Here is a 224,806-nt window from a genome sequence, read left to right on the forward strand (position 1 = left end):
CGGGTGCTGGTGCGCGACGCGGCGAAGGCGCCGTCGGGGGTGGAGGTGGCGGTGGGCGACCTGGACGACCCCGCCACGCTCGACCAGGCCTTCAAGGGTGTGGACACGTTGTGGCTGCTGACCGCGATGGGCCCGCAGGCGCCGCATGCCAGCATGAACGCCGTCTGGGCGGCGAGAAAGGCTGGAGTCGGCCACGTGGTGCGCATGTCGGCCGTCGGCGCGGCCCACGACGCGCCGACCCGCAACGGCCGGCTGCACGCGCTTTCCGACGTCGAGCTCGCGGCCTCGGGCCTCGCCTGGACCGTCATCCGCCCGGCCTTCTTCATGCAGAACCTTTTCGGCTCGGTCAACGGCGACACCCTCTACGGCGCGACGGGCGAGGGCAGGCTGGGCCTGATCGACGTGCGTGACATCGGCGACTTCGCCGCCGCGGTCCTGCGTGACCCCACGCCGCACAAGGGCAAGACCTACACTCTCACGGGCCCGGCCAGCATCTCACTACGGGAGGCGGCCGCTGACCTGGAGCAGGTGTACGGCACGCCGATCGCCTACCAGCCGGTCACGCCGGACGACGCCTACCGTTCGATGCTGGAGGCCGGGCTGTCGGAATGGATGGCCGCGGTCAACAGGGAGTACCTCACGGCGTACTCGCAGGGGTGGGGCGATTTCACCACTTCGACGTACGAGGAGGTGATGGGCCGCCCCGGCAGGTCGTTCACCGACTTCGCCAAGGATCACGCGGCCCAGATCCGCCCCTGACCACCACGCTCTGGAGACAGCGCCCACCGCGCTGTCTCCAGGAGGGAGGGGAGGCGGCGGACGGGCGATTGGCGGCAGGCGAAAGGACCACGCCGACAGGCGGCCGTGGACTCCAGAACCGCAGACGCTTCAATGGACGGATGCCCATTAACCGCATCCGCCCGTCAACAGGGACGGGCCGACGGGTCAGGACTCGGTGAGGGCGATGAGGATGTGCTCCATGCAGGCGTGTCCCGCCCGCTCGGCCGCCGAAGCGTCCCCGGCCGCGATGGCCCGGGCGATCGCGTCGTGCGGGATGTAGCTCTTGTTCAGCGACGTCCCGGCGGCCGTGATGCTGGCACGCAGCGCCGCCGAGAAGTCCTCGTACAGGTCGATGAGCACGAGGTTGTGCGTGGCGTGCGCGACCGCCATGTGGAAGGCCAGGTCCGCCTCGACGAACAGGTCGGGGTCGTCCAGCTCCCAGGCGCGGTCGCGCTCAGCCAGTGCGGCCTCGATGCGCACGATGTCCTCGTCCGTGCGCCGGGTGGCGGCCAGGCGCGCGGACTCGACCTCGAGCGCCCGGCGCACCTCCAGGATCTCCAGCTGCTCGGCCTGCTTCAGCCGCCGCAGCATGGCGCCTGAGAGCTCGCTGGTGGCGCGGACGTAAGTGCCGTCGCCCTGACGGCACTCCAGCAGCCCGGCGTGCGTGAGCGCGCGTACGGCCTCGCGAACGGTGTTGCGGCCCACCCCGAGCTGCTCGGCGAGCACCGTCTCGGTGGGGATCTTGCCGTTCATCTGCCACGTCCCTGAGGTGATCTGCTCCTTGAGCTGGTCGATCACCTGGTCGACGAGCGAAGCCCGCTGCGCCGTACGCAGACTCACAGTCCGCCTCCTCCGGGGAAACCAATCATCCTATGAGTCAATGACTGGTAGACCCTAATTATTCCAGACTGAAAACGCCAAATCTGGAAGCTTCCGGAGATCAGCGAGAAACTATGGCGCCAGCCGTCACCCCCGCCATGGCGGAGCGAACTCCGGCAGCTTCGAGCGCCTTACGATATGCGGCCGTCTGCTGAGCCACGGACCCGACCCTGCCATAGAGGTCGCCCAGCTCCCGCCAGCAGCGGGCGGCCTGCCGGTCAGACCCGAACACCGACCGGTCCAGCCCGTTGAGCATCCGCTGTGCCGTGTCGAGGTCTGCGGCGGCGTCCCCGCCCTGGGAGAGCGCCACGGTGGCGAGCAGGAGACGCGCCTCGGCAGGCGTTGTGCCGGCCTGGTCGGGTGACAGCTCCTGCGCGGCGTGCGCCAGCTCGGCGGCGCGTGCCGCGTCGCCCGCCCGCAGCCGGACCCGCGCGTGGACGACGAGGCTCTCGCCGTATTCGCGCGTGGTGGTGGGGAAGGCGGCGAAGACCTTGGACGCGGCCGCGATGAGCCGCTCTGCCTCGTCGATCGGCGCCGTGGGGATCCGGGACCAGTGCATCGCGGCCCGGGCGAGCTGCAGCGCCAGCCGGGACTCGCGGCCGGCCATGATCGCGTCGTCGGCCAGGCGGACTGCCAGCGCGGAGTCCTCCCCGGCGGCGGCCGCGGCGCTCGCGTGCCACAGCGCGTGGATCTCTCCGGAACGGTCCACAACGTGCGGAACGCCGGCCGTGTCGAGCACCCGCTTGACGTACGCCAGCTCGGGGGAGTCGCTCTCACGCTCGCCGCGTGCCTCGACGAGCGCGGCGGCCAGGTCGATGGAGATCTCGCCCTCGTTGATGGACAGCCGCTCGGCCTGCTCCAGGGCGTAGGCCGCCAGGTCGCGGGCCCGCAGCCGGTCGCCCGCCCGCTGGTAGCAGCGGCTCAGCGCGATGGTGAGCGGCAGGTCGGCCAGCCGCTCGGGGTGCGCGGCCGCTTCCCTGCGCAGGCGCTCGAACGCCTCCACGGCCTGGCCGAGACGACCCTGGGCCTCGAGAGCACGCGCCCTGCCGAACCGGGCCTGCGCCGTCAGCATGGCGTTTTCCTCGTCGGCCGCCTTCACGATCTCGGTGAAGCGGTCGGCGGCGATGACGGGGTCGCCGTGCTGGAGCTCGAGCTCGGCATGCCGCAGCCCTAGCTCGGTGTCGATGCGCTGCCGAGGCTCGATCCCGTGAAGGAGGAACTCGGTGGTGCATCCGAGCCGCTCGGCGAGCAGCCGAGCCACGACAGGAGTCGGCGTGCGCTTACCCGACTCAATGAGCGAGACATAACTGTCAGACAGGTCGGGTCCGGCCAACTGGGCCTGCGACATCCGCCTGTTCAGCCGCAATCCACGGACGCGGTCACCGATGGTTCCCTGACTCGGCATCTCATCTCTCAAGGCGGGGAAGGGTCAACAACACGCAATGATTGCATGAAGTAGCCGAATCTGGTATCCCCGCGTGAAGAATTTGCCGCGGGGAGATTAATCGTCGCTGTCGTCCTTGCTGGGGAAAAGCATCTGGCAGACCTCCAGGTACAGGGTCTCCGGATACGGAATGTACTCGACCGTTGACAGAGCCTGATCCTGACCGGCCGACTCCAGGATGAACTCACCGTAACCGAGCATGCGCCCAAGAAGAGATCTTTGGAAGCTCATGTCGGTGACCTTGCCCAGGGGCATCATTGCGACCTTGCGCGTGATGAGGCCCGTGGTGAGCAACATCCGCTTGGAAGTCACCACAAAGTAATCGACCGACCACTCCGCGACTTTCCATACGAAACGGATCAGCAGCAGAAGCCACAGCCACCAGACGACCACCAGGGCCGTCCCGCCCGCACCCTCTCCGCCGAAGAACCTGCTGAGGAGTGCGGCGAGGATCAAGCCGCCGAAAACCTCGGCGACCGGGCGGAGCAGGATGGCGGGGTGCCGCCGGACCATGAGGACTTGTTGTTCGTGGGGGAGGAGGTAGCGGTTGACCGACGCCGGGGCGGAGTCCCCGTGGGTCACAAGTCTCATGACAGGTTGTTCACGAATTGGGCCAGCGAGTCGCCCGCGTCGAAGACCATGTCGAACGCCCCCTTCACCGCGTCAGCGGCGTCAGCTGGTCGGGCCAGCAGGTAGTACGCCACAAATGCGATACCACCGTATGTGAGGACTTTTTTGACCTGCACCGTCGCCTCCGTGCCACTTACCCACTCCACCCGCCAACTACATTACCCACCCGGGTGCCCGGGTAAAGGTGAGTTGGCGGCTTAGTTCTGATCTTGTTAGCCGCGTTCGCTGGCCACCAGGGCCAGGACGTGAAGGTGCTTGCGCGCGATGCGTTCGACGAGGCTCGGATGGGCGTAGCCGGTGACCTCCAGTGCACCGTAGTGCGCCGCCTCGACGCAGCGGGTCACCGTGGTCGTGGAGTGGACGCCGGCGAACTCCTCGCACAGCACCGCCTCAACCTCCGCGTACGGAGTCGGATTGGCCTCGATGTGCTCGTTCACGAGGACACCTCGGCACCGGGCATGTCGCTCATCGTGCTCCCCCACGCGCATGCGGAAGTTGCCTTCCTGTCTCTTCGTACCCACCCAACCACATTATGTAACGAAGCGACGACGCAGGGTGACGATTGCGGGGAGCATCAGGACCGGTCCAAAGGCCCGTACGCCCTCAGACCACGCCGTAGAGGCGGTCACCCGCGTCGCCGAGGCCCGGCACGATGTAGCCGTGCTCATTGAGCCGCTCGTCCAGGGCGGCGGTCACCACCCGGATCGGCTTGCCGGAGTTGGCGAACACCTTGTCCATGTACGCCAGCCCCTCGGGGGCGGCCAGCAGGCAGATGGCCGTGACGTCCACGGCCCCCCGGTCGAACAGGAACTGCACGGCCGCCGCCAGCGTGCCGCCCGTGGCCAGCATGGGGTCGACCACGAAGCACTGCCGCCCGGACAGGTCGTCGGGCAGCCGCGTGGCGTATGTCTCCGCCTGCAGCGTGGACTCGTTGCGGATCATGCCGAGGAACCCCACCTCGGCCGTGGGCAGCAGCCTCGTCATGCCGTCGAGCATGCCGAGCCCGGCCCGCAGGATCGGAACGACCAGCGGGTAGGGCTTGGCCAGGTGCACGCCCCTGGCGGGCGCGACCGGCGTCTCGACGGTGACGTCGATGACCTTCACGTCGCGGGTGGCCTCGTACGCCAGCAGCGTCACCAGCTCGTCCGCGAGCCTGCGGAAGGTGGGCGAGTCGGTGCTGACATCGCGCAGCGTGGTGAGCTTGTGAGCCACGAGCGGATGATCGACGACGAGGGTCTCCATAGAGGACAACGCTATCGGGTGGGGAACCCGGCGGCACGAGTTGGGTGGCCGCGCTGGTCACGCAAGCTACCGCTCTCGGGCCTGACCGTTCGCCGCTCTGTGTTTGATGGTCGCGCTCACTGGGCCCTCGCTGGTCACGCAAGCTACCGCTCTCGGGCCTGACCGTTCGCCGCTCTGTGTTTGATGGTCGCGCTCACTGGGCCCTCGCTGGTCACGCAAGCTACCGCTCTCGGGCCTGACCGTTCGCCGCTCCAGCGGCATTGGTTTTGATCACAATTTGGTCGGAGAGGCACACGCCTAGTCGCCGGTTCTGGAACGATTGGGTGCTGGTGGTATCTGTCGTGTCAGAGGTCGGGTGGGGATGGCGATGACAGACGAAGACGCGCTCGACTTCGCCATCGTGATTTATCGCGAGGACGATCGCTGGGATGCGGAGCTGTTGCCGGTCACGCTCACGTCCGACTTGAAAGGGCTGATCCACGCTCTGCGGCAGCAGCCGAGCGAGAGCGGCACGATCGGCCTGGTCGCCGTGGGGGATGAGTTCTTCGTGGCGCTGCGGGTCCTGGGCGATCGGGTCGACGTCTTCCTGTCCGACATCGCCGCCTCGTGGGACTTCCCCCTGGCCCGCCAGGTCCTCGACTACCTCGACGTGCCCGTCCCCGACGAGGAGGAGCTCGACGAGATCCTCCAGGACGAGGAGACCGTGCTCCCCGCCGGAGATCTGTCGATCTTCGCCGATCTCGGGTTGGACGAGATGGAGCTGGGCATCCTCTCCGGCGACATTGATCTGCTGCCCGAAGATGTGCTGTCCAGCATCGCCGCGCGGCTCGGCTTCTCCGAGCCGTTCGAGCGTGCCATCGAATCGGTCTTCGGCTGAACCCCCTGGAGCGCGGACATGGCGTCCAACACCTTCTCTGCGGCTTTTGTGAGGACCTCCGACGGCTGGAGCGGCGCCGAGGTCGATCTGAGTGAGGCTGAGATCGTCGACGACTTCGGCGACGCCGTCACGGAGGCGCTCGGCTTGAGCGGCGACGAGCTGGCCTTGTTGTGCGTCGAGGTCGAGGACGAGTGGTTCGCCATCGCCCGCTACCGGGGCGAGGACGAGCCGCGCGTCTTCCTTTCCGACGTGCATGCCATCGTCTCCGACAGCCTGGGCGAGCTGTTCGCAGAGTTCGCCGGGGTGGCGCCGGACAAAGAGGGCAACGGGCTCGGCGTGCGCCCGGCCGGCGACTTCGAGCTGCTGAGCGACCTGGGCGTGAGCTCGGAGGAGCTGCTGGAGCTCAGCATGGAGGAGGGCATGCTGCCCGCCGACATCCTGTCGGTCATCGCCGAGCGGCTGTCGTTCGCCGACGAGCTCGACCGGCTGCGCTGACGCCCCGCGACACCGTGACCCACGAGGAAGCCATGCGCCTGGCCCTGGCGGAGGCCGCCGCGGCGGCCGCCAGGGAGGAGATCCCCGTGGGCGCGGTGGTGCTCGACCAGCGCGGCGAGGTCCTGTCAGCGGCCGGTAACGACCGCGAGTCCACCGCCGACCCCACCGGCCACGCCGAGGTACTCGCGCTGCGCCGGGCGGCCGCGGCGCGAGGAGAGTGGCGGCTGGGCGGGTGCACGCTCGTGGTGACGCTGGAGCCGTGCACGATGTGCGCCGGGGCCGCGGTGCAGGCCAGGGTCGAGCGCATCGTGTACGGGGCGGTCGACGAGAAGGGCGGAGCCGTGGGCTCGCTCTGGGACGTCGTACGCGACCGCAGGCTCAACCACCGGCCCGAGGTCGTCATGGGCGTGCTCGCGGAGGAGTGTTCGGCCGTCCTAAAGCGGTTCTTCGCCACTCGGCGGATCCGGTAAGCTCATTCGCGGTGGTGTCGCCTAGTGGCCGAGGGCGCACGCCTCGAAAGCGTGTGATGGGGCAACTCATCCGTGGGTTCAAATCCCACCACCACCGCCGTTCGCCAAAGGGCTCCCGGAGACTCGGGGGCCCTTTCGCTTGTTCCCGGGCTATTGGACCGGGCTCTGCTGGGGCGTGCTGCCCGGCGGCGACGTGCCGGGATCGAGCCGCATCGTCGGCGCCTCGTCGGTCGTCTCGGTCCCCAGCGTGTCGCGTACGGTCACGGTGCCGCGGTCGGTGAGCACGAAGAACACCGCGCTGCCCACGGCCAGCACCAACATGGGCAGCCCGATGGCGAGCAGCAGGATCAGCTCCAGGTTGCCCGTCTTGGGCGGCGGCAGGTGATTGCCGTGGTCGTACGCGTACCCGTACGTGTATCCATGCGGCGGTGGTTGCTGCGGATACCACACGGCATTCTCCCAAAATGATGTTGAAAGACGCTGCTGTGACGCGCGAGGCGCCATGTGGGTTGACACGAGAAAGGGAGCCGCGAATCGCGACTCCCTTTTCCTTTCTCAGTTGGGTAGTTCCAGGACCCTGGCGTGCAGGATCGATCGTTGGTGCAGAGCCGCGCGCAACGCGCGGTGCAGACCGTCCTCCAGATAAAGCTCGCCCTGCCACTGGACCACGTGCGGGAAAAGATCCCCGTAGAAGGTGGAGTCGGCGGCGAGCAGCGAGTGCAGGTCCAGCATGGCTTTCGTAGTGATCAACGAGTCGAGCCGGACCTGCCGTGGAGGGATCTGCGCCCACTCTCGGTTCGTCAGACCGTGGTCGGGATAAGGGCGTCCGTCGCCGACAAGCTTGAAGATCACCCCACTGATTTTAGGAGAGATTCTGATTGCTCGCGCTGTGCGGCCACGTCACCCCAGGTCGGCTTGCGCGCAGTCGGCGGGCGAGCCGTTTTTGTAGCCGCGCTGGAAGGCGGCGACACGTTGCGCGGAGGTGCCGTGCGAGAACGATTCAGGATCGATTCTGCCGCGGGTGCGCTGCTGGATTCTGTCGTCGCCTACCGCCGCCGCCGCGTCGAGGGCTTCGGCGATTTCGGCCTCGGTGAAGGGTTTTTCGTAGAAGCCGGTGGTGACCGCGTTGCGCGCCCAGACGCCGGCGTAGCAGTCGGCCTGGAGCTCGACGGGGATCGAGCTGCCCGCCTCGAGTTCGCCGAGGAGGTCCTGCACGTGGTGGCCGTACTCGTGGGCGATCACGTACGCCTGCGCGAACGGCCCGCCCTTGGCGCCGAACTGGCTGTGGAGCTGGTCGAAGAAGCTCAGGTCGAGGTAGACGCGTTGGTCGCCGGGGCAGTAGAAGGGGCCGACGGCCGAGCTGGCGGCGCCGCATCCGGTTCGTAACCGGCCTGAGTACAGCACGGTCTTGGACGGGCGATATTCGGGGATCTCCCGCTTCCAGTAGTCCTGGATGCTGTTGACCACGCCGACCACGCGGCACCGTTCGGACTGGTCGGCGTCCTTGCCCCTCTGGCATTGGGCGGCGAGGTCGGAAGGGGGCCGCCGCTGGGCGGGTTCGGGGCCGGTGCCCACGTTGTTCAGCACGAATACCAACACGAGCGTGATCAGGGTGACGATGCCGCCACCACCGATGATCATCCCGCCGGGGATGCCGCCGCCGGAGAATCCACCGCCGCCGGCGTCCTCCACCTGCGAGGGATCGAGGTCGACCTGGTCTCTGAAGTCCATCGCCGACGTTCCTTCCTGGGGTGTCCGGATGGACCTCTTCCCCAGAGGGCGGCCTGGATGCCCCTGAAAACGTGGGCGACGCGCCATGCCGCCATCTCTGGAATTCCTGTCGTGTATGTCGGATAAGTCAGATAATCTGCCGACATGACGGGTGGCTTGATCGGAATCGCGCTGGTTTCTCTGGGAATGGTCCTCACCCCGGGCCCGAACATGATCTATCTGGTCTCGCGCTCGATCACCCAGGGCCGCCGTGCCGGACTGATCTCCCTGATCGGCGTCGTCCTCGGCCTCAGCATCTATCTGATCGCGACCTGTCTGGGACTGACGGCCGTCTTCGCGTACGTGCCGGCCGCGTACACCGCGCTCAAGCTGGCCGGTGCCGCCTACCTGCTCTGGCTGGCCTGGAACGCCGTCAAGCCCGGCGGCACGTCGGCCTTCCAGCCCCGCGAGCTCCCGGCCGAACGCCCGGCCAAGCTCGTCGGCATGGGTCTGGTCACCTGCCTGCTGAACCCCAAGATCGCCATCCTGTACCTGTCGCTGCTCCCGCAGTTCATCGACCCCTCCATGGGCAACGTGCTGCTGCAGAGCCTGGCGCTCGGCTCGACGCAGATCGTCGTGGCGACCACGTTCAACGCCCTGATCGCGATTTCGGCCGGGAGCCTGGCGGCGTTCCTGGCCGCCCGCCCCCTGTGGCTGCGCGTCCAGCGGTACGTCATGGGCACGGTGCTCGGCGGCTTCGCGATCCACATGGCCACCGACCGGTCCCGGGCCATGGTGAGCGCCTGAGCGGACGCCCGCGTTCTCCAGGGGCCCGCCCGCTCACCGATCGAACCACGTCGCCGACGACGACTTGCACAACTGCCCGAACACCACCGCGGCCAGCAACACGCCCAGCACGTTCCCGAGGCTGATGCCCCCGAGCACCTCCCAGATCCCGAGCAGGACCAGCAGGAGCTCGACGACCAGCCCGGCGGCGCGGACCCAACCCCGGCGGGACGAGATCCGGATCGCCAGGAACCCGATCAGCAGGATCGTGGCCAGCGGGATGCCGAGAGCGATCGGCAGACCGCTCCCCACAGCGCCTGCCGGCGCGCTTCCCAGCAGGATGAACAGCAGGAGCAGCCCGACCAGTGATGCGGTGCCGGCCACGCCATCGGTCCGTATCCCTGAGGCCCTGGCCAGTTCTATCGGCTCGCTCAGGGGCGGCCGCATGTCCTCGGCGTCCAGAACTTCATCTGTCCCGCAGAGGAACTGTCCACCGACGCCGACGGCCTGTTGGAGTTCGGTTACGAGAACCAGGGCTGCTTCGGCTGGTCGCTCGACCTCTCTCAGGACGACCCGACCGTCTGGACGATTGAGCACCCTGAATACCGCTACGCCGAACGTGAACGCCTGAGCGGCTTCCTGCTCCAGTTCTCCCTGTACGAGGCCATGGTGAACGCGCCCTATCACGCGGGGGGCGGCCCGGTGCCGACGCCGATCGCCTCCGAGCTGATCAGCGCGCTGCGCCGGGTGCCGCTCAAGACCTGGATGTGGCCGCTGTACCAGACGTCCTTCTACGTAGCGCCGGGTCTCATCGTGACCGTCGATGACGACGACGAGAAGGAGGAGTGCGAAATCTCCTGCGGCTCCGTACACCGCAGCCTGTTGCGCCCGCTGGCCGACCTGGGGATCAAGTGGGCGGTCTTCGACTGTTGATCCGCATGCCCTCAGGGCCGGCGGCGAGGCTCACGTGGCCCCGCTGTGAGGCCGGCAGGCCGGGTCTGTCAGTCCGAACAGCCGAGACGGAGACCGGAACGCCAGAAGGGGTGCGCCATGACCATGGCGCACCCCTTCTGGGCTGGCGGAGGATGGGGGATTTGAACCCCCGATAGGTTGCCCTATACACGCTTTCCAAGCGTGCGCCCTCGGCCACTAGGCGAATCCTCCGCCGACGAGCTTACCGGACTCGCGGGTGTACGCAGACCACGTTTTTCGCGTTCATCGGTGGCGGGAGCGTGGAGCGAGCACTGCCGCAGGCGGCTAGACTGTTGAAGGACCCCTCGCGCGGCGTCATCCTGTGAACCTCCCCAGGGCCGGAAGGCAGCAAGGATAAGCGGGCTCTGGCGGGTGTGCGGGGGGTCTCTTCGTTGGGAGCCCCCTCGCAGGCGGGATGGTCGCATGAGCCTTGCGCTTTATCGCAAGTACCGACCCGGGACCTTCGCCGAGGTCAAGGGTCAGGAGCACGTTACCGACCCGCTGCGGCAGGCGCTGCGTACGGGCCGCATCAACCACGCCTTCCTGTTCAGCGGCCCCCGTGGCTGCGGCAAGACCTCCAGCGCGCGCATCCTCGCGCGCTCGCTCAACTGCGAGCAGGGCCCGACCCCCGACCCCTGCGGCGTGTGCGAGTCCTGCGTGGCGCTCGCCCCGACCGGTCCAGGGCACCTCGACGTCATCGAGATCGACGCCGCCTCGCACGGTGGCGTGGACGACGCGCGCGACCTGCGTGAGCGGGCGTTCTTCGCCCCCGTCTCCGCGCGCTACAAGATCTACATCATCGACGAGGCGCACATGGTGACCCGCGAGGGGTTCAACGCGCTGCTCAAGCTCGTCGAGGAGCCCCCGCCGCACCTGAAGTTCATCTTCGCGACGACCGAGCCGGAGAAGGTCATCGGCACGATCAAGTCGCGCACCCACCACTACCCGTTCCGGCTGATGCCGCCCGCGACGCTCCGCGCGCTGCTGGAGGAGATCCTCACCTCCGAGAACGTGCCGTTCGAGCCGACTGCGCTGCCCCTGGTCGTACGCGCCGGTGCCGGCTCGGCCCGTGACTCCCTGTCGATCCTCGACCAGCTGCTCGCCGGGGCCGAAGAAGACGGCATCACCTACGCCAAGGCCGTCTCCCTTCTCGGCTACACCGACGGAGACCTGCTCGACGAGGTCGTCAACGCGTTCGCGGCCCGCGACGGCGCCCAGGTGTTCCACACGGTCAACCGGGTGATCGAGGGTGGCCACGACCCGCGCCGCTTCGCCGCCGACCTGCTCGAACGCTTCCGCGACCTGGTCATCCTGGCCAACGTCCCCGAGGCGGCCTCCAGCGGCCTGCTCGACCGGCCCGCCGACGAGCTGGAGCGGCTCGTCCAGCAGGCGTCCTCGATGGGGCCCGCCGAGCTGACACGGGCGGCCGAGGTGTTCAACGCCGGCCTCACCGAGATGCGCGGGGCCACGGCTCCGCGGCTGCTGCTCGAGCTCATGTGCGCCCGGGTGCTGCTCCCCGGCGCCTCACAGGGTGAGGAGGCCCTGCTCGCCCGGCTCGAACGACTGGAGCGCGGCGGCGCCGTCGCCCAGATGGCCGCCCGGGCCTCTTCCTCGGGCATGCCCGGTCCCGCTTCCACGCCGGGTGTCCCCGGTGCGGCCTCGGTGCCGCTTCCCCGTACGAGCGCGACGTCCGTTCATTCGACGGGCGCCGACCAGGTGGCCCGTGCCACAGGCGGCCACCCGCACACCGGCCCGGCGGAGCCGGCGCCCGGCCACGACGCTCCTGCTGCTCAGCCGCAGAGCGGCGCTCCTGCCGGCCCGTCTCACGGCGATGCGTCCGCCGGTCAGCCGCACGCCGGCGCGCAGCCGGCTCAGCCTCATGCCTCTGCTTCCGGTGTTGCTTCGGCCGGTGCGGACGACTGGCCGGAGCCGGCCCGGCCCGGCGCTCCCGCCGCGGCTTCCGGCGGTGGCATGGCGTCGGCGTCCCCGGTGGCGGGCGGCGCGCAGCCGACTTCCGGTGGTGGGCAGGCGGGTGCCGGATTGGGCGTCATGCAACAGCAGTGGCCCGCCGTATTGGCGGCGCTCAAGCAGCGCAGCATCGTGGTGTGGGCCAACGTGAGCACCAATGCCCAGGTCGTGGGCGTGGAAGGCAACCTGGTCACGCTCGGCTTCAGCCAGGTCGGCGCGATGAAGAACTTCACGGGCGGTGGCAAGGACGCCGTGGTGGCGAGCGCGCTCGGCGACGTGCTCGGCGGCACCTGGCGCGTCGAGGCCGTCGTCGGCAACGCCCCGCCTCCGCAGGCCACCCGTGGCCGTCCCCCGCAGCCCCCGTCGCACGGCTCGCCTGCCTCCCCGGGTGGGCACGGAGGAGCGACTGGTCCGGCTGGGCAGGGGTCGACGACCCGCCCTCAGGGCATGTCGGGTCCCCAAGGACGTACGGCCTCACATGGCACCTCTCACGACGACCAGGGGACGCAGGATCCCGGGCAACCTCCGGCGGCGCCTCCAGGGCGGCCGACCACGGACGAGTCCTGGCCCGACGCCCCGGACGACCCCGGCCCCGGCATCCCGCCGACGCCCGACCCCACGCGAACCGTCCCCGCCGCCGGTGCCCAGCCGGGTGCGGGCCTGGCCGCCGCCAGATCCGCCGCCAAGGCGGCCGCCCAGTCGGGGCCCCGTGCCGCGTCGACCCGTGGGAGCACCACGGCGGCCTGGCCGGAGACCGTTCCCAGTCGCAACAAGACGCCCGACACCGATGACGTCGACCCTTTGAACGATGCGGACGCCGACGTGGATGTGGTCTCCGGCATGGCGCTTCTGGAGCGGGAACTCGGCGCGCGGGTGATCGGCGAGATCGACCACACCTGACGCCCCCGGGCTCGCCATAGCCCGCCCCACTCTGCGCGGCCGGGCACCGCTGGATGGCAGCCCTCAGACCGAGGGCCACCGGGATGATGGCTTCAGGACCGGCGCCGGCGTATGCATGCGCGCGCGGCGTCAGCGAGCGGGCGTTGGTGATCCGGGCGACGGCGCCGGTAACGAGGCGGCCGTCAGTCAGTCGGCTGGGCTTGACGGGCGTAGTGGCCGTCTGGGCCTGGACGGTTGTCGACAGACGCGGTGGCGTGGGGAAACGATGAAAGAGCCAGCCCGTCGGCGCCGTGGGATTCCGGTTGTGCCGCTCAGGTGCAGGGTGCTGTCGACGCACGCGGTGGGCGCGGTGGCAGTGTGGGGGTCGCTTGTGATGCGTGTGGCGTTGGAGGCGCGGCCGGCAGTGCTGGCGCGGCTGGTGGGGCAGTGTGGTGACCGTCGATGACGTGGGCGGCGTCGGGAGTGCCCGGCGTGGTGGTGCCGATGGGTGAGAGCGCGCCGGCCCTGGTCGATGAACGGCGGTCGAAAGACGCGGCGGCCGTTGGTGACGGTGGTGGTCAACGGCGGGCGCTGGTGGCGTGGGGTGGGGTCAGGGGAGGAGGCGGGTGCGGGCGGCGGCGGAGCGGGAGTCCGTCGGCGGGAGGGCGGCCAGGCGTTCGAGCACCTCGTAGTCGTCGTGCCCACCGGCCGTCTGGGCGTACGCCCACAGGTGCTCCGGCGAGCCGTGCCGCAGCAGGCAGGCGCGGACCTGGGCCTCCAGCTCGTCCCGTTCGCGCCGGATCTCCGGCGACTCCGACCGCGGCAGCAGCGGCCCTTTGTACGCCCGGACCAGAGCGGCCGGGTCGGCTGCGGCGAGATGGCGGCGTACGGCGAGGAAGTCGGCCTCGACCGGGCACGCCAGCCGGTACGGCTTCGCCGCGATGGCATTACCGAGCTGCGCACGCAGCCGGTGGATCTCCGCTCGGATCGTCACCGGGTTGCCGGTGTCGCCATAGAGGTGAAAGGAGAGCTGCTCGGCCGTCAGCCCGTGCTGGTGCAGCACCAGCAGGGCGAGGATCTCGGCGTGCCGGAGCGACAGCGTCTGCTCGCGGTCGCCGAAGGAGACGGTCGGCGGGCGCTCGCCGAGGAAGGAGAGGGCGAGCACGGGAGGCGTCGCGGTCGGGACGGTGCGCAGCAGGTAGCCGTCGGAGAACGGCTCCAGCAGGCCGACCGTGCCGTCTCGCAGGACCATGCGCTGCCCCGACTGGCGCAGGCGTTCGCCGGAGTCGGCGGGCAGGCGCAGCCGGTCGCCGGACATGTCTGGGTCGTCCCAGAGCGGGACGCGCGAGCCGAGGCGGCCCGCCGGGTCGCCGGCGATGACCCGGCCCGTGGGTGAGAGCAGGATGCCCGGCCGGCCGCGCAGGGACTCGTAGCGCCGGCGCAGACGCTCGTCGCGTTCGTACATGCGCACGGCGAGCTGGTTCTCGGCGAGCTTGGCCGCGGCGCCGACGAGCGCGACGGTGGCGGGGTGCAGGCTGCGCGCGGTCCCGCTGACGTCGACGCAGCCGACGATCCGCCCCGAGTCGGGGTCTCTGATGGGGGCGGCGCTGCACGACCAGACGTGCAGGACGCGCATCAGGTGCTCCTCCGAGTAGACGTGCACCGGCCGGCCCGTCGCGAGGGCGGTGCCGATGCCGTTGGTGCCGACGTCGCTCTCTTCCCACTGGTGGCCGTCGGCCAGGCCGATCTGGTCGGCGCGGCGCAGGATGGCGTTGCCGCCCTCGCGCCACAGCACCGTGCCTTGACCATCCGTGATGATCATGACGTGGCCGGTCTCGCGGGCCAGGCCGGAGACCGTCTCGGCGAGCAGGGGCAGCAGCGGCTGCAGCGGGTGGTCACGGCGGATGTCGTCGATGTACGACAAATCGCACACGAGGGGGGCGCTCGTCCCCTCCAAGTCGATCCCCGCCGCCAGCGAACGGCGCCAGGACGCCTCGATCAGGCTGCGGGGCGACTCCGGCCAAACCCGGCCTGTCGCCGCGGCTTCCTGCGCTCCGCGTAGTAGGCGGGAGTACGCGTCGAGATGGGCGTAACTCATCGGTCACTCCAAGTAGTCATGTAGAGCATCCGCCTTGCGGTCGATCTGCGCAACCTGTTCGGGGGGTTGCGGAGGGTGTTTGAATGAACGCAACGTGTGTGCAACGTTGGCTCGGCTAGCGTGCTGGCTCAACGCGTCGACGTGGTGCGGCCGCTCCGTCGGCGTGATGGCCGGGTCTCGGACACTGGAGGGGGGCCGGGACCCGGCCAGAACAGCAGACCTGTCTTATACGCAAGAATCAGACAGGTCTTACCCGGCGGGCAGGAACATCGGCCCCATAGGGCACCTGAGACGGGAAACACGGGTCTCACGTGACCCGCCGGGCGAAAATGCCGACGCCGCGGCGCGAAAGGGTGGGCCACCAGTACATGTCGCCCCCTAAACACCGTAGGCTCGTGGCAGTCAAGAACGAAGAGCCACGAGGAGCGCACGACGGTGAACCCAGGGGATGTCAACCTGCAGCAGCTGCTGGAGCAGGCCCAGCTCATGCAGCAGCAGCTTGTGAGCGCCCAGCAGGAGCTCAACGACGCGCAGATCGAGGGCTCATCCGGCGGTGGCCTGGTCACGGCCGTCGTCAACGGCTCGGGTGAGCTGCTCGAGCTCAAGATCGATCCGAGCGTGATCGACGCCGGTGACCCGCAGGACACGGCGGAGACCATCGCCGACCTGGTGATCGCGGCCGTCCGCGACGCCGTTCGCGCGGCCGCCGACCTGCAGCAGGAAAAACTCGGCCCGCTTGCGCAGGGGTTGGGTGGCGGCGGCCTCGGACAACTGCCAGGCTTCTGAGCATGTACGAAGGGGTCGTCCAGAATCTGATCGACGAGCTGGGTCTGCTGCCCGGCGTCGGTCCCAAGAGCGCGCAGCGGATCGCGTTCCACCTGCTGGCGGCCGATCCAGCCGACGTCAAGCGGTTGGCGCACGCGTTGCTGGAGGTCAAGGAGAAAACCCGCTTCTGCCGGGTGTGCGGCAACGTGGCCTCCGAGGAGGAGTGCCGCATCTGCCGCGACACCCGCCGCGACACACACGTGATCTGCGTGGTCGAGGAGCCCAAGGACGTCGTGGCGATCGAGAAGACGCGCGAGTTCCGCGGCACCTACCACGTGCTCGGTGGCGCGATCAGCCCGATCGACGGCATCGGCCCGGACGACCTGCGCATTCGCGAGCTCATGACCCGCCTGGCCGACGGCCGGGTCACCGAGCTCATCCTCGCCACCGACCCCAATCTCGAGGGCGAGGCGACGGCTACCTACCTGGCCCGTCTGGTGAAGCCGATGGGCATCAAAGTGACACGACTGGCCAGTGGTCTGCCCGTCGGCGGCGATCTCGAATACGCCGACGAGGTGACCTTGGGCCGCGCGTTCGAAGGACGGAGGCTGCTGGATGTCTGACGAGTGGAGTGCGCTGGCGGAAGAGATCTCCAGGCACGCGCAGGACTTCGTGGACGGCCTGACCAGAGTCGCCGGGGGCGAGGGCGGCGACGCCATCTGGTCGCTGCTGCTGGTCGAGGTCGCGCAGGTGAGCCTGGCCGGTGCCAAGCTGGGCGCCAATCGGGACGTGATCCTCTCCGGCAACTACGAGCCGCCGATGAGCGAGGACCCCGACATCGACGGCGTACGCACCGCGCTGGCCGAGCGGCTCGGCCCCGTCGACGACTACGCGGAGGTCTTCGATCCGTACAAAGACACCGGCGTCACCCCTTATCGGCTGTCCGACGACCTGACCGCGGTCGCCGCCGACCTCATCCACGGTCTGCGCCACTACCACGCCGGCCGTCCCCATGAGGCGTTGTGGTGGTGGCAATACTCCTACTTCAACACCTGGGGCAACCACGCGGGCGCCGCGATGCGGGCGCTGCAGGCGCTGGCCGCACACTCGCGTCTCGACGTGGCGGAGGAAGCCACGACGGTGTGATGATCGTCCACATGGTGGTATGACCCATCGGGCGCATGAGAATCCCTCAGTAGACTGGCAGCTCACAGTCCAAACCGGGAGACTCTCGTGGCGCTCGTTGTGCAAAAGTACGGTGGTTCGTCCGTCGCCGACGCGTCCTGCATCAAGCGGGTCGCGCAGCGGATCGTCGCGACGAAAAAAGCCGGCAACGACGTGGTCGTGATCGTCTCCGCGATGGGCGACACGACGGACGAGCTGCTCGACCTGGCCGAGCAGGTGTCGCCGCTGCCTCCGGCACGCGAGCTCGACATGCTGCTGACCTCGGGCGAGCGCATCTCGATGGCCCTGCTGGCGATGGCGATCGCCAACCTCGGCCACGAGGCCCGCTCGTTCACCGGCTCGCAGGCAGGTGTGATCACCGACTCCACGCACGGCAAGGCGCGCATCATCGACGTGACGCCGAGCCGCATCCGGGAGGCGATCGACCAGGGCCACATCGCGATCGTGGCCGGGTTCCAGGGCGTGTCCCAGGACACCAAGGACATCACCACGCTGGGCCGGGGCGGCTCCGACACCACGGCGGTGGCGTTGGCGGCTGCCCTCGAGGCCGACGTGTGCGAGATCTACACCGACGTCGACGGCATCTTCACCGCCGACCCGCGCATCGTGCCCGCGGCACGCCAGATCCCCAGGATCTCCTACGACGAGATGATGGAGATGGCCGCCTGCGGGGCGAAGATCCTGCACCTGCGGTGCGTCGAGTACGCTCGCCGCTTCAACCTGCCGATTCACGTCCGCAGCTCTTTCAGCACCAGGGAAGGCACGTGGGTCGTCTCCGACCCTTACACCGAAGGAACCGAGATGGAGCAGCCGATCATCTCCGGCGTGGCACACGACCGGAGCGAGGCCAAGATCACTGTTGTCGGTGTCCCCGACAAGGTCGGCGAGGCTGCCTCGATCTTCAAAACGCTGGCCGACGCCGAGATCAACATTGACATGATCGTGCAGAACGTCTCGGCCGCGGCCACCGGTCGCACGGACATCTCCTTCACGCTGCCCACGGCCGACGCCCAGACGGCGCTGACGGCGCTGAAGAAGATCCAGGATCGGATCGGTTACGAGTCGCTGCTCTTCGACGACCAGATCGGGAAGGTGTCGCTGATCGGCGCGGGCATGCGCTCGCACCCCGGCGTCACGGCGACGTTCTTCGCGGCCCTCGCCGACGCGGGGGTCAACATCGAGATGATCTCCACCTCGGAGATCCGCATCTCTGTGATCGTCGAGCAGGACGCGATCGACGCGGCCGTGGCGGCCGCGCACCGCGCCTTCGATCTCGACGCCGACCAGGTCGAGGCCGTGGTGTATGGAGGGACTGGACGATGAGCAGGCCGAATCTGGCTCTTATCGGCGCGACCGGCGCCGTGGGCACTGTCATGCGGGACATCGTGTCGACGCGTGAGGACATCTGGGGCGAGGTCCGTCTCGTCGCCTCGCCGCGTTCGGCGGGCAAGGTGCTCCAGGTGCGCGGCGAAGACGTCGTCGTGCAGGCCCTGGCGCCCGAGGTGTTCGACGGCATCGACATCGCCATCTTCGACGTGCCCGACGAGGTGTCGGCCGTGTGGGTGCCGATCGCGGCCGAGCGCGGCGCGATCGCGATCGACAAGTCCGGCACGTTCCGGATGGACCCCGAGGTGCCGCTGGTCGTCCCCGAGGTCAACCCGCAGGACGCGCGCAACCGGCCGCGCAACATCATCTCCACGCCCAACTGCACGACGCTGTCGATGATGGCGGCCATGGGCGCGCTCCACGCCGAATACACGCTCACGGAGCTCGTCGTGGCCTCCTACCAGGCGGTGTCCGGCGCCGGCGTGGCGGGCTCGGCCCGCCTCTACGACGAGGTGGAGGCCCTGGCGGGCGACCGCTCGATCGGTCAGGCGGCCGGCGACGTCCGCAAGGTGCTGGCCAACAAGCTGCCGGAGGAGTCGCCGTTCCCGGCGCCGATCGCGTTCAACGTGGTGCCGTGGGCCGGCTCGCTCAAGGACGACGGCTGGGCCTCCGAGGAGCTCAAGCTCCGCAACGAGTCCCGCAAGATCCTCGGCATCCCGGACCTGAAGGTCTCCGCGACCTGCGTCCGTGTGCCGGTGGTCACGACGCACTCGCTGGCCGTGCACGCGCGCTTCGAACGCGAGATCACGGTCGCCGACGCGCACCGCGTGCTGGAGGCGGCGCCGACGGTGGTCCTCATGGACGACCCCGCCAACGGCGTCTACCCGACGCCGCTCGACGTGGTGGGCACCGACCCCACCTACGTGGGGCGCATTCGCCAGGCGATCGACTTCCCCAACACGCTCGACCTGTTCGTGTGCGGTGACAACCTGCGCAAGGGCGCGGCGCTCAACGCGGCGGAGATCGCCGAGCTGGTCGCCTCCGAGTTGTAGGGCCGTAGTGGCAGGGTGGGCGCCGTGCGTTCGCGTGCGGCGTCCACCGGCTCTGTCACCGGAAGAGGATGTCCCAGTGGTCGCTCTCGTCGGCGAAGATCGTGCCGGAGCCTGAGCGGTAGAGCGGCGCGCCGTCGCTGCGGATCCCGACCCTGTCATGGTTTCGGGTGATATAGCGGTCGATGCACGGATTGTGGCTGATGTCCAGCTTGTAGCCGTTGCCGTGGCTGAAGTGGCCCGGCGCGTGGCCTGCCTCCGTGCCGCCCGTGACCATGATCGGGCAGCGGCTCTCCCGCTTCAGGTCGATGACCCGGGCGATCGTGCCGGTGCGTACCTCGTCGAGCGACGTGCAGTGATGCATGTGCTTGCTCGTGCAGTTGCCGGTCGACCTCGTCCGCAGTCCTGCGCTCTTCAGCCAGTCGTTCGCGGTGGCGTGGGACACGCGCACGGCCGCCTGCCTGGGCACGACGCGGGTCAGGTCGACGCTCGCGCGCTTGTGGCGCGCGTCGGGCATCCGCACCGCGCCGGTTAGCGTGGTGCTGCGCATGGCCTTGACCGCCGCGCGGTTCTTCAGGGGCCGGTCGCCGATTTCCGCCTGGATCCCTGCCTTGGAGTCCTCAGGATCGGCTGGGCGGGCCTGAGACGGCTGCTGGGCCGTTTTTACCTGCTCCTGGGTCTTTGCGGTCGCCAACGATCCTTCCTGGCGCTCCTGAGGCGCTCTCATGTCCTCCCTGGGCCATGCGTGCGCGTGCAGGGACCGGTCGGCCGCCGCCTCCAGGCGGGCCTCGGCCATCAGCAGGCGCTCGAGTTCCCTGGCGTCAGCGCGCATCGCCTCCGCGAACGACTTCATGAAGTCGTCCGCCGGAGTCGACCCGTGGTCAATTCCGGACTCGTCCATGATGCTCGCGGCCGGCCTCACTTCGGGGTGACTTGCGGCCGAGGCGGCCGAGGCCAGCGCGATTATGGTGATCTCTATGCCGTTGAGTGCGACCACGATGAGCCGCACCGTTCCACGTATCCACATGTCGATGCCTTTTCGCGGAAATAGCCCTTCCGCCACAAACGACAATCCCACCGTTCACAGGAGATAACTCATGCCGCCGGTGCAACTTTGCCTTGTGGCGGTGATCACCGTGCGCCTTCATGACCTACGCGGAGGAAACCTGCCGAATCTGACTGTCTCTATGGCCTTGACCCGACGTGACCGTTGTGCGGCAGGCTGATGAGGAGGTTTCCTGCTGGCCGGCCCATACCGACGTAAAGTGACGGACGTGTCCCACACCCGAAACCGAGGATCGGAGAGCACCCGAGAGGTCATCGTCGAGACGGCCTTGCGACTGTTCAGAGAGCGGGGCTTCGACAAGACCACGATGCGCGCCATCGCCGCCGAGGCCGGGGTGTCCGTGGGCAACGCCTACTACTACTTCGAGAGCAAGGAGGCGTTGATCCAGGCGTACTACGACCGCGCCCAGGCCGAGCACGAGGCGGCCTGCAGGGAGTTCCTGGCCACTGAGACGTCGTTCGCGGCGCGGCTGAGCGGGGTGCTGCGCGAGTGGGTCCGCGTCTCCGAGCCCTACCACGAGTTCGCCGTGAAGTTCTTCAAGCACGCGGCCGAGCCCACCAATCCGCTGAGCCCGTTCAGCAAGCAGTCGTCCCCTGCCCGCGAGGCGTCCATTGCCATCTACCGTGAGGTCGTCGAGGGGTCGCGCGACCGGATGAACGCCGAGCTGCGTGAGGAGCTGCCCGAGCTGCTCTGGCTGTTGTCCATGGGCATGGTGCTGTTCTGGGTGCACGACACCTCGCCGGGGTGTGCGCGGACCTATCGGTTGATCGAAGTCACTGTGCCGCTGGTGGACCGGCTGGTCGGGTTGTCGCATCTGCCCGGGCTGCGGGGGATCACGCGGGACTTCATCGCGGCGGTGCACGAGTTGCGGGCATAGAGCGGCTGGTACGACCGGACGCGTTCAGCGGCCGGTCGCAGGCGGGCGGTCTTTGCGCCTATGGTCGGGCCATGACGCAGAACTGGGGCATGACCATCCCCTTCTACGACCGCTCGTTGTCGAAGTCCCAGGAACTGATCGCGGAGCTGCCCGGGCTGGGCTACACCGACGTGTGGTCCGCGGAGGTCAACGGGGCCGACGGGTTCACGCCGCTGGCGCTAGCTTCGCAGTGGGCGCCGGGGATCAGGCTGGGCAGCGCCATCGTGCCGGTCTCCACGCGCGGCCCGGGGCTGCTGGCCATGTCCGCGGCCACACTGGCCGATCTGGCGCCCGGACGGTTCGTGCTGGGCATCGGCGCGTCCTCGCCGGCCATCGTCGAGCGGTGGAACGCCGGCGAGTTCACCAAGCCGTACGCGCGCACGCGTGACACGCTGCGCTTCCTGAAGAAGGCGCTGGCAGGGGAGAAGGTCTCGGAGGCGTACGAGACGTTCGAGATCAAGGGGTTCAAGCTGGAGCGGGCGCCGAAGACCCCGCCCAGGATCGTGCTGGCCGCGTTGCGCCCCAGGATGCTGCGCCTGGCCGCGGAGGAGGCCGACGGCGCGATCACGAACTGGCTTTCGCCCGAGGACGTGCGGCGGGTCCGCGCCGAGATCGGGCCCGACACGGAGCTGATCGCCCGCCTGTTCGTCTGCGTGAGCGAGGACACCGACAAGGTGCGGGAAATGGCCAGGTGGATGCTCGCCAGTTACCTGACCGTCCCCGTGTACGCCGCGTTCCACGACTGGCTGGGCCGCGGCGAGGTGCTGCGGCCCATGCACGAGGCGTGGGCGGCGGGCGACCGCCAGGCGGCGCTCAAGGCCATCCCCGACGACGTCGTGGACGCGCTGGTCGTGCACGGCGACGCGGCCGCCTGCCGGGCCAGGATCCGCGAGTACGTGGACAACGGGCTCGACACCCCCGTCCTCGCCCCCATCCCGGATGGGGAGATCCCCCTCGACCAGGCCGTGCGGGACCTGGCTCCCAAGGAGTAGCGCATGGACGTTTTGAGGCTTGACGCGGTCGGGCAGGCCCAGGCGGTCAGGAACGGCCAGGTGTCGGCGCGGGAGCTCGCCGAGGCCGCGATCTCCGCCATCGAGGCCCGCGACGGCGACCTCAACGCGGTCGTCTGCCGCCGCTTCGAGCGCGCACTCGCCGAGATCGGCTCCATCCCGGCCGGGGCGCCGTTCGCCGGCGTGCCGATCCTGCTCAAGGACCTCGGCTGGCGGCAGGCAGGAGAGCCGTACGCGGCCGGCTCCCGCGTCAGGGAGGGTGTCGAGGTCACCGAGGACGGGTACGGCGTCAGGCGGCTGCGCGAGGCCGGGTTCGTCGTGCTCGGGCGGACGAACACGCCCGAGTTCGGCAGCTCGATAACGACGGAGCCGGTGGCCTTCGGGCCGACGCGCAATCCGTACGATCTGGCGTATTCGGCGGGCGGGTCCAGTGGCGGCTCGGCCGCGGCGGTGGCGGCGGGGATGGTCGCGCTGGCCACCGCCAGCGACGGCGGCGGGTCGATCCGCATCCCCGCGTCCCTGTGCGGGCTGGTGGGGCTCAAGCCGTCGCGCGGGAGGGTGAGCCTGGGGCCGGCGATGGGCGAGGGCTGGAGCGGCTTCACGTGCGCCGGATTCGTCACCAGGACGGTGTGCGACACGGCCGCGGCGCTGGACGTCGTCTCCGGCTACCACCCAGGCGACCCCTACGACGCGCCGGCGTTGCCGGGGCCGCTGGCCGCCGAGGCCGGCCGGGATCCCGGGCGGCTGCGGATCGGGTGCGTCAGCACGCACCCTCGGGAGGACGTGCCCGAAGTGCCGGAATTGACGGAGGCCGTCACGGCGGCCGCGGCGCTGCTGGAATCGCTCGGCCACGACGTCGAGCCCGGTGGTCCCGAGGCGCTCGGCGATCCCGACTTCCCCGGGCACTTCGGTGCGATCGTGGCCAACAACGTCGCCGCGCAGGTGGCGAGTTTGGGCGAGACCCGCGGCAAGCCGGTCGAGCTGGAGGAGCTGGAGCCGCGCAACGCCGCCATGGTCGGCGTGGGACGCTCGCACAGCGCCGCCGAGCACATCCGGGCCACTCAGTGGATGGACGCCTTCCGCCGCCGCATGGCCGCGTGGTGGAGCGCGGGGCACGATCTGCTGCTGATGCCGTCCCTGGGCGTTGCGCCGTTCCCGCTCGGCTGGATCCCGCCCGAGGACCTGAGCCTCGCCTTCGGCAGGACAGGGCATGCCGTGTCGTACACGTCGCCGATCAACGCCACCGGCCAGCCGGCGATCTCGCTGCCGCTGCACAGGAACGCGGCGGGCCTGCCGGTGGGCGTGCAGCTCGTCGCGGCCGTCGGCCGGGAGGACCTGCTGATCAGGGTGGCGGCCCAGATCGAGCAGGCCAGGCCGTTCGATCATCCGGCGATGCGCTAGGAACCTCCCGCCCTCGCGACACGTTATGTCTCGAAAAGACGGGGGTAGGGGGTTCGGCATGATGGCGAAGGCAGCACGGGCAGCGGCGGCGTGGAAGACGTACCGCGAGGTGACCAGGCCAGGGTCGCCCGGCCTGATGACCAGGGTTCGGGCGATCCCGCGCATGATCGGCGCGGTGATGCGCGGACAGTACGCGGGCATGGGCAAGAGCAAGCTCGCCATGCTGGCCCTCGGCGTGGTCTACATCCTGTCGCCCGTCGACGTCCTGCCCGAATTCCTCATGGTGATCGGTGTGGCCGACGACTTCGGCGTGTTCCTGTGGCTGCTGGGCTCGCTGCTCGGCGAGAGCGGCCGCTACGTCGAGCACGAGCGCAGCGTCATCCAGGGCAGGCTCCTGGAGCAGGAAGGTTAGATCTCCTCCATCCGGAGCCAGGCGCGTGACGGCAATGGGTGCCCGAACAGGCGGGCCGCGTTGCCGTACGCGACCCTGGCGATGTCGGCGGGCGGCAGCGCGCCGAGGTTGCGGGCCACCGACTTCTGCGTGTCGGGCCAGGTCGAGTCGGAGTGGGGGTAGCCGCTCTCCTGGAGCACGTGGTCGAGCCCGACCGCGAGCCGCACCCCCGACAGCGCGTGGTCGTCGAGCGTGCCGAAGAAGAAGTTGCGGCGCAGCACCTCGCTGGGCTTGAGCCCGCCGTCCCAGGACGCCTCGCCGGCCACCGGGTGGTCGAGGGCGTAGTCGGCGCGCTCGGCCAGCATCGGCAGCCAGCCCACGCCGCCCTCGACGATGAGGACGCGCAGCGCCGGGAAACGCAGCGGCAGGCCGGACCACAGCCAGTCGGCGCAGGCGAACATGGCGCTGGTGGGCATCAGCGTGGTGATCGCCTCGATGGGCGTGTCGGGCGAGGGCACGGGCGACCAGGACGAGTCGCCGGTGTGCAGGCACACGACGGTGCCGGTCTCCTCGCAGGCGGCGAAGAACGGGTCCCAGTGTCCCGAGTGGATCGACGGCAGCCGCAGGCGGGTCGGGAACTCGGGGAAGACGACGGCCTTGAAGCCGCGGGCGGCGTTGGCCCGGATCTCCTTGGCGGCCACGTCGGGATCGGGCAGCCAGGGCAGCTGCAGGCCGATGATCCGCTCGGGGTAGGTGCCCGCCCAGACGTCGATGTGCCAATCGTTCCAGGCCCTGACCAGGGCCAGGCCGAGCTCCTGGTCGCGGGTCCTGGCGAACGGCATGCCCGCCTGGCCGGCCAGCATGCCGGGGAAGCACAGCGCGGCCCAGATGCCCGCCACGTCCATGTCCTTGATGCGGGCCTCGATGTCGTGGCAGCCGGGGCGCATGTGCTCGAACCTCACCGGGTCCAGCGTCCACTGCTCGCGGGGCAGCCCGGCGCCGACGTCGATGCCGGCGCACGGGTAGGTTGCGCCGCCGTAGCGCCAGACCTGGTGACCCGCCTCCGTCTCCACGACCTTGGGCGCGACCTCGGCATATTTCTCCGGCAGCCTGCCCTCGAAGAGGTCGGGAGGCTCGATCAGGTGATCGTCGGCGGAAATGATCACATAGTCGCGCCGCCTCGGATCTGGGTCGGGAAGCAGCGGCGTAGTCACGCAGGTAACCGTACGACGACGGGATAACGTCGAACAAGCTGCGACGTATCCGTTGGATATCCGACGCTTTCGAAACCCGGGACCGCCGGGAGGGGGATGGCGGGCGATCCCGGGAGTTTCGAGGGCCGCCGAGGCGAGGTGCTGCCTCGGCGCGAACCGCGCTCCCCCTACCCCTTGGGGCGTTATTCAGTCAGGAGATGGGCCTGCAGCTCGCTGATCGTGGCGGGAGAGACTCCGAGGACCTCTGTGACGTACGTCTCCACCGAGCCGTGCCGCTCCGCCAGGTCGCTCAGGAAGAGCCTCATGGTCTCGGCCGGCGCCAGCCCGAACCCCGGCCACATCGCCGCCTCGGGATGGCGCCTGCGCCAGTCGGCGATGAAGCGCTCGGTGGCCAGGCCGGTGAGCGCGTAGTCCGCCACGATGTCGTCCTCGCCCACCCCCGCCAGCGACAGGATCAGCGCGGTGAGCACCCCGGTGCGATCCTTGCCGGCCGCGCAGTGGATCACCACGGGCGCGTTGTCCGCCTGCGCGATCGTCTCCAGGGCCGTCCTGAGGTTCTCCACGCCGTCCTCGGTGACGTCCAGGTAGCGGTTGGCCAGGTAGCGGGCGATGCCGAGGTCCTCGGTGTAGGGAGTGGTGTCCCAGCGCCGTCCCTCGATGGGGAGGTTGTGGTAGTTCTGTCCCTCGCTGTCGGGGACCCGCCCGTTCTTCTCGACCTCGAACGGATGCCGCAGGTCGATGACGGTACGCACGCGCAGCGCGCGGAAGGTCGTGAGATCGTCCCCGGTCAGCCAGCCGAGGGAGTCGGCTCGGTAGAGCCGCTGCCACTGGACGGTGCGGCCGTCCCCGGTGGCATATCCACCTACGTCACGGAAGTTGCAGAGATTGAGGAACTCAATGTGGCGGATCACGCCAACACTCTATTTGGCAGGCGTTTCCGCCTCCTCGGCCACGGGCGCGGCCTCGGCCTGCTCCTTGGCGCGCCGTTCGGCCAGCTCGCGCCTGATCAGCAGGATCCACCCGCCGACCGCGATCCCGATGAACAGCCACCACTGGACCCCGTAGGCCAGGTTGAGCCCGCCGCCGGCGCCCACGTCGGGCTCGGGAACCGGCGCGGGTGCCGGAGTCGTCGCGGGCCGCTGCTCGGTCAGCTCCACATAGCCGCCCACCAGCTTGTACGGCAGCCCTTTCCCGATCTTGTCGGCGTTGATCAGCAGCACCTGGCCGGGCGGCAGCCCGGGAAGATCGCGGATCCCGCTGGACTCCTCGGTCTCGCTGGGACGTAGCCGCCCGGTGACAGTTACCTGTCCGGTGGGCGGAGGGGGCACGTCAGGCGGGGTGTCGGCGGTGGCGCCCGCCTTGACCCAGCCCCGGTTCACGATGACGGCCGTGCCGTTGCCGGTGACGAGCGGGGTCAGGACGTAGTAGCCGGCGCGGCCCTCCTGGGGGCGGCGGCGTACGACGAGGGCGTGGGACGGGTCGTACGTGCCGGCGACCGTGACGGTCCTGAACCGGTCGGACTCGCGCACCTGCTGCCCGGGCGCCGCCAGCCGATCCAGCGGCACCGGCGCGGCCTCGATGTTGGCGGTGACCCGCTCGCTGTTGGCCGACCGCTCCTCGAAACGCCCGAACTGCCACCGTCCCAGGAACACGAAGGCGGGGATGACCAGCAGCACCACCACGTGCAGCGCGAGCCATCGAGGCGTCAGAAGGAACCGGTACACGCCCTCAAGCCTAGGCATCGACCCCTGTGCTCCAGCACGCGCCTCAGCCGCTCGCCTGGGCGCTCAAGCGTCCTGTGTCTATGGTCGCGCTCGCTCGGGGCTCCGCTGGTCACGCAAGCTGCCGCTCTCCACCCAAGGGCTCGGCGCCCGGGCCCGGCACCGGGGTCACCTCGCGCGGTCCGGACACCTCGTGGCCCTCGCCGCAGCGGAAGTGCAGCTCGATGGGGGAGCCGCAGTCGCGGTGCGTGAGCACCACGGGCGGGCCCTCCTCGGCCAGGTATTTGTCGCCCCAGTGCATGAGCGCGACCAGCAGCGGATAGAGGTCGCGGCCCTTCTCCGTGAGCCGGTATTCGTCGCGCTGCCGCTGCCCGGGCTCGCGGTAGGGCTCCTTGCGCAGCAGACCTTCGTCCACCAGCCGGGCCAGGCGCGCGCTGAGGACCTGGCGCGGGGCGCCGGTGATGGCCTGCATGTCGGCGAATCGTCGCACGCCGCTGAACGCCTCGCGCAGCACCAGGAAGGTCCACTTCTCCCCGACGATGTCCAGGGTGCGCTCGATCGAGCAGTTTTCCACCCGGAAAGGTACGCGCATTCCTGCATTATATCTGAGTTCGATTGACAGACTCAGGTCTGAGCGAGAGGCTGAGTCTATGCAGGGAACTCAGATCCGCCCGGCCCGCCCCGATGACGAGGAACGGATCAGGCGCTTCCTGACCGGACTGTCGCTGCACACCCAGACGCTGCGGTTCTTCACCGGCATCACCACGCCGGCGGCCGGTCTCGTGCGGACGCTGCTCGCTGTGGACGAGCGCCGCGACGCCCTCGTGGCGACCGTCGCGGGAGGCGAGATCGTCGGCCATGCCATGAGCTACAAGGGCGACTGCGCCGACGTGGAGATCGCGGTGGTGGTGGCCGATCAGTGGCAGGGGTTCGGGCTGGGGCCGAGGCTGATCGAGACGTTGCTGATCAGAGCCGCCGTGCGGGGCGCGAGGACCGTGGGCATGGACGTTCTGGGGGAGAACCGGCGGGTGCTCAGGCTCATCCGGAGGCTGTGGCCGGACGCCACGATGAAGGTCTCTTCCGGATCGGTTGAGGTGACCGCTATGATCAATCATGCCGTGCCATTTGCGGAACAACGTTCTGGTGCCACACCATTGACAGCGTGAAGAGTGTCAAGAACGGACGCGACGGCCGGACCCGCATCATCGAGGGTGCCCTCCGCCGCTTCAGCCAGGACGGGGTGTCGGCCACCACGCTGGCCAGCCTCCGCGAGGAGAGCGGCGTCAGCGTCGGCAGCTTCTACCACCACTTCGCCAGCAAGGAGCACGTCTTCGGCGTGCTGTACGGCGAGATCCTCACGGCCTACCAGGCGGCCTTCCTCGCCGAGTTGACCAGCCACCAGGAGGCCCGCGACGGCATCGAGGCAGTCGTGGCCTTCCACATGCGATGGGCGGGCGAGCACCCCGAGCGGGCCAGGCTGCTGGTCAGCGAGCGGCCGCCGCGCAAGCACGAGCCGGGTGGCGCGGAGGTCGCCGAGGCCCGGCGGGCGTTCTTCCGCCAGGTCTCCGACTGGTGGCGGCCCCACATGAAGAACGGCCTGCTCCAGCCGGTCCACCCGACGATGTGCTACGTGCTGTGGCTGGGGCCGGCGCAGGAGATGTGCCGGCTGTGGTTCGCCGGCGCCCACACGCCGACCGAGGAAGAGATCAAGGGCCTGGGCGAGGCCGCCTGGCAGAGCCTCCGCCAGCGCCCGGAGTGACCCGCGCGCTCACCTCGCGCCGGGCGGGCGGTCGCACCGGCTTCCGAGCGCCGAGCCCGGCGAGCGGCCCGAGCGACTGGCCCGCTCGGGGTCCTTTCCGCGCTGCGCGACCACAATTGACGTGCTCAGGGCCAGTGCGGGGAGCGATGATCCGAGCACGCTCTGTGGTGTTATTGTCCTGAATGTGAGACGACCTCGGGCGCTGGTATTGCCCGCCTTGCCGGAGAGCGCGCTCGCCCACCTGCGCGAAGTGGCCGACCCGATCGAGGTTCCCGCGCGTCCGAGCCTCGGTTTCACCGACGAGCAGCTTGCCGACCTGGTCGTGGAGACCGGCGCCACCGTGCTCCTCACCGACGGCGACCGGGTCCGCGCGTCGGTCCTCAGCCTCGATCTGGACGTCGTGGCCGTCATGGGCCCGCCCACGAGCGTCGACCTCGCCCTGGCCGCCGAGCGCGGCGTCCCCGTCCTGCACGCCCGCGACCGCGACCCCGACGCGGTTGCCGAGCTGACGCTCGCGCTGATGTTCGCGGTGAGCAGGCACATCGTCTCGGCCGACAGAGAGGTGCGCCGGGGCCGCGTCTACAAGGGCAAGGTGTCACCGGCGCAGCGCCACCGCGGCCGCCGGCTCACCGGCAGGACGCTCGGCATCGTCGGGCTCGGGCAGGTCGGCAGGGCCATGCGCTGGCGCTGTGAGGGCTTGGGCATGCGGGTCATCACCTGTGACCCGCACGTGCCCGAGGCCACTCACACGCTGCCCGCGCTCCTGGCGGAGGCCGACGTGGTCTCGCTGCACGTGCCGCTCACCGCCGAGACGCGGGGCCTGTTCGGGTACGCCGAGTTCAGCGCGATGCGCCCGGGATCGATCTACCTCAACACGTCGCGCGGCGCGCTGCACGACCTGACGGCGTTGGTCGACGCGCTGCGCTGGGGCCAGGTGGGCGGAGCGGGGCTCGACCACTTCGAGGGCGAGTGGCTCGACCCGTCACATCCGCTGATCAGGCTCCCCAACGTGGTGCTGACGCCCCGTCTGGGCGAGGCGACCGGGGAGAGCCGGGAGGAGGCGGCGGAGGCGCTGGTGGCGGACATCGCGCGGCTGCTGCGGGGCGAGGAGCTCGCGCCCGCCGAGTCGGCGTAGGGGCCCGTCAGGCGGGTTGGCGGACCCGTGTGGGCACGCGCCAGCTGGAGCGGTCCAGGGAGATATCCAGCCGCAGGTCGCCACGGTGCCGGCGCAGTCCGGGCACACGAACCCGGTCGTGTACGTCGAACCTGCCCCGGTGCGGGTAGCCGAAGCCGAGCTCGCCCGGCAGCACGCGCAGGTCGTCGCGGTTGCCGCAGCGCGGGCACGTCCAGGACACCAGGTCCATGCCGCGGTTGTAGTCAGAGCAGGCGCTGAAGTATTCGTCGGGTCCGAATCGGGACTCGCAAGCCAAGCAAGGGATCAGCATTGGGGGTCCACTCCTCGGTGTGACGTGCTGAGCACTCCTAGAGATACCGCGCTCTGCTTATTCCCCGCTTGCAGTTCGCTTGGGTACTTAAGTAACAGTATGGGCACTGTCGGTATTGGTATCAGATCATGCGCGTGCGTCCGCGGTGAAAGGATGGACTTTGTGGAACGACTGCGCCATCACCTCCTGGACACCGGCTACACCATCGACGGCGTACGCGACCGGCTCGGGAGCATGGCCGCGTCGGCCCTGGCCCGCGAGGAGCTGGTCCCGGCCCTGCGTGCGACCGCGGACGGCGACCCGCTGGCGACCCTGATCAGGCTGTGGTGGCTGGGCGTGCCCGTCCCCGCCAAGGACGTCGCGCCGGAGATCCTGGAGTCCGGGCTGGTCGCGGCCGACGGCGACCGGATCAGCGCGACCGTCCACCTCCAGCCGTGGGAGACCGGCGGCTACCTCGTCTCCGACCGCAAGGTCCGGCCCGGCGACCCCGCTTTGCACCCCGACCACGTGGTGGGGGCCGGCGGCGCCTCGGCCAACCTGGCGCAGCTGGTCACCCGCCGCCCTGTGCAGCGCGCGCTCGACCTCGGCACGGGCTGCGGCGTGCAGGTGCTCCACCTGGCCGGGCGGGCCGAGCACATCGTGGCCACCGACCTCAATCCGCGGGCGCTGGAGCTGGCCGGGCTGAGCTGGGCGCTGTCCGGGATCGAGGGTGTGGAGGCGCGGGCGGGATCGATGTACGAGCCGGTCGAGGACGAGGGATTCGACCTGATCGTGAGCAATCCGCCGTTCGTCATCGCCCCCGCGCGCGAGACCAAGCTCACCTACCGGGAGTCCGGGTACGACGGCGACGCCTTCTGCCGCGACCTCGTCCTCCGGACGCCCCACCACCTCAACCCCGGCGGCCAGGCCCACTTCCTGGCCAACTGGCTGCACGTCGAGGGCGAGGACTGGCACGACCGGGTGGGAGGCTGGCTGGGCGAGACCGGCTGCGACGCCTGGGTGGTCCAGCGGGACGTGCAGGACCCGGCGGAATACGTCGAGCTGTGGCTGAGAGACGCGGCAGAGCAGGGCTCGAAGCGCTACACGGAGCTGTACGACCGCTGGCTGGCCTGGTTCGACGAGCAGAAGGTGGAGGGCATCGGGTTCGGCTGGATCACCATGCGCAACTCCGGCACGCTCGACCCGGTCGTCCGCGTCGAACACCTCGCCCACCAGGTCACGCTGCCGGTCGGCGACTACGTCGACTCCGTGCTCGACTCGATCGCGACGGCGCACCGGGCCCAGGGGCTCGACGCGGCGCGGCTGCGTACCGCCGACGGGCTGCTGGACGAGCGCATCGGCCTGCCCGGCGCCGAAGACCCGATCCGCATCGTGCTGCGCCAGACGCAGGGGCTGCGGCGCAGCAGGGAGGTCGGCACGGTGGAGGCCGCGCTGGCCGGCGTGTGCGACGGCGAGCTGGCCCTCGGACCCCTGCTCAACGTGATCGCCGAGCTGGTGGGGGACGGCGAGATCCCCGACTCCGACGCGGTCAGGCCGCTGATCGCCGAGGGTTACTTCCTCCTTTAATCGGCCGTTGATTGTACGTCAACCCCATGGGTGGAAGCTCTAGGCCAGGACACGGACCTGGGGGGTTCGAGGGCCGTGTCAGGTCCGGCCGGTCGTCTATGTGAGGCGGCTAGCCGCCACGCGGAGCATCCGGATAACCGGGCCCCCTAGCGAAGCGTGGTGGCGAGGATGGCCGGCCGGGCTGATAACCGATGGGAAATCTGCGTCTGGGCTGCTGTCATGGCCCGACCTAGCACGTTGGCAGGGCGGCAGCCCAGATGAGCAGATTTCCCATTGGCAGCGAATTCCGAGCGCCATCGTGACTTTCGCCCTAAGGACAGCCTTGATCAACCATGTGTGGATGACACGTCTGGACGACGAGCTGTACTCAGGACTCGACGACGGCCCCGGCGGCGGGCCCGCTGACGGACTTGGCGTCGGGGATGCTGTCGAGCAGGACCTTGAGATCGCCGGCCTCGGGCGCGCCGAGCCTGGAGAAGATCTCGAAAGCCTGCCGTAGGCAGTCCGAGCTCCTCGTCACGCTGCCCAGGCCGCGCAGGGCCTTGCCCAGCACGGTGAGCGACAGCGCCTCGCCGTACGGGTGGCCGATCTCGCGGGAGACCACCAGAGCCTGCTCGGCGTGGCGTACGGCGTCGGGATAGCGCTCGGCCGCGATGAAGGTCTCGGCCAGCCTGGAGCACACCCGCTGCTCCCAGACCCGCTGCTTGCTGGCCCGGAAGAAGGCCAGGCACTCGGCGTGGTGGTGCACCGCCTCGGTGAGGCGGCCCACCCGCGACAGGACGATGCCGAGGTGATAGCGGGCACGCGCGGTGCCGGCGCCGCTGCCGATCTCGGTGAAGATCGCCAAGCCCTTCTCCGCCGCCGCGATGGCGTCCTCGGGACGGCCGAGCCCCAGGTGGTCGCGGGCCGAGTAGCTGAGGACCAGAGCCTCGCCGGCCGGCACGCCGTTCTCGCGGTAGAAGCCCATCGCCGCGTCGAACAGGGAGAGCGCCTCGGTGTGGCGGCGCTGCCGGCCCACGACGACGGCCAGGGCGTTGAGCACCTCGCCCATGACGATCTTCTCGCCGCGCCGGCGCGACAGCTCGTGCACCCGCCTGAAGTGCTCCTCGGCCTCCTTCAGCTGATTGCCGGCGAACAGCACCCGGCCCAGCACGTAGCGGGAGCGCAGCTCGCCGGCCTCGTCGCCGATGCTCTGCGCGGCGGCCAGCACGGCGCGGGTGCCCTGGTCGAACTCGCGCGTGTGCGTGCCGGACTCCAGCAGCGGCTCCATCGCCACCAGCAGGTCGGCGGCGGGCAGGAGCTGCTCGCCGGTACGGGAGGCCGCCGCGGCCTGGTTGATGGCCGCGAACAGCGAGTCGCCCTCGCTGATCAGCCACGCCACGGCCTCGTCGGCGGTGCCGAACGTGCGCCCGCTGCCGACCACCACCAGGTTGGCCGGGATCATGCTGCCCTCGTAGGCCAGCCGGTGCGCGGACTGCGCCGAGGCGAGGTAGAAGCCCAGCAGCCGGCGCAGCGCCAGCGCCCTGGCCTGGGGCCGCTCGGTCTTCTCCAGCGCCCGCCTGGCGAACAGCTTGAGCAGGTCGTGGAAGCGGTAGCGGCCGGGCGCGGGCGCCTCCAGAAGGCTCGCGTCCACGAGCGACTCCAGCACCTCCTCGGCCTCGAACGTGCTCAACGACAGCACGGCGGCCGCGGCCCCCGAGCAGATGTTGGGCCCGTTGGGCAGCGACAGCAGGCGGAAGGCGCGGGCCTGGGCGGGAGTGAGCTGCCCGTACCCGAGCGCGAACGTGGCCTCCACGGCCAGGTTGCCCACGCGCATCTCGTCGAGGCGGCGCTGCTCGTCGGCCAGCCTGGGCACCAGCGAGGCGACCGTCCACGAGGGCCGCGCGGCCAGCCTGGCGGCCACGATCCGCACCGCCAGCGGCAGGAAACCGCACGCGGCCACCACGTCCATGGCCGCGCCGTGCTCGGCCGCCACCCGCTCGGGGCCGGCCACTGCCGCGAACAGCGACAGCGCCTCGCCCGGCTCCATCACGTCCAGGTCGATCAGCCTGGCGGAGGGCAGGTCGGCCAGCTTGACCCGGCTGGTGACGATGGCCGCGCACCCTGGGGAGCCGGGCAGCAGCGGGCTGACCTGCTGGGCGTCGCGGGCGTTGTCCAGCAGCACCAGGATGCGCCGCTCGGCCAGAATCGACCGGTACAGCGCCGACCGCTCGGCGAGCCCGTCGGGGATGACGTCCGTAGGGATGCCGAGGGCGCGCAGGAACCCGCCCAGCGCCGACTCCGGCGCGGTGGTCTCGTCGGTGTAGCCACGCAGGTCGGCATAGAGCTGGCCGTCGGGGAACACCTCGTCGAGCTGGTGGGCGACGTGGACGGCCAGCGTGGTCTTGCCGACGCCGCCGATGCCGGAGATCGCCGCGACCGGCACGCCCTCTCCCGAGGACTGGGCCGACAGCAGCGTGCGCAGGCGCGCGGCCAGTTCCTTGCGGCCGGTGAAGTCGTTGACCGCGGCGGGCAGCTGGGCGGGCTTGGGAAGTTCAGGCGCCTGCGGCTGCTCGTCCTCGTCCGCGGGCTCGTCCTCCTGGGGGACCTCGGCGGCGGTCAGTGTGGGGTCGGCGGCCAGGATGCGCTGGTGCAGCGCGCTCAGCTCGGGCCCGGGCTCGATGCCGAGCTCGTCGATCAGCGCCTCGCGGGTCTCGGTGAAGACGTTGAGCGCGTCGCCCTGGCGTCCGCACCGGTAGAGGGCCAGCATGAGCTGGGCGCGCAGCCGCTCGCGCAGCGGGTGGTCGGCGGTCAGCGCGATCAGCTCGGAGACGATCTTGGCGTGGTTGCCGAGCTCCAGGTCCACGTCCATGAGCGTCTCGACGACGCTGAGCCGGCGCTCGATCAGCCGGTCGCGCTGGTGCTCGGCGTACGGGCCCACGGTGCCGGCCAGCGGCTCGCCCTCGAACAGCGCGAGCGCGGCGCGCATCCCCTCGGCTGCCTCGCGCAGCCGGCCGCTCTTGCGCGCGGACTCGGCCTCGGCGATGCCGCGCTCGAACCTGGTCAGATCCAGCGCGCCGTCAGGTAGTCGCAACGCGTAGCCGCGGCCGATGGACGTCAGCAGCTCTGGACGCGAGCGGGCGGGCCGGTCGGGCTCGAGCACCGTGCGGAGCCTGGAGACGTAGGTGCGCAGCGCACCCAGGGCCCGCGGCGGCGCGTCCTCGCCCCAGACGGCGTCGATCATCTCGTTGGGCGTGACCGCTCGCCCCTCGCGTAGGAGCAGCATGCCGAGGATGGACCGCTGCAGCGGGGTGCCCAGATCGAGCTCCCGGCCATCACGCCACGCGCGGACAGGACCGAGCACGGCGAACCGCAGCCCGCCCTCAACGCTCTGACCAGCCATGCCGTATGTCTCCAAGCCAATGGAACGTTTTGTTACCAAATGATAGGTCCATGTTTGCTCGTCACCTAGATCCAGGTTTGATCGTTAACTTGGTCGTTGATCCACCTTTGATCCGGTGTTGAACACGCCCCTGGATGCTGAAGGTCGGCAAGGCATGACACACCACGGGGGCGTGTCATGTAGAGCGCATAAATGCGGCGAAAAATACAGGCCCCGCCCGGAAAGTTGGGCGGGGCCTCAGTGGGTTGACTTGGGGACGGGCGCTCAGGCTGCCTCGACCAGTCCCATCCGCATGACCAGTCGCTCCCGTACGAGCGGCCATTCGGAGTTCAGGATCGAGTAGAACGCGGTATCTCGGACCGTGTTGTCGGCGCCTCGGCTATCCGCTCGCCGCACCCCGTCGAAGTGTGCGCCGAGGGCCTCGATGGCGGCCCGGGACCTGGTGTTGCGTACGTCTGCCTTGAGGGTGATGCGGTGGACGTTCCACGTCTCGAAGGCGTGCGAGAGCATGAGGAACTTGCTCTCCCGGTTGACCCCTGTGCCCTGGGCGCTGGCGCCCAACCAGGTGTAACCGATGTCGGCCACGGACGGAATCTCGCCCACCGCACCTCGTGTACCCGGAGGCCAGGGCATGGGGCCCTGCCAGTACTCCAGGTGCATGAGACGGGTGGCACCGACCACGCGGTCGGTGTTCAGCCACCGGATGGCGAAGGGCAACGTGCGGCCCTCCGCCTGCTCAGCCATGGCGGCCTCCACGTAGGAGACCATCTCGTCCCGTCCATTCGGGACACGAGTGAAGGCGTAAGTGGAGCGGTCTTCACTCGCCGCGGCAACCAGGTCATCGACCGCCGCGAGGCTGAGAGGTTCCAGGCGCACAAGGCGCCCGGACAAGGTGACAAGAGCGGGCATGAGCACATGATGGAGGGTGCGCACCGTGCTCGTAACCATGCAGTTGGGAAGATCTTTTGCAGGTTTCTGCAGATTGGGTGTTTCCGCAGGTCGGAGGCCCCTTTTGGGGGATGGTAAACCGGCTCTTGGGAAAAGATTCGCCTAACCGTGACATGGCGTCGGGACGAGCGCCGGGTGGCGTTCACGCACGGGGCCGTGGCGGACCAGCGAGAGCTCCTTCAGGCCCATCGACAGGAAGTCGAGATTGTCGGCTATCCAGGGCAGTTGGAGCGGGTCCGTGCTGGTCAGAGCGGTGATGCGCTCTTCGGGCGTCTCGCCGTAGAGGAGGCTGACCGCCACCCGCACCCTTGCGACGGCGGGGTCGTCGCCGAAGGCGTGCCCGGGCAGGACGCCGATGCCGTGCTCCTCCAGGAGGATCTTGGTGATCTCGGCGGAGCCGCCGAGCCTGAGGTGGCTGAGGTCGGGATAGAGGTAGAAGCCGCCCTGGGGGACCGGCACGCGGGCGCCGACCTCGGTGAACCTCTCCCACACCGCCCGCGCGACCGTGCCGTGCAGCCGGCGGCTGAGTGCGATGCGTTCGGTCAGCTCGGGGGGCTCGCTGAAGGCGTACGCCGCGGCCTCCTGCATGGGAGCGGCGGGGGCGGACCAGATCTCACTGGCCACCGCGAGCAGTTGCCTGCGCAGCGCCTGAGCGCCCGTGGGCAGCCTGGCCACGCCGATGCGCCAGCCGCCCAGCGCCAGGTTCTTGCTCAGCCCGGTGGTGATCACCGTGCGCTCGGGCGCGAGGTCGGCCGGCGAGACGTACGGCAGGGCCGGGTCGTGCAGCAGGTCCCGGTAGATCTCGTCCGAGATGATCGTCAGATCGAGCTCCCGGGCGACCTCCACCAGCCGGGTGATGCTCTCCGGTGAGGCCAGGCGGCCCGTCGGGTTGTCGGGCAGCGTGACCAGCACCGAGTTCACGGTCCTGCCCTGCGCCCTGGCCAGCCGCACCTCGGCGGCCACCAGGTCAGGGTCCGGCACGCCGCCCTCTCCTGGTGGTGCGGGCACCAGGATGGGGCGGGAGCCCACCAATTCGGCCTGCGCGGCGTAGCTGACCCAGCTGGGCATGGGCAGGACGATGTCTCCGCCGATCGCCAGGATCAGGCCGTACAGCAGAGACTTGCTGCCCGGCCCGCAGACGACCAGCTCGGGGTCGGTGACGAGCCCCCGTCGTGTCCAGTAGCCCGCTGCCGCGGCCCGCAACCCGGGCGCCCCCGCGACCGGCCCGTAGCCGTTGCGTTCTGACGCGGCGGCCAGCTTGTCGCGCAGCGCCGGGTGGACGGGCAGCCCTGCCTCACCGAAGGCCAGGTGCAGCACGCGTTCCCCGGCGCGCCGTCTTCGTTCGATGTCTTCGTTCGTCGCCAAAGTGGCGGACAAGGTAACGGTCATGTTTGTCACGTTCCCAGGGTGGTTGGATGAAGGCATCAGGACAAGCGAGGCTTTTCGTGGGTAGGCATAAGGAATTCCGATGCTCGATCTGAGGCGTTTGACATTGATCTGTGAATTCGCACGTCGAGGCAGCATCGCCGCGACCGCCGCGTCTCTCGGCTACAGCCCTTCGGCGGTCTCACAACAACTCGTGGCGCTCGAACGTGAGGCGGGCACGGCACTCATCGACCGGACCGCGCGCAGCGCCGAGCTCACCGACGCGGGCCGTCGGCTGGTCGCGCACGCCGAGCGCATCCTGTCGATGGTGGAGGAGGCGGAGTCGGACCTGTCCGCCCACGTGGGCACCCCGTCGGGGCGGGTGACGGTCACCGCGTTCCCGACGGCCGCCGTGGCCTTCGCGCCCGCGCTCGCGCGTTCGCTGCGCCGCCACACCGAGCTGACGCTGCGGCTGCGGCAGAGCCGGTCCGGGCGCGGCATGCGGGAGGTGCAGTCGGGGGAGGTCGACATCGCGCTCGTGGACGACTGGTACGGGCGCGTGCGCGACAGCGAGAGCCTGCGGGTCTTCCCGCTGCTGAGCGACCCGCTGGTGCTCGTCGTGCCGCGCAAGCACCGTCTGGCCGATCCCGAGGTGCCGCTCGACCTGCGGGAGCTGCGTGACGAGCCGTGGATGGCCACGCCGGACGGTGAGCCGTCGCGGCTGGCCGTGGACCGGCTGCTGGTGGACGTGGGCGGCACCCGGCCCACGCCGTGGGAGTTCGAGGGGCTGGGGACCATACTCTCGCTCGTGGCCAAGGGCATCGGCATCGCCGCCGTGCCCGCGCTCGCGCTGGCGGCGGGGGTGCGCGGGCTCGCCGTGCGCCAGTTCCCCGGCAACCCGGTCGGGCGCGAGGTGCACGCCGTCGCGCGGGCCTCCAGTGTCCACCGGCCCTCTGTGTCGGTGACGTTGCGGGCAATCCACGTGGCCGCCCGCTACATCGCCGCCGACCTCGAGCCGGTGAGCCCGGCCGAACGGCGCCGGCCCGACGACAACCCGCTCGGCGAGTGAGGCGTTGGCGGTAGCGTCTGCTGTCATGGCGCCGACGTACGACATCGAGCAGCTGCTGCTCTCCCAGCCGAGCACCCGCACGGTCGCGGGCGTCGACGAGGTGGGCCGCGGCGCGTGGGCCGGGCCTGTCACGGTGTGCGCGGTCGTCACCGACCTGTCCGAGCCGCCGGCGGGGCTGACGGACTCGAAGCAGCTCACCGCGGCCCGGCGCGGGCCGCTGGCCGCCGAGCTGGCCGCGTGGGCGGCGGGCATCGGGTACGGCGAGGCCACGCACACGGAGATCGACACACTCGGCATGACGGAAGCCCTGCGGCGGGCCGCCCGGCGTGCCCTGGAGGCGCTCCCGGTGCGCCCGGACGCGGTGATCCTGGACGGCAAGCACGACTACATCGGCGCTCCCTGGCCGGTGCGCCTGGAGATCAAGGGCGACGCCGCGAGCGTCTCGGTCGCGGCGGCGTCCGTGCTGGCCAAGGTCCGGCGCGACGCCTACATGGCGACTCTGGGCCACGACGAGTACGGCCTCGCCGAGAACGCCGGATATCCCTCGCCCGTCCACCAGGAGGCCCTGGCGCGCCTGGGGCCGACCCCGCATCACCGGCTCTCGTGGTCCTACCTGGACGACCTGCCGCAGTGGCGGCACCTGAAGCACCACCGCGACCCGCTCGCCTGCGAGGGCCAGGCCGCCCTCTTCGGATAGCCCCACGCGGTCCGGCGGCCATGGCCGGGCTCGCCCGTCCACGCCCACTGGCCTCGCGCTTTTCGCCGGGCCCACCTCCGGGCGGTGTGAGCGGGGCGGGTCCAGGCCGTGCGCTGTCCTTCGGTCAGGGAGAACGATGCCCGCCAAAGGGCCACCTGCGCTGGGCGCGCATTTCGCCTGATCGCCTCTCCTGCGCCGCTCGGCGTCCCATATGACCGGTGGTGGTCACATGGGGATCGGGCGATCACCCGAAGGACGGGGCTTGGCGTCGGCCGTGGTCGAGTGTCCGGTAAGCGGGCGGCGAGGTGGATCGGCTTACGGCCGGCGGGGTGTCCGGTAGGCGGGCGGCGAGTGGATCGGCCATCATCGGGTGGGTGCGAATCGGGGTCTTCATCATCGCGGCCCAGTTCCCCGGCCAGGAGCCGGGGCGGGTGCTGGCCGACGCCGTGGAGCTGGTCGTGGCGGCCGAGGAGGCGGGGTTCGACGACGCCTGGATCGCCGAGCACCACTTCATGTCCTACGGCGTCTGCCCGTCCGCGATCACGCTGGCGGCCGTCGCCGCCGGACGGACGGCGCGGATCGGGCTCGGCACGGCCGTGAGCGTGCTGTCGACGCAGCATCCGGTCGCGCTGGCCGAGCAGGCGGCCATGCTGCACCACCTGTCCGGCGGGCGGTTCACGCTGGGCGTCGGCAGGGGCGGGCCGTGGGTGGATCTGGAGGTGTTCGGGACCGGGCTGGAGCGGTTCGAGCGGGGGTTCGCCGAGTCGCTGGACCTCCTGATCGACGCCCTGTCGGCCGGACCGGTCGCCGCCGACGGCGAGTTCTTCCGCTTCCGCGAGATCCGGATGGTGCCGGAGGCGCGGATGCGGCCCGTGGTCGCGTGCACGTCGGAGCCCACCGTAGCCCTGGCGGCGGAGCGCGGGCTGCCGATGCTGCTCGGCATGCACATCGGCGACGCGGAGAAGGCGGCGCTGGTCGCGCGGCACGGGTCCGCCGATGGGCATGTCGCGGCGGCGGTCGGGTACGTGGCCGACTCCACGGCGCAGGCGGTCAGGGAACTCAAGGAGTCGATGCCCAGGTGGCTGAGGCCGGGACTGGCGGGGTACGCGCCGGTGGACGGCCGCCCGCGGCCCTCGCGCGACGTCGGCGAATACGTGGACCTGCTGACGCGCATCCATCCGGTCGGCTCGGCCGAGCACTGCGCCGAGTCGATCCTGCGTACCGCGAAGAACACCGGGATCGAGCATCTCATCCTGATGGTCGAGGGGCTGGGCGACCATCGGCGCACGCTGGAGAACGTGCGGCGGCTCGGGGCCGAGGTGCTGCCGCTGGTGCGGCGAGCCGGCCTGGCCGGCTCGCCGGGCGGGCTCAGCAGTCCACCAGCTCCGGTTTCTGGTTGAGGATCTGGGCTCTCGGGGTGACGAAGTCGGCCAGGGCCTTGGCGGCTGCGGGGTCGAAGACCGCGACCCGGTGGCAGTTCTGGAAGGCCAGCCGCACCCCGAAGTGACGCTCCAGCGCACCGCGCATCGCGTCGCTCGCCAGGCAGCGCAGGAGCTGCCCGCGGGCCTCCTCGGACGGCGGCGGCACCTGGTTGTCGGCGAACTCGGCCCCGCTGTGCTCACGCTGCTTGACCAGCTCGCTGATCAGCGACCACGCGTAAGGCAGTGAGTCGCGCACGCAGGCGACGAACGCCGCGTCGTCGACCTCACCGGCTCTGGCCTGGTCGAGCAGATCGTTCGGAACGGTCAGCGACATGCTGTCTCCTCTCGAAGGGGGTCATTCTTGACGCTAGGTGGAAAGGCGGTGACGCTCCAGACGCCTCGCGGGGACAGTCATGTGGGGTCAGGGGCCGTAGACGAAGTCGGGGTCCACCTGCTCGGCGAGGTCGGCGCCGGTGCGCTCGTTGGCCCACGCGCGGGCGTTGCGCAGGTGGAACTCGACGGTCTGCCGGCCGAAGCGCTCCCAGTCCTTCTCCTGCTCGTCGAGGGCCTTGCGGAGCAGGGCCAGCGCGTCGGAGTTGACCGGCTCCAGGTCGTCGAGCGTGAAGTGGCGTCCCTGCTCCATGGCGCGGACGGCGGCCGAGTGCTCCATCCAGGTGAGCAGGTCGTCGCCGACGTGCTCGCGCAGGAACTCGACGTCGGACGGACCGTGGACCTTGTTGCCGACCACGGCCAGCGCGACGTCGTACTTGGCGGCGTACTCGCGGTATTGCCGGTAGACGCTCACGCCCTGCCTGGTGGGCTCGGCGACGAGGAAGGTCAGGTCGAAGCGGGTGAACAGGCCCGAGGCGAAGGAGTCGGCGCCGGCCGTCATGTCCACCACGACGTATTCGCCGGGGCCGTCGACCAGGTGGTTGAGCAGCAGCTCCACCGCGCCGACCTTGGAGTGGTAGCAGGCCACGCCGAGGTCTTCCTCGCTGAACGGGCCGGTGGCCAGCAGACGCAGACCGTCGGGGGTGGTCAGGCCGTAGGGGTCGGTGGCTAGGTCCTCGAAGCTGAGCAGCGTGGACCCGCGGCCGGGCGGCGTGGTCTTGACCATGACGTCGGCGGATGGGATGCGCGGATTCGTGCCGCGCAGCCGGTCCTTGATCTCGGTGAGGTGGGCGCCGAGCGGCTCGGGCTGCCGGTCGAGACCGAGGACCAGCGCCAGGTGCTGGTTGATGTCGGCGTCCACGGCCACCACCGGACCGCCCTGGCTCGCCACGTGCCTCGCGAACAGCGCCGACATCGTCGTCTTGCCGCTGCCGCCCTTGCCGACGAAGGCCACTCTCACGGGAACTCCAGTTGATGATGAAAATCGTTTCCGGGCTGGTCGATCTCCATGATGCCACACTGGGATCATGCGTAAAGGTGAATTGGCGCAGGCCGTGCGGCTGCGCGAGGCGGGCAAGACGGACGAGGCCCGCCACCTGCTGGTCGATCTGGCGCGGCGCCATCCCGACGACGCCGAGGTGGCCTACCAGACGGCGTGGGTGCACGACGTGCTCGGGCTGGAGGCCGAGGCGGTGCCGTACTACGAGACGGCGTTGGCGGGGCAGGGGTTGAGCGCCGAGGACCGGTTGGGCGCCTACACGGGGTACGGCAGCACGTTGCGGGTGCTCGGGCGGTACGAGGACGCGTTGGAGACGTTCGGGCGCGGGCTGGAGGAGTTCCCCAGGGATCCGGCGCTGCGGACGTTCATGGCCATGGCGCTCCACAATGCCGGGCGGTCGAGGGAGGCCGTCTCGACGCTGCTCAAGGTGGTCGCCGAGTCCGGCAAGGTGGGCGGCTACCGGCGAGCCGTCGAGTACTACGCGGACAATCTGGACGAGACGGTCTAGCGGCAGATCGCGTCCAGGCTGACCGGGTCCTCCTCCGCGCCCGGCTCCGGCGACGCGGCCCGGGGTGCGGTGGCGGACCTGGCCGAAGGGCGCTCCTTCAGGGCCTGGTCGACCTTGCGGCGGATGAGGGACCAGTCGGGGTAGACGGTGCTGATCAGCGGCGGCACGAAGCTGAGGCTGCGTATCTTGGTGCCCTTCACCTTCTGGGCCAGCTCCACGATGGCGGGCAGGAGGGCCTGCGGGATGTCGGTGGAGATCGCCCGCTTGGTGGCGGCGGCGAGGCGCTCGAAGCTGTTGAGCAAGGTCATCGGGTCTGCCTGCTTGGCGACCGCGTTGAGCAGGCATTTCTGGCGCCCCATCCGGACGTAGTCGTCGCTGTCGGTGCGCGAGCGGCCGTACCAGAGGGCCTGTTCGCCGGTGAGCTTGCGGGTGCCGGCGGGCAGGAGGCCCTCGCGGTGGCGGCCGTACACGATGGGCTCCTTGATGGTGACCTTCACGCCTCCCATGGCGTCGACCATCTCCGCGAAGCCCTTCATGTCCACCATGGCGTAGTAGTGCACGGGGATGCCCAGGATGTAGCTGATCGTCTGCTTGAGGAGGGTGGGGCCGCGCTTACCCCTCCCGACGCCGGGCACCATGTCGGGGTGGTCCTCGGCGTACTGGAAGACCTCGTTGAGCAGGCCGGGAGTCTGCGGGTCGCTGCCGGTGAAGCCCCACGGGAAGCGGGCCCTGGCCGGGCCCTTGGGGAGCGGCACGCGCTGGAGGTTGCGCGGCAGGCCGAACAGGGTGGTCGTGCCGGTCGTGACATCCACGCTGGCCACGGTCATGCTGTCGGTCCGCACGCCGGGCCGGCTGGGGGCGGAGTCCGCGCCGACCAGCAGGAAGTTGACGCGGGCGGCGCCGCTCCACGGGTCGTCGGCCAGGATGGGGCTGTTGCCCGTGGCGGAGAACAGGCTGTTCACGACGTCGCGCGAGACGTGGGCGAGCCTGGCGGCGTAGACGGTCGGGGCCAGGACGAGCGCGCAGAGAGCGATGGTCAGCGTCGTGGTGAAGAAGCGGCCGACGGCGTCCGAGCGCGGGGGGCGTACCAGGAGGAAGGACCAGACGATCACGCCGGTCCAGGCCAGCGCGATCACCACCAGGCCGGCGGTGAGCCAGGCGAGCCAGCGCGGCTGCACGGCGAGCGACAGGAGGTTCGTGCTGAACGCGGTGAAGACGGAGAGGATCGAGACCAGCATCAGGATGTACGCCGCCATGAGCGCCACGCCGGTCTTGCGGCGCTCCGCAGCCACGTGCGCCACCCCCCACAGCACGGCCGACGCCAACGTCAACGTGATGCTCGCCCCCAGGCCGAATCCCCGATCTTTGCCCGTCATGCCTGGTCAAACCCCCCATCCAGTGCCATCCAAGTGACCTTAGTAATGGGATGTGCGTGACTGTCGGTGTGAAGGGGAAGGGGTCGGTCAAATCCCCGTCAAGACCTACTTGAGATATAACGTGAATGTGAGCAAGCGACACGGTACCTACGGGTTCGACGCACCTGGCGCCATCGCCGGTTTGCTCTTCGGAGCGATCGGGCTGATCGCCCTGGCGGTGATCTCGTTCGTCCAAGACATCCTGGCGGCGGGCATCGCGTTCCTCTTCGGCGGTCTCTACACGCTGGCCAGCGCGGCCAGCTACCTCTACACGACGCGGCGGGGCAAGTTCGCCGTCTGGGCGGAGGAGCTCCAGCGGCTGCAGGGCGACGAGCGGCTGCTCGACATCGGCTGCGGGCGGGGAGCGGTGCTGCTCATGGCGGCCGAGCGGCTCGGCAAGGGCCGGGCGACCGGCGTCGACCTGTGGCGCAAGCGCGACCGGTCGGGCAACGGCGACTCGACGACCAGGGCGAACGCCGAGGCGGAAGGCGTCTCCGACCGGGTCGAGCTGGTGACGGGCGACATGCGCGACCTGCCGTTCGGCGACGACGCGTTCGACGTGGTCGTCTCGAGTCTGGCCATCCACGACATCCGTGACGCGGAGGGCCGCGCGCAGGCCGTCCGCGAGGCGCACCGTGTGCTGCGGCCCGGCGGTCTGATGCTGCTCGCCGACTTCCACCACACACCCGCGTACGAGGCGACGTTACGCGAGATCGGTGTCGTGGACGTGCGGCGGCGCGACGCGGGCTGGCGGTTCTGGTACGGCGGTCCGTGGTTCGGCACGACCTTCGTCGAGGCCAGGAAGCCCGCGTAGAAGGGGCTTGCCGGGGTAGCCAGAAGCCTTTATGAGCGACGTGGAAACCGGCACGATAAGCACCAAGGTGCCCGCGCGGCTGGACCGGTTGCCGTGGTCACGGTGGCACTGGATGATCGTCATAGGGCTCGGCACCGTCTGGATACTCGACGGGCTCGAGGTCACCATCGTCGGCAATCTGTCCGCGCAGCTGGCCAAGCCGGGCAGCGGCGTGGACATCACCCAGGCGCAGGTCGCGGGCCTGGCGGCCGCGCTCTACGTCGCCGGAGCCTGCTCGGGGGCGCTCTTCTTCGGCTGGCTGACCGACAGGTTCGGCAGGAAGAAACTGTTCATCGTCACGCTGATCGTCTATCTGGCGGCGACGCTGATGACGGCGTTCTCGTTCAGCGCGTGGTGGTTCTTCCTGTTCAGGTTCATGACCGGATTCGGCATCGGCGGCGAGTACGCCGCGATCAACTCGGCCATCGACGAGCTCATCCCGAGCCGGCACCGCGGGCGCATCGACATCATCATCAACGGCAGCTACTGGCTCGGCGCGGCCGGCGGGGCGCTGCTGACCGTGCCGCTGCTCAACGACCTGCCGGTCAACATCGGCTGGCGCGTGGCGTTCGGGCTCGGCGTGGTGCTGGGTCTGGCCATCCTCCTCGTGCGGCGGCACGTGCCGGAGAGCCCGCGCTGGCTGTTCATCCACGGCCGGGACCGGGAGGCCGAGGAGATCGTGGACGGCATCGAGCGGGAGATCGGGAAGGACCTGCCCGAGCCGGAGCAGTCGATGACCGTGCACCAGCGCAAGTCGATCGGGTTCGTCAGGATCGCGCACACGATGGTCGCGCTCTACCCGAAGCGGACGGTGCTCGGCCTGTCGCTCTTCATCGGCCAGGCGTTCCTCTACAACGCGATCACCTTCGGGTACGCGCAGATCCTGTCCACGTTCTTCCAGATCGACACATACACCGGCTACTACTTCGCGGTGATAGCGCTCGGGAACTTCCTCGGCCCGCTGCTGCTCGGCCACCTCTTCGACACGGTGGGCCGGATCCCGATGATCTCGGCCACCTACATCGGGTCCGGGCTGCTGCTGCTCGGGACCGCGTGGCTGTTCAACGAGGGCATGCTCACGGCGGTCACGCTGACCGCGTGCTGGTCGGCGGTGCTGTTCGTGGCCTCGGCCGGGGCCAGTTCGGCGTACCTGACCGTCAGCGAGATCTTCCCGATGGAGACCAGGGCGATGGCGATCGCGTTCTTCTTCGCGATCGGCACGGCCGCCGGCGGCATCGCCGGTCCGCTGGTCTTCGCCTCGCTCGTGGAGACCGGCGTGCCGGGCGACACGGCGCTCGCCTTCACCATCGGCGCACTGGTGATGATCGCCGGTGGGTTGGTCGAGCTCTTCCTGGGCGTCAAGGCCGAGCGGAAGGGGCTGGAGGCCATCGCGGCGCCTCTGACGACCGCCGGAGTCGCGCGGGCCGCATGACCTGGAGCACCTGCGTGCTGTCGGCCAGGTAGAGGTGGGGCACGTCCACGAACACCCGCATCGGCCCCCGCTCCAGGCGCAGCGTCCGCGCCATCCGCGCCTGGACGTCGGCGAGCGGCACGTAGTTGAGGTAGCTGGTGTAGGCGTTCTGGGAGCGGAACGTCGCGGTCATCACGAGCGCGTCGTTCCTGATCCGGAACGCCAGGCCGACCAGGCAGGGCACCGCGTCGTACGGCTCGTCCGGGCCGGTGAGCGAGATCCACGCGCTCTTGCTGTACGGCTTGGACCGCAGCAGGTCGGCCGCCCACCGCAGCTGGGTCCCGATCCTGGCCGCATAGCTGTACTTGAACGGCGGCACGATCGCGTCCTCGCTGAACTTCCTGCTGTACAACGCCAGCCGCTCGGGGTCGCCGTACCGCTCGATTATCGGGTCGTCCCTGCTGACCCGCGCGATCTCGAACAGCACGGCCGGTCCCTCGACGACGGGACCGCGGTCGTCGAGGGCGAGCGTGCCCGCCGACCAGACATGGCGCATCAACCAGATCCACGCCTCCCCACATGACGCCCATTGAGCTGGGCCGGGCATTCACGTCTCCAGATTCGGGAACTCGTAGGGGTTGCGGGGGAGCCGGCGGCGCCGGGTCACGTTGCAGCGCACGTAGTACACCGCATAGTGAAGCAGCGCGACCAGCAGGATGCCGGTCATGAGCGTGAGCAGGCTCGGGTCCTGGCCGCTCAGACCGGTCACACCGACGGTCAGGTAGGTGGAGTTGACGGTGGCGAGCATCATGACGTTGATGCCCGGCCAGGCGAGCGGCGCGTACGTCTCGGGGAAACGCGGATCGATCGGGAGGTTCGGGCTCCAGCCGAGCTCTTTCCTCAGCCTCGTGGCGTAGAGGAGCCGGAAGTTGTTGATCGCCCGTGCCGTCCTGGCGTGCGCGTTGACCGCTTCGATGAGACGCAGGAACGGCAGCACGCTCAGCAGGCCGAACGCCGTGATCAGGGCGAACAGATACCACGGCACCCGTTGCCACTGCGTCAGGCTCTGCGGGTCGACCACCTTGGCGCTGGCCAGGGCGATGGCGGCGAGGAACGGGCCGGACAGCAGGCTCAGGGCGAGCCTGGTCATCTTGAGCCGCTCTTCTTTGGCGGCGAGGTGGACCGCGTAGATGCCGGTGAAGTCCACTGCGGCCAGCTGGAGGAACTGGCTAGCCCCGAGATCGTCCTCCCTGGCCATGCGAAGGGGGGTCTTCCGCATGGGCGTGCTCCTGGTCTTGGTACCTCCAGTATGAGCGGATATCTGGGGAATGGGCGGGCATTTCTACCAATTGTTCCAACAAATCTCAACTCACGGCGGTCAGGGAGGCGGTGGCCGCCACCCGGTCGATGTACGCGGTCGGGAGGCCGTACAGGAGGGTCGCCATCTCGCGGTCGTGGATCACCGGCAGGGCGGCCACCGCGTCGGATGCCAGGCCGCGGCAGTACTCGATCGTGGTGTCCGCCATCCGGCTCGCCCGCAGCCTCCGCAGCACCTCGTCCACCTGCTCCGGGCGGCCGAGCAGGTCCTTCACGTCCGCGTCCGCCAGCAGCACGGGGAGGCTGTAGACGCCCTGCCGCAGGTCGTTCCCCGCCGGCTTGCCGAGCTGCTCGCTGGTGGCGGTCAGGTCGAGCAGGTCGTCGAGGATCTGGAAGATCAACCCGAACTTCTCCCCGTACGCCGCCATCCGCGCCCGGTCCTCCGGCGAGGCGTGCGCGCAGACCGCCGCCACCAGGCAGCCTGCCCGGAACAACGCGGCGGTCTTGCCGGTGATGGACCGGAAGGCGTTCTCCCTGGTCCGGTCCGCGTTGAACAGGTCGGTCGTCTCCAGGTACTGCCCCTCGGCCAGCTCGACGACGGTCGCCGCCAGCACCTCGGCGACCGGCCTGGACACTGCCGTGATCGCCGCCAGCCCCGCCCTGGCCAGCATGAAATCCCCGATGAGCAGTGCCTTGCCGTCACCCAGCTCGGCGTTGAGCGTCCTCGCGCCGCGGCGCTCCGTCGCCCGGTCCATCAGGTCGTCGTGCACGAGCGACCCGGCGTGGATGAGCTCGACGCAGGCCGCTGCCGTGATCACGCGCCTGTCGGGCGCCTTGCCGAGCGCGATCGAGGCCGCGAGCGTCAGGGCCGGCCGCAGCCGCTTCCCGCCGGCCGCGACGACGCGCTCGGCGCCGGCGCTGATGCCGGGCAGCGTGGAGGACCCGCTCAGGCGCCGGATCCTGGCCTCGACCTTGTGCAGGCCGTGGATGATGGCAGGGCTGCTCAGAAGTTGATCCATGTCCCCAGCGTGCGTCGCGGCCGCTGTGCCACGGCTGAGAGACGCTGAGGGCCCTCTCAGTACGCTGGCCACCGTGACCGAAGCGCGGGCCAAGGAACTCTACGTCGTCGTCTGCGCGGCCGATCCGGCGGCGGAGGTGAGCCGGCTCGTCGCCATGGCGCAGGAGGCGGGCTGGATCGTCCAGGTCGTCGCCACGCCGTCGGCGCTCGACTTCATCGACGTGCCGGCGCTGGAACGGCAGACCGGCCGCCCGGTCCGCAGCCGCTACCGCAAGCCGTCCGAGCCCAAGCCGCCCCGGGCTGACGCGATCATCGTCGCTCCGGCCACGTACAACACGATCAACAAGTTCGCGCAGGGCATCGCGGACACGTACGCGCTGGGCGTGCTCGCCGAGGCGCCGGGGCTCGGCATCCCGGTCGTGGTGCTCCCGTGCGTCAACGACGCCCTGGCCGCGCGGACCCCGTACCGGCGCAGCGTGGAGGATTTGCGGGCGGACGGCGTACGGGTGCTGCCGGGGCTGGACTGGGAGCGCGCGCTGGCCGAGTTGGGAGACTGAGCCCACGCGGCCTTTCCCGATGCGTGGGTTGAGTCTGACACCGTGTGAGGCGGTATGCCGGGATGTGTCGATTCTCAGGAGGACATCGTGGCGATGGCGGAGCGGGTGGACGCGGTTCTGCGGGAGGACCGGGCGCCCGGGTTTCACGGGCTCGTGGTGATGCGGGGTGGGGAGGTCGTGCTGGAGCGGTACGGGGCCGGGATCGATCATCGGCTCGGCGACTCGCTCGGGCATGTCGAGTTCGGCCGGGACACCCTGCACGACCTGCGGTCCGTGTCGAAGAGCGTCGTGGCGCTGCTGTACGGCATCGCGCTCGACGAGGGGCTGGTGCCGGAGCCGCGCGCGGGGCTGGTGGAGCAGTTTCCGGAATATCCGGATCTGGTGGCGGACCGGGAGCGGACCCATCTCACCATCGAGCACGCGCTGACCATGACGCTCGGGCTCGACTGGGACGAGAGCGCCCCCTACACGAGCCCGGCCAACAGCGAGATCGCGATGGAGCTCGCCCCCGACCGCTACCGCTACGTGCTGGAACGCCCGGTCGTCGAGGAGGCGGGGAAGCGGTGGCTGTACTGCGGCGGCGCGACCGCCCTCATCGGCGGGCTCATCGCCCGGGGCGCGGGCAGGCCGCTGGAGGAGTACGCCGCCACCGCGCTCTTCGAGCCGCTCGGGATCACCGCGTTCGAGTGGAGCAAGGGCGGCCACGGTGTGGTGTCGGCCGCGGCCGGGCTGCGGCTGCGCCCGATCGACCTGGCCGCCATCGGGCAGCTCGTGCTCGACGGCGGCCGCGGGATCGTGCCCGCCGAGTGGATCCAGGAGATGCTGCGGCCGCGGGTGAAGATCGACGACAGCGTGGAGTACGGGTACCAGTGGTATCTGATCGACGGAAAGCGTCCGCACGTCAAGGGCATGGGCAACGGCGGTCAGCAAGTGCTCGTCCTCCCCGCGGAAGAGCTCGTCGTGGCGGTGACCGCCGGCGAGTACGACGGGCACGCGCCCAGCTCCCCAGCCCTGATCGAGGCCGTCCTCGCGGAATGAGGCGCGGGCGGGGCGGCGCAGGAGGCCCGTCAGGGGGCTGAGGGGAGGTCCTTGCTCGCCGTGTGGAAGGCGGCGACGGCGGCCCTGATCGCCGGATGCTCGCCGTACCCCTTCCTGAACGCCGCCAGCGTGCGGCGGCCCAGCGGCAGGCGGGTCAGCGTGACGCCGGACGGCGGCGCGGCAGCGGCGAGGTGTGGCACGAGCGCCACGCCCTGGCCCGTCGCCGCGAAGGCGAGGATGGTGTCGAAGTCGTCGACGTGGTGCCGGACGCGCGGCTCGAAGCCCGCCGCCTGACAGGCCCTGATCGCCATGGTGTGGCAGAGCGTGCCCGGCTTGTTGACGATCCAGGCGTCGTCGCGGGCGGCGGCGATCGAGGCTCGGTCGGTCAGATACATCGGCTCGCTGAACAGCGGCTCCGTGTCGATGGACGCGTCGGTGACGGGCGGGACGAAGTCGTATTCGTGCACGAGCGCCACGTCCAGCTCGCCTGCCCGCAGCGCGGCCGAGACGTCGGCGGGGTCGATCTCGGAGACCATGGGCTCCAGGCCTGGGTGCGCGGCGGCGAGCCCGGCCAGCGCGGGCGGCAGGAGCACGCGGGCCGCCGTGGGGAACGCCCCGATCCGCAGCGGCCCGGAGGGCCCGCCCCGGGCCGCGGCGAGGGCCGCCGAGGCGCGTTCGAGCTGTTCGAGCACGGCCTGGGCGTGCTCCACCAGGAGCCGGCCCGCCGGGGTCAGCGTCACGGTGCGGCCGGTGCGCTCCAGTAGAGGCACCCCGGCCTCCCGCTCCAGCGCGCTGAGCTGCTGCGAGACCGCCGACGGCGTGAACGTGACGGCCTCGGCGACCGCGGCGATCGTGCCGCGTCTGGCGAGTTCGCGGAGCAGGTGGAGCTTGCGCGGATCGAGCATAAGCTCAGCTTACGGCGAAGCGTAGAAATCCGAACTGGACCTAACGGATTGTCCCGGGTCAGGCTCGGAGCATGCTGAGAGGAATCCATGTACCGCTGGTCACCCCGTTCACCTCGGCGGGCGAGGTGGCCTTGGACGCGATCGAGAAGCTCGCCCACCAGGTGCTCGACGACAGCGCGGCCGGGCTGGTCGCGCTGGGCACCACCGGGGAAGTGGCCGCGCTCGACCCCGATGAGCGCGCCGGGGTGATCGAGGTGTGCGCGCGGGTCTGCGCCCAGCGGCGGGCACTGCTGACGGTGGGGGTGACCGGGAACGACACACACTCGACGGCTCAGGCGCTGCGGAGCCTGCCCGAGGGGGTCGGGGCGGCGCTGGTGACCGTGCCGTACTTCCTGCGGCCCGGCGAGCGCGGCGTCATCGCGCACTTCGAGGCGCTGGCCGAGGAGACGCCGGTGCCGTTGGTGATCTACCACATCCCGTACCGGACGGGGCAGGCGGTCGGCGCCGCGACGCTGCGCCGGCTGGGGGCGCACCCGATGGTGGCGGGCGTGAAGTACGCGGCGGGCGGGATCGACCAGGACGCCGTCGACCTGCTCGCGGACCTGCCCGACGGGTTCGAGGTGGTCGGCGGCGACGACGCGTTCATCTCGCCGCTGCTGGCGCTGGGCGCCGCGGGCGGGATCCTGGCCTCGGCCCACCTGCGGACCAGGGAGTTCGTGGAACTGGCCGACGCCTGGCAGGCGGGGGACGCGGGACGGGCGAGGGAGCTCGGGCACAGGCTGGCCAGGCTGTCGGCCGCGCTCTTCGCCGCGCCCAACCCGACCGTGATCAAGGGCGTGCTGCACGCCCAGGGCCTGATCCCGACCCCGGACGTGCGGTTGCCGCTGGTGCCCGCCGGCACGGAGGCCGTGTCACAGGCTCGCCTCGTAGCGGTACATCCAGGCCAGTGACTCCTGGCTCGCGCTCTTCCTCAGGAAGATCGGCAGCATCAGGTCGCGGAAGACCCGGCCCACCGGGCCCGCGGCCTTGCTGTTGCTGATCGTCCGCGAGTACGCCACCACGCGCTCCGCCCTGGGGCGCCGCTCGGCCTCGAAGCGCTGGAACGCCTCCGTGTGGTCCCGGCTGTCACGCAGGCACCTGGCCAGCACGACAGCGTCCTCGACGGCCAGCGAGGCGCCCTGGCCCGAGCTGGGCGAGGTGGCGTGGGCCGCGTCCCCGAGGAGCAGGACCCGGCCGCGATGCCACACGGGCACCGGCGGCAGGTCGTGGATCGGCAGCCCCAGCTGGATCTCACTGCGTGCGATGAGCTCGGCGGAGGAGATCGCGTCGTCCTCGAACGCCCTGACCAACTCCGCCTTCCAGCTCGCCGGCACGTCGCCGAGCCGCCTGGGCAGGTTCGCGAACCACCAGGTCTCGCCCGACTCGCTTGTCGAGTAGCCGAAGAACGCGCGCTTGCCGAAGACCATGTTGTACACGCCCGGCTCGCCGCTCAGGCCGCCGTCCTTCGTGATCCCGCCGAAGTTGTACAGGCCGCTGTAGCGGGGCGCCGGGGCCTGCGGGTCGAGGATGGAGCGGGTGCGCGAGTGCACGCCGTCGCAGGCGATCAGGAGGTCGCCGGTGGCCTCGGTGCCGTCCTCGAACCTGGCCGTGACCTGGCCCGCGCGCTCGTCGTACGAGACCAGGCGCTTGCCGTAGGAGATCTTGACGCCGCGCCGCTCGGCCTCGGCGCGGATGATCCGATAGAGGTCGGAGCGCAGGATGGTGTGGCTCACGGTGCCGTCGTCGAGCCGCAGGCCGTTGGCGACCTCGCCGAGCCGCTTTCCTGTGCCGCTCCACATGACCATGCGCGGTGTGGGGATGCCCGCGTCCAGCACCTTGCGGTGGGCGCCCAGCACGCGGAGGGCGGCCAGACCGTTCGACGCGATGTTGAGGAACGAGCCCACGCCCTCCGCGTCCTGTCCGTACGCCTCGTGGATCTCGGCGTCGATTCCCACCTCGAGCAGGGCCATCGCGGTGACGGGGCCTGCGATGCCACAACCTATGATCAATGCCTTCATTGTGCTAACCTTTCGTTCGGTCGAACGAAATATATGGCGAAGGCGGGACCCGTGTCGAGAGGTATTTCGGAGCACCGAAAGAAATTGCTGGAGGAGCTCGCCGTGGCGGGCAGGGAGAGCAGCAACGCCGCGGTGATGTACCACAGCGCCATGGGCGAGCGGCTCGGCCTCGGCATGACGGAGGAGAAGACCCTCGACCTGCTGCAACGCCTCGGGCCGCTGACGGCGGGGGAGATCTCGCAGCACACCGGGCTGGCGCCGGCGAGCGTCAGCGGACTGATCGACCGGCTGGAGGGCAAGTGGCTGGTGCGCCGGGTCCGCGACACCCGCGACCGGCGACGGGTCATCGTGGAGATCAACTACGAGCGGCTGACCGGATTCGGTGAGCTGTTCGAGCCGTTCGTGGCCGCGCTGTCACAGCTGTACGAGCGCTACACCGACGAGCAACTGGAAGTGATCCTGGACTTCCTCACCAGATCCACGGCGCTGCAGCGGGAGGCCACCGCTGCCCTCGCCGGCGACTGACGGCTCGGACACCCTAGCGGTCGGACTCCCTGATGGCCGTGCCGACCTCGCTGACGCGGTCGGCCAGCAGGCCGATCGCGCCCACCGCCCGGGTCATCGGGTCGTCCTCCGCGCCGCCGAGGGCCTTGGCCCGGAGGTAGGCCCGCTTGACCTCCGCCCAGCGCTCCGCCTGGGCAGGCGACAGACGGCCGCGCAGCTCGGCCAGCTTGAGCAGGTTGGCCTCCGCGTCCGTGGTCAACGTCTGCGCCTCGCCCAGGTAGTGATCGTCGATCACCGCCTCCAGCTCGGCGTCGTTCATCGCGGGCACGATGCGCTCGGCCAGCTTGTTCATGTTCCGGTACGACCCCTGCAGCCGGTACGGAGGCTCCGTGCGAGCCGCGTCGGACTGGGCGGCCGAGGCGATGTACGCCTGGTTGTTGCCCAGCACGACCTCCTGCACGCGGACCAGCTTCGCCAGCACGCTGAGGATCTGGTCGAGCTCGGGCTTGCTGTACGGGTGCTTGAGCTGGTCGGGCTGGACCGTCGTGTCGCCCTTCGCCAGGCGTACCAGGAGCTCCACGTCCGTCCGGTCGCGGCTGGAGAGCGGGGACAGGATCGGGTTGGACGTGAGCGCGTTGTCGATGTAGCTCAGCGCGAACAGCTCGTCCTTGCCCGACAGGACGTCGCCCAGGTTCCACACGTCGGCCCGGTTGGCCAGCATGTCGGGGATGCGGAACCGCCGGCCCGACTCCGTGTACGGGTTCCCCGCCATGCACACCGCGAACCGCTTGCCGCGCAGGTCGTAGGTGCGGGTCCGGCCGTTCCAGACGCCCTCGATGCGGCGCTGGGCGTCACAGAGGGAGATGAACTTCTGCAGCAGCTCGGGTGAGGTGTGCTGGATGTCGTCCAGGTAGAGGAGGGTGTTGTTGCCCGTTTCCAGAGCGAACGAGATCTTCTCCACCTCCTGCCTGGCCGTCGCGTCGGGCGCGTCCGCCGGGTCCAGCGAGGTGACCTCGTGGCCCAGGGCGGGGCCGTTCACCTTGACGAAGACCAGGCCGAGGCGGCTGGCCACGTACTCCATCAGGGTCGTCTTGCCGTAGCCGGGTGGGGAGATGAGCAGCAGGAGGCCCATCTGGTCGGTGCGCTTGCCCGCGCCTGCCGCGCCCAGCTGCTTGGCCAGGTTGTCGCCGATCAGCGGCAGGTAGACCTCGTCGAGCAGGCGGTTGCGGACGAAGGCGCTCATGACCTTGGGCTTGTACTCGTCCAGGCGGAGGCGGTGGCGTTCGGCCTCCACCACTTCGTTCCTGCGGCGCTGGTAGGCGCGGAAGGCGGGGACGCGTTCCTCGCGGAAGCGGCGGGTCCTGGGGAGCATCTCGTCCAGCTGGACGTGCAGCTTGCGGTCCTTGATGCGGGGGTGCGTGCCCAGGAGGCCGTCCACGGTTTCGGTGGTGGCGGCGCTGGAGTCGTGGCGGGGCAGGTCGGCGCAGAGTTGCACGGCGATGGCCTCTGCCGTCTCCGGGCCCTGGTGGTACGCGCCCAGCCAGGCCTGGGCCAGCTGGAGGCGTTCGGGCAGGGGGACCGCCTTCAGGTCGTCCTCGAACTCCCGGACCTTGACCGGGCCGAGGGACTGGCGGAAACCCTCGAGGAGGTCGCGGGCCGCCTTGCTGGTCACGAAACCGAAGGGGCTGCTCGCCAGCTCCTCGACCAGATATTCCCCGGCCGACCGGGCCGTGTCCGCCGGCACGTCCCCGGCACCGGTGCGCAGGCCGGCCAGGAACTCGCCGATCAGGCCGCCCAGCTCCGCCGCCACCGAATCCAGTGCAGGGGTGATGCCGAAGATCGTGCGGGCGCGCACCAGCGACACGGCACGAGTGGTGAATGTTTTACGTGAAACCTCATCCACCCCGAAAGCCCAGAACAGCTGTGCCGTGGCCCGGACCGCGGCCGGGTACCGCAGCAGCCCGGCCCCTTCGCGCAGCCGTACCAGCGTGTCCAGGATGAGCGTGGCGTCGTGGTCGTGGACGCCGCGCTCGTAGCCCTCGTCGTAGCGGGATTCGGCGGCCTGCCGGACCAGGTCGGCCAGGGGAGCCCCGGGGGACACGGAGTCCAGGAGGGAGGCGGCCAGGTGTTCGGCGCGGTAGACCTCGGGGGTCTCCGACACCAGCAGTTGGTCCCAGAAGGGGCGGGTGTCCTCGAAGGAGGGCGGCACGGGCGATCGGTAGTCCGTGCCGGTGATCGCGAAGTACATGAAGCCGTCGTGCGGCACCAGCGTCAGGTCGATGGGCTGGGTGTTGACGGCGAAGCGGTGGTGGCCGAGGCGCAGGGTCTCGCCGCCGTCCGAGAAGAGGTCCAGGCGGTCGCGGAGGGCGCGTCCGGCCTCCTGCTGGGCCGACTTGATCCGTCCGTCCAGCTCCTCCGCCCGTACGGCGTCCCCCAGCGAGCGCAGCTCCCCTGCGGCCGAGCGGACCTTGGCCACCATCGGGTCCGTCGCGAAGTACGTGTTGACCTCGTCCAGGGAGCCGAGCGAGCCGAGCCGGCGAGTGATGCTGCCGAGGATGCGCTCGGCCGAGGCGAAGATCCGGTCCGCCCGGCGGGCCAGCTCGTCGAGCTGGGTCTGCTTGCGGGCCGAGAACGCCTCGTAGACGTCGTCCCGCTTGGCAGACAGCTGCGCGGCGAAGTCGTCGAACTCGCCGAATCGCGACTCCAGGTTCTCCAGCTGGAGCATGAGCCGCCCGAGCTGCTCGTCGCACTTCCCGGGGGTGTCCGCCACCGCCAGCGCGCCGGTGATGGCCTGGCCGAGCAGGGCGAACTCGGCGGCGAACGCGGCCCGCCCCTCCGTGCCGAGCAGCTCGCGCCGCCGCCCGTCGAGCACGGCGCGGGCCCGGTTCACGCCGCCGAGGACCTCGGCGATGCGGCCCAGGATGGAGGTGCGTACGGTCGCGTCGGCGATGTCCAGTGAGCCGACGACCTCGGTGACGACCTCCAGGCCCTCCGCCTGCTCCTCCAGCCGGTCGGCGACGGGGGCGGCCTCGGCGACCGTGGCGATCGCGGCCGCGTCGGCGGCCAGCCGGTCGACGGCCGCGTGGTAGGAGGTGAACGCGTCCTCCCGCGAGAGGAACGCGACGGCCCGCTTGCCGGTCGCCGCCAGCTCCTCGGTCACCGACGTGGACAGCGCGTCCAGCGCGGCCAGGTCGATGTAGCGGGTCCCGCGCAGCGTCACCAGATGGCCCTGGGCGCGGCGCAGCGTGGCCAGCATGGTCACCCAGGCGTCGGCGGTGGACGGGCTGTCGGCCCGCGCCTGGCGTACGAGCTGGGTGGTCTCCTCCGTCGCCTTGGCGAGGGACTCGGACGCCTGGCGGGTGAGCTGTTCGACGTTCTCGTACTCGTCGAGGACCTGCTCGGCGGTGGCGCGCACGTCGGCGAGCGGGGCGCGCAGACCGTGCTCGCCGAGCCAGTGGTAGGAGTCGAACGTTCGTGTGCAGGCGGCGATCAGGCCCTCGAACGTGCCGGCCGACGGCGCCATCTCCTCCACCATGCGGGACACGGAGAGGCAGTCGGAGATGCCGCGTACCAGCTCGGCGTTGCCGATGCGTTCGAGGGGGCCCGTGCCGGCGGGCTGGGCGGCGGCGTACGTGTCGGAGACGTACGGGGTCTGCCAGACCTGCATCGGGTGGACCCGGGTCGGCTCCTCGGAGGTGGCGCGGAAGACCACCATCGTGCCGTCGTCGAACAGCGAGTACCCGTGGCAGACGATGGGGTTGGCCACCTCCTTCCTGATCACGTTGTACGGCAGCAGCAGCGAGCGCCCGTCGCCGCGCGCGTGGAAGACGTACAGGACGTCCTCGCCGTTGGGCGAGCGGACCACCCGCTCGAACTCCAGCTCCGTCACGTCCGTGTCGAACGTCTTGCTGACCCCGGTGGTCAGGTAGTAGCCCCCCGGAAAGATCAGCCCCTGGTCCTCGGGGAGGCGCTGGCAGGCCTGCCCGATGCCGTCCAACCTGATCACGGCCTTGGTGCGGACGTTGAAGACCAGGTGGCGCCACTCGGTCTCCTTGTACGGCCGGATCCGCATGAGGATCAGCGGCCCCACCCTGGCGTACTCGACGTCGGCGTCGGCGAGGCTCTGCAGCTGCTCGGTGACCGGCTCGGAGTAGATGCCCGCGCCGGTCTCCGTGTTGTCCTCGATCTTGATGGTGAGGTCGCCGCCGACGGTCTCGACGAACACCTCGCCCTGGATCGAGATGTGCGGGTGCCGGCCGAGCACGTGGTCGTCGCGGGTGGTCGGCGTCCACTCGAAGTCGTGCGACGGCGGGAAGACGTGGTCGCGCTCACCGCGGTTGTCCAGATATTTCGGGATCCCGTCGTTGCCGACCGTCCACCGGAGCACCCGCAAGTCCGCGGGGCCGGTCTGGAACACCGCGAGCAGCTTGCCCTCGACCCGCCTGAGCTGCTGGAGCCGGGTCTCCTTGTAGTACCGGTAGAGCTCGGCGAAGTCCTTCTTGAAGGCGGGGTCGTCGAGCGTGTCGAGCTTGTCGGCGTCGAACCTGAAGGCGTCGCCGTCCCTGGAGAACCGGTGCACCGCGAACACGTCGGACACCGCCGTCTCGGGCTTGAGCCCTATGAAGACGTTGTAGCCGAACAACATCACGTCGCCCAGGGAGACGATGTCCCTGGGGACGCAGTTGTTCTCGGTGCGGATCCGCTCGGTGCCCAGCAGGCGCAGCTCGGCGCCGCCGAAGACCTTCAACCGCTCTCCGTTGAGCGCCTCGGCCGCCGTCGCGAGGGCCTTGGCCTGGGCCTGGAGGCGGTTCCTGAGCACCTCGTAGGTGCCCGCCTCCAGCTGCGCTTCGACGACCGTGCTCATTTCTCCCCTGCTCACTTGGCCCATGCTCATTTGGACGGGGCCAGCGCGGCGACCGGCGAGTCGGCCACGCCCAGGCGGCGGGCCGTCTCGAGGAGCTCGCCGAGCGCCGACGACTGCGGGCCCCCGTCCTGGATCAGCTTCATGAGCAGCGCGGAGACGGTCAGGTTCTTGAGGTCCTCGGTACGCACGCCGCTCACCACGTTCGCGAGGTCGGCCGCCAGGCTGGCCTCACCGTTGACGTAGGGCCGGACGATCGCGCCGGCGACCTGCGAGTGGTCCACGAACCCGTCCACGACCTTGCCCGCGGTGATCGAGCCGACGACCCTGTCGAAGAACATCGTGTCGCCGCCCACGATGTCGATGTTCGCCTTCGAGAGCCCGGCGGCCAGCACGCTCGCCTGCGACTCGGCCACCTGCCGCGACACGTCGATGTGCCTGAGGCGGATCTCCTTGTCGGCCTCCAGGCGCAGGCGGTACTCCTCGTGCGCCCTGCTGGCCTCGTCGAGCGCCGCGAGCGCGGCCGCCTTCTCGGTGAGACCCTCGGCCTCGGCCTTGAGCTTCTCGCCCACCGCGGCCGCGCCGGCGAGCGCCATCGCCTGCTCGCCCTCGGCCTGGGCCTTGAGCCGCTCGCCCTCGACGACCGCCATCGCCTTGGCGCCCTCGGCCTCGGCGGAGAGCTTCTCCTTGAGCGCCACGGCCTCGGCGCGGCCGACCTTCTCGATGGCCTCGGCGTCGCGCTCCTTGACCTGGACCTGCGCCAGGCCGGCGGCGGCGGACTCGGCCTGGATGCCCTCGGCAAGCCGGATCTTGGCCCGGGTCTCCAGCTCGGCGGCCTGCTGCCGGGCCTCGGCGAGCACGAGCTCCTCGCGGGCCTTGAACTTGGACGCGGCCTCCGCGGCCTCGGCGGCCTTGATGTCCTTGACCAGGTTCTCCTGGGCCTCGGCCTCGGCGGCGATGATGACCTGCTGGCGGGTGCGCTCGGCCTCCTCGACCACGCGCAGCCGCTTGATCGACTCCTCCTGCTCGGCCACGGTCTTGTCCACCGCGATGCGCTCGCGGATGACCTCGGCGATCGCCCGCTTCTCGGTCTCGACCTCCTTGTCCTTGGCGATGCGCGACAGCTCGGTCTCGCGCTCGCGGGCGATGACCTCGAGGACGCGGTCCTTCTCGATGCGCTCGGACTCGATGGCGATCACGCGCTCGCGGTTCTTCGTGGCGACCGCGATCTCGCGGTCCTTGTTCTCGTGCTGGACGCCGATCTGCTCGTCGGTCCTGATGTGCGCGGTCTGGGCGCGCAGCCGCTCCTCGGCCTGCACGCGGGCGATCTCCGCCTCCTCGCGGGCCTTGACGGTCTCGATCTCGCGCCTCTGCTTCATCTCGGCGTCGGCCTGGCGGCGCTGCAGCTCGAGGATGGCCTCCTTCGCGTCCACGTTCTGGCGGGTGATCTCCTTCTCCTCGTTGCGCTGGAACTCGTTGGTGCGCACGTGCTCGATCGCCGTCAATTCGGTGATCTTGCGGATGCCCTGCGCGTCGAGGATGTTGTTCTTGTCGAGCTGGTGGAGCCCGGTCTGCTCCAGGTAGTCGATGGCGGCGTCTTCCAGGCTGTAGCCGTTGAGGTCGGTGCCGATGAGCCGGACGATCTCGTCGCGGAACTCGTCGCGCTTGGTGTAGAGGTCGACGAAGTCGAGCTGCTTGCCGGCGGTCTTGAGCGCCTCGGAGAACTTGGCGTTGAACAGCGCCTGCAGCGTGGTCTCGTCGCTGGCGCGCGCGGTGCCGATGGCCTGGGCGACCTTGATGACGTCCTCGGCGGTCTTGTTCACGCGAACGAAGAACGTGATCTTGATGTCGGCTCTGATGTTGTCCCGGCAGATCAGGCCCTCGCGGCCGGTGCGCTCGATCTCGATCGTCTTCACCGAGATGTCCATGATCTCGGCCTTGTGGACGACGGGCAGGACCACGGCGCCGGTGAACGTCACGTCGACCTTGTTGACCTTCGACACGATCAGTGCCTTGCCCTGCTCGACCTTTCGGAAAAGCCGGGCGATGAGGATGAGGATGCCGATCACGATGATCAGGACGACTGCGAGGAAAACGCCGAAGCCGGTTGAGATGACGTCCATCAAAGCTCGCTTTCGTAGGGCATGACCCAGAAGAATTCGCCGTCTGCGTCGTATTCGAAGATGAGTGCTTTGTCGCCGCGAGCGAGGCGGTCCTGCCCCGTCGTGCGCACCTGCACGACCGCGGACGAGCCGTCGGCGGCGGTGACCTCGGCCTGGCCGAAGTCGTGAGTGGCCGAGCCGGTGCGTATGACGCACATCTGACCGACGAAGTCGCCGCGCGAGGCCCGGTCCCCTTCGGGGAACAGCCTGCGCAGCGGAACCAGCAGGCCACGGGTGGCCAGCCAGGCCCCGCCCGCGGCGGCGAAGGGGACGGCGAGCAGCAGCCCGCCGCCCACGACCACGCTGCCGACCAGACAGAGCAGCCAGGCCAGCGCGATCAGCAGCGACAGCGCGACCCCGGCGGGGACTCCCCCGAGTCCCAGCCAGGCGGCGTCGTCATCCAGCTCGAACAGACCGGTGATGACCACCAGCCAATAGCCGGCGACCACAAGAAGAAGGAAGCTGAAAATGACCGTCGGAAAGCTCAGTGCGGTGTCTAAGAACTCGCCCATCCCGCCTCGGTGCCCATCCCCCGTGTGATGTCCTGTCGGACTATATCGAGATAAAGCGCGAGTAAAACAGAAAGTTCCCGAATGAGTCTGGCAGTTGACCTCAACCATGGTTGAGGTAGCAGGCTTGGCCGCATGAGCGACGTGATGAGGGCGGCGGCCTTCGCCGAGCCCGGCGGTCCGGAAGTGCTGAAAGTGATGGAGCTCCCCGCTCCCCAGGCGGGGCCGGGGCAGGTACGCGTGCGGGTGAAGGCGGCCGGGGTGCAGCCGTTCGACACGGCGGTGCGGCAGGGCTGGTTGCCGCCGTACCTGTCCGCGACGGACTATCCGCGGATCCCCGGCAACGAGTTCGCGGGCGTGGTGGATCAGGTGGGCGAGGGCGTGACCGGGGTGTCGGTGGGGGACGAGGTGCTGGGGTTCTCGGCGCTGTTCTCCTACGCCAAGTACATCGTGGTCCCGGGGACGGACGTGGCGCCCAAGCCCGCGGGCGTGCCGTGGGAGGTGGCCGGCGGGCTGACGTCGGGCGTGCAGACGGCCGAACTCGCCCTCGACGGGCTCGGCGTCAAGGAGGGAGAGACGCTGCTCGTGCACGGCGCGGCCGGGTCAGTGGGAACGGCGGCGGTGCAGATCGCGAGGATGCGCGGGGCCACGGTGATCGGCACGGCCCGCGAGGTGAACCACGACTATCTGCGTGACCTTGGCGCGATCCCAGTCGTCTACGGGGAGGGGCTGGCCGACCGGGTGCGCGCGCTCGCGCCCGGCGGGGTGGACGCGGCCCTGGACGGAGCCGGAGGGCACGCGCTCGAGGTCTCGCTCGAACTCGTCCCCGAGCGAGGGCGGATCGTCACGCTGGTCGAGCACGGCAAGGCGGAGGAGCTCGGGGTGAAGCTCGTCCAGGGCGTCCGTACGGCCGAGCGGCTCGGGCGTTACGCCAGGCTGTATGCCGAGGGCCGGTTCAAGTTCCCGGTGCGGAGGGCGTACCGGCTGGAGGAGGCGGCGGACGCGCACCGGGAGATCGAGACCGGGCACGGCGCAGGCAAGATCGTCCTTCAGATCGGCTGACGGACTTCAGGTCGGCTGACGGACTTCAGGTCGGCTGACGGACTCAGATCCGCTGGCGGACGGCCTCGGCCACGGTGAGGCCGATCTCATTGAGTTGGCGCTCGCCGTCCTCCACGTCCCACAGGGCGTTCTGCAGCACCCGGCCCAGCGTCCAGCCGGCCGCCCGCTGCGGGTCGAGGCCCAGCCCGTCGACCATCACATCGAAGCGGCGCAGCACCGCCCTCGGCACGTCACCGGTCGCGACCACGTCGTCCCACCGGTTCCACAGGGCGGGCGCCAGGTCGAACCCCGGGTCGCCGGCCAGCGGCTTGGGGTCGATGGACAGCCATGGCTCCCGGTCGGCCGCCAGCACGTTGTCGTAGTGCAGATCCCAGTGCAGCAGCCGGTCGCCGGGCTCGGCGACGAGTTCGGCGACCGCGTCCGCGCACCACCGCAGCCAGTGGCGGTCCCGCTCGCGCGGTAGCTTCGTGACGGCCTCGGGCACGTCGTCGAGCATGGCCTGGGCGATGTCCCCGAGGCGGCGCATGCCATCAGGCGCGGGATGGGCGACGAGCCGGGCGAGCAACTCGGTAAGGATCTTCAACGCCCCGATGTCGTCGGGCATCGCCGACAGCGGGCGGTCGGCGTGCAGCCGTTCCAGCAGCAGGGTGCCGGTCTCGGGGTCGGAGTCGAGCAGCAGGACCGACGCGTCCCCGTCCCACGTGCGCAGTCCCATCGCCTCGGTGGTGTTCTCGTCGGTGACGGGCTGCAGCTTGAGCGCGGCCTTCGTCCCGTCCGCGCGGATCACGGGCAGCACGAGGGACACCACGCCATGCCCTGGCTCGCCGTCGAGCCGCAGGTCCCATTCCTCCAGGTACCGCTCGGCCAGCGCGGGAAGCCCGGCCGACCAGGCGCGTCCGGCCTCCCCTTCGTACTTGATGTGTGATTCCGTCAACGCCTCCGGCACCTTGATCCTCATGTCTCCAGTCTGCCCTGGGGCAGGGGGCTAGGGCTTCCTCTTATCCACGCCCTGCGGTGCCGCGTGGCGCTGCGCCGCCGTAGATTCACGCCGTGGGTCCAGACCGAGACCTCACGTTGACAGGATTTGCCGGTAAGTGACCGCGAGCTTACGGGAAAGGAAAATGTGCCGCTACACTGCGGTTTCCTTTCCTGCTCTGCTGGATGTGCGGAAAGCCCCGCCATACCGCCGACGGTCAACCTTGCCTACCGCAGCCGGTTGACAGCGGCAGATCGGCTACCGCATTCGTTCGAGCGGGAGGTCGACTTCGAGTTTGATTTCAAATCATCAAATTTTGCCTACCTTGAGGAGCGGCCCATCCTGCCTTGAGCGAAAGGATTCCATCGTGAAAGTCAAACGTGTCCTCGCCGCATGCGCGCTTTCCGGCGCCGCGGCACTGGGCGTCGTAGTCACGGCACCGCCCGCGCAGGCGGACATCTGGCTGTACGAGTGGCGGGACTTCGACTTCGCCGGCGGAGACAAGTGGTTCGACTGCTGTGACCGCGACTTCTCCAACGACACCTTCGACAACGGTCGTCCGCTGGACAACCAGGTCACCTCGATCGAGAACTACCCGATCGAGGCCAATGAGTGGAGCCAGGTGCTCAACCTCTACCGCAACCCCGGCTACACCGGCTGGATGCTCGATCTCGGGCCGGATGAAAAGGTCGCCGATCTGGGCGCCCTCGGCCTGAACAACATGGCTTCCTCGGTGCGATACGAGACTCAGTAGCCGAGCCCGCGGTTCCGGCCGCCCCTTCCCGCCGTCCCGGCGGCGGGAAGGGGATCTTCAGGAGGTTCTCTCAGGTGCGTTTCTTTCACCCTCGGTTTTTCCTGCGTCCGCGTATCGTCATCGGCTTCGGCCTGGTCGCGACGGCCGTCTTCGGCTGCCAATCCTCACCCGCGGAAAATGGAGAGCCGCCCATCGCCGTGTCCACTCCCCGCAGCGACCGGGAAATCCGCCTGCCGTTGGACGGTTACTATGCCACGCCGGAGCAGACACTTTCCATGAGACGGGCCCACCGGCTGCTGCTGGCCTCATGTATGCAACGGTTCGGATTCCGCTGGAACGCCCCGGAGCCGCAGCCGTCCACATTCATTCCCCGGCTGTATCGCAGATTCCTCTACACGCCTCCCGACCAGGCGGCGGAATATGGGTACCACCGTCCCGACCATCTGAAGGACGAGCCCGCCAACGATAACGGCCAGGGAGCCAAACCCTCACCCGACCAGCAACTGGTGCTGTCCGGGCGGGGCGCGAGCTCACTTCGCGGCACGCCCATCCCAGAGGGCGGGTGCTACGGGGAGGCCGACCGCAAGCTCGCCACAGGCGCTCCGCACGCACCGGACGACGTGATCGCACGGCTCCACCTGGAATCGACCCGGCGCGCCGAGGCCGACAGCCGCTTCAAGGCGGTCACCACCAGGTGGAGCGCCTGTATGAGGGGGCAGGGGTACGACTACCGCTCGCCCTCCCACGCCAACGACGATCCGCGCTGGTGGTCGGGGAAGACCGCCACACCCGACGAGATCGAGGTCAGCCTGGCCGACGTGCGCTGCAAGCAGCAGGTGAACTACCTCGGCGTGGCCGCGGCGGTCACCGCGGCGTACCAGCAGCGGCTGATCGAGGACAACGCCGAGGTGGTGCGCGCGTACCGCAAGGCGCTGGATGTCCAGGTCCGCAACGCCGCGCGGGTGCTCTCGGGCGCGCTCTTCTAAGGCATTGACGGCACTATCTGGACGAGAGCCCGGCCCGACCATACCGCTCGGGCTGCCCGGCTCGGCCTACGCTCTGCCGATCGGGCCGGAGGCGCCGGCACATCGGTGGATTCGACAATCAAGGTGGAGGTACTCGTGCGGTTATCTCGGACAATTCGGACGATCGGGGCTGGGGCCACGGCGGTGATGGCGTCGGTCGTCCTCACCGCCTCTCCCGCCGTCGCCGACCAGGCGCCGACGTACACCTTCCACACGCAGTCCCTGTGGAAGCAGATCGTCACCCAAGACCCGAACACCGGCGAGCGGCAGGAGACCTGCTTCCGCCTGCCCGCGGTGGTGAAGACCAAGCGCAACGTGCTGCTCGCCTTCGCCGAGCGGCGGAACAAGTCGTGCGCCGACCACGGCGTGTTCGACGTGGTCATGCGGCGCTCCCTCAACAACGGCGTCGACTGGGAAACCAGCCGGCCGGTCGTGCCGAGCAAGCCGGGGGAGGTCCTGCAGGGCAACGCGACGGTGGTGGCCGACCTGGCCGATCTGCCGGACGACTCCCAGGAAGGCAAGGTGTTCCTGTTCACCACCTCCGAGCCGGCCGCGGACCGGACCACGCCGCGCAAGCCGGCGGTCCGGGTCAGCGCCGACGACGGGAAGACCTGGTCGGCGCCGACGGACCTGTCGAACGTGATCAAGGCTCCGGCGGGGGCCGCCGACTGGTTCGCCACCGGCCCGGGACACGGCATCCAGAAGGCGCGCGAGCCGCACAAAGGACGGCTGGTGGTGCCGGTCTACTTCGCCGTCGGCGACCGGCAGAGCGTCAGGCTGATCTACAGCGACGACCACGGAGGGAACTGGCGCATCGGCGCCACCGCCACGTACAGCAAGTCAGTGCTGAAGCTCAGTGAGCCGACGCTGGTCGAGCAGACCGACGGCGGCATCCTGGTGATCGCCCGCAACGGTGCGCTCGACGAGCCCACCTCCGTGCAGGGGATGGCCCGGGGCGTCAGCCGCGACGGCGGCGACACCTTCCACGGCGACTTCCGCGTCGACACCTCCATCACCGCCCCGCCCACCCACCCGTCCACGCTGCGCCAGCGCTGGGGCACCAGCTCGTACAGCCGCATCCTGCTCTCGGCCCCCGCCACACCGAAGACCAACAACAACCCCCGGGGCATGAACGTGCGGTCGTCATTCGACGAGGGCACGACGTGGCGCGACTACAACGGCACCCTCAATCCCAAGGGCGTGCGCATCGACGACGACTTTGCCGCGTACTCGGACATGGTTCTGATCGGCAACGGCGCGATCGGCGTGTTGTACGAAGCGGGCGAGAACCGCTTCCGCGATGAGATCCGCTGGAACTGGTTCTGGGAAAGCGCCCTCGGCCTCCCCTAGCGCTCCAGAAGAACGAGCCCCAGAGGGACGTCAGAGCCGCTGGAGAGGCGATCACGCGAAATGTGGGCCTGGACCCTCACCACCTCCGCGGTGTCCCGGAGATCGGCGGGCGGGTGCGGGGGCCGGGTCAGTAGTGCCAGGGGAAGGGCGACCAGTCGGGGGCGCGCTTCTCCAGGAACGAGTCGCGCCCCTCAGCGGCCTCGTCCGTCATGTACGCCAGCCGCGTCGCCTCGCCCGCGAACACCTGCTGCCCGACCAGCCCGTCGTCGATCATGTTGAAGGCGAACTTGAGCATACGCTGGGCCGTGGGCGACTTGCCGTTGATCTTGCGGGCCCACTCCAGGGCCGTGGTCTCCAGCTCCGCGTGCGGCACCACGGCGTTGACCATGCCCATGCGGTGGGCGTCGGCCGCTGTGTAGGTGTCGCCGAGGAAGAAGATCTCGCGGGCGAACTTCTGCCCGACCTGCCGCGCCAGATAGGCCGAGCCGAAGCCACCGTCGAAGCTGGCCACGTCGGCGTCGGTCTGCTTGAAGCGGGCGTGCTCAGCGCTGGCCAGCGTGAGATCGGCCACGACGTGGAGGCTGTGGCCGCCGCCCGCGGCCCAGCCGGGCACCACGCAGATCACGACCTTGGGCATGAACCGGATCAGGCGCTGCACCTCCAGGATGTGGAGGCGGCCGGTCGCGGCCGAGCCGTCGGCGTACTGGTAGCCGTCTTTGCCCCTGATGCGTTGGTCGCCGCCGGAGCAGAAGGCCCAGCCGCCGTCCTTGGGCGAGGGGCCGTTGCCGGTGAGCAGCACGCAGCCCACATCGGTGGTCTGCCGGGCGTGGTCCAGGGCGCGGTAGAGCTCGTCGACGGTCTGGGGGCGGAAGGCGTTGCGCACCTCGGGGCGGTTGAAGGCGATGCGCACCGTGCCCTGGTCCAGCGCCCGGTGGTAGGTGATGTCGGTGAAGTCGAATCCCTCGACCGCCTGCCACGCCTTGGGATCGAACAGCTCGGAGACCATGGGACCGAGCCTAGTGGATCTGCCCTCGGCGCCGGCAGGCGTGCGCTACGTCACCTCGGCCCGTAGCTCCGCCAGGAGTTCGCCCTGGTCGGCGAGCATGTCGGTCAGAATGCGGCGGGCGGCCCCGAGCAGGTCGGCCAGCTCGGGTGTGGCCAGTGTGTAGACCACGGTGCTGCCCTCGCGGATGGCGCTCACGATCCCGGCCCTGCGCAGGACCGCGAGCTGCTGGGAAAGGCTCGACGGCTCGATGTCGATCTGGGCCAGCAGGTCCCTGACGGGTAGCGGGCCTTCCTGGAGTAGCTCCAACACTCTGATGCGAGCGGGGTGGCCGAGCGTTCGGAAGAAGTCAGCCTTGGCCTGATAGACCTCCACGTGCATACAGCCCAGACTAATCTAGTTGAGTTGCATAATTCTTCAAGTCGTAACGTTGTTGGATAGCATGACAGCGGGGACTAGGGAGTAGCCATGGGCCGAGGAAGAGCCAAGGCGAAGCAGACGAAGGTCGCTCGCCAGCTGAAGTACGCCAACCACAACATCGACTACGACCGGCTTCGCGAGGAGCTCGGTGCCGACACGCGGCGCGAGGAGATCTACCCGTCTACGGCGTCCGAGCAGGAGTCCGAGCGCGCGCAATGACGCGGGTCAGCTTCGCGGGGGCCAGGGTCACGTTCTTCAGCCGCCTGGCCTCCGGCGCCTGATCGGGCGCCGTGAGCTCCAGGCGATGGAGCACCTCGCGAATGATGACCCGCATCTCCAGGAGCGCCAGCTGCGCGCCGACGCAGAAGCGCCGGCCGCCGCCGAACGGCATCCATGCCCGGCTCTGGTGACCGTCCAGGAAACGTTCGGGGCGGAACTCGTCAGGGGCGGGGAACGCCGCGGGATCGCGGTGCACGAGCGGGATGTACGGCCCGGCGTACCAGCCGGCCGGGATCTCGTGTTCGCCGAGACGGAGTGGGGCGTCGAGCAGGCGCGGCGCCTCATAGACGACGGGCCGGACGCGTAGCACCTCCTTGACCACCGCGTCGAGGTAGGGCTCGTCGTCCGGCAGCCGTTCCATGGCCTCGGGCATGCGCAGGAGCCGCTCGAAGGCCCAGGCGAGGCCGGTCGCGGTGGTCTCGTGGCCGGCGATCAGCATGGTGACCAGCTCGTCGCGGATCTCCCGGTCGCCCAGGCCGGTCTCGAGCAACCTGCCGAGCACGTCGTCGCCGCCGGGTGTGGCGCGCCGGCGGCGGATCTCGTCGAAGAGGATCGCGTCGACCTGGGCGCGCAGGCGGACGAATTTCCCGTACGCCAGGAAGGGCGTCCTGGCCGCCACACCACGCAGCCGCGCCGGGAGCATCGCCAGCTGCATGGAGCCGCCGGTCTCGATGAGCTCGGGGAGCAGCGCCCGCAACCGGCCGACCCGTCCGGCGTCCCTGATGCCGAAGATCAGCCTGATGATGATCTCCAGTGTGATGTCCTGCATGCGCTCGCGCAGCGCGAACGGCCTGCCCAGCGGCCAGGTCGCTATCTTCTCTGCCGCGATCGCGGCGATCTCGTCGCGGTAGCCGGCGACCTGCTTGGCGCGTAGCGGCGGGTTGAGCAGCTTGCGGTGCCGCCACCACTCGTCGCCGTCCAGCGTGAGCACCGAGTGCTTGCCGACCATGTGCTCGAGGAAGTCGCGCCGTGCCTCGCCGGCGCGTCCGCCGTCCTGGTCGGTCTGGTAGATCTGCCCCGCGAGCTCGCCGGTGGTCACGTAGACCTCCGGCGCGTAGCCCGCGTACCGGACCGTGAAGATCGGCCCGTACCTGCGATGAAGGCTTTCCAGCATGCCTGGCGCGTCCCGAATGAACCACGCCGTCTGCACCAGCGCGGGGAGCCTCGGTCCCGGGGGAACCATGTCGACCTCCTGTTGATGTATATACGTACGTCATATACGTTCGTATACATCAGTACCATGGATCGCGTGGCGCGAACAGAGGCCGGTGGATACCGGGAAAGACTGCTGGCGGGCGCGGTCGCCTGCCTGCGGGACAAGGGCTATGCCCGCACGACCGCACGAGACCTGGTCGCCGCATCCGGCACCAACCTGGCCTCCATCGGCTATCACTTCGGCGGCAAGGACGCGCTGCTCAACGAGGCCATAGCCGCCGTCTTCGACCAGTGGGTCGAGCGGGTCGAGCGATCGTTGTTCGACGCCGAGCTGGGCACGCCCAGGCAGATGCTGGAGCGGGCCATGGCGGCGCTGATCGACGTGTTCGAGGAGCTGCGGCCGGAGCTGATCCTGTGCATCGAGGGCTACCCGGCGGCCCTGCGCGAGCCCGTGCTCCGGCAGAAGCTGGCCGAGGCCTACGCCCGCACCCGGCAGGTCGGCGTCGACATGATCCGGCGCGCCGCTGAACGGCTCGGCGTCGAGCCGCCGGCGTCGCCCGAAGTCCTGGTGTCGGTGCTGGTGGCGATCTCGGATGGGCTGATGCTGCAGTGGCTGCTCGACCCGGCGAGCACACCCGACGCCCGCCAGGTCGTGGATGCGCTCGCCGCCCTCGCGGCCTTCACCGCGTAGTGTGCCGGACGATGGCGGTGGCCAGCTGCTCGTACCGCTGGGGCGGCAGGAGGTGCCCCATCCCCTCGATCATCAGCAGTTCCGCGCCCGGGATCCGCTCGGCGATGATCGCGCTGTGACCGGGCTTGGCCGGCTCGTGCGTGCCCTCGATGACCAGCGTCGGCGCCGTGATCCGGCCCAGCACGTCGTCCGCCGGCTCGAAGTCGGGGCAGGCGGCGTGCGCCAGGCGGTGGTTGACCAGGGACGACAGGTCGCGGGCCCGCTCCAGCACCCGTTCCTGCAGCCGCCGCTCCGCGTCCTCGTCGAACGGCAGCCCGATGCCGTGCAGCACCCGCGCCTCCTCGATCATGCGCTCCACCTGCTCGCGCCGGTCGGCGGGCGGCGGTGCGGCGATCGCCTTCTGGAAGTGCGCCACGAACTCCGGCCGGGGCGGCGGCAGGCTGCCCTCGGGTTGCGGCTGCCCGGTGAGCGCCCGCATGATCACCTCGCCCTCGCGCCCGCCCAGCGGCGATGAGCCGATCACGGTGAGCGTGCGCACCCGTTCCGGGTGATCGGCGGCGATGAACTGGCCGAGCAGCCCGCCCGCCGAGTGACAGACGAGGTGCGCGCTGTCCAGCCCGTACGCGTCCATCACGCGCAGCACGTCGTCCCTGATGTCGTGCCACGTGTACGGCTGCTTCGCGAAGTCGAAGGTGGCCGACTTGCCGGTGTCGCGGTGGTCGTACCTGATGACCCGCCGGCCCGCCGCGACCAGCCGCCCGACGAACTCGTCCGGCCAGAGGACGCCCTGCGTCATCGAGCCCATCACCAGCAGGATCGGCGGATGCGTGACGTCCCCGAACTCCTCGGTCCACAGTTCCACGCCGTCGATGTCGATCATGTTCGTATGCATGGCTCAAGCGTGCCCGAGGCGGCTACTGACGCCTTCCGTAGGACTACTGGTGTTTCAGAGCAGCCGGGCCAGTTCAGTACGGCTCGTGATGCCGAGCTTGGGATAGATCTTGTAGAGGTGGTACTCGACGGTACGCGGGCTGAGGAACAGCCGTGCCGCCACCTCCTTGCTGGAGGCGCCCTCGGCCACCAGCCGCGCGATCCGCAGCTCCTGCGGAGTGAGCGCGGCGAGCGCGTCGCTCTCCGGCCTGGCCGGGGCCTCGCCTGCCGCCCGCAGCTCACCGTGCGCTCGGTCGGCCCATGGCCTGGCGCCGAGCCGCTCGAACGTCTCCAGCGCCGCACGCAGGTGGTGGCGGGCCTGGCCGGGGTGTTGCGCGCGGCGCAGGCGCTCGCCGTACAGGAGCGCCGTGCGCGCCCTCTCGAACGGCTCGCCATGCCGGCGCAGAGCCTCCTCGAACAGCTCGGCGCCGCCGCCCACGAGGGCGTGGCAGCGGGCGAGCAGCGCCTGGGGCTCGTCCGTCGTGGCGTGTGCCGACCAGCGCTCATACGCGGCCACCGCCTCCTCGGCAGCCGCCTGCTCGCCTGCCGCCACGGCCGCCTCCACCCGGTCGGGTGTGGAGCGCCAGACCACCGTCGGGTGCCCGGCGCCGGGACCGGCCGCGGCGACGGAGGCGAACCTCGCGTGCGCCGCCGCGTACCGTCCCATGCCCAGGTCGAGCATCGCCAGCGCGTACGCGGCCACGCCCGCGCGCAGGCCGATGCGGTGTGGGATCGCGATGGCCAGCGCCTCCTCGGCCTGGCGGCGACACTGCTCCTCCTCGCCCCGCAGAGCCGACACCACGGCCAGGTTGGCCAGGTGGGCCGCGACGGAGTTCGTGTACCCGGCCTCGCGCGCCAGCTCCAGGCCCTCCTCCGCGATGGCGGCGCTCTCGGCGAGCCTGCCCTTGATCCGCTCGGCCGTCGAGACGAACTCCAGCACGATCGGCAACTGCCCCACCATTCCGGAGACTCTGGCGGCTCGTCCGGCCCGCTCGGCCAGCTCCGCGGAGACGTCGGCCTCTCCCAGATAGCTGGCCGCCGCCGACGCCCACAGCAGCTCCGCCGCCCCGGTAAGCTCGTCCGCTCCGGCCAGCGCTCCGCGGAGCAGGTCGCGGCCGGTGCCGTCGTCCAGCATGGCGCCGATCCCGGCCACCACGTCGCGCAGGAAGCCGGGCGGATGTTTCGCGGCCCGCCGCCCCAGCTCCACGATCGCGGCCACGTCACCCACGTAGCTCGCCGCCTCGGAGGCGTCGGCGAGCATCTCGATGCTCCGGCCCGCCGCCAGGATCCGCACCGCCTCCGCCGCGTCCCCGGTGGTCAACTCGAACCGGCCCCGTAGCTGCGCGATCTCCTCCAGCAGTCCGGTCCACCCGCCGCTCGGCACGGCCCTCCGCCCGTCGCCCGGGACTTCTCCTGGCCCGTCGCCTGGGACTTCTCCTGGCCCGTCGGCCGGAGTGGCGCGTGGTGTGTCGGCAGGAGCGGATGCTGGCGCGTCGGTCGGCGCGGCTCCTGAGGCATGGACGGTCGCGGCCTCAGCCGCCTGGCCGCCTTCCGGCGCGTCGGTCCGCGCCCCGTGCCCCGGCTTTGGCGTCCGGCGCTCGGCAGGCTCCATCACCCGGGCAGGCCCCGTCACCTTGCCAGGGGTGAGGGTTGCCTCGGGGTGGGTGGTGGGGGCGGTGGCTTCGGCAGAGTCGGCGGCTGCGGTCGCCTTGGCGCGGGTGGTGCGAGTGGGCCGCGTAGCCGGGGCGTGGGAGCCCACTGCCGGGGCGGGAGGGCCGGCTGCCGGAGGGCCGGCTGTCGGGTGGCTTTCCGCGAGTCCGTGAGGCGTGGCCAGGTCGCGCGCCTCGGCGAGGTGGCTTTGGGCCTGGCCGGGACGGCCGCCGAGCCAGGCTGCCGTGGCGGCGTCCTTCAGGCGTTCCGCTCGGAGGAGCGGGTCGGGGGTGAGTTCGGCCGCTCTGGCCAGGGCGGTCGCGGCGTCGCCGTACCCGCCTCTCGCCTGGGCCCGCCCGGCGGCTGCGGCCAGTTCGGCCGCCGCCTTCTCGTCCTTGCCCACCGTGGCGGCGGCCAGGTGCAGGGCGCGCCTGTCGTCGCCCACGAGCTCGGCCAAGGTGGCGTGGGCGGCGCGGACCTGGACGGAGGTGGCGGCGGCGTGCACGGCCGACCTGACGAGCGGATGCCGGAACCGGATCAGCCCACCCGACACCGTCACCAGCCCGGCCGTCTCCACCTCGTGCAGCACCGACTCGGCCCCGGGCCCGGCGAACCCCGGCTCGAGGGCGGCGGCGCGGAGGACGAGGGCGAGGTCGGCCTCCAAGGACGCGAGCAGCAGGATGCGGCGTGCGCCCGGGGACAGCCGGGCCACCTGATCGCCGAACAGCTGGTCGCCGCCCGGCAGGGGATCCGGCAGCGGTGCGCGGCCGGCGAGTTGGTCGGAGGACAGCGACGCGGCGATCTCGCGGAGGACGAGCGGGTTTCCTCCGGTCAGTGTCGTCAGCTGTGTCCTCACCTCAGGGGCGACGGTGACCGCGGCGTCGAGGAGCCGTGCGGCACTCGGCTCGTCCAGGCCGCCGATCCGCAGTTCGGGAACGCCCTTCAGCACGGCGTCGCCGCGTACGGCCATGAGCATCGCGACGCACTCCGTCCGCAGCCGCCTGGCCGCGAACAGCAACGCGTCCGCCGAGGCCCGGTCGAACCACTGCACGTCGTCGACCAGGCACAGCAGCCCGCTCGGCGCCGCCGCCTCGGCCAGCAGCGACAGGACGCCCGCCGACACCAGGAAGCGGTCGGAAGCGGGCGCGGCGGCGGACAGGCCTAGTGCGCCGGACAGCGCGTCCCGTTGCGGCCCGGGCAGCGCGTCCAGCAGGTCGATCACCGGATGGAGCAACTGGTGCAGGGTGGCGAAGGCCAGATCGGACTCCGACTCGATCCCGCTCGCCCGCAGTACCCGCATCGCCTCGACCGGAGCCCCGCCAGGCGCGCCGCCCCCACGTCCGGCGAAGGACCTGGCGACTGTGCTGTCCTTCCGCTCGGGCGCCGGATCGGGGGCGGTGGCCAGGGAAGCCGCCAGGTCCAGCAGGGCCGACTTGCCGATGCCGGGCTCGCCGCGCAGCGCCAGGGCGCGGCCCTCACCGGCGCGGGCCGAGGCGAGCAGGGCCTCGATGGCGGCGGTCTCCGTGGCTCTGCCGTACAGCACGAAAGGGAACTGTATAGGGCATTCGGGCGGGGCCGTGACTGGCCGGGGCCATGTGAGGAATGGCGGCGGCGGCTCAGGGAAGTTCCCGGGGCGAGGTGATCGAGAGATGCGTGTGGGAATCCTGGGTTCCGGAAGGCTCGGCACACCGCTCGGACGCCTGCTCGCGGTCGCCGGCCACGAGGTGTGCTTCAGCGACGCCGACCCCGCCCGCGCCGCGGCCGCCGCGGCGGAGTGCGGCGGGCAGGCCAGGCACGGCTCGCCGGTCGAGGCCGTGCGGTTCGGCGAGGTGGTCGTCATGGCGGTGTGGTGGGAGGCGTTCCCCGCGGTGGTGGAGCAGCTCGGCGGGGCGCTCGCCGGGAAGATCGTCATCGATCCGAGCAACCCGATCACCGAACGGGACGGCGCCGCGACGGCGGTGGCGGTCCCGGACGGGCTCACCAGCCCGCAGTATCAGCAGAACGTGCTGGGCCCGAACGTACGGCTGGTGCGCACGTTCAACACCAAGTACCCCAACGAGTTGCTGGAGCTCGGCACGGCCGGTCAGCGCGGCGGGACGCGGGCCGACATGCCGTACTGGGGCGATGACGACGCGGCCAAGAAGGCCGTGGTGCCGTTGATCGAGGCCGCCGGGTTCACCGCCATCGACGGCGGCGGCCTGTCCGACGCCCTCTGATCACGTGGCGCAGGAGTCGTGGGTGGCGTCGAAGCCCTTGATCGACTCCGTGTCGTCCGCGCGGAGCGGCTTCAGGCCTTTCCAGTCGTCGCCGATCACGAGCACCAGGCGGTTCGTCTGCGCCGCCGGCACCTCCCTGGTCGTGGCGGCGAGCAGGTCCGCGGTGAGCGTGGGCACGCGCGTCTCGCCGTTCGGCCCGTAGAGGATCATGGTCTTGGGCTGCGGCTTGCGGGCCGTGTCGCCGATCCTCGTGATGTGGTAGCCGCGCTGCTCCAGGAAGGCCGCGACCTGGGTGCCCAGCCCGCTGCGCCAGGTGCCGTTGCGCAGCTCGATCTGGATCTTGGAGCGGCCCACCTTGGCCTGGCCGCCCTTGACGCCGTCGACGCTCTGGTCCTTCGCCACGATCTGGAAGAGCCGTCCCGCCTGCGGCTGCACCCATTCGACCCGGCCGGGCTGGGTGAGCGAGTAGTGCCACGGAGTGGTGATGAAGCGGATCTTCCCGGCGTCCAGCCCCTGGAGGCTGGTGGCCAGGTCCTTCATGACGCCGAAGGACAGGCCGCGGTCGGTGGTCACCGCCTTGGTGCCGGCGTCGAGGATGGCCAGGAGCTTGGCGGGGTCGGTCAGCGTCTCGCCGCTCATCACCTTCTTGACCAAGGAGGCGATGAACATCTGCTGCCGCTGGATGCGCCCGATGTCGGAGCCGTCGCCCAGGCTGTAGCGGGCGCGTACGTAGCCGAGCGCCTGCTCCCCGTTGAGCGTCTGCCGCCCGGCCGGCAGGTGCAGCAGCGCCTTCTTGTCGTCCACCCGCTGTGGCAGGCAGACCTCCACGCCGCCCACGGCGTCGACCATGCTCTTGAAGCCGGTGAAGTCGACCTTGACGAAGTGGTCGATGTGGATGCGGGTCAGCGTCTCGATCGTCTTCCAGGTGCAGGCGATGCCGCCGGAGTTGAACGACTCGTTGATCATGCCGAGGTGCGGCCGCTGGCCGGGCAGGCCACCGGTGGCGCGGCAGGCGGGCAGCTGGACCAGCGAGTCGCGCGGGAAGCTGATGACCATCGCGTTGTCGCGCTTGGACGACACGTGCACCAGCATGATCGTGTCGGTGCGCTCGCCCGTGACGTGGCGGCCGTATTTGGCGTTCTTGCCGGTGCGCTGGTCCGAGCCCACGACGAGGATGTTCATCGCGGTGCCTGCGACCTTGGGCGGGCGGGTGGCGCCGAGGTCGTCGGCGGTGACGTCGACGTGTTTGACGTTCGTCAGCTTGACCCAGACGCCGACCGCGATGCCGGCGACCAGCAAGACGACCGTCACCCCGATCGCGATCACCCAGCGCAGCCAGCGGCGCCGTCGTGACGGCGCGCCTGGACCGGAAGGGGGCGCGTCAACAAGCACGTGACTCCCAAGGGACGGGGCCGGAGGGGCCGCCGCCCCTGGCCAAGAGCCTCGCCGTACAGATCTCGGCCGTGGATCGTGCCCGAGTGTACTCAGTCGGGGAGGATCATGCGGGACGACGCGGGTTCACGTCGGTCAGTCTGGGACATCAGGCGGAGCGACGCGGGTTCACGTCGGTCATTCCGGGACGTCCAGGCGGAGCGACACGGCGCCGCGCAGGTCGAGCCAGGCCGTTCCCGGGCCGCGTACCAGCCTGAGCACCACCTCGTCGCAGCCCGGGCAGCGGGCGACCAGGCCGGGGTCGGGGCCGTACACGTGGAGGGAGGCGACGGGGCCCGTCAGCCCGCAGTTCGCGCAGCGGCCGGTGGCGGCGGTGACGTCGACGGCGAAGATCTCGCCGAGTGGGCCCGCCAGGGCGTTGCCGTCCAAATATTCCGCGGTCATGTCAGTCTCCGGTCGGGCCGAATCGTTCGGTTCTGATCCGCTCAGGCGTGTGCCCGAGCGCGAGCAGCAGGTCGGCTGCCGCTTCCACGAAGCCGGTCGGCCCGCACACGTAGCAGTCCGGCGCGAAGTCGGCAGGCCAGCCGCCCTCGGCCAGGTCGGCGAGCGTGACGCGGCCGGCGGGGCGGGCGGCGCCGGGTGGCGCGGAGCGGGTGTAGAGGTAGGTGACGTCGAGTCCGGGCTCCGGCTTGCGCAGCTCGTCGGCGTAGTAGCGGCCGTCCTGGTCGCGCAGCGAGTAGATCAGGCGGAACGGCACGCGGCTGCCCGCCTGCCGGCGCGCCCTGATCATGGCCATCAGCGGCACGATCCCCGCCCCGCCTGCGACCAGCAGCACCGGCGCCTTGCCGTCGGGCCGCCAGACGAACCAGCCGCCCACCGGACCGCGGATCTCGACCTGGTCGCCGGGCTCGATCACCTCGGTGAGGTACGGCGAGACCTCCCCGTCGGCCACCGTCTCGACGGTCAGCTCGATCCGCTCGCCGTCCGCGGGCTTGGCCAGCGAGTAACTGCGTTGCGCGGTGTAGCCGTCGTCGGCCGTCAGCCGCACGTCCACGTGCTGCCCCGCCAGGTGCCCCGGCCAGCCGGGCACGTCGAGGACGAGCGTGCGGGCGGTGGCCGTCTCGGCGCGCGCCTCGTGCAGGCGGGCGGCCCGCCAGGCCAGGCGGCGGCGCACCTCAGTCGCCCTCGTAACGCTGCTCACGCCAGGGGTCGCCGTAGTTGTGGTATCCGGCGGTCTCCCAGAAGCCGGGCCAGTCCTCGTCGAGCAGCCGGATGCCGCGCACCCATTTGGCGGACTTCCAGAAGTACAGGTGCGGGACGAGCAGCCGGGCGGGGCCGCCGTGCCGCGGCTCCAGCTCCTCGCCGTCGAAGCGGTGCACGAGCCAGGCCTGGCCGTCGAGCAGGTCCTCCAGCGGCAGGTTCGTGGTGTAGCCGCCGTAGGAGTGGACCAGCGCGTATTCGGCGGCGCTCTCGACGTCATCGAAGAGCACGTCGAGGGAGACGCCCTCCCAGGTGGTGTCCAGCTTGGACCACTTGGTGACGCAGTGGATGTCGACCGTCGGGGTCTCCATCGGCAGAGCGGTGAACTCCTCCCACGACCAGCGGTGGGTCCGCCCCGTCTCGGTGTCTATGGTGAACTCCCACCGGTCGAGCGGCACCCGCGGCGTCGGCCCCGCCGACAGCACCGGGAAGTCCTCGACCAGGTATTGCCCCGGTGGCAGGCGGTCGTCGTCCCGCCTCTGCCGCCCGCGAAAACCGCGCGAAATGATGTTCACGCCTCATTCCATCATGCGATCAGCTCCGCCGCGGAGTGACGAGGCCGGACTCGTACGCGAAAACCACGAGCTGGGCCCGGTCACGGGCCCGCAGCTTGGTCATCGCCCTGCTGACGTGCGTCTTGGCGGTGGTCGGGCTGATCACCATGTGGGCGGCGATCTCGTCGTTGGACAGGCCGCGGGCCACCAGCGCCGTGACCTCGCGCTCGCGGTTGGTCAGCACGTCGAGCCCCTCGGGCGCCGGTTCGGGGCGGCGGGCGACGTACTCGCCGATCAGGCGGCGGGTGATCGTGGGGGAGAGCAGCGCGTCGCCGCGGGCCGCCACCCTGACGCCCTGCAGCAGGTCGCCGGGCTCGGTGTCCTTCACCAGGAAGCCGCAGGCGCCGGCCCGGAGCGCGTTGAAGACGTACTCGTCGAGGCCGTAGTTGGTGAGGATCACGACGTGGACGTCGCCGAGCCGCTCGTCGGCGGCGATCCGCCGGGTCGCCTCGATGCCGTCCATCACCGGCATCTGGATGTCGACGAGGGCGACGTCGGGCCGGTGCTCGAGGGCGAGCGCGAGGGCCTGCTCGCCGTTCGCCGCCTCGGCCACCACCTCGATGTCGTCCTCGGCCTCGAGCAGGGCGCGGAAACCACCGCGGATGAGCGCCTGGTCGTCCACGAGCAGCACGCGGATCACGAGAGTTCTCCTAGGGCAAGCTCGGGGCGTACGGGTTCTCCCAGAGGCAGCTCGGCGCGTACGGTGAAGCCGCCCTCAGGGCGGGGCTCGGCCCGCAGCCGGCCGCCGAGCGCCGCGACGCGCTCGCGCATGCCGAGCAGGCCCGTGCCGGGCACGGGTGGCGCGTCCGGGTCGGCCTGGCCGTCGTCGTCCACCTGCACGACCAGCTCGTCGTCCGCGTAGTCGATGCGCACAGCCGCGGCGGCCCCGCCGCTGTGCCTGGAGACGTTGGTGAGCGCCTCCTGGACGATCCGGTACGCGGCCCGGTCGACCTCGGCCGGCAGCTCCCGGCGCGTGCCGGAGATCGTCACCGTGGCCGGCAGCCCGGTCGAGCGGGCCCGCTCCACCAGGTCGCCGAGCCGGTCGAGGCCGCTGACCTGGGCCTCGCCGTCGGAGCCGTCCGAGCCGTCGGAGTGGCGCAGCACCTCCAGGGTGGCACGCAGCTCGCGCATGGCGTCCGCGCTGGCCTCCTGGATGGCCAGCAGCGCGGCGGGCACCTCCTCGCCGCGCTTGCGTGCCAGGTGGACGGCCACTCCGGCCTGGACCTTGATGACCGAGATGCTGTGGGTGAGCGAGTCGTGCAGCTCTCTGGCGATGCGCAGCCGCTCCTCGCCCGCGCGGCGCCGGGCCATCTCCTCCCGGGTGCGCTCGGCCTCGGCGGCGCGCTTCTCGACCTGTTCCACGTACGCCTGCCGGTGCTGGGCCACCGTCGCCGTCACGCCGGCCGCCAGGAACCATCCGACCAGCAGCGTGGTGGTCCCGAGGCTTTCCCCGCTCCCGTCGAAGTCGGGCAGGTTCGCCAGCAGGTTGCCGCCCAGGAACACCACGCTCGCCAGCGCCGCCGCCAGCCGATGGCTGGCCCTGACCGCGAAGAACACCGACACCAGCACCGGAAAAGCGGCCGGCGGGCCCGTCTGGAGGTGCGCCGCGATCACGAGCATGCAGGGCGTGGTGACGAGCAACGGCAGCAGGGGCGCCCATCGCCAGGTGACGAGCACGAGGGAGCCGGCGAGGACGGCCGCGAGGTCCAGCGCGCCCGCCCCCGGCGACTCGAACACGGCCAACGACAGCAGCACGGCCACCGTCGCGGCGAGCAGGCCGTCCCTGGCGAGCGGCCGCCACCGGTCCAGAGAGCTCATCCCTGCAGAGTAGGGCGTTTTCACGCGGCGATCCTCCGCAGGAGGGCGTAATCGGTCGCTACTTCCTGCGTAGTACGTCCCGCTGTTCCTGCTTCGGGGGCGTCAGTGCAGAAGCATCCCCGTGCACGACGACCGCGGACCGTCCGGAACAGCACGATGACGACCCATGGACACGACCAGAAACGACCGTGCCGAAGCCCCCGCCACAGGAGGACGATCATGACCGCGCACCAGACCGTCGCACCCGCTTCCTGGACCGCCCAGGCGCTCCGGGCCGTGGTGGTCCTGCACGTCGTCGCGCTGCTGTTCCAGTCGGTGACGGCGGGAATGCTGCTGTCCTCGCCCGGCGGCCGCGGGCTGCACGTGGCTTCGGGCCTCGCCCTGGCCCTCATCGGCCTCCTGCACCTCATCGTCGCGATCATGGTGTGGCGGCCGGGCGGCGGGCCGGCGGGGTTCATGATCGCGGCCGCGTTGCTGCTGGTGGGCACGATCCTGGCGGCGGTGCTCGGCATGGCCGGCGTGAAGTCCGTTCACCTGCCGCTCGGGGTGCTGTTGTTCGGCGGCGGGGTCGCGCAGCTCGGCCGGGTGCTGGCGCGGCCGGCTTCGCCGTGAACCCGAGCCGGCGCGACGTGCTGCGCCTTCTGGGGCTCGGCGCGGTGGCGGTGTCGGGGGTGTCCGGTTGCTCGCTGCTCGCCGGCACCCCGCAGCCTCAGCTGCTCGCGAGTGCCGCTCCCCTTCCGCAGCCCTACAGGGTGCCGTTGCCCGTTCCCGAGGTGGCGAAGCCGGTTCGGAGCGCGGGCGGGGCCGACTACTACGAGCTGGTCGAGCGGGTGGCCGAGGTGGAGCTGGTGCCTGAGCTTCGTACCCAGATATGGGGATACGGCGGGCAGTTCCCGGGGCCGACCATCGTGGCCCGCAGCGGTCGCCGTACCGTCGTCAAGCTGGTCAACCAGCTCGGCGCGCCGACCGTGCTGCACCTGCACGGCGGGCACACGCCGCCGGAGTCCGACGGCTTCCCGACGGACCTGGTGGCGCCGGGGGCGGCGCGCGAGTACGCGTTCCCCCTGGAGCAGCGCGCCGCCACGCTCTGGTACCACGACCATCGCATGGACTACACCGGGCCCCAGGTCTGGCGCGGGCTGGCCGGGATGTTCCTGGTGCGTGACGCCGAGGAGGAGGCGTTGCCGCTGCCCGCGGGGGAGCGGGACGTGCCGCTGCTCATCTGCGACCGGTCGTTCGCCGCCGACGGCACCCTGCTGTATCCGGCGCTGGGCGACCGGCCGGGCGTCAAGGAGGGCTACATGGGCGGCGTGCTCGGCGACGTGATCCTGGTGAACGGGGCGCCGTGGCCGGAGCTGCGAGTGGCCAGGGCTCGGTATCGGCTGCGGCTGTGCAACGCCTCCAACGCGCGGGCGTACGAGCTTGCCACCGGCAGGCCGATGATCCAGATCGGCAGTGACGGCGGGCTGCTGAGCGCGCCCCGCACGGTGCGACAGATCCGGCTCGCCCCGGGCGAGCGGGCGGACATGGTCATCGACTTCTCCGCCTACAAGCTCGGTCAGCACGTCGAGCTGCGGAATCTGGCCGGGGAAGGCGCGCAGGCGCGGGTGATGCGGTTCGCGGTGGACCGCGACGAGGCCGACGACTCGGGCGTGCCGGGGCGGCTGTCCACGGTGGAGGCGCTCGATCCCGGCAAGGCGACCGTGACGCGGGACTTCGAGTTCAGCAGCGGCAGCATGCACGGCGGCACCGGCTGGCTGATCAACGGCCGGCCGTTCGACCCGAAGCGCATGGAGGCCAGGCCCAAGCTCGGGGACGTCGAGGTGTGGCGGCTGACCAGCGACGTGGCCCACCCGGTGCACCTGCACCTCGACCACTTCCAGGTGCTGTCGGTCAACGGCGAGCGGCCGGCGGGGCCGCCGGAGTGGAAGGACACCGTCGAGCTGCGCGACGCCCAGACCGTGGAGATCGTCACGAGGTTCACCGACTACCGGGGCCGTTACGTGCTGCACTGCCACAACCTGGAACACGAGGACATGGCGATGATGGCGAGCTTCGAAGTCGTATGAAGGAGGCCACGCACGAGGTGCGCGAAAGGAGACGCTTATGTGGGCGCCAGGACGCCGCGACGGGAAGACGCCAGGCTGCTGACCGGCAGAGGCAGGTACGTCGGCAACGTGCGCCTGCCGGGCGCCGCCCACGCCTGTGTCGTCCGCAGCCCCATCCCCCACGGCCGGCTGCTCGGCTGCGACGCCAAGGCGGCCTGGGCGGTCGAGGGCGTGCTCGACGTGATCACCCCCGCCGACGCCGCCGATCTGCGCCTGCCGTGCGTCCACATGGCGCCGGGCCAGCGGATCACGTCGTACCGGGTGCTGGACGAGGCGATCAGGTACACGGGCCAGCCGCTCGCCGTCGTGGTCGCCCGCACGCCGGAGGCCGCCAGGGACGCGGCCGACCTGGTCGACCTGGAGCTCGACGAGCTGCCAGCCGTGGTCGGGGCGGAGCGGGCGCTGGCCGAGGACGCCCCGCTGCTCTACCCCGAATGGGGCACCAACGTGCTGACCGACTTCACGCTCGGCGACCCCGACTGCGCGGCCGCCGTGGAGGGCGCCGAGCACGTCGTGGAGATGACGTTCAGGATGGGCCGCGTCTCGCCGTACCCCATGGAGCCGCGCGGCGTGGTGGCCTCCTACTCCGACGAGCAGCTGGTCGTCCACATCTCCACCCAGGCGCCGCACCACGTGCGCGAGCACCTGGCGGACGCTTTCGGGCTCTCCCACGACCGGATACGCGTGATCGGCGGCGACACGGGCGGCGGATTCGGCGGCAAGGAGCACGTCTACCCCGACGAGGCGCTCATCTGCCTGGCCGCCATGCGCCTGGGCCGCCCGGTGAGCTGGACCGAGTCGCCCGGCGACCGCCTGCTGGCCACGCTGCCCGCACGGGCCGCCGTGCACCGGGGGCGGCTGGCTCTCGACGGCGACGGGCGGTTCGTGGCGTTGCAGGTGGACGTGGTCGGCGACATCGGCGCTCACCCGTCGAACACCGGCGCCTCGACGGCCGCGGTCACGGCCACGCTGCTGCCGGGACCGTATCGGTTCGACCGGGTCGCGGTCCGGGTGCGCGGTGTGGTCACCACCACCACGCCCATCGGCTCCTACCGCGGCTTCGGCCAGCCCGAGGGCACGCTGACCAGGGAACGGCTGATCGACGAGGCGGCCCGCAGGCTGGGGATCGACCGGATCGAGCTGCGGCTGCGCAATCTGCTGGGGCCGGACGAGCTGCCCTTCACGACGCGCGTCTACCAGCGGTACGACTCCGGCGACTACCCGCAGGCCCTGCGCACCCTCCACCACCTTGTACGCGAGGGAGTGCCGTTGCCTGGAGGAGGAGCGACGAAGGAGCGACGGGGGAAGGCGGCGGCATCTGGCGACCGAGCCGCCTCACGAAGTGAGGCCATGAGCACGCCGGTGGAGAAGGACGACGGGCGCAGGCGCGGCATCGGCTACTCCTGCCACGTGGAGAGCACCGGTCTCGGGCCGTCGATGGAGCTCAAGGCCACCGGCATCATGGCCGGCGGCTACGAAACGGCCGTCCTGAGGATGGAGCAGGACGCGTCCGTGGTCGTGTCGGCCGGGGTGGCGCCCATCGGGCAGGGCATCGAGACGGCGCTGGCCCAGCTCGCGGCCGACCGGGTGGGAGTGCCGATCGACCGGGTCCGGGTGGTGCTGGGCGACACGGCGGCGACGCCGTACTCGTCGCTCGGGTCGATCGCCAGCCGCGCGCTGGCGATCGGCGGCGGGGCGCTCACCCAGGCCGCCGCCCGGCTGCGCGACAAACTCGTGGCCATCGCCGCGCACCGGCTGGAGGCCGCACCCGCCGACCTGGAGATCGCCGACGGCGCGGTACGCGTCAAAGGCGACCCCCAAGCGTCCCTGACGCTGCGTGAGCTGGCCACGTCGGCGTGGCGCGGCTGGGACCTGCCCGAGGGCATGTCGCCCGGGCTGGAGGAGCGGGTCAGCTACGACCCGGCCCACTACACCGTCGCCTACGGCGCCCACGCGGCGGCCGTGGCCGTCGACCCGGAGACGGGCGCGGTCGAGGTGGAGCGCTACTGGGTGGTCAACGACGCCGGCGTGCTGGTCAACCCGGCCGTGGTGGAGGGGCAGATCCACGGCGGCGTGGCCCAGGGCATCGGCGAGGCGCTGACCGAGGAGATCCTCTACACCGAGGACGGCCAGCCGGTCACCGACTACCTGCTGCCGACCACGCGGGAGATCCCGGACATCACTGTCGTGATGCTGGAGACGCCTTCACCGGTCACGCCGGGCGGCATGAAGGGTGTGGGCGAGGCCGGCACCATCGGTCCGCCGGCCGCCATCGCCAACGCGGTCGCGGACGCCGTCCCGGAGATCGCCGACAGGGTCACGGACGTCCCCCTGACCCCGTCGGTCGTGTGGTCCCTCCTTCGGAGGCCCTGACCTGGCTCACTCCTCCTCGATGGGCTTGCGCTCGACCGGGCGCATGCTCTCGGCCAGCCCTGTTCTGCGGCCCTGCCGACGGTGCTGGCGCATCCGCTCGTCCTCGGTCCGGTCCGGAGCGGGATCGACGGGTACGGAACGCAGGACCTCGGCCAGGCTGGCGTACTCGCCGAGCGGGAGCGTCCGCAGGGCGCGCTCCGCCTCCCAGGTGACCCCGTGGGTGCGGGCGTGCTCCAGGATCCTCTCCTTGTCCGCGGGGAAGTCCAGATCGTTCAGCGCCTCCGCGACGGGTCGGGTGTCGTGCAGTTTCATCTGAATTGTGGCGCGGGGATACCTCGTCCTCCAGGACCGAGAGAAAGCGCCACCCCTCCCTTCGAAACAGTATGGAAAGGATCTGCAACAGTCGGTATCTCCGGCTCGCACCCACCCTCGTCCGGCCGCACGCTACCGGCCTCCCTTCAGCCAGGCAGACCGTGAGAACAAACCCACCCGGCTTCCAACCGGTGGTAGTTGACGTGGCCCTCCTACCCGTGTGGGCGACCTAAGTCATACAAATTGCGATTTCTGGCCGAAGATTCGACCCAAATGGGCTTCTCGTGCGTACACGTTTCGACAGCCGCTTTCGTTCATCCGGACCTCCACGAAAGAGAAGCCGTGCCGGAGTGACCAGACCCAGCCACCACCGATCGGGAGGTGACCTTGGTGATCCGCGACAAGCTGACGGTCCGCGCCGCCTACCGACGCGTTCGTGTGGACACCGTGCTGAGCTGGGTGCAGCGGCTGCGGCGACCGGCCTCCTCTTGCGCTGCGGCAGCGGCGGCCGCACCAAATGGAACCTCCCGCAAGCATCTGCGCGTGCTGCAGCGCGCTGACGGCCACGCCTACATGATCAACAAGGAAGAGTGTCCATGCCTACCCTGACGGCGCTTCGCCTGGTGGCGAACCGCGTTTCCCTGTCCCGCCACGCGGGAGCCCGTTTCCTCGCCGGCATGACAGCCGGATTACCCACGGAGAAGCCCCGATGACGACCACGCTGCGATCAGCTCCCCGGAGCAGGATGCGGAGGCAGCAGTACGCGTGGCCGCTGCGCAAGGACGCCCAGACGGTCGGACACGCACGAGCGATCCTCCGCACTGAACTGTCGGCCCTCGACCTTCCCACCGACCTCGTCTACGACGCCGTACTCATGGCAAGCGAACTGGTGACGAACGCTTTCATGTACGGCGACAGTCCCTACGAATTGATGCTCCTCGTGGACGCCAAGGAGATCGTGTGCGGAGTGGTGGACGGCAGTCCGGTCCTGCCTGCTCCCTCGCCTCTCGACGTCCAAGCCGAGCACGGGCGCGGCCTGCGCATCATCGCCCGGCTCTCCGACGGCTTCTACGGTTGCCACCCCCAGCGTTACGTCACCGAGCCGGACCTCGTCGGCAAGGCAACCTGGTTCGCCCTGCCCCGCCAGGGCGCCCGCTGCAACGTGGTCCCCATCAGAGCTGGAACATAACCCCACATTCATCTCAAAGTCAGGACTTTCGGAACGATCATGTGTAGGGTTTCAGCCGCATGCCGGGAATGATCTTCGTCGAGTGGCGGGACCCGGCCCGTTCTGGAGGCTGACATGTCTGTCTGGAACCTGCGTACCGGTGCCGCGCTCGCGACGCTCACGCTCGCGGCCACGACCTTGGCAGCGGGTCCCGCGTCCGCCGCCGCCCCGGACGTCTACTACGTGGACGCGGTCAACGGCAACGACTCGCTGGCGGGCACGTCGCCCGCCACCGCATGGAAGACCCTCACCAAGGCGTCCGCGGCTTCCCTGGACCCCGGCGACAAGCTGCTGCTCAGCCGCGGCAGCACCTGGCGGGGGCAGCAACTCAAGATCACAGGCAAGGGTACCGCGGCCGCGCCGATCGTCGTGGACGCCTACGGTACGGCCACCGCCCGGCCCGTGATCACCGGGCACACCGAGGCGTGCGTGAGCCTGGAAGGCGCCCACATCGAGGTCTACAACCTGCAGATCGGCCTCCCCACGGACGGCGCGCGCTGCACGTGGGCGGGGATCAAGGTCACCGGCAACGACAACGTCATCGAACGGAACTACATCACCGGTGCCGCCGCCGGCGTCTTCATCGAGAAGAACGTTCTCTATACCGCGGTGACGGCCAACGAGTTCGTCGACAACAACTTCATGAGCAAGAACACCCCGACGCCGGGCAACGACGACTCGGGCGCGTTCGCGATCCTCGTCCAAGGCGACTACTCCAACATCGGCTGGAACGAGATCCGCGGCTCGGACGCCCCCAGCTACGACTACGTGCGGGACGGCGCGGCCGTGGAGATCTTCCTCGGCTCGGGCAATCGCGTGCACCACAACATCGCGATGGACAACGAGACCTTCACCGAGCTGGGCACTAGCAGGGAACTCGACAAGAACGGCAACCCCGTGGACCCCGACGGGACCTCGGGCAACATCTTCGAGTACAACGTGATCGGCGGCCCCGCGACCCAGGCCGGCCTGGTCACCAGAGGCCCGCAGGAGCCCGGAGAAGACCCGGACCCGAACGGCCCGGTCCTCGGCACGATCTTCCGCAACAACACCCTGTTGCTGACCCACGTCGATTCTCAGGGTGTGGTCTGCGACGCGAGTTGCACCAACGCCCACCTGTCGATGTCGCAGAACATCATCCAGGCCGTGAAGAAGACCGCCTACGGTCCGGGGGTCACCGACAGCCACCACAACGTGTTCTTCGGCGCCGCCCAGCACCAGATGGGCGGCTCGGACAACGTCGAGGCGGACCCGCTGTTCGACTCGGCCAACACGCGGCACCCGCTGAGCCTGCGGGCCGGGAGCCCGGCCATCGACCTCGGGGTGACGAGGTTCAGCGACGTCGACCTGACCGGCCGGGCCATCGACGGCAGCGACGGCCCGGTGGACGCCGGCGCCTACGAATACGACAAATAAGCCCCGACCGCCCTCGCCGGGGCTGTGCGCGCGGCGGGGGCCGATGGTCGTGGTCAGCCGGCGGTGTGCGCGAGTGCCGGGCGGGCCCGGCGGACGGCGGCCAGGACGAGAACGCCCGCGACCAGGCCGATCAGCGCGCTCGCCCGGTAGGTGTCGTTCAGCGCCGCGTACGGGGCCGGCTCGCCCTGGTACAGCAGGCCGAGCGCGGCGATGCCGAGGGCGTACCCGAGCTGCCTGACCGTGTTCACCGCGCCCGCGGCCATGCCGGCCCGCGGCGGCGGGGCGAAGGCCATGGCGGCCGAGCTCAGCGAGGGGACGGCCAGGCCCACGCCGACGCCGGTCACCACCAGGCCGGGCGCCAGTGCGGTCCAGGACGAGTGCGGGCCCAGCGTGCCCTGCAGGAGCGCGCCCAGCCCGATCAGCAGCAGCCCGCCGCCGACGGCGGCCCGCGCGGACAGCCCAGGGAACAGGCGGGAGGTCGCGACCGAGACCACGAGGGACGTGGCGGCCATCGGCGACAGCGCCACCCCCGCCAGCACGGGGCCGAGCCCCAGATCCCGCTGCAGCCAGATCGAGGTGAAGGCGAGGCAGGCGAACGCGGCCGGCATGAGCAGCCCCGCCCCCGCCATGATCCCGCTGAAGGACCGGTCGGCGAACAGCCGCAGGTCCAGCATCGGCCGGGCGCTCCGCGTCTCGACCACGAGGAACGCCACGAGCGCCACGGCGGCCGCGCCCAAGGGCAGAAGCGTCCGCGCCGCCGTCCACCCGTACTGACCGGCCTCGATCAGCCCGTACGTGAGCGCCCCCGCCGCCACCGTGAACGTGACCATGCCCGCCCAGTCCGGCCGTCCGCCGCCGGGCAGACGCGACTCCTCGACGGCCCGCACGGTGAGCCAGGCGGCGGCCAGGCTGATGGGCAGATTCACCAGGAAGATGGCCCGCCAGTGCAGGTGCTCGGTGAGCAGGCCGCCCAGCATGGGCGCGAAGGCCGCGGCGGCCCCGTTGACGCCGCCCCACACGCCGAACGCGATGCCGCGCTGCCGACCGCGGTAGGTGGCGCTGATCAAGGCCAGGGTGGTGGCCATCATGGCGGCGCCGCCCGCGCCCTGCACCACGCGGGCCGCCACCAGCACGCCGCCGCTGGGCGCCAGCCCGCAGGCGAGCGAGGCCAGCGCGAACGCGCCCAGCGCCACCAGGTACACCTTGCGCCGTCCGGCGTGGTCGGCGAAGGACCCGGCGGCGAGCAGCAGGGCGGCTAGGGCCAGCGCGTAGCCGTCGAGCAGCCACTGCCCGCCGGTGAACGACATGTGGAGGTCGGTCGTGATCTGCGGCAAAGCGACCATGACGATGGTCACGTCGACGAGGAGCATGAAGGCGCCCAGACAGGCGGCCACCAAGGGCCGCCAGTTCGTGGTCGTCGTCTCGGGAATCCGTGTTTCCGTCATGCGACCACGGTCAGGCACCTGTGCCGATATTCGCTGGAATTGTTGGCCAAAGTGGCGCTTTTCCGTGCGGGTTAGGCTTTGGTGGTGGAAAACATTGCCTTGGACGAGGTAGATCGCGGGCTGCTGCACGCGCTGCAGGTGGACGGGCGGGCCTCGTTCAGCCGCATCGGTGAGGTGCTCGGCGTGTCCGACCAGCGGGTGGCACGCCGCTACCGGCGGCTGCGCTCGTCCGGCATGGTGCGCGTCGTCGGCCTCCCTGACGGGCGGCGGCTCGGCTACGAGAACTGGTCGATCAGGCTGCGCTGCACCCCCGACGCCGCGGTCTCGATCGCCGAAGCGCTGGGCCGGCGCTCCGACACGTTCTGGGTTCACCTGTTGTCCGGCGGCACCGAGATCTCCTGCGGCACGTACCAGCGCACGGCCGATGACCGCGAGTCGCTGCTGCTGCACAAGGTCGCGCGGACCAACCGGGTGCTTTCGGTCATCGCCCATCGGACGCTGCACATGTTCGTCGGCGGGCGGATCGGCTGGACCGGGCTGGCCGCGCTCTCCCCTGATCAGGTGGCGCACCTGGCCGCGGGGCGCGTGTACGCCAAGCGGGGCGACGGCGAGCCGGTGGTGCTCGGCCCCGGCGACGAGGCGCTCCTCGAGGTCCTGCGGCGCGACGGCCGGGCGGCCCACGCCGATCTGGCGGCCGCGACCGGCTGGTCGGAGTCCACGGTCAGGCGGCGCATGGAGCACCTCAGCGCGGCCGGGGCGCTCTTCTTCGACCTGGACGTCCTGCCCACGCTGCTGGGCTACCGGGTGGAGGCACAGCTGTGGATGTCGGTGCCGCCGGCCGAGCTGCACGCGACCGGGCGGGCGCTGGCCGGGCACCCGGAGATCGCCTTCGCGGGTGCGACGACGGGCCCGAACAACCTGATGGCCAGCGTCGTGTGCCGCGACGACGCGGCGTTCTACCGCTACATGACCGAGAGCCTGGGCGCGCTGCCCGCGATCAGGCACATCGAGACCGCACCGATCATCAGGACCATCAAGCGGGCGGGGGCGGTGCTCTCCGTGTGACGACATCGGGTGCTCGGCGCGCGGGCGTGGGCCGATAATCGGGGCGTGCAGCGGCGATCGTTCCTCCGGCTCGGCGGCGTGGCCGCGGCCGGGATGCTGGGGGCGCTGGTCCAGGCGGAGGTCGCGCACACGCCCGACGACTCGTTCATCCGATTACGCCGCCGATGGCGGGAGGTCAGCGCGGGCTCCGGCTACGACCCGGCCGCGGAGCCGTATCGGACGTGGCTGGCCGGGCTGGGCCGGGCGGCCGCCCGGCACCGCGACGCGATGGAGCCGTCCAGCGCCTCGCTCTGGCCTGACCAGGCCTTCCCTTCGTTCGTGGCGACGCCGCGGCGGCTGCGGGCCATGGCGCACGCGTACGTGCTGGAGGGGACCGGCCTGACCGGCGACCCGGGCCTGGCCGCAGCCGTCGCCGCCGGGATCGACCACTACCGGCGGCACGTGTACGCGGCCGGCGCCGACGCCGTGGGCAACTGGTGGCACTGGCGGATCGGCGTACCGAAGGCGCTGCTCGACGCGGCCGTGCTGGTCGGCCTCGACGAAGGGCGAAGCGCGGCCCTGCGGGACGCTGTGGACCACTTCGTCCCCGAATGCCGCCTAGCCAGCTACAGCGGCACCAGCACCGGCGCCAACCGGGTGGACCTGTGCCTGGTGATGCTGCTGCGGGCCATGCTCGGCTCGGATCCGGGCAAGGCGGACCTGGCGGTCTCGGCGCTCGATCCGGTGTTCCGCTACGTCGGTGAGGGCGACGGGTTCTACCGGGACGGTTCGTTCATCCAGCATACGTACGTCCCCTACCAGGGCGCCTACGGGGTGACGCTGCTGTCGGGGCTCGCCACGATGTTCGCGGTGCTGCGCGGCTCGCCGTGGGAGGTCACCCATGAGATCGCGTTCGACGCGGTCGAGAGGTCGTTCGCGCCGTTCGTGCGTGACGGGGCCTGCATGGACCTGGTACGCGGGCGCGGCGTCGGCCGCAGGCCCTTCGGCGACCACGAGAAGGGCCGCGAGATCGCCGCCGCGGTCCTGCTGCTCGGCGACGTGGCCCCGGCCGCCTACCGGGCCCGCTGGCACGCTCTGGTCAAGGGCTGGGCGGCGCGGAACACGCACCGGCCGATGCTGGAGCACCGCGAGCCCGCCTTCCACGCCCGCCTGGCGGCGATCATGGCGGACGACGCCGTCCCCGCCGCGCCCGAGCCGGTCGGGCACCGGCTGCTGCCGATGAGCGCCAGGGCCGTGCACCGGCGGCCGGCCTGGTGCGCGGCACTCAGCATGGCCTCCCACCGGATCGGCCACTACGAGCACGGCAACGGCGAGAACCTGCGCGGCTGGCACACCGGCTCGGGAATGCTCTACTGGTGGGCCGACGGGCACGGCGACCAGTACTCCGACTCCTTCTGGCCCACCGTGGACCCCTACCGCCTGCCGGGCACGACCGTCTCCACCCGGCGGCTGCCCGACGGCGCGGGCGAGGGATGGGGCGACACGTGCCCGCCGTGGCGGTGGGTGGGCGGGGCCACGGACGGCCTCCATGCCGCCGTCGGCCAGCACCTCACCGGGCTGGAGAGCACGATGGAGGCGTTCAAGTCGTGGTTCTTCCTCGACGACGCCGTCGTCTGCCTGGGCGCGGGCATCACCTGCGAGGACGGGACACGCGTCGAGACGGTCGTGGACAATCGCAGGACCGGTGCCGAGCTCACGCTCGGGGAAGGCTGGGCCCACCTCGACGGCCACGGCGGCTACGTGGTCCGAGGGCCCTTGCGCACGCTGCGGGAGCGCCGCAGCGGCGGCGGCGTGGCCCGCGACTACGTGACGCTCTGGCTGGACCACGGCGTCGATCCCCGCTCGGCCGGTTACGTCTACGTGCTGCTGCCCGGGGCTCCGCGGGAGGCGACCCGGGCACGGGCCGCCGATCCCGGCTGGCTGCGGGTGCTCGCCAACACCTCGCGTCTGCAGGCCGTGCGAGTGCCCTCGCTCGGGATCACGGCGGCGTGCTTCTGGAACGCCGGGGCCGCCGGCGGCCTGACCGCCTCCGCCCCCTGCGCGGTCCTGGTCCGCGAGCACGGCGACGGCACCGCCGCGCTCACCGTGGCCGATCCCCGGTGCGACCTGGACGAGCTGTCCGTGACCTGGGCCCGGCCGGTGACCTCGCTGGTCAGCGGTGACGCCCTCCTGACCGGCTCCACGTTCGTCTTCCGCGGGCTGGCCGGCCGGGAGGGCGCCTCCGTCACGGTCACCGTGCGGCTCGGCTGAGCGTCAGCCCTCCGGCCGCGCCTTCGGCGTGTCGGTCCAGCCCATCTGCTCCAGCGTCACCTTCAGCAGCGGCTTGTCCTTCTCCCACACCTCGTACTGCAGGAGCTCGGCCGTCTCACCGTCGATGATCAGCCGGTACGAGATCGCATCCGCCGTGGACACGGAGAGGGCGGCCCCGGTGCGCCCCATGGTGTCCGCGACCTGGCCCTGCGACGTGATGCCCGGTTGGTCGGCGAGCACCTTGAACAGGGCGGACCGGGTGGCCGGGGTGATCGGCGCGGTCATCAGGTCCACCCCGGTCTGCCACAGGTAGCCGCGCTTGTCCGTCTGCGCGGTGTTCGGGCTGCGCTTCCAGAGCGCTTCCAGCTCCCCCTTCAGCGCGCCCTCGGTCGTGGGCAGGTCCGAAAGGTTCTGCAGCGTGAGGCTGGGGTTGTCGATCGACAGGATCCGCTCGGTGTCGTCGAGGCGGACTCTGGGCGTGCTCTCGACCAGCTTGGGGGAGCCCGCCGCCTTCCAGGCCGCCTCGTCCTCGGGGGAGCCGAACGTGACCGTCACCGGGTGGCTCAGCGAACGGCCGGGCTCGCCCTTCTTCATGGCCCGCCAGGACTCGCGGGTGTCGGCCGAGTAGGCCAGGTACGGCAGATCCGTCGTCTTCAGCTCGAGGAACTTCGCCTCGAACTCCTTCTTCGTCGCGGCGAGCCCTTCCGGGGCGCCCTCGAGCTCCTTCTCCTTCTTCTCCATCTCCTCGATGAGGGCCTTGGCCTTGGCCTCGTACTCGCTCGGCACGACGCGGACCTTCGTGAAGGTGCGTTCGCGCACGTACCAGTAGCGGCCGGCGCGGGCCGGGTCGCGCATCGCGGTCGAGGCCGCCGCCAGCAGGAACGAGCGGGCGTTCACCGGCCGGGCGGAGGGTGTCCGTGTCTCGCTCGGCGCGGCGATCGGGGCCTGGCGAGGGTTGGGGAGGGCTGCGGGGCTCTGGCCGGAGACCACTACGACAGCGGCGGCCGCGGCTAGCCCGGCCACTACCGTGCCCGCCACCAGCAGGAACGGCCTGCGGGAGCGGCGGCGCGGGGTGCGCGGGGCCGCGAAGGCGTGGGCGAGGTCGGCAGAGCGGCGTCGCCGGTACGCCTCCTCGGTCAGCTCGTCGAGTGCCGCCGGCTTGAGCTCGGCGAACATGCGGTCGGTCATGCCATCCTCCGGGACGGGTATCCCACGCGGAGCGCCTGGTTCAGGCGTTTACGCGCGCGGTGCAGCCTGACGTTGTACGTGCGGACCGAACAGCCCATGACGGCGGCCGCCTGCTCGGGCGGCAGGCCGTACCAGGTGGCGAACACCATCGCCTCCACGTCCTGCTCCGGTAGGGCCGAGAGCGCGGCCAGGGCGGCCTCCCTGTCGGCGACGTGCTCGGCGACGTCGCCGCCCACCTGCTCTCGGTGGAGTGCCGCTATCCGATCGACCAGGGCCTGCCGCCGATGACGTGAATCACGCTGCTTGGCCAGCAGGTTGCGGGCCACCCCGAGCAGCCACGGCAGCGGCGGCTCGGGCAGGTCGTCGAGCCGCCGCCAGGCCACGAGGAACGTCTCGCTGGAGACGTCCTCGGCCACGTCGCGCTCGACCCGCAGCAGGGCGTAGCCGAGCACGCTCCGGTAGTGCCGGTCGTAGAGGTCGGTGAATCGTTCTTCGGGATCGTCCACGAACAGAAGTCCCTCCAGACGATCCTGGATTACACCGTCACTCGCCTTTTGTCCGCGCGTTCCGGTATTCCGGCACCACCAGCGACCCCGTTTCTCTTGACGCCCGGGGCTCGCAGCGCTTAGGTTCCCGGCGACCGGCGAAATATATCGTTACGTCGCCGAAACTTTCGGAGGTCACCGGTGAAGCCACTGATCCTCGCCCTGGCGCTCGTCCTCGCCGCACCGCTCCCCGCCCAAGCAGCCCACCCCCGCCCGCCCCGTGACCTGCGCGAACTGGCGCACCAGCACGGCATCAGGATCGGCAGCGCCGTCGACATCGCCGCCCTGCGTGCCGAGGCCGACTACCGCAAGGTGCTGAACCGCGAGTTCTCCCACGTCACCGCCGAGAACGCGATGAAGTGGGAGTCCGTCGAGCCCGAGCGAGGCGTCTTCACCTGGGCCGACGCCGACGCCTTGGTCGAGAACGCCCGCCGCAACCACCAGCGGGTACGCGGCCACACCCTCGTCTGGCACAACCAGCTGCCCGCCTGGCTGACCACCGGCGTCGAGAACGGCACCATCGGCGCCACCGAGCTCAGGAAGATCCTGCGGGACCACATCACCACCCAGGCACGCCGCTACAAGGGCAAGATCAGGGCCTGGGACGTGGTGAACGAGGTGGTCAACGACGACGGCACCATGCGGCAGAGCATCTGGCTCACCCACCTCGGCCCCGGCTACATCGCCGACGCCTTCCGCTGGGCCCACCGCGCGGACCCGCACGCCAAGCTCTACATCAACGACTACAACCTGGAGTGGAACGCCCCCAAGATCGAGACCACGCTCTCGATCGTCAAGGACCTCCAGGCGCAGGGCGTCCCCATCCACGGCATCGGCTTCCAGGGCCACCTCGGCATCCAGTACGACTACCCGGGCGACTGGGCCAACGTCATGCGCCGCTTCGCCGACCTGGGCCTGGAGGTCGCGGTCACCGAGCTGGACGTGCGCATGGAGCTGCCGGTCACCCCCGAGAAGCTCGCCACCCAGGCCGAGTACTACCGCCGGGCGCTGACCGACTGTCTCAGCGTCAAGGCCTGCCGCGAGTTCACCGTCTGGGGCTTCACCGACCGGCACTCGTGGGTGCCCGGCTGGTTCCCCGGTCAGGGCGCGGCCTGCCTGTTCGATGAGAACCTGGCGCCCAAACCCGCCTACCACGCCCTGCTGAGCGTGAAGAAGGGGTAGCCCCGCAGCCCTCTCAGAAATTTCCCGGCCGCCGTGTCGATCCGGCCGGAGGACGTTCGACGCGTTGGTGTCGGAACACCTTCAAGCCAGTGAAAGGCACGGCGTCATGCAGAAGATCACCACGTACCTCTGGTTCGACAACCAGGCCGAGGAGGCCGCCCAGTTCTACACGACGCTCTTCGACGACTCGCGCGTCGTGGACGTCCACCGCAACGGCGACGACGGCCCGGCGATGATGGTCACGTTCGAGCTGGCCGGCCAGCGCTTCCTCGCGCTGAACGGCGGCCCGCAGTTCACCTTCACCGAGGCCATCTCGCTGTACGTCGAGTGCGAGGACCAGAAGGAGGTCGACGACCTCTGGGCCAGGCTCACGGAGGGCGGCGAGGAGTCGCAGTGCGGCTGGCTGAAGGACAGGTGGGGCCTGTCCTGGCAGATCATCCCGCGCCGCCTGCCGGAGCTGCTGAGCGACCCCGAGCCCGCCAGGGCCGAGCGCGCCGTCCAGGCGATGCTGGGTATGAAGAAGATCGACGTCCAGGCTCTGGAGGACGCCGCCAACGGCTGAGCGGCGCCGCAGGCGGTGGCCGGTGGGCGGCTCACGCTCACCGGCCACCCCCGTCGGCCAGCCCGTACGGCAGGTCGGGCCGCTGCGAGGCGATGTGCAGCAGCCGGTTGTACTTGATCACCCGCTCCCCCCGCGCGGGCGCACCGGCCTTGATCTGCCCGCAGCCGCTGGCCACCGCCAGCTCCGCGATGAAGTCGTCCACGGTCTCGCCGGAGCGGTGCGAGACCATCCGCGCGTACCCGTGCTTGCGGCACAGCTCCATCGCCTGCAGCGTCTCGGTGACGGTGCCGACCTGGTTGACCTTGATGAGCGCGGCGTTGGCGATCTCCCCGGCGATGCCCCGTCCGATGAGGGAGGGGTTCGTGACGAACACGTCGTCGCCGACGAGTTGCAGCCGCTCGCCGAGCCGGTCGGTCAGCCGCCGCCAGCCCTCGAGGTCGTCCTCGGCCAGACCGTCCTCGATGCTCCAGATCGGGTAGTCGTCGGCGAGCTCGGCGTACAGCTCGATCAACTCCAGGCCGGACAGGCGCTCGCCCGCCACCTGGTAGTCGCCGTCGCTCCGGCGGAACCGGGAGGCGGCCGGGTCCAGCGCGATGGCCACCTGGTCGCGGGCGGGGACATATCCGGCGTCGTCGATGGCTTGCACCAGCGCGGCCAGCACCTCGCGCGGGCGGGTGAAGTCGGGCGCCAGGCCACCGTCGTCGCCCTGGCCGGTCGGGTGGCCCGCCGCCGCCAGGTTCCTCCGCAGGACGGCGTAGATCTCCGCCCCCGCGCGCACAGCCTCGGCCATGGAGGGCGCGCCGATGGGGGCGATCATGAATTCCTGGAAGTCGAGCTGGTTGGAGGCGTGCAGGCCGCCGCTGACGAGGTTGAAGTGCGGCACCGGCATCCGCGGCCGCACCGTGTACGGGGAGAGGAACTCCCACAGCTGCTGGCCGTGGGAGGAGGCCACGGCACGCGCGGTGGCCATCGACACGCCCACGGTGGCGTTGCCGCCCAGCCTGCTCTTGTCGGACGTGCCGTCCAACTCGATCAGGGCCTGGTCGACATCGGCCAGCGAGTGCCACGGGCGGCCCTTGAGCCGGTGGAAAATCGATCCGGTGATGCGGGCCGCCGCGCGGGTCACGCCGGCGCCGTCGTACCGGGTGGTGTCACCGTCGCGCAGCTCGACCGCCTCTTTCGTGCCGGTGGAAGCACCGGAGGGCACTCCGGCCCATCCGGTCGCGCCTCCGGCCAGAGTGAGGGTCACCGACAGGGTCGGGCGGCCACGCGAGTCCAGGATCTGCATGGCGCCCAGGTCGATGATGTGGAACGCGCACACGGCTCCTCCATATGGGGTGCGTCACGGGTCGCTTACGACGGTGTCATGGTCGTCCGCGCGTACATAGGGCAGATCGCCCTCACCGCACCACGGGTACACATGTCAGACATCTCCAGCACCCGCGCCGCCTGACCTGGCCGCGACTCAGCGGGGGAGGTAGGCGTACCACGTGCCGGGCCGCACGCCCGCCAGCGGTCTCCTCTCCCAGGTCTGGAGGAACGGCGCGGGCATGGCGCGTCCCTCGTCGACGGCGACCACCTGCTTGCCCGCGCTCCCGGCATCGCGGACCGCCGCCGGACTCTCGCTCTGCTGCGGCCAGCGCAGCACGGTGTGCCCTTCGCAGCCCATCCGGTAGGCGATCATCACCGCGTGCTCGCCGTACACCAAGCACGGCCGGCGCACCCCCAGGCCGCCCAGCTCCTGGGCGACCTCGACGTCGGCCCCCCGCTTGGCCAGCCGGGCGGCGACGACCTTGTCCAGCGTCAGCCCTTGGAGTGTGAACTGGGCCAGCAAACCGGTGGCGACCAGGCCGGCGGCGACGACGCGCCGGCCTTCCAGCAGCCGGAGGACGCCGTACGCGATCGGGAACGCCAGCAGCGCGTACGTCGGCAGCAGGAACCGGGGCGCGGCGTAGCCGACCAGGAAGACGTACGGCAGGGCCATCGACAGGCCGGCGGCGGCCGGCAGCGCGCACTCGGCCAGGAATCCGCGGCGGCGCGCGGCGTACAGGCCGAGCAGGACGAGGACCGGGATCGTGCCCCACCAGAGGAGCCAGGGCAGCAGGGCGGGCCCGCAGTGCGCGGGAGGCCGGCAGAGCAGCGGCCCGTTGAGCGCCCGGGCGTGCTCGTACAGCGAGAAGTGCAGGCCGGTCTCGTTCGCCGCCCCCGCGGCCGCCCAGCGGGCGGCGAGCCCGCCGAACCTGACGTACGCCTCGATGATCCAGTCGGCCCAGCCGGCGGCCAGGCCCCCGAACAGGGCGATCCCGGCCCCGGCCCGCCGCCGTCCCGGCAGGGCGAGCGCCACCGCGAGCGGGAGCACGAGCCAGATGCTGTCCGGCGGCCGCAGCAGCGCCACCGCGCACACGCTCACCGCCAGCCCGATCAGTGGCCCACGCCCGCCACCGGGCCGCACGCACCGCAGGAAGCAGCCGACGGCGGCCACCGCGCCGAACGCCACCCACAGGTTCGGCATGACCTCGTTGCCGTAGAACAGCGACAGCCACAGGGAGGCGAAGAGCAGACCGGCCAGCGGCACCGCCGGCCCGGACCGCACCCGCAGCCAGACCCCGAACGACACGTACAGCGCCAGGGCCGACAGCAGGCACAGATAGACCCGCAGCGCCTCCGTCGAGGCGGTGACGAACACCACCGGCGCGACCAGCAGGGTGACGCCCCGGGCCCGCGGCGCGATGAACTCGGCGGCCGGCACGCGCGGATCGACCTGGCTGACGTAGACGACCTCGTCCCACCCCAGCCCCATCTCCGGGGTGACGACGACCAACTGGACGAGCCCGTAGCAGACGGCCACCAGGGCCAGCGACGCCCGCCACGGATCTGCCCGCACCCACGAGTGAAGTGATTTCCTCATTCCCACCGGCCTCTTCTTAGCGCCGACGGGGGAGCGAGGACGGGCATGGCGACAACGCTTGCCGGAACCCATGCCCATCCATGAAACGCCGCCAGGCGTCAGCCTCCCGCGGAGGCCTCCGAGGCGGCCTCCGCGGCGGCGGCCCGCCGGTCCGGCTGCTCGGCGGCGGCCGGCGCGAACATCAGCCGCAGGCCCAGGAAGGCGCACAGCGGGCCGAGCGCGCTCATCGCGGCCGAGCTGACGAACGCGGCGGCCAGGTTGCCGGAGGCGAAGCCGAATCCGCCGAAGTAGGTGGCGAACAGCGACGCGAACCCGAAGAACATCCCGGGGATGAGGGACAGCGCCCGCAGGCGGCCGGCCGCCAGCAGCGTGCCGTTGACCACGAAAATCACCAGTCCCAGGGCCACGGTCCGGCCGAAGGTCGTGCTGCCGAACATGTCGCCCGTGGCCTGGTTGAGCAGGACGGCCGCCACGCCGAACCCCGCCCCGGCGGTGGTGGCGGTGATCAGCTTCACCGCGTTGTCCCTGGTCGGTCCGCCGAGGAGGAAGGTGCCGGCCCAGGTGATGAAGATGGCCCACGTCGGCAGGTTGAGCGGGCTCATGGCGAGGAAGACGGTGGCGAAGGCGACGATCGAGGCGCTGACCTCATGAGGCAGGCGAAAACGCATGACGGCCCCCGCCTCAGCCCAGGCCGCCCGGCTTGGCCAGCAGCTCACGCAGGGCCGCGTCGATGAACGCGGTGTCCTTCGGATTGCTGCCGTGCCCGGCGAAGTGGCCCCAGATGCCCGGGATGACGCGGAGTTCGGCGTTGGTCATGTGTCCGACCGCCCAGGCCTCGTCCTCCGGCGGGAAGTAGAGGTCCTTCTCCGCCGGCATCACGATGGACGTCGCCTTGATGGAGGCGAGGGCGGCCTCGGTGTCGCCGTCGAAGCCGGGAGTGCGCCCGACGTCTCCGTTCTGCCAGGTCCAGAGCATGGACAGCAGGTTGTTCGGGTCCCGGCCGTCCAGGAAGAAGCCCTCCCAGAAGCCGACCAGGAAGTCCTCCAGGGAGGTGTAGCCGAGCTGCTCGTACGCCTTCTCCCAGTAAAAGGCCTGGGAGAAGCCCCACCCGGCGTACACCCGGGCCAGGGCGCGCAGCCCGGTGGTCGGCCACTGGCCGCCGTACCAGCCGCCGGCGAAGACGGCGTCCGCTGTCAGGGCGGCTTTCACGCCTTCCAGGAAGACGATGTTGTGGATGCTCGTACGCGGAGAGCCGCAGAACGGGGCGATCCGCTCGACCATCTCGGGGTGGCTCACCGCCCACTGGTACGTCTGCCCAGCGCCCATGGACCAGCCCGTCACCAGGGCCACGCGCTCGATGCCGAACTGCTCGGTCACCAGCCGGTGCTGCGCCACGACCTGGTCGTAGACCGTGATGCGCGGGAAGCGCGCCCGGTCGTAGGGAGGTGGGGTGTTGCTCGGGGAGCTGGACAGGCCGTTGCCGAGCATGTTCGGCACGATGATGAAGTACTGGTCCGGGTCGAGCGCCATGCCCTGCCCGATGAGCCACTCGTTGTCCCAGTGCCGCCCGGAGTACCAGGTGGGGTAGACGATGACGTTGCTCTTGTCCGCGTTCAGCTCGCCGTACGTCTTGTAGGCCAAGAAGGCGCCGCGGAGGGTGGCGCCGTGCTGGGTGGTGAAGTCGCCCAGCTCGAAGGTCTGGTGGTCGTTCATGGAGGGTCTCGCTTCCGATGCCGAAAGGGGTCAGGAGGTCACGGCGCACTGGCCGCGGTCGGCCTTGCGGGGGCCGTCCGCCGTCGGGCGGATGTCGAAGTCGAAGATCGCGGTCGGCAGGTAGAGCGTGCTGCACGCGTTGGGGATGTCCACCACGCCGCTGAGCCGGCCCTCGATCGGCGCCGAGCCGAGCAGGAGGTAGGCCTGCTCGCCGCTGTACCCGAAGGACTTGAGGTACTCGACCGCGTTCAGACAGGCGTTGCGGTACGCCAGCGTGGCGTCGAGGTAGTGGTTGGTGTCGGTGGAGTGGTCCACGGAGATGCCGACGAACGAGAGGAACTCGCTGTAGCGGGGCTCGACGTTGCCGGGCATGAAGATCGGGTTCGTGGTCACGCCGTACTTCTCCATGCCGCCTTTGATGAGGTCGACATGGAGGTCCAGGAACCCGCCCATCTCGATGGCGCCGCAGAAGGTGATCTCCCCGTCGCCCTGGCTGAAGTGCAGGTCGCCGGCGGACAGCAGGGCGCCGGGCACGTGCACGGGGTAGAACACGCGGGAGCCGCGGGTGAGGTTCTTGATGTCGTGGTTGCCGCCGTTCTCCCGGGCCGGCACCGTACGGGCGCCCTCCTGGGCGACCCTGGCCGCCTCCGCGCCTGCGAGCTGTCCGGCCAGCGCGTTGTCCGCCAGCGGCGGCAGCGCGAGCGCCGGCACCCGGTACGGGTCGGTGTCGATGAGGGCCTGCTCGCGGGCGTTCCACCGGGCCAGCAACCCGGCGGACGGGGCGGTGCCCATGAGCCCGGGATGGGTGATCCCGGTGTACCGGACCCCGGGGATGTGCCGCGAGGTGGCCATCTGCCCGTGGAAGTCCCAGATGGCCTTGTACGAGTCCGGGAAGTGGTCGGTGAGGAACCCACCGCCGTTGTCGCGGGCGAAGACACCGGTGTACCCCCATCCCGACCCCGACCCGTCGCCTGTCGGCTGCGGGATCGGCCCCAGGTCGAGGATGTCCACGATGAGCAGGTCGCCGGGCTCGGCCCCTTCCACCGCGATCGGGCCGCTGAGCATGTGCGCGTGCGTGAGGTCGACGTCGCGCACGTCGTTGGCCGAGTCGTTGTTGCCGATCTGGTTGTCGGTCCAGTCCCTGCATTCGAGACGGAACTCCGTTCCCGGCGACACGGTGGCGGCCGGCGGGATGTCCGGGTGCCAGCGGTTGTGACCCGGGATCTTCTGATCGCGCATGGACAGGGTCTGGTCGACGCTGAAGACGACTTGCGGCATGTGCTGCCTCCAAAGACTGGTTCGCCGATCAGGGCTTCGGCAGTAGGGCGTGTCGGGGGTCGGCCGACGGCGCGGGTCCCCGGCGTGCCGCCGGGACCTCGCCGACGACGCGGGGCTCGTACGCGCCGGCCTCCTGGGCCCGCAACGCCTGCGCCAGGGCGGCCGGGGTGCGGGTCAGCATGGGCGAGGTGAAGACCCGCCGGGACCGGTGCCCGCAGCCGTCACACGGCTCCTCGGGCCGGGCCTCCCCGATCGGGCGTCGTACGTCGAAGGGTCCGCATTCCGCGCAGCGGTACTGGTAGGTCGCCATGGGCACCTCCAAAAGCTTCCGTTAGGAAGTATTTTTGGCGGAAGTAAATCCGGGAGATGCCGAATGTTACATGCGTGTAAACGAAGTGAGCCGCTGACGCGCGGGCTAGGAGAGCTGCTGGAGGACGTCCCACTGCAGGCCGTCGGCGGCCGCGAGGAACACGCGCTGGTTCAGGTGCCGGTTCCGCACCTGGACGGTGCCGCGCGGGCTCTCGTACTCCAGCCCTTCGGCCATCGCCTGGATGCGTTCCACGTCGAACGCGCCCGCCCGGCGCAGCAGCTCGGTGAGCATGCGCACGCCTTCGTAGCAGGACTCGCCCAGGCTGTTGAGCACCGGCGCCTGCGGCCCGAACCTGCGCCCGTAGGCGGCGGCGAAGTCGAGCCCGGAGGCGGTCGGCAGGTCCTCGAAGTATCCGGCCGAGGTCATCAGGCCTCGCGTGTTCTCCGGCCCCGTGGCGAGGAGCACGTTCTCCTCGATCAGCGAGCTGAACCGGATGTGGTCCCGATCCAGCCCCGCGCCGCTGAACGAGCGGTTGAAGGCGACGGCGTCGTTGCCGATCAGGAGCATGAGGACGGCCTCGCACCCGCTGACCGCGACCCGGCGGAGCGTCTCGTCGAAGTCCTCGGTGCCCAGCGGCACGTAGATCTCGTCGCACACGACGCCGCCCAGCTCGGCCAGGTAGCGGCGGGCGGCGCGGGCAGAGGACCGCGGCCAGACGTAGTCGTCGCCCACGATCGTCCATCGCCGGATGCCCAGCTCGCCCGCGAACCACTCCAGCGTCGGCCGCAGCTGGCGGTTCGGCGTCTCGCCGGTGAGGAACACCCCGGGGGAGCGCTCGCCGCCCTCGTAGAGCGCCGTGTAGACGTACGGCACCCGGCCGCCGATGCGCGGGGCGACGACCTCGCGTACCGCCGAGATGTGCCAGCCCGCCACGGCGTCGATCATGCCCGCGCAGATCAGCGCGTCGATCTCCGTCGCCACCTGCTCGGGCGGCGCACCCCCGTCGACGAGCACCAGCCGCAGCTCTTTGCCCAGCACCCCGGACTCGGCGTTGACCTCTTCGGCCGCCAGTTGCGCACAGCACTCGCAGGACGGCCCGAAGATCCCGGCCGGCCCCTGGAGGGGGATGACGAGGGCGACGTCCAGCGTGTCACGGCTCCCGGGCCCCGCGAGAGAGCCGGGCCACAGGCGCGCCTTCTCGATCATAGAGGTTACGGTAGCGATTAGTTATTACGGGAACATTTCCTCGCGATAGGAAATGCTACCGTTGGAGGCGTGACCACCACGACGATCTCTTGGCAGGGAAATTGACGACCGCGGCGACCGTACATCGCGACCTCGACTTCGCACGGCTCCTCACGCTCGTCGAACGCGGCGTCGTGCAAAGGCTCGGTGCGGCGCTGAAGGCGGAGGACGCCACGCTGGAGGAATGGCGCGTCCTGTCACTCCTGGGCGACGGCAACGGCCATCCCATGACGGAAATAGCCGAATTCGCGATGCTGCCGCCGCCGACCCTCACCAAGATCATCGACCGCATGGTGTCGCTGACCCTCGTCCACCGCCGGGTGGACGAGGCGGACCGCCGGCGGGTGCTGGTCTTCGCGACGGACCGCGGCCGCCAGGCACTCGAGAGGTGGACCGCCACGGTGGAGCGTCAGTTCGGCGAGATCGTCGACGCCGTCGGGGGTGAGGAGATCGCCCTCTTGAGAGCCCTCCTCGCCCGCATGTCCACCCGTCTGGGGTGACGTCCTACGCGAAGCCCCGCACCAGGGCCGTGATCAGCGAGATCAGCGTGACCGGTGCCATCACCGCGACCGCCGCCGTGGTCACGCCCGGCCCCGGCAGGACGCGGGCGAGCACACGTGTGGCCGCCTGGCGCACCGGCCCCGCGCCGGGCAGCACGAACAACCCGAGCGTGTAGACGCCCGTGGCGAAGGACGCCGCGTGAGCGGCTCTCATCCCGAGGACGCTGTCCAGCAAGAACGAGGCCAGCAAGCCGACCGCCAGCGCCAGCAGCACGTGCCCCACCGTCACGAGCAGGGCCCTGAACAACGTCTGCCGGTTCTCGCCGAAGAAGAGGTATTCGCCGATGCGCAGCGCCAGTGAGAGCCCGGCCGCCAGGGTGCCCACGACGACCGGCATGGCGACGGTCAGCGCCACCAGCGTGGCGAGCAGCAGCACCCCGACGAGCCGCCTGCTGCGCAGGAACGGCTGGAAGTCGGCGGGCGGTGTGTACGGCGGCGGCTGGGGCGCGGGGAAGTCCGCCACCCGCTGCTCGGTGCGCGGCATCGGCGGCTGGACCGGGGCCGGGACCGGCGCGGGCACGTAAGGCGGCGGCTGCCTCTGGCTGTAATCGACCGGCGGCAGCAGGTCGGAGTAGGTGTTCATGGTCAGCGTGCGGTCAGGCCGCAGGTCGGCGCCGGGAGCGGGGGCGTGATCGAGCGCCCTGGCCATCCGCAGCAGCTCCTGTGCGCTGGGCCGGGCCGCCGGATCGACCTGCAGCGCCTGCGAGAGCCAGCCGCGCAGCCACGCGGGCGCCCGGTCGATCTGAGCCAGCCCCTCCATGATGTTGAAGCAGACCGCCTCGAACGTCCCCGTGCCGAACGGCGGCAGCCCCGTCGCGGCGAAGAACACCGTCGAGGCCAGCGCGTGCACGTCGGCCGCCTGAGTGATCTGCGAGTTACGGATGATCTCCGGCGCCAGGTATCCGGGCGTCCCAACGAACATCCCCGACTGCGTCAGCCGGGTCGCGTTCACCAGATGCGCGATGCCGAAGTCGATGACGAGCGGCTCCCCGTCGACCAGCATGACATTGGACGGCTTGAGGTCCCGATGGATCACCCCGGCCGCGTGAATGGCCACCAGCGCCTGGCAGAGCCCCTGGGCGAGCCTGATGACCGCACACGGCTCCAGAGCCCCGTCGGACAGGACGGTCTCCTCCAGCGTGCGGCCCGGCACGAAACGCGTCACCACATAGGGCCGGCCGCCCGCCAGCTCGGCGTCGACCACCTCGGCCACGTACTGGTTACGCACCCGCCGCATGGTCTCCACCTCGCGGACCAGCCGGTCGCGCGCCTTGAGATCGGCGGCCACGTGCGGATGCAGCACCTTGACGGCCACCTCGCGGCCCCGGCCGTCGACCCCGAGGTGGACGACCCCCATGCCGCCCTCGCCGATCTTCCTGATCAGCCGGTACGGGCCGAGATGCTCCTGCGTCTGAGCGCTCATCCCCGACGTCATCCTCCTGAATTCCCCCTCATCACGCCGCCTCCGCGCCCGCCGGCCCGGAGGTCCTCCCGTGACGTGTCCCCGAGATGCACCGTAAACGAAGAACGGCGTGAGCGCGGCGGCGTCACACCGGCGGGGGCGCCCCGCCTACCGAGGAGCCTAACGGCAGCAAGCACCTCTTCCGGGGTGAACCGGTATAGCCCCATGAAGGGGGCGCGTCAGCGTACGAGTCGCACGCGGATGCCGTGCGCGTCGGCGCGTTCGACGCCTGCCGCGTCGACGTTCGTGATGGGGATCAGACCGCGGACCTGACCGGTTCGGCCATCGTCCGTCATGCGGATGATCAGCAGGCCCGGGTCCGTGCCGTGCGAGGAGTGCGGGTCGCCGGAGAGCGGGTTCGGGCCGCGCGTCGAGGCGAACACCCACGCGTGGTCGGGGGACGAGGCGAACAGGTCCACCGTCGGGTCGGCGCTGAACGGAGAGGTCAGCGGCACCGTGTTGACGTGGGCGCCGGTGCGGCCGTCGAAGACCTCCACCACGTTCCCGTCGCGGTCGCCCACCCAGACGTGGCGCTCCTTGGCGCTGACCGCGGTGCCGTGGGCGTCGCGGTCCGGCGCGTCGTCGTCGTACAGCCGCTCCACGGGAGGCGTGTTCGGCGGGTTCGCGGCGGAGTAGCCGCTGCGCGGCAACCGGAAAACGCTGAACTGGTCGAGGTTGGCAGGGGTGCCGCCGCCCCCGTCGCCGAAGACGGCGCCCATCGCCTCGATGAAGCCGCAGCCGTTCGCCGGCACGTGATCGTCGTCGTACTCGCCGACGATGGCCATCGGCGTGGCGCGCCAGTCCACGACGAACATGCCGCCGCCCCGCAGACTGACGAAGACGGGGCCGTTGCCGGAGCGGTGAGCCTGGGGGCGGAGAGCGGTAGCTTGCGTGACCAGCGGAGCCCCCGTGCGAGCGCGACCATCAGACGCAGAGGGGATGAACGGGCAGATCGGTGCGTTGTCGGGGCGGGTCTCGGGGGACTGGCAGGGCGCGCCGTTCGGGGTGGTGCAGCCCGCCAGGTCGAGCGTGGCCGCGGGCTCCTGCGTGAACGCGCCGGCGCCGTAGTCGGTGCGGATCCGCTCCAGCTTCTTGCCGTTCTGGTTGGCGATGATCAGGTAGCGGTCGTCCTCGGTGGGCCAGAGGGCGTGCGCCTGCCGGGCGCCGCCGGCTCCGACCTCGGTCTGGAAGCAGGCGAGCGGCCGGCGGGAGGCCGCGTCGAAGATCACCACGTGGCCGCTGGCGACGAAGGCGAGCGCCGCGTGGGTGTCGGCCTTGTTGAACACGATCATGTGGGGTCTGACCGGGTTCCGGCCGGTGCTCGCCAGGCACAGGGACGAGGTGGCGCCGCCGAGATCGATCACGTCAGTGGGGCGGGCGGCGGAGAGCCGCTTGGTGACGTCGGCGCCGTCGTACACGTGGACGGTGCCGCCGTGGGTGAGGCCGTTCGTGTCGGACTGGTCGACCAGCCATATCTCGTAGCGGTCCTTGGGCGCCTCGGCCGCCCCCACGGTGAGTGTCATCAGCAGCGCGACGATCATGGCACGCCATTTCAAGGCGCCTCCCCCGGCCTGTCTCCAGCACTGACTCCGTCCGCAGTGTCTCCGCGATCTCATACCAGGACAAGAGTTGATATTTCGCGAAAAAAAGGGTGTTCCTCCCGGTTGCTTCATCGACTATCGTCGATTATCGATGGATATGGAGAAGGGACCCCTGGAGCGGGCCGCGGCCGAGGAGTACGCGAGCTGGTTCAAGGCTCTCGCCGACGCCACCCGGATCCAGATCGTGTCGCTGCTGGCGCGGCGGCGGACGCCGATGAGCGTGGGGGAGATCGTGGCCGCCTCCGGCGTGGGGCAGTCCACGGTCTCGCACCACCTGAAGATCCTGGCCGACGTGCGGTTCGTGCTGGTCGAGCGGCAGGGCACGTCAAGCCTGTACCGGATCAACGAGGCCTGTGTGAGCTGCTTCCCGACCGCCGCCGATGTGGTGATGGGCAATCCCGTCCCGGCCCCGCCCACCTGTGAGTGAGGAGACCGTCATGGCGTACGACGAGATCGTGGACCGCTACTCCCGGCTGGCCAGGGCCGCGGCCGTCGGCCAGGCCGTCACGGACTGCGGTCCCGACGCCTTCGAGCAGGGATCGTTCGGCTCCGCCGCCTACGACGACACCGGCGCGCTGCCCGAGGCGGCGGTGCGGGCCAGCCTGGGATGCGGCAATCCGGTCGCCGTGGCCGAGCTGCGGGCCGGGGAGACCGTGCTGGACCTCGGGTCGGGTGGCGGGATCGACGTGCTGTTGTCGGCGCGCAGGGTCGGGCCGCACGGGAAGGCGTACGGACTGGACGCCAGCCCCGACATGCTGGCCCTGGCCCGTCGCAACGCCGAGCAGGCCGGCGTGGCCAACGCCGAGTTCCTGCAGGGCGCCATCGAGGACGTGCCGTTGCCCGACAGGGCGGTGGACGTGGTCATCTCCAACTGCGTGATCAACCTGTCCGACGACAAGGCGGGCGCGCTGGCGGAGGCCTTCCGGGTGCTGCGGCCGGGCGGCCGGTTCGGCGTCAGTGACGTCGTGACCGACGGGGACGCCGACCCCGGGCGGCGGACCCGGGTGGAGCGGCGCATCGGGTGCGCGACAGGGGCCCTGTCCGTGGCCGCCTACCGCGAGCTGCTGCGCCGGGCGGGGTTCGTCGGGGTCCGCGTCACGTTGACCGCCGACCACGGTGAGGGCGTTCACTCGGCGATCGTCCAGGCCGCCAAGCCGGCCGCCGGCACCGGGCTGGAGATCCGGCCCATGCGGGACGGCGACGCCGACCAGGTGCTGGCCATCTACCAGGCGGGGCTCGACACGGGCGAGGCCAGCTTCGAGACGACGGCGCCGAGCTGGGAGGGGTTCACCGCGGGCAAGCTGCCGGACCTGCGTTATGTCGCCGCCGACACCCGAACCGGCGAGGTCGTGGGCTGGGTGGCCGCCTCGGCGGTCTCCAGCCGGTGCGTCTACGCCGGTGTGGTCGAGCACAGCGTCTACGTCCATCCCGGCTGCCAGGCCCAGGGCATCGGCAGGGCGCTGCTGTCGGCGTTCGTCGCCGCCGGCGAGGACGCCGGCGTCTGGACGATCCAGTCCGGCATCTTCCCGGAGAACGCCGCCAGCCTCGCGCTGCACCGGGCGCTGGGCTTCCGCGTGGTCGGCACCCGCGAGCGCATCGGCCGCCACCACGGCCGCTGGCGCGACGTCGTCCTCGTGGAACGGCGCAGCCCTCTTTTCTGATATCGACGCCCATTGATATCGACGGTTGCCGATAAGCTGAGGTCATGGAGGAGTTGAACCTGCTGGAGTGCTGTCCGCCGATGGCGCACGAGCCTCTCGGCGAGCAGGAGGCGGCCGCTCTGGCGCGGGTCTTCAAGGCCCTCGGCGATCCGGTACGACTCCGCATCATCTCGATCGTCGCCGGCCACGAGGGCGGCGAGGCGTGCGTCTGCGATCTGACGGCGAGCTTCGATCTCGGCCAGCCGACGATCAGCCACCACCTCAAGGTGCTGAAGGAGGCCGGCCTGCTCACCTCGGAGCGGCGTGCCTCCTGGGTGTACTACCGGCTGGTGCCGGACCGGCTGGCCCAGCTGTCCGCGTTGCTGACCCTGCCCGCCGAGGCGGCCCGGTGATCCCCCTGCCGCGCAGGCTCCTGGCGGAGTTCACCGGCACGGCACTGCTGGTGGCCGTGGTCGTCGGCTCCGGCATCATGGCGCAGACCCTGTCTCCGCGGGACGTGGGCCTGCAGCTGCTGCAAAACTCCACCGCCACCGTCTTCGGCCTGGCCGTGCTCATCGTCACGCTCGGCCCCGTCTCCGGCGCCCACTTCAACCCGGTGGTGTCCCTCGCCGACTGGTGGCAGGGCCGGCGCACCCGTGCCGGCCTGTCCGCGGGGGAGCTGGCCTCCTACGCCTGCGCCCAGGTCCTCGGCGCGGTCGCCGGGGCGATCCTGGCCAACGCCATGTTCGACCGCGCCGCGATCAGCTGGTCCACCGCTGAGCGGGCGGGCGCCCCGCTGTGGCTCGGCGAGCTGGTCGCCACCGCGGGGCTGGTGCTGGTCATCTTCTGCCTGACCCGATCCGGCCGCACGGCGGTCGCGCCCGCGGCGGTGGCCGGCTACATCGGGGCGGCCTACTGGTTCACCTCCTCCACCAGTTTCGCCAACCCCGCCGTCACCGTCGGCCGGGCCTTCTCCGACACCTTCGCCGGCATCGCCCCGGCCTCGGTGCCCGGCTTCGTCGCGGCCCAGCTCGTCGGCGGCGCGATCGGGCTCCTCCTCGTCCACGGTCTCTTCGGTCCGCCGCCGGCAGGCACCCCCGAGCCGGTCGTCCCCCGTCCCCAGGAAGAAAGAGGAGCCGCCTCATGAGCGACAAGCCCAGCGTCCTGTTCGTGTGCGTGCACAACGCCGGACGCTCCCAGATGGCCGCCGGATGGCTGACGCACCTGGCCGGGGACACGGTGGAGGTCCGGTCCGCGGGCTCCGAACCGGTCGGCCAGGTCAACCCGGTCGCTGTGGACGCCATGCGCGAGGTCGGCATCGACATCTCCGCCGCCCGGCCGAAGATCCTCACCCCCGAGGCGGTGCAGGACTCCGACGTGGTCATCACCATGGGCTGCGGCGACGCCTGCCCGGTCTTCCCCGGCAAACGCTACGAGGACTGGAAACTCGACGACCCGGCCGGGCAGGGCATCGAGGCCGTCCGCGCCATCCGCGACGAGATCCGCGACCGCGTCCGCGACCTCATCGCCGACCTGAAGGGCTGAGGGGTTTTCGCGCGAGGGCCGGTCGGCAAAGAGCTGATCAGTCCTTCCCCGCGCGCCCGGCCGCCGGCGCCGTAGATTAGTCGGCGCAGCAGGACCTCGGCCGGTCCGCGGTGGCCGGCGACCCCGATCCACTCGGCCAGCGTGATCGACACCACCCAGACCGCGATCGCGATCCCGAGGGTCGCGGCGAAGCCCATGTCGTCGTGCAGGCCCAGGGCGAACGGGTAGAACAGCGCCACCCACACCGCGGCCTGGAACAGGTAGAACGTCAGAGCCCCGTGTCCGGCGTGCCGGTCACCGTCGGTGTGTTGGCGGGAATCTGTCACATGTTGTCATTCCAGCCACTTGGCCGGGTCGTCGGCCGGTTCCAGGATGGTCGTCATGCATCCTGTTCGCGCGTCTGCTCGCCCGGCACCGTGGGATGCGGCCGCGCCCGGACTATGACCCGGAGCTGCTGTTCCTGGCGTGCGTGCTGCACGACGTCGGGCTGAACGACGAGGGCAACGGCGGCCAGCGCTTCGAAGTGGACGGCGCGGATCTGGCCGCGGAGTTCATGACCGCGCGCGGCTTCTCCGCCGAGGCGGTCGACACGGTCTGCAGGCCGTCGCGCTGCACACCTCGCCGGGGATCGTCGAGCGGCGTGGCGGGGTGTGCGCGTTGTCCAACGGCGGCACCGTCATCGACATCACCGCCCAGGGCAGCGAGTTCATCTCCGATGCCGACGCCAAGCTGATCCACGACGCCTACCCCCTGTTGTCCGCCGTACGGGCGTTGGTCGACGCGATCGTCGGTCAGGTCGCCGCCCGCCGGGAGAAGGGCCCGCCGATCACCGTGCCCGGCGAACTCGCCCGGCAGCGCAGCGAGTGCGGCAGCGCCAGCGCGAACGCCCCGGTGCAGATCGACACGATGCGTTTGCCCTGATCGTGTGCCCTGGCGAGCACCTCCAGCACCGCCGGCGCCGGTCGCGCATCCGTCGTGTAGCCCGGGACGATGGTCGTGTCCGCCTGGCGCGCCACGTTCAGCCCGCCGGTCACCCGTACGGTGAAGCCCGCGTCCGTCGCCACCTCGCCCGGCTTCGCGGCGCACAACGTCATCCGGTACGGCGTGCCCGGCCGCTGCGCGAACACCAACGTCGGAATGCCGAGGTCGAAGGGGATCACACGGGGGAGGACGAGGACGGCGACACGGTGGACGGTCGTGGCGGGAATCTATCGCACAGTGGCATTCCCGTTACCGCCGAGGAGTCTGGCCTCTTCAACGGCTTCCGCCGGGTTCGAGCCGGCGGAAGCCGTAGCCGTCGCGTGCCGGGTCCAAGTGCCTGGTGACCTGTTCGAAGAGGCGTTCGGCTCGTTCATAACATGCCTCTCCCAGGCCGTTAACCAGCGGTTTTATGGGTATCGGCCCGACGTGTGAGAGCGCCGATCGTACGCCGGACCGAGAGAGGTGCATATGTCGTCCGAACTCCCGGACTCGCGTGTTCCGCCCGAGGCGGAGCCTGCATCGAGGTTGTCTCGGCGTACGTTCATCGCGGTAGCGACGGCGACGGCGGCGGTTGGCGGCGGTGTGGTCGTGGTGCGCAATCTGGTGCCGGGACCGTCTCCGCTCGGAACCACGCCGGCGGAGACGCCACCCAGCGGCCGCGTCTCGCTGACGGTCAACGGCAAGCGGCACACCGCGGAGATCGACAACCGGACCTCGCTGCTGGACCTGCTGCGCGAGCAGCTCGGGCTGACGGGCACCAAGAAGGGCTGCGACGCCGGCGCCTGCGGAGCCTGCACCGTCCTGGTCGACGGCCGCCGGGTCAACGCCTGCCTGGCGCTGGCGGTGCGGTTGGAGGGCGCGGAGGTCACCACCATCGAGGGGCTCGCCCCCGGCGAGGACGACGACCTGCACCCGTTGCAGCAGGCCTTCATCGAGCAGGACGCCTTCCAGTGCGGCTACTGCACCCCCGGCCAGATCATGTCCGGCGTCGGTTGCATCCGAGAGGGCCACACCGGCTCCCGGGAGGAGATCCGGGAGTGGATGAGCGGCAACATCTGCCGCTGCGGCTGCTATGTGCAGGTCGTCAGAGCGGTCGAGCAGGCCGCCGGCGGGAAGTGAGGTCCGGCTCGGATGCACCCCTTCTCCTACGTCAAAGTGTCCGACATCGCCGGCGCGCTCGCCGCCGGGCGTCGTGGCGGCCGCTACATCGCAGGCGGCACCATGCTGGTCGACCTGATGCGCGAGACGGTGGAGCGTCCCTCCACGCTGGTCGACATCAGCGCCCTTCCCTTGCGCGACGTCACCGTCACCGCGCGCGGGGGCCTGCGCATCGGCGCATTGGTACGGATGGCCGAGGCCGCCGCCCATCCCAAGGTGCGCGCCACCTACCCCGTCATCTCGCAGGCGCTGGAGCTGGGCGCCTCTCCTCAGCTGCGCAACATGGCCACCATCGGCGGCAACATCATGCAGCGCACCCGGTGCGCGTACTTCCGAGACGTGACCGCCGCCTGCAACAAGCGCGACCCCGGCTCGGGATGTGCGGCGCTGGGCGGGTTCAACCGCACCCACGCGATCCTCGGTGCTTCCGATCAGTGCGTGGCCACGCACCCCTCGGACGTCGCCGTGGCGTTCGCGGCGCTGGAGGCGATCGTCCGCCTGGTGGGACCGGACGGGCGGCGCGGCGTCGCCTTCGCGGACTTCCTGCTGCCGCCCGGCAGCACACCGGAGCGGGAACAGGCGGTGCGGCCAGGTGAATTGATCACCGCTGTCGAGATTCCCGCCCTCCCGCGCCCGCTCAGGTCGGGATACCTGAAGGTGAGCGACCGGCGGTCGTATGAGTTCGCGCTGACCTCGGCGGCGGTCGCGCTGCACGTGCGCGGCGGTGTGATCCGTGAGGCGAAGGTGGCCGCCGGTGGCGTCGGCACCGTGCCGTGGAAGCTGCCCGCTGTCGAGCGCCGCCTCATCGGCGAACGGCCGTCGGAGGCGCTGTGGGCCGAGGCTGCCCGGCTGGCGGCCGAGGGGGCTCGTCCGCTCGCCCATAACAAGTTCAAGATCGAGCTGCTCAAGCGCGCCGTCGAACGCCAGCTTCGCATCGTGGGAGGCACCGCATGAGCCGGCAAGCCGTCGGGGCGCCGCTGTCCCGGGTGGACGGGCGCCTGAAGGTGACCGGACGAGCGATGTACGCCGCCGACCACCCCACCGACGGCGTCGTTCACGCCGCCGTCGTCGGCAGTACCGTCGCACGGGGACGGATCACCGGCATCGATGCTCGAGCCGCCCTGGCCCTGTCCGGCGTCCTGAAGGTGATCAGCCACCGCAACGCCCCCAGGCTGGCCTACCGACCCAACCCGAGCTCGAACAACCCGGAAGGCGGCGAGCGGCTGCACGTCTTCCAGGACGACAAGGTCCTCTTCCACGGGCAGCCGGTCGCGGTCGTGGTGGCCACGACGCCGGAGGCGGCTCAGCACGGCGCGAGCCTGGTCGAGGTCCGCTACGACGCCGAGAAACCATCGACGGACCTGACCGGCACTCCCGCGCACGCCCCGGTGACCTACGCGCGCGGCGACGCCGACCAGGCCATGCGGTCCGCCGCGGTACGGCTGGAGATGACGTACCGCACCACCCGCAACCACCACAACGCGCTGGAGCCGCACGCCACCATCGCCCGCTGGGACGGCGACCGGCTCACCGTCTGGGACAAGACCCAGTGGGTCGTCGGCACGCAGAAGGAACTCGCCGCCGTGTTCGGCATCGAGCCGGACGCGGTGCGGGTCATCTCGCCATGCGTGGGCGGGGCGTTCGGCAGCGGCCTGCGGGCCTGGCCGCACGTCACCATCGCGGCCCTCGCCGCGCGCGAGCTGGCCCGTCCGGTCAAGCTGGTCCTCACCCGCAAGCAGCTGTACTCCGGGACGGGATACCGGCCCGCCTACGAATACCACCTGCGCCTGGGCAGCGACCGTCGCGGCCGGCTGATCGCCATGGTCCACGACATCAAGGCAGAGACCTCGTCGTACGAGGATTTCGAGGAGGGCGTCCTGGCGGCGGGACAGATGCTCTACAGCATGCCCCACGTCCGCCAGGCGTACCGGACCGTGCCGCTGGATGTGAACACCCCCTTGTACATGCGCGGCCCCGGCCACGCCACGGCGGCCTTCGCCATCGAGTCGGCGCTGGACGAACTCGCCCACGAATTGGACATCGACCCGATCGAGCTGCGCCGCCGCAACGAACCGTCTGAGGACGAGTCGGACGGGACGCCGTTCTCCACCCGGCGTCTGCGCGAGTGCTACACCCTCGGCGCCCGCGAGTTCGGGTGGGACCGGCGCGCCCCCGAACCGCGCTCCACCCGCGACGGCGACTGGCTGATCGGCATGGGCATGGCCGCCGGCGTGCACACCACCCGGCGGAACCCGGCCCAGGCGCGGGTCCTGCTCGACGCACGTGGCAGTGCTCTGGTCGAGGCGGCGACCAGCGACATGGGCCCCGGCACGTGCACCGCCATGACGCAGGTCGCCGCCGACGCCCTCGGTCTGACCGTGCGGGCCGTGGACTTCCGGCTCGGCGACTCGACCATGCCGCCGACACCGGCGCACGGCGGCTCGCAGACCATGGCGAGCGTAGGGTCCGCCGTCCAGGACGGCTGCGACCAGCTGCGGCGCCAGGCGATCGAGCTGGCCGTCGCCGACGAGCGATCGCCGCTGCACGGCGCCGACGCCGGCGACGTCGCGGTCACCGACGGCCGGCTGCACGTCAAGGACGACCCCGCGCGAGGTGAGACGTACCAGCAGCTCCTGGCCCGCAACAACCGCACCCGCCTCGAAACGCTCGGCTCCTTCACCCCGGAGGAGCCCCGGTTCTCCATGTACGCCTACGGCGCGACGTTCGCCGAGGTCGCCGTGGATCACCGCCTCGGCCTGGTCCGGGTCCGGCGGATGCTCGGCGTCTACGACGTGGGACGGATCATCAGTCCCAAGCTCGCCGACAGCCAGGCGCTCGGCGGCATGGTGGGCGGCATCGGCACGGCCCTGCTGGAGCACACGGTCACCGACCACCGCGACGGCAGGATCGTCAACGCCAACCTCGCCGACTACCTCGTCCCGGTCAACGCCGACGTCCCGGACCTGCGGGCGATCTATCTGGACGGCGAGGACCGAGAGGCCAGCCCCATCGGCGTCAAGGGCCTCGGCGAAGTGGTTCATATCGGCGTCGCACCCGCCATCGCCAACGCCGTCTTCCACGCCACCGGCCGCCGCATCCGCAGGCTGCCCATCACCGCCGAAGCCCTGCTTTGATCGCTCGCATGCGCGCCGTACAGGGGCGGCCGAGCGGACCGCGATGCGACGTTGAGCGACTCTCGCCCAGTCGGCGGAGGTCTATGGCCCGATCGGGTTCCGGCTGACCTACAGGCCCCGGAAGCAGCTCGTGGAGGCTCAGGTTGTCCTGGCCTCCACGTGGATCCCGCTCGCCGTCGACGGCACGATCGTCGTCGCCTCGATGTCCATCCTGCGCGTCGTGGACCCTGGTCGGGCGCAGGGGCCGCCACCCCTCGATGAGCTGTCGAGCTCGGCCTCGATGTCGACGGTGATGACGAAGCGCCGGGAAGCCGCAAACCCCGCACCCATCCCAATTGTTGACCCGACCTTCCCCGGCCCCGTTGCGGCATACCCGCGCTATACCGGCGCTCCCTAGGGTCTAGCCAGACAAGAAGTGGTCAGAAGGAGAAGATCGCACGCATGCGGAAGATCGTGGGGCGCATCGCGTCTATAGGCACCGTGGGCTTGGTGGCGGCGGCCACCCTGGCCATGAGCACCTCCACCGCCCAGGCGGCGAGCTACTGGTCGTCCAGCGCGCCGAAGTACGCCACCAATGTAGGCACAGTGACGTCGAAGACGGTCACGGTCACGCCCGACACGTACACGCTGCAGATCCGGTCGGGCAAGTGGGGCGGCAACTACTACCTGTGGGCCCGGGTCCCCAACCCCGCCGGCGATGCGGGCGACAACGACAACCTCTGGCTGGAGGTCTACAACCCCACGACGAAGAAGTGGACAAGCAGCGGCTCTACGCCAATCAAGAGCCAGACCACCTACTCCAAGGCACACCGGTCAATAGCCGGCTGGGGTTACAAGGCCTGCGCGAAGGACAACATCTTGGGCGGCAGCCCGGCCAAGTGCATCACCTGGTGGGTGTGAGTTCCTGAACGCGTACACGCGCGCCGCGACAACGCGCACGCGTGCCGCTGCCGTACGTGTGACATTCGCCGATAAATGGGTCTGGTGCGTTGATGGGGAGCGACTAGTTCCCGCGCCTGAATGCCTGGTCCTCGGCCATGTCGAGGACCAGGGCGGCAGCGTGCGGATCGTTGCTCGTACCGGCTCGGAGCAGGTGGCCTGCCGCGACCGCCGGAAACCGGCCGCTCGGGTGCACGATTGGTACCGGCGCCGACTGCAGGACCTGGCCTGCGGCGGTCGGCCCGTCCAGGTCGAATTGGAGGTCCGCCGCCTCAGCTGCGACAGCCCCGCCTGACCGGTGGTGACGTTCGCCGAGCAAGTGGACGGGCTGACCGATCAGCACCAGCGGCGGACCGTAGGGTTGAGGGGGCTTCCACGCGACCAGCGTCGATGAACGGGTGGCGGCCTCACTGGCCGGGTGGCCGAGCATGCTCGAACGGAAGTATTACTGAGCCACGCACACCCTCTGGTAGGCGTCCGCGATTGCCTCGGCGGGATCGTCCAAGTCGCGGGCGCCGAGTTTGATGCAGGCCCTGTACTCATAGCCGAGCAGCAGGTCGGAGCCGAACTGCGCCCAGGCGCCACGCTGCTCCTGCCAGGCGAGTTCAGCCTCGTCAATCAGTAGGTTCAGGTCGGCGGGGCGGGGATGGACGGGTAGCTCTGTTGACTGCACTTTCCGGGCGGCTTTATCAGGAGAGTTCGTAGCGTGTGACGGGTGCTTGAAGAGGAGCGAGAGAGCCTTCGTCGGCAGGTGAGTCATGGACGGTGGCGATGAGGTTGAGCCGGTCAGTCGGTATCTACGAGACCGGATGCTCGGTGACATCAGCCCGTTGACTCGGCGGTATGACCAGCATGAACGTGTGTTGAGCGAGCCGATGCCGTTCCTGTTCCAACGTAAAACCGGCACTTCCCACAGGGTTATGAACTCGCAGACCATTTGGCGTGTTCTCAACCGGCTGTGCCAATCCGTCGCCGAGACGCGATCCGAGTTCGCTGGGTTCACTTTCACACCTCACGATCTCCGCAGAATCTTTGCGACCGACCTGGTCAACAACGGGCTGCCCATCCACATCGGCGCAGCCGTGCTCGGCCACCTGTCCACGCAGACCACGCGCGGCTACGTCGTCGTCTTCGACGAGGATCTCCTACGCCATTACCAGGCATATCTCGACCGGCGTCGGGCTGTGCGCGCGCGAGACGAGTATCGGCCGCCAACCGACCAAGAGTGGACCGAATTCGAAGAGCACTTCGACAAACGGAAGGTTGAGCTTGGAGCCTGCGCTCGCCCGTACGGCACCCCCTGTTCGCACGAGCATGCCTGTATCCGTTGCCCGGTCCTGCTCGTCGATCCGAAGATGCTGCGGCGCCTTGACGAGATCGAGGCCGATCTTCTCGCCCGTCGCCAACGAGCCGAGTCCGAGGGATGGTTGGGTGAAATCGAGGGCCTCGACCTCACCCTGTCATTCCTTCGGGACAAACGCGCCCGCACACAACGATTCGCCCGCAAGGTTCAGCTTGGACTTCCCAAATCGCGCCGGGACCTCACCTGACGTCCTCCGTCTCCAATGCCGCAATCTACAGTCAAGCGTGCCGGGTTCGATCAGCTTATGTAGGCCCGCGCCAGCGCACCATCGGCGCTGGCCTGCATACTACGGTCGTGTGGGCGGCGTGATCATGAGTTGGAGCAGCGCCACATACACGCCATACCGAGGCCATGTCTCCGCCAGCAGGGACCGGGCCGGTCGTGGCTATGAGCGAGGTGGCGCGGTGCTGCCGCGGATGACGAGCTGGGTCGGCACGACGATGCCACGGTCGGTCTCTTCCCCGCGCAGTATGTCCAGGAGCATGCGCCCGGCGAGCTCGCCTTGTTGCCGGACGGGTTGGCGCACGGTCGTCAGGTCCGTCAGCTCGGCGAGGGGATGATCGTCTATGCCGATGACGGACACATCCTGGGGGATGCGCAGGCCGGCGCGGCGCAGGGTGCGGATCGCGCCCAGGGCGACCTCGTCGGAGTGGGCGTAGACGGCGGTGGGTGGTTCGCGCTGGCTCAGGAGCTTGGCCATCGCGTCGGCGCCTTCGCGGCCGCCCCAGTCGACCGTGACGATGAGCTGGTCGTCGATCGGAATTCCTGCGTCGCACAGGGCGGCGTAGTAGGCGTTGGAGCGGCCTGATGGTGCCAGTTCCCCTGGCTGGTCGGGGTCCACGGCGGCGATCATGGCGATGCGGCGGTGCCCGAGGAAGATCAGATGGTCCATCGCCTGTCGGCCGGCTGTCTCGTCGTCGATGGAAACGTTGGGGTAGGCGGCGTGTTGGCCGCCTGCGGCGATGATGGTGACGCCCATGAGCTCCAACCGCCGCTGCTCTTCTTCACCGACGGGAAAGGCCAGGACGACTACGGCATCGACCTTGCGTCTGGCCGGCAACCGGTGAAAGAAGTCGTGCCGGTCGTCGATGTCGCCAACGTGGTAGAGCAGCACGTCGAGCTCGGCGGCTCGAAGAACTGATTCCAGCCCTTCGAGGAGGGCCGCGAAGAACCACCGGGAGATGTGCGGCACGACCACCGCGACCCTGCCTGTGGCGCCACCCGCTAGACGGGAGGCTTCCGGGGACACCACGTAGGAGAGCCGCTCGGCGGCGGCGAGAACGCGTTGCCGGGTGGCTTCGGCGACTCCCGTTCCGTTGTTGAGCGCACGCGAGGCGGTCGCCATCGAGACGCCGGCCTCGCGGGCGACATCCTCCATGTTGATCTTCCGAGGGCTCTGGGACATGGCGGAAGATTAACCTACTTTCGGAAACGCTTCCATCACTTCGAAAGAGTCTTTCCGATCGCTCGGTATGCACGAACAAGGGCACAGGTCCCGTTGAGTCATCTCGATACGGTTGACCTGGAGTTACGTATTTGTTACTTGACATGTTGGCGCGATAACTCTCAGTCTTGCGGCAACGGAAACGCTTCCGAAACAAGCCTGCGGACTCCTGCGGCCCGGTCCGGGAAGCGCACAACCCCCTGTCTGCCGACCGTGAGCGGCAGCCGCATGGATGCAAGGGAGGCATCATGCTTCAGCGCCACACCTCCAGAGCAGGCGCCCTCAGCCGACGTCTACGTGCCCCGCTGGCGGGCATCGCCGCCGGGTCCGCGCTCGTCACGCTGGTGGCGTGCGGTGCACCCGGGTCGGGCGGCTCCGGCTCGCCGGCCGAAGCGTCACCGACCGCGGTGAGCACTGCCGTGGCGGACACCCCGGCGACTCTGACATTGTTCTCCGCCGCGGGGCTCCAGGCGTATGAGCAGGGCTTGGCCGATGCCTTCCAGGCCAAGTACCCGAAGATCACGGTGAAGCTGCGGGTGGAGCCGGACAACAACTACAACACCGTGCTGCCCCGCCTGCTCGCCTCCGACTCCCCGCCCGACCTCGTCCAGCCCGCCGACCTCCTCGGCGGCGTCAAGGACGGCTTGCTTACCAACCTCGACGCCTATGACAAGGCCTACGGCTGGAGTTCCAAGGTCCCGGCGTCGGCGCTGGCTCCCGGGCGGGTGTCGGACGGCGTGATCGGTTCAGGGACGTTGTATCAGGCGGGCGGCTCGGCCGGACCCCTGGTTGGGGTCTTCTACAACAAGGAGCTGGCGGCCAAGATCGGCATGACGACGCCGCCCGCGAGCATCGCCGAACTCGAAGCCCACATGGCCAAGGCCAAGGAGGCCGGGATCACCCCGATCGTGGCCTCCAATCAGGACGGGCTGATCGGGCACCTGTACAACCTGCTGCTCGGCGACTACATGGGCGCTCAGGCGCTCAGCGATATCGTCTACCACAAGCCGGGCGCGACCTTGGACACCCCGGCGGCGGTTCAGGCGACCGAGGTCCTGCAGAAGTGGATCAAGGCGGGGTACTTCGCCTCCGACGTCAACGCGCTCAACCAGGAGGCATCGTACGGGCAGTTCGCCGGTGGCAAGGGGCTGTTCTTCTTCCAGGGCAGCTGGATCGTGCAGACTCTGGACAAGACCTTCGCCGGCAAGTACGGCGTCTTCCCGATGCCGCCGGCCGACAAGGGCGGCAAGTACGCCGGGATGACCAGCAACACCTTGGCCTTCTCGATCGCCGCCCGCTCCGAGAACAAGGACGCCGCCGCGCTGTTCCTGGACTTCCTCACGACGCCCGCCGCTGCGGAGGTCGCGGTCAAGAACGGCTACGCCGCCCTGACACCCGGGGCCGGTAGCGCGGGCGAGCCGTCCCTGTCCGGCACCCTGACCGAGCAGATCCAGAGCGGCTATGCAGCGATCGCCGCGGACAACGGCTTCGACAGCTGGCTGCAGAACGCCGCCCCCGCCGTCAACACCAAGCTCACGCAGCAGCTACAGCTCCTGGTGGCCGGCAAGGTCGCCCCGGCCGCGATGGTCAAGACCCTCCAGGACACCTACGCCAACGCCCTCAAGGGCAGCTGAGCCCGGCAGCGGCCACACCATGCATCTGATCAACCCGACACGCAGCCGCCCGGGAGATCACACCGCCGCGTCCCGGAGCCGTCGCACGCTCCGGGCGCGGCGCTGGGCCGGATGGCTGTTCGCCCTGCCCGCGCTGGCGTTCTACGCGGTCTTCAACTTCCGGCCCATCCTGCTGTCGATCCAGTACTCCTTCTACGACTGGGACGGCATCGGTGCGTCCACCTGGGCCGGGCTGGAGAACTACCGCGCAGTGTTCACCGATCCCGAACAGCTGTCATCGCTGTTGCACGCCTTCTACCTGATCCTGTTCTTCACCGTCCTGCCGGTGACCCTGGCCCTGATCAGCGCCTCGGTGATGCGGCAGATCCAAGGCAAGTTCACTGGGACGCTGGCCCGCACCATGCTGTTCCTGCCGCAGATCATTCCCGGCGCCGCCGCCGGAGTCGCCTGGACCTGGATGTACTCCGACAACGGAGTGGTCAACCAGCTGCTGCGAGCCGTCGGCCTGGAGTCGGCCGCCCGGCCCTGGCTCGGCGACTTCACCTGGGCCCTGACCGCGGTCGGATTCATCGGCACCTGGCTGTCGACCGGACTGTGCACCATGCTGCTGCTGGCAGGCATCGGGAAAATCGACGGCAGCCTCTACGAAGCAGCCCGCATCGACGGAGCCGGCGCGATCAGGCAGTTCCGGTCCGTCACCCTTCCCGGACTCCGCAACGAGATCGGCGTCTGCGTCACTATCACCGTCATCGCCGCGCTCGCCAGCTTCGACGTTGTCTACCTGGCCACCCAGGGCGGCCCGGGCACCCAGACGATGGTGCCCGGTGTCATGGTCTACAACCTGGCGTTCAACGAGAGCCGCCTCGGCGCGGCCTCCGCCCTCGCGGTCGTCCTCGCCCTGATCGTGATCGCCGTCATCGTCCCGCTCCAGCGGCTGTTCCGGGAGAGATAGCCATGCCCACCTCGACGCCCGTACGGACACTGCGCCGACGCGCGCCCGGTCTGCTGCTCATCGCGGCGGCGTCCCTGTACTCGATCGTGCCACTGCTGAGCATGATGAGCGCGGCGCTGGCACCCCAAGGGTCCTTCCCGAGCGGCCTGAGCTGGCCCAGCGACCCGCACTGGCACAACTTCATCGACGCCTGGAACGTCGCCAACATCACGACGCTCCTGCAGTCCAGCACCATGATCGTGCTGGGCGTCGTGCCGATTGCGGTCCTGATCTCAACCATGGCCGCCTACGCGATCGCCATCCTGGCAATCCCGCTCGGCCGCATCTTCTACACGGTGCTCGTGCTCACCCTGACCCTGCCGTACGAGATCGTGATCGTCCCGCTGTACGAGCAGAACAAGGACATGGGCCTGCTCGGCAGCCAGTGGGCCCTGATCCTGCCGCTGATCGGACTCAACATGCCGTTCGCGGTCTTCTGGATGCGAGCACACTTCGTCAACGTTCCCCGCGAGTTGTCCGAGGCCGCCGGCCTCGACGGCGCCGGCCCCTGGCAGGCGCTGCGGCACATCCACCTGCCACTCGCCCGCCCCGCGATCGCGTCCCTCACCTTGCTGATGTTCCTGTCCACCTGGAACCAGTTCCTGCTCGCCCTGGTGCTCATCGACGACCCCACCAAGCGCACCATGGCCGGCGCCCTGCAGGCCTTCACCACGAAATACAGCACCGACCAGGTGCTCCTGAACGCCGGTGCCCTGCTCATCATGGCCCCCACGATCATCGTGTTCCTGTTCCTGCAACGCCACTTCGTCAAGGCACTGCTCCAGGGCGCCGTCAAGGGCTAGGACGCCGCCGCACCCACCCCCTACCGAGAAGACACGTACACGCACCGAACAGTCAGGAAACCGAGGAACGTGAGCAACGCAACCGACAACTGGTGGCGCTCGGCCGTGATCTACCAGGTCTACATCCGCAGCTTCGCCGACGGCGACGGCGACGGAACGGGCGACATCGCCGGGCTCCGCTCCCGCCTGCCCTACCTGGCCGAACTCGGCGTCGACGCGATCTGGATCAACCCCTGGTACCCCTCCCCGCTCGCCGACGGCGGCTACGACGTCTCCGACTACCGCGACATCCACCCCACCTACGGCACCCTTGCCGAGGCCGAGAAGATGATCGCCGAAGCCCACGCACTCGGCCTGCGCGTGATCCTGGACATCGTCCCCAACCACACCTCCGACCAGCACCTCTGGTTCCAGCAGGCCCTGGCCGCAGGACCGGGATCCCCTGAACGGGAGCGCTACCTGTTCCGCGACGGCAGGGGCGAGGACGGCTCACTGCCGCCCAACGACTGGCACGCCGCCTTCGGCGGTCCCGCCTGGACCCGCGTCCCCGACGGCCAGTGGTACCTGCACCTGTTCGCACCCGAGCAGCCCGACCTGAACTGGGACCACCCAGCCGTTCACGCCGAGTTCGACGACGTTCTCCACTTCTGGTTCGACCTCGGCGTCGACGGTTTCCGCATCGACGTCGCCCACGGCATGGCCAAGGATCCCGCCCTGCCCGACCTCGGCCTGACCGAGTTCTCCGTCCTCACGGGAGAGGGCCAGGACGACCATCCGCACTGGGACCGCGACGGCGTCCACGACATCTTCCGCCGCTGGCGTGCCATCGCCGACGGCTACCCCGACCGGCGCGTCTTCGTTGCCGAGGCCCACGTCCGCCCCGGCCGCCTCGCTCACTACCTGCGCAACGACGAGCTGCACACCGCCTTCAACTTCGACTTCCTCAAATGCCCGCTGGAAGCCGGCCCCCTGCGCGAGGTCATCGACCGCAGCATCACCGACCTGGCCGCCGTCGGCGCCCCGCCCACCTGGGTCCTGTCCAACCACGACGAGACCCGGCACGTCACCCGCTACGGCCGCGCCTACACCGGCGTACGAAGCGCGCTCCTCGACCAGGGCGCCCCCTCCGATCGCGCGCTCGGCACCCGCCGCGCCCGCGCGGCGGCGCTGCTCATGCTGGCCCTGCCCGGCGGCGCCTACATTTACCAGGGCGAGGAACTGGGCCTGTACGAAGTCGAAGACCTGCCCGAAGCAGCCCTCCAAGACCCCACCTGGGAACGCTCCCGCCACACCGTCCGAGGCCGTGACGGCTGCCGCGTCCCCATCCCCTGGTCGGGCACCACACCGCCGTTCGGCTTCGGCCCGCCCGGATCCGTACCCTGGCTTCCCCAGCCGAAGGACTGGACGTCATACACCGCCGAAGCCGCCTCCGCCGATCCCGCATCCATGCTGCAGCTCTACCGAGCCGCACTGCGTCTGCGCCGAGCGGTTCCGGCTTTCACCGGGGAAGCGTTCCGCTGGCTGGACAGCCCGCACGGCACGCTCGTCTTCGAACGCGGAGCCGGACTCCTCTGTGCGGTCAACCTCTCCGACCAGCCGCTTCCGCTTCCCGACGCCTGCCAGGTCCTCCTCGCCTCAGGCCCCGTGGGCGACCGCCTCCTGCCCACGGACACAGCCGCCTGGCTCCAACGGAACTGACGCACCGCAAACGACAGCGGACGCGTTGACATCATCCGTTCGCCTAGTTCCGTGATCCATTCTGAGTTCAGAGAAAATGATGAAGGTGGCGGCCCAGCCGAGCGCGACCATGTCGAGGTTGAAGGTGCGCCGGTCGGGGTGGTCGCGCGGCGGCAGTGGGTCAGAGGCGGTGCGGGCGAACCATGGCGCGGTGTAGGCCAGCAGACGGCCGTTCTTCTCCACCAGCTCTTACCCGAAATGATCTTTAAGCTTCCAGATGGCTTGGCGGCCGCCTTTCGCTCACAGAAAGTGGCGCAAAGAACCTTGGCGTTTGCCCCCGTGTCGGCGTGTCGGGAACCGTTTCCGTCGTCCGCAGCACCACGAGGGCGAAGGTTCGCCGAACGAGCCGTGGCCAGCGTAGTGGTCGCTGCTGGTGTCATCGCTCCGTAGCGGGGGGCGAGCGACCCGCCGGTGTGTCCACGGGCCGGTGTCACCGGATGCGGCCGCCTTCGGTGACCAGCCACTCGCCGGTTTCCCAATCGGATGGGCCGTCTTCGATGCGGTCCCTTCGGGTTCGGGGAATAGCTGCTCCAGCTCTGCGCGGGTCAGGTCGGTCCAGAGCGCGAACTGCCATTCCGTCTGCGTTAGTCCTTGGTCGTAGACCAGCTCGAACCGGGGCTCGCGGCCGGCGACGAAGTCGTGGATGTCGCCGAGAAGCTCATCTGATGTCGAGGGAAGGACGAAAGGCCACGTTTCACCGGTGGGAAAGCGGTACATGGTGGAGGCCGAGGCGAGTGCGTTGACAAGGTTCTGCCATTGCTCGGGCGAGGTGTGGCTGGCGGGCAGGTTCACACCCGTGTGATCGACCCGCTGGACATATCCGGCGAGACGGCGGGTCAGGTCCCTATTTCGACCGTGGCCGGCGGCGTCTGCGCACCGGGCGTTTCGCCGCCCCAGACGCCAATGGATTGGCCCGTGTCGAAGACGACCTGCGGCGCCGGCACGTTGGCCAATTTGAACGCCGTCACCGGACGTGCGCCGGCGGGCTGTGGCGGGGTGAGGATCAGATGGTCAGCCGCCCCGCCGGGTGTGGCGTATACGACCTCGGCGAGCAGCGAGCGTAGTTCGCCGAGGAAGGTGCGTGACTCCGGAGTCGTGGGCAAATAGAAGGTGATTTCGGAGAGGCGATGCATGCGCTTGACCTTAACCTAATTCAGGTCAATTTCTGCCGGTATATGCGGTCGCTTCCCGTATAGCCAGATATGTAGGTTTGGGCGTACTCGGTTGAGCACACGAACCTGGAGGTGACCTTCTACTGGGGATGACAACAGCGCCTGCGAGGTCAGGACCCGGGAGCGGTGCGGCCAGCGGAGGAACGGAAGTCCGGCATGCCGAAATGGACGGTGGTGTGCGTGGCTGCCAGACGTTGCATGGCCTCGGCTTTCTGGTCGGCTGCGGCGATGCTGACCTCGATCGCGGCGACTTCGCCGAGCAAGCCTTGGTTCTTGTCCTCTTGTAGGCGAGCGAGGAGGTTGTCGCGGATTTCCTGCAGCCGGGGCATTTGGCGGGATCCGGCCGGAGGAAGCGCATGAGCTGATCATGCTGATGTTCGGCGGATCAGCAAGGGCGAGCGTAACCGGATCAAGATGCGTGTCCGTACGACGATGGAGGCGCAGGCGAAGATAGAGGGACGCTTCTTGGGAGGGCGTCCGCCGCACGGCTACCCCCTCCAGGACGTCGGCCCCACCCCAATCCGAGCAAGGCAGCCGATGGCAAGCGGCTGCACCGCCTGGAGCCTGATCCGCTGACGGCGCCCATCGTGGCGCGGATCTTCTGGGAGTTTCTCCATGGCCAGGGCCTCTGCTTGATCACCGAAGGGCTGACCCGGAGAACATCCCCTGCTCGTCCGCTTACGACAAGGCGCGCAACCGGCACCGCTCCGGTGTTGCCTGGTCACCCAGGGGCATGTGACCAAGCTGAAGTGGAACCCGCAGGATCAGTGGGTCTGGTCGGAGATGGTCGTGCACGAGCCGATCGTGGACATCGAGACCCTCGAGCAGGCGCAGGCGCTGCTGTCGGCCAACGGCCGGCCTGCGACTGCGCGCAAGCCGCCCAGCACCCGGCGCTCGTACGTCCTGCGTCGTCTGTTGCACTGCGGCGTGTGCGGCCGTCGGATGGAGGGCACCTGGAGCAACGGCCGCCCCTACTATCGGTGCAAGTTCCCCACCGAGTACGCCCTCGCCAACATGATCGTGCACCCCCGCACCGTGTACGTTCGCGAGGATCACATCCTGACTGAGGTGGACCCCTGGGTCTGCCAGATCTTTTCCCCTGCCGCCCTCGAACAGACCGCCCAAGCCCTTGTGGACGCCCAGAACAACGAGACCGACCGCGTGATCGCCGAGGCCGCGCGCAAGGTGATCGACGACTGCGACCAGCGGATGACCGCTACCGGGCGACCTTGGACGCGGGTGGTGACCCGCAAGAGATCGGCAGGTGGATGGCCGACACTCGGGCCGAGCGACTCAAGGCCGAGGGACGGCCGACAGACACGAGCTCTACACGCAGATGGGCCTCCACCTCGTCTATGACCCCTTGGAGGGGGTTGTCACAGTCGAGGCGAGGCCCAGCATGTACCAGAGTGCGTGTCCGAGGGGGGACTTGAACCCCCATGCCCATCACTGGGCACTAGCACCTCAAGCTAGCGCGTCTGCCTATTCCGCCACCCGGACTTGGTGCCTGCACGCGGGACCGTCATCCCGCGTCGGCTCAGTAAGGTTAGCAAACTCTGAGGGGTGCGTCATACCAAGAATGCGGTCACTCTTCTGAGACCGCTTCCGGGGGCCGGAATGGGGTGGGCAGGGGCTCCTGATGGGGCTCTCGTGGGGCGGGGGCTACAGCAATGGGTAGTTGGGGCTGATTTGGCGGCTGACGGGTTGGCCAATTCATGGGTCTGTTGTGAAAAGCCCTTGCGGCGACCATGGGTACTGCTACGGTTACGGACCGTTGAGGGGTGAGTCCACGGACCGGCCTCACCATGTGGGGCCGGTTCTGGAGTTTCGGGAGGTCACGTGGCACGCGCGGCGGCATGGCAGGTGGGGGCGACGCCCCTCGCCGTCGGCCGTCTGCCCGTGACCGTCCCGGGGCAGGACGCGACGGATGATCGGGCTGACCGGATGGCGCGGTTCGCGGCCGGTGCCCGTCGGCTCGTCGTGCGGGCAGCCACGATCGGTGGCCTGGTGGCCGCCGGGTGGCTGCTCGCTGTTCTGTTCGGCATGCTCACCGCTGCTCCGGCGGCCGCGGACGCCACCGCGGCGACAGGTGCGACTGCGACGACAGATGCGACTGCGGCGACAGGAGCCTCCGCGGGCGCCGTCGCGGCGGCGGGGTCCGCCGACTCCAGTCAGACGTACGCACCCCATGCCCTCGTGGGCGCCGGCCACATCTCGGCGTCGGACAACGCCGAGGCCATGGCCGGGCGCACGGTCGACGGGCTCAACAGCCAGCAGGATCCTGGCCTTCCTTCACCGTCCACCGCCGGAAAGATCCTGGACGCCAACGGCTTGGTGCCCAACGGCGGTGGCAGCGGCCCGTTCGGGCCCGCTGCGGGGGACGTCGCGAGGTCCGTGTTCGACCCGCGGCTGCAGGCGCGACGCGCTCTCCTGGCGTACGTGCTTCCCCCCGTCGTCCGCACAGCGGCGGACGACCCCTCTTTCTCTCCTGACTGATCCTCGCCAAGCACCGGTCGGCACGTTCCCCTTCCTCGCGCGACCGGTCCTTTCCCGACAACAGCGGCGGAGCGTGGCCTGATCCCCTTCGCCGGCGGGTGACACGTCAGTTCAAACCGATCCGCGGATCCGAGGTCTCCGCTGTGCGTGAGCCTCACCTGGCCTCGGGCTGCCCGCGATCCGTTCAGGTATCCCCCCAAGAACCACTAGGAGCATTCATCATGCGTACGTGGGCCAAGGCATCAACCCCTGCCGCCCTTCTCGCGGTGGCGGTCATGTCTTTCGCCGGCAACGGCACCGCTCTCGCCGACACCTCCGGCGACGCGTCGGTCGGCGGCGGCAACCAGGTCGACCTGCCGATCTCTCTTCCCATCGACATCAGCGGCAACTCCGTCGCGGCGGCCGGCTCGGCGGAGGCCTCCTCGCAGGGCGGCGCCGAAGTCGTGAACAACGGCAGGACCGGCATCTCCAACAGGACCTCGGGCGACGCCTCCGTCGGCGGCGGCAACCAGATCAACGCGCCCATCAGCGCCCCGGTCAACGCCTGCGGCAACGCGGTCTCGCTGTTCGGCAAGTCCGACGCCGGCTGCAAGGGCGGCGCGACGGTCCGCACCCAGGGCAAGGGCGGCGCCGGCGGCAACCGCACGTCCGGCGACGCGAGCGTCCTCGGCGGCAACCAGGTCACCGCGCCCATCTCCGCCCCGCTGAACGCCTGCGGCAACGCGGTGGCGATCTTCGGCGACGCCACGGCCGGCTGCAAGGGCGGCGCGAACGTCTTCAACACCGGCGCGGGCGGCAACCGCACCTCCGGCGACGCGAGCGTCCTGGGCGGCAACCAGGCCGTCGCGCCGGTCAGCGCGCCGATCAACATCTGCGGAAACTCGGTGGCCGTGTTCGGCCGGGCGTTCTCGGGCTGCAAGGGCGGCTCGTCCGTCAGCAACGGCCGTCCGGGGAAGCGGTCCTACCACAGCGGCCGGGTGCCCGCGGGATCGACGGGCAACGACACCGACGGGCGCTTCGGGGCGGGCAGCGGCAACCAGATCGTGGCCCCGGTCAGCCTGCCGGTCGACGTCTGCGGCAACGCCGTCGGCAACGCGTCCGCCGGCTGCAAGGGCGGCGCCTCCGTCAAGAACGCGGGCGCGGGCGGCAACCGCACCTCCGGGCAGTCGGGCGTGCTGAGCGGCAACCAGGCGGTCGCCCCCGTCGCGGCGCCCGTCAACATCTGCGGCAACGCCGCGGCCCTGCTCGGGCACGCGTTCGCGGGCTGCAAGGGCGGCGCCTCCGTCAAGAGCGGGGGCGCGGGCGGCAACCGCACCTCCGGGCAGTCGGGCGTGCTGAGCGGCAACCAGGCGGTCGCGCCGATCGCGGCCCCGGTCAACATCTGCGGCAACGCGGCCGCGGCGCTGGGCGCCTCCGAGGCCCACTGCAAGGGCGGGGCGGGCGTCTCGCGGCAGCACGGCGGCGGTGGCAACTGGACGTCGGGCAGGGCCGGGGTGCTGGCCGGCAACCAGATCGTGGCGCCGATCGCGGCGCCGGTCAACGTCTGCGGCAACGCCGCGGCCGTGCTGGGCGACGCCGCGGCCGGATGCCTCGGCGGGGCGCACGTCGGCAAGCCCGACTACGACCGTTCGCACGATTCCCACAGATTCGCCCACGCCGCGCGGAAGGCCGCGGCGCCCAAGGGCGGGATGCTGCCCATGCTGCCCGCGGTCCCGGCCCTGGGCGGCCTGCAGGGCGTCCCCGCCCTGGGCGCTCTCCAGGGCGAGGCGCTCCACGGGGTTCCCGCCGTCGGGGCGCTGGAGGGCGTACCGGCCGTCGGGGCGCTGCAGGAGGCCGCCGGAGGCCGGCTGGAGAGCGTCTCCGGCGTCACCCAGCAGGTGCAGGACGTCCCCGGGGTCACCCGGCAGGTCCAGGAGCTCACCGGTGTGACCCAGCTCGAGGCCGTGTCCGGCGTCACCGAGCAGGTGCAGGGGGCGGGCTCGACCGCGCTGCCGCTGGTCGAGGACGCGGCCAGGACGTTCGGCCTGCCGCAGCTGCCCGAGCTGCCGGGGCTGCCCGTCCAGGCGCAGGTACCGGCCAAGGTCGCCAAGCCCGCCAAGCCCGCCAAGGTCGCCAAGAGCTCCAAGGCCGACCGCGCTGACCGTGCCCGTTCCGTCCGCTCGGCGTCCCCGCTCAGCCCCGCGACCAACCTGGTCACCTCCACCCCGGTCGGCGGCGCCGTGACTTCGGTCACCCACGGCCTGCCCGTCGGCGACATCGGCCTGATGAGCGCCGCGCAGCCCGCCGGCGTCACCGGGATGAACTCCAGCTCGCTGCTCGCGCTTGTGCTCGGCGCCATGTTCGCCGCTTCGGCGACGCTGTTCGCGTCGGCCCGCCGGTTCCGGTTCGGTCGTAAGTAAGGGAATCGGAACGCAGGTAAACAAGCACATACTGGCGCGGCTACTGCTCACGGCCAGTGAGTAGTCGGCGATAGATGCTTTGCCCGTTCCGGGGGCGCGGCCCGGGGCGGGCAAAGCCATGTCCGCGGGTCAGAGTGTGCTGCGCACTCGGATGATCTTGCGACGTAGCCGTACGTGACGGCTGCCGTCGGGGTGGACCCGTACGCGCGCGAGCTCCCACTGACCGTACTCTGCGTGTTCGGTCAGCAGTTGACGTGCTGCTTCGCGAGTGAGGTCGCGCGGAATGAAGATATCCATGTAGGAGTAGTCGAGCACAACGATTAGTCTCCAGGGTGAGTCAGGGCGCCTTGCCGCTCGATGGGCTTTATTCTGCGTGCTTGTGGGTGGACCCGGAAGGTAGTGGGTAGCCCGGGGGGAAGGAAATTTCCGCGAGTCGGGTTACCTTTCAGTCTGTGCCGGCTCCCGGCAGGGGGATTTGCGAGCGAACAGTGAGGTAGGAAGCAGCGTGCCAGCCAAGAACGGCAGCACCGGCGGAACACGCCTGGTGATCGTGGAGTCGCCTGCCAAGGCGAAGACGATCAGGGATTACCTCGGTGCTGGCTACATGGTCGAGTCCAGCATCGGACACATCCGCGACCTGCCGGAGAAGGCCGACGACATCCCCGAGCAGTACCGCAAGGCGTCGTGGGCGCGGCTCGGGGTCAATGTCGAGCACGAGTTCGAGCCGCTGTACGTCGTCAACCCCGACAAGAGGGCGCAGGTCAACAAGCTGCGCCAGCTGCTGAAGGACGCCGACGAGCTCTATCTCGCGACTGACGAGGATCGCGAAGGGGAGGCCATCGCCTGGCACCTGCGCGAGGTGCTCAAGCCCAAGGTGCCCGTGCACCGCATGGTGTTCCACGAGATCACCCCGCAGGCCATCCGCGACGCCGTCGCCAACCCGCGCGACCTCAACCTGCGCCTGGTCGACGCCCAGGAGACCCGGCGCATCCTCGACCGCCTCTATGGCTACGAGGTCAGCCCGGTCCTGTGGAAGAAGGTCAAGCCGCGGTTGTCGGCGGGGCGCGTGCAGTCGGTCGCGACGCGGCTGGTGGTGGAGCGCGAGCGGGAGCGCATGGCGTTCACACCGGCTCACTACTGGGACCTGCAGGCGCTGTTCGACACCGGCAAGCCGGAGGAGCGGCCGCGTGACTTCACGGCCACGCTGACGGTGGTCGACGGCAAGCGGGTGGCGCAGGGCCGCGACTTCGCCAGCACCGGGCGGCTCAAGAGCCCCGACGTGCTGCATCTGTCGGAGGAGGCCGCGGGCGCGCTGGCGGGCCGGCTGCGGGGGTCGTCGTTCGCGGTCAAGTCCGTCGAGCGCAAGCCGTACACACGTAAGCCGTACGCGCCGTTCCGGACGACCACATTGCAGCAGGAGGCCAGCCGGAAGCTGGGGTTCTCCGCGAAGTACACGATGCAGGTCGCCCAGCGGCTCTACGAGAACGGCTACATCACCTACATGCGTACCGACAGCATCACGCTGTCGGAGACGGCGGTGGCGGCCGCGCGGTCGCAGGCGATCAAGTTGTACGGTCGCGAGTACGTCCCGGACAAGCCCCGCGTCTACAGCAGCAAGGTCAAGAGCGCGCAGGAGGCACACGAGGCGATCCGCCCCTCGGGTGAGGAGTTCCGCACGCCGGGCGAGACCGGGCTGTCGGGCGACATGTTCCGCCTGTACGAGCTGATCTGGCAGCGCACCGTGTCCTCCCAGATGAAGGACGCGATCGGCGAGTCGGTCACCGTGAAGGTGGGCGGCCGGTCGTCGGCCGGAGAGGACGTCGAGTTCAGCGCGTCCGGCCGGACGATCACGTTCTACGGGTTCCTCAAGGCGTACGTCGAGGGCGCCGACGACCCGTCGACCGACCGCGACGACTCCGAGAAGCGGCTGCCCAACCTGGCCGAGGGCGACCCGCTCAGCATGAGCAGGCTCGACGTGGCCGGACACTCCACCAAGCCGCCGGCGCGCTACACCGAGGCGTCGCTGGTCAAGGAGCTGGAGGACCGCGAGATCGGGCGGCCGTCGACGTACGCCTCGATCATCGGCACCATCCTCGACCGCGGCTACGTGTTCAAGAAGGGCACGGCGCTGGTGCCGTCGTTCCTGGCCTTCGCCGTGGTCAACCTGCTGGAGCAGCATTTCGGCAACCTGGTCGACTACGACTTCACGGCCGAGATGGAGAAGGTGCTCGACGACATCGCCAACGACCGGGCGGAGCGGGTGCCGGAGCTGCAGCGCTTCTACTACGGGTCCGACGGTGACGAGGGCCTGAAGGAGATGGTCACCGACCTGGGCGACATCGACGCCAAGGAGATCAGCTCTTTCCCCGTCAAGGGGACGGACATCGTCCTGCGGGTCGGGCGGTACGGACCATACCTGGACAGGAACGGTGCCCGGGTCAACGTTCCCGAGGACATGACGCCCGACGAGCTGACGGCGGAGAAGGCCGAGGAGCTGTTCTCGCGGCCCTCGGGCGACCGGGAGCTGGGGCACGACCCCGTGACCGGGCACATGATCGTGGCCAAGGACGGCCGCTACGGGCCGTACGTGACCGAGATCCTTCCCGAGCCCGCCGAGGACGAGGCGCCGAAGCGGCGGACGAAGAAGGCCGACGCGCCGAAGCCCCGTACGAGCTCGCTGTTCAAGACCATGTCGCTGGACACGATCACGCTGGAGGACGCGCTCAGGCTGCTGTCGATCCCGAGGGTCGTGGGCGAGCTGGAGGGCGAGGAGGTCGTCGCGCACAACGGCAGGTTCGGCCCATACCTGAAGAAGGGGTCCGACTCGCGCTCGCTGGCCTCCGAGGACGACCTGCTGACGGTCACGATCGAGCAGGCCAAGGAGCTGTTCGCGCAGCCCAAGCAGCGCGGGCGGGGGCGGGCCGCGGCCGCGGCGCCGCTGCGTGAGCTGGGCAATGACCCCAACTCCAAGAATCCCATCGTGGTGAAGGAGGGGCGGTTCGGGCCGTACGTGACCGACGGCGAGACGAACGCCTCGCTGCGCAAGGGCGACACGGTCGAGGACATCACGACAGAGCGGGCCGCCGAGCTGCTGGCCGAGCGGCGTGAGCGGGCGCCCGCACCGAAGAAGACCACCAGGAAGGCGCCGGCGAAGAAGGCGCCCGCCAAGAAGCCGGCGGCCAAGTCGTCGTAACCGGTGGCGGCAGGTCGTGACCGCCTCGGAGGCTCCGGCGGCCGGGCGTGGCGCCTCGGGAGCTGCGGCGGCCGGGTGTGATGGCCTCGGAGGCTCCGGTGGCCGCTACGCGCGGTCGCCGGACGTAGCATCGAATACGTGGTGGTCCTGATCTTCGTCGGCGTGATCCTGCTGGCGCACTATTACCTGTGGCACCGGCTGGTGCGCTCCACCACCGCCCCCGGGCGACTGCGCAAGGCGCTGACCTGGGGTGTGGTGGGTCTCGTCGGCCTCGTCGTGGCCACGTTCGTCAGCACGCGGATGGAGCTCGGCCACTGGCTGGCCTGGCCGGGCTACCTCTGGTTCGCGTTGATGTTCTACCTGTTCATCCTGCTCGTCGCGCTGGAGATTCCGCGTGCCGTGGCCGCGTTGTTCCTGCGCCGGGCCGACCGGAAACGCGTGGTCACGCCGGAGCCGGAGCCCGTCGCGGTGCTGGCGGGCGGGCCGCCGCCCACCGAGGACGAGGAACGGGGCTCGCCGGCGAAGGCCGAGGCGGCGCCCATGAGCAGGCGCCTCTTCCTGGGGCGCACCACGGCGGCCATCGCCGGGGCGGGGGCGCTGGGCGCGGTCGGGTACGGCGTGGCGAGCGCCCTGGGCGATCCCGTGATCGAGCGGGTCGGGGTCAGGCTGCCCAAGCTGGATCCGCGGCTCGGCGGGCTGCGGTTCGCCGTGGTGAGCGACATCCACCTCGGGCCGCTCACGGGCAAGGCACACACCGAGCGCATCGTCCGTATGATCAACGGGCTCGAGGCCGACGTCGTGGCGATCGTGGGCGACCTGGTGGACGGGTCGGTCGCCGAGTTGGGCGCGCTGGCGCAGCCGCTGAAGAGCCTCGAGTCCCGATATGGGGCATATTTCGTGACGGGCAATCACGAATACTTCTCCCCGAACGGCTTCGCCGAGTGGATCGAGGAGCTCGGGGAGCTCGGCGTCCGCCCGCTGCGAAACGAGCGCGTGGAGATCAGGCACCAGGGCGCCGTGCTCGACCTGGCCGGCGTGAACGACCTCAACGGCGTCTCCCAGGGCGACGGCCCCGACTTCGACAAGGCGCTCGGCAACCGCGACACCAGCCGCTCCACGGTGCTGCTCGCGCACCAGCCGGTCCTCGTGGACCAGGCCGCGCGACACGGGGTCGACCTGCAGCTGTCCGGGCACACGCACGGCGGGCAGATGGCGCCGTTCAACCTGGTCGTGGGGTTGCAGCAGCCGGTGGTGTCGGGCCTGGCCACTGTCGACGGGGTGCAGGTCTACGTCACCAGGGGCGCCGGATTCTGGGGGCCGCCGGTGCGCGTCGGGGCCCCGCCGGAGATCACGATGCTGGAGTTGACTTAGCGTAATACAGTGGTCACGAGACGCCATCGTGCCGTAGTATCCGCTGGGATACATCTCGGAGGTGGGCATGGCTTCTTCGCCGATGGAGGCGGCGCTGGCGTCCGACGTGGCCGTCTGGGCCAAACGCGGCGGGCTGCTGTTCAAGCAGGCCCGGCACGCCGCGAGCATGAACCAGAAGGCGCTGGCCAGCGTGAGCGGCACCTCCAGGACCACACTGTCGGCCTATGAGCACGGCAGGAAGTCGCCGACGCTCGAGACCGCGGGGCGCATCCTCGACGCGGCCGGGTTCCGGTTGGTGCTGGAGCCGAAGGTGGAGTTCGCCGCTCGGGGCGAGCGGCCTTTTCATGTGCCGGGCCGGCTGTGGCGGCTGCCGGTCACCGCGGCGCTGGGGGCGGCGCGGCTCCGCGACCGGGTCTACGACCTGGCCGACCGGGAGGAGCGGCGGGCGGCATACTCGCTGCTGCTGCGCGAAGGAAGCCCGCAGGAGCTGCTCGACCACGTCGACGGCGTGCTGCTCGCCGAACTCTGGGACGATCTGGACCTACCACCCGATATACGTGCGGAGTGGGGGGCATTGGTGGAAGAAGCTCGACATGGGGCCGGAGTTATCAATTGATGATGTTTTCGGGGACCTATTCGAGGTGTGTAACCTGCGCGCGGGGTCGGGGACGTAATACTCTCGGCCACGAGTCGCCGGGAATATCCGGCACGTCTCTTGTCCGACCGCTTCTGACCGACACCTGGATAGCCTGAAACCATGACTGCCCCTGGCCGACGCCGCCCTACTCACGTGCTGGCCAATGCGCCGTTCAGACGGCTCTGGACGGCCATGTCGGTGTGCAGTCTGGGTGACTGGCTCAACATCCTCGCGCTGACCGCTCTGGCGGCCAACCTCGCCCCGCAGGACGACTACCGTCTGCAATCCCTGGCCGTCGGCGGCGTCTTCATCGCCAAGATGCTCCCGGCCGTGCTGCTCGGGCCGCTCGCCGGCGTGTTCGCCGACCGGTTCGACCGGCGGCTGACGATGTTCGCGGCCGACCTGGCCAGGTTCGCCGTGGTGCTGTCCATCCCGTTCGTCGACAGCTATCAGTGGATCATCATCGCGACCGTCCTGGTCGAGTGCGTCAACCTGTTCTGGGTCCCGGCCAAGGACGCCACGGTGCCCAACTTGGTGCCGAAGGAGCAGCTGGAGTCGGCCAACCGGCTCAACCTGCTGGTCACGTACGGCAGCGCGCCGGTCGCGGCCATGCTGTTCGCGGCGCTGTCCGTGGTCGGCGATCTGCTCAAGGGCCTCGTGCCGGTCCTGGCCGACCGCGACGGCACCGGGCTCGCGCTCGTCGTCAACGCCTGCGCCTACCTCGTGTCGGCGTTCCTGATCTTCACGTTGCGCGACATCCCCAAGCGGGACGGCACGATCTCCACGCCCTCCGTGCTCAAGCAGATCGTCGAGGGCTGGCGGTTCGTCGGCGGCAACCGGATGGTGCGGGGCCTGATCATCGGCATGCTGGGGGCGTTCGCCGCCGGCGGGGCCGTGGTGGGCGTGGCGAGGATCTACGTGGGCACGCTCGGGGGCGGCGACGCGGCGTACGGCGTCGTGTTCGCCGCCGTCTTCGTCGGCATGGCGCTGGGCATGTTCTTCGGGCTCCGGCTGCTGCGCGAGCTGTCCCGGCGTCGGCTGTTCGGGCTGGCGATCACGGTCGCCGGCCTGGTGCTGGTGGCGATCGCGCTGGTGCACAACCTGGTGATCGTGGTCATGCTGACCGTCCTGCTCGGCGGCTGCGCGGGGATCGCCTGGATCATCGGCTACACGCTGATCGGCCTGGAGGTCGAGGACGGGCTGCGGGGCCGTACGTTCTCGTTCCTGCAGTCGACGGCACGTGTGACGCTGCTGCTGGTGGTCGCCGTGGCCAGCCCTCTGGCGGCGCTGTTCGGCTCGCATGAGCTGGCCCTGGGCACCTTCGGTTACCAGTTCGACGGGGCCAACCTGGTGCTGGTGATCGGCGGGGTGCTCGCCATGACCGTCGGTCTGCTCGCCCTGCGCCACATGGACGACAGGAAGGGCGTCCCTCTGGCGGCCGACCTCATCGCGGCGGTGCGCGGCGAGCGGTTCCCGACCGAGGCGGCCGAGCACGTGCCGGGGCTGTTCGTGGCGTTCGAGGGCGGCGAGGGGTCGGGCAAGACGACCCAGTCCCGGCTGATCGCGATCTGGCTGCGCGACCAGGGATACGACGTCGTGCAGACGCGCGAGCCGGGCTCGACCAAGGTCGGCATGCGGCTGCGGGCCATCCTGCTCGACGCGGCCGAGCGCGGGCTGTCGGCACGCTCTGAGGCGCTGCTGTACGCCGCCGACCGTGCCGAGCACGTCGAGAAGGTGATCAGGCCGGCGCTCTACCGCGGCTCACTGGTGATCACTGACCGCTACGTGGACTCCTCGCTGGCCTACCAGGGCGCCGGGCGGGCGCTCGACCCCGAGGACGTGTCCAAGATCAACGCATGGGCCACGGGCGGGCTGGTGCCGCATCTGACCGTGCTCATCGACACGCCGCCCCAGGTGGGGCTGACCCGGCTGGGCGGGGCGGTGGACCGGATCGAGGCCGAGCCGCTGGAGTTCCATGAGCGGGTGCGCAGGGAGTTCCGCGCGCTGGCGGCCGCCGCGCCCGAGCGCTACCTGGTGGTGGACGGCACTCAGCCGCTCGAGGCGATCACCCGGCAGATCCAGGACCGCATCCGCGACCTGCTGCCCGATCCGGTGCCGCACGAGTCGGAGGACGCCACGGGCACGATGCCGGCCATCCGCGACTGAACGCGGGCCCGTGCCTGCCGCTCGGTCATTGCGTGTGCGGCCGCGCGCGCCGACGTGCAACTAGCCTCTTCGTCCGGCGAGCCGGGCGGACCGTGGCTGAGAACCGCATTATCGGGGCCTGACTCCGCATCCCTGGAGGGAGTGCGGCTCTTGGGCCACAGCCCCGCCGGACGCTGTCCCGTTGGTGCGGACACCATAGGGGCGGGGCCAGGCGCCAGTCGGACACCCGGCTGTGACTGAACATCACCATGTGGCTACCTTTAGTCGCAGGCGGTCGGCTCAGAGAACCAAAGTTCTTCGGGTGACCACAGGTTCGCATCGCGAGCGCCGGCGACAGTTCATACCCTTACGACGTGACGGTTTTCGATGACCTCGTCGGGCAGGACAATGCGATCGCCGTGCTCTCTCGGGCCGCGGCGGCCGCCAGAGAGGTCGTCGAGGGCGGGCGTGGCGCGGGCATGACCCATGCCTGGCTGTTCACCGGCCCGCCCGGCTCCGGACGTGAGTACGCAGCCCGCGCCTTCGCCGCGGCGCTGCTGTGCCCCGACGGCGGCTGCGGCCACTGCGACCAGTGCCATCAGGTGCTCATCGGCTCACACCCCGACCTGGAGTCCGTACGCCCGGAGGGCCTGTCCTACAGCGTCAAGCAGACCCGCGAGCTCATCCTGCGCGCGGCCGGGGCGCCCACGCAGGGCCGGTGGCGGGTGATCCTTTTCGAGGACGCCGACCGGGCCACGGAGTCGGCCGCGAACGCCCTGCTCAAGGCCATCGAGGAGCCGCCTCCCCGTACGGTGTGGCTGTTGTGCGCACCCGCCCCCGACGACCTCATGATCACCATCAGGTCGCGCTGCCGGCTGGTCACCCTGACCACTCCGAGCACGGAGGCGGTGGCCCATGTGCTGGCCACGCGCGACAGCGTGCCCTGGGAGACGGCCACGTTCGCCGCCAGGGCCGCTCAGGGACACCTGAGCAGGGCGCGGGCGCTGGCCCTCGACGAGGGTGCCAGACAGCGCCGCGAGGCCGTGCTGAGCATCCCACGCACGCTCACGGGTGTGGGCGAGTGCGTGTCCGCGGCCGAGCGCCTGGTGAAGACGGCGGAGGAGGAGGCGGCCGCGGCCACGGCCGCGCTCAACGAGAACGAGACCGCCGAGCTGCGCAAGCTCTACGGCGAGGGCTCCACGGGCAAGGGGCTCAATCGGGGCCTGGTGCGAGGCGGGGCCGGCGCGCTGAAGGAGTTGGAGGACCGGCAGAAGTCGCGGGCCACGCGGATCAAGCGCGACTCGCTGGACTCGGCGTTGCTGGAGCTGGTGTCGTTCTATCGGGACGTCCTGGCCATGCAGCTCGGGGCTTCGGTCGAGCTGGCCAACGACGACATCCGCTTCGATCTCGATCAGCTGGCCAAACGGTCGACACCAGAAGAAACGCTGCGGCGGATCGATGCGATCATGCAGTGCAGGGAACGGTTGGCGGCCAACGTCAACCCGCAGATCGCGGTCGAGGCGATGATGCTGGCGTTGCGCGGCTGACCTCGGCAGACAGGCGGAAGGGCTCGTGAACAGGGTGGTCAAGGACGGCGGAGTGCCGAAGGCCGGCGTGCGTTCCCGGCGGCCGTGGTTATGGAGCGGGACGGCGGCCTGCGTGGTGGGGCTCTCGGCGTCGGTCGTCGTGGCCGGACCGGACCCCGCGGTGGCCGCCACGGCCCCTCCGGTGTCCGCGGCGGAGAGCCGGGCCGATGACGAGCGGGAGATCGTGGTCTTCCTGTGCACGCCGGCCTCGTACGGCTGCCGCAAGCGGGCCGCCACCGAGAAACAGAAGCAGGCGCTCCACACATATCTGGAGGCCATGCCGGAGTCGGCCGGAGTCCAGTTCCTCGACCGCACCGCCATGTACAAGAACTTCCGCCGCTACTTCGCCGCCAACCGGCCGCTGCTGAAGGCGGTCAAGGCCAAGGACCTGCCCGAGTCGTTCCACCTGCGGGTGAAGCAAGGGACCGACCGGGACAAGGTGGTAGTTGCCCTTCTAGACCGGCCCGGTGTGGGCGCCGTCGAGGACTTGGCCGAGGTCTATGGCGACCTTTCGCCCATGTGGTCGGACTGGGACGCGAGCATCTTCCTCTGCGTGGCAGGCTCGGAAATGCCTGCCTGCACGTCCGGCCGAGGCAGGGCGAGCAAGAAGGCGGCGACGTTCCGTGAGAAGAAGCCGATCGTCGCGACGCTCGACGGGGATCCTGCGGTCATGTCGTACGTCTTCGAGGACCAGAAGACGGCGTATCGGAATTTCGTCGAGGACCAGTCCCACAACAAGGAACTCGTCGCCGCCGTCAAGGTCACGGACATGCCGGAGTCGTACCGGCTGACGCTGCGGCACGAGGCCGATTGGAACACCGTGACCGGCAGGCTGGCGCGGATGCCGGGCGTGGGCCAGGTGCACAACCGGAGATGCTCCGAGACCAAGGTGAAGCTGGTCGCGGAATACGGGTTCAGCGACGTGCCCGGCACCGGCGCCCTCGAGCGCAAGGCCTGCAGGCCGGGCGCGGGATAGGCGGAATCCAGGCGCCGGCCCGTGGCGGTCGGTGGAAGATGACCCGGTGACGGAAGCAGCAGAGGAGGCCGCCGGGCGTCTCTGTTACGTGGAAGTCGAACTACTCACCCAAGAAGAGGCGCTGACGCGGCAGCGGGTCGACGTGGCGGCGATCTTCGCCGAGCATCACGTGGGCCTCGTACGGCTCGCTCTGATCATGGTCGGTGATCGGGCGACCGCCGAGGACGTCGTGCAGGAGGCGTTCGCCCGCACCCACGCCGGCTGGGGGCGACTGCGCGACGGCGACAAGGCCCTGGCCTATGTGCGTTCGGCGGTGCTCAACGGGTGCCGGTCGGTGCTGCGCAGGCGGGCGACGGTGTTCCGGCGCGCGGTGCCGTACGAGCCGCCCGTCTGGTCGGCGGAGAGCGCCGCACTCGTGGGGGAGGAGCGGCGCGAGGTGCTGCTCGCCCTGCGGCGGCTGCCACGCAGGCAGCGCGAGGCGCTGATCCTTCGCTACTACCTCGACCTGACCGACCAGGAGATCGCCGACACCATGGGGATCGGCGCCGGCACGGTCAGGTCCACGATCGCACGAGGGCTGGCCGCCCTCGGCCGAGCCCTAGGGGAGGGTTCATGAACAGCCCGGTGGAAGACAGACTGCGCGAAGCCCTCCTCGAGGCGGGCGCGACGATCGACCCCGGCACGCTCAGGCCGCTGCGTGCGCCGGAGCGGCGGCGGTTCGGAGTGGATTTCCGGCTGGTGGCCGTGGCGGTGGCCGTGGTGTTCGCGGGGGCGGCGACGGCCGTGGGGCTCGGCGGACATCAGGGCGTGGACCGGGTGGTGGCCACGGATCCTGAGCCGACTCAGAGCGGCGAGGTGGAGATGGCCGTTTTTCTCTGTACGAAGTCGGCGCCGAAACGGAGCTGCCGGGGAAAGAACGTCACCCGTGACGAAGTGATGGCGATCGAGCGGAAGGTGACAGGGCTTCCGCAGGTCAAAGAGGTCTTCTTCGTCAACCAGGCGTCGGCATACGCTGAGTTCAGGATCGAGTACGCAGACAACAAGACGCTGCTGGATTCGGTCAAGGTCACCGACATGCCGCCGTCGTTCAGGCTGAAGCTGGTGGAAGGAGCCGACCCGCGGAAGGTGGTGCAGGAGCTGGGCGGGATGCCCGGGATCCGGAGCGTAGGGGAGAAGGCTCCCACCAAACCCACCCCGTCGTGGAAGGCCCACATCAGCGCCTTCCTCTGCAGCAAGGGATCGGCGATGCCGGCCTGCCGCGGCAAGGCGGTGACGAATGCCCAGAGGAAGGCCATCAGAGAACTGATCGAGGGCATGCCCGAGGTTCGGTCGTACTTCTTCGAGGACCAGAAGACGGCATACGAGAACTTCCGGCACGCGTACAGCGACAACAAGGCGCTTATCGAGGCGACCAGAGTGGAGGACATGCCGGAATCGTTCAGATTGGTGCTCAAGCGGGAGTCCAAGTGGGCCGAGGTGGTCGGCGAGCTGAAGCGGCAACCAGGGGTGAGCCAGGTCACCTACCACACGTGTCTGGACGTCAAGGCCCAGCTGAGCGAGCGTTACGGATTGTTCCCGCCGGACAACAAGGTCTGCCCGGCACGCAAGTGATCTCGGCCAATATCCCACCCGTCACCCCTGACCTCCATCGCGCAGACCCACGTAATGTGGCAACGAAGGCCGCAAGAACCCCCTAGGCCGTCAGGAGGCGAGCTCGAGCCCATGGGAATGATCATGGCCGTGAGCTTCACCCGCTACGGGAGGCTCTACTACCTCGACCCCGGCGAGCACAGCCCGAAAGTGGGTGACAAGGTGCTCGTGCCGACGGACTCCGGTCCTGAGGTGGCGGAGTGCGTGTGGGCGCCGCAATACACGAGCGAGGACATCGACGGGCTGCCGGTGTGCGCGGGACTCGCGGGCGAGGAACACCTCGCCCGCGACGAGTCCAACAAGCGTCGCAGGGCCGAGGCCCGGAGCGTGTCGAAACGCCTCATCAAACGGCACACGCTGCCGATGAAGGTGGTCGGGGTCGACTACCTCGACCAGGACAACATCTACACGGTCTATTTCTCGGCGCCGCACCGCGTGGATTTCCGCGCCCTCGTCCGCGACCTGGCCCGCAACCTCCGGGCCCGCGTCGAGCTGCGGCAGATCGGTCCGAGGGACGAGGCGCGGCTGCAGGGCGGCATCGGTCCCTGCGGTCGTGACCTGTGCTGCGCCACGTTCCTGAAGGACTTCGAGCCGGTGTCGGTGCGGATGGCCAAGGACCAGGACCTTCCGGTCAATCCGTTGCGGATCGCGGGGGCGTGCGGGCGGCTCATGTGCTGCCTGAAGTATGAGCACCCGCTCTACCAGGAGTTCCGGGCGTCGGCTCCCCGGGTGGGGGCGAGCGTGGAGACCCCGCAGGGGGCCGGCACCGTGGTGGGCCACAACGTGCCGTCCGACTCGGTGGTGGTGCGGCTGAACGACGGCGGGCGGCGGTGCGCGTGCTCGAAGGCGAGCGTGTGCGCGCCGCGGAAGGCGTACGACTCGACGTACGGAGGGGAGCCGGGAGGGGAGTCGAGGTAGGCCGGGCGTACGGTCTGCCGGGGTATGAGGTGATCGATGGGAGCGAGAACCCCTCGGGCTCCTGTAGACTCTTTCACGCCGTACGGCACCCGCCGCCTTAGCTCAGTCGGCCAGAGCACTTCACTCGTAATGAAGGGGTCTGGGGTTCGAATCCCCAAGGCGGCTCCCAGTTCAAGGCCCTCTCGGAGAATCCGGGAGGGCCTTTTGCGTGGGCGTACAGCAGCGAGGACGGCTACGGCTTCTCCCTCACCGAGCTTGGTCGGCGATGACGAACACGCGCGGCACCACGCGCCTCGGGTTTGCGATCTTGCTGAAGTTCTGCACCCAGGACGGCTGTTTCCCGCGAGGACGCTTGGAGCTCACTCCAATGACCTGACATGTCATACTGCGCCCGCAGTGAGCGATCTCGACAAGGGATCGAGGGACGGGAGCCGCATGGAGCTACGGGACATCGAGAATCTTTCCGACCCTTGCCGAGGAGCTGCACTTCGGCCGGACCGCTGAGCGGCTGCACGTCTCCGTGGCGGCGGTCAGCAAGGCGCTCAAGAAGCAGGAACGGGCCATCGGTGTCGAGCTCTTCGCTCGCGACAGCCGCAATGTACGACTCACGCCGGTGGGCGAGCAGCTCCGCGACGACCTACGCCAGCTGCATCAGGGGTTGACGCAGAGCCTGGAGCGGGCCCGGTTGGCGGCCCTTCGCGCGCGTGGTGCGTCCAAAGAACACGCCCGTCGGGAGGTAAATCGGGATATGCCCTTCTCTGGCGCTGCGGCATGAACATCGTCAATTCCGCTGTATCCCTGACCGTCGCAGACCCGGCCGCTTCCAGCCGGTTCTTCACCAGTCATCTCGGTTTCCGAGAAGTCCTGGTCGGCGAGGAGTTCATCGCGCTGGGCCGTGACGACGCGGCCGTTGACCTGGTCCTGGTGGAGCGCGATCTCGAGCGGTGGCAACCGGGACAGGGACTGGCGGAGGTAATCGTGGTGTTCACGGTCACCGGCCTCGCCGCCGAGTACGAGCGGTTGCGCAGTGAAGGCGCCATCATCACCATCCCGCTCCGGAGGGAGCCGTGGGGCGAGCTGCTGATGCAGCTCACCGACCCCAACGGCGTGGCGATCCAGCTCATCGAGGGGATTTCCCCGATCTCGGGCTGACTCCCGACCGGCCGAACCGCTCGTGTCTTTCACCGGTACCGGTACCGGCTCACCGCCGACCATGCGCCGCCGTGTCAGCGGTCGCGTCAGCACGGCGACGGCCCGGTATCAGAGCGGTCGGCGACGGTAGATGCCGTGACCACGCCGAGCTCACCTCCGACGCTCGTGGGTCGCTCATCGAAACCATGAGCGCCCCGCCGGGGCGGGTCTCGCAAGATCGAACACTGTAGGCAAGGAGATTCATGATGGAAAAAGGCAACAGCGGCTTCTCCGAAGCAGGGCTGCGCAGGCTGCGCGGGGTGCTGGTACGGCATGTCGAGTCCGGGAAGATCCCGGGGCTTGTCGCCCTGGTCAGCCGGGGCGGCCAGACGCACGTCGAAGCGGTCGGGACGATGCGCCATGACGGTGGCGCGCCGATGCGCCGGGACACGATCTTCCGGATGGCCTCCACGTCGAAGCCGGTTTCGATGGCGGCGGCGATGGTGTTGCTGGATGAGTGCCGGCTGCGGCTGGATGACCCGGTGGAGCCGTGGCTGCCCGAACTCGCCGACCGGCGGGTGCTGAAGCGGATCGACGGCCCGTTGGACGACACCGTGCCGGCGCGGCGGCCGATCACCGTACGGGACGTGCTGACCTCCACGTTCGGGCTCGGCATGGACATGACGGCACTGGGCACCCCGATCATGAACGCGGTCTTCGAGCAGGGGCTCACACCCAACCTGCCGGAGCCGATGCCCGAGCCGGATGAGTGGATGCGCCGCCTGGGCGCGCTTCCGCTGATGCACCAGCCCGGGGAGCGCTGGCAGTACCACATCAGCAACGATCTCCTCGGCGTGCTGGTGGCCAGGGTCACGGGCCAGTCGTTCGAGGAGTTCCTGCGTGAGCGCATCTTCGAGCCGCTGGGCATGACCGACACCGGTTTCCACGTGCCCGCCGACCAGATCGACCGGCTGCCGACCCTGTATGCCCCCGACCCGCAGACCGGCGAGTTCCTCGTGTGGGACGAGGCCAAGGGGGGACGCTGGAGCGAGCCTCCGGCGTTCCAGGGCGGCGGCGGCGGGCTGGTCTCCACCGCCGACGACTACCACGCCTACTTCCGGATGCTGCTCAATGGCGGGATGCACGGCAGCGAGCGGATCCTGTCCCGGCCCGCCGTCCAGTTGATGACCACCAACCGCCTCACGCCCGAGCAGCAAGCCGCCCGGCACGCCATGGCCGTCGGCAACGTCCATATCTCGCACGGCCAAGGGCAGCACGGCGGCTGGGGTTTCGGGATGGCGGTGCGCACCTACCGCGGCGACTACGCGCCCATCGGCCAGTTCGGCTGGGACGGCGGAAGCGGCACGGCGACCTACGCCGACCCCGGCAACCAGCTCACCGGGATCCTGCTCACCCAGGTCGGGGCGTCCACCCCGGATTCGATGCGGCTCATCCACGACTTCTGGACCACGCTCTACCAGGCAATCGACGACTGACCCCGAGCCCCCGTCCCGGTACGCCCGCCCTCAACCCACGGCACCCAACGGCCGGCCCCTGGCGGCCGAACCGGCGACATTTCCGGCGAGGTCTGGTCCTGGCCTGTTTACCAAGGCCGGGTCGCCCGACGGTGAGATCCCGTCGGGCGACCCGACCTGAGCAACCGAGATACCCCGGGCACCCACAGGACCGCATTCCACATCCGTCCGATTCAAAGGAGCGCACAACCATGTCCATCACCCTCACCGACCAGGACAAGATCACCCTGTGGACCGCCGCATGGGGCGCCGTCTCGCTGATGTCCGCCGCCGGTGCCGCCGGCTCGGCCCACAGGGCCGGCACCGAGGGCTCCATCGCCCTGACCTCCGCGACCGGCCTGGTCGGGCACGTGCTCGCCAAGAAGCCCAAGGGCGCGAAGCTGAACGGCAAGTCCGTGGCCGAACTCGCCGACACCGTGCTGCCGGCCCTGACCGCGGCCATGAGCCTGCTCAAGGAGCAGGCTCCGGCCGAGGCCGGCAACTTCCGCAGCACCGTCATCATCGCCATCGACGCAGCCACCCGGACCCACCAGGGCGAGCCCAGCCCCACCATGGCGGAGATGGCCCGCAAGATCACCGAAGCCCTCGACGCCGCTTCGGCCACGCCCGGGGTGGCCACCCCGGACAGCGGTGTGGCCGTGCCGCAGGCCACTGCCGGGCAGGATCGCCCGGAGCTGCAGAAGATCATTCAGGAGATGGTCGATTCCGGTTTCGTCGGGGTGACGCTGCGCGTACGCGATGAGCGGGGCGAGTGGGTCGGCAGCGCCGGGGTGGGCGAGTTCGGCGGGACCGAAGAGCCACCGGCGAACGGGCACTTCCGTATCGGCAGCAACACCAAGACCTTCACCGCCACCGTGGTGCTGCAGCTGGTGGCCGAGGGCAGGCTCGGGCTGGACGATGTGGTGGCCGGCTACCTGCCCGAGTTCGGGCTGGACGAACGGATCACGGTGCGGATGCTGCTGCAGCACACCAGCGGGGTGTTCAACTTCACCGGCGATTACTACCCCGAGTTCGTGCCGGGGATCGTCTATCAGGGCAAGGAGTGGGTGGAGGGCCGGTTCCGCACCTACCGACCCGAAGAGCTGGTCCGGCTGGCGCTGTCCAAGCCGGCGAAGTTCGAGCCGGGCACCGACTGGAGCTACGCCAACACCAACTACGTGCTGGCCCGGCTGCTGGTCGAGAAGGTCACCGGCCGCTCGCTGGGCGAGGAGATGCAGCGGCTGATCCTGGGGCCGCTCGCCCTGTCGGGCACGGTGGTGCCGGACACCTCGACGGACGTTCCCACGCCGCACGCCCACGCCTACTACCGGTATGAGGAGGACGGCCAGGAGAAGGTGGTCGACGTCACCCGCCAGAACCCGTCCTGGATCTCGACCGGCGGTGACATGATCTCGACCACCGCCGACCTGGCCACGTTCATCTCCGCGTTGGTGGGTGGCAGGCTGCTGCCGGCCGAGCTGCTGGCCGAGATGTGCACGCCGGAATCGAAGGCGGGCTACGGCCTGGGGGTGTTCGTGCAGGACGTGCCGGGCGGCGGCAAGGTCATCACCCACAACGGCGGCATCACCGGCCACGCGGGGTTGATGTACAGCACGCCCGACGGCAGCAAGACGCTCACCGCCTCGCTGAACTATGTCGACGACGCCGACCTGTCCATGAGCGGCCCGTTCCAGGAGGCGACGCAGAGGCTCGTAGGGGAAGTGTTCGGCGGCGGGCAGGCCGGGCTGGCTGACGCGGCCGAGCCGGCTCAGTAGACAGGGCTGAGCGAGCTGCTCATCGTGCCGGAGCCGAGCATCGACTGTCTGCACGACGTCCGCGCGCGCCAGGGACGCGCCGCTACGCGAGCTGCCGGGAAAGCAGCCGCCTGCCTACCACCCGGCCCCCATACCCATCGACCCGAGTTGCTCGGCGAGATCTCCGCCCGGGCGCGCCACCAGAAACGAGGAACCATGAAAACCCCATCCCCACCAGCGATCACGGCGACCAAGGTCTTCCGGCGAGTGGCGGTTACGGCGCTGGCGGCCGCGCTGCTGGCCGGGGCGGCCACACCCGGGATGGCCACCGCGGACAGCAGCGTGGCCGTACCGAAGGCCGCTGCCGGGCAGAATCGACCGGAGCTGCAGAAGGCCATACAGGCGTTCGTCGATGCCGGTTTCCTCGGGGTGCAGGTGCGTGTGAACGATGAGCGGGGCGAGTGGGTCGGCAGCGCCGGGGCGCGCAAGCTGGGCGCGAGCGCGAAGCCGCCGACGAACGGGCGGTTCTGGGTGGGCAGCGTCACCAAGACCTTCGTCGCGACCGTGGTGCTGCAGCTGGTGGCCGAGGGCAGGCTCGGGCTGGACGATGTGGTGGCCGGGTACCTGCCCGAGTTCGGGCTGGACGAGCGGATCACGGTGCGGATGCTGCTGCAGCACACCAGCGGGGTGTTCAACTACACCGGCGACCTCGACCCCGACGGGACGTGGGTGCCGGGGCTCCCCGCGACGGGCAACGAGTGGCTGGACAACCGGTTCCGCTCCTACCGGCCGAAGGAACTGGTGTGGTTTGCGTTGTCCAAGCCGACGCGGTTTGAGCCGGGGACGGGCTGGAGCTACGCCAACACCAACTACACGCTGGCGCAGCTGCTGATCGAGAAGGTCACCGGCCGCTCGCTCGACAAGGAGATGAAGCGGCGGATCCTGGGGCCGCTCGGGCTACGGGGCACCGTGGTGCCGGGCAACCGGACGCAGCTGCCCGGGCCGCACGCCCACGGCTACTACCGCTACCAGGACGCCGGCCAGTGGAAGGTGGTCGACGTCTCCCGCCAGAACCTCTCCCTCCTGGCCGGCGCCGGTGACATGATCTCGACCACACAGGATCTCCACACGTTCTTCTCCGCGCTGAACGGTGGCAAGCTCCTGCCGGCCGAGCTGCTGGCCGAGATGCGCAAGTCGCACCCGAAGAGCGACACCCTCTACGGCCGCTACGGCCTCGGGATGTTCGTGCAGGACACGGGCCCGGACTGCGTCGGCACCATCTTCAACCACAACGGCAGCCCTCCGGGGGGTTACGCGGCGCTGATGTACAGCTCGCCCGACGGCAGCAAGACCCTGACCGCCTCGCTGACCGCCGGCGACGCCGCAGTCGACATCGCCAAGGATTATCCGAAGATGCTGGACGGGCTCGTCAAGGAGGTGTTCTGCGGTGGTCAGGCAGGGACGGCTGAGGAGGCCAAGCCGGCTCAGTAGACGGGGCCGAGCATCGCGGACTGTACGCCCTGGCTGAGCAGCTCTCCCGACGGGATGTGCGGATCTTGGACGTTGGGATAGGGTCCGGCGGGGAGGTGCGGGGGTGAGTTTCCGGCTGGCGGCGTACGCCGTGTGCATCGAGGACGGGCGGGTGCTGCTTGCCCGTCATGTACCACCGGAGGGCGAGAGTGACTGGACTCTTCCGGGCGGTAGGGTCGAGCACGGGGAGGATCCGTTCGACGCGGTGATCCGGGAGGTCGCTGAGGAGACCGGCTGTGACGCGGTGGTCGAACGCCTGCTGGGCGTGGACTCCAGGGTGATCCCCGCGGCCGCCGCGCGCGCGGGAGTCGAGCACCAGAATGTCGGCATCTTCTACCGGGTCCGCATCACCGGCGGGCGACTTCGTCCTGAGCCGAACGGCGAAATCGCCGAATCGGTCTGGACCCCGACCCCCGACGTCGCTCGCCTGCGCCGGTCATCCCTGGTCGACATCGGCCTCGCACTGGCACAGACCCTTCCGGCAACCGGCCACGTCGCTCCCGTCCCGGTCGGCGGCCTGATCCGGCACTGAGGTCACCCACAACATCTGACTGGCCCGCTCGACCGTCATCTGGCTCACATGATCGACAGGGCCGGCTGGTTCACTTACCGGCCGAGGGTGGTCGCCGGGTGTTGTCGCTCATGCGGCCATGATCCCTCGCCCGGCGCCAGGAGGGTGGGGCGACGACGCGCTTTCGCGCCGTCGCCCGCGCGATCAGCTGTAGAAGTACTTGCTACCGCGGCTCACGGTGGTGTCCCGCTCGCCCCAGTAGGTCTTGACCGTGGCGCGGTAATAGGTGTCCTCGTAAGCGGTGGCCAGGCTCCGGCACGTGGGGCTCCCGGAGTTGCTGTTGTCCGTCCAGGTGTAGGAGGGACCTCCCCCGTTGACCGGAACCAGCGTCACCGTCACCTCGCGATAGCCCTCGCCGGTGTACGCGTCGGCGCAGATGGAGTCCGTGCCGTCGTTGTAGGTGACGACGCCGTCGCCGACGTTCCAGGTGAACGAGGCGGCCGATGCCGGCTGCGCGAGAGCGAAGCTCGCAGCTGCCACGCCGATGCCGACCACGGCCGTCTTGATCAGTTTCTTCATCATTCCCCTTCAGGCTTGAGCGATGAGGTTCCGCTCGGTCCCGATCTTGGGCCAGTCAGCCGTCATGACAAAAGGTCTGACATGCAGTATTCGCCGACTGGACACGCAAACGTAGACATCCGACCATCGAGGGGACATTCATCGCACAGTGGTGCGTTCCACGCTCAACGCCCCGAACGGAGCAGGAATGAAGAAGCGCGGATCCAGCGGCCGCAATAGCGTGACGGGCATCGGCATGACGATCCACTCGGACTTCCCCTCCCACTGACTCGGGCGGCCGCTGCGACGACAGGACCAGCCCGACATGGATGACGTGCAGAAGTCCGACGAACGAGCAAGCCGAAGCCGCTACCCGCCGAAAAGGCAAGGAGATAGCCGTGTCACTGCAGGCGAGCGTCATCATGCTCGGCGTCAAGGACGTGGAGCGCGCCAAGAAGTTCTATGCCGAGGGCCTGGGTTGCGAGATCGACCAGGACTTCCCCGGTTTCGTCAGGTGCAGCCTGGGTGAGGGATCCTCGAAGCTGGCCCTCTACGAATGGGAGGCCGCGGCACAGGACGCCGGCGTCTCCGCGGAGGGATCCGGGTTCCGCGGCGTCTCCTTCCACTTCATCGCCGACTCCAGGGACGCGGTGGATGAGGTCATGCAGGCGGCGGAGGCGGCCGGCGGCACGGTGGTCAAGGCGGCGGCCGCCGCCGAGTGGGGCGGTTACTTCGGCTACTTCAGCGACCCGGACGGCCACCTGTGGAAGGTCACCACCGCCACCTGACCACAGACCTCGCTTCAGCGAGCGTGCATGGGCAGCTGCGGCCGCGGGCCTCGTGCGGGACACCCTCGACCGCTTCGGTCAGCTCGACGTGCTCGTCAACAACGCGGGCCGGGCCGTGACGTGCTCGCCGCCGTCCGCGCGGACATGGCCCGGGCCGACGGGCTCCACGAAGGCGACCCGGTGCGGGCGGCCGAGATCATCGTGTCCCTCGCGCACACAGACGAAGTGCCGCTCGGGCGCGAGGCGGTCGAGCGGATCTCGGGTGCGTACCGGCGCGGCCTGGACGAGGTCGAGTGGTGGGCAGGGACCGCCCGCCACTCGACTTCGAGGGCGTCCCGGCGTCGGTCCGGCCGATTTAGGCTGATTGTCATGGCCACCGACGATCTTATGACCAGAGCCCTCGAGGGGCTCGGGGACGACGGCCCGCTGTCGGTCGAGGCGATCCACCGTGTCACCGACCTGGTCGACCTGCCCGAGTCAATGATGATCGCTGAGGTCGCCGACCTCCTCGACATCTCGCCCCACACGCTGCGCTACTACGAGCGGGCCGGGCTGGTCGAGGTGGCCCGTGACAGCAACGGTCATCGTGTGTACGACGCCGAAGCGGTGCGGCGCCTGGTGTTCCTCACCCGGATGCGGCTGTCCGGTATGCCGATGCGCGACCTGCAGCACTACGTCTCGCTCGTCGACGCCGGGGAGCACACGGCGCCCGAGCGGCTCGACATGCTGATCGAACATCGCGACACCATCCGCCGCCGGATCCGTGAGCTGAGCCTCTCCCTCAGTGCGGTCGAGTACAAGATCGCCACATACGGGGGCTTGACCGGGCCGGACGTTCAGGCCTGCGACGCCGACCGCGCGGCGCTGCCGCAGGAGCCGCTGCGGTGAGTGCTACCGAGTACGTCGCGGCACGTTGCGCCCTCTTCTGGGCAGTGATCCGGTCAAGGACATCAGGGGGAGGGATGCCGCATGCCCCGCCGGGTCAAGGTCGAAGGCGACAGGTATCACGGACGCGTGCCTAAGTCGGCGGTCTACGTCGGCAGGGCGGCGCCCGGCCTGAAGGCGAGTCCGTACAGCAGCCCGCACGCCGTGGGACGGCGGGGGTGCCGGGTTTGCGGTGGGCGGGTCCATGAGCGGGGGGAGGTGATCGAGCTGTACCGCGTTCATCTGCGGGAGCATCCTGAGCTGGTGGAGCAGGCTCGGCGGGAGCTCGCCGGCAAGGATCTCGCGTGCTGGTGTCCGCTCGATCAGGCCTGCCACGCCGACGTGCTGCTCGCCGTCGTCGGCGGTCAAGAGCCTTGAGCTAGCGGAGGAGGGTCCGGACCTCGGCCAGCAGATCCACCTGGGCTCGCCAGTCGCCGCCCGCGATTCCGATGATCGCGTGGCTTGCTCCGGCGTCGCGGTAGGCGGACAGTTTCTCGGCGACCTCCTTCGGGTGGCCCGTGAGGGGGATGTCGATCACTTCGTCCAGAGGACGGCCGTAGGCGGCGCTGATGCCGGAGGCGATCTCCTCGCGGGAGGGGACGCCGGTTCCGAGGGCCGCGGTGCCGCCGATGGCGATGACCGGGATGGGCCGGGCCTGCTCGGCGGCCGCCTCGGCCAGCCTCTTCCCGCCCTCGGCGACCTCCCGGGGTGAGATCAGGGAGGGGAACCAGCCGTCGCCCACGCGGGCGGCTCGGCGGATGGCCGCAGAGGAGGCGTTGCCCACCCAGACCGGTGGCATGGGCACGGCCGGGGTCAGTTCGACGGAGGGCTCGCCGGGTTCGTCGCGCAGTCGCGTCCGCTCGCCGGCCAGGAGCCGCGGGAGCAGGGTCAACGCGGTGTCGGTGCGGCGGCCGCGTTCGGCGTACGGGACTCCGGCCGCCGCCCACTGGTCGGGGCCGCCGCCGGAGCCGATGCCGAGGACGAGGCGGTCGCCGGACACGTACTGGAGGGTCGCGATCTGCTTGGCCGACCACGCGAGGGGGCGGATGGCGGGGATGAACACGCTGGTGCCGATCCTGATCCGGGTGGTGGCGGCAGCGGCGGTGGCCAGCGCGATCGGCGCGTCCAGGGTCGGTGCGCCGATGGCCAGGTGGTCGCCGTGCCACACACCGTCCAGGCCGGCGTCCTCGGCGTGGGCGGCGGCCGCTCGTAGGTCGAGGCCGTCGCGACGTTGCACGGGGACGCCGGGGAGGATGACGCCGATCTTGAATTCGCCCATGGGTATAAGGTGCAACCTCCAGCAAGGTTGAGGTCAAGGGGAGGATTCGTGCGGGCGAGGCAGCGGCGGTTCGTCGAACTTGGGCAGTTGGGCGGGTTGGTACGGGAGGTCTTCGGGGACGGGCGGCGGCTCGCCGGGATCGAGCGGCTCACAGGGGGCAGCAAGAAGGGGGTTTACCGGCTGCGGTTCGATGACGAGTGGACCGTGTTGCTCTATGTCTGGTCCGAGGACGAGGACTTCTGGGACACCGGGACTTCGGAGCACTCGCAGGTGCTGTCCAACGCCTCGGGATTGCGCCTTTTCCAGGCGGCCCATGACCGGTTGAGCGGTCGAGGGGTTCGGGTGCCCCGGCTCTACTTCGCCGACGACGGCCGGCGACACCATCCGGCCGACATCGCCCTGGTCGAGGACGTCCGGGGCGGGACGCTGGAGGCACTGCTGGAGAAGGATCCGGCGAGCGGGGGCCGGGTGCTGGAGCGGCTCGCGCGTGCTCTCGACTCCATGGGGCGGGATCGCGCGCGGGAGGTCGGGAAGGTCGCGCTGGTCGAGGAGGGCCGCGGCGTGCGGGACCGCGACTGCGTCGACGTCGTGCTGGCGTGGGCGCTGAAGGACCTCGCCGAGGCGGCGGAGCGGGTGGACGGCATCCGGGCGGTGCGGCAGGAGTTCGACGCGGCGCTCGAGGAGATGGCGGCCCAGGTGGAGCCACGCCACGAGTACGCGCTCATCCACGGCGAGCTGGGGCCCGATCACGTGCTCGTGGACGACGAGGGGGAGCCGGTGCTCATCGACATCGAAGGGACGATGTTCTTCGACGTCGAGTGGGAGCACGTCTTCCTGAGGATCCGGTTCGGCGAGCACTACGAGCGGCTGCGTGCCGCCGGGCTCGACGAACGGCGGATGAGGCTCTATCGGCTCGCGCAACACCTGTCGCTCGTCGCGGGGCCGTTGCGGCTGCTGGACGGGGACTTCCCGGACCGTGACTTCATGACGGGCATCGCGACACACCACACGAAGGCCGCGCTCGAATTCCTGAGCGCCTATCGATGAGTTCTCGCGGTCCCCGTCGTCATGAGAAACATGCGGAAAATCATCTACTCGCTGCTGAGCTCCCTCGACGGCTACGTGGAGTCACCCAACGGCGACATCGGCTGGACCGCGCCCGACGACGAGGTCCACGCGTTCATCAACGACCAGGCGAGAAGCCTGGGCGGCTCGCTGTACGGCCGCCGGCTCTACGAGAACATGTCGGCCTACTGGCCCACCGCCGACCAGCGGCCGGACGCGCCCCAGATCGAGGTCGACTTCGCCAGGACCTGGCGGGCCATGCCAAAGTACGTCTTCTCCAGGACCCTCGACAAGGTCGACTGGAACAGCACGCTCGTCACCGGCGACCTGAAGGAGGAGGTCCTCGAGATCAAGCGGCAGGAGGGCGGGGACCTCGACGTGGGCGGGGCCACGCTGGCGGGGAGCCTGCTGCGGCTCGGGCTGATCGACGAGTTCCGGATGTTCGTCCATCCGCTCGTGGTGGGCGCGGGCAAGCCGTTCTTCCCCCCGCTCGAGACCCCGGTCAGGACGCGGCTGCTCGACACCCGTGCGTTCGCCTCGGGCATCGTCTACCTTCGCTATGAGGTCGCATGACCCTTGCGCTCGACCAGGAAATCGCTTAGGAAGGTTTCCTATTAGTAAGGGGGTGGGGCGCGTGCCCGGACCTCGTCGCGGCGCGGTCGCTCTGGTCGTCCTGCTCGTCGCCGGGTGCGGGCCGCCCCAGCCTCCCGAGGCGCCGGTCAACGCCGACGACGTGATGTTCGTGCAGATGATGGTGCGGCACCATCGGCAGGGCATCGAGATCGCCAAGGTCGGCGCCGGCCGCGCCACCACCCCCGAGATCAAGACGCTCACCGCGGCCATCGAGAGCACGCAGCAGGACGAGGTCGAGATGATGCTGCGGTGGCTGCACTCCTGGGACCAGCCACTTGAGCCGGCCGGCGACGCCCATGACCACCACGGCGGCATGCCGGAGACCGACGTCGAGCGGATCCGGGCGCTCAGGAAGTCCAAGTCGTTCGAGCGCGACCTGCTCAACCTGCTGATCGCGCACCAGGACGACGCCGTCCAGATGGCGGGCGCGGAGGTCTACAACGGGGCGAATCCCGCGGTCAAGGAATGGGCCAGGCAGGTGCAGGCCTCCAGGAAGGGGCAGATCGACCTGATGGCGACCCTGCTCAAGCGGCCAGGCGGCTGACGAACGCGCGCAGACGCGGCTCGTAGCCGATGCCGGTACCGGCGTATAGACGCCATTGGCATTAAGTGATTAGATCACTTGATATGTCCGAGGTATCGCGGCCCACGTTGTCCGACGCTCTGACCGAGCGCATGCTGGAGCTCATCCGTACGGGAGGGCATCGGCCGGGCGACAGGCTGCCCTCGACCAGGGAGCTGTCCCAACGCTTCGCCGTCACCACCCCGACGCTGCGCGAGGCGCTCCGCAGGCTGGAGGCCACCGGCGCCATCGAGATGCGACACGGCTCCGGCATCTACGTCGGCGCCGACATCGAGCGGCTGGTCCTGCCCAACCCCAACATGCGCGAGATCCGCGCCGCCCGGCTGCTGGAGCTGCTCGACGCACGCATCCTCATCGAGCCGCCGCTCGCCGCGATGGCCGCCGAGCACGCAGGCCGGGAGGAGCTGGCCGCGCTCAAGCAGGCGCTCGACGAGGCGGGCAGGCACCTGCGCGGCGAGGACGCCGAGCTGCACGACGCCAACATGACCTTCCACCGGGCGACCGCGCGGATGGCGGGCAACAGCGTGCTGAACGAGGTCGTCGACTCGCTGCTCACCGTCCACGGGCCCGAACAGCGCGAGATCCTGCAGATCTTCGACGACCGGCGCCGCGACTACGAGGAGCACCTGGCCATCCTGGAGGCCATCGAAGCGCGGGACGCGGCGCAGGCCGAGGAGCGCATGCGGGCTCACCTGGTGGACGTGAAGACGGTGATCGAGCTCCGGTTGCAGCCTTCCCAAAGAACCAACGCCCCCCGATAGAACCAAGGAGGCCGGCCCCATGTACCGGTCACGTGTGGCCACGCTCGGCGTGGCGGCGCTCGTCCTGACCGCTTGCGGCGGCAACGGCGCCGCGGCGCCGCAGAAGAAGACGGAGCTGACGCTCTACAACGACAAGGGCGCCTGGACGAAGTACTTCGACGAGATGGGCGCCCTGTCCAAGCAGCGCATCGGCCTGGGCATGAAGCCGAACGGATACACGGACTCGGCGCAGTACCAGGCGTTCATCAAGGCGTCGTTCCGCACGGACGTCAAGCCCGACCTGTTCACCTGGCAGACCGGGGGGATGCTGGAGGAGATCGTCAAGCAGAAGCAGGTGGCCGAGACCACGGCCGTCTGGCAGGAGGCGATCAAGGCGGGCGACCTGTCCCAGGACCTCGCGCCCTATTACACGATCGGCGGCAAGCAGTACTGCGTGCCGATGAACGTCGCGTACTGGGGTATGTTCTTCAACAAGAAGATCTTCGACAAGTACGGCCTGAAGCCCCCGGCGACCTGGGACGAGCTCGTCCAGACCGCCGAGACCCTGAAGAAGAACGGGGTCAAGGCCTTCTATCACACCAGCGTGCTGTTCTCCTTCGTCTGGTTCGAGCAGCTCATGGCCGGCACCGACCCCGACTTGTACGACCGCCTGGCCGCCGGCAAGGCGAAGTACACCGACCCGGGCGTGGTCCAGGTGATGGAGCGGTGGAAGCAGCTCATCGACGCCGGATATTTCATCAATCCGGGCGATAAAACCGACCCTGGCGACGTGCTGAAGAACGGCAAGGCCGCCATGGTCTCCTTCGGCACATGGTTCAACACCAGCATGACCCAGCGGGACATGAAGCCCGGCGTCGACTACGACTTCTTCGTCATCCCCAACGTCAACCCGGCACTCCCCAAGACCTCGATGATCTTCGAGAGCGGCCCGCTCTGCTCGCTGGCCAAGGCCGCGGACCCGGACGCCAGCATGAACTACCTCAAGTGGTGGACCACGGCCGAGGCCCAGGAGAAGTGGGCCACGAGCCGGGGCGACGTCAGTGCCAACCCGAAGGTCACGATCAAGGACGAGGCGCTCGGCGCGGTCACCAAGGACGCGGGCAGCGGAAAATACCGGCTGGTCAACCGCTACTTCGAGGCCACCCCACCGCCCATTCTGACGGCCGCGCTGGACGGCTTCAGTAAGTTCGTCGCCGAGCCGGCCACGTACAAGGAGGTCCTGGAGACCATCCAGAAGGAGGCCGACGAGTACTGGAGCACGCACCAGTGAGAGCTCCGATGCTGGGGCGGTTCCGGCACGGCTACGTGGCGCCCGCGGCCATCCTGGTCGCGGTGCTGCTCTACGCGCCGTTCCTGTGGACCGCCTACCTCAGCCTCACCCGGTACGACGGCCTGGAGCCACCGGCCTGGATCGGCTTCGCCAACTTCGCCAAGCTGCTCGACGACCCGGCGCTGATCACCTCGACCCGCAACACGTTGATCTGGGTCGCCGGCACGATGGTGCTGCCGGTCGGGCTCGGCCTGCTGGTGGCGGTCCTGTCCTACGACATCAGGGGCGGCGCGTGGTACCGCGTGCCGTTCATGCTGCCGTACGCGCTGAGCGGCGCCGGCCTCGCCATGGTCTGGAGCCCGATCCTGTCGCACGACGGGATCAGCAACCTGCTGCTCGGCGTGGACACCGCGTTCCTGCAGGAGGCCCCGGACAACACGCTGGCCATGCTCCTGGTGTGGACGTGGCAGCAGCTCGGGGTCAACACGCTGCTGTTCGTCGTCGGCCTGCAGTCCATTCCCAAGGAGCCGATCGAGGCGGCCCGGCTGGACGGCGCGTCGGGGTGGCGGCTGTTCCGGCACGTGATCTGGCCGCTGATGAGGCCGCTGACCGCGGTGGTGGTCGGGCTGGCCTTGGTGGCCAGCTTGAAGACATTCGACATCGTGTGGGTGCTGACACAGGGCGGTCCCGGGCGCAATTCTGAGACGCTGGCGGTCACGATGTACAAGGAGACGTTCGTGGCCAGCGACTACGGCTACGGCTCGGCCGTGGCGGTGATGCTCACCGTGGTCACGGGGCTGGCCTCCTACCTCTACCTCAGGAGGCAGGTCCGATGATCCGCCGGGCTGTGCTGATCGTGCTCGGGCTGATCTGGCTCGGGCCCACGTATCTCCTGCTGGTCAACGCCTCGCGGCCGGCGGCGTCGTACGATCCCGCGAGCGCCTGGGTTCCCTCCGGCGACTTCGCGCTGCTGGAGAACTTCGCCAGGGCCGTCGAGAACGCTGACCTGGGCGGGAGCCTGGCCAGCACCGCGCTCTACGCCGTCGTGTCCCCGCTGCTGGCCGTGATCATCGGCGCGCTGGCCGGCTACACGATCGTGGTGCTGCGGCTGCGGCACGGGTTCTGGTGGTTCCTGCTGATCTTCGGCGGCACCGTCTTCCCCTCGCAGATGCTGCTCGTGCCGCTGTTCGTCAGCTACAGCGACGCCGGGCTGTACGACACCCGCGTCGGCCTGATCCTCGTTTACACGGCCATCAACGTACCGCTGGGCGCGTTCGTGCTGCGTAACTTCTACTCCGGCGTGGCGTTCTCGATCTTCGAGGCCGCCCGCATGGACGGCGCCTCCACCTGGCGCATCTTCTGGCGCATCTACCTGCCGATGTCGCTCAGTGCGCTGACGGCCGTGTTCATCCTGGAGTTCACCTTCATCTGGAACGACCTCGTCTTCGGCCTGACCCTGTCCCAGACCGAGGACGTGCGGCCGGTGATGACCGCCCTCGCCGGGCTCATGAGCGACGTCTACGCCGGCACCCCGGTGCCTGTCGGCCTGGCGGCGGGGCTGATGGTCTCGCTGCCGACCGTCGCGCTCTTCCTCGCCACCCAGCGCCTCTTCGCCCGAGGCCTTTCTCTAGGGAGTGTTTGATGACCAGCCGGTTGCTCCAGCGCAGCCTGGGGAGTCCCGACTACGACGGGATCAGGCAGGCGCTGCGGGACGACACCTCGACGCCCGTCATCAGCGTGCGCGGGCTGGAGGTGCGGGTGGCGGTGGTGCCGCTGTTCACCCATGACGGCCGCCAGGCGGTCCGGGTGTCGAGCACCGAGCCGCTCACCCACGTGCTGGTGGGCGTGGACAGCGCGTCGGGCAAGGACGTGACGCTGCTGGTGCCCGAGGTGGACGCGCCACGCGTGCTCACCCTGGAGTGCCGCGACGACGCCGGGGTCGTCGGCAGCGCGCGGGTCACGGTGACGCCGCAACGCAAGTGGAGCGTGTTCGTCGTCCACCACTCCCACCTCGACATCGGTTACACCGACCCGCAGGGCACCGTGCTCCGCCACCACCTCGACTACCTCGACGCGGCGCTGCGGCTGGCGGAGGAGACGGCGTCCTGGCCGGACGACGCCAAGTTCCGGTGGACGGTCGAGTCGTCGATGCCCGCGATCAAGTGGCTGGACGCGCGGCCGGCCGAGATGGTCGAGGCATTCCGGCAAAAGGCCCGCGAGGGCGTGATCGAGGTGACGGCGCTGCCGTTCCAGCTGCACACGGAGGCGTGCTCGACCGAGGAGCTGCATCGCCAGCTCCGCTTCACCAGGCAGTTGGGCCTCCCCGTCACGTCCGCCATGCACACCGACGTGCCGGGCGCGGTCGTCGGGCTGGTGGACGCGCTCAGCCAGGCCGGCGTGCGTTACCTCGCGGCGGCGCACAACTGGGCCGGGCGCTCCGTGCCCTATTTGCATGGCGGCGACAAGCTGACCAGGCCGTTCCGCTGGCGGGCGCCGAGCGGCAACGAGATCCTCGTGTGGTTCACCGACACGCCGCACGGGATGGCGTACATGGAGGGCAACACGGTCGGGCTCACCGACTCGTACGAGCTGGCCGACGACCTGCTGCCGCGCTACCTGTCGGCGCTGGCCACGCGCGGATACCCGTACGGGCCCGGCACGTTCGGGTGGCAGGGGCCCGACGCGCCGCGGGAGCCGTACGAGCTGGACGTGCTGCACCTGCGGGTGCAGGGCGCGCACGCCGACAACGCCGGCCCGTCGATCGTGCCCGCGTCGATCGCCCGCCGGTGGAACGAGCAGTGGGCCTGGCCGCGCCTGCGCTCGGCCGTCAACAGCGACTTCTTCCAGCACGTCGAGGAGCGCTACCTCGACCGGCTGGCGGTGCACGAGGGCGACTGGACCGACTGGTGGGCCGACGGACTCGGCTCGGGCGCGCGCCCGCTGGGCTACGTGCGCCGGGCCCAGTCGGCGCTGCGGGTCGCCGAGACCCTGCACACGATCGCCGGCGCGGACGCGACCGAGCAGATCGACGAGGCGTACGACAAGGTCGCGCTGTTCAACGAGCACACCTGGGGAGCGGCCAACCCGTGGGAGGACGCCGAGGAGGCCGGCGACTCCGGCGGCCTGCAGTGGACCCGCAAGTCCTCCGGTGCCTACCAGGCCCAGGACGACGCGGCCGACCTGCTGCACGCGGCCGTGCGCAGGTTCGCCGCGGCCCTGTCGGAGTCGGGCGTCGAGGGAGGTCCGCTGGCCTCCTTCGCGGTCTTCAACCCGGCGGCCCGGGCACGGACCGACGTCGTCCGGGCGTTCCTGCCGCGTGACGTCGTGGGCGTGGACGTGCCGATCGCGCTGGTGGACGCGCGGACCGGCGAGACGCTCCCGCACCACGAGGAGTTCGTGGACCCGGACGACTGGCCGACGCGGCCGATCGGCCGGCACGTCCACGCGGTCGTGCCGGACGTCCCCGGTTACGGCTACGTCCGCCTCGACGTCGTCCCCGGAGAGACCCAGGCGCCGGAGCCGGTGGAGCTCGGCGACACCCCGGTGATCGAGAACGAGTTCTACCGCGTGACGTACGACGTGCGCGAGGGCTACATCAGCTCGATCTTCGACAAGCGGGCGGGCCGCGAGCTCGTCAACGGCGACGCCGCCGCCGGCTTCGGCCAGTACGTGTACGACCAGTACGCCACCGCCCCACATTTCAACCATTTGTCGGGACATGTCGGTGCGCACGACCGCACGCTCCTCGGCGACCGCGCCATCGGCAGGCACGCCACGATCACCAAGTGCCAGCGCACGGCCGTGGGCGAGAAACTGGTCGTGGAGCTGCACGGCAAGGGCGTCGACTGGATCCGCACCACGGTCGAGCTGCACTACGGCGTGCCCAGGCTCGACCTGACATACCAGCTCGCCAAGCAGGGCACCCCGGCCAAGGAGGCGGTGTTCCTGGCCTTCCCGTTCGCCGCCGGAGCGCCCACGGCCTGGGAGCTGACCGGCGGCGTAGGCGGCCCGGACGTGCCGCGTGTGCCGGGCTCGGCCGAGTACATGCTGCCGATCAGGCACTGGATCGCCTTCGAGGATCCCGAGCTGACCATCGCCTGGGCCACGCTGGAGGCCCCGCTGGTGCAGCTGGGCACCATCCACATGCCGTACGCGCCGTTCCCGCCGACGCTCGACCAGGAGGACGGCACGGTCTACTCGTGGGCGCTCAACAACATCTGGGACACCAACTTCCCCGCGCAGCAACAGGGCGAGACCACGTTCCGGTACGCGGTCACGAGTCAAATCGTCGCCGAGTCCGCGACGGGTGAGCCCGGTGCCCAGGGCCGGCGGCTCGGCGCGGCGGCGGCCTCCGGGCTGACCGAGCCGTTCGTCGGCGCGCTGATCACCGACAGCCCGGCCGCCACCGAGACGTACGTCTCCGTCGACCACCCGGACGTACTGATCACCTCCATCGGGCAGGACGGGGTCAGGCTGCAGTCACTCGCCGCCGAACCGGTCGAGGCGACGGTCGACCTGCGGGGACATGAGACGGTCAAGGTACGGCTGCCCGCCTGCGGGGTCGCCGTCGTCCGGGGAGCGCATTCGTGAAGATCGTTGACATCAGGGCCACGACGGTCGCGGTCCCGCTGGAGGCGCCGCTGCGGCACAGCAACGGCGCGCACTGGGGGCGGTTCATCCGCACGATCGTCGAGGTCGAGGCCGACAACGGGCTGGTCGGTCTCGGGGAGATGGGCGGCGGCGGGGAGAGCGCCGAGGCCGCCTTCCGCGCGCTGGTGCCGTACCTGAAGGACCACGACCCCTTCCAACTGGAGGCGCTGCGCTTCAAGATCGCCAACCCTACGGCGTCGCTCTACAACAACCGGACGCAGTTGCTGGCCGCCGTCGAGTTCGCCTGCATCGACCTCATCGGGCAGCACCTCGGGGTGCCCGCCTGCGACCTGCTCGGCGGGCGGATCCGCGACGCCGTGCCGTTCGCCTCGTACCTGTTCTTCCGGTACGCGGCCCCCGGCCACGGCGAGATCCGCACGCCCGAACAGCTCGTCGAGCACACAGCGGAGCTGAAGGAGACGCACGGGTTCACCGTCCACAAGCTGAAGGGCGGCGTCTTCCCGCCCGACCACGAGTTGGAGTGCTACCGGGCGCTGGCGGAGGCGTTCCCTGACGACCGGCTCAGGTACGACCCGAACGCCGTGCTGTCGGTGGCCGAGGGGTTGCGCTTCGGCCACGCCATCGAGGGGCTGAACAACGACTACCTGGAGGACCCGGTCTGGGGACTGGAAGGGCTCAGGGCCGTGCGCGAGCAGGTCAGGGTGCCGCTGGCGACCAACACTGTGGTGGTCAACTTCGAGCAGCTGGCCTCGAACGTGCTGCGCAGGGCCGCCGACGTGGTGCTGCTCGACACGACGTTCTGGGGCGGGATCAGGCCGTGCGTGAAGGCGGCGGGGGTGTGCGAGACGTTCCAGCTCGGGGTGGCCGTGCACTCGTCGGGGGAGCTGGGGATCCAGCTCGCGACCATGCTGCACCTCGGGGCCGTGCTGCCCAACCTCACCTACGCCGCCGACGCCCACTACCACCAACTGCGCGACGACGTGATCGAGGGCGGCAAGATGGCCTACGTGGAGGGGGCCATCCCCGTGCCGCCGGGGCCGGGGCTGGGCGTGCGCCTGGACAAGGAGCGGGTGGCCCGCTACGCCGAGCTCTACCGGGAGCTCGGCGGCTATCCGTACGATCGCGACCCCGGGCGGCCCGGCTGGTATGCCACGGTGCCGAACGAGCGCTTCGCCGATCCCACCGTGTCACTGGACGTCGACACATAACGGGCAACCGTCAGTGGATGTGGCCGCCTCCGTGCTCGGCCAGCACGCCCGCCGCCCTCTTGAGGCGGTGCTCCAGGTTGGCGCGGAGTGCGGCGAAGCGGCCGGCGTTGTCGCGGATGACGGCCCGTTGCAACTCGGCGTCCGCCGCGTACCAGGCGGCCACCAGACCCGACGACCACTTGCACCGCGTGTCGGCGGTCGCGGTCTGCCGCTCGTCCTCGGTCACCGCCGGCTCGTCCAGGTTCCAGCGGCGGTCGGCGATGGCCGCCTCGGGAGCCGGATAGGAGTGGCCGGCCTGGCCCATGCACGCCTGCCAGCGCCTGACCGCGCCCGTGACGGACGGGTGCTTGGCGGCCTGCTCCAGCGTGAGCGAGTCCTGCAGGGACAGCCACGGCCAGTCGGCCTTGCGCGCGCCCCGCTCCAGGCTCAGGGTCGCCCGGTCCAGGCAGCCTCGGTCGGCGGCGGTGCCGTACAGGCGGTGGCGGGCGGGCTTGGGCAGCTTGCCCGCCCAGGAGGCGGTCGTGTCGGGAGACGGCGGGCGGGCGAGATGGTAGCCGTAGCGCCGGGCGGCCTCCGGGTCCACAACGCCGTAGCGGCGCGAGTTGCCGGGGTCCACCGTGGCGATGGTGGCCGCGTTGTCGCCGGGCGGTTCGATGGCGATGCCCTGTTTTCGCATGCACCGCACGACCAGGAGGTTGTGCGCGTTTCCCAGGGTGGCCCGCTGCTCGGGAGTGGTCTTGTAGGCGTCGAACGGCAGCACCAGCTGTGACACCGACGTGACGCCCGTCACGGGCGTCTGCCGCGGCGGCGCGTCGGCGGCGCAGCCCGCGGCGCAGGTCAGCAGCAGCGTGCCCGCCAGCAGCCCGCGACGGCCGGTTTCCGGCGGCCAGGCCCGGAAACCGGCACTCCCGTTCCTGGTCAGCGGCACCAGATGTCGAGGGAGCTGGCGCGGTTGTTCCCGACCGCGTTGTTGGCCAGGAGCCCGTCGTTCGTGTTGTGCGCGAACGTGCTGTGGGCGCCCGTGAAGAAGGGGTGCTGCCAGAGGGTGGCGCTGCAGCCGACACGGTTCCTGACGGAACTGGTCTCGTTGTTCATGCCCTGCCAGGAATTGCTGAAGTCCCAATTCAGCCAGTTGTTGTCGCCGAAGTTGGAATCGTCCTTGACGAAGTCACGCCAGTGGTCCGCCTGGCCGCGGTTGTAGTCGAAGCCCGCGTACAGGCAGACCCGACCGCCGTAGCAGGTCGAGCGGGGGCTGGCCACCGCCGCGGCAGCGGGGACGGCCACGGCGAAGAGCGTGGCGGCGGCGATGAAGCCGGCGGCCTTTTTGCTTAGCCTCACTGGTCTCTCCTCGATGGGTGAGTCGTATCGACCACGTAACTTAGCGTGCCGAATCGAATGCGAGCCGTTATGACTCGCCGATTCGATTGGGGGCTGCGCGCCATGAAGAGGTCGCGCGCCGGGCACGCCGCCCACTCGTATCAAGGACGAGACCTGGAAGTTCTTCTTATTGACGCAACTGTTGCCGGCTTTTTCGAGTAATTGGAAAAGCGGCTATTCGGGGAGCGCCGCGGGGTTCTGCGCGAGCAGGCCGCCGTCCACGCGGTGCTCCGCCCCCGTGATGAACGACGAGCGCGGCCCCGCCAGGAACGCCACCAGCTCCGCCACCTCCTCGGGCCGGCCCACGCGGCCCAGCGGGTGGGAGCGGCCCCACTGCCGGATCTGCTCCTCCTGTGACAGGTCGCCCCGCCACAGGTCGGCCGCCCAGCGCAGCATCGGGGTGTCGACCGAGCCGGGGCACACCACGTTCACCCTGATGCCGTCGGCGGCGTGGTCGAGCGCCATGGCCCTGGTCAGGCCGTTGAGCGCGGCCTTGCTCGCGGTGTAGGCCGCCACCTGCGCCTGCGAGGAGAACGCCTGCACCGACGACATGATCACGATCGAGCCGCCGCCGCGGGCCCGCAGCTCGGGGATGGCCGCCTTGCACGCGAGGTAGACGCCCTTGAGGTTGATGTCGAGCACCTCGTCCCAGACGTCCTCGGGCGTGTCCTCGACGGTGCCGTAACGCTGTACGCCCGCGCACGTCACGACGATGTCGAGCCCGCCGAACCTGGTGACCGCCAGGTCCACCAGGTCGCGCATCTGGTCCGCGCGCCGCACGTCGGCGATCCGGCCGACGACGTGGTCGGTGTCGAGCTCGGCGTCTTTGTCCACCCCGCAGAAGACCACGGACGCCCCGCCGTCGGCCAGGCGGTCCACCACCGCCCGCCCGATGCCCATCGACCCGCCCGTGACCAGCGCCACATTGCCGCCGAACTCACTCATGCCAGTACCTCCGCGCGCAGCCTCAGGATCTTCGTCTCGTGCGGGTCGAGGACGAGGGCCGTTCCGTTGGCCACCGCGGCGGCCAGGCCGTCGGTCGGCATGCTGGAGAACGGCTCGAGCCCCACGGTGTACGCCCGTCCCCACCAGGGGTATCCGGTGGACGCGCCCAGCTCCTGCCACATCCACAGGTACGGCAGCAACGATGCGTCCCACTCCACCCGCATACCGATATCCCCGGAAATCTCGTACCAACCCTCGTCGAAGCCGGTCAGATAGACGATGTCGCTCGGCGAGCCCTGCTCCTGCACCACGCTCAGGTCCGTCACACAGCCCTGATGGGCGGGCACTCTCGGCCACTCCCACGGCCCGCCCGCCGCCACCCTGCGCCCGGCCGGATCGATCGCCGTGGCGTGCGGAATCACCTGGACGCCTTCCGGCAGCCGGATCGTGGCCCCGGGGCGCAGGAACGGCCGGCCGTACACGATGTGCTGGCCCCACATGGCATGCAGCGGGATGTCCGCGTCGTTCACGGCCCGCCCTTCGATCTCCAGCGCGGCCGAGCCCGACCGCAGCCTGAAGACCTTCTCCATCCGGTACGGCAGCCGCCTGGTCCTGACACTGAGCCTGATCGCGACCTCCTCCTCGGAGTCGGCCGCGACCTCGCAGGACCACGGCAGGCCCGCGACCTCCCCGTGCTGGGCCAGCCGCGCGCCGCGGTATTCGCTCGGGGCGCCGCCGTTCGGGAAGATCTCCTGCCAGCCGCCCTCGTAGTGGTCGACGAACTGGGCGACGTCGTCGGCAGCGCCCTGGAGATGGTCGCGCGGGTTGCGCAGGCCCTGCGGGGAGACCCAGACGAAGTCCGTGTCGGTGGGCTTGTGCAGGAACTCCACCACGTCGCCGCCCTTGTCCGGCACGACGGTCACGCGCAGCCGCTCGTTCTCCAGCACGACCGCCCGCAGCCCGTCGATCACGACGGGCCGCAGGCGGGCCGCCCAGTTGCGCCGCACCGTCACCGGAACTTCACGTCCAGGAATCTCGGGCGGTAGATGGAGACGTCGCGGTAGTGGTCGGTGTTCACGAAGCTGTTGACGTTGTACGAGACCACCAGCCCGTCGCTCGCGATCCCGGGATGGGCGTGGGCGTTGTAGGTGAAGATGTTCCCGTTGGTCTCGGGGGTCGTGTAGATGTGCTGCTTGCCGGTGAACGGGCCGAACGGCGAGCACGAGGCGTAGGCCACGATGTTCGCGCTCAGCACCTCGGTCGTGTCATGGGTGATCAGGACGTATCCGGATCCGACCTTGCTGACGCTGTACTCGTTCGCCACGCCGCTCATGATCCGCGCCGAGTCGGCCTCGTCCGGCGACCAGGTGCCGTCGCCCTTGAGGAACTCCCAGCGGCCCAGCAGGCTCTGGCCCTTGACCCGGGCAATGTGCATGTACTTCGGCGAGCCGAGGTCCTCGACGCCGTAGATGTAGGTGTACGCGCCGTCCTTGAGTATCCCCGAGGCCCACGAAATGCCGTGCCCGGACGGCAGGTCGTGCACGCTGATCGGCTTGTTGAGCCGGCCCGGGGCGAACCTGGCCACCACGTTCCTGTGCCAGCGCCAGTCCCACGCGCCGGGGCCGTAGCGCTCGTACTCCTGGTAGGTGACCTCCACGATCCCACCGGCCAGCGTGCCGTCACCGGCCCAGAACCAGTGGTTCTTGTCGCGCGGCGGCATCAGGGCGGCCGGCTTCTGCGAGGTGCCGCCGTAGATGGTCGACAGCTTGCCGTCGCGCTCGACGGCGAAGGTGTTGTTGAGGAAGACCGTCGTTCCGCCCTCCTCGACCACGGGCGGGCGCGAGCCGCCGGGGTTGACTTGGCCCAGGAAGGTGTCGGAGAAGATCCACAGCTCCTTCCCGCTCGGGAGCTTGAGCGAGTAGGTGCCGTCGGCGCCGGTCCAATCGTCTAACCGGCTGTTGTCGTTGCCGTAGTTGGTGAACAGGCTGGTCAGGCGGGCGTTCGTGGTGGTGCCCTGAAACGTCGGGGCACAGGGGGACGGGGGTCCGGCCTGTTGTTGCCGCTGTTCCTGTGCGGTGGTGGGCACCGGTTTGGGTGGGGCGGCCCAAGCCTGCTGCGGCACGGTCGTGAGACCGATCAACGCGATGGCCAGGGAGGTGAGGGCAGAGCGGAATCGCGTCATCACTGGTTCCTCGGGGGATGGGGGGATTGCCTACAGTTCTAGTGATTAGATGACTTGCTGTCTAGGCCCTCACTCGATCTCTCCACCGGTTGTGATGGCGGAAAATGCGGTGCTCCAGCCGGAAGGCGGCCGGTACCCTGCCGGAATGGGCCACGTCGAAGTAGGACATCTCACGTACGTGCTGCCCGACGGGCGGCCCCTGCTCAACGACGTCTCCTTCAGGATCGGCGACGGGGTCAAGGCTGCGCTCGTCGGGCCCAACGGCGCGGGCAAGACCACGCTGCTGCGGCTGATCGCCGGCGATCTCCAGCCGATCGACGGCACGGTCGCCAGCTCGGGCGGGCTGGGCGTGATGCGGCAGTTCATCGGCAGCGTGCGTGACGGAAGCACCCTCCGCGACCTGCTGCTGGGTGTCGCGCCGCCGGCCGTGCGCCGGGCCGCCGAGCGGCTGGACGAGGCCGAGCTGGCGATGATGGAGCGCGACGACGAGAAGACGCAGATGCGGTACGCGCATGCCATCAGCGACTACACCGACGCCGGCGGCTACGACATCGAAGTCCTGTGGGACACCTGTACGGTGGCCGCGCTCGGCGTGCCGTACGAAAAAGTGAAATATCGGGACGTGTCCACGCTGTCGGGCGGCGAGCAGAAGCGGCTCGTCCTCGAGGCGCTGCTGCGCGGCCCCGACCAGACCCTGCTGCTCGACGAGCCCGACAACTACCTTGACGTGCCCGGCAAGGAGTGGCTGGAGCAGCGGCTCAGGGAGACGCCCAAGACGGTGCTGCTGGTCAGCCACGACCGCCAGCTGCTCGCCAACGCCGCCGACCGGATCGTCACCGTCGAAGGCGGCAACATCTGGATCCACGGCGGCGGCTTCGCCACGTACGCCGAGGCCAGAAAGGCCCGCAACGAGCGGCTCGAGGAGCTGCGCAGGCGCTGGGACGAGGAGCACGCCAAGCTCAAGGCCCTGGTCATCATGCTCAGGGACAAGGCCAGGTACAACGACGGCATGGCCCCCGCCTACCACGCCGCCCAGACGCGGCTGCGCAGGTTCGAGGAGGCGGGTCCGCCGGAGGCGCCGCCGAACGACCAGAACATCAGCATGCGTCTCAGGGGCGGCCGCACCGGCAAGCGCGCCGTGATCTGCGAGCAGCTGGAGCTGACCGGGCTCATGCAGCCGTTCGACCTGGAGGTCTGGTACGCCGAGCGGGTCGCGGTGCTCGGCTCCAACGGCTCGGGCAAGTCCCACTTCCTGCGTCTGCTGGCCGGAGAGGGGGTCGCGCACGAGGGCGTGGCCAGGCTGGGCGCCCGCGTGGTGCCGGGCCACTTCGCCCAGACCCACGCCAGGCCCGACCTCCTCGGCCGCACGCCGGTAGAGATCGTCATGACCGAGCACGCCAAGCTCAAGTTCGAGGCCATGAAGGCGCTGGCCCGCTACGAGCTGGGCGGCCGGGTCGCCGAGCAGCGGTTCGAGACGCTGTCGGGCGGCCAGCAGGCGCGGCTGCAGATCCTGCTGCTGGAGCTGTCGGGCGCCACCCTGCTGCTGCTCGACGAGCCGACCGACAACCTCGACCTGGCCAGCGCCGAGGCGCTCCAGGCCGGGCTGGACGCGTTCGAGGGGACGGTGCTGGCGGTCACCCACGACCGCTGGTTCGCCGCCGACTTCGACCGCTACCTGATCTTCGGCTCGGACGGCACGGTCTACGAGTCGCCGGAGCCGGTCTGGGACGAGGCCAGGGTCGTGCGTCCCCGTTAAAGAGTTGGTACGGCTGGCGCGTGTCATCAGCCAGCCGTACCCATGCTCGGGTTATCACGGCAAAGTGATCCCGTACCGCCGAACCGCCAGCCTGCTCACACTCGGGGCACTCGGGGCGATCTGCCTCGCGGGGTGCTCGAGCGAGGACCGACCGGCTCCACAGCTCAAGCCCCTTGCTCTCAAGGAACAGGTCTCGAACATCGTCAAGTCCGCCGACGGGTACGCCGTCACCTGGGCGGGCGTGCTCAGCAACGCCAACCCGTGGCACTTCGGCGAGCACGTCGTGGCCACGATCGTCGGCCACGACGCCAAGGGCGCCGAGGTCGTCCGGCTGGAGCAGCCGCTCGACGCCGTGCCGCCGGGCGGGTCGCTGCCGTTCACCGGGCAGGCCAGCGCCACCGAGAAGCCGGTCAAGGTGACGATCCAGTACCGTCCCGCGCAATGGCGGCCGGCGGCGCGCATCGCCTCCGCTTTCCAGCGATTTCCCATCACTCGTGCCCAGACATTGCGCCAGAAAGACGGCTCATACCTTATTACGGGATATGTGGGAAATCCGTATCGGCTTCCGGCCGGGAGCCTTGTCGTGAACGCGTTGCTGCGCGACAAGTCGGGCAAATTGCTCGGCGGTGGCAGCACGTTCGTGGACGACGTGAAGGCCGGCAGCCCGCCCAGGTTCATCCTCACCGTGTCCGGGTTGCCCCATGGGGCTCGGGTGGCCAAAACCGAGATCACGGCCAGGACCTGGGGGTCCACCGGCCGTCCCTACGAGGACCTGGCGCTCGGCGGGGCCGTGCCCGTGCACACGGTCAAGCCCAAGAGTGAGCCGTTCGCGGTGGATCGGAGCACCCAAATCGTGACGGAGCACCAGCAGTAATGCCAAGACGGTACAAATTCAAGAATAACGGGTGAAATTCAAGAGCTGCGATCCGACAAGCGATGCCATCGGCACTGAATCGGTAGAACTGCTAGTTACCAATCCATTACCTTCGGTCACATGAATGACCGCGTTCTGGTGGAAGCACTCCGCGCCCGCGATCCCGGCGCCCTGGCAGCGCTCTACGACGCGTACGCGGAGGAGGTCTACCGCTACTGTCGGTCCCTGCTTCTGAGCGCCGACAGCGCCCAGGTGGCGCTCCGCGACACGTTGATCGCCGCCGAGGCGCACGCGGGCGCGCTGACCGAGCCCGACAGGCTGCGCACCTGGCTGTACGCGCTGGCCCGGGTCGAATGCGTGCACCGCCGCGCGGCCGAGCCGCCCGGAGCCGAGGAGGCCCTGGCCGAGGCGCCGCCGCTGGACGACCCGGCCGACGCCGACCTGCGGGTCATGGCCTGGAACGCCGTCCACGGCCTGCCCGTCGCCGACCGGGAGATCCTGGAGCTGTCGATCAGGCACGAGCTGCCCGACGCCGAGCTGGCCCAGGTGCTCGGCATCCCGGCGCGCCAGGTGGAGTCCGCCATGGAGGAGGCCCGCGACCGCCTCTGCGACGCGATCACCGCCGAGATCCTGGCCAGGAAGGGCCCCTACGACTGCCCGCGCCGGGCCGCCATACTCTCCGGGTTCTCCGGCGAGCTGACGGCGGCGATGCGCGAGCGCCTGGTCAGGCACCTGCCGCAGTGCGAGATATGCGCGCCCCACCGCGGCCGCCAGGTCTCGGCCACCAAGGTCTTCGAGCTGCTGCCCCAGGCGGAGCCGCCCGACTCGCTGCGGCTGAGGGTGCTGAGCTGCTTCGTCGATCCCGAGCTGCTGCCGTACCGCCGTTACGTCGCCAGGCGTACGGGCGCGCTCGGCGCTGCCGGATTTCCCGTCACCGCGGAGAAGGGCGTTCGGAGATGGCCTCAGGCGCTGGCGGGCACGCTGGCGGCGGTCGCGGCCGCGGTGGCGATAGCGATGATCTTCCAGCAGGTCGGCGGAGGCGGCGGGCTGTCAGATGTCGCGACGGCCGCGTTTCCCGCGACGGGTGAGCCCGCCATCAGGCTGCCCTGGCAGGGCGAGCCCGAGGACGTGCCTCTGACCGTGCAGCCGATCCTGGACAGCACGGGCACGCGCCCCCTGCCTTCGAGCGGGTCCCCCGAACCTCGTGGGTTGACCGGTTCGTCCCCGCCTTCCTCCGTACCGGCCGACCTCACCCAGCGGCCCGGGACCTCCTCGCACCCCGGCTCGCCGCCGGCCGAGCATCCCGTCCAGACCCCTCCCGGAGGACACCCCGTGGAGCCGCCCCCCGGGAGGCCACACCCCACCAAGCCCCGCCCCGGCCCCCGCACCCCTTGCAAGACCCCGACCCGCACTCCCACCCCGCCGCGGACCCCGACTCCGACTCACACCGCCACGCCCACGACCGCGACTCCCTCGTCGTCCCCCACGCAGACCTCCACTCCGCCCGCCACGCCGTCGGCGACCGTCGCCCCCACTCCTACGCTGGCGCCCTCGGCGACGCCCACGAAGAGCGGCTGATCCGCACTCGAGCGGGCGGTGTCCGCCATGCCACGTGCATCGACGTCCCACGGAGAATGGCCGATCCACGTCCAAATCATTACGTTACGTGAGTGAAGTGCCGGGAACCGTGTGCATAGAGTCACCAACTGTTGCCGGGGGGACCTATGCGCATATTTCGGGCGGGGCTGCTGGCCGGCTGCCTGCTCGTCGCCCTGTGCCCGCCGGTCGACGCCGACCCCGCGCCCTCCTCCCGCGACGTCAAGAAGGCCCGCGACACCGTACGTGACCGCTCGAAGGAACTGCAGGCGACGAGGGCCGAGCTGGCGACGGCGCAGGCACGGCTGGCGCAACTGGCCGCCGAGGTCGAGCGGCTGGTGGAGGCGTACAACGGCGCGATGGTACGGCTGCGCCACGCCGAGGAGGCCAGCCGGCAGGCCCAGGCCCGGCTGGTGGCGGCCGACGCCGAGGTCGAGCGGGCCCGGCAGGGCGTCGCGCTGCTGGCGGCGGAGACGTACGGCGGATTGGGGACGCTGGAGCCGGCCGTCGGCCTGATCCTCGACCGGGGACAGGCGGACGGCGCGCTGCATCGGGCAGGAGTGCTCGGGCACCTCAGCGGCGAGCGCGCGGCCCTGCTCGCCAGGCTGCGCGACGCGCAGGAGGTGGCGGCCATCCTGCGGGTCCAGGCCGTCAACGCCCACGCCGCCCGGCAGGCCGCCGCGGAGAGCGCCAGGCAGGCGAAGATCGCCGCCGAGACCGCCGTGGCCGGGCAGCGGCGCGAGACGAAGGTGCTGCGGGCCCGCGAGGAGCACCTGCAGCGGCGGGTCGACGCCGCGCGCACCCGCGCCGACCTGCTGGCCAGGCGCCGCGCCGCGGCCCTGTCCGCGTCGAATCTCGCCACCGGCGGCTCGGCCATGGGGGACGTGGCGGCCGACTGGGCCCTCACCCAGCTCGGCAAGCCGTACGTGTGGGCGGCCGAGGGCCCGGACAGCTACGACTGCTCGGGGCTGACGATGCGCGCGTGGGAGCGCGTGGGCGTGCGGCTCGACCACTGGACGGGAACCCAGTGGACGTCGGGCCCGCACGTGCCGCTGGACCAGCTACGCCGCGGCGACCTGCTGTTCTTCGCGTACAACACGAGCGACCCGAGCACCATCCACCACGTGGGGATCTACGTGGGCCGCGGCCAGATGGTGCACGCGCCGCAGACCGGCGACGTGGTGCGGGTGGCCTCGATCTGGCGAGGGGACCTGGTGGGCGCCACCAGGCCCCGGTGACGGGTCAGTGCCCGTGGTGCCCCGCGTCCTTGGCCCGCTGGAAGGAGCGCTCGATCTCGGCCTCCGCCTCGGTGCGGCCCACCCAGTTGGCGCCCTCGACGGACTTGCCGGGCTCCAGGTCCTTGTAGACCTCGAAGAAGTGCTGGATCTCCAGCCGGTCGAACTCCGACACGTGGTGGATGTCCTGGATGTGGTGCATCCGCGGGTCGGTGGACGGCACGCACAGGACCTTGTCGTCGCCGCCCTTCTCGTCGGTCATGCGGAACATGCCCACCGCCCGGCACGTGATGTAGCAGCCGGGGAACGTCGGCTCCTGGAGCAGCACCAGCGCGTCGAGCGGGTCGCCGTCCTCGCCGAGGGTGTTCTCGATGAAGCCGTAGTCGGCGGGGTACTGCGTGGAGGTGAACAGGAGCCGGTCGAGTCTGATCTTCCCGGTCTCGTGGTCCACTTCGTACTTGTTCCGTTGCCCCTTGGGAATCTCAACGACGACGTCGAACTCCACCGCGGTCCTTTCTCATGGGTCGAGTCGGCCTCACCTGGCACCCTGGTGTGCGATTTCGCATCCGCAGGTGTCCGGTTCGGCTTCCTCTCCCGCGCTCAAGCCCCCGGGCACCCCCGGCCGGGCGTTAATGTCTCGTAGGCGAACACAGAGAGAGGGCAGGCGACGTGGCGCGGCACGACCGGTGGGTGATGCTGGCCACTCTCGTCGTGCTCCAGGCCCTGACGATCGTCACCGGCGTTTACGCGATGACCACCGAGCTCAGCCTGGGCGCGCTGACGAGGCAGACTTCACCGACCAAGCCGACGGCGTCCCCGGCGGAAGGGTCTCCTCCGCCCGTCCCCGTGGTCACCTCGGGGCCTGTGCTGGCCCAGCTTTCGGCGAAGTCAGGAGACGGACCTCTCCCGACTAAGGGTACTTTGACGCGGCAGCTCACCAGCGCGCTGGGTGACGAAGCGCTGGGTGACCGGGTCGGCGCCGTCGTGCTCGACGCGACCACCGGCGAGCAGGTGTTCGCCGCCAACGCCGACACCCCCATGACGCCCGCCTCCACCACCAAGATCGTCACCTGTGCGGCCGCGCTCGCCTCCCTCGGCTCCGACACCCGCCTGTCCACCAGGGTCGTCCAGGGCGCCAAGCCGGGCGCCATCGTCCTGGTCGGCGGTGGCGACCCGCTCCTCGCGGGCCCGTCGGCGAAGCCGAAATACCCGAAGCAGGCCAGCCTCGCCACCCTTGCCGCCCGCACCGCCGCGACGCTCAAGTCCCAAAAGGTCAAGAAGGTGACCATCACCTACGACGCGTCGCTGTTCACCGGTTCACCGATCGCACCGGGCTGGAAGCCCAACTACATCCCCGACGGCGAGGTGGCCCCCGTCTACGCACTGACCATGGACGAGGGCCGCCAGAACCCGCGCTACGACAACCCCCGCGTCTCCGACCCGCCCGCCTACGCCGCCGCGGCCTTCGCCAGGCTGCTGACCAAGCAGGGCATCACGGTGTCGAAGTCCGTACGCCCCGGCAAGGCCGCCGCGGGCGCCCCCGAGCTCGGCAAGGTCGACTCCGCGCCCCTTTACTCGCTGGTCGAGCACACACTGACCAGGAGCGACAACGACCTCGCCGAGGCCCTGCTCAGGCACGTCGCACTGAAGGAGGGCCAGCCCGCGTCCTTCGAGGGCGGTGCCAAGGCCGTGGTGGCGGTTCTCCAGAGGCTCGGCGTCGCGCAGGGCGTCTCGCTCTCCGACGGCAGCGGCCTGTCCATCCGCAACCGCATCAGCGCCGGGGCCCTGGCCAAGCTCGTCGCCCTGGCCGGCTCCGCGAGCCACCCGGGGCTGCACGCCGTCGCCTCCGGCATGCCGATCGCCGGCTTCTCCGGCACGCTGGGCAACGGCCGCCGGTTCACGGGCAGTGACAGCAAGGGCCAGGTGGGTCTGGTCCGCGCCAAGACCGGCACGCTCAACCACGTCAACACCCTGGCCGGACTGGCCACGAGCAAGGACGGGCGGCTCGTCACCTTCGCCTTCATGGCCGACCGCGTGCCGGTCAACGCCGAGCCCGTACTCGACCGGCTCGCGGCCATCGTCGCACGTTCTTGATGCCCTTCTTCGCAGCGCCGAGGAGAACCACGTACGGTGGACGGTATGCAGGTGATCGACTGGGATCTGGCCGTCACGACCGGCACGCGCCTGGTGCGCCCCGGTCCTCAAGTGAGCCGGGAGGAGGCCAGGCAGGCCGTCACCGAGCTCCGCACCCTTTCACGTGAGGCCGAGGGCCACGTGCGCGAGTTCACGAAGATCCACACAGAGACCGCGCCGCAGCCCGCGACCATCGTGGACAGGCCCGGCTGGATCAGGGCGAACGTCGAGGGCTTCCGCGTGGTGCTCGAACCCCTCACGCAGCGCATGGGCAACAGCTCCAACCCGCCCCCGGCCATCGTCACCGCCGTGGGCTCCCGCATTACGGGCGTCGAGGTCGGGGCCGTGCTGGCCTTCCTCGCCTCGCGTGTGCTGGGCCAGTACGAGCTGTTCCTCCCGCCGGATCCCACCGGGCAGGAGCCGACGGGCCGGCTGACGCTCGTCGCCCCCAACATCGTCCACGCCGAACGCGAGATGGGCGTCAACCCCCACGACTTCCGCCTTTGGGTGTGCCTCCACGAGGAGACCCACCGGGTGCAGTTCACGGGCGTGCCGTGGTTGCGCGAATACGTCCGCTCGCAGATGACCGAGTTCCTGCTCGCCTCCGACCTCGACCTGCCCACGCTGCTCGAACGCCTCCGCAACGCCGCCGACACGGTGGCCGACGTGGTGCGGGGCGGCGAGGGCAACCTGATCGACGCCATCCAGTCACCCGGCCAGAAGGAGATCCTCGACCGCCTGACCGCCGTGATGACGCTGGTGGAGGGCCACGGCGACTATGTGATGGACGCCGTGGGCCCGTCCGTGGTGCCGTCGGTGGCCGACATCCGCGCCAAGTTCGCCCAGCGCCGCGAGGGCGGCTCCCGCCTGGACCGGACGGTGCGGCGGCTGCTGGGGATCGAGGTCAAGATGAAGCAGTACGCCGAGGGGTCGGCGTTCGTCCGCACGGTGGTGGGCCGGGTGGGCATGGACGGCTTCAACAAGATCTGGACCTCGCCGGAAACGCTCCCGACGACCCCGGAAATCGCCGACCCGGACGCCTGGATCAGCCGCGTGATCGGCACCCCCGCCCTCCCCGCCTGACCACCCCCCACCTCTACAGGCACCCCCACCGCCCGCGGACACCACCCGAGGACCACGTCGATGGGGCTCCGGAACACCACCTGAGGACCACGTCGGCAGGGGCCCGGAACGCCGCTCGACGACCACCGGCCACCACGCCGGCACCCTGCGCCGCCACACCCGCCGACCGCCGCCTTGCGCCGCCGGGCGTCCTCCCCGCTGGAGGCGCCGCGTCGGCGGGAGGTGGTGCGACGGGTGCCCGGCGCCCGTGGACCTGCGGCAACGCGCCACAATGGCTCCCGTGGGCCCACATCCAGCCGTAGCCGACGTCCGCAGGGCAGTGCGTGAGGCGCTCGCCGACCTCCCGCCGGACGCCCTGGTCCTGGTGGCGTGCAGCGGCGGCGCGGATTCCCTGGCGCTGGCGGCCGCCACGGCGTTCAGTGCTCCCCGCATGGGGTTGCGGGCGGGCCTGCTGACAGTGGATCACCAACTCCAGCCCGGATCGGCCGAGCGGGCCGGGCAGGTGGCCGCACAGGCGGCGGAGCTCGGCCTCCGCCCGGCCGAGGTCCTCACCGTCACGGTCGGCACCGACGGCGGCCCCGAGGCGGCCGCCAGGGACGCACGGTACGCGGCGCTCGCCCAAGCCGCCGACCGCCTCCAGGCAGCCGCGGTCCTGCTCGGCCACACCAGGGACGACCAGGCGGAAACGGTGCTCCTCGGCCTGGCCAGGGGCAGCGGCCTCCGTTCGCTGTCCGGCATGGCGGCGCAGGCAGGCCGCTACCGCCGCCCCCTCCTCGACCTCCCCAGGACCACCACCGTGGCCGCCTGCCGGGCCCTGCACCTCACCCCCTGGGAGGACCCGCACAACGAGGACCCCCGCTACACGAGAGTCCGCGTACGCAGAAGGGTCCTCCCCGTCCTGGAGGACGAGCTGGGCCCGGGGGTGGCCGAGGCGCTCGCCAGGACCGCGAGGATGGCCCGCGACGACGCCGACGCCCTCGACGAATGGGCCGAGTCGGCGTACCAGAATTGCGCTCTTAGCGATATCGACGGGACCGTCACGATCACCGTGAAGGAGCTCGAGAAGCTGCCCGACGCCGTCAGGCGGAGGGTGCTGCGGCGGGCGGCCGTCGCCGCCGGCGCCCCGTCCGGAGCCCTGTCGGCCACGCACGTGCTGGCCGTGGACCGGCTGGTCACGCGGTGGCACGGGCAGAAAGCCGTGGACCTGCCCGGGGGTCTGTCCGCCGTCCGGCGGTATGGCACCCTGATACTCGCCATCAGTCCCCACGCGTAAGGAACCACAGGTGGACGCTGCCGACATGGGCAATGACCTGGAGAAGGTCCTCATTCCGGAGGGCGAGCTCCAGGCCAAGATCAAAGAGCTTGCCGGGCGCATCGACGAGGACTACGCGGGCAAGGACGTGCTGCTCGTGGGCGTGTTGAAGGGCGCCGTCATGGTCATGGCCGACCTGGCCAGGGCGTTGCACGTGCCCGTGCAGATGGACTGGATGGCGGTGTCGTCGTACGGCGCGGGCACCAAGTCGTCCGGCGTCGTGCGCGTGCTGAAAGACCTCGACACCGACATCATGAACCGCCACGTGCTGATCGTGGAGGACATCATCGACTCCGGCCTGACGCTGCACTGGCTGTTGGAAAACCTCAAATCCCGCAACCCGGCGAGCCTGGAGATCTGCACCGCGCTGCGCAAGCCTGACGCGGTAAAGGTGCCGATCGATGTGAAATATGTCGGATTCGACATTCCCAACGAGTTCGTCATCGGTTATGGCCTCGACTACGCGGAGCGATACCGGAACCTGCCGTTCATCGGCACTCTCGCGCCACACGTTTACAAGTAGCCCTCTTGCCATGGCCGGGAACATCGCGCAACGTGACGTACGTTGATAGGGCAAGGCCGGTGTAGCGGGCGGGTCCCTCCGCGCGCTCTACCGGTGTACCTTCAGACTCCGGGAGGGTGACCGCGTGTCCCCTTCGGGTAGTCAGAAGTCGCGGTGTCGGATGCCGCGGCCCCGGGTCAACCCGGGGTTCCAGGCCATGGTCAGGAAGGGACGGGCCCGCAAGGGGTTCCGCATCGGATGGATCTCAAGCGATTTACACGTGGGCCACTGCTGTGGATCCTGGGCATCGTCGTGCTGCTCCTGCTCGTCACCCAGCTGTGGAGTGGCGGCGGAAATTACAAGCAGGCCGACACGTCCTTGGTTCTCCAGCAGATTCAAGCCGGAAACGTCAGCAACGCCAAGATCGTCGACAAGGACAACCGCATCGAGGTCACGCTGAAGAACGCGGTCACGGTCAGGCCGGGCGATCAGCCGACCAAGCTGATCCAGTCCGACTGGGTGACCGGTTACGGCAGCAAGCTGACCGACGAGCTGCAGGCGCAGGTCAAGGCGGGCAACACCAAGAGCTTCACCACCGAGGTGCCCTCGGAGAACATCCTGGTGAGCCTTCTGGTGAGCTTCCTGCCGATCGTCATCATCGTGCTGATCTTCCTGTTCATCATGAACCAGATGCAGGGCGGCGGCTCGCGGGTGATGAACTTCGGCAAGTCCAAGGCCAAGCTCATCACCAAAGACACCCCCAAGACCACGTTCGCCGACGTCGCGGGCGCCGACGAGGCCATCGAGGAGCTCCAGGAGATCAAGGAGTTCCTGCAGGCCCCGGCGAAGTTCCAGGCGATCGGCGCCAAGATCCCCAAGGGCGTCCTGCTCTACGGCCCGCCCGGCACCGGTAAGACGCTGCTGGCTCGCGCCGTCGCGGGCGAGGCGGGCGTGCCGTTCTACTCGATCTCCGGTTCCGACTTCGTCGAGATGTTCGTCGGTGTCGGCGCCTCGCGTGTGCGCGACCTGTTCGAGCAGGCGAAGGCCAACGCCCCGGCGATCATCTTCATCGACGAGATCGACGCCGTCGGCCGCCACCGCGGCGCCGGCCTGGGCGGCGGTCACGACGAGCGCGAGCAGACGCTCAACCAGCTGCTCGTTGAGATGGACGGCTTCGACGTCAAGGGCGGCGTGATCCTCATCGCCGCGACCAACCGGCCCGACATCCTCGACCCGGCGCTGCTGCGCCCGGGCCGTTTCGACCGGCAGGTCACCGTCGACCGCCCCGACCTCGAGGGCCGCAAGGGCATCCTCAAGGTCCACGGCCGCGGCAAGCCGTTCGCCCCCAACGTCGACCTCGACGTCATCGCGCGCCGCACCCCCGGGTTCACCGGCGCCGACCTGGCCAACGTGATCAACGAGGCCGCCCTGCTCACCGCGCGGGCCGACCAGAAGCTGATCACGATGGACGTCCTCGAGGAGTCGATCGACCGCGTCATGGCAGGGCCCGAGCGCAAGTCGCGGGTCATGTCCGACAAGGAAAAGAAGATGATCGCCTACCACGAGGGCGGTCACGCGCTGGTGGCGCACGCGCTGCCCAACTCCGACCCGGTCCACAAGATCACGATCCTGTCCCGCGGCCGCGCCCTCGGTTACACGATGACGCTGCCGATGGAGGACAAGTTCCTGGCCACCAGGTCCGAGATGATGGACCAGCTCGCGATGCTGCTCGGCGGCCGCGCGGCGGAGGAGCTCGTCTTCCACGAGCCCACCACCGGCGCCTCCAACGACATCGAGAAGGCCACGGCCGTCGCCCGCCGCATGGTGACCGAATACGGCATGAGCGAGCAGCTCGGCGCCCGTAAGTTCGGCACCGGCCAGGCCGAGGTCTTCCTGGGCCGCGAGATGGGCCACGAGCGCGACTACTCCGAGAAGATCGCCTCCACGATCGACGAGGAGGTCCGCCGGATGATCGAGACGGCGCACGACCAGGCGTGGGACATCCTGGTCGAATACCGCGACGTGCTCGACAACCTGGTGCTGGAGCTCATGGAGAAGGAGACCCTCTCCCGCGAGCAGGTGCTCGAGATCTTCGCCCCGGTGGTCGTCAAGGAGCACCGTCCGTCCTATGCGGGCTACGGCAAGCGGCTCCCCTCGGACCGCCCGCCGATCCTGACCCCGAAGGAGAAGCAGTCCGCCAACGGTTCGCTCACGAGCGGCCACCAGGACGCCCTCCCGTCCGGGGAAAGCGCGTAGCAAACCAGCACGGAGACATTGCGTGACAAAGCACGACGTCGACCTAGGGCGGATCGAGAAGGCCGTCCGGGAGATCCTCTACGCCATCGGTGAGGATCCCGACCGCGACGGCCTGATCGAAACCCCCGCCCGGGTCGCCCGGGCCATGGCCGAGCAGTATTCCGGGCTCGGCCAGAAGCCCGAAGACGTGCTCACCAAGGTCTTCGACGTCGACCACGACGAGATGATCCTGGTCAAGGACATCGAGGTCTATTCGACCTGCGAGCATCACCTCGTGCCGTTCCACGGGGTGGCCCACGTGGGCTACATCCCCAACGAAAAGGGGCAGGTCACGGGCCTGTCCAAGCTCGCCAGGCTGGTCGACGTGTTCGCCCGCCGTCCCCAGGTCCAAGAACGCATGACGTCCCAGATCGCCGACGCGCTGATGCGGGTGCTGGAGCCGCGCGGGGTGATCGTGGTCATCGAGGCGGAGCATCTGTGCATGACGATGCGCGGCGTACGCAAGCCCGGCGCCAGGACCGTCACCTCGGCGGTCCGCGGCGAGTTCCTCACCAGCGACAAGACCCGCTCCGAGGCGATGGCGCTCATTATCGGCAGGTGAGGCCGTCCTTTCCACAACTGGGGACCCGCGATGTCAGCAGGTGTGGTGGAACGCCTAGGCTTGGCCCATGACTAGCGTGCCCATCAACGTGCCGGGAGGTGCGGAGCGGTGCCTCGTCATGGGTGTGGTCAATGTGACGCCCGACTCCTTCTCCGACGGGGGTCTGTGGTTCGACGAGGCGGCCGCCATCAGTCACGGCCTCGAGCTGGTCGGTGAGGGGGCCGACATCGTCGATGTGGGCGGCGAGTCCACCCGTCCGGGCGCGGCCAGGGTGTCGCTGGAGGAAGAGCTGGCCAGGGTCGTCCCAGTGATCAGCGCGCTGGCGGCCGAGGGGGTGACGGTCAGCGTCGACACGATGCGCGCTGAGGTCGCCAGGGCCGCGGTCGAGGCGGGCGCGCGGCTGGTCAACGACGTGAGCGGCGGCCTGGCCGACCCCGAGATGCCGCGCGTGGTGGCGGCGACCGGCGTCCCCTATGTGGTGATGCACTGGCGCGGCCACAGCCATGACATGGAGACCCGGGCCGTCTACACCGACGTGGTGACCGAGGTGCGCGAGGAGCTGAGCAAGCGGGTCAACCTGGTGCTGGCCGAGGGGGTGGCCGAGGAGCAGATCGTGCTCGACCCCGGCCTCGGCTTCGCCAAAACCGCAGAGCACAACTGGGCGCTGCTCGCCGCGATCCCGCAGCTGGCCGAGCTGGGCTATCCGCTGCTCATCGGGGCTTCGCGCAAGCGGTTCCTGGGGCGCCTGCTGGCCGCTCCAGACGGCACGCCACGGCCGTTCAGCCGTTCGGACGACGCCACGCTGGCCGTGACCGCGCTGGCCGCCCATGCGGGCGCCTGGTGCGTGCGCGTGCACGAGGTCGGGCCCAATGCCGACGCCGTGCGCGTGGCCGCGGCATGGAAGAGAGCGGGAGCAGGCACATGAGCGTCGACACGGCCGCCATCGAGACGGTCAACCAGGAGTTCTACACCGCCATAGAGAGCGGCGATCTCGACAAGATGACCGAGATCTGGGCGGACGACACGGCCGACGACCAGGTGAGCTGCGTGCATCCCGGCTGGACCCTGCTGAGCGGCCGGTCCGAGGTGCTGCGGTCGTGGGCGCTGATCATGGCCAACACCACCTACATCCAGTTCGTGCTGACCGACGTCAACACGACCGTGCTGGGCGACGTGGCCGTGCTCACCTGTGTGGAGAACATCCTCACGGCCGGCGAGGAGGGTGAGTCGAGCTTCGCCGCGGGAAAGGTGGTCGCCAGCAACGTCTACGTTCGCACCCCGCAGGGCTGGCGTCTGTGGATGCACCACGGGTCGCCGGTGTTGCAGGGGGACGACGACGAGGAGGAGGAGGGCGAGCTTGAGCGCTGATCGCATCGCCCTCAAGGGGCTGCGGGCCTGGGGCAGGCACGGTGTGCTCGCTGCCGAGCGGGAGCTCGGCCAGGAGTTCGTGGTCGACGCGACGCTGTTCCTCGACACGGCCCCGGCGGCGGCCGGCGACGACCTGGCCAAGACCGTCCACTACGGAGAGCTGGCCGAGGCCCTGGTCGAGGTGGTGGAGGGTGAGCCGGTCAAGCTGATCGAGACGCTCGCTGAGCGCCTGGCCGACGTGTGCCTGGCCAGCGAGCTGGTGCAGAAGGTCGAGGTGAGCGTCCACAAGCCGGCGGCGCCGATCCGGCTGCCGTTCGACGACGTGGTCGTGACGATCGAGCGGAGCCGCGCATGAAAGCCGTCCTCGCCCTGGGCAGCAACCTGGGCAACAGGTTCCAGATCCTGCAGGGCGCTGTAGACGCCCTGTTCGACGCCCCCGACCTGGAGTTCGTCAAGGCGTCTCCCGTCTACGAGACCGACCCGGTCGGCGGTCCCCCCGGCCAGGACCCTTATCTCAACGCCGTCGTCATCGCCGAGACCACCCTGGAGCCGCGCACTCTCCTGGAGCGGGCGCTGAGCGTGGAGAACGCCTTCGGCAGGGTCCGCGCCGAGCACTGGGGGCCGCGCACACTCGACGTCGACCTCGTCGTCGTGGGCGACCTCGTCTGCGACGATCCCGAGCTGACGCTGCCGCATCCGCGTGCCCACGAGCGCGCGTTCGTGCTCGTGCCCTGGTCGGACGTCGATCCCGAGGGCACGCTGCCCGGGCGGGGCCGCGTGTGCGACCTGGTGGAGGGGCTCGACACGCAGGGCGTACGCCTGCGTCCCGACCTCACACTGCAGAGGCCGGATTGAGGCCCACCCGACCCGGCCTCCTGGTCGGCATCCTCGTCATCGTCGCGCTGCTGTCGTGGGCGGCGGTCCGGCAGTTCTACTCCGACCTGCCCCTCATGCCGTGGACGGCGATCCCCACCGTCCTGCTGCTGGCCATCGGCGAGGCCTACAGCGGCTGGGCCACCAAGGCCAGGATCGCCAGGAAACCGGGCACCAAGCCGGTTGAGCCGCTGGCGGTGGCCAGGCTGGCGGCGCTGGCGAAGGCGTCGGCGTACGCGGGGGCGGTGTTCGGAGGGCTGTTCGCCGGGTTCGCCCTCTACACGGTGCAGATGTTGGACCGGGAGACGCCGCGCTCGGAGTTCTTCATCGCGACGGGATCGTTCGTGGCCTGTGTGGCGCTGGTGTGTGCGGCGCTCTACCTGGAAAACGCCTGCCGCATCCCCAAGGGCCCCGAGGATCAACAACCGGAGTAGCGCCACCCACCCGACGCGCGATCGTCAGCCACGATCTGAGCCCACAGAGCCGCCGAGCTCCTCGTGCTGCGTCTTCCTGACCGGCGTGCGGCGCCGGCCGAAGAGGTAGATGACGGGGGCGGTGCAGATCAGTGGCCCCACGATGGCGATGGGTCGCTCCAGCCACCAATACAGATCCGGCGGGATCGGGGTGGCCAGCGTGCCGAAGATCCACCACGACAGGCCGAGCGCGATCGCCATCCCGGTCGTGTGGAACAGGAACAGCGGCAGGGAATACCGGTTGATGAAGTCGTTGACCCGGCGCCAGCCCGGCCGCTCCAGCACCCGTTCCATGGCCGGTCGCAGCACCTCCACCAGCCCGATCTGGAACAACAGCAGCGCCACGATCACGAACGTCGGCGGGGCCATGTTGGACCACTTGTCGCCCGGCACACCCACCATCGACCCGGGGTAGATGCCCGAATACACCAGCCCGAACAGGGCGAACAGGCCCGTCCACAGCAGGGCGACGTCGTAGCGCCTGGGCAGGATCACGATCCGGTCGTAGAAGAACCCCGCCTGGTGGGCCAGCCCCCACACGATGATCATGTTGAGCCAGCCGACCCCCTCGACCCCGTAACGGAAACGCAGCACGTCCACCACGAGGGCCGCGCCGCCGAGCCAGATCAGGGCCAGTACGTCGTAGCGGCGGTGCAGCCAGAGCGCCACCGGCAGCAGGGCGATCAGCACGAGGTAGACGCCGAGGAACCACAGCGGGCTGAGCACCAGCAGCACCACCCGCCACATCCAGTCGACCTGGAACGTGAACGTGACGACCGCCCCGATCGCGATCCACGCCCCGGACAGGAACAACGCCGGTAAAGCCAGCGCCCGGATCCGTCGCCAGACGAACGCCCCGATGCCGACCCCGCGCAGGCAGGCCCGGTTCCAAGACAACAGGTGCACGTGCCCGCCCACGTAGAAGAACAGCGGCAGCACCTGCAGCAGCCACGTCAGGATCCACAGCCCCGAGGTGAAGCCCAGCGGACTGGTCGGCTCCGGCCCGTACGGCTTCCACACCAGGATCGTGAACGCCCAGTGCCAGACGACCACGACGACCAGGCTCAGCGCGCGGAGCCAGTCGACGTATTTGTCGCGTTGCGGGGTCGTCACTTGTCGATGTCACCCACGACGAAGAACATCGAGCCGAGAATGGCCACCATGTCGGCCACCAGGTGTCCCGGCAGCATCTCCCGCAGCACCTGGATGTTGCTGTACGAGGCCGAGCGCAGCTTCAGCCGCCACGGGGTCTTGTCGCCCTTGGAGACCAGGTAGTAGCCGTTGATGCCGAGCGGGTTCTCGGTCCACGCGTACGTGTGCCCCTCCGGCACCTTGAGCACCTTGGGCAGCCGCTGGTTGATCGGCCCGGGCGGCAGCGAGCGCAGGCGCTCGACGCACGCGTCGGCCAGGTCGAGCGAGATCTTGAGCTGCTCGAACAGCACCTCGAAGCGCGCGTGGCAGTCGCCGCCGCTCCGCGTGACGACCTTGACGGGCAGCTCGGGGTAGGCCAGGTACGGGTCGTCGCGCCGCAGGTCGAAGTCGTAGCCGGAGGCGCGGGCGATGGGGCCGCTCACGCCGTATTGTGCGATCTGCTCGTGCGTGAGCACGCCGACGCCCTTGGTCCTGGCCAGGAAGATGTCGTTGTGCAGGATGAGGTCCTCGATGACCGGCACGCGGCGGCGGGTCTCCGCGACCGCCTCGGACACCCGGTCCAGCCAGCCCAAGGGCAGGTCCTCCTTGAGCCCCCCGACCCGGTTGAACATGTAGTGCATGCGCCCGCCGGAGATCTCCTCCATGACCGCCTGGATGCGCTCCCGCTCGTTGAAGGAGTAGAAGATCGGCGTCATCGCGCCCAGCTCCAGCGGATAGGAGCCGAGGAACATCAGGTGGCTGAGCACCCGGTTGAGCTCGGCGAGCAGAGTGCGCGCCCACACGGCCCGGACCGGCGGCTCCATGCCGAGCAGGCGCTCGGCGGCGAGCACCACGCCGAGCTCGTTCGCGAATCCCGACAACCAGTCGTGCCGATTGGCGAGCATGATGATCTGGCGGTAGTCGCGGACCTCGAAGAGCTTCTCCGCGCCCCGGTGCATGTATCCGATGATCGGCTCAGCGGTGGCGATGCGCTCGCCGTCGAGCGCCAGCCGGAGCCTGAGCACCCCGTGCGTCGACGGGTGCTGCGGGCCGATGTTGAGGATCATGTCCTCGGTGGCCAGCTCTTTCGCGCCTGCACCGATTCCGACCACGCGTTCCGTCATATGGCCATGCTGCCACCGCTGACGTTGGTGATCCAGCGCGGGGGATGGTCAAGGAATCGTATGGAAACGCATCGCTACTACGGACATGGGGAGGAATCGGGGAAACGGGGGGAGAAAGCATCATGAAGAAGGTTCTCTTCGATGTCGCGGCCCTGATCGCGCGCGTGGCGACCGGCGTGATCTTCGTGGCTCACGGCTGGAACAAGTGGCGGAGCGGCATCGGCGACACGGCGCAGGGGTTCAGGGAAATGGGCATCCCGATGCCCGAGCTCGCCGCGGGGTTCGCCACCGTCGTCGAGACCGTTGGCGGGATTCTGCTGATCGTGGGTCTGCTGGTGCGGCCCGTGGCGCTGCTCTTGCTGATCAACATGCTGGGCGCGATCGTGTTCGCGCACTGGGGGAAGGGCGTCTTGGTGTCCGAGGGCGGCTGGGAGCTGGCGGGTGCGCTCGGCGCGCTGAGCCTGCTGTTCCTGACGCTCGGGGGCGGCCGGATCGGGCTCGACGGGCTGTTCGGCGCTCTGTTCCGGCGGCGTCGGGGACGCCGCGCGGCCGAGGAGGACATGGCCCGCGGGACCGGTGCGTCCGCGGGCGGTGGGACGGCCTCCGGGCGGCTCGGCGGCCCGATGACGCCGGCGTCGCCCACGACGCCCGAACAGCCGAACGTCCCCAGGCAGCCGTCGCCGCCCAGGACGGGCGCGAGGAACATCAACGACGAGGACATGCGGGACATCGACGCCCTGGTCTCCGACGACCAGCCGGAACACCGCAAACCACCGAACCGGTGAGCCGTTAACTTAGGCCCCGCGTCAGCGGGAGACGAGGTCGCGGAGGGCCTCGATCAGGCGGTCGACGTGCTCCTGCGTGGTCCCGATGCCGATCGAGGCGCGTACCGCGGAGGCCGTGCCGTCCGCGCAGTCCCCCTCGTCCGTGCCCAGCAGGTGCCGTACGAAGGGGTGCGCGCAGAACTTCCCGTCGCGCACCCCGATGCCGTATTCGCTGGAGAGCACCTCGGCCACCTCACGCGCCGACCACCCGGCCACGGTGAACGACACGATGCCCACCCGCGGGTGATCGTCCCCCCACAGCGACAGCTCCCGCACTCCCCTGACCGAGGCCAGCCCGGCCCGCAGCCGCGCGAGCAGCCGCTCCTCCTCGCGTACCAGCGCCGTCCAGCCGGTGGCGGTGAGCGCGTCGCAGGCGGCGGCCAGCGCGATGGCGCCCAGCACGTTCGGGGTGCCCGCCTCGTGGCGCGGCTCCGGGTCGTCGTGCCACTCCGCGGTGTCCCCGACCGTACGCACCGCGCCCCCGCCCTTGAGGTACGGCTCCCCCTGGGCCAGCCAGTCGCGCCGTCCGACCAGCGCCCCGGCGCCGAACGGCGCGTACAGCTTGTGCCCGGAGAAGGCCACGTAGTCCAGGTCGAGCGCGGTGAGGTTGAGCCGCCGGTGCGGTACGAGCTGCGCGGCGTCCACCAGGATGCGGGCCCCGTGCCGGTGCGCTATGTGGGCCAGGGCGGCGATCGGCCACAGCTCGCCGGTGACGTTGGAGGCGGCGGTGACGACGAGCAGCTTGGGCCCGTCGATCGCGGCCAGCGCCTCGTCGGCGGCGCGGACGGCCTCGCCGGGGAAGGCGGGCGGCGCCAGCCGTACGGACTTCGGCCAGGGCAGGAGCGAGGCGTGGTGCTCGGTGTCGAAGACCACGGTCGTGGTGCCGGCGGGCAGGCATCCGGCCAGGAGGTTCGTGGCGTCGGTGGTGTTGCGGGTGAAGATCACGGCGTCGTCGGGACGGGCGCCGACGAACGCCCTGACCGTTTGGCGCGCCTGCTCGTACCGGGCGGTGGTGAGCTGCGAGGCGTAGCCGGCGCCGCGATGGACGCTGGAGTAGGCCGGGAGCGCGGCGGCGACGGCCGCGCTGACCGGCTCCAGACAGGGCGCGCTGGCCGCGTAGTCCAGGTTGGCGTACCCCACCAGCCTGCCGCCCTTGACCGGCACCTCGAGGTCGGCGCCCACCACGGCGGGGATCGGCCGGTCGCCGGTGACGGCAACGCTGGGGGCGGCGGTCTGGGCGGGGACGGAGTTGAAGATCGTCAGCGTGGACACGGCACATCTCCCTCAGGGTCTTCGGACCCCTGGAGCAGCCACGGAGCCCGCGCTTGCCCGCCACACCCCGTGGCGGACCAGGTCTTCACCCGGGGCACCCCGCCGCGGACGCGAGGGTTGCCGGCCAGCTAGCCGGGGCTTGTCGCTGGCACTCATGACCTACGGCCGCACTATAACCTACGGCGGGCGGTAAAGCGCAAGTCGGCGAACTTTTACGACTGCTGACTCGTTGCTACCGCCGAACCGTCAGTGAGGTGTCATGGAGGTACGCATATGTTGGACTGGGTGACCGACCCGCAGATCTGGATCGGTTTCTTCACCCTGGTCGCGCTAGAGATCGTGTTGGGGATCGACAACATCATCTTCATCTCCATCCTGGCGGGGAAACTACCTCCTGAGCAGCGGGATCGGGCACGCGTCCTCGGCCTGGCCGCGGCTCTCATCAGCCGGCTGCTCCTGCTGCTCGGCCTGTCCTGGGTGGTGCAGCTGACCGAGCCGCTCTTCACCGTCCTCGGCCACGAGATCTCGGGCCGAGATCTGATCCTGCTGCTCGGCGGCCTCTTCCTGCTGGCCAAGAGCGTCACCGAGATCAGCCACAGCATGGACGGCCCGGTCAACAAGGACGGCAAGAAGGCCGTCGCGGCCTCCTTCACCTCGGTGATCGTGCAGATCATGATTCTCGACATCGTGTTCTCGCTCGACTCGGTCATCACGGCGGTCGGCATGGTGGACGAGCTCGGGGTGATGATCGCGGCGGTCGTGGTGACGGTGCTCGTGATGCTCTTCGCCTCCGGGCCGATCAGCCGGTTCGTGGACCAGCACCCGAGCATCAAGATGCTGGCGCTGGCGTTCCTGGTGCTGATCGGCGTGGTGCTCGTCGCCGAGGGCCTCGACCAGCACATCCCGAAGGGGTACATCTACTTCGCGATGGCGTTCTCGGTCGTCGTGGAGCTGCTGAACATCCGGATGCGCAGCAAGAACACCAAGCAGGTCGAGTCGGAAACCAGTGCTTCTAAGATGAAATAGTGCGCTTTGATCCCTGGAATCCTGATTTCGTGGCCTACCCGTACGAGGTCTACGACGAGCTGCGGCGCGAGTCGCCCGTCTGCTACTTCGAGCCGACGAACCAGTGGCTGATCTCGCGCCACGCCGACGTGAACGCCCTGCTCAGGGACCGCCGGCTGGGGCGGTCGTACCTCCACGTGGCCGGCCACGAGGAGTTCGGCAGGGAGCCGGAGCCGGACTTCCAGGAGCCGTTCTGGCGGGTGATCAGGGCGGGCATGCTCGACGTCGAGCCGCCGGTGCACACCAGGCTGCGCCGGCTGGTCTCCAAGGCGTTCACGCCGCGCATGGTCGAGTCCCTGCGGCCCCGCGTGCGGGCCATCGCCGAGGGCCTGGTGGACACGTACGTGGAGAAGGGCGGCGGGGACGTGATCGCCGAGGTCGCCGAGCCGCTCCCGGTGACGGTGATCGCGGAGATGCTCGGCATCCCCGAGAGTGACCGCCATCTGCTCCGCCCCTGGTCGGCCGACATCTGCGGCATGTACGAGCTCAACCCCACACTCGAGGCGCAGCACACCGCGGTGCGGGCGGCGTCGGAGTTCGCGGACTACCTCAAGTCCCTGGCCCGCGAGCGCCGGAACCACCCCGGGGAAGACCTGATCAGCGCGCTCGCCCAGATCTCCGAGCTGACCGAGGACGAGCTGGTCGGCACCTGCGTCCTGCTGCTCAACGCCGGTCACGAGGCCACCGTGAACGTGACCGGCAACGGCTGGTGGTCGCTGTTCAGGAACCCCGGCGAGCTGGCCCGGCTGCGGGCGGACCGCGGCCTGCTGCCCACGGCCGTCGAGGAGCTGATGCGCTGGGACACACCGCTGCAGATGTTCGAGCGGTGGGTGCTGGAGGACATCGAGGTCCACGGTGTGACGATCCAGCGCGGGTCGGAGGTGGCGCTGCTGTTCGGGTCGGCCAATCGCGATCCGGCGGTGTTCGAGGACCCTGACCGGCTGGACGTGGGGCGGGCCGACAACCCGCACATTTCTTTTGGGGCCGGCATCCACTTCTGCCTGGGGGCTCCGCTGGCCCGGATCGAGCTCATGGAGTCGTTCGGGGCCTTGCTGGAGCGGGCGAGTCGGCTGGAGTTGCGCATGGAGCCCGTCTGGAAGCCCGGCTACATCATCCGCGGCCTCCGGTCCCTGGAGCTGACCGCGGAGAGCTGAACGAATCCGTCCCCCTCGGCTTCGTCGCCGCAGCCTGCGCCCCGTCGCACTTCGGCTGGGGTCCTTTGGGGGAGGGGGTCCGTTGGCTGAGGCCCGGGGCGAGAGAGGGGCGGCCGGGCCTCGGGACGAAGGACGCGTGCCCGGACCCCGAGCGAAGGACGCGTGCCCGGACCCCGAGCGAAGGACGCGTGCCCGGGACCCAGGGCCGGCGACGCATGGCCGGGCCCCGTATGCACCCGACGCCGCGTGTTCGCCGTCGGCCTCCTTCCCCGAAGGGCGTCAGCCACTCGACGACGCGTGGTCGGGGTCGGCGGGGCCGTCAGGGGCCCGCCGGACCCCGTCCTCCCTCCCCATGAGGACATCAGCCACCCGGCTACGCGTGGTGGGCGGTCGGCGGGACCGGCCGGGGGCCGTTGGACCTCGTCTTCCCTTCCCCGGGGGACCCTGAGGCTCAGAGGCGTTGTTCGAGCCAGCCGAAGCCGCCGAGCCCCGACGGGTCGATCAGCTCGCCCTCCTCCGAGGCCCGCGCCAGGGCCCGGAGGTAGCCGCGCGGATCGGTGCGGGCCAGCTCGACCGGCGGGCGGGCACCGGTGATGCCCAGCGCGCGCAGCGCGTCGCGCTGTGTGGACAAGGCTGTGGATATCGCGCCGGCCCGCCGCCCGGCCTCCGCGCACGCGTCGAGCGCCACGTGGGCCGTGATGTCGCAGGTCCCGTCTGGAATCGGGGGAACGACCGCGCCGTCGCGGTACCCGGCGAGCGTGCCGCACGGCGGCCGGTTATCCACAGGGTGTGCATAATCGACGGCGATCGCCCTGCCCCTGGTGAGGCGCGTGATGACCGACGCCCAGGCCTCGTCGCGGGGTCGGCCGATCTCCGCTCGCGTGCCCACGCGGGACAGCGGCCACCATCGGTCCAGCCACTGCCGGTCGGCGGGTCGCAGTGGGCCGCCGAGGCGCTCCTCGCCCGTACGGACGTTGACCATGACCAGTCGCGGGCCGTCGGGTGTCTGCTCGGCCACGTCCAGCGGGACGTTGTCGAGCCATTCGTTGGCGATGGCCAGACCCGTGATGGCGGTCGGCAGGTGCCTGCGCCAGCCGATCCGCTCGGGAAGGCCCTCCGGCCTGGGGGAGAGGTCGACGGCCGTGATGCGCAGCCGGTCACGCAGCCCGGGCTCGGCGGCCGCCAGCACCTCGGCGACCAGCGCGCCCTCGCCCGCGCCGATGTCGACGAGGTCGAGCACCTCGGGTCGCCCGAGGTCGGAGTCCACCTGCCGCAGCAGGGCGAGGACCGCGTCGGCGAACGCCGCCGAGGCGCTCACCGAGGTGCGGAAGTGGCCCGAAGGGCGCTCTCGCAGATAGAAGCCCTCCTGGCCGTAGAGCGCCCGCTCCGTTGCGACGCGCCACGTGAGCCACATGCCTTGGACTATCTCATGATTTTCGACTGCCACGGAGAGTTATCGTATGGCTACTCTTTGTCGCGCAATTACGCTACCGTTACCGTTCGTCATCGAGTGATCGCGCTCCGGCAGCCCCCTTGTGCCGGATCGTGTCGCTCTGGTCGGGCAAGCACTCTCGAGAGGAGCTCTCATGCTCAAGAAGACCCTGGTCGTCGCCGGAGCCGCCGCCATGCTGGCGCTGGCCGCCCCGGCCGCGCACGCCGACGTCACCAGCGGCAACGGTGGTGTGCTATCGGGCAACCAAGTTCACCTTCCGGTCAGCGTCCCGATCAACATCTGCGGCAATGCGGTGGCCATCATCGGCAAGGCCATCGCCGGCTGCAAGGGCGGTGCCGTGGTCGTGCACCACTGACAGCGACAGAGCCCGGACCGGCGCGGTCCGGTCCGGGCTCCGTACCCGGCCGGTCAGTCGGCGGATGAACCGGCCGGGCGCACCTCCAAGGGGTCGCGACTATGCGGGCGTCGGGTCCGGCCGGACTCGGCGCCCGCGGCCATGCGATGAACCCCTCTCCTCATCTCTTCCGACAGGGGGTGCACCCATTTGTATGCCCTTGTCCCTTTTGTCGCTAACTCAACATGCGGCAAAGCACCGGTCACATCCCCTTTCCGGAGAGGCCGTTACGCTGGTCGGCAGTGCCAAAAAGGTCGACAGGGGTGTGACGTCATGGACGCAGGGGATCGCCCGGCCCGGCTGACTGTCGGCGTGCTCGGAGCGGGCAAGGTCGGCTCGGCTCTCGGCGCCGCGTTGGCGCAGGCCGGTCACCGCATCGTGGCCGCGAGCGGCGTGTCCGACAACTCCCAGCGATGGGCCGCCGACCGGCTGGGCCTCACGCCGTCGCGGCCCGACGAGGTGGTGGCGGCGGCCCAGCTCATTCTGCTCACCGTGCCCGACGACGCGCTGCCCGACCTCGTCAACGGCCTGGCCACCACCGGGGCCGACCTCAAGGGCAAGCTGCTGGTGCACACCAGCGGGGCGTACGGGCTCTCCGTGCTCGATCCGGCGGCCAAGGCCGGCGCGCTGCCGCTCGCGCTGCACCCGGTGATGACGTTCACGGGCCGCGACGACGACCTCAACAAGCTCACAGGCATCTCGTACGGCGTGACCGCGCCCGACCCCCTGCGCCCCATCGCCGAGGCCCTGGTGATCGAGATGGGCGGCGAGCCGGTCTGGATCGCCGACGCCGACCGCGCGCTCTACCACGCGGCGCTGGCCGGCGCCGCCAACCACATGGTCACGCTCATCGCCGAGTCGCAGGATCTGCTGGCCCGCATCGGCGTCGAGCACCCGGGCCGGATGCTGGGCCCGCTGCTCGGCGCCGCGCTCGACAACGTGCTGCGGCTGGGCATCGCGGGCCTGACCGGCCCGGTCGTCCGCGGCGACGCCGGCACCGTGCGCAAACACGTGGACGCCTTGATCCTGGCGGCTCCGGAGGCGGCCGACGCCTACATCGCGCTGGCCAGGCTCACGGCCGACCGGGCGCTGGCCGCGGGGCTGCTCAAACCGGAGGAGGCGGAGCGGCTGCTCGACGCGCTGGGCGGCAACATATGGACATGACCGCGAGGGAGTCCCGTCGCCTGGAGGAGCGGCGGGAGCGCAGCGACCAGAGCGGGGGAAGGCGGCGGCATATGGCGACCGAGCCGCCGCGCGGAGTGCGGCCGTGAGCAGGGAGGGCGTTATGGAGCTGATCGTCGCTAGGAACCGGGACGACCTGGTCAAGGCACGTGCCGGTGGCGAGGTGGCCCTGGTGCCGACCATGGGCGCACTGCACGAGGGCCACCGGTCACTGATCAGGCTCGCCCGCGCCCGGGCCGACCAGGTCGTGGTCAGCATCTTCGTCAACCCTCTGCAGTTCGGGCCCAACGAGGATTTCTCCCGCTATCCCCGGACATTCGACGCCGACCTGGAGGTGTGCCGGGCCGAGGGCGTCGACGTGGTGTTCCATCCCTCCGCCGAGGACATGTATCTCCCCGACCGTCAGGTCAGCCTCCGCTCCGGCCGTATGGGCGAGATCGTCGAGGGCGCCGCCCGGCCGGGGCACTTCGACGGCGTGCTGACGGTCGTGCTCAAGCTGTTCAACCTGGTCCAGCCGGACGTGGCGATCTTCGGACAGAAGGACGCCCAGCAGCTCGCGCTGATCCGCCGCATGGTGGCCGACCTCGACGTGCCGGTCGAGATCGTCGGCGCGCCCACCGTACGCGAGCCCGACGGCCTGGCCATGTCCAGCCGCAACCGCTACCTGTCCGCCGACGACCGGCAGGTGGCGCTGGCGCTCTCCCGGGCGCTCCACCAGGGCGCGGCCGAGTCCACTCCGTCGCGGATCCGCGTCGCGGCCATGGAGGTGCTCGACGCGGCGGGCCCGCGGTTGGTCGTCGACTACCTGGCGCTGGTGGATCCGGCGACCTTCACCGAGGTGGACGAGTCCTATGCGGGCCCGGCCGTGCTCGCGGTGGCCGCCAGGGTCGGCAGCACGCGGCTGATCGACAACGTCACCCTGACCTTGAATCCCGCCTGAGGCGGATTACCGTCGGGTCATGACCGACGAGGAGTTACGGGACGAGCTGCTCCGGCGGATGAGGGTCGACCAGGCCATGCGCGACCCGGCCAAGGGCTTTCCCGGAGACAGGCGGCTGGCCCGGCTCCAGAGGTTCGACGAGGGCAACACCGCCTGGCTCTATTCTGTGGTCGCCACCCGCGGCTGGCCGCTGGTCTCACAGGTCGGGGAGCGGGCCGCGCGGGCGGCCTGGCTGCTGGCGCAGCACGCCACCTCGATCGAGGCGCAGCGCCTCTTCCGCGAGGTGATGGCCGAAGCCGTCGAGCGGGACGAGGCCTCGCCACGCGACCTGGCGTACCTGGAGGATCGGGTACGTGTGCGCTCCGGCCGCCTCCAGCTGTACGGCACCCAGTTCCACGACGGCGTGGACGGCCTGGAGCCCATGCCGATCGAGGAGCCCGAGCTGCTGGACGAGCGGCGCGCGGCCGTGGGGCTGGAGCCGTTCGCCGCGTACGAGGCGTTCATCAGGAAAACCGGGGACCTCGGGACGGCGGACGGTCGCTGAACCCCGGGGCATGCTCACTCCGCCCCAGGCGTTATCGTCATATTGACGAAATTGCCTCAGTGAGGAGACCCCAATGAGCGCACCGGCCATTCCCCTGCGGCTGACCGCTCCGGCCCCCGGCTGGACGGCCGAGGCCGACGTGGTCGTCGTGGGCTCCGGCATCGCGGGCCTGACCGTGGCCCTGCGCCATGCCGAGCTGGACCCGGCCGCCAAGGTTCTCGTGGTGACCAAGGACGTGCTGTCGTCGGGCTCCACCCGCTGGGCCCAGGGCGGCATCGCGGCCGTGCTCGACCCGCGGGACACGCCCGAGGAGCACCTGAAGGACACGCTGCTCGCCGGGGTCGGCCTCTGCGACGCGCGGGCGGTGCGGACGCTGGTGACCGAGGGCCCGGGCGCGCTTCGGCGGCTGATGGCGCGCGGCGCCCGCTTCGACCGGACCTCCGACGGCGAGCTCCAGCTCACCAGGGAGGGCGGTCACCGGCGGCGCAGGATCGTGCACGCCGGCGGGGACGCCACGGGCGCCGAGGTGCAGCGGGCGCTCGTCGAGGCGGTGCGCGCCGGCTCGATCGAGGTGATCGAGCACGCGCTGGTGCTGGACCTGCTCAAGGACGCCAGGGGCCGGGCCAGGGGCGTGACGCTGCACGTCATGGGCGAGGGGGCGCGCGACGGCGTCGGCGCGGTGCTCGCCAGGGCCGTGGTGCTGGCCACCGGCGGCATGGGCCAGGTGTACGCCGCCACCACCAACCCCGTGGTCTCCACCGGCGACGGGGTCGCGCTCGCGCTGCGTGCCGGGGCCGTGGTGCGTGACATCGAGTTCGTCCAGTTCCATCCGACCGTGCTGTGGCTCGGCGAGGGCTCGACCGGGCAGCAGCCGCTGATCTCCGAGGCGGTCAGGGGCGAGGGCGCGGTCCTGATCGACCACGACGGCAACAGGTTCATGACCGGCGTGCACGAGCTGGCCGACCTGGCGCCGCGCGACATCGTGGCCAAGGCGATCATGCGTACCATGCACGCGACCGGCTGCGATCACGTGTTCCTCGACGGTCGTCACCTGGGGAACTGGGAGACCCGCTTCCCGACGATCTACGCGGTCTGCCGCGAGCACGGCATCGACCCGGCGACCGAGCCCATCCCCGTGGCCCCGGCCGCGCACTACGCCAGCGGCGGCGTCCGCACGGACCTGCGCGGGCGCACCTCGATCGAGGGCCTGTACGCCTGCGGCGAGGTGGCCTGCACGGGCGTGCACGGCGCGAACCGGCTCGCCTCCAACTCCCTCCTCGAGGGGCTCGTCTTCGCCGAGCGCATCGCCGAGGACATCCACGCCGTACGCCCGGCGCCGGGCGAGCCCGTCGCGAGCGACGCTCCGAGCGGCCTGGTGGACCCGCGGGTCAGGCCCAGGATCCAGGCCCACATGAGCAGGGGGGCGAGCGTGCTGCGCAGCCGCGAGTCGCTGTTGGCCACCGCCAGGGCGCTGCGCGACGCCCGCTGGACGCCCGTGGAGGTGCCGGCCTGCACCGAGTCCTGGGAGGCCACGAACCTGCTCACCGTGGCCACCGTGCTCATCGGCGCGGCGGCGGCCAGGCTGGAGACGCGTGGCTCGCACTGGCGCGAGGACCACGACACGCGCGACGACAACGAATGGCTGGGACACCTGGATGTGACCCTGACGGAGGAGGGGCCCCGCATGACGTACACGCCGCACGGCGACGCGATGCCGCCGCGTCTGGCGCAGGAGCTGACCGCCGCCGGGCTCGACCCGGCCGAGGTCGACGCGCTGATCGACCGGGCGCTCGAAGAGGACCTGCAGGAGGCGGGCGACGTGACGAGCCTGGCCACCATCCCCGCCGATCAGCACTCCGCGGCAGACGTGGTGGCCCGCAAAGACGGTGTCGTGGCCGGGCTGGCCGTGGCCGAGGCGGTGTTCGTGCGGCTGGGGGCGGGGCGTACCGAGCGGCGGGCCAAGGACGGCGAGCGGGTCCGGGCGGGCGACGTGCTGATGACCGTCGAGGGCCCGACGCGGGCCCTGCTGACCGCCGAGCGCACCGCGCTCAACCTGCTCACGCACCTGTCCGGGGTGGCCACGCAGACCGCCAAATGGGTCGAGGCGATCAGCGGCACGGCGGCCCGCGTGCGCGACAGCCGCAAGACGCTGCCCGGGCTGCGGGCACTGGAGAAGTACGCGGTGCGCTGCGGCGGCGGCGTCAACCACCGGATGTCGCTGTCGGACGCCGCCCTGATCAAGGACAACCACGTGGTGGCCGCCGGCGGCGTGGCCGAGGCGTTCAGGGCGGTCAGGGAGCGGTACCCCGACCTGCCCATCGAGGTGGAGATCGACCGGCTGGACCAACTGGAGGCCGTGCTCGACGAAGGGGCGGAGGAGATCCTGCTCGACAACTTCACGATTGAGGACACGGTGCGTGCCGTACAAGTCGTGAAAAGTCGGGCGAAAAACAGGGTTGCACTTGAAGCCAGCGGGGGATTGACCTTGGAATCGGCCCGTCCTGTGGCCGAAACTGGCGTTGACTACCTTGCGGTGGGAGCGCTAACGCACTCGGCGCCGGCCCTTGACATCGCACTGGATCTGCGGGGGTAATTGATGCTGCTCACGATCGACGTCGGCAACACGCACACGGTGCTGGGCCTGTTCGAGGGCGAGGACGTCATCGAGCATTGGCGGCTCGCCACCGACGCGCGCCGCACCGCCGACGAGATCGCGGTCGTGCTCCAAGGGCTGCTGGCGCAGTCGCCGCTGCTCAAAGGGGCCGACATCGACGGCATCGCCATCTGCTCCACGGTCCCGAGCGTGCTCAACGAGATGCGCGAGATGTGCCGCCGCTACTACGGCGACGTCACCGCGGTGATCGTGGAGCCGGGCATCCGCACCGGGGTGCCCGTCCGCATGGACAACCCCAAGGAGGTCGGGAGCGACCGCATCGTGAACGCGCTGGCGGCCATCGACCAGTACGGCGGCCCCTGCGTCATCGTCGACTTCGGCACCGCGACGTCGTTCGACGCGGTGTCGGCCAAGGGCGAATACGTCGGCGCGGTCACCGCCCCCGGCATCGAGATCTCGGTGGACGCGCTGGCCGCGGCCGGGGCGCAGCTGCACAAGGTCGAGCTGGTCAGGCCGCGTTCCGTGATAGCCAAGAACACGGTGGAGGCCCTGCAAGCCGGCATCATCTACGGCTTCGCGGGCCAGGTGGACGGCATCGTCGAGCGCATGACGGCGGAGCTGGCCGACGACCCCGACGAGGTGACCGTGGTGGCCACGGGCGGGCACGCGGCCCTGGTGGTGGGCGAGTCCCGCTCGATCGACGTGCACGAGCCGTGGCTCACCCTCATCGGCCTGCGGCTGATCTACAACAGGAACGCCGCCACATAGGACAAGCGGCCCCCCGCTCGGGCCGATGAGAAACCTGCTAAATGGCCTGCCGCTACGGTCTTGACCAGGCACGACAGTAGGGCGGCAGGCTGATGAGCAGGTTTCTTGTCGGTAAGGGGGCCGCTTGCGTAAATGACCGCGAGGAAGTCACTCGCTCTCGGCGGTGTAGATGTAGTCCCACGAGCCGCACTTCTTGGGGTAGTTGCTGTGCAGGCCGATCTGGCAGACCTTCACCCGCACGGCGTAGACGTCGTGCTCCTGGAAGTGGAACGGCTTGTAGCCGGGGTAGCCGCAGTACTTCTTGTAGCCGACCGGGGACCAGTCGTGGTCGAAGTCGCTGGCCTCCACCTTCACGAACGCGCACTTGCCGCCCTCGCCATAGCTGCGGTTGTCCAGGTCGTAGAGCTTGCCCCAGATGTGGACCTCGTTCGACTCCCCGTCGTGGTCCCAGTTGACGGCGATCTTGCCGTGCGCCTTGGCCAGGCCGTGCTTGGCGTAGGTCGCGCCCCAGTACTGGGAGTAGTCGTCGTAGTCGGGCGAGCTGGCCGACGCGGCGGTCGGAAGCGACAGGGCCAGAGCCGTGGTGGCGGCGACGGCGAGGGTGCCGATCGCGATCTTCTTGAACATTTTCTCTCCTCGAGCTCCCCTGGGCCGGCTCCCTGCCGGCTCCCCCCTGAGCTCGTGAGAAATTAATAAGGGAGGGCTCTTGCAACGTTCCTTCAGCGGACCGACCGAGCCTTGCAGTTCGCCGTATCCCCTACCCTTTGATGGTGTGAGCGACGAACTTCCCGAGCAGATGCGCATCCGGAGGGAGAAGCTCGACCGCCTTCGCAGCGAGGGCGTCGACCCTTACCCGGTGAATTTCCCCCGCACGGCCACCAACGCCGAGGTGAGGGAGAAATACCAGGGGCTGGAGCCCGACACCGCCACCGGTGACACGGTCGCGGTCGCGGGCCGCGTCATGCTCAGCCGCGTGGGCGGCAAGCTCTGCTTCGCCACGATCCGGGACGGCGAGGCCGACCTGCAGGTCATGATCTCGCTGGACAAGGTCGGAGAGGAGTCGCTCGCCCGCTGGAAGCGCGACGTCGACCTGGGTGACCACGTCGGCGTGATCGGCGAGGTCATCACCTCGCGCCGCGGCGAGCTGTCGATCCTCGCCCACAGCTGGCAGATCACCGCCAAGTGCCTGCGCCCGCTGCCGGAGAAGCACGTCGGCCTCACCGACCCCGAGGCCCGCGTCCGCCAGCGCTACGTCGACCTCATCGTCAACGACGAGGCCAGGAAGACGGCCCGCATCCGCAGCGCCACCGTGCGCGCGGTGCGCGACTTCTGGCACGAGGAGGGCTACCTCGAGGTCGAGACGCCGATGCTGCAGCCCATCCACGGCGGTGCCACGGCCCGGCCCTTCAAGACCCACATCAACGCCTACGACATGGACCTCTACCTCCGCATCGCGATCGAGCTCTACCTCAAGCGGCTCGTGGTCGGCGGCATCGAGAAGGTCTTCGAGATCAACCGCAACTTCCGCAACGAGGGCGCGGACTCCACGCACAACCCCGAGTTCACCATGGTCGAGGCGTACGGCACCTACCTCGACTACAACGACATGGCCGACCTGACGCAGCGGATGTACCAGAAGGCCGTCATGGCCGCCCTTGGCACGTCCGTGGTCGTGCACGACGGGGTCGAGGTCGACCTCGGCCTCGCGCAGTGGCCCCGCGTCACGCTCTACGGCGCGGTGTCCGAGGCCGTCGGCGAGGAGATCACCACCTCCACCACGCTGGAGGAGCTCCGCAAGATCGCCGACCGGCGCGAGATCCAGTGGGACCCGAAGTGGGGCTCCGGCAAGCTGGTCCAGGAGCTCTTCGAGGCACTCGTCGAGCACACGCTCATCCAGCCCACATTCGTCATGGACTACCCACTGGAGACCTCGCCGCTGGCCCGCCTCCACCGTGACAACCCGCTGCTGACGGAAAAGTGGGACCTCATCGGCTTCGGCACCGAGCTGGGCACGGCCTACTCCGAGCTCAGCGACCCGATCGACCAGCGCCGCCGCCTGACGGAGCAGTCCCTGCTCGCCGCCGGCGGCGACCCGGAGGCCATGCAGCTCGATGAGGACTTCCTGACGGCGCTGGAATACGCCATGCCGCCGACGGGCGGCATGGGCGCCGGCATCGACCGGATGATCATGGCCTTCACCGGCAAGAACATCCGCGAGACCATCCTGTTCCCGCTCGTCAAGCCCACTCACTGACCCGCCGTCGGCGGACACGGCGGGCTCGGCCCGCCGTGCCCGCCGGCCCGCCTCAGGGCACGAGGACCAGCCGGCCGCGCACACCGCCCGCGGCCAGCCGGGCGTGGGCGTCGGCGGCCTTCTCCAGCGGGTACGTCTCCGCCACCCGCAACGTCAGCCGCCCGGCCTCCACCAGCCGTACGATCTCCGCGAGCTGCGCGGGGTCGGACCGGAAGAACACGGTGGCCACGTCGATGCCGCGCAGCCCGACCGGCGCCACCCCGGCGGAGAGCGTAACGAACGCCCCGCCGTCCCGCACCGCGTCGAGCGCGGCCAGGCCGAGCACGGCCGCGTCCACGACGGCGTCCACACCGCCCGGCACGTGGTCCCGTACCGCCGAGGCAACGGAGTCGCCGCGGGCCACGAACCACTCGGCTCCCAGCCCTCGTACGAGCTCCTCGTCGCCGGCCCCGGCCACGGCCACCACCCGGGCGCCCCGCAGCGCGGCCAACTCCACCAGATACCCGCCGACGGCTCCTGCCGCCCCCGTCACCAGCAGCGTCCGCCCCGGCCCCACTCCGGCCCGGTCCAGCGCCTGCCAGGCGGTCAGCGAGTTGAGCGGGATCGTCGCCGCCGCCACCGCGGACACTCCGCGCGGTGCCCGCGCCACCGCCTCTGCGTCGAGCACCACGTACTCGGCCTGCGCCTTCGTGGGCAGCTCCAGTCGGGCGTCGAGCCCGATGACCTCTTCGCCGACGCGGAAGCCCGCCCCGTCGCCCACCTGGTCGACGGTCCCGGCCGCGTCGAAACCGATTGCGTACGAGTCCAGCCGCCGCGCCACGCCGTAGTCCGCGAGCGTCCCGGCCGCAACGGCGAGATCGAAGGGGTTCACCCCGGCCGCCGCCACCTTGATCCGCACCTGCCGCGGTCCTGCCTGCGGCACCGGGACCTCCACCAGCCGGGGAGCGCCGGAACCGCCAATGAGTGCACGCATGGTCGTTGTCGTCATGCCCCGACCCTAGGAAGAGTTACTCTCTTCTGGTAATAAGGCACCTAGAAGTACGTAACCTACCGGAAGGAATAGGACGGGTGACGACCAAGACGGCGGCGGAGCGTCGTGAGGAGGCCAAGCAGGCGTTCGACGCGTACTTCTCCCAGTGCCCCTCCAGGAAGCTGCTCGACCGCCTCAGCGACAAGTGGGTCACTCTGGTGCTCACCGCGCTGGAGGCGGGCCCGTGCCGCTACAGCGACCTGTCCAGGCGCATCGCGGGCGTCAGCCAGAAGATGCTCACCCAGACCCTGCGCCTCCTGGAACGCGACGGCCTCGTCTCGCGCACGCTCACGCCCTCGGTGCCGGTGCGGGTGGACTACGAGCTCACCCCGCTGGGCCGGAGCCTGATGCCGCTGGTGAGCGCGATCAAGAGCTGGGCCGAGGCGCACATCGAGGACGTCGAGCGGGCCAGGGAACACTACGACGCCGTCAATTCCTGAGCGTCCTGCCGCATTTTCTCGCCCGATCGGTCCCCAGCTTCAGCCGGTCTGTAAGCATCAGGTCAAGGCCGCGTGGGAGATCTCACATCAGCGGTGGCATCGTTGTGATCGTCCGGCGGCGCAGCGGCGACCTCGGTGACGACCATGACCGGCGGGGACCGGTCGAAGCCGGAAACGGGGGCGACCGCCTCCGCCGGCAGCGCGTCGATCGGCTCCTACGGCTACCGCGGAAACGGATCGCCATGACCGAAACCAGGACGCCGGCGGACCCCATTGTCGTCGGATCGGGGTATCGGTCCGAGCCATGTGATCACAGCCCGGGCGTCATTGATCACGACACCCTATGGTGAGTGCTTCACATATGGGGGATCATGTCAATGCCGCTCGTCAAGAGCGAAGATTGTTTCGCTTGACGGCCTTTCCTGGATGCGTTTACCGTCTGCGAGACGAGCGGCTTTGGCCCGTTGCGCGGTCCGAGTTCTGCTGTTGGGGGGGAGGGCTCCCGATGGATGTGCTCACTGAAGGCGTTGAGCTGACCCATGCGGATCTGGCTTTACTGGCGGAACTTGCCAAGGGGGTAACGGTAGATCGTGTGGGCAGACGTCTGGACATCAGCGGGCGGACGGTACGCAGGCGGTTGCGGGGCATCTGCGACCGCATCGGCGTGGCCACGGCCATCGAGGCCGTGGCCTGGGCGGCTCGCCGCCAGTTGATCTGACGGCTCAGTCCGCGATCCGCACCGCGCCGGCGTACGGCCGGTTGGCGATCGACGCGACACGCACCACATCACCCGTCCGCGGGGCGTGCACCATCATGCCTCCGCCCAGGTAGATGCCGACGTGGTGCAGGTCACTGTAGAAGAACACGAGGTCGCCGGCGCGCAGCTCGGACTTCGAGATGTGCCGGCCGGCGGTCCACTGGTCGCCGGTGTAGTGCGGCAGCGAGATGCCCACCCGCTGGAACGCCGCCATGACCAGGCCCGAGCAGTCGTAGGAGTTCGGGCCTTCGGCGCCCCAGACGTACGGCTTGAGCTGTTGTGTGAGCGCCCAGCGCGCGGCCTGGGCCGCCTTGCCGTTGCCGGGGATCGGCAGGTTGATGCGCACGGCGCGCCCGCCGGACCCGGCCTGGCCCATGGCCCGCCTGAACAGGCTGCTCTCGGCCTTCTTCACCAGCCCGGTGATCTTGTCACGCTTGGCGTCGAGGTCGGCGACGATCTTCTGCAGCTCCTCCATGCGCGCCTTGGCGCCCTCCCTGGCGCGTACGGCGGCGTCCATGGCCTTGGCGAGCTGGTTGACCTCCTCACCCTGCTCCTGCTCCATCGCGTACGTGGTCGCGGCCCGGTCGAGGAACTTCTCCGGATCCTCGGAGGAGGTGAACGCCAGTGCCTTGCTCAGCCCGCCCGTGATGTAGGCGTTCTGGGCGAGCAGGGCGGCCTTGGCGCGCTTGGCGGCGAGATCGGCTTCGCTGGCCGCCAGCGTCTTCTGGGCGGCGTCGGCGGCCTTCTGTGCGGTCTTGTACTTCTCCCGCTGGCCGTTGTACTGCTCCGTCAGCGTCTCGATCTCGACGTGCAGCTTCTCGACCTGCTCGGAGAGCTCTTTGAGCGAGGGCTTGGGGTCGGCGGAGGCCGGACCGAAGGGGATGGCGAACAGGAGCGCGGCCACCGTGACGCTCACCACACCGAGGCGGCGCCTGGCTCGTTCCGGAGGGCGGGCATGCGTGCCCGCCGACTTCTCCCTACGGTTCGTGCGCTTCACCAACCAGCTCCTCTCATCGACGCCTACCGGGTTAGCTGACGGGTTCGGGCCGGAGCAGCCCTACCGAAGATCTCGGATTCACCCCAGTGGTGGCACGCGGAGGTCGCCACCGGCGGGTCCCCGGCTCCCCTTGCGGGAATTGAGCGTGTCGCCCGCGTGCGACACGCGGGGAACGTTGTCGCTGGACACTAATGCACTCCGGGTTCGTGCTCAACCAGAACTGCTGGATCTGTAGAGGTTTCACAACTGAAGAGTCACAAGGTGATCTCGTGATCAACCGTACAGAAGGGACCTTATGTCCTCTTTGCCCATGGTTTAGCCGGACGCAGGGAGACGCCGAGCCCCCGCTCACATGACCCTGACATGTCGCAGGATTGGGCTGGACGTGGGAGTTAGGGCTGAGCCGTAATGACATCTGTACTCTGGAGAGCCATGGAGCAGGTGGCCGAACTGACAGTGCCCGAGACCGCGGTCGTGGTCCGCCGCGCCCGCACGCCGGACGTGCGCACGGTCCGGCGCCTGGTCGACACCTACGCGGGCGCGGGTACCCGGCTCCTGGAGAAGACCACGGTGACGCTGTACGAGGACGTACAGGAGTTCTGGGTGGCCGAGCTGGACGGGCGGGTCGTCGGCTGCGGCGCGCTCCACGTCCTGTGGGAGGACCTCGCCGAGGTCCGCACGGTGGCCGTGGACCCGGAGTGCCGGGGCATGGGCATCGGCCACCGGATCGTCTCGGCACTCATCCAGCAGGCGAAGGATTTGGGTCTGCGACGTGTATTCTGTCTGACTTTTGAGGTCGACTTCTTCGCGAAGCACGGCTTCCGCCCGATCCAGGGCACACCGGTCTCACCCGAGGTCTACGCCGAACTGCTGGCCTCGTACGACGAGGGTGTCGCGGAGTTCCTCGACCTGGAACACGTGAAGCCGAACACCCTCGGCAACACCCGCATGCTGCTCCATCTGACATCGGGTGACGCGGACCTTGACTAGATGGAAAGGTGATTGTTGATACCTATGTCGATACGTTGGGCAGCACAGGCATGTGTCCTGACACGTGCCACATGCGCACTCGAAGCGAGGTGACACGGTGAGCACCGGACAGCCGCCGTATCCACAGGACGAATCCGGAGAGAATTCTGCGCCTGGCACTCCCCAGTACGGGCAGCAGAACCCTGGCCGCCACCCCGGCGAGCCGGATCCCGACGTCACTGTGGTCGGCTACCGGGCGGACGACGCCTACGGCCAGCAACCCCAGTACGGCCAGCAACCCCAGGGCTACGGCCAGCAACAGGGCTACGGCCAGCAACCGCAGTACGGCCAGCAGCAGGGTTACGGCCAGCAGCCCCAGTACGGCCAGCAGGGCCACAGCCAGCAACAGGGCTATGGCCAGCAGCCCCAGTACGGACAACAACCGCAGTCCCAGCCCGAGTACGGCCAGCAGCAGGGTTACGGTCAGCAGGCGCAGTCCCAGCCTGACTACGGCCAGCAGCAGGGCTACGGCCAACAGCAGGGCTACGGTCAGCCATACGGCGCTCAGCAGCAGGGCTACGGGCAGCAGCCCCAGTCGCAGCCCGGCTACGGCCAGCAGCCTGCCTCCGGGCAGTACGGCGCTCAGCAGCAGGGCTATGGCCAGCAGCAGCAGTCCCAGCCTGGCTACGGCCAGCAGCAGGGTTACGGCCAGCAGCAGCAGTCCCAGCCCAGCTACGGCCAGCAGCCCTCGTCGCAGCCGAATTACGGTCAGCAGCAGGGTTACGGTCAGCAGCCGCAGTCGCAGCCCGGCTACGGTCAGCAGCAGCAGTCCCAGCCCGGTTACGGCCAGCAGCAAGGCTATGGTCAGCAGCAGGGTTACGGTCAGCAGCAGCAGTCCCAGCCCGGTTACGCCCAGCCCCAGTACGGCCAGCAGCAGTACGGCGACCAGCAGTACGGGCAGGCCTACGGGCAGCCCCAGCAGGCCGCCTACGGTCAGCCGGGCTACGGCCAGGCCTACGGGCAGCCGATCGGCGTGCAGCCCCCGGGCGCGCCGGCGCCGCTGGCGGAGTGGTGGCAGCGACTGGTGGCGAGAATCGTCGACGGTGTGCTTTTCGGCGTCGTGATGGTCGTGGTGACCGTGGTCTTCACCCTCATCTTCGCCGCGAGCTACAACTCGACCACTGGCGTAACCACAGGCTTGTTCACAGGCTTCGTGGTCGGCATCCTGATCGCGATCATCCTGACCCTCATCTACGTCGGCTACGACTTCATGATGCACAAGATGAAGGGCCAGACGATCGGCAAGATGATCATGGGCATCAAGGTCGTTCAGGTCGGCGGCCCGGTGCCACCGGACGGCATCCCCAACGACGTGGCGCTCAAGCGTGCGCTCGTGACGTGGGGTGGCTACATCCTCTACTGGCTGCCGCTGGGGAACCTCCTCGCCGGCGTGGTCTGCGCCCTGAACGGCGCGTCCATGCTTTGGGACAAGCCGCTTCAGCAGACGTTCGCGGACAAGTTCGCACGCACCGTGGTCGTGAAGATCAAGTAGTCCACGAAGCGTAAACATAGGGGCCGGCTTCCCGCCGGCCCCTATGTTTTGCCCGCGTGCCCGTACCAAAATGAAGGAAAGCTGCACGCCGTTGACGCGAGGTGGAGGTTATGGCCGGGACACCGCCGTGGGCGGACGCGCCGCCGGCGGAATGGTGGGAACGGCTCGCCGCCCGGCTGATTGAAGCGCTCGTCTTCGGGGTCTTCTATTACATTCTGTTCATCGCGCTGTGGGGCATCTTCCGAACTGTCGGGATGTTGGAGGTCTCCGACGGCCGGCTGCCGGGCGTGTGCGCCTGGTTCGGAGCCGGGCTCACTTATGCCGGCTATGACTGGCACGCTCATTACCGGCACGGCCGGACGTTCGGCAAGGCGATCATGCGGATTCGCCTGGCACCGCGCGAGCTGCCGCCTGGAGCGGCGCTGAAACGAGCCCTGGTCTATCCGGGCCCGCTCATGCTCATGGGCATTCCGGTCGTCAATCTCCTCGCCGGAATGCTGCTGTTCGGCGTCGGTCTGCTCATCCTGATCGACAAGCCGCTCGAGCGCGGGCCGCACGACAGGCTGGCGGGAACGCGCGTGGTTAAAGATCTTCGCTGAGCCATCCGTGCCTGCGCCGACGCCTTTTCGCAAAATTTTCGCTTGATCCGGTAAGGAGCCTGGAGAGACTGGCATTAGGCTATGGGGCGTCCGGGTTGCCGGATGTCGGTGCCCTGCGACGCGCAGGGCCGCTGTGTGCCGCTATGGTCGGGTGCGTGCGGTTGTCGTCTCGCGCTGCATGGGGGCCCGCGCTCTCCAGGCCGCGCTGAGGCGCTTATAGCGCCGCCGAAACCCCGCTAGCCGTGGAGGCGAGGACGAATGGAAGCCCTAACAGACGTATTGTCGGCGCTCATCCCCCCGGTCGTGGTCGCCGGAGCCTTCATCTTTGGCGTAGTGAAGTTGGTCCGAGCCGAGGGCCCGGGACGCCGTCCTAAGCCGCAGGACCCCGCGGAGAAGCAGAACTGATCGGCTAGTCAGCCGAATCCCCGCTGTGCTGAATTGTCTCAGCGCCTTTCCGGGTATATGTTTGGGCAGGCGAATGAAACAATGCCCGCGAAAGGATTGCGTACATGGCCAAGCAGATCCAGGAGATTCTCATCGATGACCTCGATGGGGGCGAGGCCAATGAGACGGTCAGCTTCGCTATTGACGGCTCGTCCTATGAGATTGACCTCAGCGACCTTAACGCCAAGAAGCTGAGGGACGCACTCTCGCCTTTCGTGCAGAACGCGCGCCGGGCGGGCGCCACCTCCACGCGTCGTCGTGGTCGCGGCGGCAGCCGTGCGATGAGCCGCGAGAAGAGCTCCGAGATCCGTCAGTGGGCCAAGGCCCACGGGCTCCCGGTCAGCGAGCGAGGCCGAATCGCCTCCACGGTCGTCGAGAAGTACGAGCAGGCTCACTGAGAGAGAGTCGGCTCTCGACCATGCGCTTATGCCGTTCGCCTTGGACCCCGGCGACCGCCATAAGCGCATGATCGTCTCCAGGGTATTCCAAATATTGGAACGCCCGGAGGATGATCTCTGACTCGTGCATATGCGGGCGTATTGACCGCTTGTCGCGGTCCGCGCCCGGCGCTGTTTCGCCGGCGAGCGCCCGCATATGCGAAGGTGTGGTGCTCCGCGTGCCCGAATGGTGATTCCCCGCGGTGGTCCGTTCCAAGAGAGCGGCGCCTGCGGATGAGCGGAGCGGCGCCGCCGCCGGAAGCGGCGCACGTTACGTTGAATGAGGCATCACGCACCCTCCGGCGCCGCCTAAAACCGCGATCCCCGCCGACGGCGGTGCTAATCCGCGATCTCGACTCGCGCCCGTGCGGCGCAGGGCAAAACCCGCTCCGAGGGCATGTGCCGCACAATGCCGTGCTCGCTTGTGCGCGTCGCCCGCGAATCAGGTGACTGTTCGGACAGACGTGCCTGATGGGATCCGGTAACCGGGCTGACCGGATGAGGATTAGATGAGAGTGCGGTAGGTGCCCTGCCATGCTCAGGGCGTAGTGTGCGCACTTGGCCAACCATTGCATGGGGACATAGGATGATTCCGTAACAGATACTGACAGCGGCATCCGAAGATGCGTGGGCGAAGGGCCGTCCCGACGGCGGCCCGCTCGAAGCGCCCGATGGCCGGTCCGTGTTGATCTGCGTACGCCGCGGGCGGCAATTTAGTGTCGCCTCTGTGATGCACCTTAAACATCGTTCGCTTGCGGCGTATCGGGAACACGTCACCCCCGAACAGTAGTTGGATGGAGGGTGAACGCCCTGCTCTCGGGGAACGTCTCTGCTATAGAGCGTGTCAGCGGCGAGTGGGCACGGTTCGCCGAGCCAGGGCTAGCATGCGGGATGACGGGACCGGATTTACCGGCCTGACTGACCGCTCTGTGAGGAGCGACGAGATGTTCGAGAGGTTCACCGACCGAGCGAGGCGTGTTGTCGTCTTGGCCCAGGAAGAGGCCAGGATGCTCAACCACAACTACATCGGCACTGAGCACATTCTTCTTGGTTTGATCCACGAAGGTGAGGGCGTTGCCGCCAAGGCTCTGGAGAGCCTGGGCATCAGCCTTGAGGGTGTGCGCCAGCAGGTCGAGGAGATCATCGGCCAGGGCCAGTCGGCTCCGTCGGGGCACATTCCCTTCACCCCGCGGGCCAAGAAGGTCCTCGAGCTGTCGCTCCGTGAGGCTTTGCAGCTGGGCCACAACTACATCGGCACCGAGCACATCCTGCTCGGGCTCATCCGCGAGGGTGAAGGTGTGGCCGCCCAGGTGCTGGTCAAGCTTGGAGCTGATCTCAACCGTGTCCGGCAACAGGTCATCCAGTTGCTCCACGGTTACCAGGGCAAGGAGCCGGCCGCGGCGGGCGGTCCGCAGGAGTCCGCGCCGTCGACCTCCCTGGTGCTCGACCAGTTCGGCCGCAACCTGACCCAGGCTGCCCGCGAGGGCAAGCTGGATCCGGTGATCGGCCGCGAGAAGGAGATCGAGCGGGTCATGCAGGTCCTCTCCCGGAGGACCAAGAACAACCCCGTTCTCATCGGCGAGCCCGGCGTCGGCAAGACCGCCGTCGTCGAGGGCCTGTCGCAGAAGATCGTCAGGGGCGAGGTGCCCGAGACGCTGAAGGACAAGCAGCTCTACACGCTTGACCTCGGCGCCCTGGTCGCCGGCTCCCGCTACCGCGGTGACTTCGAAGAGCGCCTGAAGAAGGTGCTCAAGGAGATCCGCACGCGCGGCGACATCATCCTGTTCATCGACGAGCTGCACACGCTCGTGGGTGCGGGCGCCGCCGAGGGCGCGATCGACGCCGCCAGCATCCTCAAGCCGATGCTGGCCCGCGGCGAGCTGCAGACGATCGGCGCGACCACGCTCGACGAATACCGTAAGTACCTCGAGAAGGACGCCGCGCTGGAGCGACGCTTCCAGCCGATCCAGGTGGCCGAGCCCTCGCTCAGCCACACGATCGAGATCCTCAAGGGTCTGCGCGACCGCTACGAGGCACACCACCGGGTGTCCATCACCGACGACGCGCTGGTGGCGGCGGCGCAGCTGGCCGACCGCTACATCAGCGACCGCTACCTGCCCGACAAGGCGATCGACCTGATCGACGAGGCCGGTTCCCGGATGCGCATCCGCAGGATGACCGCTCCGCCGGACTTGCGCGAATACGACGAGAAGATCGCCAACGTGCGCCGCGACAAGGAGTCCGCGATCGACGCGCAGGACTTCGAGAAGGCCGCTGCCCTCCGCGACCAGGAGAAGCAGCTGCAGCTCAAGCGCGAGCGCCGGGAGAAGGAATGGAAGGCCGGCGACATGGACGTCGTGGCCGAGGTCACCCAGGAGCTCATCGCCGAGGTCCTGGCGACGGCCACCGGCATCCCGGTCTTCAAGCTGACCGAAGAGGAGTCGCAGCGCCTGCTCCGCATGGAGGACGAGCTCCACAAGCGGATCATCGGCCAGGACGACGCCATCAAGGGCCTGTCGCGGTCCATCCGGCGCACCCGCGCCGGCCTGAAGGACCCGCGCCGTCCCGGTGGCTCGTTCATCTTCGCGGGTCCCTCCGGTGTCGGTAAGACCGAGCTGTCCAAGGCTCTGGCGGAGTTCCTCTTCGGCGACGAAGACGCTCTGATCAGCCTGGACATGTCGGAGTTCATGGAGAAGCACACCGTCTCCAGGCTGTTCGGCTCGCCTCCCGGCTACGTCGGCTACGAGGAGGGCGGCCAGCTCACCGAGAAGGTGCGGCGCAAGCCGTTCTCCGTGGTCCTGTTCGACGAGATCGAGAAGGCCCACCCCGACATCTTCAACTCGCTGCTGCAGATCCTGGAGGACGGTCGCCTGACCGACGCCCAGGGTCGGGTGGTCGACTTCAAGAACACGGTCATCATCATGACCACCAACCTCGGCACCCGCGACATCTCCAAGGGCATCGGGGTCGGGTTCGCGAAGTCCAACGACACCGAGTCCAACTACGAGCGGATGAAGGGCAAGGTCCAGGAGGAGCTCAAGCAGCACTTCCGGCCGGAGTTCCTCAACCGTGTCGACGACATCGTGGTCTTCCACCAGCTGACGCCGAAGGAGATCATCCAGATCGTGGATCTGATGCTCGCCCAGGTCGACGCCCGGCTGAAGGACCGCGACATGGGGCTCGACGTCTCGCCCGAGGCCAAGCAGCTGCTGGCCGACCGCGGTTACGACCCGGTCATGGGCGCCCGGCCGCTGCGGCGGACGATCCAGCGCGAGCTGGAGGACTCCCTGTCGGAGAAGATCCTCTACGGTGAGCTCCGGCCGGGGCAGGTCGTGAAGGTGACGGTCGAGGGGGAAGGCGACAACGCCAAGTTCGTCTTCCGGGGCGAGTCCGCCTCGAAGATCCCGGACTCGGCGGCCGCCATCGCGGCTCCGATCCAGCACTGAGACCCACTCTCAGCGAAGCCCCCGTGTGGTGATCCACACGGGGGCTCTCGTGTGTCCGGGGTCCCGTTTCGTGGCCGGGTCGGGTGGCGGGCGTGGCTGGGCCGGGTGGCGGGCGTGGCCCGGTCGGGTGGCGGGCGTGGCTGGGCCGCGTGCTGGGCGGGGCCGGGGCAGGTGCTGGGCAGACCGGCTCCGGGTGCCGCGCTCGACGCGGTGCGGGATGTCGGAACGGTCGGGGGCGTCGCCACGCGTTCCCCGTCGTGTCTGCGTCAGGCGTGGTGCGGCCCGGCGACAGGCAGTGGGCAACCGTGTGCCTTGCGGGGACAGGCGCCATCGGCGACATGTGACATGCGTGAATGGCGTACCCTGCGTTGAGGCCTGTGACCTGCGACCGGAGTCGTGGGACGCAGCGGGGTGGGGGATCCGCGTCCCTCAGTGCGTCCGTGCTTGGCGACGTGGGTCCCTGTGCCCCCATTGACCAGCGGCCTTGGCTCGCGTCCTGTGGTGCCCTCCCGCGTCCCTGAGCCGCCTTGGGAGAGGCGCCCATTGGGCGGAACCGGTCAAGGGGCGAAGCGCGGGAATCCGGTCGTTGCCTAATTGTTGGTTGGGCGGCTATACCACCACCGCAAGTAGTACTACACTGCGTAGAGCTACGCCAAGTCTCATCCAAGTGAGTCACAAGAGTGCGTTCCTAGGCTGGGGCACTGCTCCCTGGGGAGTAGTAAGGAATCAACTCAGGGCGGACGCACGCGACCCCCGTGAGCAGGCATGCTCGAAGGGTTCGCGCGTCCGGGGCGGGCGACGGGAACGCACACAAGCAAGCCGTGGAGGAAACCGATGCGCCTGCGTCACGATGACGGAACGCTCGTTCACCTCGCCTACAACGCAGGCGTCCACCCTGCCGAGGACCTGGAGAACTTGATCGCACACCTGACCCGCTACGCGGTCCCGGTGCGCAAGCGGCTGGGTGTCGAGCGGATGGGCATCGGGTTGTGGCTCTCGCCGAGCGTGGCCGACCACCTGACGGCTGACCGCATCGAGCTCGTACGGCTGCGCCGCTCCCTGGAGGAGCGCGGCCTGGAGGTCGTGAGCCTCAACGGCACCGGCGGCCGCAACCAGGAGGTCCCGGGCCCCGACTGGGCCAAGCCGGAGCGCTATCGCTACACCATGGCCCTGGCCAAGATCCTGGCGTTCCTGCTGCCCGAGGACGTGCGGTTCGGCAGCATCTCCACGATCCCGATCGGCTGGCGCCGCGACTGGCCGGCCGACCTGCACGCGATCGCCACCCGCCGCCTGGAGCGGCTCGCCCGCGAGCTGCGCGGCATCTACAGCGTGACCGGCAAGACGATCAGGGTCGGGTTCGAGCCGTGGCCGGGGTGCGTGCTGGAGACGACCGAGCAGGCGCTCGAGCGGGTCTGCGGGATCGACTCCGAGCACCTGGGCGTGTGCCTGGACGCCTGCCACCTGGCCTGCGGGGCGGAGGAGCCGGGCGCGGCGCTCAAGGGCCTGGCCGAGGCCGGGGCGCCCGTCGTCAAGCTGGGGCACGTCCACAACCACACGGGCGAAACGCCCAGCACGGGTGCGGTTCTGCACGACACCCTGACGGCGATGTTGTCGGGCGCGGTGAGCGGCAGCGCTCACATCGAGGTCGAAACCCACAACCTGGCCGTTCCGGGGCGTGCCAAGGGGCCGGGGGCGCTGGTGTCGCTGCTGGCCGAGGAACTGGCCTGGGCCCGCACCAGCCTCACCGGCCTGGGCCTCCAACTCGCCGCCTGAGCGACCGCCCCCGGATGCGGGATCGCAGCTCTCCGCCTGGGCCTCACCGGCTCGGCCTCCGGCTCGCCGCCTGGGCCGGGCGTGGCGTGCAACCGGCTCGTCGCATGGGTCGGGGTATGGCGTGGGAGCTCGGGCTCGCCGCTTGAACTGAGCGTGGCATGCGCTCCGGCTTGGCGCTTGAGCCGAGGCTGGCGTGGGCTGGCGGCTTGGCGTTTGAGCCGGGCCTGGCGTGGGCCGGCGGCTTGGCGTTTGAAGCCGGCCCGGGTTCGTGCGAACGTCGCGAGCCCGAGTCTATCTAGAGCGAGCCGAACCAGCCCGGCATGTCCAGTCGCCACGGGTTGGCCGGGGTGACCTTGCGCAGGTCCGACTCCAGGGCTCGCAGGCGGTCCTCGCCCAGTTCAGTGGCCCAGCGGGTGCGCAGGGTGTCGAAGATGCGGGCCGAGCGGTTGAGCGCGTCCAGTCCGTACGGAGTGAGGCGGACGATCTTGCGGCGCGTGTCGCCGGGGTCGGTGGTGCGTTCGACGTAGCCGATGCGCTCCAGCGTGTCGATGGTCTTGCCGGCCGCCTGTTTGGAGACGCCCAGCGTACGGCCGAGCTCGACGGCCGTGGTGCCCCCTGGGCCGATTGCCTGCATGACGAATCCGTGCATGGGGCGTATGTCGGGATGGCCTTGCTTGGACAGCTCGGCATGGAGCTCGTCGATGAGCGTCCTGAACGCCAGCAGCAGGCGTAGCGGCAATTCGAACCCGGGGACGTCGCTTGACACGATAGACAACCTGGTTAACCATATGGATGGACAACGTGGTTGCCTATCTTAGGGGATGCCGAGGGATGACAGTTATCCGAGCCGCCGACGCGCGGCGATCCGAGACGCCGACCGGCGTCATGACGACGTTCGCCTCGCCCACGCAGGGCGGGGCCAGCCGGTCGCTCTGGCGGGTCGACGCCCGGCCCGGCGCCGCGGGGCCGGTGCACGACTTCGACGTCGAGCAGATCTGGAGCTGGATCGCCGGGGCGGCGACCGTCGAGCTCGGCGGGAAGACGTTCACCGTGGCCGCCGGCGACACCGTCGTCATGCCGGCGCGGACGGTCCGGCGGGTGCTGGCCGACCCGGACGCCGGATATACGGCCGTGGTCGCTGCCTCCGCCGGTGCCAGAGCCATGTCAGCCGACGGCGCGGACCTGGGGGTGCCGCCGTGGATCCGATGAAGGGAGCTTCCATGTCCGTCGTGATGTCGGCCGATTCCCGCCGCACCGAGACGCCCAACGGCGTCATGACCACGCTCGCCTCCCCGACGCAGGGGCGGGCTGGGCAGGCAGTGTGGCGGGTGGACGCCAAGCCCGGCATGGAGGGGCCGGTGCACGCCTTCGACGTCGAGGTGGTGTGGACGTGGCTTGACGGGGCCGCGGTGGTCGAGCTGGGCGGCGAGCGGTACGAGGTGGCGGCGGGCGACACGATGGTGCTGCCCGCGGACGTGGGCCGGCAGATGTTCGCCGATCCGGTGCGCGGCTTCATGTCGATCGTCGCCGCCCCGCCGGGCGCCCAGGCGTACAACCCGGACGGGGTGTCCGCCCCGGACGCCTGCGACCTAGCCCCCAAGGGCACGGAACGCACGGTGCCGCCCTGGGTCAGGTGAGGGAAGGGCGGATCCGGGGCCGGATGGTCCTGGACTAGGAGTCGCTCAGGCACAGGGAGGGGAGGTCCCGGGCTCGGCGATGGCTCAGTGTCCGGGTCGCTGAGACGTAGGGTCGCCTGGGCGGCACGCGTGCTCGTGTGTTGAGCGCCCCACACGTCGCGCCGAACCCGTCGCACAACCCTCGCCGCCCCGGCGCCCACGGGCCGACACCGAGCCCTACTGCACTGCCACTCGCCGACCCGGCGCCCCACGGGTGGGCACCGGTGGGCTCTGAGGGGTGAGGGCCGGGGAACTGGTGGATCGGGGGTCGCTCATCGGGCGGTGGCTCGTTTTGGGGCGGCTCGGACGTAGGGGCGCCCGGGCTTGGGCTCTGAGGGGAAGGGCCGGGGAGTCGGCGGGCCAGGCCGCTCAACGGCGGTGGCTCAGTTTCCGGGTGGCTCGGACGTAGGGCGCCCGGGCTGGGCTCTGGGAATGAGGCGGGCGGAGTTGGCGGTTGGGGGCGCTCAGGCGTGGGGGAGGCGGTAAGTGCCGTCGTCCAGGGCCTCGGCCAGGCCGTCGGCGATCAGGCCGTCCAGGGCGCGCTCTCGCTGCGCCGCGTCGTCCCACACGACGTCCAGCGCCGCCTTCGGCACCGGGCCGTGGGCCGAGCGGAGCACCTCTAGCAGGCGGCCGCGGCACTGGCGGTCCGTGCCCGCGTACGTCTGCCCCTTGCGTGCGGGTCCGGCGTGCGGCGGCTTGCCGGCGAGCCGCCACGCGCACAGGTGGGCGATCGGGCAGTCGGCGCAGCGCGGGGTCCTGGCCGTGCAGACGAGGGCGCCGAGCTCCATCACGGCCACGCCCCAGCGGGCCGCGCCCAGCTCGGGCAGGAGGCTCTCCGCCAGACGCCGTTCGGCTGCCGAGGTGGCCGTGGGAGGGTATTCCTCGGCGCGTATCGCCCTGGCGAAGACCCGGCGGACGTTCGTGTCGAGCACCGCGTGCCGGCCGCCGTAGGCGAAGCTGGCGACCGCGGCCGCGGTGTATTCGCCGATGCCGGGCAGGGAGAGCAGGGTCGCGTGGTCGGACGGCACCTCGCCGTCGTGCTCGTCGGTGATGGCCCGGGCGCAGGCGTGCAGGCGCAGCGCCCGGCGCGGGTAGCCGAGCCGGCCCCAGTGGCGCACGGCCTCGCCCGGCTGCTCGGCGGCCAGGTCTTTCGGGGTCGGCCAGCGGGTCATCCAGTCGTGCCAGACGGGCAGGACGCGTACGACCGGGGTCTGCTGGAGCATGATCTCGCTGACCAGCACGCCCCACGGCGTCGCGTCGTCGGCCCGCCATGGCAGGTCTCTGGCGTTGCCCTCGTACCAGTCGAGAACCGGCGCGTGCAAAAGGTTCGGCTCAACCACGCGCCTTAGGGTATGCCCGCCGCGATAGATCCGCGGCGTGGCCGGGCTGTCTATCCCAACCCTCCGAGCAAGGCTCGGCAATCAGACGTTGTGGATTCGGCGTTTCATCGCTCTTGGTGGCCGGCTGATTACCATGCTGAGCGTATGGATCCGGACACGATACGTGGTGACGGCGGTGACGTTTACTGGCGGCGGCGGATGAGCGTGCTGGTGGCGGTGCTGGTAGTGGTCGCCGTTGTGGCCTGGGCGTGCTCCAGCGGGGGCAGCGGACCGGAACGCGCGTCCAGTGCTCAGCCGACACCGAGCGCTACGCCGGCCATCGATCCGCTGCTGGCGGGCCTGCGCACTCTCGCCATGGGCACGGCCAGCCCGTCCCCGACCCCCAGCCCTACCACGCCCACCCCTGCAGCACGACCCAGGCGGCCCGGCGAGCCCTGCGCCGAGGGGGATCTGGTGCTCAGCCTGCAGGGCGGCAAGGACCAGATCTACGCCGGCGACGCCCGGCCCGCCTTCATCGTCACCCTGGTGAACACCGGCCCCGTGATGTGCAAGGCAGACGTGGGCCCGCGGTCCATGGAGATCCGCATCACCTCCGGCGCCGACCGCATCTGGTCCACCGCCGACTGCGTGAGCGGCGTGGGGACGGAGACGAAGGAGCTGGAGCGGGGGGTTCCGTACGTCCGGACGTTGAGCTGGGACCGCCGCCGGTCCAGCGCCGACTGCCGGACCACGCCGTCGACCGCCCTGCCGGGAACGTACGTGGCCACGGCCCGCCTGGGCAGGCTCCGCAGCGGCAAGGGGGTCTTCCACCTGCGCTGACCGCGTCCCACACGCCGGCGTAGCCACGGCCGACTGCGCGCATCGCAATGAGGCAGACGACAGCCCGGTGGATCGGCCGTTCCGCCCTGGCGGTGGCTCTGGCCGCAGGCGTTGTGCCGATCGGCGCCGCGTCGCCGCGGCGGCGCCCGCCGAAGAAGCTCGGCGTGGTGGTGATCGTCGCACCGCCCGGCGCCAGGACCCCGCAGGGCATCGGCATCGGCTCTGCCGAGGCGGAGCTCAAGGTCGCGTATCCCAAGCTGAGGCGTGGCCCGTCCGGTTACCCCGCCGCGACCGTGCCCGGCAACGATCAGGCGTATTACCTCTTCAACGCGCGGAAGGGGAAAGTGGTCGAGATGAGCCTGGTGGTGGCCGAGCAGGATTGCCTCAAGGTCAACTAGCGCGTCACACGTAGCGCTCGAGGATGGAGGACTCGGCGAGGCGGGAGAGACCCTCGCGGACGCTGCGCGCACGGGACTCGCCGACGCCGCCCACCGCCTGCAGGTCGTCGATGCTGGCCGCGAGGAGCTTCTGCAGGCCACCGAAATGGTTGACCAGGCGGTCGACCACGGTGGCGGGCAGGCGGGGGACCTTGGCCAGCAGGCGGAAGCCCCGGGGGCTCACGGGGCTTTCGAGCTTGTCGGTGCCGTTGTGGCCCAGGACGTGGGCGACCGCCGAGAGGTCGAGCAGCTCGTTGCCGGACAGCTGATCAAGGTCGTGCATGGCCTCGACCAGGCGCTTCTGGCGGCGGCTCGACGGCGCGGGGAGGTAGTCGCGGATGACCAGCTCACGCTCGGAGTCGACGCCGGCCACCAGCTCGTCGAGCTGCAACGACAACAGACGGCCGTCGGTGCCGAGCTCCACCACATAGCCCTTGATCTCGTCGGAGATGCGGCGGACCATCTCGAGGCGCTGGACCACGGCGGCCACATCGCGGACGGTGACCAGATCTTCGATTTCGAGGGCCGAAAGGGTGCCGGACACCTCGTCCAGGCGGTGTTTGTAGCGCTCTAGCGTGGCCAAGGCCTGGTTGGCCTTGGACAGGATGGCGGCGGACTCCTCCAGGACGTAGCGGATGCCGTCGAGGTAGAGGGCGATGATCCGCATGGACTTGCTGATCGCGATGATCGGCAGGCCCGTCTGCCTGGCCACGCGCTGCGCGGTGCGGTGGCGGGTGCCGGACTCGTCGGTCGGGATGGAGGGGTCGGGCACGAGGTGGACGGCGGCGCGTACGATCTTGTGGTCGTTGCTGAGGACGATCGCGCCGTCCATCTTGGCCAGCTCGCGCAGCCTGGTGGCCGAGAAGTCGACGTCGAGCTCGAAACCGCCGCTGCAGACCTCTTCGACGTCCTTGTTGTAGCCGAGCACGATCAGCCCGCCGGTCTGCCCGCGCAGGATCCGCTCGAGGCCGTCGCGCAGAGGTGTGCCCGGGGCCACAGCCGCCAGGGCTTCGCGACGGCGGTCGTCCAGACTCCTATCCACCTGACCCCCGTGTCGATCGGTCAGGCTCAGCTTAGCCGCGCTATGTGACGTGTGTGAGCGCGTCCCAGACGTTCTCCGCCTGGACGACCTCGAACCCGGGTGCGAACGACACCGGCCCCACGGGCACCAGAGCACGCTGTCCGTTGCGCCTGCGGGCGCCGTCCTCCAGGGAGCCGGCGGGTACGAGCGCCCGCTTGAAACCCAGCCTGGCGGCCTCCGTCAGCCTCCTGCGCACGTCTTTGACCGGCCGCAACTCACCGGCCAATCCCACCTCACCGAGCGCCACCAGCCCGGCGGGCAGCGGCTTGTCGCCGGCGGCGCTGGCCACCGCCAGCATGACCGAAAGATCCACCGCCGGGTCGGCCAGCTTGATGCCGCCGACCGTCGCGGTGAAGACGTCGCAGCCGCCCAGACGGGCGTTGAGCCGCCGCTCCAGGACCGCGAGGATCATCTGCACGCGGTAGGCGTCGAGGCCGGAGGAGGTGCGCCTGGGCTGCTGCGCCTCCGTGCGCGCGACCAGGGCCTGCACCTCGGCGGGCAGCGGGCGGGTGCCCTCGACCGTGACCGTGACGCAGGTGCCGGGCACGGGCTCGCTGCGCCGGGAGACGAACAGGCCGCTGGGGTCGGTGATGCCCTCGATGCCGCGCTCGTGCAGGTCGAAGCAGCCGACCTCGTCGGTCGGGCCGAACCGGTTTTTGATCGCCCGCACCATGCGGAGCCTGGAGTGGCGGTCGCCCTCGAAGTTGAGCACCACGTCGACCAGGTGCTCGAGCGTGCGCGGGCCGGCGATCGAGCCCTCCTTGGTGACGTGGCCGACGAGCACCGTGGCCATGTTGCGCTCCTTGGCCATGCGCACGAGGTTGGCCGCCACCTCGCGCACCTGCGTCACCCCGCCCGGCACGCCGGTGGCCTGGGCCGAGCCGACCGTCTGCACGGAGTCGACCACGAGGAGGGTCGGCTGGACCTTCTCCACGTGCGTGACCAGCGCCGACAGCTCGGTCTCCGCGGCGAGGTAGAGCCGGTCGCGGATCGCGCCGATGCGGTCGGCGCGCAGCCGCACCTGGGCGGCCGACTCCTCACCGGTGACGTAGAGCACGGTCTCGCGCTCGGCGATGCGGGCCGCGGCCTCAAGCAGCAGCGTGGACTTGCCGATGCCGGGCTCGCCGGCCAGCAGGACGACGGCACCGGGCACCAGGCCGCCGCCGAGCACCCGGTCGAGCTCGCCGACGCCGGTGGTGCGGGCCGTCGCCACCTCGGCCTTGACCTGGCCGATCGGCACGGCGGGCGCGGAGGTGGCGCCGGCCTGGACGACGGTGACGCCGGCGCGGGCGCCCTCCTCGTCGACCGTGCCCCAGGCCTGGCACTCGCCGCACCGCCCCACCCATTTGGCGGTGCGCCATCCGCATTCGGCACAGCGGTAACCGGGTTTCTGGGCTGACTTGGCCATGCGGAGCAGGCTAGCGGCCTCTACCGACAATCTTCGAGCGCCGCTCGCCCGAAAGGCGCCCGCCGAGGCTCTCCGGAACGCGCGACGGCCGCGCTCATGCCGGGGTCATGCCAGGCCCAGCTCGGCCTCCAGCAGGCGCTTCGGCTTGGCGCCGACGACACGCTTCACCGGCTCGCCGTTCTCGAACAGCAGCAGCGTGGGGATGCCCATCACGCCGTACTTGGCCATGATCTCGGGGTTCTCGTCCGTGTTGAGCTTGCCGATGGTCAGACCGCGCTCCTTCTCGATCTGCTCCAGAACGGGGGCCACCATGCGGCAGGGGCCGCACCATTCGGCCCAGAAGTCCACCAGCACCGGCTTGTCGCTCTTGAGCACCTGCTCCTCGAAGTTCTGGGTGGTCAGCGTGATCATTTTCATCCCCTTACGAAACAACCTGGGCACGACTGGGCGAGCTGGGCGGCCACCTCGGCACGGCGGGCCAGCAGGACGCGGATCTCCTCGTCGATCTCGGCCAGCTTGCGCTCGTAGACCAGGACTGAGTCGGCGCAGGAGCCGCCCGTGCTGTGACCGCTGCGCAGGCAGTCGACGAAAGGCCGGGTGTCCTCCAGCGTGAAGCCGACCGCGAGGAGCGCTCGGATCTCGGAGACCAGCTTGACGTCCTCCTCGGTGTACTGGCGGTAGCCGTTGGACCCGCGGCGGGCCTTGAGCAGGCCGTGCTGCTCGTAGTAGCGGAGCGAGCGGGTGCTCACTCCGGTGCGTTCCGCCAGCTCTCCGATGCGCATACCACCACGGTAAACGTTGACACTGACGTCAAGGTCAAGTCTCAATAGTGTTTCCAGCGGAGGACGTTCGGGTAGGCCAGCTCCAGCCCCGGCGTCTCGGCGATGGCCTGCTCAGCCACCGCGGGCGCGAACTCGATGCGCAGCACCGCCTCCAGGTCTGCCCGGCGCTCGAAGGCCATCCGAAGGTCGAGCGGCCGCCGCTGCCACCCCTGGCGGTCCCAGAACGCCTCGACCTCGCGTGCGGAGTAGGTCGGCACCGTACGCGAGAACCACCGCCCGAACGACCCCCGCGTGGCGTCCAGGTCGATGACGAAGGCCGCGCCGCCGCGGCGTACCACCCTCGACAGCTCGCGCAGCCCGGGCTCGCAGCCGGGGCCGAAGAAGTACGCCCACCGCGCCATCGCCACGTCCACGCTCGCGTCCGGCAACGGCAGGTCCTGGGCCGCGGCGGCGTGCACCGTAACGTTGGCGAGCCCGGCGCAGCGGCGGCGGGCCAGCAGCGCCAGATCGGAGTGCGGCTCCACGCCGATCACGCGTGCCGCCTCGGCGGCCAGGACCGGCAGGTGGTAGCCGGTGCCGCAGCCGATGTCGAGCACGGTGGCGCCCTTCCAGGGCCGTAGGGCGCGCATCGCCTCGTCGGCCGCGCCCTCGGGGTCGACGGCGCGGTTCTCCAGCTCGTAGACCTGCGGTGTGTTCCAGATGTTCGGGCTCGGGACGGCGCCTTTGACGATGCGTGGCATGCCCCAACGTTAAGGTGCGCCATGAGGTGTGGCGCGCGCCTCACCACAGGGGCTGGCGCGCCATAACGTCCTCTCCGGCTTAGGCTGGCAGCGTGGCTGATGTCATCCGCGTGCCCAATGCGAAGATCGCATTGTCCACTGCTTCGGTATATCCGGAACGCACTCCTGACGCGTTCGAACTGGCTGCCCGCCTGGGCTACGACGGTGTCGAGATCATGGTCGGCGCCGACCCGGTGAGCCAGGACATCGACGTCATCGAGCGGCTCTCCGAGCACTACGAGGTGCCCGTCCTGGCCATCCACGCGCCCTGCCTGCTGGTGACCCAGCGGGTGTGGGGCCGCGACCCGTGGGCCAAGCTCGTCAAGGCGCGCAAGGCGGCCGAGCGCCTGGGCGCCTCGACAGTCGTGGTGCACCCGCCGTTCCGCTGGCAGCGCGACTACGCGCGCGACTTCGAGACGGGACTGGCCAGGATGCGCGACGAGACGGACGTCACCTTCGCGGTCGAGAACATGTTCCCCCTGCGGGCCAGGGGCAACGACGTGGTGCCCTACTCACCCGGCTGGAACCCGATCGACTACGACTTCCCGCAGGTCACCCTCGACCTGTCGCACACGGCGGTGTCGGGCTCCGACGCCATGGAGATGGCCGTCAAGCTCGGCGACCGGCTCGCCCACCTCCACCTGGCCGACGGCATCGGCGTGACCAACAAGGACGAGCACCTGGTGCCCGGCAGGGGCAACCAGCCGTGCGCCCAGATGCTGGAGCGCCTGGCCAACACGGGCTACTCCGGGCTGGTCGTGCTGGAGATCAACACGCGTAAGGCGGCCAGCCGCACCGAGCGGATCGACGATCTGGCGGAGGGGCTGGCCTTCGCCAGGCTGCACCTGGCGGCGTCCAGATGAACAGAGACTTGGGCAGGGTTTTCGACCGCGTCGCGGACGCCTACGACGCGGGCCGCCCCAGCTATCCCGACGAGATGTACCGCGCGGTGAGCGAGCTGACCGGCATCGACCTCGACGGCGCCACGGCGGTGGACGTCGGGGCGGGCACGGGGATCCTGACGCGGGCGCTCAGGGCGCGGGGCTCCCACGTGATCGCGGTCGAGCCGGGGGCGGAGATGCTGGCCCGGCTGACGTCCCGGTTGGCCGGCGGCTCGCCGGCCGTGGCCGCCGTGCAGGGCGACGGCAACGCGCTGCCGCTGGCCGACGGGGTGGCCGACCTGGTGGCGTACGCCCAGTCGTGGCACTGGCTGGACCCGGTGGTCTCGATCGCCGAGGCCAGACGGGTGCTGCGGCCGAGGGGCGCGATCGTGGGCTGCTGGAACCTCCACCACGCCGCCCAGGCCGAGTGGCTGGCCGCGTACGAGTCGCGCCTGGCCGAGGCGGTCCCCGCCTACTGGGGGCCGGCGATGGAGCAGTGGTCGGTGCCGCCCATCGCCTCGGCGTTCGAGGTGATCGAGGAGCGCTGGATCCCCTGGACGAGGCTGGTCGGCATCGAGGACTTCCTGCTCGACCTGCGCTCCCACTCGTACATGGCGGCGCTGTCGCCGGAGGCGGCCGATGCACTGGTGGACAGGCAGAGGACCGAGTTGCGCAAAGAGTTTCCTGAGGGCGTCCTGTCGGTGCCGATGCGGGTCTATCTGGCGGTGGGCCGATGAGCGCAGTCAGCAAGCGGCGGCCGGGGCGGCGGCCCGGGTCGGCCGACACCCGGGGGGAGATTCTCGCGGCGGCCCGGCGGGTGTTCGCGGAGAAGGGTTTCGACAAGGCCACCGTGCGCGGGATCGCCAGGGAGGCCAAGGTCGATCCGGCGCTCGTCCACCACTACTTCGAGACCAAGGAGGGCATGTTCGCGGCGGCCATGCGGCTGCCCGTGTCGCCGGACACCGTCATCCCGGTGTTGCTGGAGGGCCCGCGCGAGGAGATCGGCGAGCGGCTGGTGCGCCTGCTCCTGACCGTCACGGCGTCGCCCGAGACGCGCGAGCCGATGGTGGCGCTGATCCGCTCGGCCATGACCAATGAGCAGGCGGCCGCGATGATGCGGGAGTTCATCACCAACGCCCTGCTCTACCAGGTGGCCGACCGGCTGGAGGTGCCGCATCTGCGGATCGAGGCGGCGTTCGCCCAGATGTTCGGCGCGGTGCTGGGGCGCTACGTGCTCAAGCTGGAGCCGTTGGCGAGCGCCGACCCCGAGGAGCTGGTGGAGCTGCTCGCGCCGACCATCCAGAGGTACTTCACAGGCTAGAGCATTGTTCTGAACAGGGCGATGACCATAGGGTATGTCGCGTACTCCGGAAATGTTACCCACGGGTAGTATTCGGAGTAGTGGCCTGCGTAGCGGCTCACCGTACGCTGACAGCCAACGTCGTCTGTGGGAGGAACCCGTGCTCTGGGTAGCCATCATCGGGCTCGTCATGACCGTCCTGGCGGTGGCCGTCGCCGGCCGCAGGGCGTTGTTCCTGTACAAGCTGGCGACCGTGGGCCCGCCCGCGCCCGAGCGGATCGAGTACGCCAAGACGCACGCCGCCGACGAGGCGAAGGCGCAGCTCGTCGAGGTGTTCGGGCAGAAGAAGCTGCTGAAGTGGACGCCCTCGGGCCTGGCGCACTTCTTCGTCATGTGGGCGTTCTTCATCCTGCTGACCGTCTACATCGAGGCGTACGGCGCGATCATCCAGGGCGCGATCACCGGCCGGCCGGACTTCCACATCCCGCTGATCGGCACCTGGGGCGTGCTGGGCTTCCTGCAGGACTTCATCGCGGTCGCCTGTCTGGCGGGCCTGGCCGTCTTCGCGGGCATCCGGATCAAGAACTCCCCCAAGAGCCTCGGCCGCACCTCCCGCTTCTCCGGCTCACACCTGGGCGGCGCGTGGCTCGTCCTGTTCATGATCTTCAACATCATCTGGACGCTCTTCCTGGCCAGGGGTGCGGCGGCCGCCAATGGGAACTTCCCCTACTCCTCGGGCGCGTTCGTCTCGCTGGCGCTCGGCGACGCGCTGCCGCAGAGCGCGCTGCTGGAGGAGATCGCGCTGCTCCTGCACATCGGCTTCATGCTGGTGTTCCTGGTCATCGTGGTGAACTCCAAGCACCTGCACATCTTCACCGCGCCGCTCAACGTGCTCTTCTCGCGTCGCCCCGACGGTCTGGGCGGTGCGGTGGAGATGCGGGTGGACGGCAAGCCGGTCGACTTCGAGGACGAGGACCTCGATCCCGAGCGGCTCGGACGCGGCAAGATCGGCGACACCACGTGGAAGGGCTTCCTGGACTTCTACTCCTGTACGGAGTGCGGCCGCTGCCAGTCGCAGTGCCCGGCGTGGAACACCGACAAGCCGCTCTCGCCGAAGATGCTCATCCTCGACCAGCGCGACCACGCCTTCAAGGTGGCGCCTTACCTGATGGCGGCGAACCAGGACCACAAGGACCAGGACGTGCTCGCGCTGCTGGAGAAGCCGCTGGTCGGCGAGGAGGGCGTGATCCACCCCGACGTGCTGTGGTCGTGCACCAACTGCGGCGCCTGCGTCGAGCAGTGCCCGGTGGACATCGAGCACATCGACCACATCCTCGACATGCGCCGCTACCAGGTGATGGTCGAGTCGTCGTTCCCGTCCGAGGCGGGGGTGATGGTCAAGAACCTGGAGAACAAGGGCAACCCGTGGGGCATGTCCGAGATGAAGCGGGCCGACTGGATCGAGGAGCTCGACTTCGAGGTCCCGCTGGTGGACGAGAAGATGCCCGAGGACGCCGAATACCTGTTCTGGGTCGGGTGCGCGGGCGCGCTGGAGGACCGGGCGAAGAAGACCACCAAGGCCGTGGCGGAGCTGCTGCACATCGCGGGCGTGAAGTTCGCGGTGCTCGGCCCGATGGAGGCGTGCACCGGTGACCCGGCCCGCCGGCTGGGCATGGAATACCTGTTCAACATGCTCGCCCAGCAGAACATCGAGACGCTGAACGAGGCGGGCGTCAAGAAGATCGTCGCCACCTGCCCTCACTGCTTCAACACACTCGCGAACGAATACCCGCAGCTCGGCGGCACGTACGAGGTCGTGCACCAC

Annotated in this window: 220 protein-coding genes, 4 tRNA genes, 1 other RNA gene and 2 riboswitches (2 of these 227 only partly in view); of the genes, 138 read left to right on the forward strand and 87 right to left on the reverse strand. The window is 69.9% G+C overall.

The annotated features are described in order from the left end of the window. Nucleotides 1–759 carry the 3' portion of an SDR family oxidoreductase gene (locus ID574_RS13120; RefSeq protein ID WP_188189065.1) on the forward strand. 78 nt of this gene lie to the left of the window's left edge, so the window shows 759 of its 837 coding nt (coding positions 79–837); its start codon lies off the left edge, out of view; it ends in the stop codon at nt 757–759. Between the two features lie 186 nt (nt 760–945). Here the strand turns inward: ID574_RS13120 and ID574_RS13125 are convergent, their stop codons facing one another. The 5 genes from ID574_RS13125 to upp form a co-directional block, all read right to left on the reverse strand. Next, the gene (locus ID574_RS13125) at nt 946–1,620 is read right to left on the reverse strand and encodes a FadR/GntR family transcriptional regulator (protein ID WP_188189066.1); all 675 of its coding nucleotides are present in this window, start codon (nt 1,618–1,620) and stop codon (nt 946–948) included. Nucleotides 1,621–1,720: 100 nt separating this feature from the next. Then, the gene (locus ID574_RS13130) at nt 1,721–3,064 is read right to left on the reverse strand and encodes a helix-turn-helix domain-containing protein (protein ID WP_188189067.1); all 1,344 of its coding nucleotides are present in this window, start codon (nt 3,062–3,064) and stop codon (nt 1,721–1,723) included. Between the two features lie 96 nt (nt 3,065–3,160). Further along, the gene (locus ID574_RS13135; protein WP_188189068.1) at nt 3,161–3,694 is read right to left on the reverse strand and encodes a PH domain-containing protein; all 534 of its coding nucleotides are present in this window, start codon (nt 3,692–3,694) and stop codon (nt 3,161–3,163) included. A gap of 251 nt (nt 3,695–3,945) precedes the next feature. Next, nucleotides 3,946–4,170: a hypothetical protein gene (locus tag ID574_RS13140; protein ID WP_188189069.1), complete on the reverse strand. Its 225-nt coding sequence runs from the start codon at nt 4,168–4,170 to the stop codon at nt 3,946–3,948. A gap of 166 nt (nt 4,171–4,336) precedes the next feature. Next, the gene (upp, locus tag ID574_RS13145; RefSeq protein ID WP_188189070.1) at nt 4,337–4,975 is read right to left on the reverse strand and encodes a uracil phosphoribosyltransferase; all 639 of its coding nucleotides are present in this window, start codon (nt 4,973–4,975) and stop codon (nt 4,337–4,339) included. Between the two features lie 361 nt (nt 4,976–5,336). On the opposite strand from upp, the gene ID574_RS13150 reads away from it, so the two are divergent. From ID574_RS13150 to ID574_RS13165, 4 genes are all read left to right on the forward strand, one after another. After that, nucleotides 5,337–5,852 (forward strand): tRNA adenosine deaminase-associated protein, encoded by a 516-nt coding sequence (locus ID574_RS13150; RefSeq protein ID WP_442939284.1) that lies wholly within the window; start codon nt 5,337–5,339, stop codon nt 5,850–5,852. Nucleotides 5,853–5,870: 18 nt separating this feature from the next. Then, the gene (locus tag ID574_RS13155) at nt 5,871–6,347 is read left to right on the forward strand and encodes a tRNA adenosine deaminase-associated protein (RefSeq protein WP_188189072.1); all 477 of its coding nucleotides are present in this window, start codon (nt 5,871–5,873) and stop codon (nt 6,345–6,347) included. Then, the gene (tadA, locus tag ID574_RS13160; RefSeq protein ID WP_223166716.1) at nt 6,344–6,817 is read left to right on the forward strand and encodes a tRNA adenosine(34) deaminase TadA; all 474 of its coding nucleotides are present in this window, start codon (nt 6,344–6,346) and stop codon (nt 6,815–6,817) included. Before ID574_RS13155 ends, tadA begins: the two co-directional genes overlap by 4 nt. A 10-nt stretch (nt 6,818–6,827) precedes the next feature. After that, nucleotides 6,828–6,914: transfer RNA gene (locus tag ID574_RS13165), tRNA-Ser, on the forward strand. 53 nt (nt 6,915–6,967) lie between these two features. Here the strand turns inward: ID574_RS13165 and ID574_RS13170 are convergent. The 3 genes from ID574_RS13170 to ypfJ all read right to left on the reverse strand — a co-directional run bounded on the left by ID574_RS13170 (nt 6,968) and on the right by ypfJ (nt 8,548). Further along, complete coding sequence (locus tag ID574_RS13170; RefSeq protein WP_188189073.1) at nt 6,968–7,267, reverse strand: hypothetical protein; 300 nt, start codon at nt 7,265–7,267, stop codon at nt 6,968–6,970. 105 nt (nt 7,268–7,372) lie between these two features. Then, the gene (locus tag ID574_RS13175) at nt 7,373–7,669 is read right to left on the reverse strand and encodes a type II toxin-antitoxin system VapB family antitoxin (RefSeq protein WP_043615040.1); all 297 of its coding nucleotides are present in this window, start codon (nt 7,667–7,669) and stop codon (nt 7,373–7,375) included. A 48-nt stretch (nt 7,670–7,717) separates the two neighbouring features. Then, complete coding sequence (ypfJ, locus tag ID574_RS13180) at nt 7,718–8,548, reverse strand: KPN_02809 family neutral zinc metallopeptidase (protein WP_188189074.1); 831 nt, start codon at nt 8,546–8,548, stop codon at nt 7,718–7,720. 144 nt (nt 8,549–8,692) lie between these two features. On the opposite strand from ypfJ, the gene ID574_RS13185 reads away from it, so the two are divergent. Next, nucleotides 8,693–9,334: a LysE family translocator gene (locus tag ID574_RS13185; RefSeq protein WP_188189075.1), complete on the forward strand. Its 642-nt coding sequence runs from the start codon at nt 8,693–8,695 to the stop codon at nt 9,332–9,334. Between the two features lie 33 nt (nt 9,335–9,367). Here ID574_RS13185 and ID574_RS13190 read toward each other — a convergent pair whose 3' ends face one another. Further along, entirely contained in the window at nt 9,368–9,697 is a 330-nt protein-coding gene (locus tag ID574_RS13190) for a hypothetical protein (RefSeq protein WP_188189076.1), read from the reverse strand. A 126-nt stretch (nt 9,698–9,823) separates the two neighbouring features. Between ID574_RS13190 and ID574_RS13195 the strand changes: the two genes are divergently transcribed. Continuing rightward, nucleotides 9,824–10,246: a hypothetical protein gene (locus ID574_RS13195; protein WP_188189077.1), complete on the forward strand. Its 423-nt coding sequence runs from the start codon at nt 9,824–9,826 to the stop codon at nt 10,244–10,246. Nucleotides 10,247–10,389: 143 nt separating this feature from the next. Here ID574_RS13195 and ID574_RS13200 read toward each other — a convergent pair. Continuing rightward, a tRNA-Ser gene (locus ID574_RS13200) sits at nt 10,390–10,477 on the reverse strand. Nucleotides 10,478–10,581: 104 nt separating this feature from the next. Here ID574_RS13200 and ffs point away from each other — a divergent pair. Together ffs and ID574_RS13210 are read left to right on the forward strand one after the other, a co-directional pair. Further along, nucleotides 10,582–10,677: signal recognition particle sRNA small type (gene ffs, locus ID574_RS13205), an RNA gene on the forward strand. A 31-nt stretch (nt 10,678–10,708) separates the two neighbouring features. Next, entirely contained in the window at nt 10,709–13,153 is a 2,445-nt protein-coding gene (locus ID574_RS13210; RefSeq protein WP_188189078.1) for a DNA polymerase III subunit gamma and tau, read from the forward strand. A 589-nt stretch (nt 13,154–13,742) separates the two neighbouring features. Here ID574_RS13210 and ID574_RS13215 read toward each other — a convergent pair. Next, nucleotides 13,743–15,230, reverse strand: a complete 1,488-nt coding sequence (locus ID574_RS13215) for a helix-turn-helix domain-containing protein (protein ID WP_188189079.1) — start codon at nt 15,228–15,230, stop codon at nt 13,743–13,745. 435 nt (nt 15,231–15,665) lie between these two features. Here ID574_RS13215 and ID574_RS13220 point away from each other — a divergent pair, with 435 nt between their 5' ends. From ID574_RS13220 to ID574_RS13240, 5 genes are all read left to right on the forward strand, one after another. Beyond that, on the forward strand, nt 15,666–16,016 hold the full coding sequence (locus ID574_RS13220; RefSeq protein WP_188189080.1) for a YbaB/EbfC family nucleoid-associated protein: 351 nt from the start codon (nt 15,666–15,668) through the stop codon (nt 16,014–16,016). A 2-nt stretch (nt 16,017–16,018) separates the two neighbouring features. Next, nucleotides 16,019–16,618, forward strand: a complete 600-nt coding sequence (gene recR / locus ID574_RS13225) for a recombination mediator RecR (RefSeq protein ID WP_188189081.1) — start codon at nt 16,019–16,021, stop codon at nt 16,616–16,618. Next, on the forward strand, nt 16,611–17,141 hold the full coding sequence (locus ID574_RS13230) for a DUF5063 domain-containing protein (RefSeq protein WP_188189082.1): 531 nt from the start codon (nt 16,611–16,613) through the stop codon (nt 17,139–17,141). The genes recR and ID574_RS13230 overlap by 8 nt, the downstream gene beginning before the upstream one ends. 87 nt (nt 17,142–17,228) lie before the next feature. Continuing rightward, the gene (locus ID574_RS13235; RefSeq protein WP_188189083.1) at nt 17,229–18,503 is read left to right on the forward strand and encodes an aspartate kinase; all 1,275 of its coding nucleotides are present in this window, start codon (nt 17,229–17,231) and stop codon (nt 18,501–18,503) included. Next, entirely contained in the window at nt 18,500–19,558 is a 1,059-nt protein-coding gene (locus tag ID574_RS13240) for an aspartate-semialdehyde dehydrogenase (protein ID WP_188189084.1), read from the forward strand. Before ID574_RS13235 ends, ID574_RS13240 begins: the two co-directional genes overlap by 4 nt. Nucleotides 19,559–19,613: 55 nt before the next feature. Here the strand turns inward: ID574_RS13240 and ID574_RS13245 are convergent, their stop codons facing one another. Next, nucleotides 19,614–20,564, reverse strand: coding sequence for a hypothetical protein (locus ID574_RS13245; RefSeq protein WP_188189085.1), 951 nt, complete (start codon nt 20,562–20,564; stop codon nt 19,614–19,616). A gap of 265 nt (nt 20,565–20,829) precedes the next feature. On the opposite strand from ID574_RS13245, the gene ID574_RS13250 reads away from it, so the two are divergent. From ID574_RS13250 to ID574_RS13265, 4 genes are all read left to right on the forward strand, one after another. Then, nucleotides 20,830–21,498 (forward strand): TetR/AcrR family transcriptional regulator, encoded by a 669-nt coding sequence (locus ID574_RS13250; RefSeq protein ID WP_188189086.1) that lies wholly within the window; start codon nt 20,830–20,832, stop codon nt 21,496–21,498. A gap of 71 nt (nt 21,499–21,569) precedes the next feature. Continuing rightward, complete coding sequence (locus ID574_RS13255) at nt 21,570–22,529, forward strand: LLM class F420-dependent oxidoreductase (protein ID WP_188189087.1); 960 nt, start codon at nt 21,570–21,572, stop codon at nt 22,527–22,529. Between the two features lie 3 nt (nt 22,530–22,532). Then, the gene (locus ID574_RS13260; RefSeq protein WP_188189088.1) at nt 22,533–23,948 is read left to right on the forward strand and encodes an amidase; all 1,416 of its coding nucleotides are present in this window, start codon (nt 22,533–22,535) and stop codon (nt 23,946–23,948) included. 58 nt (nt 23,949–24,006) lie between these two features. Beyond that, on the forward strand, nt 24,007–24,360 hold the full coding sequence (locus ID574_RS13265) for a YkvA family protein (RefSeq protein ID WP_223166641.1): 354 nt from the start codon (nt 24,007–24,009) through the stop codon (nt 24,358–24,360). Here ID574_RS13265 and ID574_RS13270 read toward each other — a convergent pair. The 4 genes from ID574_RS13270 to ID574_RS13285 form a co-directional block, all read right to left on the reverse strand. Then, complete coding sequence (locus ID574_RS13270; protein WP_188189089.1) at nt 24,357–25,553, reverse strand: amidohydrolase family protein; 1,197 nt, start codon at nt 25,551–25,553, stop codon at nt 24,357–24,359. The two genes, ID574_RS13265 and ID574_RS13270, sit on opposite strands and share 4 nt — an antisense overlap. A gap of 182 nt (nt 25,554–25,735) precedes the next feature. Further along, nucleotides 25,736–26,464, reverse strand: a complete 729-nt coding sequence (locus tag ID574_RS13275) for a tyrosine-protein phosphatase (protein WP_188189090.1) — start codon at nt 26,462–26,464, stop codon at nt 25,736–25,738. A 9-nt stretch (nt 26,465–26,473) separates the two neighbouring features. Continuing rightward, complete coding sequence (locus ID574_RS13280; RefSeq protein ID WP_188189091.1) at nt 26,474–27,277, reverse strand: SURF1 family cytochrome oxidase biogenesis protein; 804 nt, start codon at nt 27,275–27,277, stop codon at nt 26,474–26,476. 109 nt (nt 27,278–27,386) lie between these two features. Next, on the reverse strand, nt 27,387–27,866 hold the full coding sequence (locus ID574_RS13285; RefSeq protein ID WP_188189092.1) for a winged helix-turn-helix transcriptional regulator: 480 nt from the start codon (nt 27,864–27,866) through the stop codon (nt 27,387–27,389). Between the two features lie 58 nt (nt 27,867–27,924). Between ID574_RS13285 and ID574_RS13290 the strand changes: the two genes are divergently transcribed. From ID574_RS13290 to ID574_RS13300, 3 genes are all read left to right on the forward strand, one after another. Next, nucleotides 27,925–28,440, forward strand: coding sequence for a GNAT family N-acetyltransferase (locus ID574_RS13290; protein WP_188189093.1), 516 nt, complete (start codon nt 27,925–27,927; stop codon nt 28,438–28,440). After that, nucleotides 28,437–29,033 (forward strand): TetR/AcrR family transcriptional regulator, encoded by a 597-nt coding sequence (locus ID574_RS13295; protein WP_188189094.1) that lies wholly within the window; start codon nt 28,437–28,439, stop codon nt 29,031–29,033. Before ID574_RS13290 ends, ID574_RS13295 begins: the two co-directional genes overlap by 4 nt. A gap of 184 nt (nt 29,034–29,217) precedes the next feature. Further along, nucleotides 29,218–30,168: an NAD(P)-dependent oxidoreductase gene (locus ID574_RS13300; RefSeq protein WP_188189095.1), complete on the forward strand. Its 951-nt coding sequence runs from the start codon at nt 29,218–29,220 to the stop codon at nt 30,166–30,168. Nucleotides 30,169–30,175: 7 nt separating this feature from the next. On the opposite strand, the gene ID574_RS13305 is transcribed toward ID574_RS13300, so the two are convergent. Then, nucleotides 30,176–30,397 carry a hypothetical protein gene (locus ID574_RS13305; RefSeq protein ID WP_223166642.1) on the reverse strand — a complete coding sequence of 74 codons (222 nt, stop codon included), beginning with the start codon at nt 30,395–30,397 and terminating at the stop codon, nt 30,176–30,178. A gap of 234 nt (nt 30,398–30,631) precedes the next feature. Between ID574_RS13305 and ID574_RS13310 the strand changes: the two genes are divergently transcribed. Further along, nucleotides 30,632–32,044 (forward strand): DUF7059 domain-containing protein, encoded by a 1,413-nt coding sequence (locus ID574_RS13310; RefSeq protein ID WP_188189097.1) that lies wholly within the window; start codon nt 30,632–30,634, stop codon nt 32,042–32,044. A 367-nt stretch (nt 32,045–32,411) separates the two neighbouring features. Here the strand turns inward: ID574_RS13310 and ID574_RS13315 are convergent, their stop codons facing one another. From ID574_RS13315 to ID574_RS13325, 3 genes are all read right to left on the reverse strand, one after another. Beyond that, nucleotides 32,412–35,426, reverse strand: a complete 3,015-nt coding sequence (locus tag ID574_RS13315; RefSeq protein WP_188189098.1) for an AfsR/SARP family transcriptional regulator — start codon at nt 35,424–35,426, stop codon at nt 32,412–32,414. Nucleotides 35,427–35,690: 264 nt separating this feature from the next. Continuing rightward, complete coding sequence (locus ID574_RS13320; RefSeq protein WP_336245514.1) at nt 35,691–36,374, reverse strand: GNAT family N-acetyltransferase; 684 nt, start codon at nt 36,372–36,374, stop codon at nt 35,691–35,693. A 102-nt stretch (nt 36,375–36,476) separates the two neighbouring features. Then, nucleotides 36,477–37,763, reverse strand: a complete 1,287-nt coding sequence (locus tag ID574_RS13325; RefSeq protein ID WP_188189100.1) for a pyridoxal phosphate-dependent aminotransferase — start codon at nt 37,761–37,763, stop codon at nt 36,477–36,479. 79 nt (nt 37,764–37,842) lie between these two features. Here ID574_RS13325 and ID574_RS13330 point away from each other — a divergent pair, with 79 nt between their 5' ends. The 3 genes from ID574_RS13330 to ID574_RS13340 all read left to right on the forward strand — a co-directional run bounded on the left by ID574_RS13330 (nt 37,843) and on the right by ID574_RS13340 (nt 40,905). Then, nucleotides 37,843–38,808, forward strand: coding sequence for a LysR family transcriptional regulator (locus ID574_RS13330; RefSeq protein ID WP_188189101.1), 966 nt, complete (start codon nt 37,843–37,845; stop codon nt 38,806–38,808). A gap of 4 nt (nt 38,809–38,812) precedes the next feature. Continuing rightward, nucleotides 38,813–39,505, forward strand: coding sequence for a ribonuclease HII (locus ID574_RS13335; RefSeq protein WP_442939285.1), 693 nt, complete (start codon nt 38,813–38,815; stop codon nt 39,503–39,505). A gap of 374 nt (nt 39,506–39,879) precedes the next feature. After that, nucleotides 39,880–40,905 (forward strand): LLM class flavin-dependent oxidoreductase, encoded by a 1,026-nt coding sequence (locus ID574_RS13340; protein ID WP_188189103.1) that lies wholly within the window; start codon nt 39,880–39,882, stop codon nt 40,903–40,905. Here ID574_RS13340 and ID574_RS13345 read toward each other — a convergent pair. Next, nucleotides 40,874–41,260: an SCO5389 family protein gene (locus ID574_RS13345; RefSeq protein WP_188189104.1), complete on the reverse strand. Its 387-nt coding sequence runs from the start codon at nt 41,258–41,260 to the stop codon at nt 40,874–40,876. The two genes, ID574_RS13340 and ID574_RS13345, sit on opposite strands and share 32 nt — an antisense overlap. 87 nt (nt 41,261–41,347) lie before the next feature. Next, nucleotides 41,348–42,277 carry an ATP-binding protein gene (locus ID574_RS13350; protein ID WP_188189105.1) on the reverse strand — a complete coding sequence of 310 codons (930 nt, stop codon included), beginning with the start codon at nt 42,275–42,277 and terminating at the stop codon, nt 41,348–41,350. Nucleotides 42,278–42,344: 67 nt separating this feature from the next. On the opposite strand from ID574_RS13350, the gene ID574_RS13355 reads away from it, so the two are divergent. After that, a complete protein-coding gene (locus tag ID574_RS13355; protein ID WP_188189106.1) occupies nt 42,345–42,824 on the forward strand; it encodes a tetratricopeptide repeat protein in 480 nt (159 codons plus the stop codon). On the opposite strand, the gene ID574_RS13360 is transcribed toward ID574_RS13355, so the two are convergent. After that, nucleotides 42,821–44,200: an LCP family protein gene (locus ID574_RS13360; RefSeq protein WP_223166643.1), complete on the reverse strand. Its 1,380-nt coding sequence runs from the start codon at nt 44,198–44,200 to the stop codon at nt 42,821–42,823. The two genes, ID574_RS13355 and ID574_RS13360, sit on opposite strands and share 4 nt — an antisense overlap. Nucleotides 44,201–44,327: 127 nt before the next feature. On the opposite strand from ID574_RS13360, the gene ID574_RS13365 reads away from it, so the two are divergent. Together ID574_RS13365 and ID574_RS13370 are read left to right on the forward strand one after the other, a co-directional pair. Beyond that, complete coding sequence (locus ID574_RS13365) at nt 44,328–45,053, forward strand: class I SAM-dependent methyltransferase (RefSeq protein WP_188189107.1); 726 nt, start codon at nt 44,328–44,330, stop codon at nt 45,051–45,053. Nucleotides 45,054–45,084: 31 nt separating this feature from the next. Further along, nucleotides 45,085–46,524, forward strand: coding sequence for an MFS transporter (locus ID574_RS13370; RefSeq protein ID WP_188189108.1), 1,440 nt, complete (start codon nt 45,085–45,087; stop codon nt 46,522–46,524). Here ID574_RS13370 and ID574_RS13375 read toward each other — a convergent pair. The 3 genes from ID574_RS13375 to ID574_RS13385 form a co-directional block, all read right to left on the reverse strand. Beyond that, nucleotides 46,451–47,059 carry a thymidylate synthase family protein gene (locus ID574_RS13375; protein ID WP_188189109.1) on the reverse strand — a complete coding sequence of 203 codons (609 nt, stop codon included), beginning with the start codon at nt 47,057–47,059 and terminating at the stop codon, nt 46,451–46,453. The two genes, ID574_RS13370 and ID574_RS13375, sit on opposite strands and share 74 nt — an antisense overlap. A 51-nt stretch (nt 47,060–47,110) precedes the next feature. Further along, a complete protein-coding gene (locus ID574_RS13380) occupies nt 47,111–47,782 on the reverse strand; it encodes a hypothetical protein (RefSeq protein ID WP_188189110.1) in 672 nt (223 codons plus the stop codon). Between the two features lie 85 nt (nt 47,783–47,867). After that, nucleotides 47,868–48,839 carry a polyprenyl synthetase family protein gene (locus ID574_RS13385; RefSeq protein ID WP_188189111.1) on the reverse strand — a complete coding sequence of 324 codons (972 nt, stop codon included), beginning with the start codon at nt 48,837–48,839 and terminating at the stop codon, nt 47,868–47,870. A 73-nt stretch (nt 48,840–48,912) separates the two neighbouring features. Between ID574_RS13385 and ID574_RS13390 the strand changes: the two genes are divergently transcribed. Continuing rightward, nucleotides 48,913–49,395, forward strand: coding sequence for a flavoprotein (locus ID574_RS13390; RefSeq protein ID WP_223166644.1), 483 nt, complete (start codon nt 48,913–48,915; stop codon nt 49,393–49,395). Between the two features lie 93 nt (nt 49,396–49,488). Beyond that, entirely contained in the window at nt 49,489–50,433 is a 945-nt protein-coding gene (locus ID574_RS13395) for a serine hydrolase domain-containing protein (RefSeq protein WP_223166717.1), read from the forward strand. A gap of 29 nt (nt 50,434–50,462) precedes the next feature. On the opposite strand, the gene ID574_RS13400 is transcribed toward ID574_RS13395, so the two are convergent. Further along, nucleotides 50,463–51,338 carry a LysR family transcriptional regulator gene (locus ID574_RS13400; protein WP_188189113.1) on the reverse strand — a complete coding sequence of 292 codons (876 nt, stop codon included), beginning with the start codon at nt 51,336–51,338 and terminating at the stop codon, nt 50,463–50,465. A 71-nt stretch (nt 51,339–51,409) separates the two neighbouring features. On the opposite strand from ID574_RS13400, the gene ID574_RS13405 reads away from it, so the two are divergent. Next, nucleotides 51,410–52,288, forward strand: coding sequence for a 4-hydroxy-tetrahydrodipicolinate synthase family protein (locus ID574_RS13405; RefSeq protein WP_188189114.1), 879 nt, complete (start codon nt 51,410–51,412; stop codon nt 52,286–52,288). On the opposite strand, the gene ID574_RS13410 is transcribed toward ID574_RS13405, so the two are convergent. Beyond that, nucleotides 52,250–53,395 carry an FAD-dependent oxidoreductase gene (locus ID574_RS13410; protein ID WP_188189115.1) on the reverse strand — a complete coding sequence of 382 codons (1,146 nt, stop codon included), beginning with the start codon at nt 53,393–53,395 and terminating at the stop codon, nt 52,250–52,252. The two genes, ID574_RS13405 and ID574_RS13410, sit on opposite strands and share 39 nt — an antisense overlap. Nucleotides 53,396–53,446: 51 nt before the next feature. Here ID574_RS13410 and ID574_RS13415 point away from each other — a divergent pair, with 51 nt between their 5' ends. Next, nucleotides 53,447–53,920, forward strand: a complete 474-nt coding sequence (locus ID574_RS13415) for a MarR family winged helix-turn-helix transcriptional regulator (RefSeq protein ID WP_223166645.1) — start codon at nt 53,447–53,449, stop codon at nt 53,918–53,920. 13 nt (nt 53,921–53,933) lie between these two features. On the opposite strand, the gene ID574_RS13420 is transcribed toward ID574_RS13415, so the two are convergent. Genes ID574_RS13420 through ID574_RS13430 form a run of 3 tightly spaced genes read right to left on the reverse strand, consistent with a single transcriptional unit; the run spans nt 53,934 to nt 61,434 of the window. Next, a complete protein-coding gene (locus tag ID574_RS13420) occupies nt 53,934–58,787 on the reverse strand; it encodes a DNA repair ATPase (RefSeq protein WP_442939301.1) in 4,854 nt (1,617 codons plus the stop codon). A gap of 2 nt (nt 58,788–58,789) precedes the next feature. Then, complete coding sequence (locus ID574_RS13425; protein ID WP_188189117.1) at nt 58,790–60,883, reverse strand: flotillin family protein; 2,094 nt, start codon at nt 60,881–60,883, stop codon at nt 58,790–58,792. After that, nucleotides 60,883–61,434: a hypothetical protein gene (locus ID574_RS13430; RefSeq protein ID WP_188189118.1), complete on the reverse strand. Its 552-nt coding sequence runs from the start codon at nt 61,432–61,434 to the stop codon at nt 60,883–60,885. The genes ID574_RS13425 and ID574_RS13430 overlap by 1 nt, the downstream gene beginning before the upstream one ends. Before the next feature lie 144 nt (nt 61,435–61,578). Here ID574_RS13430 and ID574_RS13435 point away from each other — a divergent pair, with 144 nt between their 5' ends. After that, the gene (locus ID574_RS13435; RefSeq protein WP_188189554.1) at nt 61,579–62,493 is read left to right on the forward strand and encodes an NADP-dependent oxidoreductase; all 915 of its coding nucleotides are present in this window, start codon (nt 61,579–61,581) and stop codon (nt 62,491–62,493) included. Nucleotides 62,494–62,536: 43 nt separating this feature from the next. Here ID574_RS13435 and ID574_RS13440 read toward each other — a convergent pair whose 3' ends face one another. Next, complete coding sequence (locus tag ID574_RS13440) at nt 62,537–63,451, reverse strand: aminoglycoside phosphotransferase family protein (protein WP_188189119.1); 915 nt, start codon at nt 63,449–63,451, stop codon at nt 62,537–62,539. Between the two features lie 385 nt (nt 63,452–63,836). Between ID574_RS13440 and ID574_RS13445 the strand changes: the two genes are divergently transcribed. The 3 genes from ID574_RS13445 (at nt 63,837) to ID574_RS13455 (ending at nt 66,598) form a co-directional block, all read left to right on the forward strand. After that, nucleotides 63,837–64,223, forward strand: coding sequence for a hypothetical protein (locus ID574_RS13445; RefSeq protein ID WP_188189120.1), 387 nt, complete (start codon nt 63,837–63,839; stop codon nt 64,221–64,223). A gap of 275 nt (nt 64,224–64,498) precedes the next feature. After that, on the forward strand, nt 64,499–65,209 hold the full coding sequence (locus ID574_RS13450; protein WP_188189121.1) for a hypothetical protein: 711 nt from the start codon (nt 64,499–64,501) through the stop codon (nt 65,207–65,209). A gap of 186 nt (nt 65,210–65,395) precedes the next feature. After that, nucleotides 65,396–66,598, forward strand: a complete 1,203-nt coding sequence (locus ID574_RS13455; RefSeq protein ID WP_188189122.1) for a sialidase family protein — start codon at nt 65,396–65,398, stop codon at nt 66,596–66,598. A 127-nt stretch (nt 66,599–66,725) separates the two neighbouring features. On the opposite strand, the gene ID574_RS13460 is transcribed toward ID574_RS13455, so the two are convergent. Then, nucleotides 66,726–67,604 (reverse strand): 1,4-dihydroxy-2-naphthoyl-CoA synthase, encoded by an 879-nt coding sequence (locus ID574_RS13460; RefSeq protein WP_188189123.1) that lies wholly within the window; start codon nt 67,602–67,604, stop codon nt 66,726–66,728. A gap of 45 nt (nt 67,605–67,649) precedes the next feature. Continuing rightward, on the reverse strand, nt 67,650–67,982 hold the full coding sequence (locus tag ID574_RS13465; protein WP_020542962.1) for an ArsR/SmtB family transcription factor: 333 nt from the start codon (nt 67,980–67,982) through the stop codon (nt 67,650–67,652). An 87-nt stretch (nt 67,983–68,069) separates the two neighbouring features. On the opposite strand from ID574_RS13465, the gene ID574_RS13470 reads away from it, so the two are divergent. Beyond that, nucleotides 68,070–68,240: a DUF3073 domain-containing protein gene (locus ID574_RS13470; RefSeq protein WP_188189124.1), complete on the forward strand. Its 171-nt coding sequence runs from the start codon at nt 68,070–68,072 to the stop codon at nt 68,238–68,240. On the opposite strand, the gene ID574_RS13475 is transcribed toward ID574_RS13470, so the two are convergent. After that, nucleotides 68,203–69,483, reverse strand: a complete 1,281-nt coding sequence (locus tag ID574_RS13475) for a cytochrome P450 (RefSeq protein ID WP_188189125.1) — start codon at nt 69,481–69,483, stop codon at nt 68,203–68,205. The two genes, ID574_RS13470 and ID574_RS13475, sit on opposite strands and share 38 nt — an antisense overlap. Before the next feature lie 66 nt (nt 69,484–69,549). Between ID574_RS13475 and ID574_RS13480 the strand changes: the two genes are divergently transcribed. Continuing rightward, the gene (locus ID574_RS13480) at nt 69,550–70,146 is read left to right on the forward strand and encodes a TetR/AcrR family transcriptional regulator (protein ID WP_188189126.1); all 597 of its coding nucleotides are present in this window, start codon (nt 69,550–69,552) and stop codon (nt 70,144–70,146) included. Here the strand turns inward: ID574_RS13480 and ID574_RS13485 are convergent. Together ID574_RS13485 and ID574_RS59650 are read right to left on the reverse strand one after the other, a co-directional pair. Continuing rightward, the gene (locus ID574_RS13485) at nt 70,136–71,038 is read right to left on the reverse strand and encodes an alpha/beta fold hydrolase (protein ID WP_223166647.1); all 903 of its coding nucleotides are present in this window, start codon (nt 71,036–71,038) and stop codon (nt 70,136–70,138) included. The two genes, ID574_RS13480 and ID574_RS13485, sit on opposite strands and share 11 nt — an antisense overlap. A 54-nt stretch (nt 71,039–71,092) precedes the next feature. After that, complete coding sequence (locus tag ID574_RS59650) at nt 71,093–74,269, reverse strand: LuxR family transcriptional regulator (protein WP_223166648.1); 3,177 nt, start codon at nt 74,267–74,269, stop codon at nt 71,093–71,095. A gap of 106 nt (nt 74,270–74,375) precedes the next feature. Between ID574_RS59650 and ID574_RS13500 the strand changes: the two genes are divergently transcribed. Next, the gene (locus tag ID574_RS13500) at nt 74,376–74,942 is read left to right on the forward strand and encodes an NADPH-dependent F420 reductase (protein WP_188189127.1); all 567 of its coding nucleotides are present in this window, start codon (nt 74,376–74,378) and stop codon (nt 74,940–74,942) included. On the opposite strand, the gene ID574_RS13505 is transcribed toward ID574_RS13500, so the two are convergent. The 6 genes from ID574_RS13505 to ID574_RS13530 all read right to left on the reverse strand — a co-directional run bounded on the left by ID574_RS13505 (nt 74,943) and on the right by ID574_RS13530 (nt 79,966). Further along, entirely contained in the window at nt 74,943–76,334 is a 1,392-nt protein-coding gene (locus tag ID574_RS13505) for an LCP family protein (RefSeq protein ID WP_188189128.1), read from the reverse strand. It lies immediately after the preceding gene. 177 nt (nt 76,335–76,511) lie between these two features. Next, nucleotides 76,512–76,778 carry a DUF6510 family protein gene (locus ID574_RS13510; RefSeq protein WP_188189129.1) on the reverse strand — a complete coding sequence of 89 codons (267 nt, stop codon included), beginning with the start codon at nt 76,776–76,778 and terminating at the stop codon, nt 76,512–76,514. A 1-nt stretch (nt 76,779) separates the two neighbouring features. Then, nucleotides 76,780–77,535, reverse strand: a complete 756-nt coding sequence (locus tag ID574_RS13515; RefSeq protein WP_223166649.1) for a ferredoxin reductase — start codon at nt 77,533–77,535, stop codon at nt 76,780–76,782. After that, nucleotides 77,510–78,109 carry a sulfite oxidase-like oxidoreductase gene (locus ID574_RS13520; RefSeq protein WP_188189130.1) on the reverse strand — a complete coding sequence of 200 codons (600 nt, stop codon included), beginning with the start codon at nt 78,107–78,109 and terminating at the stop codon, nt 77,510–77,512. Before ID574_RS13520 ends, ID574_RS13515 begins: the two co-directional genes overlap by 26 nt. Nucleotides 78,110–78,128: 19 nt before the next feature. Further along, on the reverse strand, nt 78,129–78,788 hold the full coding sequence (locus ID574_RS13525; RefSeq protein ID WP_188189131.1) for a response regulator: 660 nt from the start codon (nt 78,786–78,788) through the stop codon (nt 78,129–78,131). Continuing rightward, complete coding sequence (locus tag ID574_RS13530) at nt 78,785–79,966, reverse strand: sensor histidine kinase (protein ID WP_188189132.1); 1,182 nt, start codon at nt 79,964–79,966, stop codon at nt 78,785–78,787. The genes ID574_RS13525 and ID574_RS13530 overlap by 4 nt, the downstream gene beginning before the upstream one ends. A gap of 219 nt (nt 79,967–80,185) precedes the next feature. Here ID574_RS13530 and ID574_RS13535 point away from each other — a divergent pair, with 219 nt between their 5' ends. The 3 genes from ID574_RS13535 to ID574_RS13545 are packed head-to-tail and all read left to right on the forward strand — an operon-like array spanning nt 80,186 to nt 84,447. Next, nucleotides 80,186–80,578, forward strand: a complete 393-nt coding sequence (locus ID574_RS13535; protein ID WP_188189133.1) for a hypothetical protein — start codon at nt 80,186–80,188, stop codon at nt 80,576–80,578. A gap of 17 nt (nt 80,579–80,595) precedes the next feature. Further along, complete coding sequence (locus ID574_RS13540) at nt 80,596–82,035, forward strand: multicopper oxidase family protein (protein WP_223166650.1); 1,440 nt, start codon at nt 80,596–80,598, stop codon at nt 82,033–82,035. Between the two features lie 39 nt (nt 82,036–82,074). Continuing rightward, nucleotides 82,075–84,447, forward strand: coding sequence for a xanthine dehydrogenase family protein molybdopterin-binding subunit (locus ID574_RS13545; protein WP_188189135.1), 2,373 nt, complete (start codon nt 82,075–82,077; stop codon nt 84,445–84,447). A 6-nt stretch (nt 84,448–84,453) separates the two neighbouring features. Here the strand turns inward: ID574_RS13545 and ID574_RS13550 are convergent, their stop codons facing one another. Further along, nucleotides 84,454–84,759, reverse strand: coding sequence for a DUF2795 domain-containing protein (locus ID574_RS13550; protein ID WP_188189136.1), 306 nt, complete (start codon nt 84,757–84,759; stop codon nt 84,454–84,456). Nucleotides 84,760–85,149: 390 nt separating this feature from the next. Between ID574_RS13550 and ID574_RS13555 the strand changes: the two genes are divergently transcribed. The 3 genes from ID574_RS13555 to ID574_RS13565 all read left to right on the forward strand — a co-directional run bounded on the left by ID574_RS13555 (nt 85,150) and on the right by ID574_RS13565 (nt 87,403). Next, nucleotides 85,150–85,368 carry a hypothetical protein gene (locus ID574_RS13555; protein WP_188189137.1) on the forward strand — a complete coding sequence of 73 codons (219 nt, stop codon included), beginning with the start codon at nt 85,150–85,152 and terminating at the stop codon, nt 85,366–85,368. Nucleotides 85,369–85,468: 100 nt separating this feature from the next. Further along, nucleotides 85,469–85,948, forward strand: a complete 480-nt coding sequence (locus tag ID574_RS13560; protein WP_188189138.1) for an ATP-binding protein — start codon at nt 85,469–85,471, stop codon at nt 85,946–85,948. A 114-nt stretch (nt 85,949–86,062) separates the two neighbouring features. Further along, a complete protein-coding gene (locus ID574_RS13565; protein ID WP_188189139.1) occupies nt 86,063–87,403 on the forward strand; it encodes a polysaccharide lyase domain-containing protein in 1,341 nt (446 codons plus the stop codon). A gap of 53 nt (nt 87,404–87,456) precedes the next feature. Here ID574_RS13565 and ID574_RS13570 read toward each other — a convergent pair whose 3' ends face one another. Then, complete coding sequence (locus ID574_RS13570) at nt 87,457–88,848, reverse strand: MFS transporter (RefSeq protein ID WP_188189140.1); 1,392 nt, start codon at nt 88,846–88,848, stop codon at nt 87,457–87,459. 84 nt (nt 88,849–88,932) lie between these two features. Between ID574_RS13570 and ID574_RS13575 the strand changes: the two genes are divergently transcribed. Next, on the forward strand, nt 88,933–89,913 hold the full coding sequence (locus tag ID574_RS13575) for an Lrp/AsnC family transcriptional regulator (protein WP_223166651.1): 981 nt from the start codon (nt 88,933–88,935) through the stop codon (nt 89,911–89,913). Nucleotides 89,914–89,958: 45 nt separating this feature from the next. Continuing rightward, on the forward strand, nt 89,959–92,163 hold the full coding sequence (locus ID574_RS13580; RefSeq protein ID WP_188189142.1) for a polysaccharide lyase 8 family protein: 2,205 nt from the start codon (nt 89,959–89,961) through the stop codon (nt 92,161–92,163). 3 nt (nt 92,164–92,166) lie between these two features. Here ID574_RS13580 and ID574_RS13585 read toward each other — a convergent pair whose 3' ends face one another. Together ID574_RS13585 and ID574_RS13590 are read right to left on the reverse strand one after the other, a co-directional pair. Beyond that, the gene (locus tag ID574_RS13585) at nt 92,167–93,351 is read right to left on the reverse strand and encodes a CU044_5270 family protein (protein WP_188189143.1); all 1,185 of its coding nucleotides are present in this window, start codon (nt 93,349–93,351) and stop codon (nt 92,167–92,169) included. Then, nucleotides 93,348–93,857 carry an RNA polymerase sigma factor gene (locus tag ID574_RS13590; RefSeq protein WP_188189144.1) on the reverse strand — a complete coding sequence of 170 codons (510 nt, stop codon included), beginning with the start codon at nt 93,855–93,857 and terminating at the stop codon, nt 93,348–93,350. Before ID574_RS13590 ends, ID574_RS13585 begins: the two co-directional genes overlap by 4 nt. 180 nt (nt 93,858–94,037) lie before the next feature. Between ID574_RS13590 and ID574_RS13595 the strand changes: the two genes are divergently transcribed. Both ID574_RS13595 and ID574_RS13600 read left to right on the forward strand, forming a co-directional pair. Then, complete coding sequence (locus ID574_RS13595; protein ID WP_188189145.1) at nt 94,038–95,078, forward strand: endo-1,4-beta-xylanase; 1,041 nt, start codon at nt 94,038–94,040, stop codon at nt 95,076–95,078. 106 nt (nt 95,079–95,184) lie between these two features. Further along, entirely contained in the window at nt 95,185–95,640 is a 456-nt protein-coding gene (locus ID574_RS13600) for a VOC family protein (RefSeq protein ID WP_188189146.1), read from the forward strand. A gap of 37 nt (nt 95,641–95,677) precedes the next feature. Here the strand turns inward: ID574_RS13600 and eno are convergent, their stop codons facing one another. The 7 genes from eno to ID574_RS13635 all read right to left on the reverse strand — a co-directional run bounded on the left by eno (nt 95,678) and on the right by ID574_RS13635 (nt 103,055). Beyond that, entirely contained in the window at nt 95,678–96,961 is a 1,284-nt protein-coding gene (gene eno, locus ID574_RS13605; RefSeq protein ID WP_188189147.1) for a phosphopyruvate hydratase, read from the reverse strand. A gap of 144 nt (nt 96,962–97,105) precedes the next feature. After that, on the reverse strand, nt 97,106–98,548 hold the full coding sequence (locus ID574_RS13610; protein ID WP_188189148.1) for a hypothetical protein: 1,443 nt from the start codon (nt 98,546–98,548) through the stop codon (nt 97,106–97,108). A 98-nt stretch (nt 98,549–98,646) separates the two neighbouring features. Further along, nucleotides 98,647–99,216 (reverse strand): DUF1097 domain-containing protein, encoded by a 570-nt coding sequence (locus tag ID574_RS13615; RefSeq protein ID WP_188189149.1) that lies wholly within the window; start codon nt 99,214–99,216, stop codon nt 98,647–98,649. A gap of 13 nt (nt 99,217–99,229) precedes the next feature. Continuing rightward, complete coding sequence (locus ID574_RS13620) at nt 99,230–100,261, reverse strand: alpha/beta fold hydrolase (protein WP_188189150.1); 1,032 nt, start codon at nt 100,259–100,261, stop codon at nt 99,230–99,232. Nucleotides 100,262–100,291: 30 nt separating this feature from the next. Beyond that, nucleotides 100,292–101,539, reverse strand: coding sequence for a formamidase (gene fmdA / locus ID574_RS13625; protein ID WP_188189151.1), 1,248 nt, complete (start codon nt 101,537–101,539; stop codon nt 100,292–100,294). A gap of 28 nt (nt 101,540–101,567) precedes the next feature. Beyond that, nucleotides 101,568–101,849 carry an FmdB family zinc ribbon protein gene (locus ID574_RS13630; protein WP_188189152.1) on the reverse strand — a complete coding sequence of 94 codons (282 nt, stop codon included), beginning with the start codon at nt 101,847–101,849 and terminating at the stop codon, nt 101,568–101,570. A 105-nt stretch (nt 101,850–101,954) separates the two neighbouring features. After that, nucleotides 101,955–103,055: a substrate-binding domain-containing protein gene (locus ID574_RS13635; protein ID WP_188189153.1), complete on the reverse strand. Its 1,101-nt coding sequence runs from the start codon at nt 103,053–103,055 to the stop codon at nt 101,955–101,957. An 89-nt stretch (nt 103,056–103,144) separates the two neighbouring features. Between ID574_RS13635 and ID574_RS13640 the strand changes: the two genes are divergently transcribed. Beyond that, entirely contained in the window at nt 103,145–103,594 is a 450-nt protein-coding gene (locus ID574_RS13640) for a MarR family winged helix-turn-helix transcriptional regulator (RefSeq protein ID WP_223166652.1), read from the forward strand. A 4-nt stretch (nt 103,595–103,598) separates the two neighbouring features. On the opposite strand, the gene ID574_RS13645 is transcribed toward ID574_RS13640, so the two are convergent. Both ID574_RS13645 and ID574_RS13650 read right to left on the reverse strand, forming a co-directional pair. Then, a complete protein-coding gene (locus tag ID574_RS13645; RefSeq protein ID WP_188189154.1) occupies nt 103,599–105,077 on the reverse strand; it encodes a serine/threonine-protein kinase in 1,479 nt (492 codons plus the stop codon). A 218-nt stretch (nt 105,078–105,295) separates the two neighbouring features. After that, complete coding sequence (locus tag ID574_RS13650; RefSeq protein WP_188189155.1) at nt 105,296–106,672, reverse strand: hypothetical protein; 1,377 nt, start codon at nt 106,670–106,672, stop codon at nt 105,296–105,298. 142 nt (nt 106,673–106,814) lie between these two features. Between ID574_RS13650 and ID574_RS13655 the strand changes: the two genes are divergently transcribed. The 5 genes from ID574_RS13655 to ID574_RS13675 are packed head-to-tail and all read left to right on the forward strand — an operon-like array spanning nt 106,815 to nt 109,902. Then, nucleotides 106,815–107,144: an ArsR/SmtB family transcription factor gene (locus tag ID574_RS13655; RefSeq protein WP_223166653.1), complete on the forward strand. Its 330-nt coding sequence runs from the start codon at nt 106,815–106,817 to the stop codon at nt 107,142–107,144. 10 nt (nt 107,145–107,154) lie between these two features. Beyond that, nucleotides 107,155–108,378 carry a GNAT family N-acetyltransferase gene (locus ID574_RS13660; RefSeq protein ID WP_188189157.1) on the forward strand — a complete coding sequence of 408 codons (1,224 nt, stop codon included), beginning with the start codon at nt 107,155–107,157 and terminating at the stop codon, nt 108,376–108,378. Between the two features lie 44 nt (nt 108,379–108,422). Then, nucleotides 108,423–108,770 (forward strand): ArsR/SmtB family transcription factor, encoded by a 348-nt coding sequence (locus ID574_RS13665; RefSeq protein WP_188189158.1) that lies wholly within the window; start codon nt 108,423–108,425, stop codon nt 108,768–108,770. Further along, a complete protein-coding gene (locus ID574_RS13670) occupies nt 108,767–109,504 on the forward strand; it encodes an aquaporin (RefSeq protein WP_188189159.1) in 738 nt (245 codons plus the stop codon). The genes ID574_RS13665 and ID574_RS13670 overlap by 4 nt, the downstream gene beginning before the upstream one ends. Further along, entirely contained in the window at nt 109,501–109,902 is a 402-nt protein-coding gene (locus ID574_RS13675; RefSeq protein WP_188189160.1) for an arsenate reductase ArsC, read from the forward strand. The genes ID574_RS13670 and ID574_RS13675 overlap by 4 nt, the downstream gene beginning before the upstream one ends. Here ID574_RS13675 and ID574_RS13680 read toward each other — a convergent pair. Both ID574_RS13680 and ID574_RS13685 read right to left on the reverse strand, forming a co-directional pair. Further along, entirely contained in the window at nt 109,788–110,228 is a 441-nt protein-coding gene (locus ID574_RS13680) for a DUF418 domain-containing protein (protein WP_188189161.1), read from the reverse strand. The genes ID574_RS13675 and ID574_RS13680 overlap by 115 nt on opposite strands. Before the next feature lie 465 nt (nt 110,229–110,693). Beyond that, the gene (locus ID574_RS13685; RefSeq protein WP_188189558.1) at nt 110,694–111,110 is read right to left on the reverse strand and encodes a DJ-1/PfpI family protein; all 417 of its coding nucleotides are present in this window, start codon (nt 111,108–111,110) and stop codon (nt 110,694–110,696) included. Between the two features lie 364 nt (nt 111,111–111,474). Between ID574_RS13685 and ID574_RS13690 the strand changes: the two genes are divergently transcribed. From ID574_RS13690 to ID574_RS62740, 6 genes are all read left to right on the forward strand, one after another. Beyond that, nucleotides 111,475–112,002, forward strand: coding sequence for a (2Fe-2S)-binding protein (locus ID574_RS13690; protein ID WP_442939302.1), 528 nt, complete (start codon nt 111,475–111,477; stop codon nt 112,000–112,002). Between the two features lie 12 nt (nt 112,003–112,014). Then, nucleotides 112,015–112,995, forward strand: a complete 981-nt coding sequence (locus ID574_RS13695) for an FAD binding domain-containing protein (protein WP_188189163.1) — start codon at nt 112,015–112,017, stop codon at nt 112,993–112,995. Next, entirely contained in the window at nt 112,992–115,175 is a 2,184-nt protein-coding gene (locus ID574_RS13700) for a xanthine dehydrogenase family protein molybdopterin-binding subunit (protein ID WP_188189164.1), read from the forward strand. Before ID574_RS13695 ends, ID574_RS13700 begins: the two co-directional genes overlap by 4 nt. Before the next feature lie 130 nt (nt 115,176–115,305). Beyond that, a complete protein-coding gene (locus tag ID574_RS13705; RefSeq protein ID WP_188189165.1) occupies nt 115,306–115,572 on the forward strand; it encodes a hypothetical protein in 267 nt (88 codons plus the stop codon). Nucleotides 115,573–115,616: 44 nt separating this feature from the next. Next, nucleotides 115,617–116,075 (forward strand): hypothetical protein, encoded by a 459-nt coding sequence (locus tag ID574_RS13710; protein ID WP_188189166.1) that lies wholly within the window; start codon nt 115,617–115,619, stop codon nt 116,073–116,075. 229 nt (nt 116,076–116,304) lie between these two features. Next, nucleotides 116,305–116,409, forward strand: coding sequence for a transposase family protein (locus ID574_RS62740; RefSeq protein WP_442939303.1), 105 nt, complete (start codon nt 116,305–116,307; stop codon nt 116,407–116,409). 150 nt (nt 116,410–116,559) lie between these two features. Here ID574_RS62740 and ID574_RS13720 read toward each other — a convergent pair whose 3' ends face one another. Further along, on the reverse strand, nt 116,560–116,874 hold the full coding sequence (locus ID574_RS13720; protein WP_188189168.1) for a hypothetical protein: 315 nt from the start codon (nt 116,872–116,874) through the stop codon (nt 116,560–116,562). A 49-nt stretch (nt 116,875–116,923) separates the two neighbouring features. Between ID574_RS13720 and ID574_RS13725 the strand changes: the two genes are divergently transcribed. After that, entirely contained in the window at nt 116,924–117,664 is a 741-nt protein-coding gene (locus ID574_RS13725) for a site-specific integrase (protein ID WP_223166655.1), read from the forward strand. A 198-nt stretch (nt 117,665–117,862) separates the two neighbouring features. On the opposite strand, the gene ID574_RS13730 is transcribed toward ID574_RS13725, so the two are convergent. Further along, on the reverse strand, nt 117,863–118,882 hold the full coding sequence (locus ID574_RS13730) for a LacI family DNA-binding transcriptional regulator (protein WP_188189170.1): 1,020 nt from the start codon (nt 118,880–118,882) through the stop codon (nt 117,863–117,865). Between the two features lie 287 nt (nt 118,883–119,169). On the opposite strand from ID574_RS13730, the gene ID574_RS13735 reads away from it, so the two are divergent. From ID574_RS13735 to ID574_RS13750, 4 genes are all read left to right on the forward strand, one after another. Next, the gene (locus tag ID574_RS13735) at nt 119,170–120,555 is read left to right on the forward strand and encodes an ABC transporter substrate-binding protein (RefSeq protein ID WP_188189171.1); all 1,386 of its coding nucleotides are present in this window, start codon (nt 119,170–119,172) and stop codon (nt 120,553–120,555) included. Nucleotides 120,556–120,574: 19 nt separating this feature from the next. Then, a complete protein-coding gene (locus ID574_RS13740) occupies nt 120,575–121,507 on the forward strand; it encodes a carbohydrate ABC transporter permease (RefSeq protein WP_188189172.1) in 933 nt (310 codons plus the stop codon). Between the two features lie 2 nt (nt 121,508–121,509). Beyond that, nucleotides 121,510–122,349, forward strand: a complete 840-nt coding sequence (locus tag ID574_RS13745) for a carbohydrate ABC transporter permease (RefSeq protein WP_188189173.1) — start codon at nt 121,510–121,512, stop codon at nt 122,347–122,349. A gap of 69 nt (nt 122,350–122,418) precedes the next feature. After that, nucleotides 122,419–124,047, forward strand: coding sequence for a glycoside hydrolase family 13 protein (locus ID574_RS13750; protein ID WP_188189174.1), 1,629 nt, complete (start codon nt 122,419–122,421; stop codon nt 124,045–124,047). Nucleotides 124,048–124,326: 279 nt separating this feature from the next. Here the strand turns inward: ID574_RS13750 and ID574_RS59655 are convergent, their stop codons facing one another. From ID574_RS59655 to ID574_RS13760, 3 genes are all read right to left on the reverse strand, one after another. After that, nucleotides 124,327–124,878 (reverse strand): hypothetical protein, encoded by a 552-nt coding sequence (locus ID574_RS59655; protein ID WP_223166656.1) that lies wholly within the window; start codon nt 124,876–124,878, stop codon nt 124,327–124,329. Between the two features lie 44 nt (nt 124,879–124,922). Next, entirely contained in the window at nt 124,923–125,219 is a 297-nt protein-coding gene (locus tag ID574_RS59660) for a hypothetical protein (protein WP_223166657.1), read from the reverse strand. 149 nt (nt 125,220–125,368) lie between these two features. After that, entirely contained in the window at nt 125,369–125,587 is a 219-nt protein-coding gene (locus tag ID574_RS13760) for a hypothetical protein (protein WP_188189175.1), read from the reverse strand. Between the two features lie 406 nt (nt 125,588–125,993). Here ID574_RS13760 and ID574_RS13765 point away from each other — a divergent pair, with 406 nt between their 5' ends. Further along, entirely contained in the window at nt 125,994–126,617 is a 624-nt protein-coding gene (locus ID574_RS13765; protein WP_188189176.1) for a recombinase zinc ribbon domain-containing protein, read from the forward strand. A 55-nt stretch (nt 126,618–126,672) separates the two neighbouring features. On the opposite strand, the gene ID574_RS13770 is transcribed toward ID574_RS13765, so the two are convergent. Next, nucleotides 126,673–126,758, reverse strand: a tRNA-Leu gene (locus tag ID574_RS13770). Nucleotides 126,759–127,097: 339 nt separating this feature from the next. On the opposite strand from ID574_RS13770, the gene ID574_RS13775 reads away from it, so the two are divergent. Both ID574_RS13775 and ID574_RS13780 read left to right on the forward strand, forming a co-directional pair. Further along, on the forward strand, nt 127,098–127,754 hold the full coding sequence (locus ID574_RS13775; RefSeq protein WP_223166658.1) for a hypothetical protein: 657 nt from the start codon (nt 127,098–127,100) through the stop codon (nt 127,752–127,754). Between the two features lie 221 nt (nt 127,755–127,975). After that, a complete protein-coding gene (locus ID574_RS13780; RefSeq protein ID WP_188189177.1) occupies nt 127,976–130,153 on the forward strand; it encodes a chaplin family protein in 2,178 nt (725 codons plus the stop codon). A 129-nt stretch (nt 130,154–130,282) separates the two neighbouring features. Here ID574_RS13780 and ID574_RS13785 read toward each other — a convergent pair whose 3' ends face one another. Next, nucleotides 130,283–130,468, reverse strand: a complete 186-nt coding sequence (locus tag ID574_RS13785) for a DUF5703 family protein (RefSeq protein ID WP_020540893.1) — start codon at nt 130,466–130,468, stop codon at nt 130,283–130,285. A gap of 190 nt (nt 130,469–130,658) precedes the next feature. Between ID574_RS13785 and topA the strand changes: the two genes are divergently transcribed. The 16 genes from topA (at nt 130,659) to ID574_RS13865 (ending at nt 149,090) form a co-directional block, all read left to right on the forward strand. Beyond that, the gene (gene topA / locus ID574_RS13790; RefSeq protein ID WP_188189178.1) at nt 130,659–133,346 is read left to right on the forward strand and encodes a type I DNA topoisomerase; all 2,688 of its coding nucleotides are present in this window, start codon (nt 130,659–130,661) and stop codon (nt 133,344–133,346) included. A 138-nt stretch (nt 133,347–133,484) separates the two neighbouring features. Further along, nucleotides 133,485–134,717: a metallophosphoesterase gene (locus ID574_RS13795; RefSeq protein ID WP_188189179.1), complete on the forward strand. Its 1,233-nt coding sequence runs from the start codon at nt 133,485–133,487 to the stop codon at nt 134,715–134,717. 67 nt (nt 134,718–134,784) lie between these two features. Further along, nucleotides 134,785–135,333 carry a helix-turn-helix transcriptional regulator gene (locus tag ID574_RS13800; protein WP_223166659.1) on the forward strand — a complete coding sequence of 183 codons (549 nt, stop codon included), beginning with the start codon at nt 134,785–134,787 and terminating at the stop codon, nt 135,331–135,333. 141 nt (nt 135,334–135,474) lie between these two features. Next, on the forward strand, nt 135,475–137,520 hold the full coding sequence (tmk, locus tag ID574_RS13805) for a dTMP kinase (protein ID WP_188189180.1): 2,046 nt from the start codon (nt 135,475–135,477) through the stop codon (nt 137,518–137,520). A gap of 353 nt (nt 137,521–137,873) precedes the next feature. Continuing rightward, nucleotides 137,874–139,046 (forward strand): DNA polymerase III subunit delta', encoded by a 1,173-nt coding sequence (locus ID574_RS13810; protein WP_188189181.1) that lies wholly within the window; start codon nt 137,874–137,876, stop codon nt 139,044–139,046. Nucleotides 139,047–139,071: 25 nt separating this feature from the next. Further along, nucleotides 139,072–140,061 (forward strand): permease-like cell division protein FtsX, encoded by a 990-nt coding sequence (locus ID574_RS13815; protein WP_188189182.1) that lies wholly within the window; start codon nt 139,072–139,074, stop codon nt 140,059–140,061. 46 nt (nt 140,062–140,107) lie between these two features. Beyond that, a complete protein-coding gene (locus ID574_RS13820; protein ID WP_223166660.1) occupies nt 140,108–140,677 on the forward strand; it encodes a SigE family RNA polymerase sigma factor in 570 nt (189 codons plus the stop codon). Next, complete coding sequence (locus tag ID574_RS13825) at nt 140,674–141,672, forward strand: permease-like cell division protein FtsX (protein WP_188189183.1); 999 nt, start codon at nt 140,674–140,676, stop codon at nt 141,670–141,672. Before ID574_RS13820 ends, ID574_RS13825 begins: the two co-directional genes overlap by 4 nt. Nucleotides 141,673–141,789: 117 nt before the next feature. Continuing rightward, nucleotides 141,790–142,629 carry a PSP1 domain-containing protein gene (locus tag ID574_RS13830; protein WP_188189562.1) on the forward strand — a complete coding sequence of 280 codons (840 nt, stop codon included), beginning with the start codon at nt 141,790–141,792 and terminating at the stop codon, nt 142,627–142,629. 91 nt (nt 142,630–142,720) lie between these two features. After that, nucleotides 142,721–142,794 (forward strand) — tRNA-Thr (locus tag ID574_RS13835). A 343-nt stretch (nt 142,795–143,137) separates the two neighbouring features. Then, the gene (locus ID574_RS13840) at nt 143,138–143,404 is read left to right on the forward strand and encodes a LysR family transcriptional regulator (protein WP_262495992.1); all 267 of its coding nucleotides are present in this window, start codon (nt 143,138–143,140) and stop codon (nt 143,402–143,404) included. Continuing rightward, nucleotides 143,401–143,781 carry a VOC family protein gene (locus tag ID574_RS13845; protein WP_188189184.1) on the forward strand — a complete coding sequence of 127 codons (381 nt, stop codon included), beginning with the start codon at nt 143,401–143,403 and terminating at the stop codon, nt 143,779–143,781. The genes ID574_RS13840 and ID574_RS13845 overlap by 4 nt, the downstream gene beginning before the upstream one ends. A 245-nt stretch (nt 143,782–144,026) precedes the next feature. Continuing rightward, nucleotides 144,027–145,256 (forward strand): serine hydrolase domain-containing protein, encoded by a 1,230-nt coding sequence (locus ID574_RS13850; RefSeq protein WP_188189563.1) that lies wholly within the window; start codon nt 144,027–144,029, stop codon nt 145,254–145,256. Between the two features lie 230 nt (nt 145,257–145,486). Then, nucleotides 145,487–147,049 carry a serine hydrolase domain-containing protein gene (locus ID574_RS13855; protein WP_223166662.1) on the forward strand — a complete coding sequence of 521 codons (1,563 nt, stop codon included), beginning with the start codon at nt 145,487–145,489 and terminating at the stop codon, nt 147,047–147,049. Nucleotides 147,050–147,244: 195 nt separating this feature from the next. Continuing rightward, nucleotides 147,245–148,519 (forward strand): serine hydrolase domain-containing protein, encoded by a 1,275-nt coding sequence (locus ID574_RS13860; protein WP_188189185.1) that lies wholly within the window; start codon nt 147,245–147,247, stop codon nt 148,517–148,519. Between the two features lie 103 nt (nt 148,520–148,622). Beyond that, on the forward strand, nt 148,623–149,090 hold the full coding sequence (locus tag ID574_RS13865; protein WP_188189186.1) for an NUDIX hydrolase: 468 nt from the start codon (nt 148,623–148,625) through the stop codon (nt 149,088–149,090). A gap of 183 nt (nt 149,091–149,273) precedes the next feature. Here the strand turns inward: ID574_RS13865 and ID574_RS13870 are convergent, their stop codons facing one another. Then, nucleotides 149,274–149,651 (reverse strand): hypothetical protein, encoded by a 378-nt coding sequence (locus ID574_RS13870; RefSeq protein ID WP_188189187.1) that lies wholly within the window; start codon nt 149,649–149,651, stop codon nt 149,274–149,276. 374 nt (nt 149,652–150,025) lie between these two features. Here ID574_RS13870 and ID574_RS13875 point away from each other — a divergent pair, with 374 nt between their 5' ends. The 3 genes from ID574_RS13875 (at nt 150,026) to ID574_RS13885 (ending at nt 151,717) form a co-directional block, all read left to right on the forward strand. Further along, nucleotides 150,026–150,415, forward strand: coding sequence for a VOC family protein (locus ID574_RS13875; RefSeq protein ID WP_223166663.1), 390 nt, complete (start codon nt 150,026–150,028; stop codon nt 150,413–150,415). Between the two features lie 120 nt (nt 150,416–150,535). Then, the gene (locus tag ID574_RS13880; RefSeq protein ID WP_223166664.1) at nt 150,536–151,303 is read left to right on the forward strand and encodes a MerR family transcriptional regulator; all 768 of its coding nucleotides are present in this window, start codon (nt 150,536–150,538) and stop codon (nt 151,301–151,303) included. 81 nt (nt 151,304–151,384) lie between these two features. After that, nucleotides 151,385–151,717 (forward strand): DUF4326 domain-containing protein, encoded by a 333-nt coding sequence (locus ID574_RS13885; RefSeq protein WP_188189189.1) that lies wholly within the window; start codon nt 151,385–151,387, stop codon nt 151,715–151,717. Between the two features lies 1 nt (nt 151,718). Here ID574_RS13885 and ID574_RS13890 read toward each other — a convergent pair whose 3' ends face one another. Beyond that, nucleotides 151,719–152,618, reverse strand: a complete 900-nt coding sequence (locus ID574_RS13890) for an LLM class flavin-dependent oxidoreductase (protein WP_188189190.1) — start codon at nt 152,616–152,618, stop codon at nt 151,719–151,721. Between the two features lie 48 nt (nt 152,619–152,666). On the opposite strand from ID574_RS13890, the gene ID574_RS13895 reads away from it, so the two are divergent. The 9 genes from ID574_RS13895 to ID574_RS13935 all read left to right on the forward strand — a co-directional run bounded on the left by ID574_RS13895 (nt 152,667) and on the right by ID574_RS13935 (nt 162,749). After that, nucleotides 152,667–153,665 carry a phosphotransferase gene (locus tag ID574_RS13895; RefSeq protein ID WP_188189191.1) on the forward strand — a complete coding sequence of 333 codons (999 nt, stop codon included), beginning with the start codon at nt 152,667–152,669 and terminating at the stop codon, nt 153,663–153,665. A 30-nt stretch (nt 153,666–153,695) separates the two neighbouring features. Continuing rightward, entirely contained in the window at nt 153,696–154,256 is a 561-nt protein-coding gene (locus tag ID574_RS13900) for a dihydrofolate reductase family protein (protein WP_188189192.1), read from the forward strand. A 61-nt stretch (nt 154,257–154,317) separates the two neighbouring features. Continuing rightward, nucleotides 154,318–154,860 carry a DUF305 domain-containing protein gene (locus ID574_RS13905; RefSeq protein ID WP_223166665.1) on the forward strand — a complete coding sequence of 181 codons (543 nt, stop codon included), beginning with the start codon at nt 154,318–154,320 and terminating at the stop codon, nt 154,858–154,860. Between the two features lie 83 nt (nt 154,861–154,943). Beyond that, the gene (locus ID574_RS13910) at nt 154,944–155,660 is read left to right on the forward strand and encodes a FadR/GntR family transcriptional regulator (protein WP_188189194.1); all 717 of its coding nucleotides are present in this window, start codon (nt 154,944–154,946) and stop codon (nt 155,658–155,660) included. 19 nt (nt 155,661–155,679) lie between these two features. Next, on the forward strand, nt 155,680–156,930 hold the full coding sequence (locus ID574_RS13915) for an ABC transporter substrate-binding protein (RefSeq protein ID WP_188189195.1): 1,251 nt from the start codon (nt 155,680–155,682) through the stop codon (nt 156,928–156,930). An 8-nt stretch (nt 156,931–156,938) separates the two neighbouring features. After that, a complete protein-coding gene (locus ID574_RS13920; RefSeq protein ID WP_188189196.1) occupies nt 156,939–157,766 on the forward strand; it encodes a carbohydrate ABC transporter permease in 828 nt (275 codons plus the stop codon). Continuing rightward, nucleotides 157,763–158,572: a carbohydrate ABC transporter permease gene (locus ID574_RS13925; RefSeq protein ID WP_188189197.1), complete on the forward strand. Its 810-nt coding sequence runs from the start codon at nt 157,763–157,765 to the stop codon at nt 158,570–158,572. Before ID574_RS13920 ends, ID574_RS13925 begins: the two co-directional genes overlap by 4 nt. After that, nucleotides 158,572–161,520, forward strand: coding sequence for a glycoside hydrolase family 38 N-terminal domain-containing protein (locus tag ID574_RS13930; RefSeq protein ID WP_188189198.1), 2,949 nt, complete (start codon nt 158,572–158,574; stop codon nt 161,518–161,520). Before ID574_RS13925 ends, ID574_RS13930 begins: the two co-directional genes overlap by 1 nt. Then, entirely contained in the window at nt 161,517–162,749 is a 1,233-nt protein-coding gene (locus tag ID574_RS13935) for an enolase C-terminal domain-like protein (RefSeq protein ID WP_188189199.1), read from the forward strand. Before ID574_RS13930 ends, ID574_RS13935 begins: the two co-directional genes overlap by 4 nt. A 10-nt stretch (nt 162,750–162,759) precedes the next feature. Here the strand turns inward: ID574_RS13935 and ID574_RS13940 are convergent, their stop codons facing one another. The 5 genes from ID574_RS13940 to ID574_RS13960 all read right to left on the reverse strand — a co-directional run bounded on the left by ID574_RS13940 (nt 162,760) and on the right by ID574_RS13960 (nt 167,253). After that, complete coding sequence (locus ID574_RS13940; protein WP_188189200.1) at nt 162,760–163,677, reverse strand: hypothetical protein; 918 nt, start codon at nt 163,675–163,677, stop codon at nt 162,760–162,762. Further along, the gene (locus ID574_RS13945; RefSeq protein ID WP_188189201.1) at nt 163,668–164,087 is read right to left on the reverse strand and encodes a peptidase inhibitor family I36 protein; all 420 of its coding nucleotides are present in this window, start codon (nt 164,085–164,087) and stop codon (nt 163,668–163,670) included. Before ID574_RS13945 ends, ID574_RS13940 begins: the two co-directional genes overlap by 10 nt. A gap of 213 nt (nt 164,088–164,300) precedes the next feature. Further along, nucleotides 164,301–165,071 carry an SDR family NAD(P)-dependent oxidoreductase gene (locus tag ID574_RS13950; protein ID WP_188189202.1) on the reverse strand — a complete coding sequence of 257 codons (771 nt, stop codon included), beginning with the start codon at nt 165,069–165,071 and terminating at the stop codon, nt 164,301–164,303. After that, the gene (locus ID574_RS13955; RefSeq protein WP_223166666.1) at nt 165,068–166,084 is read right to left on the reverse strand and encodes a DUF4432 family protein; all 1,017 of its coding nucleotides are present in this window, start codon (nt 166,082–166,084) and stop codon (nt 165,068–165,070) included. The genes ID574_RS13950 and ID574_RS13955 overlap by 4 nt, the downstream gene beginning before the upstream one ends. Then, complete coding sequence (locus ID574_RS13960) at nt 166,081–167,253, reverse strand: glycoside hydrolase family 183 protein (RefSeq protein WP_188189203.1); 1,173 nt, start codon at nt 167,251–167,253, stop codon at nt 166,081–166,083. The genes ID574_RS13955 and ID574_RS13960 overlap by 4 nt, the downstream gene beginning before the upstream one ends. Before the next feature lie 145 nt (nt 167,254–167,398). On the opposite strand from ID574_RS13960, the gene ID574_RS13965 reads away from it, so the two are divergent. The 4 genes from ID574_RS13965 (at nt 167,399) to ID574_RS61540 (ending at nt 172,717) form a co-directional block, all read left to right on the forward strand. Next, the gene (locus ID574_RS13965; RefSeq protein ID WP_188189204.1) at nt 167,399–169,009 is read left to right on the forward strand and encodes an ABC-F family ATP-binding cassette domain-containing protein; all 1,611 of its coding nucleotides are present in this window, start codon (nt 167,399–167,401) and stop codon (nt 169,007–169,009) included. 64 nt (nt 169,010–169,073) lie between these two features. Continuing rightward, nucleotides 169,074–169,883, forward strand: coding sequence for a hypothetical protein (locus ID574_RS13970; protein ID WP_188189205.1), 810 nt, complete (start codon nt 169,074–169,076; stop codon nt 169,881–169,883). A 120-nt stretch (nt 169,884–170,003) separates the two neighbouring features. Next, the gene (locus ID574_RS13975) at nt 170,004–171,461 is read left to right on the forward strand and encodes an RNA polymerase sigma factor (protein WP_188189206.1); all 1,458 of its coding nucleotides are present in this window, start codon (nt 170,004–170,006) and stop codon (nt 171,459–171,461) included. A gap of 146 nt (nt 171,462–171,607) precedes the next feature. Continuing rightward, complete coding sequence (locus ID574_RS61540; protein ID WP_188189207.1) at nt 171,608–172,717, forward strand: C40 family peptidase; 1,110 nt, start codon at nt 171,608–171,610, stop codon at nt 172,715–172,717. Between the two features lie 4 nt (nt 172,718–172,721). On the opposite strand, the gene ID574_RS13985 is transcribed toward ID574_RS61540, so the two are convergent. Then, on the reverse strand, nt 172,722–173,219 hold the full coding sequence (locus ID574_RS13985) for an inorganic diphosphatase (protein WP_188189208.1): 498 nt from the start codon (nt 173,217–173,219) through the stop codon (nt 172,722–172,724). A gap of 164 nt (nt 173,220–173,383) precedes the next feature. On the opposite strand from ID574_RS13985, the gene dacB reads away from it, so the two are divergent. The 11 genes from dacB (at nt 173,384) to ID574_RS14040 (ending at nt 183,276) form a co-directional block, all read left to right on the forward strand. Further along, on the forward strand, nt 173,384–174,808 hold the full coding sequence (gene dacB / locus ID574_RS13990; RefSeq protein WP_188189209.1) for a D-alanyl-D-alanine carboxypeptidase/D-alanyl-D-alanine endopeptidase: 1,425 nt from the start codon (nt 173,384–173,386) through the stop codon (nt 174,806–174,808). 45 nt (nt 174,809–174,853) lie between these two features. After that, the gene (locus ID574_RS13995; protein ID WP_188189567.1) at nt 174,854–175,930 is read left to right on the forward strand and encodes a zinc-dependent metalloprotease; all 1,077 of its coding nucleotides are present in this window, start codon (nt 174,854–174,856) and stop codon (nt 175,928–175,930) included. A gap of 271 nt (nt 175,931–176,201) precedes the next feature. Next, entirely contained in the window at nt 176,202–177,203 is a 1,002-nt protein-coding gene (gene tilS, locus ID574_RS14000; protein WP_188189210.1) for a tRNA lysidine(34) synthetase TilS, read from the forward strand. 10 nt (nt 177,204–177,213) lie between these two features. After that, nucleotides 177,214–177,765 (forward strand): hypoxanthine phosphoribosyltransferase, encoded by a 552-nt coding sequence (gene hpt / locus ID574_RS14005; protein WP_223166667.1) that lies wholly within the window; start codon nt 177,214–177,216, stop codon nt 177,763–177,765. Between the two features lie 237 nt (nt 177,766–178,002). Next, the gene (gene ftsH / locus ID574_RS14010) at nt 178,003–180,000 is read left to right on the forward strand and encodes an ATP-dependent zinc metalloprotease FtsH (RefSeq protein WP_188189211.1); all 1,998 of its coding nucleotides are present in this window, start codon (nt 178,003–178,005) and stop codon (nt 179,998–180,000) included. A gap of 22 nt (nt 180,001–180,022) precedes the next feature. Continuing rightward, nucleotides 180,023–180,601, forward strand: a complete 579-nt coding sequence (folE, locus tag ID574_RS14015) for a GTP cyclohydrolase I FolE (RefSeq protein ID WP_188189212.1) — start codon at nt 180,023–180,025, stop codon at nt 180,599–180,601. Between the two features lie 67 nt (nt 180,602–180,668). After that, nucleotides 180,669–181,526 carry a dihydropteroate synthase gene (gene folP / locus ID574_RS14020; RefSeq protein WP_442939289.1) on the forward strand — a complete coding sequence of 286 codons (858 nt, stop codon included), beginning with the start codon at nt 180,669–180,671 and terminating at the stop codon, nt 181,524–181,526. After that, complete coding sequence (locus ID574_RS14025) at nt 181,523–181,969, forward strand: nuclear transport factor 2 family protein (RefSeq protein WP_188189213.1); 447 nt, start codon at nt 181,523–181,525, stop codon at nt 181,967–181,969. Before folP ends, ID574_RS14025 begins: the two co-directional genes overlap by 4 nt. Then, nucleotides 181,959–182,324: a dihydroneopterin aldolase gene (folB, locus tag ID574_RS14030; protein ID WP_188189214.1), complete on the forward strand. Its 366-nt coding sequence runs from the start codon at nt 181,959–181,961 to the stop codon at nt 182,322–182,324. The genes ID574_RS14025 and folB overlap by 11 nt, the downstream gene beginning before the upstream one ends. Continuing rightward, on the forward strand, nt 182,321–182,824 hold the full coding sequence (gene folK / locus ID574_RS14035) for a 2-amino-4-hydroxy-6-hydroxymethyldihydropteridine diphosphokinase (RefSeq protein ID WP_188189215.1): 504 nt from the start codon (nt 182,321–182,323) through the stop codon (nt 182,822–182,824). Before folB ends, folK begins: the two co-directional genes overlap by 4 nt. Next, nucleotides 182,821–183,276: a DUF3180 domain-containing protein gene (locus ID574_RS14040; protein WP_188189216.1), complete on the forward strand. Its 456-nt coding sequence runs from the start codon at nt 182,821–182,823 to the stop codon at nt 183,274–183,276. The genes folK and ID574_RS14040 overlap by 4 nt, the downstream gene beginning before the upstream one ends. Before the next feature lie 24 nt (nt 183,277–183,300). Here ID574_RS14040 and ID574_RS14045 read toward each other — a convergent pair whose 3' ends face one another. Next, nucleotides 183,301–184,428 carry an acyltransferase family protein gene (locus tag ID574_RS14045; protein ID WP_188189217.1) on the reverse strand — a complete coding sequence of 376 codons (1,128 nt, stop codon included), beginning with the start codon at nt 184,426–184,428 and terminating at the stop codon, nt 183,301–183,303. Then, the gene (locus ID574_RS14050; protein ID WP_188189218.1) at nt 184,425–185,570 is read right to left on the reverse strand and encodes an NADH-quinone oxidoreductase subunit D; all 1,146 of its coding nucleotides are present in this window, start codon (nt 185,568–185,570) and stop codon (nt 184,425–184,427) included. Before ID574_RS14050 ends, ID574_RS14045 begins: the two co-directional genes overlap by 4 nt. A gap of 122 nt (nt 185,571–185,692) precedes the next feature. Here ID574_RS14050 and ID574_RS14055 point away from each other — a divergent pair, with 122 nt between their 5' ends. Beyond that, nucleotides 185,693–186,355, forward strand: a complete 663-nt coding sequence (locus ID574_RS14055) for a DoxX family protein (protein ID WP_188189219.1) — start codon at nt 185,693–185,695, stop codon at nt 186,353–186,355. Between the two features lie 21 nt (nt 186,356–186,376). Here ID574_RS14055 and ID574_RS14060 read toward each other — a convergent pair whose 3' ends face one another. After that, nucleotides 186,377–187,666, reverse strand: coding sequence for an aminotransferase class V-fold PLP-dependent enzyme (locus ID574_RS14060; protein ID WP_188189220.1), 1,290 nt, complete (start codon nt 187,664–187,666; stop codon nt 186,377–186,379). Between the two features lie 44 nt (nt 187,667–187,710). Continuing rightward, nucleotides 187,711–187,826: riboswitch (SAM riboswitch) on the reverse strand. Nucleotides 187,827–187,939: 113 nt separating this feature from the next. Between ID574_RS14060 and ID574_RS14065 the strand changes: the two genes are divergently transcribed. Then, the gene (locus ID574_RS14065; RefSeq protein ID WP_188189221.1) at nt 187,940–188,692 is read left to right on the forward strand and encodes a TerC family protein; all 753 of its coding nucleotides are present in this window, start codon (nt 187,940–187,942) and stop codon (nt 188,690–188,692) included. After that, nucleotides 188,692–189,885 carry a cytochrome P450 gene (locus ID574_RS14070; protein ID WP_188189222.1) on the forward strand — a complete coding sequence of 398 codons (1,194 nt, stop codon included), beginning with the start codon at nt 188,692–188,694 and terminating at the stop codon, nt 189,883–189,885. The genes ID574_RS14065 and ID574_RS14070 overlap by 1 nt, the downstream gene beginning before the upstream one ends. Before the next feature lie 451 nt (nt 189,886–190,336). On the opposite strand, the gene ID574_RS14075 is transcribed toward ID574_RS14070, so the two are convergent. Next, a complete protein-coding gene (locus ID574_RS14075) occupies nt 190,337–191,299 on the reverse strand; it encodes an SAM-dependent methyltransferase (RefSeq protein WP_188189223.1) in 963 nt (320 codons plus the stop codon). Nucleotides 191,300–191,471: 172 nt separating this feature from the next. Here ID574_RS14075 and ID574_RS14080 point away from each other — a divergent pair, with 172 nt between their 5' ends. The 6 genes from ID574_RS14080 (at nt 191,472) to ID574_RS14105 (ending at nt 197,780) form a co-directional block, all read left to right on the forward strand. Then, nucleotides 191,472–191,693, forward strand: a complete 222-nt coding sequence (locus ID574_RS14080) for a chaplin (protein WP_188189224.1) — start codon at nt 191,472–191,474, stop codon at nt 191,691–191,693. 189 nt (nt 191,694–191,882) lie between these two features. Next, on the forward strand, nt 191,883–192,896 hold the full coding sequence (locus tag ID574_RS14085; protein WP_262495983.1) for a Rossmann-like and DUF2520 domain-containing protein: 1,014 nt from the start codon (nt 191,883–191,885) through the stop codon (nt 192,894–192,896). 121 nt (nt 192,897–193,017) lie between these two features. Further along, nucleotides 193,018–193,854, forward strand: a complete 837-nt coding sequence (gene panC, locus ID574_RS14090; protein WP_188189226.1) for a pantoate--beta-alanine ligase — start codon at nt 193,018–193,020, stop codon at nt 193,852–193,854. A gap of 19 nt (nt 193,855–193,873) precedes the next feature. After that, nucleotides 193,874–194,398, forward strand: coding sequence for a DUF6624 domain-containing protein (locus ID574_RS14095; RefSeq protein ID WP_188189227.1), 525 nt, complete (start codon nt 193,874–193,876; stop codon nt 194,396–194,398). Nucleotides 194,399–194,471: 73 nt separating this feature from the next. After that, entirely contained in the window at nt 194,472–196,991 is a 2,520-nt protein-coding gene (locus tag ID574_RS14100) for an L-aspartate oxidase (protein WP_188189228.1), read from the forward strand. Nucleotides 196,992–196,994: 3 nt separating this feature from the next. After that, nucleotides 196,995–197,780 carry a type III pantothenate kinase gene (locus tag ID574_RS14105; protein ID WP_188189229.1) on the forward strand — a complete coding sequence of 262 codons (786 nt, stop codon included), beginning with the start codon at nt 196,995–196,997 and terminating at the stop codon, nt 197,778–197,780. A gap of 147 nt (nt 197,781–197,927) precedes the next feature. Here ID574_RS14105 and ID574_RS14110 read toward each other — a convergent pair whose 3' ends face one another. Beyond that, nucleotides 197,928–198,407, reverse strand: a complete 480-nt coding sequence (locus ID574_RS14110) for a hypothetical protein (RefSeq protein ID WP_188189230.1) — start codon at nt 198,405–198,407, stop codon at nt 197,928–197,930. A gap of 145 nt (nt 198,408–198,552) precedes the next feature. Here ID574_RS14110 and lysX point away from each other — a divergent pair, with 145 nt between their 5' ends. Beyond that, on the forward strand, nt 198,553–200,034 hold the full coding sequence (lysX, locus tag ID574_RS14115) for a bifunctional lysylphosphatidylglycerol synthetase/lysine--tRNA ligase LysX (protein WP_188189231.1): 1,482 nt from the start codon (nt 198,553–198,555) through the stop codon (nt 200,032–200,034). A gap of 52 nt (nt 200,035–200,086) precedes the next feature. Here the strand turns inward: lysX and ID574_RS14120 are convergent, their stop codons facing one another. Then, entirely contained in the window at nt 200,087–201,022 is a 936-nt protein-coding gene (locus tag ID574_RS14120) for an NADP-dependent oxidoreductase (RefSeq protein WP_223166668.1), read from the reverse strand. Nucleotides 201,023–201,102: 80 nt separating this feature from the next. Between ID574_RS14120 and ID574_RS14125 the strand changes: the two genes are divergently transcribed. Further along, nucleotides 201,103–201,504, forward strand: a complete 402-nt coding sequence (locus ID574_RS14125; RefSeq protein WP_188189232.1) for a winged helix-turn-helix transcriptional regulator — start codon at nt 201,103–201,105, stop codon at nt 201,502–201,504. A 505-nt stretch (nt 201,505–202,009) separates the two neighbouring features. Next, nucleotides 202,010–202,222, forward strand: coding sequence for a LuxR C-terminal-related transcriptional regulator (locus tag ID574_RS14130; protein ID WP_188189233.1), 213 nt, complete (start codon nt 202,010–202,012; stop codon nt 202,220–202,222). A gap of 4 nt (nt 202,223–202,226) precedes the next feature. Here ID574_RS14130 and ID574_RS14135 read toward each other — a convergent pair whose 3' ends face one another. Further along, nucleotides 202,227–203,258, reverse strand: a complete 1,032-nt coding sequence (locus ID574_RS14135) for a C40 family peptidase (RefSeq protein ID WP_188189234.1) — start codon at nt 203,256–203,258, stop codon at nt 202,227–202,229. Nucleotides 203,259–203,263: 5 nt separating this feature from the next. Beyond that, nucleotides 203,264–203,414, reverse strand: a riboswitch (cyclic di-AMP (ydaO/yuaA leader). A 276-nt stretch (nt 203,415–203,690) separates the two neighbouring features. Here ID574_RS14135 and ID574_RS14140 point away from each other — a divergent pair. The 6 genes from ID574_RS14140 to ID574_RS14165 all read left to right on the forward strand — a co-directional run bounded on the left by ID574_RS14140 (nt 203,691) and on the right by ID574_RS14165 (nt 212,478). After that, on the forward strand, nt 203,691–204,248 hold the full coding sequence (locus tag ID574_RS14140; protein WP_188189235.1) for an amino-acid N-acetyltransferase: 558 nt from the start codon (nt 203,691–203,693) through the stop codon (nt 204,246–204,248). A gap of 97 nt (nt 204,249–204,345) precedes the next feature. Next, complete coding sequence (locus ID574_RS14145) at nt 204,346–205,779, forward strand: RDD family protein (protein WP_188189237.1); 1,434 nt, start codon at nt 204,346–204,348, stop codon at nt 205,777–205,779. Nucleotides 205,780–205,889: 110 nt separating this feature from the next. After that, nucleotides 205,890–206,378 (forward strand): RDD family protein, encoded by a 489-nt coding sequence (locus tag ID574_RS14150; protein ID WP_188189238.1) that lies wholly within the window; start codon nt 205,890–205,892, stop codon nt 206,376–206,378. Between the two features lie 509 nt (nt 206,379–206,887). Continuing rightward, nucleotides 206,888–207,220, forward strand: a complete 333-nt coding sequence (locus tag ID574_RS14155; protein WP_188189239.1) for a histone-like nucleoid-structuring protein Lsr2 — start codon at nt 206,888–206,890, stop codon at nt 207,218–207,220. Nucleotides 207,221–208,203: 983 nt separating this feature from the next. Further along, nucleotides 208,204–210,705 carry an ATP-dependent Clp protease ATP-binding subunit gene (locus ID574_RS14160; protein ID WP_188189240.1) on the forward strand — a complete coding sequence of 834 codons (2,502 nt, stop codon included), beginning with the start codon at nt 208,204–208,206 and terminating at the stop codon, nt 210,703–210,705. 834 nt (nt 210,706–211,539) lie between these two features. Then, on the forward strand, nt 211,540–212,478 hold the full coding sequence (locus ID574_RS14165; protein ID WP_188189241.1) for a sugar phosphate isomerase/epimerase family protein: 939 nt from the start codon (nt 211,540–211,542) through the stop codon (nt 212,476–212,478). 295 nt (nt 212,479–212,773) lie between these two features. Here the strand turns inward: ID574_RS14165 and ID574_RS14170 are convergent, their stop codons facing one another. Continuing rightward, nucleotides 212,774–213,244, reverse strand: a complete 471-nt coding sequence (locus ID574_RS14170; protein ID WP_188189242.1) for a MarR family winged helix-turn-helix transcriptional regulator — start codon at nt 213,242–213,244, stop codon at nt 212,774–212,776. 65 nt (nt 213,245–213,309) lie between these two features. On the opposite strand from ID574_RS14170, the gene ID574_RS14175 reads away from it, so the two are divergent. Together ID574_RS14175 and ID574_RS14180 are read left to right on the forward strand one after the other, a co-directional pair. After that, the gene (locus ID574_RS14175; protein WP_188189243.1) at nt 213,310–213,687 is read left to right on the forward strand and encodes a cupin domain-containing protein; all 378 of its coding nucleotides are present in this window, start codon (nt 213,310–213,312) and stop codon (nt 213,685–213,687) included. An 11-nt stretch (nt 213,688–213,698) separates the two neighbouring features. Then, nucleotides 213,699–214,115 (forward strand): cupin domain-containing protein, encoded by a 417-nt coding sequence (locus ID574_RS14180; protein ID WP_188189244.1) that lies wholly within the window; start codon nt 213,699–213,701, stop codon nt 214,113–214,115. Nucleotides 214,116–214,618: 503 nt separating this feature from the next. On the opposite strand, the gene ID574_RS14185 is transcribed toward ID574_RS14180, so the two are convergent. After that, on the reverse strand, nt 214,619–215,494 hold the full coding sequence (locus tag ID574_RS14185; protein ID WP_188189245.1) for an HhH-GPD family protein: 876 nt from the start codon (nt 215,492–215,494) through the stop codon (nt 214,619–214,621). Between the two features lie 144 nt (nt 215,495–215,638). Here ID574_RS14185 and ID574_RS14190 point away from each other — a divergent pair, with 144 nt between their 5' ends. Both ID574_RS14190 and ID574_RS14195 read left to right on the forward strand, forming a co-directional pair. Next, entirely contained in the window at nt 215,639–216,313 is a 675-nt protein-coding gene (locus ID574_RS14190; protein ID WP_188189246.1) for a hypothetical protein, read from the forward strand. Nucleotides 216,314–216,405: 92 nt separating this feature from the next. Next, entirely contained in the window at nt 216,406–216,711 is a 306-nt protein-coding gene (locus ID574_RS14195; protein ID WP_188189247.1) for a hypothetical protein, read from the forward strand. A gap of 4 nt (nt 216,712–216,715) precedes the next feature. Here ID574_RS14195 and disA read toward each other — a convergent pair whose 3' ends face one another. From disA to ID574_RS14220, 5 genes are all read right to left on the reverse strand, one after another. After that, nucleotides 216,716–217,792: a DNA integrity scanning diadenylate cyclase DisA gene (disA, locus tag ID574_RS14200; protein WP_223166669.1), complete on the reverse strand. Its 1,077-nt coding sequence runs from the start codon at nt 217,790–217,792 to the stop codon at nt 216,716–216,718. A 40-nt stretch (nt 217,793–217,832) separates the two neighbouring features. Beyond that, entirely contained in the window at nt 217,833–219,239 is a 1,407-nt protein-coding gene (radA, locus tag ID574_RS14205) for a DNA repair protein RadA (RefSeq protein ID WP_188189248.1), read from the reverse strand. A 105-nt stretch (nt 219,240–219,344) separates the two neighbouring features. Continuing rightward, complete coding sequence (trxA, locus tag ID574_RS14210) at nt 219,345–219,650, reverse strand: thioredoxin (protein ID WP_223166670.1); 306 nt, start codon at nt 219,648–219,650, stop codon at nt 219,345–219,347. 2 nt (nt 219,651–219,652) lie between these two features. Further along, a complete protein-coding gene (locus ID574_RS14215; RefSeq protein ID WP_188189250.1) occupies nt 219,653–220,021 on the reverse strand; it encodes a MerR family transcriptional regulator in 369 nt (122 codons plus the stop codon). A 41-nt stretch (nt 220,022–220,062) separates the two neighbouring features. Further along, nucleotides 220,063–220,761, reverse strand: a complete 699-nt coding sequence (locus tag ID574_RS14220; protein WP_188189251.1) for a class I SAM-dependent methyltransferase — start codon at nt 220,759–220,761, stop codon at nt 220,063–220,065. A gap of 92 nt (nt 220,762–220,853) precedes the next feature. On the opposite strand from ID574_RS14220, the gene ID574_RS14225 reads away from it, so the two are divergent. The 4 genes from ID574_RS14225 to ID574_RS14240 form a co-directional block, all read left to right on the forward strand. Continuing rightward, the gene (locus tag ID574_RS14225; RefSeq protein WP_188189252.1) at nt 220,854–221,663 is read left to right on the forward strand and encodes a sugar phosphate isomerase/epimerase family protein; all 810 of its coding nucleotides are present in this window, start codon (nt 220,854–220,856) and stop codon (nt 221,661–221,663) included. Then, on the forward strand, nt 221,660–222,418 hold the full coding sequence (locus ID574_RS14230; RefSeq protein ID WP_188189253.1) for a class I SAM-dependent methyltransferase: 759 nt from the start codon (nt 221,660–221,662) through the stop codon (nt 222,416–222,418). The genes ID574_RS14225 and ID574_RS14230 overlap by 4 nt, the downstream gene beginning before the upstream one ends. After that, nucleotides 222,415–223,002, forward strand: coding sequence for a TetR/AcrR family transcriptional regulator (locus ID574_RS14235; protein ID WP_188189254.1), 588 nt, complete (start codon nt 222,415–222,417; stop codon nt 223,000–223,002). Before ID574_RS14230 ends, ID574_RS14235 begins: the two co-directional genes overlap by 4 nt. A gap of 139 nt (nt 223,003–223,141) precedes the next feature. Continuing rightward, nucleotides 223,142–224,806, forward strand: the 5' portion of a protein-coding gene (locus ID574_RS14240; RefSeq protein ID WP_188189255.1) for a (Fe-S)-binding protein. 435 nt of this gene lie beyond the right edge of the window; the window shows 1,665 of its 2,100 coding nt (coding positions 1–1,665); it begins with the start codon at nt 223,142–223,144; its stop codon lies off the right edge, out of view.

This window comes from Nonomuraea sp. SYSU D8015 (genome assembly GCF_008065375.1).
In the GTDB taxonomy this organism is placed as follows: Bacteria; Actinomycetota; Actinomycetes; order Streptosporangiales; family Streptosporangiaceae; genus Nonomuraea.

Bases quoted from the DNA above. Each gene is read 5' to 3' on its own strand.
- ID574_RS13130 (WP_188189067.1), bottom strand. From the start codon at position 3,064: ATGCCGAGTCAGGGAACCATCGGTGACCGCGTCCGTGGATTGCGGCTG.
- ID574_RS13135 (WP_188189068.1), bottom strand. From the start codon at position 3,694: ATGAGACTTGTGACCCACGGGGACTCCGCCCCGGCGTCGGTCAACCGC.
- upp (WP_188189070.1), bottom strand. From the start codon at position 4,975: ATGGAGACCCTCGTCGTCGATCATCCGCTCGTGGCTCACAAGCTCACC.
- ID574_RS13150 (WP_442939284.1), top strand. From the start codon at position 5,337: ATGGCGATGACAGACGAAGACGCGCTCGACTTCGCCATCGTGATTTAT.
- ID574_RS13155 (WP_188189072.1), top strand. From the start codon at position 5,871: ATGGCGTCCAACACCTTCTCTGCGGCTTTTGTGAGGACCTCCGACGGC.
- ypfJ (WP_188189074.1), bottom strand. From the start codon at position 8,548: ATGGACTTCAGAGACCAGGTCGACCTCGATCCCTCGCAGGTGGAGGAC.
- ID574_RS13185 (WP_188189075.1), top strand. From the start codon at position 8,693: ATGACGGGTGGCTTGATCGGAATCGCGCTGGTTTCTCTGGGAATGGTC.
- ID574_RS13210 (WP_188189078.1), top strand. From the start codon at position 10,709: ATGAGCCTTGCGCTTTATCGCAAGTACCGACCCGGGACCTTCGCCGAG.
- ID574_RS13215 (WP_188189079.1), bottom strand. From the start codon at position 15,230: ATGAGTTACGCCCATCTCGACGCGTACTCCCGCCTACTACGCGGAGCG.
- recR (WP_188189081.1), top strand. From the start codon at position 16,019: ATGTACGAAGGGGTCGTCCAGAATCTGATCGACGAGCTGGGTCTGCTG.
- ID574_RS13230 (WP_188189082.1), top strand. From the start codon at position 16,611: ATGTCTGACGAGTGGAGTGCGCTGGCGGAAGAGATCTCCAGGCACGCG.
- ID574_RS13240 (WP_188189084.1), top strand. From the start codon at position 18,500: ATGAGCAGGCCGAATCTGGCTCTTATCGGCGCGACCGGCGCCGTGGGC.
- ID574_RS13255 (WP_188189087.1), top strand. From the start codon at position 21,570: ATGACGCAGAACTGGGGCATGACCATCCCCTTCTACGACCGCTCGTTG.
- ID574_RS13260 (WP_188189088.1), top strand. From the start codon at position 22,533: ATGGACGTTTTGAGGCTTGACGCGGTCGGGCAGGCCCAGGCGGTCAGG.
- ID574_RS13265 (WP_223166641.1), top strand. From the start codon at position 24,007: ATGATGGCGAAGGCAGCACGGGCAGCGGCGGCGTGGAAGACGTACCGC.
- ID574_RS13285 (WP_188189092.1), bottom strand. From the start codon at position 27,866: ATGCGCGTACCTTTCCGGGTGGAAAACTGCTCGATCGAGCGCACCCTG.
- ID574_RS13290 (WP_188189093.1), top strand. From the start codon at position 27,925: ATGCAGGGAACTCAGATCCGCCCGGCCCGCCCCGATGACGAGGAACGG.
- ID574_RS13305 (WP_223166642.1), bottom strand. From the start codon at position 30,397: ATGGACCTGGTGTCCTGGACGTGCCCGCGCTGCGGCAACCGCGACGAC.
- ID574_RS13310 (WP_188189097.1), top strand. From the start codon at position 30,632: ATGGACTTTGTGGAACGACTGCGCCATCACCTCCTGGACACCGGCTAC.
- ID574_RS13315 (WP_188189098.1), bottom strand. From the start codon at position 35,426: ATGGCTGGTCAGAGCGTTGAGGGCGGGCTGCGGTTCGCCGTGCTCGGT.
- ID574_RS13320 (WP_336245514.1), bottom strand. From the start codon at position 36,374: ATGGTTACGAGCACGGTGCGCACCCTCCATCATGTGCTCATGCCCGCT.
- ID574_RS13325 (WP_188189100.1), bottom strand. From the start codon at position 37,763: ATGACCGTTACCTTGTCCGCCACTTTGGCGACGAACGAAGACATCGAA.
- ID574_RS13330 (WP_188189101.1), top strand. From the start codon at position 37,843: ATGCTCGATCTGAGGCGTTTGACATTGATCTGTGAATTCGCACGTCGA.
- ID574_RS13345 (WP_188189104.1), bottom strand. From the start codon at position 41,260: ATGTCGCTGACCGTTCCGAACGATCTGCTCGACCAGGCCAGAGCCGGT.
- ID574_RS13355 (WP_188189106.1), top strand. From the start codon at position 42,345: ATGCGTAAAGGTGAATTGGCGCAGGCCGTGCGGCTGCGCGAGGCGGGC.
- ID574_RS13360 (WP_223166643.1), bottom strand. From the start codon at position 44,200: ATGACGGGCAAAGATCGGGGATTCGGCCTGGGGGCGAGCATCACGTTG.
- ID574_RS13370 (WP_188189108.1), top strand. From the start codon at position 45,085: ATGAGCGACGTGGAAACCGGCACGATAAGCACCAAGGTGCCCGCGCGG.
- ID574_RS13375 (WP_188189109.1), bottom strand. From the start codon at position 47,059: ATGCGCCATGTCTGGTCGGCGGGCACGCTCGCCCTCGACGACCGCGGT.
- ID574_RS13380 (WP_188189110.1), bottom strand. From the start codon at position 47,782: ATGCGGAAGACCCCCCTTCGCATGGCCAGGGAGGACGATCTCGGGGCT.
- ID574_RS13385 (WP_188189111.1), bottom strand. From the start codon at position 48,839: ATGGATCAACTTCTGAGCAGCCCTGCCATCATCCACGGCCTGCACAAG.
- ID574_RS13395 (WP_223166717.1), top strand. From the start codon at position 49,489: ATGGCGGAGCGGGTGGACGCGGTTCTGCGGGAGGACCGGGCGCCCGGG.
- ID574_RS13400 (WP_188189113.1), bottom strand. From the start codon at position 51,338: ATGCTCGATCCGCGCAAGCTCCACCTGCTCCGCGAACTCGCCAGACGC.
- ID574_RS13405 (WP_188189114.1), top strand. From the start codon at position 51,410: ATGCTGAGAGGAATCCATGTACCGCTGGTCACCCCGTTCACCTCGGCG.
- ID574_RS13410 (WP_188189115.1), bottom strand. From the start codon at position 53,395: ATGAAGGCATTGATCATAGGTTGTGGCATCGCAGGCCCCGTCACCGCG.
- ID574_RS13420 (WP_442939301.1), bottom strand. From the start codon at position 58,787: ATGGGCCAAGTGAGCAGGGGAGAAATGAGCACGGTCGTCGAAGCGCAG.
- ID574_RS13425 (WP_188189117.1), bottom strand. From the start codon at position 60,883: ATGGACGTCATCTCAACCGGCTTCGGCGTTTTCCTCGCAGTCGTCCTG.
- ID574_RS13430 (WP_188189118.1), bottom strand. From the start codon at position 61,434: ATGGGCGAGTTCTTAGACACCGCACTGAGCTTTCCGACGGTCATTTTC.
- ID574_RS13435 (WP_188189554.1), top strand. From the start codon at position 61,579: ATGAGGGCGGCGGCCTTCGCCGAGCCCGGCGGTCCGGAAGTGCTGAAA.
- ID574_RS13440 (WP_188189119.1), bottom strand. From the start codon at position 63,451: ATGAGGATCAAGGTGCCGGAGGCGTTGACGGAATCACACATCAAGTAC.
- ID574_RS13450 (WP_188189121.1), top strand. From the start codon at position 64,499: ATGAGACGGGCCCACCGGCTGCTGCTGGCCTCATGTATGCAACGGTTC.
- ID574_RS13455 (WP_188189122.1), top strand. From the start codon at position 65,396: ATGGCGTCGGTCGTCCTCACCGCCTCTCCCGCCGTCGCCGACCAGGCG.
- ID574_RS13460 (WP_188189123.1), bottom strand. From the start codon at position 67,604: ATGGTCTCCGAGCTGTTCGATCCCAAGGCGTGGCAGGCGGTCGAGGGA.
- ID574_RS13465 (WP_020542962.1), bottom strand. From the start codon at position 67,982: ATGCACGTGGAGGTCTATCAGGCCAAGGCTGACTTCTTCCGAACGCTC.
- ID574_RS13470 (WP_188189124.1), top strand. From the start codon at position 68,070: ATGGGCCGAGGAAGAGCCAAGGCGAAGCAGACGAAGGTCGCTCGCCAG.
- ID574_RS13475 (WP_188189125.1), bottom strand. From the start codon at position 69,483: ATGGTTCCCCCGGGACCGAGGCTCCCCGCGCTGGTGCAGACGGCGTGG.
- ID574_RS13485 (WP_223166647.1), bottom strand. From the start codon at position 71,038: ATGCATACGAACATGATCGACATCGACGGCGTGGAACTGTGGACCGAG.
- ID574_RS13500 (WP_188189127.1), top strand. From the start codon at position 74,376: ATGCGTGTGGGAATCCTGGGTTCCGGAAGGCTCGGCACACCGCTCGGA.
- ID574_RS13510 (WP_188189129.1), bottom strand. From the start codon at position 76,778: ATGACCGCGGAATATTTGGACGGCAACGCCCTGGCGGGCCCACTCGGC.
- ID574_RS13530 (WP_188189132.1), bottom strand. From the start codon at position 79,966: ATGAGCTCTCTGGACCGGTGGCGGCCGCTCGCCAGGGACGGCCTGCTC.
- ID574_RS13535 (WP_188189133.1), top strand. From the start codon at position 80,186: ATGACCGCGCACCAGACCGTCGCACCCGCTTCCTGGACCGCCCAGGCG.
- ID574_RS13550 (WP_188189136.1), bottom strand. From the start codon at position 84,759: ATGAAACTGCACGACACCCGACCCGTCGCGGAGGCGCTGAACGATCTG.
- ID574_RS13560 (WP_188189138.1), top strand. From the start codon at position 85,469: ATGACGACCACGCTGCGATCAGCTCCCCGGAGCAGGATGCGGAGGCAG.
- ID574_RS13565 (WP_188189139.1), top strand. From the start codon at position 86,063: ATGTCTGTCTGGAACCTGCGTACCGGTGCCGCGCTCGCGACGCTCACG.
- ID574_RS13570 (WP_188189140.1), bottom strand. From the start codon at position 88,848: ATGACGGAAACACGGATTCCCGAGACGACGACCACGAACTGGCGGCCC.
- ID574_RS13585 (WP_188189143.1), bottom strand. From the start codon at position 93,351: ATGACCGACCGCATGTTCGCCGAGCTCAAGCCGGCGGCACTCGACGAG.
- ID574_RS13600 (WP_188189146.1), top strand. From the start codon at position 95,185: ATGCAGAAGATCACCACGTACCTCTGGTTCGACAACCAGGCCGAGGAG.
- ID574_RS13610 (WP_188189148.1), bottom strand. From the start codon at position 98,548: ATGAGGAAATCACTTCACTCGTGGGTGCGGGCAGATCCGTGGCGGGCG.
- ID574_RS13615 (WP_188189149.1), bottom strand. From the start codon at position 99,216: ATGCGTTTTCGCCTGCCTCATGAGGTCAGCGCCTCGATCGTCGCCTTC.
- ID574_RS13620 (WP_188189150.1), bottom strand. From the start codon at position 100,261: ATGAACGACCACCAGACCTTCGAGCTGGGCGACTTCACCACCCAGCAC.
- fmdA (WP_188189151.1), bottom strand. From the start codon at position 101,539: ATGCCGCAAGTCGTCTTCAGCGTCGACCAGACCCTGTCCATGCGCGAT.
- ID574_RS13630 (WP_188189152.1), bottom strand. From the start codon at position 101,849: ATGGCGACCTACCAGTACCGCTGCGCGGAATGCGGACCCTTCGACGTA.
- ID574_RS13635 (WP_188189153.1), bottom strand. From the start codon at position 103,055: ATGATCGAGAAGGCGCGCCTGTGGCCCGGCTCTCTCGCGGGGCCCGGG.
- ID574_RS13645 (WP_188189154.1), bottom strand. From the start codon at position 105,077: ATGAGCGCTCAGACGCAGGAGCATCTCGGCCCGTACCGGCTGATCAGG.
- ID574_RS13655 (WP_223166653.1), top strand. From the start codon at position 106,815: ATGGAGAAGGGACCCCTGGAGCGGGCCGCGGCCGAGGAGTACGCGAGC.
- ID574_RS13660 (WP_188189157.1), top strand. From the start codon at position 107,155: ATGGCGTACGACGAGATCGTGGACCGCTACTCCCGGCTGGCCAGGGCC.
- ID574_RS13665 (WP_188189158.1), top strand. From the start codon at position 108,423: ATGGAGGAGTTGAACCTGCTGGAGTGCTGTCCGCCGATGGCGCACGAG.
- ID574_RS13675 (WP_188189160.1), top strand. From the start codon at position 109,501: ATGAGCGACAAGCCCAGCGTCCTGTTCGTGTGCGTGCACAACGCCGGA.
- ID574_RS13695 (WP_188189163.1), top strand. From the start codon at position 112,015: ATGCACCCCTTCTCCTACGTCAAAGTGTCCGACATCGCCGGCGCGCTC.
- ID574_RS13700 (WP_188189164.1), top strand. From the start codon at position 112,992: ATGAGCCGGCAAGCCGTCGGGGCGCCGCTGTCCCGGGTGGACGGGCGC.
- ID574_RS13710 (WP_188189166.1), top strand. From the start codon at position 115,617: ATGCGGAAGATCGTGGGGCGCATCGCGTCTATAGGCACCGTGGGCTTG.
- ID574_RS13720 (WP_188189168.1), bottom strand. From the start codon at position 116,874: ATGACTCACCTGCCGACGAAGGCTCTCTCGCTCCTCTTCAAGCACCCG.
- ID574_RS13725 (WP_223166655.1), top strand. From the start codon at position 116,924: ATGCTCGGTGACATCAGCCCGTTGACTCGGCGGTATGACCAGCATGAA.
- ID574_RS13730 (WP_188189170.1), bottom strand. From the start codon at position 118,882: ATGTCCCAGAGCCCTCGGAAGATCAACATGGAGGATGTCGCCCGCGAG.
- ID574_RS13735 (WP_188189171.1), top strand. From the start codon at position 119,170: ATGCTTCAGCGCCACACCTCCAGAGCAGGCGCCCTCAGCCGACGTCTA.
- ID574_RS13740 (WP_188189172.1), top strand. From the start codon at position 120,575: ATGCATCTGATCAACCCGACACGCAGCCGCCCGGGAGATCACACCGCC.
- ID574_RS13745 (WP_188189173.1), top strand. From the start codon at position 121,510: ATGCCCACCTCGACGCCCGTACGGACACTGCGCCGACGCGCGCCCGGT.
- ID574_RS59660 (WP_223166657.1), bottom strand. From the start codon at position 125,219: ATGCATCGCCTCTCCGAAATCACCTTCTATTTGCCCACGACTCCGGAG.
- ID574_RS13760 (WP_188189175.1), bottom strand. From the start codon at position 125,587: ATGCCCCGGCTGCAGGAAATCCGCGACAACCTCCTCGCTCGCCTACAA.
- ID574_RS13780 (WP_188189177.1), top strand. From the start codon at position 127,976: ATGCGTACGTGGGCCAAGGCATCAACCCCTGCCGCCCTTCTCGCGGTG.
- ID574_RS13800 (WP_223166659.1), top strand. From the start codon at position 134,785: ATGGCTTCTTCGCCGATGGAGGCGGCGCTGGCGTCCGACGTGGCCGTC.
- tmk (WP_188189180.1), top strand. From the start codon at position 135,475: ATGACTGCCCCTGGCCGACGCCGCCCTACTCACGTGCTGGCCAATGCG.
- ID574_RS13825 (WP_188189183.1), top strand. From the start codon at position 140,674: ATGAACAGCCCGGTGGAAGACAGACTGCGCGAAGCCCTCCTCGAGGCG.
- ID574_RS13830 (WP_188189562.1), top strand. From the start codon at position 141,790: ATGATCATGGCCGTGAGCTTCACCCGCTACGGGAGGCTCTACTACCTC.
- ID574_RS13845 (WP_188189184.1), top strand. From the start codon at position 143,401: ATGAACATCGTCAATTCCGCTGTATCCCTGACCGTCGCAGACCCGGCC.
- ID574_RS13850 (WP_188189563.1), top strand. From the start codon at position 144,027: ATGGAAAAAGGCAACAGCGGCTTCTCCGAAGCAGGGCTGCGCAGGCTG.
- ID574_RS13855 (WP_223166662.1), top strand. From the start codon at position 145,487: ATGTCCATCACCCTCACCGACCAGGACAAGATCACCCTGTGGACCGCC.
- ID574_RS13860 (WP_188189185.1), top strand. From the start codon at position 147,245: ATGAAAACCCCATCCCCACCAGCGATCACGGCGACCAAGGTCTTCCGG.
- ID574_RS13870 (WP_188189187.1), bottom strand. From the start codon at position 149,651: ATGATGAAGAAACTGATCAAGACGGCCGTGGTCGGCATCGGCGTGGCA.
- ID574_RS13885 (WP_188189189.1), top strand. From the start codon at position 151,385: ATGCCCCGCCGGGTCAAGGTCGAAGGCGACAGGTATCACGGACGCGTG.
- ID574_RS13890 (WP_188189190.1), bottom strand. From the start codon at position 152,618: ATGGGCGAATTCAAGATCGGCGTCATCCTCCCCGGCGTCCCCGTGCAA.
- ID574_RS13900 (WP_188189192.1), top strand. From the start codon at position 153,696: ATGCGGAAAATCATCTACTCGCTGCTGAGCTCCCTCGACGGCTACGTG.
- ID574_RS13910 (WP_188189194.1), top strand. From the start codon at position 154,944: ATGTCCGAGGTATCGCGGCCCACGTTGTCCGACGCTCTGACCGAGCGC.
- ID574_RS13915 (WP_188189195.1), top strand. From the start codon at position 155,680: ATGTACCGGTCACGTGTGGCCACGCTCGGCGTGGCGGCGCTCGTCCTG.
- ID574_RS13920 (WP_188189196.1), top strand. From the start codon at position 156,939: ATGCTGGGGCGGTTCCGGCACGGCTACGTGGCGCCCGCGGCCATCCTG.
- ID574_RS13925 (WP_188189197.1), top strand. From the start codon at position 157,763: ATGATCCGCCGGGCTGTGCTGATCGTGCTCGGGCTGATCTGGCTCGGG.
- ID574_RS13930 (WP_188189198.1), top strand. From the start codon at position 158,572: ATGACCAGCCGGTTGCTCCAGCGCAGCCTGGGGAGTCCCGACTACGAC.
- ID574_RS13950 (WP_188189202.1), bottom strand. From the start codon at position 165,071: ATGAGTGAGTTCGGCGGCAATGTGGCGCTGGTCACGGGCGGGTCGATG.
- ID574_RS13960 (WP_188189203.1), bottom strand. From the start codon at position 167,253: ATGACGCGATTCCGCTCTGCCCTCACCTCCCTGGCCATCGCGTTGATC.
- ID574_RS13965 (WP_188189204.1), top strand. From the start codon at position 167,399: ATGGGCCACGTCGAAGTAGGACATCTCACGTACGTGCTGCCCGACGGG.
- ID574_RS13975 (WP_188189206.1), top strand. From the start codon at position 170,004: ATGAATGACCGCGTTCTGGTGGAAGCACTCCGCGCCCGCGATCCCGGC.
- ID574_RS61540 (WP_188189207.1), top strand. From the start codon at position 171,608: ATGCGCATATTTCGGGCGGGGCTGCTGGCCGGCTGCCTGCTCGTCGCC.
- ID574_RS13995 (WP_188189567.1), top strand. From the start codon at position 174,854: ATGCAGGTGATCGACTGGGATCTGGCCGTCACGACCGGCACGCGCCTG.
- tilS (WP_188189210.1), top strand. From the start codon at position 176,202: ATGGCTCCCGTGGGCCCACATCCAGCCGTAGCCGACGTCCGCAGGGCA.
- ftsH (WP_188189211.1), top strand. From the start codon at position 178,003: ATGGATCTCAAGCGATTTACACGTGGGCCACTGCTGTGGATCCTGGGC.
- folP (WP_442939289.1), top strand. From the start codon at position 180,669: ATGACTAGCGTGCCCATCAACGTGCCGGGAGGTGCGGAGCGGTGCCTC.
- ID574_RS14025 (WP_188189213.1), top strand. From the start codon at position 181,523: ATGAGCGTCGACACGGCCGCCATCGAGACGGTCAACCAGGAGTTCTAC.
- folK (WP_188189215.1), top strand. From the start codon at position 182,321: ATGAAAGCCGTCCTCGCCCTGGGCAGCAACCTGGGCAACAGGTTCCAG.
- ID574_RS14050 (WP_188189218.1), bottom strand. From the start codon at position 185,570: ATGACGGAACGCGTGGTCGGAATCGGTGCAGGCGCGAAAGAGCTGGCC.
- ID574_RS14055 (WP_188189219.1), top strand. From the start codon at position 185,693: ATGAAGAAGGTTCTCTTCGATGTCGCGGCCCTGATCGCGCGCGTGGCG.
- ID574_RS14065 (WP_188189221.1), top strand. From the start codon at position 187,940: ATGTTGGACTGGGTGACCGACCCGCAGATCTGGATCGGTTTCTTCACC.
- ID574_RS14075 (WP_188189223.1), bottom strand. From the start codon at position 191,299: ATGTGGCTCACGTGGCGCGTCGCAACGGAGCGGGCGCTCTACGGCCAG.
- ID574_RS14080 (WP_188189224.1), top strand. From the start codon at position 191,472: ATGCTCAAGAAGACCCTGGTCGTCGCCGGAGCCGCCGCCATGCTGGCG.
- panC (WP_188189226.1), top strand. From the start codon at position 193,018: ATGGAGCTGATCGTCGCTAGGAACCGGGACGACCTGGTCAAGGCACGT.
- ID574_RS14095 (WP_188189227.1), top strand. From the start codon at position 193,874: ATGACCGACGAGGAGTTACGGGACGAGCTGCTCCGGCGGATGAGGGTC.
- ID574_RS14100 (WP_188189228.1), top strand. From the start codon at position 194,472: ATGAGCGCACCGGCCATTCCCCTGCGGCTGACCGCTCCGGCCCCCGGC.
- ID574_RS14105 (WP_188189229.1), top strand. From the start codon at position 196,995: ATGCTGCTCACGATCGACGTCGGCAACACGCACACGGTGCTGGGCCTG.
- ID574_RS14110 (WP_188189230.1), bottom strand. From the start codon at position 198,407: ATGTTCAAGAAGATCGCGATCGGCACCCTCGCCGTCGCCGCCACCACG.
- ID574_RS14120 (WP_223166668.1), bottom strand. From the start codon at position 201,022: ATGACGACAACGACCATGCGTGCACTCATTGGCGGTTCCGGCGCTCCC.
- ID574_RS14130 (WP_188189233.1), top strand. From the start codon at position 202,010: ATGGATGTGCTCACTGAAGGCGTTGAGCTGACCCATGCGGATCTGGCT.
- ID574_RS14140 (WP_188189235.1), top strand. From the start codon at position 203,691: ATGGAGCAGGTGGCCGAACTGACAGTGCCCGAGACCGCGGTCGTGGTC.
- ID574_RS14150 (WP_188189238.1), top strand. From the start codon at position 205,890: ATGGCCGGGACACCGCCGTGGGCGGACGCGCCGCCGGCGGAATGGTGG.
- ID574_RS14155 (WP_188189239.1), top strand. From the start codon at position 206,888: ATGGCCAAGCAGATCCAGGAGATTCTCATCGATGACCTCGATGGGGGC.
- ID574_RS14160 (WP_188189240.1), top strand. From the start codon at position 208,204: ATGTTCGAGAGGTTCACCGACCGAGCGAGGCGTGTTGTCGTCTTGGCC.
- ID574_RS14165 (WP_188189241.1), top strand. From the start codon at position 211,540: ATGCGCCTGCGTCACGATGACGGAACGCTCGTTCACCTCGCCTACAAC.
- ID574_RS14175 (WP_188189243.1), top strand. From the start codon at position 213,310: ATGACAGTTATCCGAGCCGCCGACGCGCGGCGATCCGAGACGCCGACC.
- ID574_RS14180 (WP_188189244.1), top strand. From the start codon at position 213,699: ATGTCCGTCGTGATGTCGGCCGATTCCCGCCGCACCGAGACGCCCAAC.
- ID574_RS14190 (WP_188189246.1), top strand. From the start codon at position 215,639: ATGGATCCGGACACGATACGTGGTGACGGCGGTGACGTTTACTGGCGG.
- radA (WP_188189248.1), bottom strand. From the start codon at position 219,239: ATGGCCAAGTCAGCCCAGAAACCCGGTTACCGCTGTGCCGAATGCGGA.
- trxA (WP_223166670.1), bottom strand. From the start codon at position 219,650: ATGATCACGCTGACCACCCAGAACTTCGAGGAGCAGGTGCTCAAGAGC.
- ID574_RS14215 (WP_188189250.1), bottom strand. From the start codon at position 220,021: ATGCGCATCGGAGAGCTGGCGGAACGCACCGGAGTGAGCACCCGCTCG.
- ID574_RS14220 (WP_188189251.1), bottom strand. From the start codon at position 220,761: ATGCCACGCATCGTCAAAGGCGCCGTCCCGAGCCCGAACATCTGGAAC.
- ID574_RS14230 (WP_188189253.1), top strand. From the start codon at position 221,660: ATGAACAGAGACTTGGGCAGGGTTTTCGACCGCGTCGCGGACGCCTAC.
- ID574_RS14235 (WP_188189254.1), top strand. From the start codon at position 222,415: ATGAGCGCAGTCAGCAAGCGGCGGCCGGGGCGGCGGCCCGGGTCGGCC.